A 230,686-nucleotide genomic window follows, 5' to 3' on the forward strand; every position below is an offset into this window, starting at 1 on the left:
CTTTGAGACCACGTTTCAGGATTTTCCCAATCGAAGGCCGGAGTTGCCGATCTAGAGCCAATTCTAACGTTATGTCCGGCTTCGCTTAATCTTTTCACTACTTTTTGGCCGGTTTTTCCAGTCGCGCCGATTACTAAAATGTTGTTCATGTTTTCCATTTTTATTTACGTTTATGTTTAATTATATTTATAATGATTAGGTTTATCTATTGAATGTTGTATTTAGTGACTTGAAAAAGGCCGATCAAAAGAAGCAGGAATGAAATTATGGAACTCAAGGTCCTGATGAGATGCAGGCGATTCCATTTTACCTCAAACCTTTCCCTCAATTGTCTTAGCTCTTCAATACTGGCAGAATTTAAGTCGGTTTTATCCAACACCTCATTTAGAGGTACATTACCAAATATGGTTACCAAAACAACTCCGAAAAAATAAATTGCTATCCCTAAGATCAATGACCAGATTAATGGGCTTGGTGCATTTTTAAAGAGATATAGATTAATAGCCCCCACAATGGAAGGTCCAAAGAAGACCAGCAAAAATAAGGGGTTTATTATTGCTCTGTTCATTTGTTGAAAGGACATTAAATAGCCAGGATCGTTCAGTCTGCCAATCCCCGGGGTAATGGCATTGGACCAGGTGAAACATAGACCTGCCGATAAGCCGGTTAGCAATATCAATGCTGTAATCCCTATATTTTCAATTGTGATTTCCATAGCTTTAATGTTTTAAGATGTTTGTTTTGGGATATACACGAGTATACCAGTACAATACCGCTACCAATAAAAATTCGGCCGCTATAATCCAGAATCCTAAAGATGTGAAGAAGCTATAGTGACTTCCTCCTGTTGGAATTATGAAGAACGGGACTGTGATCAAGGCATCCAATACAACAGCAGTCAACAACAGTGTTTGGCCCACCAAATACCCATGTGTATCCTTTTCTTTCCTGTAGTAGAATGAACAACCCCACCACACCAATGGTATGACTACAGCAAACAATACAAGATTTGCCTGTGTCTCAGCATTTTCCAAAACCGGGACATAGTAAGAAATTGAATAAAATAGTATTGCGATAATCCATATGGCAATACCGATAAGCAGAGCACGTTTAATTTTCATGACTTTTTAGTTTAAAAATTACATGTCAAAATTATTTGAATGTGCTCTGGGAGGTTTGTCCCAAATGGAGAAAGATTTGTTCTAAAAGGAGGCTACTTGATCTGACTAGGTCTATACCCAAACTTTTTTTCAAAAGCATTGGAGAAAGAGCTTAAACTTTCATAGCCCACATGCCATGCCGCTTCCTGAACGGTGGCATCTTGATTGCGGATCAATTTATGGGCCAGGGTCAAACGTTCGTTCTGAAGGTATTTAAAAACGGGAACACCAAAATATGCCTTAAAGTCCTTTTTTAGTTTAAATGTGTTTAAGCCTATCTTCTTGGAAAGTTCGCTTAGGGAAGGGGGATTATCAATATTCTTCAATAAGATATCTTTGGCCTGATGGAGTTGGCTGCGTTCTTGGGGATTTATTTTCTCAGTTTTTAAGCTGGCCAATTGACCAAAAAAATGGGAAAGCAGTGTTGTTATCTGACTTCGGAAAAACATCATTTTGGTTTTGCCCTGATATTGAATATTAAATAAGGAATCAACAATAGTCTGCATTTCCGGCGTCATAATAAAACTCGGTCCCTCCACATAATGATCCGAAGGGTTCACCAACTGATCCAGCATTTCCCCAAAAAGCTCGCCTTCTTGATTGGGAAGTTTATCCAATGCTTTTATGGAGGTGGCTATAACCAAGCATTCCAAAGGCTTGGAGGAGGAGACCGTATGTACGAATTCTACTTTATCATTTGCAAAAAATGAAAGTGCCAAACCCTTGGTATGATTAAAGTCCTTTTGTTTATCCCCATATTTTACCTTTAAATCAACATTGCCGGAGCCATAAAAGGCAACAGCGATCAAAGGTTCTTCAAAAGAGCATGAATCTATGGTAGCCTCATTTACCTTGGCTTCTTCTACCAAAATAATAAAGTCGTTTATGTCTATAATATCCCTTGTCATCTAGCTTAGAACGAATTTACAAAATTTTGGGTTTGTAAATCCAACTACCAAACGAAGCCACTAAACCACTCTGCACTGAAAGTGCAGAGGTTTTCTTTACAAGGGACTGAAAGTCCCTGGGACTATTCCAATATAAAATTGGAATTATCCGAACCGTCCCGTCTATGATGCTCCAAATAATCATTGACCATCTTATCGGTTACATTGCCCGTACTCCAGACTCCATAACCGCTCGCCCAAAAATGCTGACCCCAATAGCGCTCCTTTAAATGAGGAAACTCCTGTTGGAGCTTTCTCGATGTCCTGCCTTTCATTTGTTTGACCATCGAACTTACATTCATCCTAGGGGCGTATTCAACGTGCATATGAACATGATCGGAGCTCACCACTCCTTTCATAATCTCAATCCCTTCAGCTTCACATATTTGCATGAGAAGCTCACGACAACGCTTCTGAACATCCCCACTTAATACCTTATATCTATACTTGGTAACCCAAACCAGATGACAAGTCAACCGGCTAACGGTATGCGATCCCTTTCTCAATGTATGACCCATACCCCTAAATTATGTATTTTTTCGCAGTACTAAAGTGCTGCAATAAATTGCAGGGTTTTACTCCCTAACCTGAGACCAATAAAAAAATCCGGCTACCCTAAGGAGTAGCCGAATCTTCATCGGGGGAACAATAAAAATTAATCAACCTGAAGGTTCATCAACTAAAAACCAATTAATCGTTCAAATAATTATTTACTGCCGTGGTACGTGCACTAACGTGACTATTTAATTGGCTTATGGCTGCCTGAAAATCCGAACTTGAACTTAGAAATGAATACCCGTAAACCTCTAGGTTGGCGTAAGGTTCTACCAATGCCCCATAGGTTGCATATTTGGATTGCATATCACTAATATTAAAGGCATTATCCACTACATCACGCACATATGCATCGTACTGTGCCCTATAGGTATCATCCTGATACAAATACCCGATCAACGGCCATGCACTCCCATTTAAATCGGAGAAATCCAAATTTAACGCCCCTTGCTGATTCCCTTCCTGCAAAGCCTCGTTGTTATCCCATGGAATCCATGATAATTTTTCCGTGTCGGGATTATTGTACAGATAATAATTATGGGTCATTCTGCCGTAAGTATCCCAGTTTTGGATAACTGTATTGACCGCCAAATACTTCAAGAAGGTATCGGTGTCAAAAACACTTTCCAAATTGGCACGCCAAGTTGAAGGATCCGTGGTTCTTTCCGATGAATGCAATGCCGTGAAGACACTTTGTACATCGCTAAAATCGGCCACATCTTCATTGGTCTTCTTTACAAATACATCTTCGGTAAAGGTGCCCTGGGCAAAACTGGCGCCAGTGCCATCCGGTTTGTACAAATTACCATCATTATCGGAAAACTGGGCATCGATCACCGTGTCATCCACTTCTTCGACCAATGTATAAACTCCAAAATATTGGGGTCCATCGCCATGATCCACATAAACGGTATAAAATGCTGCGTGTGAACTCGCTATGCCGGCTTCCCGGAAAACATCGGTAGCTACCTTTTCCCTTAGCATGGATTTATCATTGTAGTTATTTTTCAAACTCAATTTCTTAAAACCATAAAACCGTTGATTGTCTATTTGGGGGTATTGATCCTCAAATTCATCAAAATCCAGCTTAAAGGATAATTTTAAGATGCCACTGGTCCAGCTGGACTGTAAACTGGAATTGCCTTTAAAACGTACCCCTACCCGATACCATTCCTTGCCATTATACATGATATCGCCGGGGACAAAAATAGGATCTTCATCAACATCTGCCAATCCACCTCCACCAGGGCCACCACCGGGACCTCCACTACCACCAAAAGCTCCGTACAGTGATGTCATATCATCCAACATACTCTGCCAACGCTCTTCGGTAATTACAATATCCAAACGTTTTACTGCTTCATCCTCAAAAACTTCTTCAAAGTTAGGGTCTGCTGATTTACTATGGGTATCATCAGTCCAGTCCGCGGCTTCAAAGTCGGTATCGGAATAGGTTTCAACATAGGTCTCGCTATCTATTACTTCTTCCCCGGCCGATGTATCTTGTACGGCATCGTTGGAGCAGGAAAGCACCAAAAATAATTGCGTCATCAATAAAAACAATAAGCTTATTTTTCTCATCATTGTATACTTTTAGGACTATTATTACCTTACAAAGATGTTAATATGAAGTAAATGAATTTTATAAAATCAGCGAATGGCCTACTCTTTTATGTGAAACATAAGAAATGTCCTGACAGTAAATTTGAAGGCCATTACAGACTGTCCTAAAATATCCATAAATGACATTCAATTGAACCAATCCGAAAACCGAAGAATAATCGCAAAATCTAGATTAATATATATAGTCGAAATAAAGGAGGTTAGCTATTAAAAATTGAAGCAGACCTTTAGATGGTACAGAATTTTATTCCTAACCCCAAAAGACTGGCTCATTTTACCTTCGTCATAGGTATCGGGATGTGCGGAGCAGATACTCCTCTTTCTTCTCCCTTAAGGCTGTCAAAAGACTTTCTGAAACGGCCAGGACCAATAACAGATTGGCCCCCTTTTCGTCTGCGGCCCAATGTTGCCAACAGGCTTCCTAGGCCAATTGTATTACGGCAAATTAACTATGCCGTCCCTGTTTCTCTGACAACTATAGCTTTGCTCGTTATATTTTTGCTGACTTTTTATTCTTTTGAAATTCTGGCAATACTTTTTCTGCCAGTCGCTCCAAGGTGCTTTCCATACTATTGGAATTGAACCTTAGATTTAGACTTACATGGTTTACACCAATAGATTTTAAATGATGTAAATAGGTGTTCAAATAATTAACACCCGTCTTAAATCCTAAATGGATGGGTTCTGGCCTAAAACTATCGTCTTCTTGAAGATCCACATATAAGGGCTGCATAAAAGGTTTGTCAAATATACTAGTTTCGGCAACCAATGCCCGCCATTCTTCAATTCTGTATTTCTGTTGTCTGGGATCCCTGGGGTAGTACATCCACCCATTTGCGTTTTTGGCATTCCACTCCAAAGACTGTTGACTAAAGCCGGTCATCAACAAGGGAATTTTATGGTTTTTAGCTTTTGGAAGTATATCTATATGCCCTTTTAAATCGCCATAATTTTTGGTTTCCAAAACAGGGTAACTCTGCTGTGCCCTACGAATGTATTGGAAGGCTTCGCGAAACAGTTCCCCACGGTTTTCATATTCGATTCCCATAGCGGGATATTCATCAAATCGGTCACCGGAGGCTACTCCCAACAACAACCTACCACCTGAAAGCTGGTCTATAGTGGCAGCGGATTTTGCCACATGTACCGGATGGTGCAAGGGCAAGGCAATACTGGAAATACCCAGTGCTATTTTTTTGGTTTTAGCTGCCAGAAATCCCAAATAGGTAAAGGGATCGTACATCTGACCAGCATCGCCAAAAGAGGGTACGTTAAAGGGTACATCGCGAATCCAAAGGGCCTTAAAGCCCAATTCGTCCAACAATTCCACGCGTTCCAAATGATGCTCCATGGTGGGCATAAGCCCTTGGTCGTAGTACTCTATAGGCACTGTTATTCCAATGCTCAGTTCATCGGGTTGAAATACGCTGTTGTATGCTTTGTTAATGGGCTCAAAATTCTTCATATGTTTTTTCTTCGGGGGTTTTAATTATTAGCTGTACTAAAGCTTCATTGTTATACCGGTACCTACTGCCCTACTTCTTAATCTTAATGTTATAACTCCATATACCTTGAAGCTGACCATAGTAGCTCTTACAAAAATTGTTTGTGAACTATTACCAGGGTTCGGGGTGTCTCAGAGTTGCTTTTAAATTTTCGTACCGTTCCTGGATATGGATAATTTCCCTCTCATAAACCATACATCTATAATATCCAGAGAACCCTTTTCAGCCTAAGTTTCAGACTTCAATGGTATGTGTAATTAAACTTGACTATAAGGTCTTGAATATTCTAGGTACAAAGCAATCATAGGTCCCCAGTATAAATTGGTGATCACAGCGTAAAATATAAAAATAATCTTACCACACTTTCTATAAAGATAATAAAAACGAATTTTATAGGTGCCAAGAAAAATTGATCTACAATTTCTATCTCTAATAAAAAAAGGAGAAATGCATTCTTGAGGATATCAATATAACTACCCCCCTATGTAAGCGAATATTTTAAAAAACAAGTGAATATGCCCTTACGGGAATACATTATTAAGGCCAAGTTGAAATTGGTGGAAATCCGATTGCTGAATTCCGATTTTACATTGACCGAAATTGCACAGGAATTGGGCTTTACGGATGTTAGCCATCTCTCAAAAACCTTTAAGAAATATGTAGGCACCTCCATCCGCGAATTTAAGAACAACGGAGAATATATGCTTTTAACACGAAATGCCTGTACTGCCTAAACAAGATGGCCATTATTTAGCCAATGTTTAAATATCCTCTGTTTTTAGTTGAGGATTCTTCACCTTAAAGGACCCAATGATCAAAAACAATAAAAACGCCAAGGTGATATAACCCATGTAACGGTAAGAACCCAAGGTGGTAAAGCAATAACTAAATAAACTGGGCGCTATGGCGCTTCCTACGACCAAAAAGCTCATCACTTTTCCACTGATGGAACCCAAAAACTTTCTTCCAAAAAAACTAGGCCATGTAACCGCGTTGATCACTGCAAACAATCCGCCCATAGTACCTAAGCCTCCGACCAATAAATAAACCCCAATTGGATGGGAGAGCAATAATAGTCCCAATGAAGCCAAGACTCCGGCCGACAGCATAATGAACAAATAGATTTTATGCTGGATATAATCGCTTAAAATATTGCACAAGGTGGATACGAAAATAGCTATAATGGACATCGGTAAAAAAATGGCAATGGCTTCGGCCTTAGAGTAGTTCTGACTACCAAAAATAGATACAATGTGAAATGTAAATCCTGTTACATAAAAGCTATTAAAGGCCAAAACCAATCCGAACATCCAAAAGGCCCGAGTTTTCTTTGCCTCTTTTAGGGTGAAGTCGGTTTCAGTCGCCTCTTTTTCTTGGTCAAATTCCTTCTTTTCACATCCATCCGGAAGCAGATCAAAATCTTCCGGCCTATTTCTATATAACAGCAAGATACAAACACAAAAAACAAAAAGACTCATGGCCATTATCTGCCAACTCATTGCCCATCCGTGATCATCAATAAGCCTATTCAATAGTATCGGGGCACTGGAAAAGCCCAGGGAGACCGTAATACTGCTTATAGAATTGATTTTGCCCCTATTTTTCCTAAACCACATCATGATCATGTTCCTAGAGGCCATGGTCAATACTCCCTGACCACTAAATCTTATCATAAAAAATAAAAGGGTTATCAAAAGAAAGGGAACCGACCAGGATTGGAAATTAAAAACCCTTTTAATGGTTTCACTTATTTCTACAGAAACAGAAAACAGCAAGAGGGATGCCCCTAAGAGTAAGGTAGCAAAGAAAGCAACATATCTAGCCCCATAAGCATCGAACCAAATGCCTGCCCTAGCCACCAAGGCAGAACTCAACAGGGTACCCAACATATAGGCATTGCTAAACTCATTTCTTGATAATCCCAAGGCATCCTTGACCGGGTCTGTAAAAACAGATACGCCGATGGTCTGGCCAGGAATACTGGCTAAAATGCCAATACTACCAATGACAAGTACTATGTAACCATAAAAGAAAGGAAACCTTTGGGGATTTACTAAGGATATTTTAGTCGGGTTTGGCATGCTTTGTAATAAAGTCCGCAAAGATAAGGGTTTTAATGGGATTGGCTTTCCTCACCTTTTCAAGTACCAAAATCTATAATTTTATTTAGGTCCAATCTACAGCTTCGCCTTAAGTATATTAAAACATATAACGAACTGCTGGATATTTAACTTCGTTTTACTATTTTTAGAACAATCAAATACGATAACCATGGGTTCAAGAAGAGATTTTTTGGAAAAACTAAGTGTTTCAGCCATCAGTTTGCCAATTTTATACAGTCCCGCCAAGCTGTTCGCAGCACCTAGCGAGCCTTACGAAGGACCTGTTTTACGGGTGGCCATAATGGGACTGGGAGGTTATGCTACGCGAGTAGCCAAAGCGATGGAATCCTGTAAAAGAGCCAAGTTGGTTGGACTCATTAGTGGTACGCCATCCAAAGTTGTTGATTGGCGGGCCAAATATGATATTCCTGAAAAGAATTGCTACAACTACGAGAATTTTGACAAAATCAAAAATAATCCGGATATAGATGTCGTGTATGTCATAACCCCCAACGGGTTGCACAAAGATCAGGTGATTAGGGTGGCAAAGGCAGGAAAACATGTCATCTGCGAGAAACCTATGGGCATTAATGCCAAGGAAGGTCAGGAAATGGTTGATGCCTGTAAAAAGGCCAATGTAAAACTATTGGTAGGCTATCGTATGCATTACGAGCCTAAAACAGTAGAAGTAATACGGATGCGTCAGAATGGAGAATTTGGGAAGCTTAAGTTTTTTCAAGGCTTATCTGGATTTGCCATAGGCGATCCCACCCAATGGCGCTTAAACAAAGAACTTGCAGGTGGAGGGGCCATGATGGATATTGGCATTTATTCCATTAACGGTGCCCGCTATATGCTCGGGGAGGAACCAATTTGGGTAACGGCCCAAGAAACAAAGACCGATCCCGTTAAATTTAAGGAGGGAGTGGACGAAACCATACAATTTCAAATGGGATTTCCCAGTGGCGCGGTAGCCTCTTGCCTTTCCACCTATGCCATGAGACATTTGGACCGATTTTTCCTAAACGGGGAAAAAGGCTACGCAGAAATGCAGCCATCAACAGGTTATGGTCCAATTGAAGGCAGAACGCATAAAGGGGAGCTAACTCAACCACATATAACCCACCAAACCCTGCAGATGGATGGTATGGCCCAGCTTATATTTGAAGGGGTTCAACCCATAGTTCCGGTTGATGGGGAAGAGGGGCTTAAGGATTTAAAGATTATAGATGCCATTTATGAGGCAGTAAAAACTGGAAAAAGGGTTGATTTATAAGGTTTTAACATACTAAATTGCAGCGTATAGTTTAAGACCATCGGCCTACAATATTTGAAGTTTCACTTAATCTACCTCAGCAATTAAATAGACGATTACCGGGACATTTAATGGCGATTGATATATACCGATTGCCGAACGGGTGTGGATTCCCCTATCACCAAAAACTTGATTCATGACATCCGAAGCGCCATCCAAAACATCTGAATGATCCTTAAAGCCCTCGGCGGCCTGTATATGGCAATCCAAGCGGATAATTTTTTTTACCCTTTCCAAATCTTTTACGGCATACATTAATTGGGCTATGGCATTAATAGCACAGATACGTGCACAATCATACCCTTCCTTTATACTAAGATCGCTCCCTACCCTACCGGTATATGCCAAAACTCCGAATTCTCCGTCTTTCCAGGGCAATTGACCGGAAGTATAAAGAGTATTGTTGGATATTGTCCAAGAAACATAATTTCCTACCCCTCTAGGTGCCACCTTGGGTACCACTATTCCTAAGCTTTCCAATTTTTCTTCAATGGTCATAAGCAAAATTCTCTAAAACAAAATAACTGTTTTCCCGATAGATTTACCGGACTCTTGCATTTCATGTGCAGCCTTTAAATTTTCAACCGTAAATCCATAAAGCGTGGTAGTCAATGTAGTTTTTAAAGTACCCTCATCCAATAAATGGGCCATATGGTTTAAAATTTCGTGCTGTCGCTCTATATCCTCTGTATTGAACATAGAACGGGTATACATAAATTCCCATGAAAAGGTTACACTCTTATTTTTTAATAAATTTAGGTTTAACGGTTTACTGCTTCCCGTAATTGATACAATGTGCCCTTGGGGTTTAATGATATCCGTAGACAACTCCCAATATCCCTCCAGATCCACGAAGTCCAATATATAATGGACCTGACTATGTCCAATTTTTTCCAATTCTTCTTTAAGGTTGTGATGGTTCACCACAAAGTCAGCTCCCAAATCCTTGCACCAGGTTATGGAATCTTCACGTGAGGCCGTGGCAATAACTGTAAGGCTGCACAATTTCTTGGCCAATTGTATGGCTATGGATCCGACCCCACCAGCACCTGCTATGATCAATACCGATTTACCACTATCCTTTTCAGGATCGATCCTAATGCGGTCGAAAAGTGCTTCGTAAGCGGTTAAGCTTGTCAATGGCATTGCCGCCGCCTCCGGAACACTCAAATTTATAGGCTTGTGCCCAACAATTCGTTCATCTATCAGCTGATATTCCGCATTGCTTCCACTTCTGGTGATGTCCCCTGCATAATACACCTGGTCCCCTACCTTAAACTTTGAAGTTTTATCACCCACGGCCTGTACGATCCCTACGGCATCCCACCCTATAATTTTAGGAGTGTCCAACACCGTATCCTTTGCTGCATTTTGTCTGATTTTGTAGTCCACCGGATTTACCGATATTGCCCATATTTTAACTAACAAATCATATCCCGTTGGTGTTGGTTTCTCCGCCTCAAAGGCTATAAAACTATTCTTTTCCGTAATAGGTAATGATTGTTTAAATCCTATTGCTTTCATTCTTATAATATTTTATTTTTTTTTTTACTATCATCAGGTTTTGTAGTTATTGACCAACTACATGGGGGCGTCTTTATAAGTATGCAAATTTGCTTTTTGCGCACAAGTAAAGATTCTTGATTTATAAATATAGTTGAATTGCCCCTAACATTTAGATTTACAAAAAATTAATCCAGATTGCAAAAACCCTAAGCCTTTAATTGCTTATAGATTAAAATAGGCGGCTTTAGACTAGTACAATATGCATTTACATGACCTTCATCAGTCGTTAAAAGTAAAAACTTCTTTATATTTATAGTATGCAATCAATACATTTTTCACAATGAATAATCTAAGAAAAGTATTAGGCGAGATTTCAGAGCTCACTACCGATATTGAAACCAATTATCCTGAGCTGTATCGTTCTTTGGATGAAAATCCTTTGACCATTCCTGCAAAAAATCATCCCCAGGTAAATAAGGACGATTTAAAGGAATATTTGGAGAGTTTAAAGGAATTGATAAAGCATCATTTAGAGACCCATAGAAATAATGGGTAAGACAATTTTATAACAAAACCATGGGAGAAATAGCTACTTCGGAAAGACAGATAACCCTATATTACAGTTCCAAATCTACAAGGGCCAAACAGACTTTGGCCTATGCCAAAGCTGAAGGCTTGCCGATATTTGAAATTGATATCCTAAAAGTACCTTTAACAGGGACCCAAATAGCGGAATTGGCCGGCAAATTAAATTTGGAGGTCAAAGACCTGGTAAATCAGGAACATCCAGCATATAAGGCCCACTTTGAACCCCATGAATTTTCTACGGACGATTGGATAAAAATGATAAGGCACAACCCGGAAATCATGAAGCAACCCATTGCCATCCGTGGCAAGATGACTATTTTAGTGGAAACCCCTACCGATATTATTAAAATTTAATATTCCTCTTTTATCTGTAGACGACAAAAATGACTTAAATACTCACTTCTCACTATAAATCAGTCATTTACACCCATAAATTTTGTAATTCTTAACTTATTGCACAGTCGAGTGGTCAGTATTTTTCAAAACGTTGATAAGCATAAGGTCTCGACTGCGCCTGTCTACTGATAGGCAGGCTCGACCGGACGTACAAAAGAGCTTAATAATTTTATCTTACTTACTATGTTTGTTTTTGCAAGTTGGAATAAATGTTCTCCTGCTTAAATACAAGTTAGGGATTAGACTTTTATATAAATCTTCTTTTTGTCCAACCAAAGTCCTATAAGCCAACAAATGAACATAAATACTAAGGCAAAGGCAAATGATCCATAATAGGGTCCGAACCAGCCAAAACCTTTTTCGTAGATATAATTGTACAAACTTTGATTTTCATCTACCCGTACAAATAGCATGGTTATTGCCAAATATTCGGACAATAGATATATGAAAAGGGAGTTCTTACCAAAGATTTCAAAGAAATTAAAGTTTATGGGCCTTTTAACAAATTCAATAGCATAGATCAGTATGGACAGCACAATGATGTCCAGGCCAATTGTAAGAATCACAAAAGAACTTGTCCATAACTTCTTGTTTACAGGAAAGCTTAAATTCCAAAAATACGCCACGGCCAATAATCCTGCTGCTATCATCAACATTTTGGCCAATTTTTCATAAGTAATACCACCTTGGATAACAAACTGTCCCACAAGATACCCTGCTATCACATTACAGATGGCCGGTAAGGTGCTTAACAGCCCTTCAGGGTCGAACGGAAGTCCATCACCGCCATAAAGGTGATTGTCACCAAGAAGTATCCTATCCAATGTCCTAACGAGGTTACCTTCTAGAGTAAAGTCGCCAAAGGCACTAAGCAACCCCCAATAACCAAGGAGGATAATTGCCGATGCGACAACAAGCTGGCGGTTGCTGAGAAAGTAAATCATGGTTGCTCCAATAAAATAACAAAGTGCTATTCGCTGCAACACTCCCAATATTCGCGTTTCACTAATAGGAACCAAGGCCAGTTCCCCGGAGTCTGTCCATGATACAAAGGGAAACCAGTACATTAAATATCCCAATAAAAAGATAATTAAGGTCCTTTTTATAATTTTCTGGAAAACTTCCGAAAGAGGTTTATCTCCCCATCTGGACTTAACGAATGCAAAAGCATTCCCCACTGCAAATAGAAAAGAAGGAAAAACCAAGTCGGTCGGAGTAAAACCATGCCAATTGGCATGCAACAAAGGAGCAAAGGTAAAGTTCCAATCTCCTGGAGTATTAACGACTATCATCAGGCAAATAGTCAATCCGCGGAACACGTCGAGCGCCTTGAATCTTTTCATAGTAAAATGCATTTTATTTGGCATCTAAGTTAATCAGTACGATTATTCTACCAAATTAATTGCCCTTTTTCATTGGTTCTCATTAAAGCCGCGATTTAGGCCTATCATTTTATAAAAGCAAAGTCCGATTAAAACTTCTGTTTTGCCTTCTAAAACCCCATGGCAAACCTTGTGTTATGCAGGATTACCTAAAATAACCTAATAAATAACCCCGATGAAAACACCGGGGTTATTTATTAGGTTAAATAGTGTAATGATACTTTAGGCCACTACTGGCTCCAGTTGTGCCGATTCCTGAAATTCCCATTCTCCCCTGACCAGTCTGGTAACATAACAGTTGTCGGCCTCTTGTACCAATAACTCCCTTTGCGCCTCAGTGAGGTTTCCCTGAATTTGGATGTTGGAAGCCACTGTGGTTTTAAAGCTGCCGTTAGGTTGACGTACTGCCGTTTGTTCCAATTGGGCATCGACCTCCCCTATTTCCCAGCCTTTTCTTCTGGCCACATTTCTAATCGTAGCCACTTTACACATAGAGATTCCTGCCAATAGCAATTCCACTGGGGAAAAACCCAAATCCGTACCTTTGGCGGGGATGGGCTCATCCCCGAGTATAGCATGTTTTCCATTGCTTATAACCGATTGGTAGCCAACAGGTAAATTTTTGATATTTATTTTTGTGCTCATTTTATCTTATGTTTTGTGCCCATTGAAGCTAAAATCAACTATGGGGTTTTTTATTGACTAATTTGGATTTAAATGGGCGCTGCCTGTAGTTCTTCCGCTAAGGGAAAATCTATTTCAAAATCCGCTAGATTGTGAATCAAGTTACTTATGGTCTTATCTCCGATTACGATGACCACATCTATCAAATTGGCTTCTGTATAACCTGCATCAAAGAGTTGTTCCTTAACCTCTTCAGAAGCTCTTCCCTTATTTTTGACCGTATTCAATACAAACTTGGCCAAGGCATCCAGTTTACTGTCAAAACTGGCGTTACCGGTCCTTATCTCCAATATTTGATCTTCGGTAAAACCGTTCATTTTACCAATTTGGGTATGGGCGGACAAACAATAGTTACAACCATTAAACTGACTCACCACAAGATTAATAACCTCTTTTTCCTTAGCTTTTAAGGTTGTTTTTCTATTCTGTAATGTTAGGTAATCTCCTAGGGCAGTTTCGTTCTTGGCGTAATAGGCATATAAATTAGGAACGAATCCCACAGCCTTTTTCAAATTGTCGAAAATTGCTTGATTGTTGATAGATACTTCTTCTCTACTTGGTACTTGAAATCTTTCCATTGTTTTTTAATTTTAATTGTTGTACTTAATTTTAACAATGCAAAGATGCGACCGGGAAGAAGGGTTTTGTTAGGTAGTAATTCCCGAAGAATTGGCAATTGTTCCCAAATCCCTTTTTTCTTTATATTCCGAAGGGGAAACACCCTCTTGTTTCTTAAAAAAGCGACTAAAAGCCTGGATATCCTCAAATCCAAGTTGGTAAGCTATTTCCTTGACGGGCTTATCTGTATAATACAACATCCGCCTGGCTTCCAAAGCTATACGCTCATGGATATATTTCAAAGGCGATTTGGAATCCATTTTTGAAAAAACGTTGGATATGGTTTTTGGAGATTTATGCAGCAATTCGGCATAATCCGCTACACTATGTTTATATCTAAAATGCTGCTCTACTAGAAAATTGAATTCCCTAACAAGGTCAGTTTCATTGCGCTCCGCGGGGTAGTTTTCCTGACTTTTATAGAGTCTGGCGCACAATATCAGGTATCTTTTTAACATCATTTGCAGCATATCTATCTGCAAATTATCATTGGACTTCATTTCTATAGTGAACATTTTCCAGAGTGTATCAAATTTTTCAAAATCCTCTTGGGCAAGGCCGATCACCGGGAGTTGGGAAGCTCCAAAAAATAGGATCCCCTTACATCCTACCTCGCTATCATGGTCCAGAATACAATAAAAAGGCCTATTGAACCTTAAAAATCTGATTTCCCCTATTTTCTTTGGAACAATTTGATGGAACTCCGTTAAAAAAATAATTTGGTTCTTAGAAAACACTTCTTCCTTTCCATCTATATTAAGAATATTGGCATCGGCTTGAAACCACAAAATGGTGAGGCTGCTTTCAATTTGTTCCTTTAAGATATCACAACTATGACTATCAATAGTATCCAAAAAAAGATATTCATCGGTATGCCCTATAAATTTCATAAACTGTCCCTGATATTTAAGATACTTGTTATACGTAATTGGATTGCTCCAGAATGTCAAAAATTAGCATTCCTTACTTTCTGTTGGTCGTAAAAATATCATAGTGCTTTCATTTTAAATGCAATGCACATGTATGTATAACATTTAAAACAAGTACTTATAGCTTGGGCAACACCCAGCCATCCAATGTATATGGCGGGGATTAAAACTACCTATCGAAAGATAGGCAGGGCTAAATCGCGGAAGTAGTAATTAAACGTCCCGTCTGGTGCAATCTAAAAACTTTAGTAGGCAATATACACTAAACCGGTATCTGTTGGCTCAAACAATGTAATGTCCCAAAGCCCCATATAAGATCAATGGCACTAATTCCTAGGACTTCCCTATCCGGAAAGCAGGAAGCTATGGTATTTAAAGCAATTCTATCGGCTGCATCATTGAATGTAGGAACCAATACACATTTATTAAGAATCAGGAAATTGGCGTAACTGGCCGGCAAGGTCAAGCCTTCGAACAAGATATCCTTAGGCATTGGCAAGGTTATAATCTTTGGAGATCTACCATCTTCCAACTTAGCCTTTTCTAAGCGTGCCAAATTATCTTGAAGGGCCTTATAATTTTTGTGCTTTGGGTCCGACTCCACAACGGTTACAATGGTCTCCACATCCACAAACCTACACAAATCGTCTATGTGACCATGGGTGTCGTCTCCTATGATGCCATCTCCTACCCAAATGGTATTGGTTATACCAAGGTATTCCTTAAAGATAGCTTCATAATCCGTTTTGGTAAAATTGGCATTTCTTACCTGTACCTTCGGATGCAAAAGACACTCCTCCGAAGTAATCAGGGTTCCCTTACCATTCACTTCCAAGGCCCCACCTTCCAAAACCACGGGTTTTCCTTTGTAAACCACTTGTGTCAACGGGACTTCCAAGACTTCTGAAATGGCCTTGGGCACCTTTCTATCCAGTTTGTAATTGGAGTATTTGGCCCAACCATTAAAGTTAAAGTTTAAGGCTTCGCGGTTCTTGCCATTTTTAATAATAATCGGCCCGGAATCCCGCATCCAACTACGGTTGGTCTTCTGAATTATAAAAACGACTTTTTTAAGGTTCACGGTGGCCATTTCCAGCATTTCCATAACCTTTTTCTGGTGTTTGGCACTGTCTACTACCAGAAAGACCTGCTCATAGGTTGCCACCTTTTTAATGAATTCTACAAAAGCCCATTGTATGGCTCCGTACTTGCCTGGCCAATCATTACCGTTATGGGGAAAACAGAGCAAAATACCCTGCTGTTTTTCCCATTCTGCAGGAAACCTTCTCATTTAATCCAAAGCTCTTTTGGTGATATCTGCAAAGGCATCTATACGGCGATCCCTAAAGAATGGCCAATTCTGGCGTACATTTTCCTGTAGATCCAGATCCACTTCCGCTATAAGGATCTCTTCCTTATCGTGGGAGGCTATGGCCAAGATTTCACCTTGAGGGCCTGCGATAAACGACTTACCCCAAAATTCTATACCCTCCGTATTTGGGAGATATTGCTCCAAGCCAATTCTATTGGCGGCAGCCACAAATATCCCGTTGGCTACGGCGTGACCTTTCATTACGTTCATCCAGGCATTGTATTGCTTTTCCCCATATTGCTCCTTCTCCTGTGGATGCCAGCCAATGGCCGTAGGGTAAAATAACACTTCAGCCCCCTTAAGAGCAGTAAGTCTTGCCGCTTCCGGATACCATTGGTCCCAGCAGATAAGGGTTCCTATGTTGCCTTTTTTGGTAGGATTGTTCTTAAAGCCTAGATCCCCCGGGGTAAAATAGAATTTTTCATAGAAATGTGGATCGTCCGGAATGTGCATCTTTCGGTATAGTCCAGCTTCGGTACCATCAGTGTCAATAATATAGGCACTGTTGTGATAAATACCGGCCATTCGCTTTTCGAAGAATGGTACAATAATTACCACTCCCAGCTCCTTGGCCAAAGCACTAAAGGCTTTAAAGGAAGTACCGCCCAATGGCTCCGCCAAGGCAAAATTGTCCGTATCCTCACTTTGACAAAAATAATGGCTACTATATAGTTCAGGGAGACAAATAACCTCTGCCCCTTGCTCGGCTGCTTTTTTAACCCAAGCGATGCACTTTTTCAAATTGTTCTCGGCAACATCGTTGAGATTTAACTGTACTACTGCAATCTTATATTTCTTCATGTCGTTATAATAAAAGATGTTGCAAAAGTAATATATATTAAATAATATTCGACCCAATTAAGCCGGGCACAAAAAGAACTTCTCAACAATAAAAGATGTGTCTACAATAGTTCCTTGCAGAAATAACCGTTGGAATTTAACATAATTTCCACATGGCTTGTAATATTCCCAACAGTTTCAATACGCAGTATATTATCACGATCTTCAAAATCGAAATCCACTTTTAAAATTTCCTTGAACAGATTTAAAAACTGTCTGACTCTGGATTCCTCTTCTTCGCTTATATTGGTCTTAAAAATTGTAATCATAGGGTATATCAAGTTTATTTCCACCACTGGGAGGTTGTTTTCTCCAATCGGTTAAGGTTGATAGGTTCACCAATTCTTGGAGTCAGCACATCCAAGTTTAACTCCTCTGCCCTGTTGGTAACACGTTCTACAGGTTCGGTCCAAGGATGCATTGCCAACTTGAATGCACCCCAATGGATGGGCATTATTTGTTTTGCCCTTACATCCAAACCGGCCTGGGCCGTCTGTTCTGGAAACATATGTATATCGGGCCACATCTCATTGTACTGTCCGCATTCTATCATCGCAAAATCGAAAGGTCCATACTTGTCCCCTATTTCCTTAAAGTGTGGGCCATAACCGCTATCGCCACTAAAGAAAATATTATCCTTTTGGGATTGAATCACCCATGAACTCCATAAGGTATTGGCCCTATCGGAAAAACCCCTTCCTGAAAAATGCTGGGCCGGGGTACATCTAAAAGTCAGATCATCCTCTAGCACTTCCTGCCACCAATCCAGTTCCACAATACGCTCTTTTTCCACTCCCCATTTTTGCAAGTGTGCCCCTACCCCTAGCGGGGTATAAAACATTTTTACCTTGTCCTTTAATTTCTGAATGGAGCCGTAATCCAAATGATCATAGTGGTCATGGGAAATTAAAACGGCATCGATCTTGGGAAGTTTTTCCACCTCAATCGGAAGCTCTTTGCTGAAACGATTGGAGCCCAACATGGGATGTGGTGCAGGAACCTTTCCGAACATGGGATCTATCAGGATTGTTTTGTTGCTGATTTGCAATAGAAAAGCGGAATGACCAAACCAGATAAGTCGCGTACTGTCCTGATATTCCACGATATCCAATGAATCCAATTTCGCCACAGGAATATCCTTATTAGGTTTGGTAAGTGGTGAAGGCCCAAAAAAACCTGCCAAACTCTTTCCCATATCGCGCATACTCATATCCAGTTTAACATTGCCCTTATTGATAAATTTTCCATCAACATAATTGGGCGATTTTACATAGATCCTCTTCTGCTCCATGGTGGGTGCCCCTCCAAACTCTGGGCTTAAATACAAAAATAGAACCCCTATCACAATCACTAATAGAAGTCCGCTTCCAATTACTATACTCATTTTCTTTATAATTTTTTTCAATGGATTATTACTTTTCGTCGCGAGTTTCGCATTTAACAGACTTATTATCGAATATTTATTCTATTTTAATTTAAAAAAAACTAGCTTTTAATGGCATCCCAAACCATAGAGAACATAAAGTCGATATTTATCTGGTTCAACTCTATTTTTCCATCCATAATTAATTTTACGGTTTCCCCCATTAAGGCCCCTATTATGCCCATTAGAATGTTGTTGTCTATATTTTTTAGCAAGCCTTCCCTCTTCCCTAGTTCAATAAGGTTCATGGCCATTTTACTTTTTGTCTCCTTCACGGATATAGGTACCTTTTCGTAATAAGGCGATTTCTTCAACTGCTCCAAAAAGCTCATTTCCTTTTTATTGTTGATACTGAAATTGATCCAAAATAGCCATAGCATTTTTAGCTTTAGCTTATAGGGCAGGTCCTCCGTTATTTCCTGTTCACTTCTCTGGGTTTCCCTTTCTATAAGCCCTATGGCAATGGAAACAATTAAATCTTCCTTATTCCTGTAATATACGTATAGCGTAGATACGGAAAGGCCAACGCGATTGGCCAGGTCTGCCATCTTTATTCCGGCAAATCCCCTTTCGAAAACAACATCCAAGGTGTTTTCTACTATCGCCAATTGTTTTGTTTCATCTTTTACCCTCACGGTGCAAATGTATAATTTAAAATCGAATAAATATTCGATTATATGAGGTTTTGAGATTTTATTTTTTCATTTCTATACTTAATGAGCCCAAAATAAACTTCAAAAGTAACCTTGATACTGTCTCAAATATTTTATTGGCTAGAGCCAAGTACAAAGAGATAATCCTTATCTTAGGATTTGATAACCCATACCTATTTAAAATATTCTAAAGACCTATGCTTATTTACTACTTTACAGTAGCCGCGAAAATCATCATTTTTATAAGCATTATAAATGTTTGGTTTATTCGCTTCAACAAACCCACCCCTTGGCGCGGCGGTGATTCCAAATCCATGAAGGAGGAATTTGAAACCTATGGTCTGTCCCACACCATAATGTACCTTGTAGGCACCATTAAGGTTGGTCTTGCCATACTTTTGATCGTCTCCCTCTGGATTAAAGATTTGAGCACTCCGGCCGCAGGGGCCATGGGAATTTTTATGTTGGGTGCCATTGCTATGCATTTTAAGGCAGACGACCCTAATATCAAGTCATTTCCTGCCTTGATCTTATTTATACTTTCAGTAGGAATCGTTGCTGGCGAAGTGGTATTGGCCGATTTATAGTGGCAAGTCGGGCCTCGGCTCCATGTAAAACTAAGGAAATCCAAGGAAGGTGTATCCAATGTAGGCTCTGTACAAGCGCTGTCAATAAATAATGGATTATTTACAAAAAGAAAAAGTGAAAACCGAAGTGGCTTTCACTTTTTATTATTCTGTTTTCAGTCATTGGATTTAACCTATTGGCTGGTCAGCCTCTCAAATATTTAATTCCACTAAGCTTCCTGAAGCTGCTTTTTGGATTGTCTGTAGGTGTATTTAGGATAAATCATTCGCTTTGCAAAACGGTTGACAGTATTGGAATTGACCATCTTTATATAGACTTGCTTGGTAACTCCAAAATACTCATAGGTAGATCCGTCCATAAATGTTATTTCCAATAGCAGTCCTTTGTGGTGATAGTCGGCTATACCGGAATTGGTAATGGTCTCCGTATAAGCCTCCAGGTTTGCGGCTTTGGTTTCAGGAGCAATGCTCACCAAAAAATGATAGCCATCAATAATCTTTCTACTGTTCACCTCTGCCTCTTCGCGCTTACTATCCCCTTCTTGAAATTTATCCGGATGCCATTCCTTTACCAAGTCTCGGTAACTTTTCTTAAGTACCTTTAGATCGATCTCCTTTTCTATTCCAAATAATTTCTTGTATTCGTTTATGCGCTTCATAATGATATTTTTACAGGGCGCGAAACTACGTCTAATTTCTTACAACACGCTGTATTTAACAAATAAAAAAAGCCCATCAGTACTGATGGGCTTTTCATTAAACATGGAAGTATATATTATATAACTTGTACGTTTACTGCGTTTAAACCTTTGTTACCTTCTTTAAGGTCAAAAGATACTTCATCGCCTTCGCGAATTTCATCAATTAAACCTGAAATGTGTACAAAATGATCCTTTTCAACACCTTCTTCAGTGATAAAACCAAAACCTTTTGTGTCGTTGAAAAATTTTACTGTTCCTTTACTACTCATCGTAATGTAATTAAATTTATTATAATATTAAGCTGCAAAGATGGCGCTAATAATTTAAAAAACAGCTATTTACTTCATTTATATTTGAAAACCTATGTTTTTCAGGGCTTTAATTTCAATTTTCCACTGATCCACACCCTAAATTAAAGGACTGTTATCCGTACTTTTTTCTTTTTCTTACGTGAATTGTTCAATTTTTCCGCCAATTGATGGGCAATCGACAAAGGAATGGCAACGAAGGACTAGTCTTATTTTAACTCAATTCGCCACAAAAATGTCCAATATAAAATTCCTTGAAACGGACTATCGTCCAGATATACTTTAATGGAAGCTTGAAATTCCCTACATTAATGTTTTTCTTCTCGATTTTTTTAATGTAAGCTTGGTATTGAAAATATTATTAAATCCAAGCTGGCAAAAGTGAGTGAAATTACCAATCAATAGGAAAGTAATCCTTTAAAAATTTACCTGACCAATGTTTCCCGGTAGTAATTCCGTCTATTAACGGATCCATGACTCGGGCAGCACCGTCCACTATGTCCAAAGGAGGTTGAAAATCATAGACTTCCTGTTTCATTTTGGATAGTTCAGCGGGATCTTCATCCGTCACCCATCCCGTGTCCACTGCATTCATAAATATTCCTTTTTTGGCCAAATCCCCCGAAGCGGTGTGTGTAAGCATATTTAAAGCCGCCTTGGCCATATTGGTATGTGGGTGGCGCGATTCCTTAAAATTTCGATGAAACTTCCCTTCCATTGCCGAAACATTAATAATATGTTTTTGTCCGGTGTTCTCCTTCTTCATTAATTCTGCCAAACGGTTGCACAATATAAAAGGAGCTACGGCATTTACCAATTGAACCTCCAACATTTCGGTAGTTTCAATTTCTCCTAGTTTAAGTCGCCAACTATTTGTTTTGCGTAAATCGACCTGTTGTAAATCAGCATCCAATTCGCCAGTGGGAAATACTTCTTTTGCCACCAATGCATTATCAAAACTATATGGAATTTGGGATAATTTGGCAGAAGCACTCAACCCGATACCAGCTTCCGGTCCGTGCCAGGTTACCGGCATGTTCTGATTTGGTGATGTCCCGGACCTTAATTCTTTTAGTTCCTGTAAGCAAGAGGTATGATCGCTTAAAACTTCTTGCACAGATAAAGGAAGTGATGTTATGGATCTTTCCTCGTTGGACATTAGATGATGGTAGAACCCTGAAGGCCTTCGCACGGTTTGCGCAGCATTATTGATAAGAATATCCAATCGCTCATATTGCCGCTCTATATAATTGCAAAAAATTTCTACACTTGGGATATGACGCAAATCAAGGCCATGAATTTTTAATCGATGCCCCCATTCCATAAAATCATCTTCCTTAGAAAAACGTAAGGCCGAATCAACTGGAAAACGTGTTGTGGCAATCACCGTGGCACCACCTCGCAATAACATTAAAGTTATTTGATATCCAATTTTTAATCTTGATCCCGTTACAACGGCGACCTGACCTGTTACATCGGCAGTTTGAAATCGCTTGGCATAATTGAAATCGCCACATTCAATACACATTGTATCATAAAAATGATGAAGTTCGCTAAACTCCGTTTTGCAAACGTAGCAATTTCTGGCTACCTCCAATTCCTGTTTTTTATGATTTTCCAATGCAGCAGCTGCCAACAGTTTGGGGGCTACAAATACATGGGCTTCGCGTGCACTTCTGATACCTGTTTCCTTACGGGCATTTTTATCCCTTGCCGCTTTTTTTCGCAGCGCAATTTTCTTCCCGTCCTTTTTCCTTCTAGCAAACTCTTCCCTATTGGGTCTGGAAAACTGACCAGATACTTTAATTAGAGCTGTTCTTTTCTCTTTTGGAATTTCGAATATCTGATCAGTATGGTCCACTAATTGCTGTAAGAGTGCAATACAATTATCAATCTCCTCTGGAGTGATTACAGCTTTATTCCCTTTTAGATCTTCTTTCATTTTTAATATATTCCGACGGATAAAAATTTGGTTTTTACTCTAAAAAATTAAAGAATCGTAATCCGTACTTTTTTCTTTTTCAAACGTGAATTGTTCAATTTTTCCACCAATTGATGGGCAATGGATAAAGGAACGGCAACAAAGGCACAGTCTTGTTTTAACTCAATTTCCCCCAATTGGTCCTTATTTATATTCCCTTGTTTAAAAAAAAGCCCGGCAATATCACCCTTGGAAATTTTATCCTTTCTTCCTCCTGAAATAAATAAGGTTTCCCAAAACTGTTTCATAGGTGCCGCTTTTTTGGAAATATCCATATCGCCGGAATCCTTTATAAACTCAGACAATCGCTCATTTTCCCATTTTAGGACATAGGCAGTACCTTTGGCATTTACCCTTGCCGTTCTCCCATTTCTATGGGTAAACTCCTCCAAAGAATGTGGAAGCTCGTAATGAATTATATATTTTAATTCCGGGATATCTATTCCCCTTGCCGCCAAATCCGTGGCGATTAAAATTTGAGTGGTTCCGTTTCTAAATTTAATAAGGGAACGCTCCCTATCCTTTTGCTCCATACCTCCGGAAAAACAACTGTGCCCTATTTTATTTTTCTCCAATAAAGAACTTACTTCTTCTATACTATCCCTAAAATTACAGAAGATGATTCCAGGCTGATTTCCCAGGTGATGCAACAGTTCCAATAGCCTTGGAAGTTTATCCTTAGAAGTCGACAACACGATCTTAATTGCCAATTTTGAACCAACTTCTTTCTCTAAATAGTCGATGAGCACAGGATTATCCAATTTCACAAAACTTGGAATTTCAACTCCCTGTGTAGCTGAAGTCAAGATCCTTTTTTTAATATTGGGCAATTCACTGAGAATTCCTGCCATTTCATCCTCAAAACCTATTTCCAGTGACTTGTCAAACTCATCCAACACCAAGGTTTCAATACTTTTCTTAGAGAACCTGTCACTATCAAAATGGTCCAAAATACGTCCTGGGGTGCCTATTAAAATAGAAGGGTTATGTTTAATTTCGATCTTATCCTTGGACATAGGGCGTCCTCCATAAACGGCATTTACCTTATAACCGGTCCCCATATTCCTAACCACTTGCTCAATTTGTATGGCCAATTCCCGGGTAGGCACTAGAATAAGTGCCTGGACCTCGTCAATATTAGGATCCAGAGTTTCCAATAAAGGCAATAGAAATGCCAAGGTCTTACCGGTTCCCGTTGGGGACAGAATAATTGTATTGGCTGTTTTTTCAATAACAGAAATGGCCTCTTCCTGCATAGGGTTCAACTGCTGGATATTTAATTTTGATAAAATATCCTCCTGCTCTTTTATATTGTTGGCCATGATTATTGTTTATTTTTTTTCTTTTTGGGCGATTCCAATTTTGGGCTTCCACTGCTTGATTGCCCCAAATGATCTGTAAGTATCTTATCTATAAGTTCCTCCTTGGTCAAGTGATGAAATACTGTTCTTATTTTCTCCCTAAAATCTTGGGAAATAGTACGATTGGGTTTGGTCTTGAATATTTTGTTGGCCCAAATCAAGGCGTTATTTTCTTCAATACTTTCGGCATCCGCTTTTTTAAATTCTTTAAAATCTATACCCAACTCCTTTTGGAATTCGGCAATATCCTCTACTTCCTCTTTCTGGATAACGGTCAATGAAAATCCAGCTGCCCCTGCCCTAGCGGTACGTCCACTCCTGTGCACATAGGTATCATAAGTATCTGGCAAATGATAATTTACTACATAGGATATTTCCTTAACATCAATACCACGGGCAGCCAAATCGGTCGCCACCATAATATCTATAAACCCTTCCCTAAATTGTCCCATTACCCGATCTCGAATACCCTGGGTTAAACTCCCATGTATTGCACCTGATCGGAATTTATTGATAGCCAAGTTTTTTCCCAATTTATTTACCGCCGCTTTCGTCTTGCAAAAAATAATTCCTCTTTCTCCCTCCCTGGACTTTAAAAAGTGAAGTAGAACTTCCAATTTCTCAATGGGTTCTACGACAACATACCTATGTTCTATTCCCTGATGCCCTACTGTAGCCATGTCCGCTTCTATCTGAACCACATGTTTGGACATATAATTCTGGATCAATTGTATTAAGGCTCCTGGCATGGTAGCCGTAAACAATAATGTTTTTCTGGATTTTGGGATTTCTGCAATAATACTATCCAAATCCACCTTTAAGGCAGTTACCATTTCATCGGCTTCATCCAAGACCAAATACTTAATATTTTTAATGTTCATGGCTCCTCGCTTCACCAAATCCACTAAACGACCTGGTGTGGCTACTACGATATGGGTGGCACTCTTTAAACGTTCTATTTGAGGCTTAATAGGGATTCCTCCACATATTGAAGCAATGGAAATAGACGGACTATGGGTAGAAAAGGAAACCAGATTAGCATAGATCTGTTGCCCCAGTTCCCGTGTAGGCGCCAATATTACGCATTGGATATTGGTATTTTCAGTTTCTATTAATTGTAATAAGGGCAAACCAAATGCAGCCGTTTTACCTGTTCCTGTTTTTGCCAGAGCAACTACATCCTTGTTTTGCTCCAAAATCACAGGAATCACCTTCTTCTGAATATCAGTGGGCTCTGATATTTGTTGGTCTATTAAACTTTGAAGTAGGTGTTCGTTAATTCCTAAATCAGAAAACTGCTTTGACATAAAATAATTTTCGGCAAAGATAGCCACAGTTTTCTAGGGAATGCCTGTAATTGGTTTATATTCCAATATAAAAAATGCCCTGACTTGTATAGTCATAAATAACACCCCATTCTACTTTAATTTTGAATTGGACATGGTATAAATTATAATCCATAATAATCCTCCCATTTTCCTTTCTATAGGTCATAACCCATGGAACTAAAAAAGTCCAGCAATAAGAATTGACTGGACTCTATATTTTTGAAACAATATGTTTTCCTATTTAGAATTCCTTTTTTCCAAACTCACTTTCTATAAACTTTGCCTTACTTTTTATGGCATTAAAAGTATAGGACAAATTAAGTGATATCATATCTACCTCATACCTGTAATTGGTAGTAGTGTAAAATTCATTGGCTTTATAAGTAGTGATTCGCTGTTTATTGGTATCCAACAATCCCATATCAATATTCTGCCAATGAAGGGTAGCCGTTAATTTATTGTCAAAAAACGACTTTCGGAAACTTAGATTGGGGGAATAGAACCTAGAATCCTCTCCTTGGGCGGTATTCGTTTCGGACAAATAATTAAAAGTAAACTGTAAAGAAGCATTTTCCCAGAATGAATAGGTAGAATTTAGGTTGAAAGAATATATAGTGGCATTCGTATTTACATCATAATTTCTGGTAATACCATCCCTATGCCTAAATACAAAGGCCCCCTTAATATCATAGGAATATATGTTAGCGCCTAAATAATTGCTCCAATTTTGGCTCGGTTTTAATTGTCCCCCTATTTCCAGTCCAACGGCATTGCTTTTACCTACATTGGAATACACCCTGTTAATAATACTGTCCAATACAGCACCATTGGCTTCATAGGCCAAGGTGTTTACACGGTTTATTACATTGTCCACATGTCTATAATAAGCTGTGGCACTTACCGAATTACCTCCTTTAAAATTTTTGACGAACCCCAATTCTACCAAATCTATGAACTCAGGTCTCAATTGATTGTCCCCTTGTTCAAAAACCTCGGAGTGTTCCCTTTCTGCAAAACTGTTCATTTTTAGGGTGGTTGTCCGTTCTACCCTTTTGCTATAGGCTGCCTTTAATTTGGTAGCATCGTTCACAGCATATTGCAAGGAAGCGGATGGGAACAACTTAACAAAATCATATTTATAGGTTTGCTCGGGTTCGGCAGTCCTTAAATCCTCGGAATAAGTGCGATCCATAGATTCCAAACGCAGGCCACCGGCATAATCCCATTTATTGCTTGCGCCTGTAAGTTGGGTATATCCAGAATGAATGGTACGCTGTAAACTTATATTACTGGAAAACTCAGGTACTAAAACGCCATCGCGCTCATAAACAAACTCACCTGTGTGGTCAATATCCCTAAATTGATAGCCTGTTTCCAATGTACCAAAGGAAAAAGGCTTAAATTGATAATCCACATTCACCCTATACCCGTTTAGTGGGTTATCATTGGTATTGTACTCCTGCTGATAAATAATATTACGATCGGTAAGACCCAAATTATCATTATAGGTAGGACCGCCCAAAAAAGTGTATTCATACAATAGGGAGGTAGACAACTTGGAATCATTGTTGAATTTATGGGCATAATCAAAACTTCCCAGGGCAAAATCGCCTTTTCTGGTTCTTAAATTATGATTATAATACTGAAAAGTATATTCCCTAATGCCACTGCCAATAGGTGAAATGGCATGATTGTCATAATAATCGATATCGGCCAAACGATCTACAGTATGTTTTCCTGCATAGAAACCCAAAGAATAGGTATCTGCATCAGTAGGTGTGAAATCTACTCCAAAACGCCCATTATAGCTAATATCATCAAAACTCCGCTCCCCATCGGAAGGCAAAAAAGTTTGCTTGTCCTCTATCTGATTGATGACAAAAACCTCACCTTCCCTCCTACCTGTTTTATCATTGCGCTGGTAACTGGTACCAAAGGACAGGTTCCATTTGTCCGTTCTTCTATTTAAGGTAGCATCCACCCCATATCTTTGTGCAGCCACCTTAGTGTCATAGGGTTCTATTGAAGGTAAACCTCCGCGCAGGTTCACTTGGGCATAAACTCCATTGGTGGCTCCCTTTTTTGTTATTATATTTAAAATACCTCCTTTACCCTCAGGATCATATTTGGCCGAAGGCGCTGTAATCAACTCCACTGTTTCCAATGAATTTGCCGGTAATTGGTACAATATGGCACTGGCATCACCTTGGGTTGGTTTTCCGTTGATTAAGACGGCAAATCCAGAACTACCCCTGACACTGACACCGCCTTGTGCATCAACAGTAACCGATGGCAAATTTCTTACTACATCAATGGCATTACCGCCCTGACTGCTTTGAAACTTTTTGGTATCGAATACCTGACGGTCTATCTTATGAAGAACTGTGGCCCGTTCACCCTTAATAACCACCTCGTCCAATTGGTTCCCGAAGGACAAGCCAATTACGGTAAGGCCTCTTAAGGGTTGCCCTTTATCTATCGTAATATCGGATATGGTTTTGGTATCGTACCCCATAAAGGAGGCTTCCATATAATAGGTTCCGGGTTTCACCTTGTCTATAACAAAGGATCCATCCTGAGAAGTAACTACACCCGTTATCAGGGAGCCATCTGTTTGATTATAGAGGGCTGCCGTGGCATATTCCAATGGCGAATTATCTGTGGCATCAATAATTTTTCCTGAAATTTGGGCAGTTGATACTTGTACTCCGACCAATAGGACCACAAGCATAAAGAAGTTCTTACAATTCATAAATATCCATTCAAATTAAAAATTTTGACAAAAATAGAGGAGACTTCCAACTTAAAATGGTGTATTTGAAAAAGGAATGGTACCAATACTTAAACTAGGTTTTTTCTGTACTGTAATGGGGTAAGTTGTGTATAACGTTTAAAGTATTTGGTAAAGTGTGAGCTGTCCTTAAATTCCAAATCATAGGCAATGTCACTGATTGATTTGTTTGTATAGGCCAATTGTCTTTTTACCTCCACAATAATATGTTCAGCAATAACATCGGATGCCGTTTTATTGAACACTTTATGACATAAAGCATTGAGATTCTGTGAAGTAGTATTTAAAATTTCTGCATAGAACGAGACATTATTCTTTAAGTTTTCGGACAATAAATTTACAAATTGAACTGTCTTATCCGTATTTTCCCCACCTTGTAAAGTGGCATACCTAACCATTTTCGACAATATAGCCTTTACCCCGCCCTCCACTGCTTCCTGGTTTAAATTAGCTTGTTTCATCTCCCAACATAAGGACTTAAACAAAGCGTTTAATGATTTGTCCCCTTCATCAACCATTATTTTTTGACAGTTGTTAAGTTTTATCAATTGCGTATTGATGTATTTATCCAAGGTTTTCTCTAAAAACGATTCCTTGATAATGATGACATACCCCTTGGGTTTTGTGGTAATCTCCCAATGATGAACCTCATCCTTTTTAACAATAAACAACAAGGGTGGTTCTATACTGTGACTTTCCATGTCCAAATGATGAAAACCACTACCCTTTATAAAATATATTATTTCGAGATATTTATTGTGTTTGTGAGGCTTGGTATACCTTTTAGTGACATCGAAAGGTTCTATTTTTATACCAACTTCAGCGTTAATTTTGTTGTATGTGCTGATGGAATCGTTCAAAATGGTCTGTGGTTAACTAAGTATAATAGCAGTAAATGTAAATATTACGTTTTAAATTCAATTTTAGTAAACTTAACTTTAAGATAAATTTATCTTAAAGTTTATTAGCCTTAATATCCGAAGTGCGCTCTGTATTGCGTATCTAAAGGCTATACCTTTTTGAATACGATGATTTTGGCAGATTACATCATGGTCAGATTTTGCTTTAATCATAGTCCTCCCAAATTAACCACTATCCCCTACCACTCCCAAATAATCAGCCTTTAATAACAATATCCTATTTTATGCAAATTTTTATTCCTGTAAACTTTTGTTAAAGTGATATAAAAAAGAATGAACATTCATTTTTTACTCTTATCTTTGTACCCATATTGCTATCAACCCTGAACAGCACTTTATAAATTTCCATTTAGAACATTATGGCAAAACTTCAAAAAAGTATTGAAAAGCGTAATGCCTTGGTAAAAGCTACCATTAACCTAGTCAATAACAATGGCTTTCACGCTACTCCAATGTCCAAGATTGCAAAAATGGCGAACGTCTCACCCGCTACCATTTACCTGTATTTTGATAATAAGCAGGACCTTGTAAACAAGGTTTATATAGAAGTAAAGGCGGCTTATACCGATTATGCTTTCAAAAACTACAGTAACGACATACCTGTATCCAAAGGTTTTGAAATAATTTGGAAGCGCATTGCCGATTTTAAACTTAAGGAAGTAGAAGAAGCTATGTTTCTTGCCCAGTGCGACAATACCCCAATAATAGATGAAGCAAGTAGACAGGAAGGTCTTAAACACCTTCAACCTTTACTTGACTTATGGGAAAGGGGACAGAAGGAAGGTATTATAAAACCTTTGTCGCCCTACCTATTATACGCGTACTCCATAAATCCCCTCTCCTTTTTAATGGTAATGCAACAAAGGGGTGTTTTTCAATTAAATCAGGATCACCTAGAGGATGCCTATCAGGCGGCATGGAACAGTATTAAAAAATAAAACTCAATTCACTTAAAACAACATTATGATTCAGACAATTTTATTAAAAAAACGACCTAAAGGGAAACCTACTTTATCGGATTTTGAATTTTTAAAGGAGGCAAAGGATCTAAGCATCCAAGAAGGCGAAATACTTTTGGAGGCTACTTATATTTCCGTGGACCCTTATTTAAGGGGAAGAATGAGCGATGCCAAGTCGTACATACCACCTTTTGAGATAGGTAAACCCATAACCTCCGGGGTAGTAGCGAAAGTTATTGCTTCCAAGAACGATAAATTTAAACAAGGGGATTATGTTTCGGGGATGATGGACTGGAAAACCCAACAGGTTTCCAAAGGGGAAGGCCTTTTAAAAATAAATAAGGACCTAGCTCCCCTCAGTGCCTATTTGGGCATTTTGGGTATGACCGGACTAACCGCCTATTGTGGGCTCACCCAAATTGGCAAACCCCAGGCCGGGGAAACCTTAGTAGTTTCGGGTGCTGCGGGTGCCGTGGGCAGTGTGGTGGGACAGATTGGAAAAATACTGGGACTCTATGTTGTGGGTATTGCCGGAACGGATGAAAAAGTGGCCATGCTTACCTCGGATTTTGGCTTTGATCACGCCATTAACTATAACACCACAGAGGATATGGGCACAGCCCTTAAAACTGCATGTCCAGATGGTATTGATATTTATTTTGACAATGTAGGCGGCCCCATTTCTGATGCTGTTCTATTTAATATCAACAAATTTGCCAGAATGATCATTTGCGGTGCTATTTCCGTGTACAATAACACAGAAATTCCAAAGAGCATTAGCGTTCAACCCTTTTTGGTGAAAAATAGCGCATTAATGCAAGGATTTATAGTTTCCAATTATTCGGAGAAGTTCCCGGAGGCCATGAAGCAGTTATCCACTTGGTTGGCGGAAGACAAATTAACATACACCGAAACCACAGTGGAAGGTTTCGAAAATACCCCACAAGCATTTTTGGATTTGTTTGAGGGTAAAAACAAAGGGAAAATGATCGTAAAAGTCTAAGACTTGGATTTGGACCCTAATTAAGAATTAATTAAAAAATATTTAGAATGAACATATTATTTGTACTAACATCCCACAATGAATTGGGGGATACCGGAAAGAAAACTGGATTTTGGATCGAAGAATTTGCGAATCCATATTATACTTTATTGGACAAAGGGGCCGATATTACACTAGCGACACCAAAAGGTGGGGTGGCCCCGATAGATCCCAGCAGTGACACTCCTGATGCCAGCACCAAGGATACGGAGCGATTTAAAAATGATGCCGTGGCACAGGATAAAATAAAGAATACTTTGGCCTTGTCAAAAATAGATCCCAGTGACTACGACGCCGTATTTTATCCAGGAGGCCATGGACCGCTATGGGATTTGGCGAACGATACCACCTCTATAGCACTCATTGAGACTTTTAACAGACAGAAGAAACCTATTGGCTTTGTATGTCACGCCCCGGCCGCACTAAAAGGGGTTAAAAATGAAGATGGCTCTCCCCTGGTTAAAGGCAAAAAGGTAACCGGATTTACCAATACTGAAGAGGAAGCCGTACAACTTACCAATGTGGTTCCCTTTTTAGTGGAGGATATGTTAAAAGAAACTGGAGGTATTTACTCCAAAAAATCTGACTGGGCTCCTTATGCCATACAGGATGGTAATTTAATTACAGGACAAAATCCGGCATCCTCGGAGTTGGTGGCGGAAAAACTATTGGCTTCCCTTAATTAAGGAATCGCTTTTAAGCTTTAAAAGCTGAACATCTTTCAATAGTTGTTCGGCTTTTTTTTTGTAATCGGATTAGGTCTGCATTTTATTTCAATTGGATACAGCTAATCTTCAATTTTGTAATGGACTGGATTCCCCATTGCATTGAACATACGGCAAATTATATAATCTTATACAAAAAAAGGTGGGCTATGACACCCACCTTTTACATATCTTATAAAGTATTGTTATTCCCCAGCAACCAAAACAAAATCTTGGGAGGTGGTATTTCCAGCAACTATTTCTATATCGGCAACAGACTGTTTTTGGTAGGTTGATAATTCTACCTCAACATCATAACTTCCGGCCATTAGTCCCATAACCATGTATTTTCCGTCAGCATCCGTAAAAGTAGTAGTATTCAAGGTGTCGGCTGCAAAAACGGCCACTTGTGCTCCCTCCAATCCTACTGCAACTTCTTCCTGAAGTGTTGTCACCTTACCAGACAAGGTACCAGCGGTGGACATATTACAAGCTTTAATGACTGGTTTAAAATTAAATCCGGTTATATTCTCAAAATTACTGCCTCCACCTTTAGCTACAAAAGATTTGCTTACATCAAAATCTAACAATAAATCAGCACTTAGGCCGCCTTCAACAACAAGACCAGGTTTAATAAAGATCTTTATACCCGTTTGTTCCCCGCTAGGTACTTTTAAATCAAAAGTGGAGCCATCCGTAAGTACCACGTTTACACCTTTAACATATACCCGTACAAGGTCGTAAATTCCAACAGGCACATCAAGATCGACCAAATTCTTGGTAACTCCGTTGGTAAGTTCCAAAAGGTTGACCTCCATTTCATCTTCCATCAGAACAACAAAGGAAGATTTTTCTTCTGTTATCATTGAGGAATCTGAATTATCCTCTACCTCGGAAATAATATCCATATCCCCTTTGTAACGGGCATCTATCTTAAAAATAGTAACGTTGGCCTCTGCTACCAGATCATGTGGAAAAGGTGCGTCCGTTAGATTAACGGAAAGCCTTCCATAATCACTATTCTTGTCATCATTGTCAGTACAAGAGATTAAAACGGTTACAAAAAACAAGGCAATTGTAAATAGTTTAAATTTCATAGTTATAAATTTTAGTAATTAGTAATCAATTGGTTTACCTCCTTATTTAAAGGCTATACATATAACAACAACCAAAGATGGGGCATACCCTACCACTATCTCAATATTTTTTATTTTTTTCGTTGAAATGCATCCCAAATTTAATTTTCCAGAGATTATCAGCAAATAAACATAAGGAAAAAGTGACTATTTGAATCCATTATAAATCGAGCTTCAACTGCTTTTATGCAACATTACCCAAAAAGGCCCAAGTTATTCTTCTAGCGATCGGTGGTCATAGCTCAACACCCGTTTTAACTGCCACTTACTATCCTGCAGTATAAAAACATGGGAGAATTTGGCTATCCCGGTAATGTAAAGTTCTTTATGGGCCTCCTTTATATAAAACTCATGTACCCCGTTTTGTATAGCCCCATATAAAACTCCGTTGTTGTACAATGGAAATACCTCCATACTGTCCGCTACCAATTTACGAATAGGCTTCTTGTCCCCGCTTCCGCAAATATTCTGTTCTATAGCCTTAAAAAATTCCTCCTTGGAAGTGCTTATCCCGGACTGATCATGATAAAATTCCAAATCAGGGGCAATTAAGTGCTCCATTTCCTTGAGCTCACAATTATTAAAACCATTTTCGAACAAGATACTGTCCAATTTTAATATTGTACGGTAAAGTTCGGACGAGGATTCCATTTGTGCCTGTCCAATGTTGAAAAATAATAACATGAGGATAAAAAGTCCCGATATCCTGAAATAAGAAACGGTTTTCATAGTGAACAATGTTAAGGATTATGCTTTTAAAGATAATGCCCTTAAACTTTTGTTACAACATTTCGCTTACAAGGAATTCTGGTAGGTGCCTACTTCCTGTTTCAAGAAAGTAAAAGTTGGGACTGTTCACAATCTTGGAAAATAAAAAAGAGGCCCACAACAGCCCCCTTTTTAATTTGAAATACCATGATAATACAAGGCAACATTTACTGTAAACCCCTGGCTTTTAGCATAGGTTCAATTTTTGGATCCCCGCCGCGCCAATCCTTATACATTTTTTCCAAGGGCAGGGTATTGCCCCGCGAAAGAATCATATCCCTCAAACGCTGACCATTCTCCCTGGTTAGTCCACCATGGGCCTCAAACCAATTATAGGCATCATGATGAAGCATTTCGGTCCATAGATAGGAATAATAGCCCGCAGCATAACCACTGCCAAAGATATGTGCAAAATAGGTGGATCTATATCGTGGGGGAATGGCGGGGACCACATCCAATCCAGTCTTTCGTAAAGCTTCCTTTTCAAAAGCATTGGCATCCTCAATTTTAAAATCGGAACCAATGGTATGCCACTGCATATCCAAATTGGAGGCCGCCAAATTTTCAGTTAGGCTATACCCCTGGTTAAAAGTCCCGGATTTCTTTATCTTATCGATAAACGTCTGCGGTATCTGCTCCCCTGTTTGGCAATGAAGGGCATAGTTTTTCAGGATTTCAGGGTACAGGGCCCAGTTTTCATTGAACTGGGAAGGAAACTCTACAAAATCCCTCGCGACCGAGGTACCAGACAAGGAAGGATACTGCTGATCGGCAAAAAAGCCGTGAAGGGCATGTCCAAATTCATGGAACATGGTCTCCACCTCATCATAGGTCAGTAATGCCGGCTCACCGGCCACGGGTTTCGGATAATTACAAACATTGTAAATAACAGGTTTTTTATTGTATAATTTGGATTGATCTACAAAATTGCCCATCCAGGCCCCTCCCCGCTTGCTTGGTCGGGAAAAGAAATCGCCATAGAACAATCCCAATGGATCTCCGTTCTCTTCAAAAAGCTCATATACCAATACATCTTCATGATAGGTAGGGATATCGGTCCTGACTTTAAAGGTTATTCCGTATAATTTTTCGGCGGCATAGAAAACCCCTTTTTCAAGTACTGTTTTCAATTCAAAATAGGGTTTTATTTGGTTTTCGTCCAGATCGTATTTTTCCATGCGCACCATATCGGCATAAAGGTTCCAATCCCACGGAGACAGAATGAAATCCCCTCCCTTTTTCTTTATCATTAGCTGAATTTCCTCTGCCTCTTGCTTAGCTTTTGCCGTAGCGGCAGGTATAAGGCCGGCAAACATTTTATTCACATTCTCCGGCACTTTGGCCATGGTATTCTGCAAGCTCCATTCTGCATAATTTGAAAATCCCAACAATGCGCCTTTTTTGGCTCTTAATTCGGCAATTTCCGCAATTATGGCCTTAGTATCCTGAGCAGTGCCATCGGTACGCAACCAAGCAGCCTGAAACAATTTCTCCCTAGTCTCTCTTTTTTTCAAGGATTGTAATAATGGCTGCTGCGTCGTATTTTGAAGCGGAACCTTCCATCCTTCCCCATCCTTGCTCTCTAAAGATTTCAACTCGGCTTCAGATAATCCCGCGAGATCCGATTTCTGGGTAAAAACAACGGCCCCGGCATTATTAGCCTCAAGTAAGGTCTTGTTAAAAGAATTTACCAAAGTGGCCAAGCGTGAATTATATGATTTCAAAGTCTCCTTATCCTCTGGGGATAAGTTGGCACCGGCTATTTCAAAATCCTCAAAATAGTCTTCCAATAATTTTTGGGATTCGGCATCAAGTTCCAGAGATTCTTTTGTACTGTGCAAGGACTTAACGCGTTGAAACAATTTATCATTCAGGTAAATGGCATCGTTAAGTTCAGAAAATTTAGGAGCCATTTCCTCCTGCACGGCCTGAAGCGTATCATTGGTATGGGCACCTGTAAGTGCAGAAAATACGTTTCTGACCCGGTCTAAAACCATACCGCTCATTTCCAGAGCCAGTATAGTATTTTCAAAAGTTGCCGCTTCAGTAGTATTTGCAATTTTTTCAATGATTTCTCTTTTTTCGTCCATTCCCTGCAATAAAGCTTCTCTGAAATGATCGTTATTAATTTTGGTGAAATCGGGAGCGCCATATGGCAATGTACTTTCAGCGATTAATGGATTATGATTGGTGTTCATGAAATTTTGGGAGGTTATATTATTCTTTTTATTTGAGTCCTTACAGTCAAACATTAAGACCGATATAAGAAACAGACAAAATACTTTGTTCATAGTACATTTATTTTTTTGGCAAAATTACGGAAATCGGTGTTATTTGGAAAGTTGATCTTAATTAGCGAAAATGTCCTAACAGGTAGTGATTTAGGAAGATTAAAAAATTGGGGGATTTATATAGCTAAAAGAAGTAACGCCTTCTTAAAAAGTAATTGCATAATAATGTCGACAACTTTATTTTCTGTAAAAAATAACTAGCAGACATTGTTGTGTTTGTACAAGAATATAACCTATCCTAAAAGTGCTACCATCTACACCTACCAAGGTTTTGTCCCCAGAGAAATAAACTGGACCACCTGAACGGCCCATGGATAACCTAAGAAATCTTCAAAAGGAAACCATTTGATTTTATGCGCTTTTTTTGTCATTCCAAGGTTTTTATATCCAAAATTAATTGCTTTATATCCGCGTCCTTGGTACCGTCGTAAAAACCACGTATCTGTTTTTTCTTATCCACTAAAATAAATCTTTCGGTATGGATGAAATCCTGAAGGCCACCATCTCCCTCATCTACTACCGCAAAGAAACTTTTTCGAGCTAGGTCATAAATTTGCCTTTTACTTCCTGTAACAATATTCCACTTGTTATCCCTCACTCCATTATTTAAGGCATACTCTTTTAAAACAGGGACACTGTCTATTTCAGGAGTTACGGATAACGATAAAAATTTAACGTCACCATCGCCTTTGAATGCTTCCTGTAATTTTTCCATATTATTGGTCATTAAAGGGCATATGCTCGGGCATCGGGTAAAAATAAAATCAGTTACATAAATTTTATCTTTATAGTCATCCTGTGTAACCAATTCCCCATTTTGATTAATTAAACTAAAATTGGCAATGGTATGGTTTTGCCTTCTATCTCGTACGGCTGAATCTACCAAAAGTGGATTTATATCTGCCGGATTATAAATGGGCAGTTCCCTTTTTGGCGATTGGCAAGAATGAAGTAACATAAAACTTAATAAGAACCAAATCAACTTTTCTGGACCACCCTTAGGATATTTAAATAATTGCATTAACGAACGATTTTGCCTCTTGGATTTCCGGTCTTTCACTATTGACTGATTTAGCGATATCTATAAGTTTTTTAAAATACATTAGGGCTTTTTCCTTATCGCCGAGTTCTAATGCAGCTTTGGCAGCACCATAAATTCCATTAAATCGATTTGGGTGTGTTCTTAAATTGTTCTCATAGGCTTGAAGCGCTTCTTTCAATTTATTACATTTTAATAGCATATCGCCCAACAATTCACCAGCTGGCAATACTTCCCCAGGGGTAACCGGATGTTTGGCCGTGTTATTTTCCATAGCAGTGGCCTCGGTCATTAGGTCAATGGCCTTATTCTTATTGCCTATGCACCATTCCATCCAAGCTTCGATCATCTTAATCTGAATTTGTACCTGATTGGCTTCGTAACCTTTTTGCATATCCAGTAATTGTTGATATAAGGATTTCATGATGTATAGCTCATTCCGAGTAGATTCCTTGTCATTCAAATGCAGGGCCCCCAAGGCCCTTGCAAAATGGTATATGGATTTTTGCCATGGAAACTTATTCCAATCCAACTGCAGACCAGGTAGTTCCAAATGGGCTGCTTGCTTCCAATCCCTGTTCTCCAAGGCAATTCTAGCGGGAATAGCAGCTGCCGTATAGGCAATTTTAAAATTTGCCGGAAATACCTCTTTAAAAGTCTTTAGATACCCATATTGTTCTATGGCCTTTTTATTATCTCCAATCTGGAGATAGGCATAAACCAAATAATCCATCCCATGCAGTTCTTCATCCCAATGGGCGTTTGGATTTAAACTTTCTGAATAACAGAGCGCCGCAGCCGTCGAATTCAAATTGGATTGAATGGACTCTTCCCATAACCCAAGACGAGTAAAAATATGTGAGGGCATATGCTGGGCATGGGCCGAGGCAGGGGCAATTTTAGCATAGTTTCTTGCAATTGGCAGTGCCAAATACGCCAATTCGGGACAGTCATAGTTATGAACAATATAATGGGCAATTCCTGGATGATCGGGTTCCACCTCCAATAAGGATTCCAATATTTCACCAGATTTTAATTGATTCCTGTAGGTTTTATCAGCTGGATCGGCAGTGGCACATAGGGATAAGGCATAAAATATAGCCGCTTCCCTGTCCGTGGGATACTTCTTATGAATTGCTTCCATTTTTTGTTCGAACAAGGCAATTCTGGTTGGTCGATTTACAGTTTCCCAGCCATGATAAAACGCACCTATAGCCTCTAAATAATCGCGCTCCCTTTCACTTTGCGGCAAGGCCTCTGCTATCTTCAATATAGTGGAACCCTTCTCCAAATATTCCGTGCCGGTCTGTATCCACAGGGAATGAAAATTGCTCATGGCAACACCCCAATAGGCCATGGTACAATCTGGATCGGCATCAATGACCTTTACAAAAGCCTTTTCTGCTTCGTCATATTCAAAGGAATGTAATAATGAAATTCCCAAATCAAAGGTCTCCCTGATACTGGGGTTACATGAAAATGGAAAATCAACCTTTCCAAATTCCCCATTACCACATAATTTTATGTCTCCCCGCAATAAATTTATTGCGGTTACATCTACTGACGACTTTTTATCCTTACAGGAATAAAGGCACAAAACGAGCACCATTAGCAATCCCAATTTGCTTGAGCGCATCACAATTTCGAGGTTTAAGTTTATTCCATTGCTTTATTAATTCGTTATAAAACCAGTCACCATAAGAATTCACTATTGATACTGATTCAAGGGCGTCCAATCCACGAAGTTTGGAAAGATCTTCATTGTGCATCATATATATGGTATTTTAAAAAATAGACCATTTTTTCAGCTTAGACAATGAGTGGAAGCACTTTTAGATAAAGCCAATATTTCATTTCCTATTTAGTGCTTAACTCTATTAAAGGTACGGAATTTTAATTAGCTGATTGCGCAATTTAGTAGGTAAATTCATGGCCTTTATTAATGGATTTAATACTCGGATATCGCCCTAAAAACCTTACCGGAGGAATAAGGTTGTAGAAACTACTTCACAATTGAATTATTATTTATCAAAGTTTAAGGTCATTTTCTTCTTTTGATGCCCGTCTGTCAAAGTAACCTTGTACTGTTTTTTGGTCAAATTGTCTTCGGAAAATACACACATATAGTGATTCTTTTCCATTTTCCATCCATCATTGCCGTCAAATACCATTTTACGCACGGTCATTGGCAGTACAATATTTTCAAACTTTTCAAAGGCTTTTACTATTGAACCATCAGCTGTATAGGACGCTATAATATCCCCGTTACTCGCTTTAAAAACAACATCAAAAGTATGGATATCCTTTTTATCGTATTCGGATAAGGAGGTTACATCAAAATTAGCGGCCTTGAATTGCAATTCCTGAACAACTTCCGGAGTATTTCCATCATTTACCTCCCGTAAATAATCAACATTAACTGGAGATACTGTTATGGCGTCCAAGGTTACAGGGTCAATTCCGTCATTGTCTTCCTGTGCAAGCACCAGGCCTGCAAGACTAAAAAAAATCAATAATGTTACAAATTGTTTCATGATAAGGTGGTTTAAACTGTTCATAATTCCTTGAAACCTAAGATGCGATTAATTGTTTAGCTGCGCATAGCAATTATGTATATGCTCCTTAAAAGTTAATTTTGAAGTATATAACAAATGACTTAAAGCCTTACACTTATGTTGCTTTAAAAGGAGAATAGAACCGCATAAGCAATTTGTTTAGTCTAAAGATGACAGAGGAGGTACGGGAAACTTCATTTTTTTATACAGGTCCAAATACCTCGGATCCTGCCTATATGGCGCCAACAAAGGCTCGGCTCGTAACCAGGTCATTTCCACTTCGTGGTTATCGTAGGATTTTTGAAGCCATTTGAATACTTCCCTGTCTTCTTGAATATGGCAGTAATACAGCGCCATAAACCAGGCCGGACTACCTGAAGAACCTTTAACGTAGTGTTTTTGTAATGTGGAAAGGCTTTCCTGAACACCTGAACGGTTATTGGCCATTTCAAAATGTACTGCATTAAGCCATGCAACAATGGGCGGGCGGTCAGGGAAACTATTCATCAATTTCTCCAACATTAATCTAGACTCTTCATATGCCCCAAAACAATAATACCATTTGGCTGCTTCCCTTAGGTAGAACATATCATCCAAGAATAATGGATCAATGCGTTTTAATTCTTCTTTAGCCTCTGCTGCCGAGTGCAAAAAGAATATCACAGAGGCCCTAATGGCAAATAACCATCCAAAAGAGGGATCTTCCAAAATAAGTTTATTCAATTCAGAAAGAGCATATGCACATTTGCCGGTCTTAATGTAGTAATCTACAAAAAGATATTCATTCCAATTATCGGCACCCTTATGGGCGTAATTGTCCGAAATATACTGCTCCACGGCCTCAAAGTCCCATTCAAAATAAAATTTGCCTACAAACAATTGATCGGACAAACGCACATTTTCACCATCAATTGCTGAAGCCTTTTGCAAATAAAATTTGGCATTTCTCCAAGCCTCCTGTTCTCCGTACAAGCCCCAAACTGCACCTCCTGTAACATATATGTCGGCAAGGCCCAACAAGGGTTCTACAAAAGTTGAATCCATTGCAAAGGCCTTTTCATATAAAGGAATGGCATTCTTAAATGATGTTTGATTAAATTTATTATTCTGATATTCTGCCAAGAGATAATAATTATAGGCTTCTTCACTTTTTGTGGGTATTCCTGTGAAAGCATCATAGTCCCTTTCGGTAAGTTTCACATTCATAATGTTGGCAACATTTTCCGCGACCTTGGATTGAATTTCGAAAATTTCATTCGTCTTCCATTCTCCAGAATATGATCCAGACCATATTTGTTTATTTAAGGGACCGTCATTCAAACGTAGATTTATTTTAAATTGACTACCCTGTTTTTGAAAATTTCCTTCAAGAATATAAAATACATTAAGTGTTTTTGCCAATTCAGGCATACTTTTTTCGCTGTTCTTGAATTGGACACTGGACGTAAAAGGAACTACTCTATCCATTTCCTTTATTTCAGAAATTCTACTGATAACAGCATCGGTCATCCCATCACTTATATATTCCAATTCGGGGTCTCCGCTCCAATTCTTAAAGGGCAAAACCGCAATGGACTTAATACTATCATCGGACAATAGTGGGGAAATTGAAGGAGTATCCTTTTGGAGTTTTGACAGAATACTCCTGTTGTTGATATAGCTAAACATAGTTATTAGGAATAGGATGCCGAACACTACGATAAATATTGTTTTCTCCTTACCAGTTTTTTTAAACTTTGGCCGTTCTAGCTCCAAGTGCTCTCGAACTTTAGCTTCCCCAGGAGTAAACCCATAGCGCTCCTTAAAGCAGGTATTAAAGTAGGTAGGGCTATGGAAACCTACGGAATAGGCAATTTCTGATACTGTGGCCACATCTTTTTGAAGCAGCTCCATTGCCTTTTCCAGTCTCAATTCCCGAATGAACTGGCTTACGGATTTACCAGTCAACTTTTTCAACCGTCTGTGCAAATGTGAGCGACTAACTCCAAAAATACGGGCAGCTTCCTTAACCCCAAATTGTTCGTTATCAAAATTATTACGAATAATCTCGGTCAATTTTAGAAGAAAGCTTTCGCCATCACGCTGTGATTCTAAATTGTCCATAAGAAATTAGGTTAAAGATTCAGGGGAGAGGAGAAATATTGAACCCTATGAAAGATACAAAATATTACCTTAAAAAGCTGAATAATAATATTTTAAACACCCCTAAGTCCACTGCTTTTCCCCTAATTTGGCGAAACCGGTATGGCAGGAAAAATTTATTATCTTTTAAGAATAACCAATCCTTTTACCTAATGGACGATTTATTTTTAGGGATAGCCAATATTTTTTTCTTTGTTTTCCATTCGGCCCTGATTATTTTTAATTTATTCGGCTGGTTGTTTGCACACACACGAAAACTTAATCTTATCTCCTTACTTTTAACCTTTGGATCCTGGGTTCTTTTGGGAATTTGGAAGGGATGGGGCTACTGCTTTTTAACGGATTGGCATTATGGGATACTTAAGCGTATGGGGAAATCCGATCTACCTTCAAGTTATATTGCTTTTTTGGTGGAAAGTACAACGGGCTGGTTGCCCAATGCAGGACTTACCAATACATTGACCCTTTCACTGGCAGTTTTAGCCTTAATGTGCTCGTTATGGGTAAACTTTATTTCCCAAAAAAAGTCCGATCAAAATTAGTACAATTATAATGGTCGATGTTATCAAAATAATATTGTACCTTTTTTGATTAAATAATTTCTTGAATTAATAATAAATATACTTAAGTATGCTTACCGAAGAGGAAATTGAAATTTTGGAAACACAGGGTTATTTATCGCTGGGCAAACTATTGACGGATGCACAGGTGAAGGCCATAAACGATATGATTGAAACCCTAATGCTCAATGAAGGTCAGGCTGCCGGTGCGGAATTAGTGGAGTCCAAATATATTAGACATCCCAAAGAGGAGGGTGCCGACAGGTTGGCCGATCTGGTGAATAAAGGGGATGTTTTTGATGTGTTTTACACACACCCTAGAGTACTTGCCGGCATCGCCGCCGTTCTGGGCCCATCCTTCAAATTATCATCCCTTAACTACAGGGCTGCCAAACCCGGACTTGGACATCAGAATTTACACATAGATTGGGGAAATAAATCGGTCCATGGTGAATATAAGGTATGCAACTCCATTTGGTTGTTGGACGAATTCACCGAAAATAACGGTGCCACCAGGATTGTGCCTGGAACCCATAAACTTGGTGTATCGCCACAAGAAAGAATGAAGGACCCCAGCCTTCCCCATCCTGATGAAGTTATCATTAAGGCCCCAGCGGGATCCGTATTTATTTTTAATTCACACGCCTGGCACGGAGGAACTACCAACCGTACTACTAAACCAAGAAGGAGCATCCACAGTTATTTTTGCACCTCTGATCAACCCCAACAGATAGACCAAAGAAAATATATAACCGAGGAGACCAAACAACGAATAGGGTTGGCAGCCCAAAAGATATTGGATGTACTGTGACAGCATAATCTCCCTAAATATAACCAAACCCTATGCACCTTAATTAGTTCGGTTGCCAATCACTGTTCAATACCTTAATTGCTTGGCACGATATTTTGATTTACCCGGAACAGGTTTTTGGGATCATACTGTTTTTTTATTCGTGCCAAACGCTGGTAATTATGTTTGTAACTTGCCATGACCCGTTCCTGTCCCTCATCCATCATAAAATTGGTATAGGCACCTCCGGAGGAATGTGGGTGCAAAGCATTGTAATAATCCTTGCACCAATTAGTGATTTTTTCAGTATTCTTGGGATCTGGATCAACTCCTACAATAACTCCGGCATACTTTGAGTCCCTATAGGCCCATGGAGTGTCCGTTGCCCCTACCTTGGCCGCAGCCCCACTAATGGGATATAGATGCATTTGTGACAGTGGAGTTGGAATTTTAGAACCATATTTTAAATGGCCAGCCCTCACCTCCGGACCTAATTTATTAAAGAAGTCGGCTCTCCAATACCATTGCAATCCTGGTGGAAAGAGTCCGTCGAATAAGGTTTGTATAGACGGATATGGCATTTCCCCTACGTGTTCGAACAGCGGTTTTCTAGCCAAGACCGGTTTAAAAATCTCCTCAAACTTATTGGGCTTACCTGTATAACACCATACTATACCACAAAATTGTTTGTTGTGCAGTTGTTCCGGAAATGGTGGTCCAGGAATAACCATGGTAGCAATAAACCCGTTTAGATCTTCTGGCGCCTTATGAATAAACTCATCGTACCAAGCCATAATTTCTTCGGTCTTCTCAATGGGCCACAGGGTTGGTCCCCCAATCACTGTTTTCAAAGGATGGGCCTGAAATTTAAAGGACGTCACTATACCAAAGTTACCCCCACCCCCTCGAATGGCCCAAAAAAGGTCTGGGTGCTGCTTTGCGTTCACGGTAACAAAGGAACCGTCGGCCAAAACCATATCGGCCTCCAACAAATTGTCTATGGTAAGTCCGTATTTCCTGGAAAGATAACCTACACCTCCACCCAGGGTTAATCCCCCAACCCCTGTGGTAGATATTATTCCTGCAGGGATTGCCAGTCCAAAGGCATGGGTGGCATGATCTACCTCTCCCCAAAGATTTCCCCCGCCAACACGTACTGTATTATTGGAAGTATCAACACGGATAAATTTTAATCCCGACAGATCTATTACCATACCCTCATCACATATGCCCAATCCGCCTCCATTGTGACCTCCTCCCCTAACGGCGATCAATAAATTGTTTTCCCTTCCAAAGTTTACCGAAGCTATAACATCTGCCACATCCACACATTTGACGATCATCCCCGGATGTTTGTCAATATTGGCATTGTACACCTTTCGGGTGCTGTTGTAATTATCATCGGATGGCATAATCACTTCTCCCCTTATTTGTTTTTTAAAGGATGCAACAAGGCCGGCATCCATACCAATAACCATTTCCATAATTATAATTTTTAAATGTTTGTTTAACTAATTCCCTTAGGTCTTTATTTACCATCATTGTTTTAGTACCATTGGAAAAGCGTCCAAGGGTTCTTCAAAAGCAATGAATATTACACAGGGATCCTTATCCCCACATTTTGCGGTATGTGGTTTTGTAGAGGGGCCAAAGGCATAGGTGCCCACTTTCATTATTTGTTCCTTTTCGCCTTCATAGGTAACATGCAGTTCACCCGAAACAAGGATCATGCGCTCGGCGGAAGTATGCCAATGCTCTGGTATTTCATAATTGGCTGGCACCTTAAAAAAAACATCCACATTTTTTTTGGAAGGGTCTCCGTGCAATACCGCTATTGTGCATCCCTCGGGCATAAAAGATGGGCAAGGGCCCCATTGTAAATCCTTATCCTCATGCGTCCTTACCATAGAAGTTTCCATCACTTCTTCAGTGTCGCCTTGGCCAAAAAAAGAAAAACTTGCAAAAAATGTCAAAATTAAAATGACAACTTTTAATTGGGAATACTTTAGAGTGCTGTTCATGACTAAAATGTTTTATGATTAATAAATGTTGTTATTAAATAAGTAGCATTCCTCCTAAAAATGAGGTATGGAATAATTAACCTGTTCCTTTTCCAATTTAACATTCATCCACGGCAAGTGTTTGAGATGCTCGAATTGGGAAAAAGTAAGCGTTTGGTTATCTAACTCTTAAATCAAAAAGGGGGGTGCGTATATAAAACTAGCTAGCAATGATCCTGGACTTACTTACAGTTCTTGCCTAGGTAACAATCACCATTCAGTAAGCAGTAATATCTTTTGTTCATAGTAAAATTAAAGTAAGTAAAGCCAATGGACCTCTACATTTAATTCAAATAATTACAAAATTCAATCATGGTTACAAATACACTATACGCCTTATACAGTATAGTCCTGGATATATTTCGATGGAAGGACTCCAAAACTATCCATAAAACATTTTGAGAAATAGGCTGGACTGTTAAAACCGGTTCCAAATGCAACTTCAGAAATATTTTTGGCTTTTTTATCAAGCAATTGCAAGGCCTTTTCCAATCGGTAATCCTTGATAAAACTATTGGGCGACTTACCGGTAAGACCTATCATTTTTCTGTACAATTGGGATTTACTGAATCCCATATTTTTACTAAAATCATTGGAGTTAAATGCGGCATTGGTCCATTCTTTCTCCGTGTAATCCATCAATAGATTTATAAATTTCTCTTCTCCGACACTTAGAGTCTTTATGTTCTTATGGCTCAATTTAACGTTTAAATTTTCACTCTCGTACAAGTCTTTGACCTCAGGGGATATAACAATTTTTCCAAGGACCAATTCACAAAACCGTTCTGCAAGTTTAATTGTATCCTCAAAAATACTATCCTTTTCGGTCACTGGAACACCTGCATTCAATCCTATGCTCAATTGAAAATCTTTATTGAACTTTTTTGAGGAGTCGTTATGGTGGGAATGTATCTCTTGAGCACAAAGTACAGCATTGGTCACCGAATTAAAGGACACCAAAAAATATCCTGATTTTTGTCTTACCACCCTGCCCAAAAATTTTTCTACAGATCCAAGAATGTATCTATTGCAGTTGCCAAGTTCCCTATTCATATGTTTAGGGTCACTTCCCAAAAAGGATAACTTTCTAAGACCAATGACCATTATAGTTCTAAATGCTGGGTCATTGATAATATTCAATTCTGTCTTTTGTGATTTTTCCGGATCCTCGATCCTGCCCAAGAAAGATTCCACTATGGAACTCTCCACTTCTATAATTCTGTGGGGAACTTCTCCATGGGCATGATTGTGCATATCCTGAATAGCCTTTTTATTGGGGGCCTGAATTAGGCAAAATGCGGTTCTCCTTTTTTCATCGCACCAATAAGTCATTCCCTTGCATCCGTAAAGATGTTCTATTTTTAAATCTTCCCGATGCATTTCTGCCACATGCAGCGCGGTGATCTCCTTAGGAATTTCGTGACGATCCATGTAGATTGGCATAACAGTAATTTTTTATACAAGTTAGTGATTTTAATTGAGTTAGATAAGAGTTTTCCTATTTCGTTTTATCATTATTTAAAGAACATTTGGGTATAAAATTATTCCCCATGGCACAGTTAATTCGCGATGGGCAATTTTATTTATGACCTATAATTAGGTGTAGAAATTAGGCAAGCAATCTCCAAATCTGTGCTACCAAAAATGTCACCACAAATCCTATTATAACCGGTAGTATTGAGGCTACCACTGTCCATTTAACACTTTTGGTCTCCTTATAAATAGTATAAATGGTAGTGCTGCATGGATTGTGCAACAAACTGAACAACATCAGGTTAACCGCTGTAAGCAAGGTCCATCCTCCTGCTCTCAAAATATCACCGGTCGCCGTTACGGAATCCAACTCGAACATTACTCCTGCCCCTGCCCCTCCTGTAATTCCAGTAACCAGTACGGTAAGCATCAAAATGGTAGGTATTACAATTTCATTGGCAGGGATAGCCACAATATAGGCCACTAGTATAACCCCGTTTAGTCCCAAAAGGAAACCAAAACCGTCCAAGGAGTCTATTAACCATGCGGCAAGACTGGCATCTCCCAAATAAATATTTGAAATCAGCCAAATTACGGCTCCTGCAGGGGCAGCAAAAACAATTGCACGCCATAGTACTATCAAGGTCCTATCTATTATGGAAGTATAGATAGTTTTCCAAAATCTTGGGGGCCTATAGGGTGGTAATTCCAAATTAAAGGTAGATACTTCTCCCTTCAAAACTGTTTTGGAGAGACCCCATGATACCAAAAACATAAATACCATTCCCAATACGGCTATTCCAATAACTGCTGCCAAGGATAAAATTCCCGAATAAGTGGCTGGCACTAGGGCCCCGACAAAAATGGTGGCTATCAGAATCTGTGTAGGCCAACGCCCATTACACAATGAGAAGTTATTGGTGATAATGGCAATCAATCTTTCCCGGGGGCTGTCTATAATCCGTGTAGCTACAACCCCTGCTGCATTGCACCCAAAGCCCATGCTCATGGTCAAGGCCTGTTTACCGTGTGCTCCGGATAATTTAAATAGATGGTCCAAATTAAAGGCCACCCTTGGCAAATACCCAAAATCTTCCAACAGGGTGAATAAGGGAAAAAATATGGCCATAGGGGGCAACATTACAGCAATGACCCAGGCTACCGCCAAATACACCCCATCGATTAAAAAACCGTCCAACCACCATGGCATACCAATGTTAGCGGCAAATCCCTTTAAGGCCGGATGAATGTTATCCAACAACAAACTGGACAACATGGCAGAAGGGTAATTGGCGCCAACGATGGTCATCCAAAGGACCACTGCCAAGATCAAAAACATAAGTGGGAAACCCCAAACCTTGCTCGTAATGATCTTATCTATTTTGGCGTCTATCCTAAATGCTCCTTTTTCATCCTTTTTATGTACAGAGTCCTTTACTATCTCCGCGGCATCAGCATAGATTCCTTCTGCTAAGTTATCGTGGAACTCATCGCCAATTTGCCAACGAAGGTCATTGGAAAGGGAAATTATATGATCTATTTTCTTAGTGTCCATCAAAGTATAATTAAACGAATTCACCCGTTTTAAGGGTTTCTATAATATTTCGATCCCCTTCCAACAGACGTAAAGCAATCCATCTACTATTGGGAATATCCGGATAGACTTCTTTTATTTCAGCACTTAATTTTTCCAAGGCCTGCTCTATATTTTTTGGTATATTCTTTATGCGGTGCGGCTTGCAAACAATCTTACCATTGGCCAGTTCACTAATGGTCTGGATCAATTCCGGAATTCCCCTATTATATCTAGCGCTGGTAGGGACCACAGGAATACCAAGGTCCTTGGCCAAAGTGCGGGTATCTATTTCCAAATTATTTCTTTCCGCCTCATCCATTAAATTTAAACATAGGACCGCATTATTGGTAATTTCCAAAATCTGTAATACCAAATTTAGATTTCTTTCCAGCCTACTGGCATCTACTACGATAACGGTTACCGAAGGCTTCCCAAAAAGAATAAAGTTCCTGGCCACTTCCTCATCTTCAGAGGTGGAGAGCAGGGAATAGGTGCCAGGCAAGTCTACAAGTTTAAATTTTTCCTTGTTGTATTCAAAAGCACCTTCTGCCCTGGTTACCGTTTTTCCAGGCCAATTTCCGGTATGTTGGCGCAAACCGGTCATGGCATTAAAAACAGTGCTTTTACCAGTATTCGGATTACCGGCCAATGCAACTACATAATCAAAATCGGAGGTATTTACTCCTAATTTTTTCAATCCGTCCGCATTGAATTGGGCACAGGTCTCACACGCACTATTAGGTTTAACTTCCATGATTTAATCTTTTTGTATTAAAATTTTCGATGCTTGATTTTGACGAAGGGCAATACTTGTGCCCTTGATTAAAAAGGCTTTGGGATCGCCCAGTGGATTTAGTAAATCTATTTTCACCTCAGCTCCTTTCACAAAACCCAGATCGAGCAACCTTCTTCGACTATCTCCCCTGATTTCCTTTGATATACCAATAATCTTGGCGGTTTCATTTTCCTTTAAAATGGACAACCTGGCTAAATTTTCTTCAAATACCACGTCCTTTTCCAAAACTGATACTGTAATATTGCCCGCCATTATAGGGGCCAATACAAATGCCTCCCCCTCCGAATGAAATTCAATACGGGCAGGCGTCTTTTCCATGATCCGTATCACAGATCCAATATGGATATTTTCTGCCAGGATCTGCTTGTAAATTATTTCGGGCTTATCCTTGATATGGACAATTCTTCCAATAGTTCCAATGGGCAGCTCCGAAACCGGTATTCCTTTAATTTTTGCAATCTTTCCCGTATTGGTGGGTATAGGATCACCATGTGGGTCAAATTGGGGATTACCCAGCTGGGAAGACAGAATATCTGCATCCACCTTGGTGAGTTCATGTTCCATTCTTTCTGCCCTTTCGTGCCATTCCGATTCCTTAAAACCGGTCTTTTCAGCTAAAAATTTCTCCCATAGCCTATGGGCCCTAACTATACGTAGGGCATAATCGCTTCCGGATTTTGTAAGTTTTACACTATCGCCCTGTATACTTATCAGCTCGTGGTCCGACATCTTATTAATACATTCCAGTATGATTTTGTCATTGTATTTTAAGGTTCTGATAATATCATTTATATTGAGATGCTTGTCCGCATTTTCATTGTGATATAACAATTTTAATACATCCTCTACAACAATTTTATCGTTGGAAACCGAATTATTTCTTATCAGCCAAAACCATCCCTTATTAGGTCTGAAAAGCAGATATGCCAAAATGGAAAGTGCAAAAAACACCGCTAGGGCTATTGTAGGATTGTAGGTATGCATTAGCTTGTTCTAAATATATTTTTAGCCTCTTTTTAGGCGACCATACATTTACCATGCAGGTCAAGGCCCATGTCGATCTCAATATTAATAAATATGTATAAAGATAATTATTAATTTTTAGATTAACCTAAAAATATATTTCACATGGCCTATATTAGTAACGAATATTAATTGAAGATCTTCTAAATATCTAACCCCCAGCATTGTGTAATTAAAACCTCCGCTATTAATAGATAAATGAATTTTAAAAGAAAAAGATTGTTTTTACCTAGGACTATCCTCTATCAACATAAAAAACAGATATGTCTTTGTTAATATGAAATTTTTTATCAATCTAAATATGGCATAGTTATAAAAACATGTATTACTTTTAGAAAAACATTATTTACAAGTATTATGAAAAAGTTATTGTCTTCTCCCACATTTAAAAAATTGATCCTACCCCTTATAATGATCGGTATGTTTGCTGCCAATGCCCAACAAAAAATTGGCGGACTGGCTCTTTACACGGTAAGGGACGATATGGGGACCAATACCAAAGCCACACTTATGGCAGTTGCCGAAGCAGGTTACAAAAATATTGAGGCTGCAGGCTACAGGGACGGCAAATTTTACAATATGGCCCCGAAAGACTTTAATAAGCTACTAAAAGAAGTAGGGTTAACGCCAATAAGCACACATCAGGGCGGGGTTACATTGGAGAATGCGGACAGCATGATCGCCGACGTGAAAGCGGCAGGTTTTAAATACTTTGTAATTCCCGTTCCACCCATGGGGCTTAGGGACGACTATAAACAACTGGCTACAGTCTTAAGCACCCTTGGAGAAAAATGCCAAAAAGCGGGATTGAAGCTACTTTACCACAATCATGATTTTGAATTAAAGAAAGGGGAAGATGGCGTAGTAACCCTTGATTATCTGTTGGAGAATACTGATCCTAAATTTGTAAATTTTCAAATGGACCTTTATTGGGTGACCAAAGCAGATCAAGACCCTGTTGCCTATTTTACAAGGTATCCAGGTCGATTTATTATGTGGCATGTAAAGGATATGGATGACCAAGGCAGGTTTGCCCCAGTGGGTAACGGACAAATAGATTTCTCAAAAATCCTTGCACAGAAAAAGCTTTCCGGAATGAAATACTACATGGTTGAGCAGGATAAAACTTTTGATATGACACCTTTGGAAGCCATAAACATTAGCCATAAAGGACTTATCGAAATAGGATTTAAATAGGAATCCAACCTTTTCAGCTTCCCATAATTTTGGTATTGATGAAGAGTTGGTTTCATATTAATTAAACGGCTGCCAGGGTCTATCCATAGCAGCCGTTCGTTTTTCAAATCTACAAATGAATTAACACTATGTGCTAGCCTTAATCAAGATTATAACGCAGTAGTCTCAGTGCATTGATTACTACCAAAATCGTTGACCCCTCATGAATGGCAACGGCTACACCAATGTTGGCAAATCCGAATAATGTAGCTGGAATTAAAAATGCCACAATCCCCATACTTACCCACAGGTTCTGCCTAATAATAGCTTTGGATTTTCTACTAAGGCCGATCACAAAGGGAAGACTTTCTATCTTGTCCGACATTAAGGCTACATCTGCCGTTTCCAATGCTACATCGCTCCCAGCGGCACCCATGGCAATACCAACGGTGCTGCTGGCCATAGCCGGCGCATCATTAACACCATCCCCTACCATAGCTATTTTAGTGCCTTTTTTTAAATATTCCCCAATAGCTTCGACCTTGTCTTCAGGAAGTAGATTTCCTTTTGCCTCGGTAAGTCCAATTTGTTGGGCAATGGAATCTGCCACTTTTTGATGGTCCCCGCTCAGCATTACCATATGTTTTATACCTATATCCTTTAATCGCTGTATGGTGCTAGCAGCACTTTTTCTAGGTACGTCCATTACACTTAGCAAGCCGATCGCCTTTTTTTCATATCCTACAAACATAATGGTCTGGCCCTCCTTCTGCAATTGGTCAATTTGGTCTTGGACTTCCCTTGAAATGTGGATTCCCTCTTCTTTCATAAGTTGCTCATTGCCGATATAGATACGGCCACCGTTGTAGTTCGCAATTACTCCCTTACCTTGTATGGACCGCATACTGGAGGAACGGTTATTGTTTTCAACCTTATATGCGTCCTTAAGATCTCTAGCAATGGACCTCGCCAAGGGATGATCACTTAAACTTTCAACGTCCAAGACCAATTCCAAAAATTCCTTTTTATCATATCCATTTAAAGGAAAGGCATTGGTCAATCTTGGTTTACCTTCCGTAAGGGTCCCTGTTTTGTCGAAAGCAATGGTGGTAAGGCTGCCTAGATCTTCCAGGGGACGCCCTCCCTTAATGATCACTCCTTTTTTGGCAGCCCTGGCTATGGCACTAATTACTGCACTAGGTGTTGAAATGGCCAAGGCGCAAGGGCTGGATGCTACCAAAACACTTATGGCCCTGTATAGGCTATCATGGACAGACTCGTCTACAAACAAGTGGAGAAAACATAGGCCAACTACCAAAACCACCACTATGGGCACAAACCATTTTTCAAATTTTTTGGTAGTTAGCTGTGTGGGCGATTTTTTGGTTTCCACCTCATTGATCATTTGCACCAAACGTGAAATTGTGGCATCCACATTTAATTTTAGAACTTGAACCTCCAGCATGGAATCCCCATTTATAGTACCGGTAAAAACTACATGGGACGGGTCCAATTGTTCAAATTGCGGCAGATCGTTAAGCTCCTGTATAGCTGTTTTATCTACGGGAATACTTTCTCCGGTTATAGGCGACTGATCAATACTACTACTACCTTTTATAATAACCCCGTCTGCCGATATTTTGGTATTTGGTTTTACCAAAATAATATCGTTCACCTTTAATTCCTCAACCGGAACTTCCGTGAAATCCCCGCCATTTTTTAACAATGCCGTCTTTGGGGAAAGTTCACCCAAGGCTTTGATAGATTTTGTGGCCTTGTTCATAGCATAATGCTCCAAAGAATGTCCCAAACTAAATAAAAACAGTAATAGGGCACCTTCTCCCCATCTATCTATATAGGCCGCCCCGATTGCGGCAACGAGCATTAGGAAATCTATTTCAAATTCCCCCTTCCTAATCTTGTCTATCGCCTCGAGCAAGGTAAAATAACCGCCGAAAAAATAGGCCGAAATATAACAGACCATAGAAACCCATGGTGTTGCCATCATTAAACCTGCCAAAATCAATCCCATCAAAAAGAACACACCGCTTAAAATAGCAAAATAGAGTTCCGTTTTATTGCCAAAAATTCCTCCGTGGTCATGATTGTGATTGTGATCTTTAGGATCATGATGCTGTTCCATACTTATAATTTATAAGCAAAATTACCCCTCTTACCAGTGCAATGTATGTGCATTTATTGGTTACAGAGCTCACAAATTCCCTTTACCAGCATATTCACATCTTCAGGGATAAATTTGTCAGGGAGATTAATTTGTGGTATTCTATGCTCCGTTAAGCAGGTAGTTCTATTGCATTTAGTGCAATGAAAGTGTAAATGTAGGTCTGAATGCTTTGTTAAACCTTCATCATGATCGCAGAGCGCGTATTTGGGAATACCTGTGCCATCATCTATTTGATGGACAATACAGTTCTCCTCAAAAGTCTTTAAAGTCCTATATAAGGTGGTTCTGTCGGATTTTTCAAAATTCCCCTCCACAACACTTAGGCTAACGGCGGAATTCTGGGAAACCATAAACCGATGCACCAAAATACGCATGGCCGTTGGCCTAACACCAAACTTCTTTAATTGCTTCTCAGTTTCTTCCATGATTGGTTGCTGTTGCCCTGTTTTACTATTGCTCCTTTGGCCCTAGGTGGCTCTAGGACACCATAGATATCATTATCGATCTAAACCACAAAATACAGACCTATTTGGTTTTATTTTTTTAAAAATAATGATAATGGTACAAAGACTGAGCACGTTACATAAAATTGTTCAAAACAGTCTATTTTATTTTTCCAAAAACCCCGACATAATTAATAATTGCAATTAATTGTTGTATTTTTAAACTAAACCAAAACTCAAAATTATGCCAATCCTAAACCGTTTTGCCCATTTCCAGTTGATACTTTGTTTTCTAATTTCCAACCTTGTATTAAATGCCCAAACCGGGTCTTTTGTTTATGGCGATGCGCTTCCGGACGCACCTGAATTATCTGCGCGCGGAAGCTATGCCGTTGGCGTACGTACTTTGGATTTTGTGAATAAGGGGCAGGCAGATGTTTTGAATTCAAAAAATGGGATAGACCCTATTTACGATCGACCATTGAAAGTGGAAGTTTGGTATCCGGCACAGTTGGCCGAGGGAGCAAAAGAAACTGTGGTTTATGATGAGGTCATGGGAACCGCCCATGACTCTTTAAGACCATTGACACCAATTACTTTTAAAGGTAGGGCGTCCCGCGATGCCGCCCCATTAACAACCGATGTTTCTTTTCCCCTTTTAGTAGTGGCACACGGGTATGTTGGCTCTAGATACCTTATGACCTATCTCACGGAAAATTTAGCCTCCAAAGGGTACGTGGTGGTGGCTATAGACCATACCGATTCTACTTTTAAGGATGCATCGCCTTTTGCAAGTACTTTGATGAACCGCGCCAAGGATATTTCCTTTGTACTAAACCAAATGGTAAACTTGGGCAAAGCTGCGGATAATAATTTTTTGGCAGGCTTGGTCGACTCTGAAAATATCGGCATCATAGGCTATTCTATGGGAGGTTACGGCGTTTTGAATGTAGCGGGAGCCGGATATAGTGATGGCCTTGTTGGATTCTTTTCCGGCATGACCGGCGGCAGTAAGGCAATAGTGGACCTGACCATGAGCAATCCGGACTTTCCTAAAGTTGACCCTAGAATAAAAGCGGTTGTAGCCTTTGCACCATGGGGAATGGAGCGCGGTATTTGGGATGCCGAAGGCTTAAAAGGACTTACGGTCCCTACTTTTTTTATAGCAGGGAGTCAAGATGATATTTCAGGATACGAAAAGGGAATTAAGGCTATCTATACAGGGGCAGTAAACGCAGATCGATATTTACTTACCTACGAAAATGCAAGGCACAATGTAGCCCCAAATCCGCCGCCAGCAGAATCTTTTGAACCTGGCCTACATATTGATGAATATTATAGATATGCCGAACCTAGTTGGGACGAGAGAAAAATTAATAATGTAAACCAGCATTTTTTGACTGCCTTTTTAGGTATTCATCTAAAACAGAAGAATTATTCAAAATTTTTAGAGTTGCAGGAAAATTCCAATGAAAAGGATTGGACCGGATTTAAGGCACGATCTTCAACAGGCATGGAGCTTCTTCATGACAAACCTGCTCCATAAAAGGTCTGGATAAAGCGATGTCCTTGACTTCGCGATACTTATTTTTATTTTATTTATAACTTATAAAAAACAGTTGGGTCATGATGTTATTTTGGAAAATCCTTAAAATTCTATTGGCCCTATTTATAATCTACGCTGGAGTACAACATTTTGTAAAACCAACGTTTTATCATGTTTTTGTACCAGATTTCTTACCCTTTAAAATGACGATTATTTATTTGTCCGGAATAATAGAAATTGTTTTGGGTGTTCTTCTCCTTCTTCCAAAATACGCCAGACTGGGAGCAACAGGCATATTTTGGCTAATGATCATTTTTCTTCCAATCCATGTTTGGGATGTTTTTTCCGATCAACCGGCGATAGGAAGTACGGAAGCAGCCATGATTCGCTTGCCAATACAGTTTGTCTTTATAGGTCTGGCCTGGGGTGTTGGAAAATATGCCACAGAAAAAGGTTTGGATTGATGTTTCCAATAGTATCAATTGAAAAAAAATTACATCTTTGTTGTTCTAAATGACTTTTAATATAAAGTATCACCACCTATGTCTGAACCTGGACATCTTCACTTTAAAATTTATAAACCTTTTGAAATGTTGAGTCAGTTGCACTCCAATGATGCCAAGGAATCCCGCAACAAACACTTCTTAAGTGAACTTTATAATTTTCCGGATGGTATTATGCCCATTGGGCGTCTGGATGAAAAATCCGAAGGATTGCTCCTGCTTACTACCGATGGGAAACTCAGCGATCTTGTTAACCGCTCGGGAATAGAAAAGGAATACTATGTACAGTTGGACGGGGAAATAACCAATGAAGCGATAGAACTACTACAAATTGGAGTGGAAATTGGATTCCATGGCAAGAAATATATAACTAAATCTACCATGGTCCACAGATTATATAACCTCCCTGCCCTACCAGAGCCGGATAAGAAATTGAGAATAGGACGGCATAGGCCTACTTCATGGATAAGTATCACTATAACCGAAGGCAAGTTTCGTCAGGTGCGTAAAATGACTGCTGCCGTAGGCTTCCCTACATTAAGATTGATCCGTATCCGCATTGGAAATATTAATTTGAAGGAATTAATTCCAGGAAGTGTAAGCCCGATAAAGGAACTATCCTTTGTAAATTCCAATGAATAGTCAATAGGACATGGAGCATCCCAAAAAATCCTACTCATTTCTAGTGAAGGGAACGAAACGTACAGGAAACAATTCTTTGGTTATTATCCTATCCTTCTTTTTAAGAACACTGACCAAATAGGTAACATTGTCACTTGGCCCAACAGGGATAACCATATGTCCCCCATCTTTTAATTGGTCCAACAAGGGCTGGGGAATCGCCTCTGCTCCCGCAGTGACCATAATAGCATCAAAAGGTGCTTTTTCTGGCCAACCGTGATACCCATCCCCCCATTTTACAACTACATTGTGGTACCCAAGGTTCTTTAATCGACTTTTGGCGGACATGGCCAAATCCTTTATAATTTCGATAGTATAAACTGAATCCACAATTTTACCTAATACCGCTGCCTGGTAACCCGATCCTGTTCCTATTTCCAAAACTCTATCGGTCGATTTCAATTTCAATGTTTCTGTCATGAATGCTACAATATAAGGTTGGGAAATAGTCTGATCGCTTCCTATAGGCAGTGCCCCATCCCTATAAGCATGTTCTACCAAGTTTTTTGGCACAAATTCATGCCTAGGTACATTTGTCATGGAATATAAGGTTAAAGGGTCTTTTATTCCCCGGGCTTGAAGCTGTGTCTTTACCATCTGCTCCCGTTGCATAACGTAATCGTTTTGGGCAATAAGTATACCTGAGAAACAAAGCGCAAGGCCATAAATGAGAAGAGATCTATAATTCATTGCTCTTATTTTTAAAGCATAACCTATTAATAATTAATAAGGTACAAAATAAAAGATGGGCATTCTAAACCTGGTAGTTAAAAGTATATTCCTTTTAAGGCAGCAATTCTATGATAGAACAAAACTAAAAATCAAATTAAATATGGCAGGATAAAACAAGGCCTTTTATATCAGGGCGCCGTTTCACTGAGCTTCGAAATGGGTGTAAGCAGTACTTTTCGGAATTCCACTTCGGCACCCTCGGCCTGCAAAGCAATATTTCCACTGCTTACAGTAGCATTATAGCCATGATTTACCAAATCACCATTTACCCACACCTTTATGGAGTTTTTAAGGCATTCTATGGTCATGGAATTCCATTCACCCAATGGTTTTTCGGAACCATCGGTTAGATTTTTTATTCTTCGCAATTTACCTTCGGTGATCCCCCATTCTTCCTTAGGTCCGCGCCTTTCCAGCATATCATCGGTCGTGATATCCTGAACAATGCACCAAAAATCGCCGGCATTTTCATGCATCATTTGAACCTCTATAGACTTGGGAAACATTTCATATAGAGATCTAGGAGTGGAGGCAAATACCAACACACCACAATTACCTGGTTTCCCGGCAAAACGATATTCCACTTCCAATCTAAAATCCTGATAAATGGCATCGGTAATAAGGTGACCCTGGGGTTCTCCCAAACTCACCAACATCCCCTCCCTAACTATAAATGGATTTACGGCATTGGGATTATTGTCCATTTCCGGCACATCTACATGCCACCCCTCCAAATCCTTCCCGTTAAATAGACTTTTGGAGGGCTGGGAAGTACAACTAATCAGTGTTAAAAAGGCGGTAACGACCAACACTATACTTTTCATATGTTCATTTTTATTGATTATAGTAATCCACAATTAAGAATTTCAAATCCAATATCCCTTAAATGTATCATTTTCCATTGACATATTATCTATCTGGATCGTCTTAATAGATTTTTCCTGATATACTTCAAAACCAGATTAGTTAATATACCCAACATAAATGTTGAGGAAAATACCTTACTAAACGGATGCGGGGGTTCAGTATAAATTAAGTAATTTGCACCCATTCAAAACAATAATAAAAGTGAAGGTCTGTATTGCGGAAAAACCTAGTGTTGCTCGGGAAATTGCTCAGGTATTAGGGGCAAACACCAAACACGACGGATATTTTGAAGGAAATGGTTACGCAGTTACTTTTACCTTTGGACATCTCTGCACTTTATTTGAGCCTAGCGATTACAAGCCACATTGGAAAAGTTGGGACCTTAACAATCTACCCATGCTCCCGGATAAGTTTAAAACAAAAGTGGTGGACAATGCGGGAATCCAAAAACAGTTCCATATTGTAAAAAGTCTATTTGATAAAGCGGAAGTGGTAATCAACTGTGGGGATGCTGGACAGGAAGGGGAATTAATACAGCGTTGGGTTTTACATCAGGCCAATTATAAGGGCGAAGTACAGCGATTATGGATCTCATCCCTAACCACCGAGGCCATTAAGGAGGGATTTACCAAGTTAAAATCTTCCCACGACTACGACAATCTTTATTATGCCGGGTTTTCCCGCGCCATAGGGGACTGGCTTTTAGGAATGAATGCCACACGTCTTTATACCGTAAAACACGGGGGGTACAAACAAATGTTATCTGTTGGGCGGGTACAAACCCCTACCTTGGCCATGGTGGTCAATAGGTTTAAGGAAATAGAAAGTTTTACACCCCAACCCTATTGGGAACTGCAAACACTGTATAGGGAGACCGTTTTTAATTATGAAGAGGGCCGTTTCTTGAAAATGGAAGACGGGGAAGTTCTGGCCAAGGAAGTAAAGGAACACGAATTCGAAATTGTCAGCATTACCAAAAAGAAAGGCAAGGAATACGCTCCAAAGTTGTTCGATCTAACAGGTCTACAGGTGTATTGCAACACCAAGTTTGGATTTACGGCAGATGAAACACTTAAGATTGTCCAGAAATTATATGAACAAAAAGTAGTTACCTATCCTAGGGTGGATACCACTTTTTTACCTAATGACGTTTATCCCAAAGTGGCAGGAATACTTCGCAATCTAACCCAATACGAACAGTTGACCTCTACCCTCTTGTTAAAGAAGATCAGGAAATCCACCAAGGTTTTCAATGATAAAAAAGTAACGGACCACCATGCGATCATACCCACTGGTGTTGAAATAATGTTAGGCGCAGCCCAGCAGCAGGTCTACGACAGTATCGTCAGGAGGTTTATTGCTGTGTTTTACGATGATTGTGAAGTTTCCAACACCACCGTCATTGGTAAGGCAGCCAACATCTCTTTTAAAACAACCGGGAAGGAAATCCTTAAAAAAGGCTGGCGAATTGTTTTTGAGACTGCCAATACCAAAGAAAAAAAGGAAACTGGAATTTTACCCAATTTTGTAAAAGGTGAAAAAGGTCCTCACGAACCTTCATTTTTGGAAAAGCAGACCAAACCACCCAAACAATATACGGAAGCCACCTTGCTAAGAGCCATGGAGACGGCCGGAAAACAAGTTGATGATGATGAAATGCGGGAACTCATGAAAGAGAACGGAATTGGTAGACCTTCAACCCGTGCCAATATTATAGAAACCTTATTTAGGCGCAAGTACATAGAAAGAAAAAAGAAGCAGATACTACCAACCCCAACCGGCATACAACTGATTGATACGATACAAAACGAATTGTTGAAATCTGCAGAACTGACCGGCTTATGGGAAAAGCAATTAAAGGATATAGAAAAAGGTATGTTCAGTGCCGGCATGTTTATAGCCAACATGAAGAAGATGGTAGACGAATTGGTTTATGAAGTACGAAGTGAGACCCAACGTGCCAATATCTCCCATACCTTGGAACACAAAAAGACGGTACTCCAAAAAACTAAGACCAATACCGGCGCCATCACAGCGGAAACCTGCCCTAAATGTAAAAACGGTACACTAATAAAGGGGAAGTCGGCCTATGGCTGCAGTGAATATAAAAATGGTTGCAATTTTTTACTCCCCTTTGTCTTTCATCACAAAAAAATCTCGGAAAATCAGTTCACAAGATTACTCCAAAAAGGTTGTACGGTAAATTTAAAAGGGTTTAGATACAATGGTGCCGAGGATATTGAGGGCCTAGTACGGTTTGATGAACAATATGGATTGGTATTGGAGCCAAAGAAAAAACTGGATACCGATACTCCCGGCTGTCCCAAATGCAAAGAAGGGAAAATTGTAAAAGGTAAAAATTCCTACGGTTGTAGTAATTATACGAAGGGATGCGATTTTAGATTTACATTTGACGAAGTCAAGGCAAAAGCATCCAATAAACCCCTAACAAAAGCTCTTGTTCTATCTATTTTGAATGGGAATTACTAATATATCTAGCTGTTTGCACAGGGGAAAGATTTAAATAAAGCTTCATTCCCAACTTAGGTTGAACCTTGTGCTATGTAAAAACAAAAGACCGTCCAAAAAATAGACGGTCTTATTGTTACACAAGCATAGCCCCTCATAATGGAGAGCCAATACCTATTATCTCTACTCCTATAAAATGGCTACCAATTCCAATTCAAAAGTAAGGTCTTGCCCGGCCAATACATGATTGGCATCTATAACAATACTTTCTTCCTTAACATCGGTAATTCGCAATTGGTTCTCAGTTCCGTCCGGATTCTGAGCAATTAATGTCATTCCAATCTCCGGGGTTATATTTTCGGGAAGTTCAGCCTTCTTAATTTCATGGAACAGTTCCTCCATGATATCTCCATAGGCTTCCTCTTTAGGAATGTTTATAGTCTTCTTTTCATTGACTTCCATATTCACCAATTCCTTCTCAAAACCAGGAATAAGTTGTCCTTGCCCCAACGTAACTTCGATAGGATCTCTTTCCAAAGAACTGTCGAAAATTTGTCCGGTTTTTAATTTCCCAGTGTAATGTACTTTTACCTTGTCATTTTCCTTAACTCTACTCATAAAATTCAGTATCTCTAATTTTTAATCTGACTATTAAGTTGCAAACCTATGGGATATAGATTTTTTAGAAGAATAGATTGCCCTAAAACCGCCAAAATTTACAATATATTAACACTTTTTGCTAATAATCATACAGTTTCAACAATATATTGGGCATCCTTTATTCCAAAATGGCCTGATAGACCAAACTTCTCAACTTGGCATGGTCATCAATTCCGTTAGTGGGTATAAGTTGTTTAAAATAAACTACTACAAGTTCTTCCACGGGATCTGCCCAATAAGTGGATCCGTATGCCCCTCCCCATTCAAAAGTACCTACAGAACCATGCTCTCCCCTTTCACCTACGTTTTTTGTGATGGAGAAGCCGAGACCAAAGCCCGAACCACTTCTACTGCCATAGGGTATGTCCCTAACGTCAACGTGATCGGCAATCATTAACTCAACAGTTTTCGGGGACAATATTCTATTCCCGTTAAATTCACCACCATTCAACATCATTTGTAAAAATTTGGCATAATCCATTGCGGTGGAAACAAGACCCGCCCCGCCCGAAAAGCTTTTGCGGGGCCCCTTTACGTAATGGCCCTGACCAATGCCCAAACCTGGATCCGGGGACCTTTCCAAGGGCTTGCCTTCATAAGCCATATATGAAGTTGCCAACCTATCCGCCTTGTTTTTTGGCAAATAAAAATAAGTATCTGTCATTCCTATGGGTTCCAGAATTCTTTCTTTGATAAATTCGTCCAATGTTTTACCCGAAGCTTTTTGAACAATTACACCCAAAATATCCGTATTGTAACCATATACAAATCGCTCACCAGGCTGGGCATCCATAGGTAATTTGGCCATACGGGCAATGGTTTCTTCTATGGGCTCGTTCCTATCTGCAAAATACCAGTTCTGTATCCCTGCTTCTTCCCATTCTTTTTTTGCCGGTCCATGGCCGTAGCCAATACCAGCAGTATGGGTCAACAAATCCCTAATTGTTATGGAACGGTTTGCCCTAACCACATCGTACCCACCATCATCGCGTACTTTGGCTACAGTTGTCTCTTTCCATTCCGGCAAATATTTTCCTATCGGGTCTGAAATCAATAGTTTTCCTTCCTCCTGCAGGATCATGGCTGCAACACTTACAATCGCCTTCGTTTGCGATGCAATTCTAAAGATGGCGTCGGTAGTCATCTTGTTGCCTGCCTCTATATCGCTCTTGCCAAACGCCTTATGATAGATTATTTTACCATTTCTGGCTACCAAGGCAACATTTCCCGACATTTTGCCGTCTTTAACATACTGCTCCAGCGTAGTCGATAGTCGTTCCAACCTCTCAGAAGACATCCCTACCTCCTCGGGCAGTGCTGTGGATAAATTTTGAGCCTGGGAATAGGATAGCAATAATAGACATCCCAACAATAGAATGTGTCCTTTGAGTAATTGTACCATGGTTTTTGAAAGTTTGATTAGTTACTTATTTAAGAAGGTTAAAAGTTATTCTTTTTTTTGGTTATAAAAAACAGCTAATAGAATTATATAAACAGCAGTATCCTGAATAATTTGGGACAAAAAAAATAGTACATAAACCCATGAAACTTATGGATTAATATGTACTATCCCTTAAATTTAAAAGTATACCAAATCCCTTATGGAATTTGGCTAGGGTACTAAATTTTCTTTACACGTACTGCATTCATACCTTTCAGTCCCTTTTCCAGTTCAAAGGAAACCTTGTCATTTTCAGCAATCTCATCTATGAGCCCACTAACATGGGTAAAATATTTTTCTTGGTTTTCAGTATCGATTATAAATCCAAATCCTTTGGAAGTATCAAAGAAGGATACTTTGCCATTTCTAACAGGGTCGAATTCTTCCACATCGCTATCATCTCTTTTGGGCACCCCAATTTCAATGGTAGAGGCGTCTATTTTTATTTTTTTAGAGGGATCTGGCGGTGTATCCGTTAAATTTCCGTCGTGGTCAACATAGGCAAATTGGATACCCGGTCCATTTTCCTTCGACTCCAATTTACGTGCTTCCTTTTTCTTTTGTTTTTCTTCGCGCTTTTTTAGACGCTTCTTTTCTTTTTCACTTTTACTATACGTTTGTTGCGATTTTGCCATTGTTTTTTTTAAAGTTATAAATTGTAAATCTCGTCTGAGCAGCGGTTGAAATACTAAACGAGTGTTTGAAAAAGAAAAATGAATCTAATTTTATCTACCCAAGAATTTAGTAGCAGCAATGGTGATTACAGGTCAATGCGCAACTCTTTAAACTTCAACAAATATAAGGCTAGTATTTCAAATATTTTAATTTAGTTCCCCAATTTTTTATCCTGATTAAAGAAAATTGGGCATGATTTTCAGGATTTTGGGATAAAAATCAGGAAATTACAATTTCTGTATTAATTCTTCTTTAAAATATCTGGTCCAATACCATTGTCATAAGCCAACCAGTACTTCCAATCCCTAAGCAATACCCTTGCTTCCGGTAACAAACGCATTCATATAGTCCTAATTTTTAAATGATTGCCTCAGTTTTTAGGAATTTTTCTTACAATTCACCTCAAAAATCCTTAACTTCTAAGCATATAAACTCAAAAAACTCATATATGAAAAAGTATTACTTTATTGCAGTGATTTTCATTTTTGGGATGGTTGGTTTTACCAACGCCCAAATAACGGGATCAGTTTTGGATGAAGAGGGAACACCTTTGCCCGGTGCATCCATAGTAATTAAAGGAACCACCACAGGTACCACCACGGATTTCGATGGCAACTTTACCATAGAAGCCTCGATGGGTGATGTTTTGGTGGTTTCCTATATTGGATTTGAGACCTTACCGGTAACGGTCAACAATTCCGTGATGGACATACGTCTCACTTCGGGTGTGGCCCTATCAGAAGTAATTATTGTAGGTTCCCGTAATCCGAATAGGACTGCCACCGAAAGTACCGTTCCCGTAGATGTCATAGACATGACGGAACTGAACAATGTGGCTCCCCAAGTGAATCTAAACCAGATATTAAATTATGTGGCACCATCCTTCACCTCCAATACCCAGACCATATCGGACGGTACAGATCATATTGATCCGGCCTCCCTTAGAGGATTGGGACCAGATCAGGTCTTGGTACTGATCAACGGCAAAAGAAGGCATACCTCTTCTTTGATCAATGTTAACGGGACATTTGGTAGAGGAAGTGTAGGAACGGATTTAAATGCCATCCCTGCCGCTGCCATACAGCGTATAGAAGTGCTACGGGACGGTGCAGCCGCCCAATATGGTTCAGATGCCATTGCTGGGGTTATCAATATTATATTGAACAAAAATGTAAATGAACTCACCACAACTGTTACTACAGGGGCCAATTTTACCAAAAATGCCAATGACCAAACAGGTGGCGTAGACGGGGAAACCACTAACATATCCGCTAGTTATGGCATACCATTGGGCGATAATGGTGGATTTATAAACCTCTCCGGAGATTTCGACGTTCGGGAGGAATATAGCCGAATGATGGAATGGGAAGGTTCAATTTTCAATGCCTATAATTCTATTGAAAGACTGGCCGTAGGTCAGGGCTTAAATTTAAGCTCCCTTACTGATTCAGATGTAGTTAACTTGGCACAAAACCTTCCATTTTTAACCCAGGATGATAAAGATCTTATCAGTGGTTTTACCTCAGAAGAATTACATAGTCCAACAAAAATTTATAGTGATGGCACGGTTGTTTTTTACAACCCTTTGTCCAACAACACTACGGACGATGAATTGGCGGCAAGGGCACAACAAAGAAGTGATTATAATATGAGGGTTGGTCAATCTGCGTTACGCGGTGGCCGTTTATTTGCCAATTTCTCCCTGCCCTTGGATGATATAGGTACAACGCTTTACTCCTTTGCCGGGATCAGTTCCAGAACCGGCAATTCAGCCGGATTTTATAGGTTGCCCAACCAAAGTAGGACCTATACTCCTGCTTATATTGATGGCTTTTTACCGGAGATCAATTCCAATATTAAAGATCAATCCATATCCATTGGTATAAAAGGGATGGTTGGTGATTGGAGCATCGACTTGAGCAATACCTATGGAAAGAACTCTTTTTTATATACTATTGGAAATACACATAATGCCTCTATGCAAAACGCCTCCCCCACCTTTTTTGATGCCGGTGGATTTTCATTCATGCAGAACACCTCCAATTTGGACATTACCCAATTTTTTGAGGATGTCATGTCAGGTTTAAACGTTGCTTTTGGTGCGGAATATAGGGTAGAGAACTATGATATTGTGGCTGGGGAGCAAGCTTCTTATGGTCAGTATACCAGTGCAGGACAATTAATTACTGTGGCTAGCCAGTCACCCTCTAGGGACTTTTTTGGAAGTGCTAGGCCAGGGGGCTCGCAAGTGTTTCCTGGTTTTGCACCTAGTAATGAACTTTCCAGGGGAAGAAGTAGTGTAGCTGGATATTTTGACGTAGAGGCCGATTTTTCGGAAGCCTTTTTAGCCAGTTTCGCTACCCGATATGAAAATTACAGCGATTTTGGTGGAACCATCAATTTTAAATTGGCAGGAAGATTTAAGGCTACTGAAAATCTAAATATTCGTGGAGCTTTAAATACAGGCTTTAGGGCGCCATCCCTACACCAAATCAACTTTAATTCCACTTCTACCATTTTCGATAACCAGGGCAATCCACAGGAAGTAGGGACTTTTGCCAATAACAGTAGGGCGGCCACACTTTTGGGTATTCCTCAGTTGAAGGAGGAAACTTCCCAAAGTGTTAGTTTGGGACTTACCGCCAAAATACCGGACGCCAATCTTACCATAACGGTGGATGGTTATTTTGTGAAAATAAATGATAGGGTAGTCTATACAGGACAGTTTAGCCCTTCCCCGGATGAAGGAACCGGAGTGGACGATATACCGGCGGTGTATTCCGGGACACAGTTAGAACTACTCAATATATTACGTCAAGCCAATGCCACGGCAGCCTCATTCTTCGCCAATGCAATTGATACTGAATCGAAAGGACTGGATATTGTTCTTACCCATAGAACCGACTTGGGAGCCAACTGGAGGTTAAAGTCGGATCTTGCAGGTACTTTCTCTAAAACAAAGAAAGTGGGAGATATCAATGCATCGGATGTTCTAAGGAATGCTGGCAAGGTCGGCACCTACTTTCCGGAGGATAGCAGGGTTTATTTGGAAGAGGCAGTGCCCAGGACCAAAATAAACCTTTCCAACAGCCTTACCTCGGATAAATTTATCATTTTCCTAAGAAATGTATACTTTGGAGAGGTAACCGAAGCAACAACAACGGTGGCCAATCAGCAGGTATTCGGTACTAAATTGGTTACCGACCTATCTGTAGGGTATAAGGCAACTGATGCCCTAACTTTGACCCTTGGGGCCAATAATTTGTTCGATATCTATCCGGACAGGGCCAAGGACGAATTTGGCAACCGTAGTGATGGCCGTTTCGATTGGTCCCGTAGAGCGCAACAATTTGGAATAGGTGGTAGATTCCTTTTTGCCAGGCTGAATTTTACACTTAAATAACGTGAGTTCGACATAAAAATATTATCAATACATTGATTTAATGTAAGTTATAATAAATGCTACGGTCCCCTCGAGCGGAGTCGAGAGGTTATTTTACTGTAATGTATTTGCAATGAGGTCTCGACTCCGCTCGACCGGACAGATGTCACATAAACAACTGATTTTAAATAAAATACATATCGAACTCACGTTAAATAGGAATTGCAAATAGCATTCACAAAAATGGAAAAAGCCACTTAACAGTGGCTTTTTCTTATTATTATAGGCCCTAAGGGTTTAACCTATAGGGGCCATAAATACGTATATCCTTAGCCATGTAGGCTCACCTCCAACACTATATTTGTTTTCAACAATTTGGAAATGGGACAAATTTCTTTGGCTTTTTGGGCTATTTCCTTAAACTGTTCCAATTTGATCCCCGGTACCGTACCGCTCAGACTTAAAGTAATCTGCGTTATACTCCCATCCTCAAAGTTTACCTTGGCAGCTGTATCCAAATTGGTAGGAGTAAAACCTGCCTCCCCCAATAAAAAGCTGAGCTGCATGGTAAAGCATCCTGCATGGGCCGCTCCCACCAATTCTTCAGGATTGGTACCCTTACCATCTTCGAACCGTGACTTAAAGGAATATTGGGTATCCTTTAAGATGGCACTTTCCGTACTCAAGGTACCCTTGCCATCCTTTCCGCTACCTTTCCAGTTTGCACTTGCTTTTCTAGTGAATTTCATACCTATTAATTTTAAGTTATTACAATCTATTATTTAACGCTTCGATCCATGTTGACCTAGCTTATCCATCACAATTCCTTTTTGTAAGGGAATTTGGAAATCCTATTTAATATATATGTGATGAATAATTAAGCACACCAACCTCTAAGATATTAAATAGGTAATAATAATCCATTAAAATTCACACAATTCCTGCAAATCCACATTCATTCCACACAATCTGAAGTTTTATTAAAAAAAGTATATAAAATTAAAATTAATATAATCAACTGATTATCAATTCTATAGGTTCTAAATCTTTTTGAAATTCAAAGCAACAATGTTAAATATTGCTTAAAACGGTACTATTTTATACATAGTACTGTAACAAATCTATCCATCTGTCGTCTTCTAGTAGTAAATCAATTAATCACTTTTAAACTAAATATCATGGAAACTCTAAACAAACATCTGGTAAAACAAACAATTGAATCTTCAAAAAGTAGAATTTGGAATAGTAAGAGAAGATACAATTAGTAGTCCAAAATCAATCAAAAAAAAACAAAAACTTAATTTAAACATCAATTAAAAATCAACATCATGGAAACAGTTAACAAACATTTCGTAAAGCAAACAATTGAAAACTCTAAAAGCAACATTTGGAACACCAAGAGGCGTTTCAGGTAATAAAAAAACTTAAAACAGTAAACATGAAATCATTCATTCACAAATCACAATCAGAATCAACAAATTTTCAGTTGACCGGGGAAAGTATTCTAATGGTAAATTTTAAAAGTATCAAGAAAAACCGTTGGGCCGAGCGCAGAATCTATTTAAACTAATTCCCGTTATTTATTCGGAAAAGGTTCTATAATTAAAAGCAGTTGAAATGGTATCACCTGCTTTTTTTTATGTTGTGGCATTCTTACCTATCCCCTATTCCACAGAAAAGGATTATAAAATTTTAATGGTCCCCTAATCCTCTTTTGGGGAATACCGACTTGAAAATCTAGAAAACAAAACCAATTTTTTTCTGGTATTGATGAAATAGACACCAGTTAGAAGCACAATAGCCGCAATTGTGGACTGAGTGGTTATCTGTTCATCCAAGAAAAACCAGCCCAGCAAAAGCGCTATAATAGGGTTTACATAGGTGGAAGTAGCTACTTTTTCCGGAGAAACCACTTTTAATAAATAGTTAAATGCCGTAAAAGCAACAATACTGCCAAGAACGATTAGGAACAGCATAGCATATTGAACCGGACTGCTCCAAGTGGTTGGAAGGGTCCAGGTTTCCCCAATGAGCAGACTTCCTACCATTAGTATGATTCCCGCTGTAAACATTTGAAATCCTGTATTGACAAAATAATTCTTGGGCAGGTCCGCCTTGGCAACAAACAAACTGCCATATGCCCAACTAACCATACAGAAAAATATCATGACCATCCCTAAGACGGAGTTCTCCTGACTTATAACTTGATTTTGACTTACCAATAAATAGATTCCCAATATTCCGATAATAACCCCAACAACGGACATGGTCTGAATCTTTTTCCCTTCTAGAATTCGCATTAACAATAAAATTACCAAGGGTTGTGCCGCTATTTCCAAAGCAGCAAAACCACTGTCTACGTATTTAAGTGCCCAAACAACAAATCCGTTTCCAAAAGCTAGGAATAGAAATCCAGCAACAATGGAATTCAGTAGTTGTTTTTTAGTTATGGTCAGGGGAATGCCCATGATCTTACACAGTATAAAAATTAAAATTCCAGCGACCGAAAAGCGTACAGAAGCCAACATAAATGGAGGTAGTTCATGTACAGCAATCTTGTTCATCAGATAAGTAGATCCCCAAATGACATATATGGCAAAAAAAGCGAGTACTATTAGAAGTGTATTCTGGGATTTGGACATAAAAATAACTTTTCCAATGAACCACAAAAGTAAGTATAACTTTTATTAAATATGCCCATCCAAGAAGCCATGTTATTTTTAATAATCAACGAAGCATTTTACCTTATTCCTAGATTACGAGCTTCATAGATAAACCCTTATATACTTAGCTCAACATACGGCAACGGCAAAGCATTCCTCTAAAAATTTCCATACAATTTATCCAGAGCTTACCAGCTACCGCCTCCGCCACCACCAAACCCCCCACCAGAGGAACCTCCACCAGAACTTCCGCTACTGGAAGGGGAACTCACCATATTGGATTTGGTACTGGCCATGGCGTTGGAAAAAGATTTGGAAAACTGATTCATGGTAAGGCTGCTACTGGAAGTAGACGTGTACCAGTCCGGGGGCAGTATATTTAGGTCTCGAAACTTTTTGGCCCATTGATCAAACAAACCAAAGGCAAGTGCATATCCCAGGGTATTTTCAAAATAATGAGGGTCACCCTTTAAAAGCATTTTTAATCTGTTTTCTTCAGCTACCTTGATAAATCTTTTAAATCCCATTAATTCTGACAGCAACTCATTGCCCTTCTCATTCTTTTTGACCATAAATCGATTGACAAAAATCAGTATGACACAAAAACCAACTATTGCCACTGCCGCCAAAGGGCCCCAAAAGAACAAGCCCACCATGGTAAGTCCAATGGCCAAAGCAATCAAGGCTACATACATAATACCCTGCATTTTTTTTGACTCCGCTTCGTAATAGGGTTGCGCACTTTCCTTTAACTGGCTACGTGCCTTGATCATTTTGGTGTAAAAGGTATCCTTTAAACTACTCACCAGCACTTCGGTACCAACAACATTGTTGTTGTCACCGAACAGCCCCCTGAATATTTCCAATTCATAGGAGGGAGAATCCGGTGGCAAAGACTGAAGTCGTATGATTCTAGTGTCCTTTGATCCAAAAAGACCTTTTTTGGGAATTTCTTCAAGTCTTATCAATCCTTTTGAGCCCCAATAAGGTATTAAGGCTATTAAGTCGGAATTGTCATCCTTATCGTTGATCAAAAAACCCACCATGGCCGGATCTAAACTGTCCGGCGGATAATAACTGGTGGCGGCAATGACACGTTTGTCCTTGCCAAATTTCCACCATACCCTGAAAAATGCAAAAAGCATTATCCCAATAAGGAATACCCAACCATAGCTATCCCAAAAAGGCCAGAAAGGTTTCTCTTCCTTAACCGATCCTAAGGGAAGATTGATCAATACTGTAACACTTTGTCCGGGATGGGATACAAAGCCAGCCTTGCTTGTTCCCGAGAATTCATTATCTGTATAATATAATTGCATGGCAGAAGTTATAGAGGAAGTACCCCTATCCCCAGTGTAAACAAAGCTATTTTCCTTGCCGGGATATACATTGTCCGGAAGTCTAATGGTAAAACTGACCTGATGAAAATCGGCCAACCAATCCTCCGGTTTAATGTTCCAATAAAACCGGATATGCGAATCCTCAAAAAGAAAGGCATTATGGACCCTGTATTTTATTTCGTAATGCTGGGGACCCACCAGGGTAATATCCTTATCCCCAATTTTGATTTCCAATTGGTCCTGCATCTTTTGTACAAAATCGAACGGAGCTTCAAATTTGTAATCTGGAACCTTTATCTTACTAATCCTGATCTTGCGTGTAGATTCGTTACCCTTGGAATCGATTAGGTCATATTTTGTTTGAATAGTCCTATAAATACCGTGTTTGGGGATTTCGAAGTTAAGATCGTAGTTTTCCACTACGTCAAAATAACCTTCTTCATGAACCGTAATGTCGACAGTGTAATTCTTAACCGTAAAATCCTGGGCCAATCCCGTATTTATGGTCAAAAGAACCAAAAGTAAGTAATAGGTATTTTTCATTAAGAGAAATCTACTTTTACATTCGCCCTACTTGCCTCCTCTGCTTCAAAATAATCGAAATGTTGATATTTAAATAAACTGGCTACAAGCACCCCTGGTACGCTTTCCCCATAAGTGTTGTTTTCTCTCACAGAACCATTATAGTACCTTCTGGCACGTTCAAGATTTTCTTCAATTTCATTTAACTTTTGTTGCAGATCCAAATAATTGGTGTTGGCCTTAAGATCTGGATAGGCTTCCCCCAAAGCAAAGATACTTCTCAAACTTTGTTGAAGCTGGTTTTCTGCCTTTATCTGGGCATTGATATCACCAGAAGGGACCGCCATAGCCGCATTACGGGCGTTTATCACAGCCTCTAAGGTAGATTTTTCATGTTTGGCATATCCTTTTACGGTCTCTACTAAATTCGGTATAAGATCGTACCTTCTTTTTAGGGCCACATCTATATTGCTCCAAGCATCCTTGACAAGATTTCTAAGTGTGGCAAAGCGATTGAAAACATTTACTAAGAACAAGGCAATCAAAGCAAGGATTCCCAAAAAAATAATTAATGTAACCATGGTTCGGTTTTTTTAGTTATTGTGAATAAGGCTACACTAAGTTACTTTATTTTTTCTTTGGTCAATAAGGTTAATGACTACATTCTAAAATTGGACCCTGGGTATATGATAAAAAAGGTGTATAATGCCGTTTGTTTGATTAAACCACTACATTATGACAATTATTCTAATCTAATTAAACAAAAAAAAGAGCGTCGTGTGCGCTCTTTTCCTTACCTAAATTTTTATGCTATTTGGCATCCAAAACTTTGGTACTGACATAGGCAATCGATCTTATGATTTTTCCCTCCTCGTCAAAATCATGAAGATATAGGGCAGGTAAAATTATTTTTTTACCGTCCGACTTTCTTGTCAATCTAAATTTCCACCATGATTGTACCACCTTCGCATCCTGCATATCGTACTCCAAATAGTCGGGATAACCGGTCTCATCTATACTATCAAAATCATAGGCTTCCATTAATTGCCTATTGCGTTCCTTTATCTCATCCAAGTTAAGAGACTCTCCATCAGGAAGTTCCAAACTATAAAATTTAGCATCATCGGCAAAAAAACTATATGCCGTATCCATATCATTAAATTCGAATGCATGCATCATTTTCCTCACCGTATTAATATTGTCATGATGATTATAAATGGTACCATTTTGTCGATCACTAAAACTCCTTCTCACTTCCCAAATAACATCATTATCATAATAATCGATCATGTTTTTAATTTTATTATTCTCATCCAGTTTATAGAGCCTATGGTAAGGCATATCCAATTTGACGCCGGATTTGTTATGCATCCCTTTTATATGGTCCCAAGTTTGTACCCAAACCCCGCTTTCTTTATATTCCAAAGCATCGGGATAAGATCCTGCCGTAGGTTCCATTGATAGGTAAGACATATTGTTTTTCCAAAAATCTACCCGTTTCAGGAATTCTTCCTTCGTAGTACCTTTATCATCTTTATTGGTACTAAACCCGTTATAGGCCATAAAGTCATCGGTAAGATAAGTTCCAACCTTGTCCGAATCGCCTGCCACAAAGGCTGCCATAATTTCATTAACTACTCCAATTGCAGGATGTTCCAGATAAATGGTCCCATTTTTTTTCTTCTGTGAATAGCCAAATACTACTACGAGTACCATAGCTATTAAAATTGATTTTTTCATTTTAATATTGGTCTTAAATTATTAGAGTTTAGACATAATACTATATCCATATAGCCTGAAGTAAATTAGATTTCTGCATTTTTTTTTGGCACCAAGGACGAATGCACGTTTTTTTTGTACGAAACATGACTATTAGTTATCCAATTCTTGATACCTTCTACCAATACCTATCCATAATTAGAGAAACCAAGAAATCGTTGTCGTTTGTTATCAACCTTAAGATAATTATATTACTTATCCTAGATCAATGGAAGTTCGGCAATGGATTTTTAATTTTGGGCAAACAAAAAAATATCATGAAAACTATTCTACATACAGCAGAGAGCAGAGGACATGCCGATCACGGTTGGCTAAATTCCTACCACAGCTTTAGTTTTGCCAATTATCACAACCCGGAGCGTATGAACTTTGGAGTTCTTAGGGTGCTAAACGACGATACCGTCTCTGGAGGGCAGGGCTTCGGTCAACATCCGCACAAGAACATGGAAATCATTTCCATTCCCTTGAAAGGAGATTTGGAACACAAGGACAGTATGGGAAATACCACCGTTATCAAAGAAGGTGATGTACAGGTGATGAGTGCTGGAACCGGTGTTTTTCACAGCGAGTATAACAAAAACAAAAATGAAGAGGTTAAATTTCTGCAGATTTGGGTGTTTCCAAAAACACAAAATATAACTCCTAGATATGATCAAATTTCTACCCGTGATCTGGCTACTAAAAATTCCTTTTACCAAATCCTTTCTCCCGAAAAAACGGAGCAGGGAGTATGGATTCATCAGGATGCTTGGTTTTCCTTGGGTGATTTTGAAACAGAAAATACTTCAACTTATACTTTAAATAAGAACGGTAATGGTCTATATATATTTGTTCTGGAAGGCGAGGTTTCCATTGGGGATCAAGCCTTAAAAAGACGAGACGGAATGGGAATATGGGATACCGACCAAATTGAGCTTACTGCAACAGCACCCAGCAAAGTACTATTAATGGAAGTTCCAATGGCACAAATTTAAAATCACATTAACCAAATCATTGCATTCTCCTTTGGCCGAGGTGATAGGCGGTTTATCGAATTTAGTATAACCACAGGACTATATATCCCAAATTATCCCTAAATTAAAGGATTAGTTATATACCTATAAGACCTGTGTTTTGAAAAAAAGCAAACTCCTTCTTTCCGTCATATTCCTATTTCTTCTCCCGTTATCATGCTCTAAAGAGAGTAAAGATGAACTAATAGATATTGTGGTAAATGAAAAACCTACCGATCAACCGGACGAAGAGCCCGAAGTGGAAGAACCCTTAATAGAAAGCAGTCCAATCCCCAACAACCCCCAAAGAACAGGAAACGCTTCTGTTGGATACGAATATTTAATTTCTGGCAACTATATGAGTTCCGGGGTTCCCTATGACGCATTTTTGCTAGGGATCAGCGTTAATCCAGATAACCGCCTCAACAGAACTGGGGACAACGCAAACCTGCCTTACGATTATACCGCCATAACCGCCACCAATGGAGCAAGAGTGGTTGGCCCCAATTGCCTGGCATGCCATGCCGCCACCATAGACAATGAATTTATTATTGGCCTAGGGAGCCATGACTCCGATTTTACGGTTAACCGGGCAAGTAATATAGCCCTATTGAATTCCGGTATCAGAGCCTTGTATGGTGGAGAGGATAGCGCCGAATGGCAGGCATACGACCAATTTAGAAAGAGCATAGTTGCCATTGGCCCCAGGACAATTACACAAACCAGAGGTTCCAATCCCGCAGATAAAATTGCCCAGGTATTAATAGCGCATCGGGATAAAAATACTTTGGAATGGCAGGACACCCCATTGGTAGACATCCCAGAGGAGGTGATTCCATCCGATGTGCCGGCATGGTGGCTGTTAAAGAAAAAGAATGCCATGTTTTACAGCGCCATTGGTCGCCTTGATTTTTGCAAGTCCTTTATCGGCTCCAGCCTGCTGACCATGGGTGACGCAACAAAGGCTGCTGAAATAGACGCTAAAATGGTAGATGTACTGGCCTATATTCAGAGTTTGGAAGCTCCGGAATATCCATTTTCCGTAGATCAAGATTTAGCACAACAAGGCAAACAATTATTTGAAAATACCTGCGCAACCTGTCACGGCACCTATGGAAACAGCCCAACCTACCCTAATTTACTTGTGACTTTAAAGTCCGTTGGGACCGACCCGGAATTATCCGATCATTACACTAAATCCTCCCCCATGAACAATTATTTTATGGATTGGTTCAATTCAGGATGGTTCGGTACGCATGGGAATAATTTACAGATAAAGGCAGAAGGCGGATATATTGCCCCGCCCTTGGATGGTATATGGGCAACGGCCCCCTACTTCCACAATGGATCCGTGCCTACCTTGGAGGATGTCTTGAACAGCCAGAACAGACCCACAAGGTGGAGCAGGTCTTTTGACAATACCGACTACGACCAAACTAAAGTAGGCTGGATCTATTCTATCGAACAGACCAAAGTTGATAAGAACACTTACGACACTACTTTAAAGGGATATGGAAATTCAGGTCACACCTTTGGCGACCATTTGACAGATTCTGAGAGATCCGCATTAATAGAATATCTAAAAACACTGTAACTCAACACTTTACAAGTATTGAATTAATTTAAAAAAACAAGCTAATATATACCCCGTAAAGAAAATTTACTTGGCACTTGCAGTGGTATTTACCACAATCAAATAGACTTAAGGAATTTTTATTCTTCTGGTGGCCTACCGTGAATATCTTCGTAAATAGTATCGAAGTTTTGACGCAAATGTGTACTTAATTTTTTATGATAGTCATCCGTTAACCACTTCAGGAAGTTATAGGTACTTTTGCTAATGCATTTGGCATAACGCTGAATTCTGTCATCAATATCCGGACCCAACATTTTTGAGAGTGCCAGGGCATCATATACATCCTCACTGTTTTCCACACATATTCTGGCATGTTGGGCTATAGAACGCTCCAATACCACCTTGGATGTTTCCCCATTTTTAATGGAATCCACATAAGTTTCCTTGATGTCGAAATACACCTCCTCGGAATTGGCAAATTCTGCCCGCAATTCTTCTGGCATCTCCCATTTAAAATTGCTCTCCAGCTCTTCATCACTCAAAAGCCTATCAGCATAAAAATTTGGTGATTTAAAAATGGTCTGCCAGTCCAAATCTGCCCCCCAGGGACCAAAGCGATGGAAATTGTTTCCTAGGTCAATTACTGAAAAGGTAGATTTATTGTTCAAAATCCTGGAACCACGACCTATCATCTGATAATACAAGGTCAAGGATTTAGTTGCACGGTTCAATATTATGGTATCTATGGTAGGTTCATCAAATCCGGTGGTCAAAATACTTACGGACGTCAAAATAGCATTAGGCGTCATGTTAAACCATTTTAAGATGGTCTTACGCTGCTTCTTGGTAGCAGTATTGTCCAAATGAGCTATTGGATAGCCGGCAGCCCTAAAAGTCTCATAAACGTGTAGGGAAGTGTTAATACCGTTATTGAAAATCAAGGTCTTCTTACCTTTGGAGTGTTTTTCATAAGCCTCCAAAAGCTTACTGAGCATCTGGCTATTATTATAAAGATCCTCAGACGATTTTACTGTATAATCCCCATTGGACCCTACTTCCAAAGAAGTTAGTCCCATATTGTAGGAATAGAATTCCGCCCGTGCCAAAAACTCATTCTCAATAAGGGATTCTATTGTTTCCCCTACGATCAATTCATCATAATTGTCTTTCATGGGCAAGTCCTTGTTGGAACTCAAAGGGGTAGCCGTAACTCCCAAAACAAATGATTTCTCAAAAAACTTGAACAGTTTTGTAAAGGAATTATAATGTGCCTCATCAATAATTACCAAGCCAACATCGGAAATATCCAATTTATCGTCCTGTAGCCTGTTGTTCAATGTCTCCACCATGGCCACAAAACAACTGTATTCCTCCTGATCGTCCAGATTGGCCTTACTATCCACAACTTTATTGGTTACCCCAAAACTGGTGAGCATGGTAGAAGTTTGTTTGCAAAGCTCTATACGGTGGGTCATGATCAGCACCTTCTTATTGTGGTGCTTGAGATATTGCCTTACGATTTCGGAAAAAATAACAGTTTTACCACCACCTGTAGGCAATTGATACAAAAGATGATAATCATCGGGCGCTGTTTCAAATTTATCAAAAATCTGGTCTATAGCTCCTTTTTGATAGCTGTATAGCTCCTTATCCGTTTTTCTTTCTACAATGGCATTGGCAATCAAAGTCTCCGACATAATCTCTTTTTTGGATTGCAAAACTAAGCCCTTTGTTGTGTGTTTGACGAATATTTACAGAAAATTTATGGATTATTTTTTTTTGAATATCGATGTCAGGCCAATTAGAGCCCATATTGGGACACAATAAACGGTAGCTTAAATATAAAATCGGGCCGCAACATAACTTGATGACCCAATACTTTTAGTTCTTGGCCAGGTTTCTTAGCGCCACCCATTGTTTAAGCATTTCCCTGGAATCCGTAGCCGGATAACCTAGTACGGTTTTTCCGGGAAGCACGTCATTCATCACCCCGGAACCTGCCCCTACAACAGCACCAGAATTAATGGTCGTATGATCTTTAATGGAAGCACTCCCTCCTATTATTACACCATCGCCCAGGGTTACGGAACCAGCCAAACCACTGTGCCCTGCCATAATACAGGATCGTCCCAATACACAATTATGTGCTATTTGGACCAAATTGTCGATCTTACACCCATCACCTACGATTGTGGAGCTGAATTTTCCACGGTCAACACAGGAATTGGCCCCAATTTCAACATAATTGCCGATTACAACATTCCCTATTTGGGGTATTTTCACCAAACCTCTACCGTCCTCACTTGGTCTATAGCCAAACCCATCCGCCCCAATACTCACATTGGTATGGAAAATACAATTATTCCCAATAATGCTGCGCTCCCTAATAACGGTACCCGACCAAACTACGGTATGATGACCAACAGTACTCTCATCAAAAATGGTCACGTTGGGATAAAGGATTACCCCATCTCCCAAAACTACATTTTTACCCACATAACTACCTGCTCCAATCTTACAACCTTTACCCAAAACTGCAGTTTCGTGAATAGTAGCCTTAGGGTGTATTTCTTCCAATAATTCAGGTGGCTCCGGCTGAAAAGCCTCCAGCAATTTGGCCATGGCCAAGTCGGCATTTGCCACCTTGACAAAAGCCCTATCCGCACCAGGAAGCATTTTCACGGCATTGGACACTATAGCGGCACTGGCGCCGCTAGAATCCCATTGTCGCGCATATTTATTACTGGAAATAAATGTAATTTGCTGATCTTTGGCCCTGTCTATTTGTTCGGCACCAATAATTGGCTTATTATACCCCCCAATGAGCTCCCCATTCAAAAGCTCACTTATTTCTGTAACTGTAAATGATTTCATTTAATGTTTTCGTTATTGTTTTATTGCTATAACATTGATTAATTTCCTGCCAAATATTTAAATATAGCGTTAAATATCAAACTATATTGTTAATTTTCTGCTTCGCAGGCTTACAAAATAAATTTTATTGATAGGTGGTATTGATTTTTTTGTCACCTGAAAATTACTCTGTTTCCATTCTTCCCAACTATTTCCTTAGCGATTTTATGTACAATTGTTCCACCTTTTCACGTGCCCAAGGAGTCCGTCTTAAAAATTTTAAACTGGATTTAACGGAGGGGTCATGAGTAAAGCATCGAATATTGATTCTTGCACCCATTTCCTCCCACCCATATTGGGACACCAACGAGTCTAATATAGCGGCCAAGGTAATGCCATGCAAAGGATCCTTACTGGTATTCATATTAAGTAAATTGTTAAGTAGAATGTACTATAGTTTTCATTAACAACTAAATACTATTTTCTTTTTTTATTTTTCTTGGCGAAATTTTTATCTCCTCTTGTAATTGGCTTTTTATATTTTTTTGCAATTTCCCTCTTATAGGATCCACCTTGGTTTATCTTTTTATTCTTTTCCGCTTTCTCATGAAATGCGGCCCCACGGGCCTCCAGTTCGGCCGCACTCACAGGATTGTTGTGTTCCAAGTTTTTGGGTCGCTCCTCTGGTGCCAATTCCTCGGATATCTTTACCTCCTGCGGAAACTCCAACAACGGAATTTGATAATCCATTAATTTCTCTATCGCATTTTTAAACTCCTCCTCTTTTTCTGTGTACAACAACAAGGAGTTTCCTTTTTTCTCCGCTCTTCCCGTCCTACCTATTCGGTGCATATAGTTCTCAGGATATGTAGGAGTGTCAAAATTGACAACATGTGTAATTTGTTCCAGGTCCAAACCTCTGGACATTACATCGGTAGAAACCAATATCCTATTTTTTCCTTCATCGAATTGCTTGATGGACCTAATTCTATAATTCTGTGTTTTATTGGAATGGATTATCGCTGCCTCATCGCCAAAATCTCCCTTAAGGGCCTCAAACAACCTATCGGCACTTCTCTTATTGGAAACAAAAATCAACACCTTTTTATAAATGGTCTTATCTTTCAAAAGAAAGGCCAAAAGGTTTACCTTGGTGTAATAGTTTTGAACGGCATAGGCAACTTGCTCAATATTTTCCAATGGTGTCCCACTAACGGCAATCGATATTTTTACCGGTCCAATAAAAAAGTCCTCTATCAATTTGGAAACCTCCTCTGTCATAGTAGCAGAAAACATGATGTTCTGTCTTCTCTGTGGCATTAGTTCAAAAATATTGGTAATCTGAAAACGAAAACCTAGATCCAACATAACATCGACCTCATCGATCACCAATTTCTTGACATCCCTAAGCTTAACGGTCCTATCCAATGTAAGATCATACAATCTACCTGGGGTAGCCACCAGGATATCACATCCTTGGGCTACTGCCTGCCGCTGGGTATTTATATTTGCCCCGCCATAAATACCGCAAACTCTAACGGTCATATATTTGGAATACGCTTCAATATTGGCAACCACCTGCAACACCAGTTCCCTTGTTGGCACCAATATCAATATTCTGGGGTTAATTTGTTTCGAAAATTTCAACTCCTGTAAAAGCGGCAACATATAGGCAAAAGTTTTCCCTGTACCTGTTTGCGCTATCCCTACTATATCTTTTCCTGACATGATTACGGAAAAGGCCTCTTGCTGAATGGGAGTCGGGACTGAAAAGCCCAAATCCTCTATTGCATAATGTAATTGTTTAGATATATTAAAATCCGAAAAAGTACTCATTCCCAATATTTTTGGACAAAGGTAGAGTTTATAATCTTCATATTTGCCGTTCCCACCTTAGTTGACCATATTCATTGGATAAAATGGATTCTTAATTAAAACCTAATTCTCGAGTTTAACTTTGGGATAATTATTATTTTGAACCCCAAGAACAATCCAAAATCTTAAATATGAAAAAGGCGTACTTACTATTGGCCCTACATTTATTTTGTTTTACCCATGCCAGCTTTACCCAAACTACAGATAAAATTGTATCCCAAATAGTGTCCGAAGTCTATGGAAATTCGCAACTGGAAACCTTGGGGCATGAATTACTGGATGTCATTGGCCCTAGGCTGGTAGGCACACCACAGATGCAACAGGCCCATGATTGGGCACTTACCAAATACACCAACTGGGGAATTGCCGCCAAAAACGAACAATGGGGCCAATGGAGGGGCTGGGAACGGGGAATAACACATATAGACATGGTCTCACCAAGAATACAAACCTTAAAGGGAACGCAATTGGCATGGAGCCCAAGCACTGGGCGCAAAGGTATTACTGCAGAACTAACGGTTTTGCCCACAGTTGCGGATTCGGCGGAATTCAATAAATGGCTACCAAGCGTTAAAGGCAAGATGGTAATGATCTCCATGAAGGAGCCTACCGGGAGGCCGGATTATAACTGGGAAGAATTTGCAACTCCGGAGTCCTATGATAAAATGAAAAAAAATAGGGAGATCCAAGAAAATGAATGGTCAAAAAATATGCAACGCATAGGATATAACAGGTTGTCACTACCACTTGCCCTGGAAAAAGCTGGAGCTGTGGGAATAGTTAGTTCTTATTGGTCCAAAGGTTTTGGGGCGAACAAAATTTTTGGTGCGAATACGGACAAAATACCCATTATAGATTTGGAATTGGAAGACTACACCATGCTATACAGATTGGTAGAGCATGGCAATCATCCCAAAATAAAAATTTTGGCGAAGTCCAAGGAGCTCGGTGCCGTCCCTACCTTTAACACCATAGCAGAGATAAAAGGTTCGGAAAAACCCGATGAATATGTTATATTATCGGCACATTTTGATTCTTGGGATGGCGGGACGGGGGCCACGGACAACGGAACCGGTACCTTGGTCATGATGGAAACCATGCGGATACTTAAAAAATTATACCCCAATCCCAAAAGAACCATTTTGGTTGGCCATTGGGGAAGCGAAGAGCAGGGACTGAACGGTTCTAGGGCCTATGTAGAGGATCATCCTGAAATAGTGGGCCAAGTGCAAGCTGTTTTTAATCAGGATAATGGAACCGGGAGGGTAGTAAAAATATCCGGAGGCGGGTTCGCCAAATCCTATGATTACATTCCAAGATGGCTGTCCGCCGTACCGGATGAAATAACCCAACATATAGAGACCACATTTCCTGGAATGCCGGCAGGCGGAGGATCGGATAACGCCTCGTTTATCGCCGCGGGAGCCCCAGCCTTTTTTCTTAGTTCCTTAAACTGGTCTTATTGGAACTATACCTGGCACACCAATAGGGATACCTATGACAAGATTGTTTTTGACGATTTAAAGAACAATGTAATCCTTACCGCAATATTAACTTATATGGCTAGTGAAGACCCGGAAACGGCTTCTAGGGAAAAAAGAATATTACCGGTTGATCCTAAAACTGGGGAAGAATTCATTTGGCCTGCTCCGCGTTCCCCAGAAAGGAAAGGAGGATTGTAAGAATTTACCATAAATTTCCCTTGGGTTTAATAAAAATAAAGACTAACTTAAATTCCAGAATTTATACCAGATCTTACTTAGGTCTGTTAACTTAAAAACAATTAAATATGACTATCAATTTTGTATATGATGATGTAAAAGCCAGTGCCCGTTTAGAAGAATTGGCCACCAAAAAGTTGGAAAAACTTGAAGACAAATATGATTTTATAGTGCGTGCCGATGTTTTCTTTAAAAAAGAGAATACTTCCTCACCAAATACCGGGTTGATATGCAATATAAGGCTAAGTGCCCCAGGCCCTAGATTATTTGCGGAGTCCACCAACTCCAAATTTGAAGTTTCCATCGCCGCTTCTGTAGATGAACTTGAAAGACAATTGGAGAAAAGAAAAGGAAAAATGAAAACCCACTAACCTGAAGTCCAGAAATCGGAATACTAAAAATGCCCCAGAAGTGAATCCTACTGGGGCATTTTTATTGGCCAATATTGGAAATATAAACAAAGCTTCCCATTTCTCAATCGTCTTCTTCTTCAAATTTAGTGTCGGCCAAAGTTTTCATCAATCGATCGGAGAACGGATTTTTGTACAAATCCCTCATTAATTTTTTTCTTTTGCGATCCGAAATGTCCAAAGTATCCAAAATATCTTTTCTTCTTCTGGCCTCAACAATCCTCTTTTTCTTCAAAGCCATCCGATCATCGGCAGACAATATCATGTCTGGCTCATACTTTTCCAGTACCGTCCATTTTTCTACTTTCAGCTTTTTACCCAATGTGTCACTCCCTTTAGATTGTGCATAGCCGTCCATCAAAAAAAAACCCATAACAAGCACAATGACAGCGCTGTATATATCTTTAATCATGTTTCATAAAAAGTGTCTGCTTAAAGTTATAACATTTTATTCATCCTTCCACGCCTTAAATCCAGCCCAGACATACAGTATATCGTGTTTTATAACCTTCTATCGATTATCTAGATGTGTTCATTGTCCCAACAGCCTCAAAATCCGACAAAATGCACTACTCCATACCCGAAAAAAGAATGTTACCGGTTCCCACTTGTGATTTAAAAATGATACTTACATTTGTGCCTTTAAATACGATAGTATATGTTAGTTTGGGGCTCTTTTATTGGTCTGATAATCATTTTTTTGGCACTGGATCTAGGTGTTTTTCACAAACATGAACATGTAATAAAATCTAAGGAAGCAGGAATATGGACCGCCATATGGGTTACCGTGGCCCTTAGCTTTAGTGGGGTTATATATTGGTTGTTCTCCAATAATATCCTTGACAATCCTACTGGATTGGCCCCTAACGACGCTGTTTTAAAGTACATCACCGGTTATCTTATTGAACTGTCGCTAAGTGTAGACAATGTCTTTGTAATTGCCGTAATATTTAGCGCTTTTAAGATTCCCGCCATTTATCAGCACAGGGTATTGTTCTGGGGCATATTGGGAGCAATTGTTTTCAGGGCCTTAATGATCATTTTTGGGGTTGCCCTAATTAATAAATTTGATTGGATCATTTATGTCTTTGGTGTATTCTTGCTATACACCGCCTTTAAAATGCTGAAATCGGACAATAGTGAATTTGATCCCAAAAAATCCTTCGTGTTTAAAAGGTTAAAAAAGATTTACCCCATAACGGCAACCATAAAGGGCCACGACTTTTTTGTAAAGCGCATGGGAGTGACGGCCGCTACACCACTTTTTGTTGCGCTGGTAGTAATTGAACTTACGGACATTCTTTTCGCACTGGACAGCATCCCTGCTATTTTGGCCATTACTGCCGACCCCTTTATAGTTTTTAGTTCCAATATTTTAGCCATATTGGGCTTGAGATCCATGTATTTCCTCATTTCCAGAATGCTGGAAAAATTCAGGTATATCAACTATAGCCTGGTAGTGATTTTAGCTTTTGTAGGTTTAAAAATGTTGTTCTCCCATCATATCGAAATCCCAGAGTGGGTTTCCCTTACGGTGATATCAGTATCCTTGGTGGGGGGAATAATTTCCTCACTGCTCATCTCTGAAGAAAAAGATAAGGAAAAAAGCTAATTATTTCTTATCCTGTAATTTTTGAGTAATAATATTCAAAGCATCCCTTACGGTATGCATTTTGTCCATATCCTCATTTTCCAAACGTATCCCAAATGCATCCTCTACATCCAGGACAATATCAACCAAATTGGCCGAATTGATATTGAGTTCTTTGACAAAATTACTGTCTTCCCCAATGGCGCCTATAGGAACATCTTCAGGAAGATAAGTCTTAACGATATCCTTCAGTTGCACAAAATGTTGATCATTCCCCATTGTTACATTTCTTTATAGTCATTAAAGATAACACAGGCATTTACATCTCCAAATCCAAAACTTGCTTTTGCCACTATTTTAGGTTTATGGGAAGTTGTTTTCATGGGTATTCTCGAAGCATCAACCAATTCTAGGATCTCGGGATGAAGGTCTTGACAGTTTCTATTCCCAAATACCAATCCCTCTCGGTATTGTAGCAGGGAAGCTATACATTCCACACTGCCCGAAGCGGCCAGACAATGTCCTACCAGCCCCTTTGTAGCGTTTATATAGGGAAAATCCTTGCCCGCGCGCCCCAAGGCCTTGCTCCAATTTCTAATTTCTTCGGCATCTTTTGATGTTGCCGTTAAATGCCCATTAATAACATCCACTTCAGATTTTTCTACCCCTGCATCCTTCAATGCCTCCAGTATACATCTCTGTACTGCCTGACTATTAGGAGCCGTCATACTGCCTACACCTCGCTGCCCACCACTATTGATTGCTCCTCCCAAGACCTCCGCATATATCCGGGCCCCTCTCTTTAATGCGCTGTCCAATGACTCCAACACCATGGCTCCTGCCCCACTTCCCGGAACAAAACCAGAGGCACTGGCACTCATTGGCCTACTGGCCTCATCCGGATTGTCGTTGTAACTGGAGGGAAGTATACGCATAGCATCAAATCCACCCCAAATATACGGTCCGCTGTCGTTACAACTCCCTACCAACATCCTTTCTGCCTTTCCCGCCCTTATCCGCTCCATTCCCATAATTACTCCTTCAGTGCCCGTTGCACATGCCGAAGAATTTGTAGTAACCTGATTCCCACATCCCAAAATTCCACCGAGATAAGCACTTATGCCACTGGCCATAGTCTGCATTACGGAATTACTGCCCAAACGGCGGGTATTATTATCATCTATTAATTGGATGGATTCCCTTAGCTTGTCTATTCCCAAAATTCCAGTTCCAAAAATAATTCCGCTGTCCCAATCAGGTTGATCCTTATTTGCCTTGTCCAGACCTGCATCCATCCAGGCATCCGTTCCGGCCATGACACCGTAAACAATACCGCTTGAGTTTAGACCCTTTAATTGTAATGGGGTAAAATAAGATTCCTTTAAACTTTCCGATATTTCTGGTTTTCCTGCTATTTGACATCCAAAACCCAGGTCGGCCAATTCCTGATGAAAAGTAATTCCGCTTCTGCCAGTTAGCATTGCATCACAAAAATTGCCCAGGCCTACCCCGTTAGGAGCACATATACCAAGTCCGGTTACCACTACCCGCCTACTCATATATTGCTGTTTTTTATCATCCCGGACAAAACACCCTTGCAAACCAACTGGGCTTCCTGGTTGTACATTTTAACCTCACATTTTAATTTATTAAAGCGAAAGAAAAGCTTGTTCGCTTGTACGGTTACGGTCTCTAAAGGAAAGACCGGCAACAAAAATTGCATCTCGGTACTGCTCAAAGCCACCTGGAAATCTCTTGCTTCCAATTCTTCCACATGTAGCAAGTGAATGCCCAAGCACACCAATCCGATCTGGGCACAACATTCTGTAAGGATTACCCCAGGTGTAACGGGCCGCTCCTTGAAATGCCCTTTATAAAAGAATTCATCCTTTTTAAAGGTGTAACAACCTTCAATGGCATTGGCACTCACCATATTAATCCTATCAACGAATAAAAAGGGATAGGTATATGGTAGTTTATTTATTATATCATTTATAATAAGCATTTAACAATTCTTTATTTCAATTAATACTTTAAACATATAAGTTGAAGCAATACCCAATACTTTTAAAATTTTTGGCTCTATTACCATTGCAGTAAAATACGTTGGGCAGAGAATCCGGGGCCAAAACTCAACAATAGACCCTGATCCCCTTTAGGGATATCCTTTTCCATAAATCGCTCTAAAACATAAAGCACCGTGGCGCTGCTCATATTACCATATAAACGCAGTGTTTCCCGGGTATCCTCCAAATTCTTGCCCAATGCACCAAACAAATCCTCCACTGTCTCTACAATTTTCTTTCCTCCCGGATGAAAAATTAAATGATCCACTTTTTCAATACTACTACCATACCTCCTTAAAAATGGATGGATGACTTCTGGGAAATGTTCAAAAATCGTCTGGGGCACCAAGGGATCCAAAATCATTTTTAAACCCGAATTGGTTAAATCGAAACCCATCATTTGTGTAGCATTGGGAAAATGATACATTTCCTCCCCAACAATTCTTGGCCCCTTGGCGTCTTTTTCCGAGGATAACAATACACAGGCGGCCCCATCTCCAAAAATAGCGGCGCTTACCATATTTGCCATGGAATAGTCATTGAGCTGGAAAGTTGCAGTTGGACTTTCAACGGCCACAATGGCCGCCCTCTTTCCTGGGTTGGATCTCAAAAAATTACTGGCATATATTAAACCGGAAACACCTGCTGCGCAGCCCATCTCCGTAACGGGTAATCGCACAATATCTTTCCTGAGGTCCAAATCATTAATAAGATAAGCATCCAAGGACGGAATCATAATTCCTGTACAGCTAACAGTAATTATATAATCCAGGCTGTCTGCCGACCACCCACTTTTAACAAGTGCCTGTTGTAGAACAGTTCGTCCCAACTTCTTGACCTCACGGATATAGACATTGTTTTTATCTTCAAAAGAAGTAGCTTCAAAAACCTCTTCAGGGCTCATTATACTGTAGCGTTTGTCTACAGCCGCCCCTTCAAAAATTTTAAGCACTTTACGCTGTAACCGATCATCCTGTCCGTACAGCCATTTCTTCACAAAAGGTAAAATATCCTTGGTGTTTCTACTGTATTGTGGCAATGATTTGGTTACTGCAACTATCCTAGTCCCTTCCATACGGCAACTGTTTTCCCTTTATTCTCATTATCCATAGGTATCTAAATGCCCATCTCCAACAAATATCATGTTCCACATGGGGCAGATTAATGGAAAGATCTTCCAAATCCAATTTGGTGAACGCGCTTTTTATGGAAACCAAACCATCATGTTTCGCAATCTTTGTTTTTATAAAAATAAGGCTAAACAGCTTAAAAAGATAATAGGAAACTTTACTTCTTTGCAAATCATTTATAACAATGCCCAATCTGCTCAGTTTTACAAATTGATCCAGAAAAAGAGGTATATCCTTAGAATCAAAATGATGCATGGTTAGCGTGCAAAGTAAAATATCACATTGTAGTTTTTTTGCTTCCGGCCCCAAAATATCCAATTCCAGGAACCTTATATTGGAATAGTCTTTAGAGTTTTCTTTGGCCAGCGCAATAGATTTCGAATTTAAATCTACCCCTATTAGATTTAGTTTTATAGGTTTGTTCCTGTAAAATGCGGCAACTTTAGCCAACATGGCCCCATCCCCACAACCCATATCCATAATTGTATAGGAATTTTGGGGATTTTCTTGAATTATTTTTTCAATAGCCCGTATGGAAAGGGAAAAACCTTGTAAAACGGTATTGACCCTATTTATGTCCGCATAAACTTTCTGCAACAAAAGGGTATCCAATAAAGGATCGTCCATAAGCTCTCTGCCGCAACTACGTCTTTTAAAATTCATTAACTCTGGATAATTTGTCCATGGGTATTTTTGATAAGCTTATTTACAATATAGGGAGAATTAGTCAATATCCCCATTGCTAAATTGGATAGCCTTGGATTCAGCAATACCGCTTGCAACTGCCTGCCCATCCACAACCTCTTGGCAAACATATGCTTCCATTCGGTTTCATAATCCATCTCCAACCTGGACCGATTCTGCATTCCGTTTTTAAAATAAGCATGTATAGCTTCCGAGGCAATTTTAGCACTATGGATTGCCATGGCCATACCATTGCCGCACAAAGGATGTATAAGACCCGCAGTATCCCCACACATAAAAATATGATTCTCCACTGGCTTTTTTTTATGAAATGAAATCTGTCCTATGGTCAGTGGTTGCTCAAATAAGATCTCGGCATCATTTAGAAATTTGCCAAGATATGGGTTCCTAGCAATAATATTCTGATTAAAACCGGTAATATCCTTCTCTTTTTTAAAACTATCGTAAGAAACCAGATAACAGAAATTTACGGCCCCGTTCTCCGTTTTGGAAAGTCCCCCGTAACCACCCCTGAAATTATGGATAGCCACTAAGTTATCAGGAAAGGAGTCTAACTTATAATGCGCCTTTACAGCCAACCATGGGGATTTTTTCTGAATAAAGTGGCGCTTTAGATCTTTATCCAAAACCCCTCTTTTTCCATAGGCTCCAATAACAAATTTGCTGATGTATTCCTGACCCGATTCCACACCGACCCTAAAATTGTCATTTTCATAGCTAATGGAGGTTACACTTTTAGTGAAAACAATTACTCCTAAATCCATTGCCCTTTTGTACAAAAGATGGTCAAAAGTATATCTACTAAGACCAAAGCCTCCCATAGGCAGTTTAGCCTTCAAGGCCTTCCCCTTTTCTAGACTCAGGAGCATTTCATTAAATTGAAAGGTTTGTGGCAATGAAATTCCCAAAAACTCCAAATAAGGAATCACTTCGTTGGAAACATACTCTCCGCAAACTTTATGATGGGGATACGGTTTACTTTCAAAAACAGCCACATTGTAGTTTTCCCTTCGCAAGTGTATGGCTGCGGTTAAACCTGCAAGGCCTCCCCCCACAACAATGACATCAAAATTATCCATCAACAAAAGGTACAGAAAATAAACAAAAAAACCCGACGATAGACGTCGGGTTTTATATAAGAAAGTTTTTTTACTGTTTCGCTTTTTGGAGGGCTTCCTGTTGTAGAGCTTCATTGGCCACAATAACCAATTCTACCCTACGGTTTTTAGCTTTACCGGCAGCTGTACTGTTATCGGCCTTGGGTTGCGTCTCACCATACCAGGTTGTAGTTAACCTACTCCCTGAAATACCATTGGTAATTAAGTAATTGGTTACAGACTGTGCCCGTTGTTTGGATAAGTTTAAATTGTAATCATCGGGTCCGGCACTATCGGTATGGCCTTCCACCAATATATTGGTGTCCGGGTATTCTTTTAAGATCCCTACCAATCTATCCAATGTTGTTGCCGAAGTACCCTTAACATCAGATTTATTGGTGTCAAAATAAACACCGGCATCCTCATTAAAGGTTACATTTATTCCTTCGCCAACCCTGGTAACCTCTGCTCCTGGAATCTCTTCTTCAATTCGTTCTGCCTGACGGTCCATTCTGTCCCCAATATAACCACCGGCAACACCACCTACCACTGCTCCAATGATAGCTCCCAAGGCTGTATTGTTTCCTTTTCCGACATTATTGCCGAGAACACCTCCAATTACCGCTCCGCCGGCAGCACCTGTTGCTGCCCCCCTTTGCTTATGACTTGTATTCTTTACTGCTTGACAGCTACTGAACGTAGCTAGAATCATCATTATGGATAAACTGCTTACTATTATTTTTTTCATTTGATTTCTTGTTTAAAATTAATCCCAAAGTTCTTAGGACGAACGCATCCATCAGAACAGAAATCATGCCAATTCCGGCTTATCCGTATAGCGGCATGAATATATCTTAATGTTTATTATTAATTACGGTAGATCGTTTTTAGTAAATTCATAAACCACGGTCAACGGTTGTCCCTCTACAGCTACTTTTGAGGTCAATCTCAGCTGTTGATCGGTGAGTTGTTCAATGTCCAATCTATATCCCAAACCTCCGGAAATATCCTTATACTTCTCGTCTATAAACTTAAACTGTAACTGACTTGTCATTCCTGGTCTATCCACAACCGACCAACGGATAAAGCGCTCCGCTCCATCGCAATTACCACCGCCACCCAACATATAACTGCCGGTACTGTTATTGTTTCTAAAAAACCAGGTGCTACCTTCAAAACAAGTAGCATCGGAATCATTAAAAAGTACCGATTTAAATTTTCCCTCCCCCCCTTGATAGGAAACATTGTTTAAAATCCAGTTACCGGTCAAAACACTTCTATCTTGCCTTGCCGCCTTGGATACGGAACAGGAGGTAACGAGACCGGCCATAATCAACATTAAAAATACAAGCTTTCTTAATTGCATAATTTTCATATTTATAATTTGAACATATATACGTTGGAAGTGTGAAAAAAGTATGATGCTCCGGTATTAATTTCAAAGATTTAAACTAATAGCTTCAGGCACAGAATATTCCCAACAATTTATTTTTTCAAAGTTATTGCAAACGGCGACAATCAGTTTGCTCTTATAAAAAAATAATTGACTTTACCCCAATTGGGAATCAGTGGCAATTACAGGGTACCAGCCTAACTATAGCAGATGATATTCCTAAAAAAACAAGGGAAAGCATTGCTTTCCCTTGTGCATTAACAGCCAAAACTCTAATATTAAAACCAACAAACAGACTGCTAACAAAACAACTTCATAATTTTCCCAAAATCTGGGTATATAGTTTTTCCTTTAATTTGTGTGACGCCTGTAAAATACCCGCATATAGGTTACGATATTCTTCGTGCTTGTTCACATAGTATATATCGCACTCCATATCTTCGCATTCATGTAAATTGACCATTGAACTCTTATATCTGTAGAATACACCCAGATGTAATTTGTTTTCCAAGGTCAATTCTTTCAGGTTACCAATCATATCATCATCATTCGACAATTTCTTGGCGATGTTGATCAAGATTTCCAACTCCCTACCATTGTTAACCAAATGTTCTATCCAATTGCTCAGCTCCAGGGCATCTTTTTTGGCAATTAATTTATCGTCCGAATCATGCTCATAAAACACTTCCATAATTACAATAAAATATCAGAGTTAATAGTGTTGTGTTCTTGCTTTACATCTGCCACTTTAAGGGTTTGTTCCCCATTCCTAAACTCCCAAACAATATCGTCCCCTTTGGCATAGCCAATAACGGCTGCCCCCATTGGTGTTAGAATTGAGATTTTACTATTCTTGAAATCGCCCTGTGATGGAATCACCAATTGGAATTGTTTTGACCATCCATTAACCGCTTGGATGGTAACAATGGAATTGAACCTAATGACATCTTTGGGCATTTCCCCCTCATTATAAACAACCGCAGATTTCAACTCTTCAGTCAACTTTTCAATGGAACTCTTATAAGTATTATCCGTGTAAAACCCGGATACATTTACCAAGCGTTTTAAAAGGACAAATTCCTTCTCCTCCAACACTAAATTTCCGTACTTCATAATTCTGTGTTTTTTAATTTTATTTATGGAAATATCCCTCTTTGAACATAGGCCTTTTCTATTCTCTCAATAGCTATGACATAGGCCGCAGTCCTCATATCCCCATCCCTATTTTCGGCCGTTTCATAAACCTTTTCAAAGACTTCCTTCATTTTCTTTTCCAGCTTCGCCAATACTTCCTCCAATTGCCATAATTCTCCGTTTCTATTCTGGAGCCACTCAAAATAACTGCCAATTACACCTCCGGAATTACATAGGATGTCCGGTATAATACCCACTCCATTTTTCAACAATATCTCCTCACCTTCCACATCGGTAGGTCCGTTTGCCCCTTCCGCTATTAAAAATGCCTTGATCTTAGTTGCGTTCTCAGCTGTAATTTGATTTCCTAAGGCCGCAGGAATACATATATCGCAGTCCAATTCAAAAAAATGGTCCTTTTCTACAACTTGGGCGTTGTCATAGCCTACAATACTGCCTTTGTTACCTTGCATATACTGGTACAACTTGGATACTTCAATACCATCGCTGTTCGTAATACTACCATAAGCATCCTGCACTCCTACCAATTTAGCACCTTCGTTTTCCAAAAAATAGGCAGTCCAATAACCCACATTCCCAAATCCCTGTACAATAAACCTCTTATTCTTGAGGTCGACCTTTTTCTTTTCGGCCCAATATTTTATGTTCAGAAAAACGCCATAGCCTGTAGCCCTATCCCTGCCTTCAGAACCACCGGAACCCAAGGGTTTTCCGGTTACCACATGCTGATTTTTAGACCTTTCGGCCGGAGATTTTGTAGACATATACGTATCCACAATCCAGGCCATGGTTTGTGAATTTGTATTTACGTCCGGGGCAGGTATATCGTGCTCGGGACCAATGTTATCACCTAATGCATATGTAAACCTTCTGGTAATCCTTTCCAATTCGGCAGTAGAATATTTGGAGGGATCAATTTGTATTCCTCCCTTTGCTCCACCATAGGGCAGACCTGCCAAAGAAGTTTTCCAGGTCATCCACATTGCAAGGGCTTTTGCCGCATCAATATCTACGGTTGGGTGATAACGAAGTCCACCTTTATAAGGTCCCAAAGCGTTATTGTGCTGTACCCGATATCCGGTAAAAACTTCAACATCCCCATTATCCATTTTAACTGGGAAATGTATCAGCAATTCATTATTGGTGATGCTAAGTATTTTTCTAATATTACTATTTAGGTTAATAATATCGGCAGCATGATTGAATTGACGCATCACGTTCTCCAACATGCCCTGTTTCGATGCTGTTTTTGACTTTGTAATCATAAATTTCTTTTTAGAATAATGTCACTTCACTTTTAAAAACCAAATTATTTCTACCAAATACTGCCCTTGAATCCGCTGATTCAAATTCATTGCAGTTCCAAATATGTTTTTTGTTTTTTGTAAGTACACATGTTTTGAAATACTCACAACTTGGACATAAACTAGTGCTGTTTCCCATAACCGTGTATTTTAGTAACACGGTAAAGGCAACTAGGGTGCCACAAAACCAGAGAGAGAATTATTGTACATTCAAACAACTGTAAATCAATACATTAATTTGAAATGAACACTGTTCTATTGAATACGGAGATGGGATATTTTCCTCAGTCGGGTAAATAATACCCATCTGAAACAAGGAATTTATTGGATTTTTTGACGCAGTGTTTTGCGATCTATCTGAAGAATTTCTGCTGCTTTGGATTTATTATTGTCGGTGGCCTCCAACACTTTTAAGATATATTTTTTTTCAACTTCTTTTAATGGCAATAGGTTGTCTTCGGGAAAATCTATCTTATATTTCAAATTGTCTGGCAAATTGTCGATTTCGATTCTCTTATCGCACATTATTACAGCCCTTTGAATTACGTTTTCCAATTCCCTAATATTCCCAGGCCATGGATACCGAAATAAAAGCTCCAAAGCCTCGGGTGCAATAGTTACCAATCTATCCTTATACTCCACTCCGTATTTTAAAAGAAACTTGTTCACCAACAAGGGAATATCTTCTTTGCGCTCCCGGAGGGAAGGCACATTTATTTCCACAACGGTCAACCTATAATAAAGGTCTTCCCTAAACAATTTTTTTTGTACTTGGGAATATAAATTGCTATTGGTGGCCGCAATAACCCGGATGTCTATTTTTTCTATTTTTTGAGACCCTACCTTCACCACTTCTTTTTCCTGCAAGGCCCGTAACAATTTGGATTGAACGGACAGGGATGCATTGCCTATTTCATCCAAAAATAAGGTACCCTTGTCCGCTGCCTGAAAAAAACCATTGCGATTTTCATTGGCCCCCGTAAAAGCCCCCTTGGCATAACCAAAAAGCTCGGCTTCCAATAGACTTTCAGGAATGGCCCCACAGTTTACCGCAACAAACGGCGCCCTGGAGAATTTTCCCATATAATGTACAGAACGGGCAACCAATTCCTTCCCGGTGCCACTTTCCCCATTAATCAGGACCGTTGCCTTGTTGTCTTTCACCCTATCGATAATATCGGTCACTTTTTTTATGGCCTCGGATCTACCAATAAGTTCCCCATAAGCATCAACATTATTATTTTTAGAGGCTGAATGACCGTTTGACCCTGCCTTGCTAGGGGAATTGCCCTTGAACGATTTTAATACCGCCTGCTTTAATTCCTCTTTGGTAAAAGGTTTGACCAAATAATCCAAGGCCCCTGATTTTAGAACACTCATTGCGTCATCTACCGACGGATAACCGGTAACCACTAATTTTGGTAACTTGGGATAATGTTCGGAAACGTATTTAACCAGCTGCAGCCCATCAACATCCGGCATTTTAAGGTCTGTAATCAAAAGGTCTATTTTGGAATCTTTTAATATCACCAAGGCCTCTTTAACAGAAACAGCCTTATAGGTATGGTAATTAAAAGATTGAAGGTGTCTATGGATCAATTCCAATATATTTACATCATCATCTACGATCAATACATTCTCTTTATTAAAACCCATAATCTTATATTTTCGGAAAATTAACGGTAAATATAGCCCCTTTAGGTTTGTTGGATCTATACTTTATGGTCCCTTTATGACTTTTTACTATACCATGAACTACGCTTAACCCCAATCCGGAACCTTCACCAACCGGTTTGGTACTAAAAAACGGTTCAAAGATCTTATCACTAATTTTGGAATCTATACCTGGCCCTTCATCCGTGATGCATATTTCAATATTTTTATCGGTTTCCTTTACCTCTATTTTAATCTTGCCTTTAACAGGGGAAAAATAAATGGCATTAAGCACCAAATTAAAAACTACCTGAGTCAACTGAATGGTATCTACCCGTAGAAAAATAGGTTGGTCACTCAAATTGAGATGGTGAACAATTTTCTTTTTCTTAAAACTGGGCTCCATTAAATTAACAGCATTCGTTATTATGGGGCCTATATTGACCAAGGACATCTGCTGGGGCATTTCACAGGCAAAGAACATGAGCTTTTTAACCACTTCCCTGGAAAATATAGCACTATTTATTATTTTATCGACATCCTTAGCGGCTTGGGTGTCCTGAGTTATCCTAGTTTTCAATAATTCGGCAAATCCAAGTATATTCGCCAATGGGGTATTTAGTTCATGGGCGATCCCAGCAGTAATTTCACCTAAAATACCAAGGCGGTCGGCCCTTTCCATTTTACGCTTGATAATTATCTCATTGTCCTTGATCTGTTTTCTTTCCAAAAGATTGCCCACCTCCAAACACACATTTTGAAGCAATTTTTCTTCTTCCTGCAAAAAGTCATCCTTGGTATATTTTGGCCCAGGATAGGCCACGTGTATTTCACCTACTTTCTTATTAAAAACCATAACATTGGACTCCAACGACACAGGATCATCCGGAAAATCTGGCGTGACTATATTATACTGGTCAGAAATGAGTTTCACTTGGGCAACGTCACTAAAAAGCCAAGCTTTCTGCAAACAATGTAGAATTCCCTTCAGGGCATCTTCAACCTGTTCATAGTCGCAATTCACGATTATAGAGGTTACCTCATATAAACAAGTAAGCTCCTTTATACGCTCCTTGAGTTTTTCTTCTGCTGTAATCATCTGCATATTGATCAATTTTAATTTTCGGGAGATATCTAATAGGATAACAAATTTAAAAGCTCCTGTCCAAATCTTTCTTTGGGCAAATAATTATTTTCCAAATTTTTGGAAAAAGGAATGGGCGTCTCCAAACTGGCAACCCGTTTTACAGGTGCATCCAAGAACTCAAAACAGTTTTCCACCACCAAAGCGCAAATGTCACTGGCCACACCCCCAAACAAACTATCCTCTTGTAAAATAATAAGTTTGCCTGTTTTTTTTACAGAGGTATAAATTGCATCCATATCCATGGGCTGCAAGGTCCTTAAATCAATCAGATCGGCCTTTATATCGGGATTGTCATTTAGTGACTCCAGTGCCCAATGCACACCCAAGCCATAGGAAACCACAGTAATATCCGCACCTTCCCTCAATAGGGATGCCTTACCAAAAGGCAGCGTATAATAATCCTCGGGCACGTCTTGGTAAATATTCCTATAAAGTCCTTTATGTTCAAAAAACAATACCGGATTGGGATCATTGATGGAAGTGGCCAAAAGGCCCTTTGCATCATATGGAAAGGCCGGATAGACCACTTTTAATCCCGGAGTCTTTGTAAACCAAGCTTCATTGGTCTGTGAATGAAAAGGTCCAGCCCCCATCCCTGCCCCACAGGGCATCCGTATAACAACATCTGCATGTTCACCCCAACGGTAATGTACTTTGGCCAAATAGTTTACCACAGGATTAAATCCTGTACTTACAAAGTCGGCAAACTGCATTTCCACTACCGATTTCACTCCGTTTATGGAAAGGCCCATTGCGGCAGAAACCACTGCCGATTCACATATTGGGGTATTCCGGACACGGTCCTTTCCAAAAGCCTCCACAAAACCCTCGGTAATCTTAAACACTCCGCCATAATCTGCAATATCCTGCCCCATAACCACGAGGTTTTCGTGCCTTTCCATAGACTGTTTCAATCCTTGGGAAACCGCATCGATCAACCTAATATTTTTAGTTGTGGAATTATGATTAATCTGCTGATAATCAAACTCTTTATAAACATCCTTTAATTCCTTTGTTTCATCTACTTCAATCTCATTCTCCGCAAAGGCTTTTTTTAGATCGTAGTCTATTTCAGCATATATTTCATTTTTAAATGTTTCTATCAAATGGGCCGAAAGAATCTTTTCCTCCAAAAGAAAGTTTTCAAAATTAACAATGGGATCCTTTTCTTCCCAGGCATCCAACAATTGCTGTGGGACATATTTGGTTCCACTGGCTTCCTCATGGCCACGCATTCTAAATGTTCTAAATTCCAACAAAACGGGCCTAGGGTTTTTCCGCATACTATTACAAATAAAATCGACCTGGGAATATACTTCCAAAATATTGTTGCCCTCTACGATATGCGATTCCATTCCGTAACCTATCCCTTTGTCCGCCAAATTTTCACATCTGTATTGCTCGTTTGTCGGGGTAGACAATCCATAACCGTTGTTCTCTATACAAAATAGAACAGGCAAATCCCATACCGCAGCAAGATTTAAGGCCTCATGGAAATCGCCCTCGCTTGTCCCCCCCTCTCCCGTAAAAACTGCAGTTACCTTATTATTCTGTTTCAGAAGGTCTGCAAGGGCTATCCCGTCGGCTACCCCCAACTGTGGACCCAAATGGGATATCATCCCTACAATTTTATATTCTTGGGTACCAAAGTGAAAACTTCTGTCCCTACCATTGGTAAAGCCATTGCCTTTACCCTGCCATTGGGAGAAAAGTCGGTGTAAAGGTATATTTCTTGTGGTAAAAACACCAAGATTGCGGTGCATGGGCAAGATGTATTCATCAGGCCTTAAGGCACTGGTAACCCCTACCGCTATTGCTTCCTGTCCTATGCCACTAAACCATTTGCTTATTTTTCCCTGGCGTAGAAGAATCAACATTTTCTCCTCTATCAAACGTGGTTTAAGCATCCGTTGATAAAGTTTCAGTTGCATGGCCTTATCAACACTATCTCCTTTATATTGCATGTTATGTTTTTATTCTTTTTGGCTTAAATAATTTATAAATGTAACAAAACAGAAAAACAAAGTCGAATAATATTTCAAGAAGATTGGCCATATTTATTAACTTTGATTTTATTAAAAATAATGATGATGAGTGCAATACCAAGTGTAAATCTTGAAGATTTTATATCCAACGATAAAAATAGAAAAGAAAAATTCATAAAAGAGATAGGAAGTGCCTTCGAGAATATTGGATTCGTAGCATTAAGTGGTCATTTTTTGTCCGAAAAATTGGTAGACGATCTGTATTCCGAAATCAAGAAATTTTTCCACCTACCACAAGAAGTCAAGGATAAATATGAAATTCCAGGGATTGGGGGACAAAGGGGATATACTTCTTTTGGTAAAGAACATGCCAAAGGAAAAAAAGAAGGGGATTTAAAGGAATTTTGGCATTTTGGCCAGTATGTAGAAAATAACCCAAAATTGGAAAAGGAATATCCTGCCAATGTAGAGGTCCAAGAGTTGGCTGATTTTAATGCCACCGGTAAGGAAACCTATAAAATGTTGGAAAAAACGGCAAAGTACGTTTTGCGTGCACTTGCCCTTCATTTAGACTTGGAGGAAACCTATTTTGACGATTATATTAAAAATGGAAATTCCATTTTAAGACCAATACATTACCCCCCCATAAAGGATGAACCAAAAAATGCCGTTAGAGCTGCTGCCCATGGGGATATTAATTTAATTACCCTTTTAATGGGAGCCCATGGAAAGGGACTACAGGTAAAAAACCACGACGGGGAATGGGTAGATGCAATTGCCCGGCCAGATCAATTGATGATCAACGTGGGGGATATGCTTTCCCGTTTAACCAATAATAAATTAAAATCTACCATTCACCAGGTGGTAAATCCCCCCAGGGAACTATGGGGTACTTCCAGGTATTCCGTACCGTTTTTTATGCATCCCATTAGCGAAATGCCTTTAAATTGTTTAGAGAATTGTGTGGATAGGGACCATCCAAAACAATTTGAGGACATTACAGCTGGCGAGTTTTTGCATGAAAGACTGATCGACTTAGGCCTAATTACGAAGTAGATTAGAAGTAATCAAAACTTAATAATAGCCTAGAACGTGAACTATTTTTAGTATTAACAATTTAACCTTGGACACTATGAAAAAAGTAATTTTACCAGTCGTATTATTGGCGGTTATGGCATTTGGAGTAGTTAAATCTACGCTGACAGACGCCGAACGGGAATTTGCCGTAAAAGAATTGACAAAATCCCATGATCATTTTTTAAATACTTTGGAGGGTTTAAATGAAGCGCAACTCAATTACAAGATAACGGATGATTCCTGGTCCATTGCCGAGTGTGCGGAGCATATTGCAATTTCAGAAAATATGATCTTTGGTATGCTTCAGGGTACTTTGGCCAATGAGCCAGACCCTTCCAAACGTGCAGAAGTAAAAGTTTCTGATGAGGGATTAATTGCCATGATAGAAGACCGCAGCAACAAAGTAAAAACTAGCGAGCCTTTTGAACCCTCTGGGAAATATGGCAGTTTTGAAGAAACAGTGGAGGAATTTAAAACCAAGAGGAAAGAACATATAGAATATGTTAAAAGTACTCAGGACGACCTTCGAAACCGATACCAACAACTTCCTTTTGGGACCGTTGATGCCTATCAAATACTTTTGTTTATGTCCGGTCATACGGAAAGACATATTAAGCAGATGGAGGAAGTAATGGACGACGAAGACTTTCCAATGGATTAAATAACATCTAAATCAAAATGACCCATTCCGACCAAAATCCCAATTTGTGAAGGATGGGTTTTGATTTTGGCGTTGAAATACTATTTTAGCATAATTTTTAAAATTTACAATGGACTTAAAGGATCAATTGAAGAATCTATTTCCGGATCATGAGCCAACAGAGGATGAGCAGAAAAAAGATGTTGAAAATGAAATTTGGTTGCAGGAAGAACCTATTATTTGCAAGTATGAAAAAAGAAAGGGAAAACCAATAACCATATTGGAGGGGTACACCGGAGCAGACGAAGATTTTAAAAAATTAGCCAAGGAACTTAAAACCAAACTTAGTGTAGGCGGAAGTTTTAAGGATGATTCTATAATTATTCAAGGAGATTATAGAGATAAAATAATGAAAATATTACAGGAAAAAGGATTTAAAGTAAAACGCGTTGGAGGTTAGATTTTTGTTAATTATTTTCTGATATTAAGATAAAACACTACTTTTATTAGCCACAACCTAAACCACCATTACAATGAGTTCCCAATTACACATAACAAACGGTGATATACTCACCAATAAATTGAACACCCTTAAATTGGAAGGGGATATTATTACCTGGCGTGAAATGTTATGTGAAGGTAAGACCGAAACCAATGTTGGCAGCGAATCATTTTGGAAAACCAGGTTCGAGTTTTTAAATAAGAACTATAAGATTTCCAAAACGTGGTTTATTGATAAGACTTTAAAAGAATACCGCACCCTCTGTAACCACAAACAGGAAGACCGTATTGTACTTTGGTTCGATTTCGATCTTTTTGATCAAATAAATATGTTGGCGGTAATTAGCTGGTTAAAGACCCATAGGCCTTATGCCGAAATATCTTTGGTATCCAGTGAAGGAGAAGAAGATTCCTTGGATATATTAGGACTAGGAGAATTAACCGATGAGCAATTACGAAAATTATACACCAATCGTACTCTTTTAACTCAGGACGATATAGAATACGCCGATTATGTTTGGCAGTTGTACTGTAGCGACAACCCCATTAGATTGGAAAACCTTAAGGATTTTGACAGTTTTCAGTTCTCCCACCTTTCCGGTGCTATAGAAGCCCACCTGATGCGTTTCCCAACCATTAGAAACGGTCTCAATGAAGTAGAAAACAATATATTGCGCTTGGCACGCAGTGCCAAACCAAAGACCAAACTGGAATTATTGAACACGGTCTTGAGAAACCAAGGGCGTTATGGTTTTGGCGATACCCAATACGAGCGTGTAATAACCAAGTTAAAACCTCTTTTTACCAATTTAAGTCCTGTTAAACTTTCAAAAAAAGGTATGGAAATCCTGGAAGGAAAAACCAGCTACTACTCCTGTATCCAAGAAAATGATGCCTATTTAGGCGGTGCCTTAAAATATAATTTCCTCTATAACTCTGAAACGAACCGCATACTAAAATTGTAAAATGAAAATTGGTTCTTCAGAGCTAATCCTAAACGCAGACCAAAGCGTATATCATCTTAATTTATTACCCCAAGACCTAGCAGACACCGTAATTACCGTTGGAGATCCCGATAGGGTAAAGCGCGTTTCCCAGTTTTTTGATAAGATCGACTTAAAAAAAGGAAAACGGGAATTCCTGACCCATACGGGATGGCTGAACAACAAGCGTATATCCGTAATTTCAACCGGTATCGGCACGGACAATATAGACATTGTCCTAAATGAACTGGATGCCCTGGTCAACATTGATTTTGAAACCAGGACCGTAAAAAAAGATAAAACCCGATTGGATATTATTAGAATAGGGACTTCTGGAGCCATTCAGCCCGATATTCCCGTAGATTCCTTTTTGATAAGCGAATACGCCATTGGCCTGGACAGTCTTTTGCATTTTTACGACAGTGTACATATTCAACACCCAGAAATTCAGGAAGCATTTTTAAAGCACACCAAATGGCTGAAAGAAAAGTCTAGCCCCTATGTGGTAGCATATGACAAAGACTTGGGAGCCCAGTTCGTCTCGGACAATATGCAACTTGGATTTACCGCTACAAATGTTGGGTTCTACGGGCCTCAGGGCAGAAGTTTACGATTAAAATTGGAAGATGACAACATGAATGCCAAACTGGCCAGTTTTAACTACAAAAATAAACGCATTACCAATTTGGAAATGGAGACCTCCGGCATTTATGGCTTGGCAAAGTTATTGGGTCACAGGGCCGTTTCCTTAAACTGTATTTTGGCAAATAGGCCAAACGGACAGTTTTCATCAAGACCGGATTTGGCGATAGACGAACTGATAAAATATGCCCTGAACAAGATAGCCTAAAGTTACAATAGTTAAAAAGACAATTAATTGAATGTAAGTGCTTTAATATGTGCTATATATACCAAAAATTAAAAACATCATTATAGCCGGCACTCCTAATTAATTGACAAACCAGATAAAAATAATTGATTTGAAAAATGTAAATATCATAGGTGTTCCCGAACACTTTAATTTTCCCTGGCAATTAGCCATAGAAGAAGGCGCCTTCGGAGCCCGTGGAATAAACCTAAATTGGACAGATATCCCGGAAGGAACCGGTAAAATGGCTCAATTATTAAAAGATAACGAAACCGATCTGGCAATTATTTTGACCGAAGGGATCGTAAAAAGTATAAGCGAAGGGAATCCCTCGAAAATAGTTCAGGAATATATAGCTACTCCCCTCTTATGGGGCATCCACGTAGCTGCCAAAAGTAATTATAAGACCTTGGCCCATCTAAAAGACAAAACCGCAGCTATAAGTAGGTATGGGAGTGGCAGCCATCTAATGGCATACGTAAACGCACAAAACCAAGGTTGGAACACCCAAGATTTAAAATTTGAGGTAATCGACAATTTAAATGGTGCGGTGGCCAGTTTAACAGAGGGCAAGGCCGATTATTTTATGTGGGAGCGTTTTACTACAAAACCCTTGGTTGATCAAGGAGTATTTAGAAGAATTACAGACTGCCCAACCCCATGGCCTTGCTTCGTTATTGCCGCAACGGATAAGTTTATCACCGAAAATCCCGGAACCTTGAAACATATATTGGACATCATCAATATATATACCTCCGATTTTAAACGGATTCCCAGTATAGACCGGACCTTGGCCAACACTTATAACCAGCAACTGGAAGATATTGAACATTGGCTATCCCTAACGGAATGGGGACAAAATAATATCAGTAAAAAGAATTTGGAATTGGTACAAAACACCTTAAAGGACTTGAAGCTTATTGAAAAGATAACCCCAAGCAAGGAGATATTGTATAAGGGAACTTAAAAAGGGACAAACAGATTTTTTTTGATTTCTGGTCGCCTACTCGTAAAAATAGGTTTGGATTATACTTCTAAAATTGATATCCGACAAAGGTTTCTGAAGACATTCCTTAACACGTGGATTGGCCAAGGCCCTGTAGGTTAATTCCTCAGTACCATTGGCGGTCAATACAGCTATTACAATTTTTTCTTTTTCCTCTTTTCTAAAAAGTATATCAAAAGCCTCCAAAAATTGCCATCCGTTCATTATCGGCATTTCAATATCCAAAATCAAAAGAAAACTTCCTTGGTCTATATCATTTATGTTCGCCTCAATAAAATCCAACGCCCTATGACCATCCGTAACAGTATCAATATCCAGGTCAGGAATAAGTTTTTTTAAAAATAGTTTATTGAGCATATTGGTTGTTCCGTCGTCATCAACCAACAATACCCATTTTAATTTAGTAGAATTCATTAACCTATTAATATTTAATATCACAAATGCTAGTGTAAGTTTTACAATACAATTTCAAAAAAAGTACAAATATAGATTTAGTTAATACTACATTTTCGCTTTTGGACAAAAAAGTAATATAAATGTTCTTTCTAAAACTGAAATTTTGCAATAAAAAAGGAACCGTTTCTATACTTTATAGCCATATGACAGTTTTGTATAAATCCTAATCCATCAAAATTCAGATTACCAATTAATTGCTTGTCTTCCATTTTCCAATAATATTTTGTTGGTTTTACTAAAATGCCTGTTCCCAAACCAATACCCTCTATTGGCACTCAAGGGAGAAGGATGTCCGGAAGTCAAAATGTAATGTTTTTCCGTATTGATCAACTTGGCCTTCTTCTTGGCAAAACCTCCCCATAATAAAAATACCAACCCTTCCTTTTCATTGGATAATTTTTGGATAACGGTATCCGTAAAATACTCCCATCCCTTATTTTGGTGACTGCCAGCTTCTTGCGCCCGTACTGTTAAGGTGGCGTTCAGTAAAAGAACGCCTTGGTCTGCCCAATGTTCCAAATTTCCATTCTCAGGATAAGCTTTGCCCAAATCCGATTCAATTTCCTTAAATATATTGACCAACGAGGGTGGGTGCGCCACGCCCCCGTTTACGGAAAAACAAAGACCATTGGCCTGATTAGGTCCATGATAAGGATCTTGACCTATAATAACTACTTTGGTTTCTTCTAAGTGACAGTGATTAAAAGCGGAAAAAATATTATTCTCCTTTGGGTAGCATGTGTGTTTGGCATATTCCTCTTTAACAAAGGCCATAAGAGATTCAAAATAAGGTTTTTTTAACTCGGCAAGCAAAAGCTTGTGCCAACTATCATGCACACTAAAAGTCACTTATGATTTCATTTTATAATTGTTAAACAAAGAATTGATACCTTTCTGCAAGGAATAAAATCAAAAATAGTTAAAAAATAAAAATAATTTTCTTTAAAAGGTGATAACCTAATAAAAAATTACAGTAGTTAAACTTGCTTACCTTTGCTTTTAGTCATAAAAAATAATAAAGCCATAAATAAACCATTTTCAATTTCTATAGTCCTATAATGGAACTTAAGTCCAAAATGTTGATTGCGGAAGAAACTTTAGTAATACAATTAAAGCAAAAGGACCATCAGGCCAAGGCTTTTGAGGTGTTGGTGAGCACTTACAAGGAACGTCTGTATTGGCATATAAGACGAATTGTATTAAACCATGATGACACCGATGATGTATTGCAGAATACCTTTATAAAGGTTTTCAGAAATATCGATAGCTTTAAGGGTGACAGTAAATTATACTCCTGGATGTATAGAATAGCCACCAATGAGGCATTGTCATTTTTAAAATCCAAATCACAAAAATTTAAGATAAATAACGAGAAGTTGATGACCAAGGCAGTTGAAGATTTGAGGGCCGATGTCTATTTTGAAGGCGATGAAATTCAACTAAAATTACAAATGGCCATAGCAACACTTCCTGAAAAGCAAAAATTAATATTTAATATGAAATATTTTCAGGAGATGAAGTATGAAGAAATTTCAGAGATTTTAGAGACCTCCGTAGGTGGATTAAAAGCCTCCTATCATTTGGCATCAAAAAAGATCGAAGCTTTTTTGAAAGAAAATTAAACCTTTTATATTGTTCAAGGTCAAACTATTGAAATGGATAAATTAAATAAAAATAACAGTTTTGGGGTTCCAGATGGGTATTTCGATACCTTTTCCAGCGATATCATGAAAAAGATAGCAAAGGAAGATGCGTCTATGCCTCCGAATGAAGGATTCAAAGTTCCGGAGGGTTATTTTGAAACTTTTAACACAAGGCTTCTGGAACAACTGGAAAGTATTCCGGCCGAGACCAAGGTAATACCATTAAAATCTTATAAGAAACACTATTACACGGCCGCTTCCGTTGCCGCGGTGGTACTATTGTTCCTTGTGGTTCAATTTAATAGCGATAAAACGCCATCATATTCGGACTTGGCCAATTCTGACATAGAAAATTATTTTGAATTTAACGACTTGGAACTTACCTCCTATGATTTGGCGGAAATACTTCCAATCGATGATTTGGACCTAAACGATATTCTGGAAATTAAGCTGGATAATGACAATATCATAGATTATCTGGACTCCCATATTGAAGATTTTGAAGAATTAAATATGCACAATGATGATTAGAAAAATAAAAATACTTGCCCCTATCCTTTTCCTTGCAGTTACGCTATCCTTAAGCTCACAGGAAAGACAGGATTGGGATAAAATAAAATCACTAAAAGTAGCTTTCATTACAGAAAGATTGGACCTTACTCCAAAGGAAGCCCAAAGTTTTTGGCCTCTTTACAATGAACATCAATCCAAAAGGGAAGGTTTGTTCAGGGAGGAGCGCTTCGAAATAGGTTCCGAGATAAAAAATCTGGATGCCCTATCGGACGCACAAGCCAGTGAACTTCTTGGCCGTATGCAAAAATTGGAGGAAGAAAAATATAAGTTGGAAAAATCCTATATCGAAAATATATCCAAGACAATTTCGGCCAAGAAGACCATTTTGTTGATGCGTTCGGAAGAGGATTTTAAACGTCAGCTTCTAAAACAATATAGACAGAAAAAGGGTGGAAGGTAATTATTCTCCAAGCTCCAAGTCAAAGGCCGTCTATTAAAACATCGTCTTTTTCAATACCATAACATATCAGCGAAAAATTAGCTTCGCAATCCTGTCCTTTCCTGCGGCATATGCAATAGTGTCGTTCATAAACCTAAGGGTATAAAAAGACTCATCTGAAAGTTGCTTCCAGGTTTCACCAGTGTCATAAGAATAAGCAATACCCTCAAAACCAACGGCAACTAGTGACTTGCCGTTAGAATTTGGCACAAATTGAACGCAGCTTCTATAATTTGGCAATTGGCCATCGGCAATCAATTTCCAGGTTTTACCTCCGTCCATGGTTACTGCCTTGTTCCCACTATTTAATTCCGGTTCAACATAATCCCCGCCAATAACAGCGCCCAGGTTTTCATCATAAAAATCAATGGAAAAGATACCTTGGGTAGTTTCTGCACTTGTTATGGGCGTTTTTATAACTTCCCAAGTAAACCCCTTGTCCTTGGTGTGATAAACATTTCCATGTGTAGTTCCTATCCAAGCCATTGTACCCAAAACCTTTATGTTGGTATTACTGGCGGCAAAGGCCCCCTCCCCGGTTTCCGACTTTGGCAAAGAAGAACATGATATTTTTTTCCAGGTACTACCGCCATCCCTAGTAATGATTATAGACAGGCACCCATTCATGCTGTCCCCAACGGCAATACCCTCCTGGTCGTTCCAAAAGGTCATGGCATCATAAAATACCTTCTCATCCTCTTCCTTATATACCAATTCCATAGTGCCCTTGTCTCCGGTTTTGTACAACAAGGCCGGGTTACCAATGGAAAGCATGAAAAAATCGGTAGAATTTTGTGCTACTGCCCTAAATTCAGGAAGAATACTGTCATATTTTTGGGTATTGACCCTCACTTTATTGGTCCTAAGATCCACTAAACCAAAAGCTCCCTTGTTGGCTGCAAATGCCATATTGCCGCCATCCATAATTTCTATGGCCCTAAAGCTCAATGAATCGGTATAAATGGTCTCTATTTTTACATCACTAAACACTCTCTGTTCTTCCATTTCGGAACAGGAGCCAAAAATGCATAGAATGAGAATCACCAAATAATTGCGCATGCTTATAATTTTCCCCAAAAATAATAGGAATAGGTTCTAATACAATACCTTTGCAATCTTAATTTTTTAAAATGCGATTACATAGAAATCTAGTGTTTGCGGTTGTTGATGCGTTAAATTATATATTTAATGAAGGTGAATATGCAGATAAGGTAGTGGAAAAAGTATTAAAATATGACAAACGATGGGGTGCCCGGGACAGAGGTTTTATTGCTGAGACCACCTACGAAATGGTGCGATGGAGGAGATTGTACGCCGAAATAGCCGAAGTTAAGGCCCCATATAGCAGGCCCAATCTATTTAGAATGTTTGCTGTTTGGGCCGTTCTTAAAGGCATTAAACTACCGGACTGGAAGCAAATTGAACCTACCCCGGAAAGAAGGATCAAAGGAAAATTTGATGAACTCTCCAAAATAAGAAAATATAGGGAATCCGTCCCCGATTGGATGGACGAGCTCTGTGCCAAATCCTTGGGCGAGGCCCTGTGGACCAAAGAAATACATGCCCTAAATGAACAGGCAGAAGTAATTTTAAGGGTAAATACCTTAAAAACAACCAAGGATAATTTAAGCAGTGTTCTCCACGAAGCAGGCGTTGAAACAGAATCCATAAAAGGGTATCCAGATGCTTTAAGGCTAAAGGAACGTTCAAATGTATTTATTACCGAAGCCTTTAAAAATGGCTGGTTCGAAGTACAGGATGCCTCCTCCCAATTGGTAGCTCCATTTTTGGACGTTAAACCTGGTCAGCGTGTAGTAGATACCTGTGCAGGGGCAGGTGGTAAAACGCTTCATTTGGCAGCACTGATGGAAAATAAGGGTCAGCTTATCGCACTTGATATTTATGGCAACAAACTAAAAGAATTAAAAAGAAGGGCCAAACGCGATGGTGCGCATAATGTGGAAACCAGGGCCATAGATTCTACCAAGGTAATTAAAAAGCTATACGACACAGCAGATAGGGTTTTAATAGATGCCCCCTGTACAGGATTGGGGGTTTTAAAGAGAAACCCCGATGCCAAGTGGAAACTGCAACCCGATTTCTTGGAAAAAATTATGGTTACCCAACAACAAATCCTACAGGATTACAGTAGAATAGTTAAGCCTGGAGGGAAATTGGTCTACGCCACCTGTTCCATATTGCCACAAGAAAATATTCAGCAAGTAAAGAAATTCCTCGGCTCAGAGGCTGGCAAAGACTTTAGCCTTATCAAGGATAGCAACATATATGCCTGCAAAACTGGATTTGACGGATTCTACATGGCCCTTTTGGAAAAGAAACCCGCTTCAAAATAAAAAATGAACAAAAAAAAGAGGCTGTCCATGCTTATGGACAGCCTCTTTTTTGGTTCTGGTTCCTAAAGTCCTATTCTAACACTAGGAGCACTAATCCCTACTCCCGTGCGAACCGTTGTTCTTCTGGGATAGCTCCTATAACTGTAATGGTCGTTATGGTAATAATAAAAGCTGGCATGGGTATGGTAATGCTGACTATGATGACAATGGGAGTCACAATGCTCACGATGTTCCGCATAGGCGTCACTTTTACCTTTCATATAAGCCTTATGGGCCTTTCTATCCCTTTTCTTTAATTCACGCTCATATTCCTTTTGCGATTCCCAAAATTCCTCTTCCTCCGATTCAGCCAATTCCTGTGATTGCTCAAATTGTGCATCCTCCTTGGCTCTTTGTTCATAATAAGTAAGTTTTTCCTTTTCGGTGGATTCTACTTCCTGGGCTATTGATCCGATAAAAGAAAAAAGTAGGATCGCTAAACTTAAAAATTGTAATCTCTTCATAACTTAAATGTTTTATTTAAACTGTGATTTATTTAATAGCACTGTTTGTATATAAAACAACCAATAGGAAAATTACCCTACCTAGTTTAGAAAAAAATAATTTTCAAAAAACCTCCTTCTTGGAATTTGTAGTGAGTACATCGGGATGCATCAACGATTCTGCCAAACTACCAGTCTTGGGCAACTCGTACTTGAAATAGAATTTCATGGTATGGATTTTACTTTCGTAGAAAGTTTTGGAATAAGTCTGGTCCCCCTCCAGTATATTTCGCTGTGCATTTACAGCAATATCCAACCACAACCACCCTATTACTACGTGACTTAAAAATTCCATAAACAAATTGGCATCGGACAGAAAGCGCTCATAATTTCCTTTTTTGGCAAAGGGAACCAAAAAATCCAAAACGCTCCTTGTCAACTTAATCTTATCGCCCAATATTTTGGCCGAAGAACGCAATTCATCAAACTCCATTGCCTCGGTTATGGTATGCAATATTTCAGTCAGCAATAATTCCAGAGCTTTTCCATTCTCCATGGGGACCTTACGTCCCAATAAATCCTGGGATTGGATACCCGTAGTACCTTCATAGATACTAAATATCCTAATATCGCGGTAGTATTGCTGAAGTATAAAATCCGAACAGAATCCGTATCCACCCAATACCTGCACCCCATTGCTCACTGATAAAGTTCCTGCCTCAGTAGGATAAGTTTTTACTATAGGAATTACCATTTCCAATAAAAGACCGTACTTTTTCTTGGTTTCTGGGTCCTTGGTGGATTGTATAATATCGTAATACTTGGCAGCCAATAAAACCAAACTTAAAGAACCTTCGGCAATTGCCTTTTGCAATAACAGCATACGCCTAACATCTGGATGTTCAATTATTAAACAAGGTTTTTCATCAGGATCTTTTTTTCCGTCACTGGAAAGCTTTCGCCCCTGGGGTCGTTCATTCGCATACTCCATAGAGGCCTGATAAGCTGCCATGCTTATGGCTGCACCCCCACGTCCTACACTTATCCTGGCACTGTTCATCATTAAAAACATATATTTAAGCCCCTTGTGTGCCTGCCCTACCAGCCAGCCATGGCAATCGTCCTTGTCTCCAAATCCGAGATGGGTGGTAGCATAACCCCTTTGACCCATTTTCTGAAAATCGGCCACGGTCATCACATCGTTATTGGTTAAACTTCCATCCTTCCCCATCCTAAGTTTAGGCACCACAAATAAGGATATGCCTTTGGTTCCGGACGGAGCACCTTCTATTCTGGCCAACAATAGGTGAACTACATTTTCTACATATTGATGATCCCCGCCTGAAATGAATATTTTTTGTCCGGATATCTTATAATAACCTTCTTGGGTGGGAGTTGCTTTGGTAGTGATATCGGATAAGGAACTACCTGCCTGGGGCTCTGTAAGGCACATGGTACCTCCCCAAGCCCCGGATAACATTTTGGGAACATAGGTTTTCTTGAGGTCTTCATTGGCGAAATGAACAATCAGTTCTGCAGCGCCTTGGGTCAAACCGGCATATCCCGGCAGATGATTGTTGGCGGCCTCCTGGATATAGGCCGAAGCCGTATGAATTATAAATGGTAACTGCAGGCCCCCATCCCCATAATCAAAAGGACCGGAAATAATTCCCATTTCCCCACCCTTCTTCATCATTACATCAACCTGTTTATGCACCATTATGGTTCCATTTTTATAAATGGCCGGTGTTTCATCCATCTCTTTGAAATAGGGAAATAATTCACGGTCGGAAAATTCTTTGATAGCATTTATAAACAAATCCAAAGAATCCTTGTCATAATCTTGGAACCGTTCTGCCGTTAGCAAATCCTCCACCCCATGTACATGGTATAACAAATATTTTAATGTTGCGATATCTACATATTCCTTGGCCATGGTAATTATATTTAATATTTATTGGTATTACATTCCTAAGATACAATTTAGTCTTCTAATAGAGGCCTCTAGTAAGAAATGAAGTTATTTGAAAAGTCTGTGCACTAGAAAAACAGGAATCTACTCTTCCTGTTTTCCATCCCAAAAAGCAAACATAAGTTTCTTACCTTTATTTTTTTATCCAAGTTAGCAAAAGAATGAACAATGAGCAGTCGGCCATAAGGACCACTTATTTCAGCATAGCTGGAAATATTATTTTGGCCGTAATTAAGGGTTTGGCAGGATTTTTTGGCAATTCCTATGCTTTAATAGCCGATGCCATTGAATCCACCACCGATATTTTTTCCTCTCTCTTGGTATTGTTTGGACTTAAATATGCAAAAAGGCCGGCAGACGAAAATCACCCCTACGGTCATGGTAAGATTGAACCCTTGATTACTTTTCTGGTAGTAGGGTTTTTAATTACCTCGGCAACGATTATAGCCTATGAAAGCATTATGAATATTTTAACCCCGCACAAAACACCCAAATCCTGGACCCTATTGGTCCTAGGGGTCATTATTTTGTGGAAAGAGATTTCGTATAGGGTGGTCTTAAAAAAAAGCATCCAGACCAACAGCTCTTCCTTAAAAGCAGATGCCTGGCATCATAGAAGCGATGCCATCACCTCCATTATGGCATTCATAGGTATATCCATTGCCCTGATCTTTGGTAAAGGATATGAAACGGCCGATGATTGGGCTGCCTTGGCGGCCTCATTTTTTATTTTTTACAATGGATATCTGATCTTTAGACCTGCCCTTGGCGAAATAATGGACGAACATTTATATGATGACCTTATAGAGGAAATTCGAGAAGTTTCATTAACTGTTGATGGTATATTGGGAACTGAAAAATGTTTCATCCGAAAGGCCGGTACAAAATATCATATTGACCTTCATGCCCAGGTAAACGGCAGTATTAGTGTAAAAGAAGGGCATGACCTGTCCCACAAACTTAAGGACAGGCTCCGTAGGGATATACCCAATATTGGACATGTTTTGATTCATATAGAACCAAAATAAAAATTATAGTACAAGGTATTTCAAATTAGACCACATACAGAAATTAACAATTGTTGTCCAAAACTGTTAACTATTCTAATGAAAAATTACACATTAAAACCGTAAATTTGCACCTTTCTCAACCTTACAATTTACATAATTAGATGATTCATTTCTTCGGAGACCTTAGCACTAAGATATTTGCGGTACAGACCAAAAACGACCTGACCCAAGAAGATAGCGTAAAACTTACGTGGTTGTTTGGCAACCAACCTAAATTAAACGCGGCGTCATTGGACGCCTTTTTTGTTGGTCCCAGGGCAGCCATGATTACCCCATGGAGCACCAATGCTACAGAGATAACCCAAAATATGGGAATTTCAGGTATAATTAGAATTGAGGAGTTTACTGCAGTAGACGAGGATGAAAAAGGGTACGACCCCATGCTTTCCCAAAAATATAGTGGCCTTTCACAGGATATTTTTAAGGTTGATGTAATGCCAGCACCTATTCTGGAAATAGTGGATATTGACCAATATAATGAACAGGAGGGATTGGCCCTAAGTGATGAGGAAGTGGCCTATTTACAGCAAGTCTCCGAAAAAATTGGCCGCAAACTAACAGATTCCGAGGTGTTTGGCTTTAGTCAGGTGAATTCTGAACACTGTAGGCATAAAATTTTTAATGGGACTTTTGTTATCGACGGAGTAGAAAAATCTTCATCACTATTTAAGCTTATTAAAAGAACATCCCAGGAACATCCAGGGGATATAGTATCGGCATATAAGGACAATGTGGCTTTTCTTAAAGGGCCGAAAGTGGTGCAGTTTGCCCCCAAAAGTGCTGACAAGCCAGATTTCTACCAAGAAAAACCATTCGAATCTGTTATCTCCCTAAAGGCCGAAACCCATAATTTCCCAACCACTGTAGAGCCTTTTAATGGGGCGGCCACAGGGGCGGGCGGAGAAATTAGGGACCGTTTGGCCGGTGGAAAAGGTTCCTTGCCCTTGGCAGGAACTGCTGTGTATATGACCGCGTATTCCCGCCTGGAAGAAAACAGGCCTTGGGAAAAGGGAATGCCAGAAAGAAATTGGTTGTACCAAACCCCAATGGATATACTAATAAAGGCGTCCAACGGAGCCTCCGATTTTGGAAACAAATTTGGACAACCCCTTATTGCGGGATCCGTACTAACATTTGAACATGATGAAGCCAATGAAAACCATGGAACTGGCCAGGGTAGAAAATTAGGATACGACAAGGTAATTATGCAGGCCGGGGGTATTGGCTATGGAAAGGCTGAACAGGCAATAAAAGATATTCCCAAAACTGGTGATAAAATCGTGATCCTTGGAGGCGACAACTACCGTATTGGTATGGGCGGTGCTGCCGTATCCAGTGCCGATACTGGAGAATTTGGAGCAACTATAGAACTTAACGCCATTCAGCGTTCCAACCCTGAAATGCAAAAAAGGGCTGCAAACGCCATACGGGGAATGGTAGAGAGCGAGCATAACCCTATCGTTTCCATACACGATCATGGTGCTGGTGGACATTTAAATTGTCTATCCGAATTGGTCGAGGATACGGGAGGATTAATAGATATGGATAAACTGCCCATTGGAGACCCTACGCTATCCGCAAAAGAAACCATTGGCAACGAATCCCAAGAACGTATGGGATTGGTCATAGGAAAAAAGGATGTTGATATGCTGCACCGAATTGCAGATAGAGAAAGATCGCCCATGTATGAGGTTGGCGATGTTACGGGAGACAACCGCTTTACATTTAAATCTACCACAACTGGAGAAAGTCCAATGGACTTGGAACTATCCGATATGTTCGGGAGTTCTCCTAAAACTGTAATGAATGATTCCTCAATAAAAAGAAAATATAAGGCCCCATCCTATTCCCTGGAACACTTTCATGATTATTTGGACCAGGTTCTGCAATTGGAAGCAGTAGCCGCCAAGGATTGGCTTACAAATAAGGTAGACCGCTGTGTAGGCGGCAAGGTGGCCAAACAGCAATGTGCCGGTCCACTGCAGTTACCCTTGAACAATTGCGGTGTTATGGCGTTGGATTACAAAGGAAAGGAAGGAATTGCCACTTCTATTGGCCACTCCCCTATTTCAGGATTGATAGACCCCTCTGCTGGAAGTAAAAATAGTATCGCTGAAGCCTTGACCAATATTGTTTGGGCACCTTTAAAAGACGGTTTGGACTCGGTTTCACTTTCCGCCAATTGGATGTGGCCCTGTAAAAATCCTGGGGAGGACGCAAGACTGTATGAGGCGGTTCAGGCCATTTCGGATTTTGCCATCGAGCTGGGAATAAATGTCCCAACTGGAAAAGATTCCCTATCCATGAAACAACGCTACAAAGACGCAGAAGTTATAGCTCCTGGAACCGTTATCATTTCCGCCGCCGGAAACTGTACCGACATTGGCAAAGTGGTAGAACCTGTCTTACAAAAAAATGGCGGGGACATATATTACATCAATTTATCCCAGGATTCCTATAAATTGGGAGGATCATCCTTTGCACAAATATTGAATACCATTGGTGATGCTGCCCCCACTATAAATAATGCCAAAAATTTTAAGACCGTATTCAATACTTTCCAAGAGTTAATTCTCAACGGAAAAATCCTGGCCGGTCACGACGTAGCATCGGGCGGATTGATTACCACGCTTTTGGAACTGTGCTTTGCCGACCTTGATTTGGGTGCCACATTGGATTTGACAAGTATAGGTGAAGCCGATACTATCAAATTATTGTTTTCAGAAAATGCGGGGATCGTTTTTCAAGCTAAGGACAGCTCGGTAGAAAAAGTATTGGCCAATTCAGGTATTGAGTATTTCAAAATTGGATCGGTGAGCACAACACCTACCCTGACCATAAAGAATCAGGGGATGGAAATGGGACTGAACATCAATTCCCTACGTGACACCTGGTTTAAAACATCCTATCTATTGGACCGAAGGCAAACCGCCAACAACTTGGCCAAAGAGCGCTACAACAATTACAAAAATCAGCCCCTAGCCTACTCTTTTCCAACCCATTTTGATGGAAAATTGCCAGCTAAGGCAAAAACGCGACCAAAAGCGGCCATCCTACGTGAAAAAGGCAGTAACTCGGAACGCGAAATGGCCAATGCCATGTACCTGGCCGGTTTTGATGTTAAGGATGTCCATATGACCGACCTAATATCCGGAAGGGAGACCTTGGAAGATATTCAATTTATAGGTGCAGTCGGTGGATTCTCTAACTCTGATGTATTGGGAAGTGCCAAAGGCTGGGCAGGAGCTTTTAAATACAACGAAAAGGCCAATACGGCACTAAAGAATTTCTTTGCCAGACCCGGTACCCTTTCCATAGGCATTTGTAACGGTTGTCAGCTATTCATGGAATTGGAATTGATCAATCCCGAGCACGCCGAACATGGAAAAATGACCTTTAATGATTCCCATAAACACGAAAGCGGATTTACTTCCGTAATTGTTCAAAAGAACAATTCCATTATGCTTTCAAGTTTGGAAGGTGCCAATTTGGGGGTTTGGATTTCCCACGGGGAAGGAAAATTTAAATTGCCCATGACCAAAGAAAATTACAACATAGTAGCCAATTACGGTTATGAAGGTTATCCGGCAAACCCAAATGGCAGTGATTTCAATACAGCCATGTTATGTGACGCCTCTGGTCGACATCTGGTGACTATGCCCCATATAGAGCGTTCCATTTTCCAGTGGAATTGGGCACATTACCCTGCTGACAGACTGGATGAGGTTTCTCCATGGCTAGAGGCATTTGTCAACGCAAGAAAATGGCTGGAAACCCATAAGGAGTAATTATGATCTTTAGACAAGCTACCAAGGAAGACCTTCCATCAATAATAGAAATGATAGCCAATGATACCTTGGGCCAATTGCGGGAAAGGTTTGAGGACCCGCTTCCCAAAGAGTATTATAGTGCCTTTGAAAGAATTAATACGGACAAAAATCAGGAATTAATCGTTATAGAGAATTCCGAGGGCGAAGTCGTAGCCACTTTTCAATTAAGCTTTCTCCAATACCTAACCTATTTAGGCGGCATACGCTGTCTTGTGGAAAACGTCCATGTACGGGAAGACCAAACGGGCAAGGGAATTGGCAAACAAATGTTTCAATGGATTATTGAAAGGGCAAAGGAAAAAAACGTCCATTTGATACAGTTGACCTCCAACAAACTACGCCCCAATGCAATTCGTTTTTATGAAGGCATCGGATTCAAAGCTACCCACGAAGGATTTAAACTACATCTCTAATTCCACCAATTAAAATCCCCTGAATAGAAGTTGGACTTTTATTCAGGGGATTTTAATATAAATAATTATACTTCCTTAGAGGAAATCAAATTTACTTTCTACTTCTTGGAATAATCTGCATGGATAGCCTTATCAAAGGCCTCCCAATGCTCCGGCTTCATTCTTTCGGGGGTAAAAAGGCAAATTCCCGCGGCTCCGTTCTCCATGGAAGTTCTAATGGCCGTTTCTATTTCTGAAGGCAATAATCCGTGATTTTCAGGGTCATTCTCTTTTGTTTTGTTCTCCGGGTTTGGACATATGAAAAGTCCACTATAAATGGGCTTTTCTCCGTTTACGGATTCCACTTCCTCCTTGGTTATTTCCCCAACCCATTCAGGACCTTTTAAATAAAAATCGTTATAGTTCATAGGATAAAAGGCATCCAAGTCCCATTTGTTCCATTCTTGTCTAACCATTTTCATTGCATTGCTAGGACCTGGAAAAACCGCCGCATTTATCTTTTTGCCCTTGTCATGTACTACCTTGGACAAACGATTTACAATGTTGGTAATTAAATCATATCTAAACTGCTTCCATTCCTGTACTTTGGACGGATCTTCAACCTCTTTTATGTCGATTCCTGATTGCTCTTTAAAATCACCTACACATTTATCACAATAGCAATAATCGGCCACCGGATATTCCTCGTTCATCACCAGTCCATATTTGTCCCAAAGGCCTTCGGCCAATATAACATCCGGGAAACGGATATAATCCAAATGTATCCCATCTACTTCTTCCACGGCTGCAATATTTCCGTATAGTTCGGACAGGAAGGTAAATGAACCCTCCTTATTGGGGCAAAGAAATTTGTAATATGAAACATATGCGGGTTTATCAAAAGCTGACTCCCCATTGCGGTTTATCGCATAAAGATCTTGTGGCAATTTAGGATTGTCTCCCTGCACCATTGTAGGTACCCATGTATGGAATTCCATTCCCGCATCCTTTACCAATTTACCTACCCGCTTATACGTTTCTGGATTATGTCCGCCGTTGTACATCAGGCCATCTATCCCTTTTTCCTTATAATTCTTAAAAGTTGCCATCAATTCTTGATCTGTAGCCTCCCCAGGACCACCAGTCCATGCATATACAGGGATTTTAGTTTTTTCGGCACAGGAAATCATAGTAAAAATAACTACTGCCGTTACAAAAAGCTTTTTCATTGGTTTAGTTTAATTGTTAATAATAATTAGATATGCACACACCCTAACGCTCCAGATGTCCTAAAAATAGGCAGAAACGTTTATATTGGAATTTGGTGCATTAAAGTTTGAACTTAATCATTTTGTAGCTTCCTAGCCATAAATCTTAGCTAAGTAACCTCGGAATTAATACAAACAACATTATTCTGCCTTAGAATTAATTCTACTTAAGGAAACATTAATAAGGGTAAATCTTTACTAAAAACAATAGTATCCTATTCAAAAATGGGCGAAAATCAGGAATAAATCAAGGCTCTTCAAGATCAGATCACTAATTAAAAATATCTCGGTTACAACTCCCCAGTCCAATTAAACAAAGCCAAAAAGGAACAATTTTTAGCAGATAAAATGAAGACTCCTTAATTTTTTTACATTTTTTATACGAATGTGATTTTAAAATACCGTTCCCTTTTCTTAATTTGCGATTACGAACAGCAAATTAAATATGCAAGAAATCACCCGCCTTTTTGATTTTCCTTATTATCAATTAGAGAAATTCAATTTAAAAAAATCACTGGTCACAAAGTACAATGGAGAATGGGTTGCAACATCTACCCAGGAATATATAGACAAGGCAAATGCTATTAGTAGGGCCTTGTTGCGACTAGGCGTAAAACCTAATGACAAAATTGCCCTAATTTCCATGGCCAACAGAACGGAATGGAATATAATGGACATTGGAATACTTCAAATTGGGGCACAAAACGTTCCTATATACCCTACCATTTCGGAAGAAGATTACGCTTATGTTCTAAATCATTCAGAAGCCAAATATGTTTTTGTGTCCTGCACAGAAGTTTTTGACAAGGTCAATGCCGTAAAAGCGACTACACCACATTTAAAGGATGTATACTCCTTTGACGTACTGGAGAACTGCAAGAATTGGAGCGAAATCTTGGAATTGGGTACGGATACCGCCAACCAAAATGAGGTAGAAAAACTTAAGGATAAGGTGAAGCCGGATGATTTGGCTACCTTGATTTATACGTCCGGGACCACTGGTAGACCTAAAGGGGTAATGCTCACCCACAACAATGTGGTATGCAATGCCATTGAAAGTTCCAAGCGTCTGCCCATAGATTATGGCAATACTACATGTTTAAGCTTTTTGCCCGTCTGCCATATCTATGAACGAATGATGATGTATCTCTATCAATACGCTGGGGTCACTATCTATTTTGCAGAGTCCATGGATAAAATAAGCGACAATCTAAAAGAGTGCGCCCCCCATGTAATGACCGCTGTACCCCGATTATTGGAAAAAGTGTACGATAAAATCATTGCCAAGGGAACCGAACTTACAGGAATAAAAAAGAAATTGTTTTTCTGGGCTGTAGAAGTGGGATTGAAATATGAACCATACGGGCAGAACGGTTGGTGGTACGAACAGCAATTGGCAATGGCCAGAAAATTAATTTTTAGCAAGTGGAAAGACGGGTTAGGAGGCAATCTTTCTCTGATAGCCTCCGGTAGTGCTGCCTTACAGCCTAGATTGGCACGTATTTTCAATGCCGCTGGCTTTGGGGTTATGGAAGGATACGGACTTACGGAAACTTCACCAGTGGTTTCTGTGAACGATATGAGGGATGGCGGATTTAAAATAGGGACCGTTGGAAAATTATTGGCTAATACAGAAGTAAAAATTGCGGAAGACGGTGAAATATGTGTTAAAGGGCCACAAGTAATGTTGGGTTATTACAAGGATGCTGAAAAAACAGCTGAGGTTATAAAGGATGGATATTTTCATACTGGGGATATTGGAGAGATAGATACCGATGGATTTCTCAAGATCACGGACAGAAAGAAAGAAATGTTCAAAACATCAGGAGGTAAATATGTTGCGCCCCAACTATTGGAAAACAGGTTTAAGCAATCCAGATTTATAGAACAAATAATGGTTGTAGGCGAAGGGGAAAAAATGCCGGCAGCCTTGATACAACCAGATTTTGAATTTTTACGCAATTGGGCCAAAATGCACGATATAGAGGTTGGCGACAATAAAAAAATGGTCCAAAATGAAAAAGTAAATGCCAGATTCCAAGAGGAAGTGGATGCTGCCAATGAAAGTTTTGCCAAATGGGAAAAGGTGAAACAATTTAGACTTACGCCAGATGTATGGAGCATAGACGACGGGCACCTTACGCCTACCATGAAATTAAAGCGAAAAATAGTAAAAGAAAAGTATATGGATCTTTACAATGACATTTACCGGCATTAGTGACTTGTCCCAAACCAAATTAAAAACAGCTTCTGTAACCAGAAGCTGTTTTATTTTATAGAGGCCATATTTTTTTTGAAATATATTATGCATGCATAATATATTTTTATATCTTTGAAAGAACCAACAAAACAGCATGCAAGACATAACAATAGATTACGCGCTCCGAGCAACTTGGCAAGCGGTCACAAAGATGTATAACGAGGAGGCGAGGAAATTCAACAGTACTATGGCCGTAGGCTTTACATTATTGAGTATAGACCCCAAAACCGGTACCCCCTCTACCGCCCTTGGCCCAAAAATGGGTATGGAGGCCACGAGTCTCTCGCGGATATTGAAAAGTATGGAGGAAAAGGGACTTATTGAACGCAGGCCAAACCCCAATGATGGTAGGGGTGTTCTGATACACCTCACGGCTTTTGGCCTGGAAAAGAGGAAGGATTCAAAAGATGTTGTACTTCGTTTCAACGATGTGGTGAAGACACATGTACCCAAAGAAAAATTGGAAACTTTTTTTGAGGTAACGGAGATTATCAACAAACTAATTGCGGAAAAGAAAATTTATTAATAGAGTAAACTACCTCGGGGCAAGACCACGAGGCATTGAAAGGAAATTTAATTTTGATTTCGACGCAAGCGTCGGAGCATTTAAATCTCGATTATCGAGTAAAAAACTAGTTAACACCTTTTTATTGATGAACAAACACATTAAAAAAGTAGCAGTTATTGGTTCTGGTATAATGGGAAGCGGCATAGCCTGCCATTTCGCCAACATAGGAGTGGAGGTATTGCTCTTGGATATTATACCACGGGAACTCAATGATAAAGAAAAAGCAAATGGCCTTACCCTAGTGGATAAGGTAGTTAGAAATAGATTGGTAAACGATTCCTTGGCCGCTGCATTAAAATCCAAACCCTCCCCTATTTATCATCAAAATTTTGCCCAAAGAATCTCGACCGGGAATCTTGAGGACGACATTTCCAAAGTTGGACAGGTAGATTGGATCATTGAAGTGGTAGTAGAACGTCTGGATATCAAAAAAATAGTTTTTGAAAAACTGGACAAGCACAGAAAGCCGGGCACTTTAATTACTTCCAACACCTCGGGCATTCCCATAAAATTTATGAGTGAGGGAAGAAGTGAAGATTTCCAAAAACATTTCTGCGGAACACACTTTTTTAATCCGGCCCGATACTTAAAGCTTTTTGAAATAATTCCTGGACCCAAAACTTCTCCCGAAGTATTGGATTTCTTAAATGGCTATGGGGAACAGTTTTTAGGCAAGACCTCGGTGATAGCCAAAGATACTCCTGCGTTTATTGGTAATAGAATAGGTACCTTTAGCATAATGAGTTTGTTCCATGCCGTAAAGGAGATGGACCTTACCGTTGAGGAAATAGATAAACTTTCAGGACCGGTAATAGGTAGACCAAAATCGGCCACCTTCCGCACCGTAGACGTTGTTGGCTTGGACACTTTGGTACATGTCGCCAATGGTATTGCAGAAAATTGTAAGGATGATGAAAGACGGGAACAATTTACACTTCCGGATTTCATCGGAAAAATGATGGAAAATAAATGGTTCGGAAGTAAAACAGGGCAAGGCTTCTATAAAAAGGAAGGTCGGGAAATATTGGCCTTGGACCTGAACACAATGGAATACAGACCCAGTAAAAAGGCTAGTTTTGCCACTCTTGAACTCACCAAATCCATAGAAAATGTAATCGACCGATTTAAGGTGTTGGTTACCGGAAAGGACAAGGCAGGTGCCTTTTACAGAAAAAGTTTTTCCTCCTTATTTGAATATGCCTCCAATAGAATCCCTGAAATAACCGAAGAATTATATAAAATAGATGACGCCATGAAAGCAGGTTTTGCCTGGGGACATGGCCCCTTTCAAATTTGGGATGCCATAGGTGTTGAAAAAGGGATAGAAATGATGAAAGCCGAAGGTTTTCAACCGGCGGCCTGGGTTACCGAAATGATATCCTCAGGAAATAAATCATTCTACACCATTAAAGACGGGGCAACCTATTTCTACGACATTCCCAAAAAGGCGATGGCGAAAATACCAGGTCAGGATTCCTTTATCATTTTGGACAATATTAGAAAATCCAATGAGGTTTGGAAAAACTCGGGAGTTGTTATTGAGGATTTGGGCGATGGTATATTGAATGTGGAATTCCAGTCCAAAATGAACACCATTGGTGGCGATGTATTGGCCGGACTCAACAAGGCCATTGATTTGGCAGAAAAAGACTTTCAAGGTCTGGTGGTGGGCAACCAGGCACCCAACTTTTCTGTTGGCGCCAATATTGGAATGATATTTATGATGGCCGTGGAACAGGAATACGATGAGCTTAACATGGCCATAAAGATGTTTCAGGATACAATGATGCGTATGCGTTATTCATCCATTCCTACTGTTTCTGCCCCACACGGAATGACTTTGGGTGGTGGTTGTGAGTTGTCTTTACATGCCGATAAGGTTGTTGCCGCAGCTGAAACCTACATGGGGCTGGTAGAATTCGGAGTTGGGGTCATACCAGGAGGTGGTGGTTCCAAGGAAATGGCATTAAGGGCATCAGATACCTTTAGGAAAAATGATGTTGAGCTTAATGTACTTCAAGAATATTTCCTCACTATTGGAATGGCAAAAGTTTCAACATCCGCTTATGAGGCCTATGATATGGGAGTTCTTGAAAAAGGGAAAGATATAGTGGTCGTAAATAAGGACCGACAAATTGCAACAGCCAAAGCTTACGCCAAACTAATGGCAGAACAGGGCTATACCCAACCTCCAAAGAGAAAAGACGTAAAGGTTCTTGGAAAACAGGCCCTAGGTATGTTTTTGGTAGGAACGGATGCCATGGAGGACAGTAATTATATAAGTGAACACGACCATAAGATTGCCAACAAATTAGCCTATGTAATGGCCGGTGGTGACTTGTCGGAACCAACCTTGGTCACTGAACAATATCTATTGGATCTGGAACGGGAAGCATTCCTATCCCTCTGTACGGAAAGAAAAACCTTGGAACGAATACAACATATGTTGAAGACAGGGAAGCCGTTAAGAAATTAAGATAATAGACGATTAGACCCTAGAGACTAGACCAAATGGGACGACATAATTTTAAGAAATTGAAAATATGGCAAGAAGGAATGGAAATTGTAAGTGAGAACTATAGGCTTACACGAACTTATCCGGATTTTGAAAGGTTTAATTTAATTAGTCAAATGAACAGATCTGCGGTTTCCATTCCATCTAATATTTCTGAAGGGTCAAGTAAAAGTACTAATAGACATTTTATTAAATATTTAGAGAATAGTCTGGGTTCTGCTTTCGAATGGGAAACTCAATTAATTGTTTCGTATAATGAAAAATATTTGGATGAAGAGAAGTTCGAAGAACTTGAAACTAAAATTTTACAAATTCAAAAAATGATTGCCTCATTTATCGACAATTTAGATAAGTAAGGTCTAGACTCTAGCATCAAGTAGTCTAAAATCTCAACTTCAAAACAAAAATAGAACTATGAACAAACAAGCATTTATAGTAAAAGCATATAGGACCGCAGTAGGAAAAGCCCCAAAAGGTGTTTTCCGTTTTAAGAGAACGGATGAGCTGGCTGCCGAAACCATAGCGTATATGATGAATGAGTTGCCACAATTGGACAAAAAACGCATTGATGACGTTATTGTTGGAAACGCTATGCCCGAGGGTTCCCAAGGTCTGAACATGGCCAGATTAATCTCTTTAATGGGACTTAATATTGTTGATGTACCGGGGGTTACGGTAAATAGATTTTGTTCTTCTGGAATAGAAACTATTGGTATAGCCACCGCCAAAATACAAGCAGGCATGGCCGACTGTATCATTGCTGGTGGAGCAGAAAGTATGAGTGCCGTTCCTATGACCGGTTATAAAACGGAGCTCAACTATGACCTTGCAAAGGCCGGTCACGAAGATTATTACTGGGGCATGGGAAATACTGCGGAAGCGGTAGCCAAACAATTTAATGTATCCCGTGAGGACCAGGACGAGTTTGCCTACAACTCGCATATGAAAGCGCTTAGGGCTCAGGCCGAGGACCGTTTTCAAAGTCAGATTGTTCCTATTGAGGTAGAACAGACCTACGTTGATGATAACGGAAAGAGGGCAACAAAAAAATACACAGTGACCAAAGATGAGGGACCACGTAAAGGAACCAGCAAGGAAGCTCTGGCAGGACTGCGTCCGGTTTTCGCCGCAGGGGGAAGTGTCACTGCCGGTAATTCCTCACAGATGAGCGATGGCGCAGCTTTTGTACTGGTAATGAGTGAAGATATGGTAAAGGAGCTAAAATTGGAACCAATTGCAAGATTGGTCAACTATGCCGCAGCCGGAGTTGAACCCAGAATCATGGGAATTGGCCCTGTAAAAGCAATTCCAAAAGCCCTAAAACAAGCCGGTCTTAAACAGAACGATATTGAATTGATAGAGCTGAACGAAGCCTTCGCTTCACAGTCATTGGCTGTAATTCGAGAGCTAGACCTAAACAATGATATAGTCAATGTAAATGGGGGGGCCATAGCTCTTGGCCACCCTTTGGGCTGTACAGGAGCCAAGTTGTCCGTTCAACTTTTTGATGAGATGAGAAAGAGGGATATGAAAGGGAAATACGGCATGGTGACCATGTGCGTAGGTACTGGACAGGGAGCAGCGGGTATTTTTGAATTTTTAAATTAAAATTACAAGACATATTTATTGAGGCGCTTGCTATTTCAATATACCCTTCAATACATATTAAAAACTTAATAACAAGAACAATGAGTACAGAAACAACAACTAAAGAAATATTAAGGGGTGGACAATTCCTAGTTAAGGAAACCAATTGTGAGGATATTTTTACGCCTGAGGATTTTTCCGAAGAGCAAAAAATGATGCGCGACTCCGTTATTGAGTTCAACGATCGGGAGATTGTAGCCAATCGGGATCGTTTCGAAGCCAAGGATTATGCCCTGACACAGGAGGTAATGACCAAGGCCGGAGAAATGGGCTTTTTGGGTGTTGCCGTTCCTGAAGCCTATGGTGGATTGGGAATGGGCTTTATTTCCACTATGATCGTTTGTGAATATATTTCTAGTGGTAGTGGTTCCTTTAGTACAGCCTTTGGTGCACATACCGGTATAGGCACCATGCCCATAACTTTATACGGTACCGAAGCCCAAAAGCAAAAATATGTTCCAAAATTGGCCACAGGTGAATGGTTCGGTGCTTACTGTTTAACAGAACCAGGGGCGGGTAGTGATGCCAATTCGGGCAAAACCACAGCTACTCTTTCCGCAGATGGTAAGAGCTACAAGATAAATGGCCAGAAAATGTGGATTTCCAATGCCGGGTTCTGCAAATTATTTATTGTTTTTGCACGAATTGAAAATGACAAAAATATAACCGGATTTATAGTAGAAAATGATCCTAGTAATGGTATTACTTTGGGGGAGGAAGAACATAAATTGGGAATCCGTGCCTCTTCTACCAGACAGGTTTTCTTTAACGATACGGTAGTTCCAGTTGAAAACATGCTTTCCGAAAGGGGAAATGGTTTTAAAATTGCAATGAACGCCTTAAACATTGGACGAATTAAATTGGCGGCCGCCTGTTTGGACTCGCAAAGACGAATTACTACCAACGCCTTAAGATATGCTACGGAACGTAAGCAGTTTAAAACAGCCATAGTAGATTTCGGGGCAATAAAATCGAAGTTGGCGGAAATGGCGACCAGTTTGTATGCTGGGGAAGCTGCCTCATATAGAGCTGCCAAAAATATTGAGGACCGTATTGCCATGCGCTTAGCGGCCGGTAATAGCCACCAGGAAGCAGAACTTAAAGGTGTAGAGGAATATGCCATTGAATGTTCCATATTAAAAGTTGCCGTATCCGAAGACGTTCAGAACTGCTCGGATGAGGGTATCCAAATTTTTGGCGGTATGGGCTTTTCCGAGGAAACCCCAATGGAAGCAGCCTGGAGAGATGCCCGTATAGCCAGAATATATGAAGGTACCAATGAGATCAACAGAATGTTATCCATTGGCCTATTGGTCAAAAAAGCCATGAAAGGGCATGTAGATCTTTTGGGTCCGGCTACGGCCGTAGGGAATGAACTAATGGGCATTCCTTCTTTTGACACCCCGGACTATTCCGAATTGTTGTCTGAAGAAAAAGAAATGGTTGCAAAGCTTAAGAAAGTTTTCTTAATGGTGGCCGGTTCTGCGGTCCAGAAATATGGACCTGGCCTAGATGAACATCAAATGTTACTGTTGGCTGCATCCAATATTTTGATAGAGATATATTTGGCGGAATCTGCCATCTTAAGAACTGAAAAAAATGCAAAACGATTTGGGGAAGCGGCCCAAAAAGAACAAATAGCTATGTCCAAATTGTACCTGTACAATGCAGTGGACACTGTTATAAAAAATGGCAAGGAAGCTATAATTTCAATGGCCGAGGGAGATGAGCAACGTATGATGCTTATGGGCCTAAAGCGTTTTACGAAATATACAAACCAACCCAACGTAGTTGAACTGCGAAATACAATTGCCGATAAACTCAAGGCTGAAAACAAGTATTGTTTTTAGTGAAGATTGACTAACTCAAGCTCATGCTTCGTAATGAAGCGAAACCGAAGAACCGCCCTAAAAAGAGCGGTTCTTTATTTTATACTATTATCCAGAGAAATAAGAAAAGGTTTAAGCATTATCTAGGAAACTTGATCCATTTTGAAATATAAAAGTGAATACAGAAGCTATAAGAGCGAATGGTACCGGCCACGCATAGGCCAATTTTCCGGATACTTTTTATTTCTGCTGATTGACCAAAAGATTTTTCGAGTTAATATTCTATTCATTTGACGCATCCTTTATTTAAAACTTCCCCTAAATTTATGATTATGTGGAGCTAAAACAGTTTGCAGGAAATTTTAAAACCTTCCGAAAACTGCAAACAGAAAAAACTGAAAATTAGTCATCCAAGTTGGAATGGTGACATACCTATATTGTGATAATCAGGATTTAAGTGCATAAATCAATGTAAATATAATATTCCTCAGCCGGCAAATAATCAATTAAAATATAAAGTTATGAATCCTATTAACATTTTTCTAGCGGACGATGATGAAGATGATCGGGAACTTTTTATGGACGCCTTGTCCGAATTGCCAATTGAAACCTCGGTAAAACAATTTGAAAATGGGGTCGACCTAATGGCAGAATTATATTCTGGCAACCCCAAGCCAGACACCATTTTTTTAGACCTACGTATGCCCCTTATGGACGGATTTGAATGCCTAACGGATATCCGTAGCATCCCCGAATTGTCGGAAATCCAAATAATCATTTATTCCACATCGTTTAATCAAAATGAAGTAGACCAACTGAAAGAGGCCGGAGCAAATCTTTACATAAAGAAACCCAACTCATACAACCAATTGAAAACCGTATTATATAAATCTTTGAAGCCTTTTCAAAATACAACCTCAAAGACCAGTGATGATTTGAATTTTACGGTCATTGTCTAGAACTTTAACAATTGTACACATGGTACTTACTATCTAAACTTATCCCATTGGTTAAATTTAGTGGACTGGTGCTCAACCCCAAACATGAGAAGATATATTCTAATCTCAGCTGCTCCATAGCTTCAGGGTGTAAAAGATAAAATTAGCGTCTTTTAGTCCTCCAACGGAAGATATATATTAAAAGTGGCACCCTTGCCCAGTTCTCCTTGCGCCGTAATAACGCCACGGTGATTCTCTACAATACGTTTAATAATAGCTAGTCCTATGCCTGTTCCGGGATATTCTGTTCTCCCATAAAGGCGCTGGAATAATTCAAAGATCTTTTCACTGTATTTTTGTTCAAAGCCTATCCCATTGTCCGAAAAAGTGATATGGCAATATTTAGTGTCGTCATCAAAGTTTTGCCCTTCCAATACATTACCACTAACACACTCGTTTTTCATAGTTATGTAGACCGGTTCTTCTGGTTTTGAAAACTTTAAGGAATTACTTATCAGATTATAAAAGAGCTGTTTAAATTGAAATGGAATTATACTGACCATGCAAGCTTTATCCGTTTCGATAATGGCATTTTTCTGAAGAAGTTCCTCGCTTAAGTCTTGTTTAACTTGCTCAATGATTAGATTAAGATTGGTTTTTTCAAAATCGCCTTCCAAATTGTGTGTGCGGGAATAGGCCAACAAATCATCTATGAGAGACTGCATCCGTTCTGCGGAAAGTTGCATCCTTTTAAATAGATATTTTCCATTTTCGGAAAGGGTATCCTGATCCTTTTCGATTATCCTGGAAGCAAACGTTTGAATTTTTCTTAAAGGCTCCTGCAAATCATGACTTGATATGTAAGCAAAGGATTGTAGTTCCTTGTTCATTTTCTGCAGTTCAATGTTCTTTTGTTCCAGCTCGGCCTTCTTTTCCTTAAGTGCATCATCCGATTCTTTCTTCTCAGTAAGGTCATGGGTTACTTTTGAATACCCTATTACCTCCTTTTTTTCATTATGTACTGCAGTGATTACCACGCTTGCCCAAAACAATGTATTATCCTTTCTTACACGCCACCCTTCCTGTACTGCTTTCCCCTTTCTGGCAGCCAGGCCCAATAATCTATTGGGAAGTCCGCTCTTTCTATCCTCCTCTGTATAAAAGTTGGAAAAATTCTTACCGATTATCTCCTCTGCTTTATAGCCCTTAATTTTTTCTGCCCCCGTATTCCAGTTCTCCACAATTCCATCCGGGTTCAAATAAAGAATGGCGTAGTCCTGCACTTCCTCTACCATTAGGTGGTAGCGCTGTTCGCTTTTTTTAAGCGACTCGTTCAATTCCAACAGCTCGGCAGTACGTTCCTGAACTTGTCTCTCCAATTCATCAAGGAAAATTTTCTGTTCCTGTATATCGGTGCTACTACCTACCCACATTTGTATAATTCCGTCATCATTGCGTTGCGGCTTGGCACGGCTCAACTGCCATCGGTATTCACCATCATGTCTCCTAAAACGATGCTCCAGTATAAAATCCTTCCCTGTGGCAATCGAGTTCTCCCATGTTTTAAAATTTCTTTTCCTGTCGTCCGGATGCACCATCTGTAACCATCCTTTCTTCTTTAATTGATCTTGCGACAATCCAGAAAATTCAAAAACCGATTGGTTAAAATAATTCAAATTGCCTTCTGGATCTGCGGTCCATACAAATTGAGGAAGCGAATCGGCCAGTAGTCTGAATTTTTTTTCACTTTCCTCTATTTTTTTTCGGGCAATTACTTGATCTGTAACTTCAATGCCCAAGGCCATTATTCCTTCAATTTTCCCAGTATTATCTAATAGTGGTTCGAAGCTGAAGTTGAGATAAGCCATATTCAATTCTCCCTTCCTCATGATTTGCACGGGAAATTCTGAAGTAGAAAAAGTTTTGGTAGTGTTGTAAACCTCGTCCAGCAACTCTTTAATACCTTGCGATTCAAGTTCTGGCATGGCTTCCAGAATTGGTCTTCCCAATACTTCACCCTCCATTCTATCCCACATTTCCAGTGCAAGGGAATTTGCCAATTCGGTTACATGGTCCTTGCCCTGAAATATAGCTATCGCTACAGGTGCTTGTGCAATCATTGTGCGAAGCCTGCGTTCACTTTCCTGTAATTCTTTTTTTGTAATTACGGTTTCGGTAGTTTCTGTGCAAGTAACAACTACGCCATTAACCTTGCCAAAATCATCAAAAGCGGCACTGTAGCAGAAGGTCCAATATACGTCCTCCATGCTCCCATTGCGGTAAAATGGCACCAATTGGTCATTATATGAAACCGGTTTTGCGGTACTTACTACTTCATTGATCAAGGGACCTATAAAATCCCATATCTCTGGCCAAACTTCTTTGCCTTTTTTTCCAATAGCCGGATGTTTACCTTCTATCCCTAGACTTGGTCTGTAAGCATCATTATAAAAACAGATAAGCTCATCACCCCAAAAAAGAAACATAGGATAGGATGAGTGCAAAATTATGGCCAGGGTAGTACGTAAACTTATAGGCCAATCACTTATTTGCCCCAGGGTTGTTTTATCCCAGTCCATCTCCCTAATAATCTCGCCCATTTGGCCACTATTCTCAAGGAACGAGAGATTATTTGCTTTATGGGTTGGGTTCAGTTTCATTTACTTAAGGTTGTATCACAAATTCTTCTCTAGAGGCTTGTAGTACTCTTTTTTGTTTTATCAGTTCGATCGTCCTACTTATTACTCTTTTAAGATTTGAAAAATCGGCTGGTTTCCTAATATAGTATTGTGCGCCTTGGCGGTATAGTTGGTCCATGACATCAATATTGGAAGAAGTGGAATATATTATTATGGGCAGATGCCTAAATTTTTCACATTGCTTTATTTCCAATAAACACTCCGTTCCCGATTTTCGGGGCATATTCAAATCCAGAAAGAGCACTTGTGGTAGGTTGGGTAAATTATTTTCAAGAAAATCCATTAGCTCTACCCCATTGTTAACCGTTTTCAATGTTGCACACAAAGCAAGCTCATCTAAAGCTTCCTTAAAAAACATGCAATCGTCTTCATCATCGTCGGCAAGAAGTATTTGAAAATCGCTATTGGCCATGTATAATTGATTTAGATAATGAAATTAACCTTAACCCCTTAATTCCATTTAGGTAAAAATAAACAAAAATAATGGCCAATTAAATTTAGACTGAAATTGTTTATAAAGGGCATATTCATTGGTCTCTTGAATACAAAATATAATGGATCTTTTGGACCTTCGATTATTTTTGGCTCAACTTCCTTGCATTTATACGGAAAGGCTTATACCTTTAAAAACAAATGTGTTGTTAATACAAATTTCATTAGTTATGGCATTGCCAAGCTCCACTGTACTTTAGAATGCCATATGAACAATTCCAAAATCAAAACCCTAACTCCCAAGGCATATCTTAACACTCTTATATTCATACATGCTGCATTGCTTATTGGAGTTTTGTTGTTTACCATTTTCATCTATGCAACCGGGGAAGGTTTTTTGATAGATTTTACCAAAGACAATAATGTATTTATATATCTTGTCCCAACCATTGCCATGTTGAGCTATTTTATAAGCAACTACGTTTTTGGCAAACAATTAAAGGACTTAACAAAACTTAACTCTTTAAAAAGCAAATTGATGCTCTATCTACAGGCATGTGTGGTAAGATATGCTTTTATAGAGGGTGCAGCAATATTGAGTACTATTGCATTTAGGTTGAATAACCACATTTTTTATCTGGTTATTTCCTTACTTTTAATTCTTTATCTTTTTAAGCTTAGGCCCACCAAGGACAAGGTTATAAACGAGTTGCAATTAAAATTAAAGGACCAACAGTTTTTCCAACAAGAAAACGGGGAAATTAAATAAACTAAAATTGGATATTACCAATAGCTTGGCATATGTAACACCTATACAATGGGCATCAAAAATAAAATATACAACAGTATAGATACGATTATTATAGGATCTGGTGCCGGCGGATTATCTGCAGCCATTTGTCTATCCAAAGCAGGTCAGCGGGTATTGGTATTGGAACAGCACGATGTTCCTGGTGGCTGGTGCCATAGCTTCTATTTAAACGGCCACCGTTTTTCTCCAGGAGTCCATTATGTTGGACTGCTCGGCGAAGGAGAGTCTACAAGAACCCTGTATGAGGGATTGGGCGTGGCCAATGATCTGGTTTTTTTTAGAATGAATCCCAAGGGATATGAGCACTGTTTTATTGGAGAAGAAAGAATTGACCTGCCGGGAAATTTCAATGATCTGAACACTTCCCTTGGGTATAGGTTCCCTAAGGAAAAAAAGCGTATCGATCATTATTTGAAGCTGGTCAGGAACGTTTCCCGACAAATACAACTGATACCCAAGATAAACGGTTTTTGGGACCATATCACCATCCCTTTTAGAACCAAGCATATGGGCAAGTTTGCGCTGTTCAGCTTAAAGCGGGTTATTAACTGGCATATAAAAGACCCCCTACTTCAAAAAGTACTCAATATACAATGGGGAGATCACGGATTGGCTCCATCTCAGGCGAGTTTCCCTTTGCACTGTGCTGTTATGGACCATTATTTTAGCGGTGGCTACTACCCTATGGGTGGCGGAGCTGCCATTGTAAAAGCCATGACCAAGGCATTACAAAAAAATGGTGGAACTATACGTACAGGTACAGCCGTAAAAAGCATTCTTTTGAAAGGGGATAAAAAGAAAAAAGCCATTGGGGTGGAATTGAAAAATGGAGAGAAAATATATGCGACCCGAATCATTTCCAATGCTGACCCAGGGATTACCTATTTGAACTTGGTGAAAGAACAAAACCTAAGTGCCAAGCTTCTTAAAAAGCTAAAAAAAACAAAGTATTCCTGTAGTTCCTTAATGCTTTTTCTAACCGTTGACACGGATGTTCGAAAATTAGGAATGGACTCGGGCAATATATGGTTGATGGACAATAGGGATATGGATGACATTTACGAAGAGATGACCGCGGTTGATATCACCAAAAGTAAGGTGTTCCCTGGATTGTTCATTAGCTGTACCACGCTAAAAGATCCCACAAGTTTCGATGGAAAACACCACTCCCTTGAAGTCATTACCTATATTAATCCCGATTCATTCTCCAAATTTAACAAAGAGGATAAACAGCGATCACAGGAATATTTGGAATTCAAGGAAATATTGACCTGTAAAATGATAAATACCTTGGAACGTGCCCTACCAGGTATTAGTGATCATATTGTTCACAAAGAATTGGGAACACCCATCACCAACAAGTACTACTTGAATGCTACCAATGGCAGCGTTTATGGTACCGAAAAGAGTTTTGGACAGATAGGTCCCTTTGCGTTCAAGGCTAAGAGCGAAATTGAAAATTTGTATATGTGCGGTGCAAGTATCCAATCCCATGGACTGGCCGGCGCTAGCTATTCCGGGGTCCAAACGGCAGCCGCCATTCTAAATTGTAGACAGGATGATCTAATAAAACCAGATGATTCCCAAAACATCAGGATCTTTGAAGCAGAAGACCATTCCGGCTATCCAAAAGATATCCAACAAAAAATAAATTTGAGAAAAGCGAGACGACTATCAAATAAAAAAAGCATAACAACCCAACCCTAATTTAAATATTAACATATCTTCCAATCAATTTTATCAATATGAAAGCATTAAAATTATCAATGGCGTTATTTGCACTAACCGTTTTCACTATGAACAATAGTTATGGACAGGATTGGCCCAATCTAGAGCACTTTTCAGAAGATAACAAAAAGGTGGGAATGCCGGCTCCCAATGAAAATCGTGTGGTATTCATGGGCAATTCCATTACCATAGGCTGGCTGAACAAAAGGCCGGAGTTCTTTGAAGGGAAAACCTATATCAACAGAGGCATTAGTGGGCAGACTACACCCCAGATGTTATTGCGTTTTAGACAAGATGTAATTGACCTGAAGCCTAAAGTTGTGGTTATTTTGGCAGGAACCAATGATATTGCCGGAAATACAGGACCTTCAACTCCAAAAATGATATTGGACAATATAAAGTCCATGGCAGAACTTGCCAGGGCCAACGATATTAAGGTTATTATCTCCTCCGTACTTCCTGCCTTCGATTACCCATGGAAACCTGGATTAAATCCCAATGAAAAAATACCTGCACTCAACAAACTTCTAAAAGAATATACGGAAGCAAATGGTCATATATATCTTGACTATTATACAGCAATGGCTGATAATAGAAACGGACTTCCAAAAGAATACGCTCATGATGAGGTTCATCCTACCCCCGAGGGTTACGCCGTTATGGAACCATTGGTGGAAGAAGCAATAAGACGAGCTTTGCAATAGGGTTGGATTTTCTTACCTTTTGAAAAAAATATTCTGTGAGGTATTTTTAATTTAAATCCCGGCTAAGAATGAGAAAACTACTCTTTATATTTTTGTATACAAGTATTTGTTTGGGCCATGCACAAGATATTTTTGAGGTAAAGGGACTTTGTATAGCCGCGCCCAATGCTGATAGTGTAACCGAGTTTGTGAAATTCGTTGATGAAGAATTGGGTCCTATTGGCATCAACACCTTAGTACTTCGGGTAGATTTTAATTATGCCTATGAATCAAGACCGGAATTAAGGGGCAATAACCCATTGTCTAAGGAACAAATAAAGGAATTGGTAGCTGTTGCCAAAAAACACCATATAAATCTAATTCCCCAAGTAAATTTATTCGGACATCAGAGTTGGGCAGAAAAAACCAATAAACTACTGGAAGTATATCCCGAATTTGATGAAACGCCACATATTAAAATACCTGAAAAATATGAATGGCCCAATGCTGATGGACTCTACTGCAAAAGTTATTGCCCGTTACATCCGGAGGTGCACGATGTGGTGTTTGATCTGGTAGATGAAATTATTTCCGTCTTCGAAGCCAAAGCCTTTCACGCAGGAATGGACGAGGTATTTTACATAGCGGATGAAAAATGCCCCCGTTGCCAAGGAAAAGATCCTGCTACAATATTTGCGAATGAGGTTAATAAAATAAGTCGACATTTGGAGATCAAAAACAAGCGACTTTGGATTTGGGGCGATCGTTTAATAGATGCATCCACTTCCGGCATCGGAATGTGGGAGGCCAGTATGAACAACACTTCCAGGGCCATAGACCTAATTGATAAATCTGTAGTGATTTGCGACTGGCATTATGAAAAGGCATTACCAACCCCTGCCCTATTTGCCCTTAAGGGATTGGATGTTGTAGCCTGCCCTTGGAAGAAGCCAGACGTTGCCAAAGAACAGGTTAATATGATGTATAAATTTAAAGAAAACGCAACTCCGGAAATGAAGGAACACTTTTTGGGTATGATGCATACAGTTTGGTCTTCTGCCAGTGAATTCATAAAAAGCTATCATACCCAAAAGGACAAAGAAATCAATCCAGTTACCCAAGAAGTCTGTTTTAGGGCAATGATGGCCGCAATAAAGGATGTAGAAAGAATTGGTAAAAACGTCAATTAGATTTTACATAAAACTGCCTGGGTCATCCGCTATCCAAAACACTTAATTCCCAAGCCTTAATTGACCATATAGCGAAATATATTTCTACTTTTGACAAATGAATAAAAGTAGTATCAGCATTCTTATTCCTTATAAAAATACCGCGGAATTTCTACCGGACTGCATACAATCCATCATCGACCAAACACATGAAGACTGGGAAATTCTGGCTGTAAATGACCATTCTACCGACAATAGTTTGGATATCATGTATTCATATGCACAAAAGGATACCAGGATCAAGGTATTGATAAATGAAGGCAAGGGAATTATTGAAGCCCTTAGAACAGCCTATTCGCATTCCCAGGGCACCTATATAACCAGAATGGATTCTGATGACGTTATGTCCCCAAATAAATTGGAAACCATGGTTAATTCCCTTAAAAACCATGGACAGGGACATGTAGCTCTAGGAAAAGTGAAATACTTTTCAAAAGAGGGGGTTGGGGATGGTTACAAGAGTTATGAAAAATGGTTGAACCGCTTAACGGAAAAGGGATTAAACTATTCTGAAATATATAAGGAATGTGTAATACCCTCCCCATGTTGGATGGTAGATAGGAAAGATTTGGAAAAGGCCGGGGCATTTGCTTCGAACCGCTATCCTGAAGATTACGACCTAGCCTTCCGTTTTTATGGGCAGGGTCTAAAATGTATTCCAACCAATGAGCTTCTCCACTATTGGCGCGATTATGGCCATAGAACATCCCGAACCAGTGAACACTATGCCCAAAACTATTTTTTGGACATTAAACTCCATTATTTCCTAAAACTTGACCATGACAATCGAAGCCCTTTGGTACTATGGGGTGCAGGTAACAAAGGGAAATCCCTGGCCAAAAAACTTCTAAAAAAAAACATAGCTTTTACATGGGTATGCAACAACTCCAATAAGATTGGTTTGGATATTCATGATAAAAAGATGGATCACTATCTAGAAATAAACAATCTACAAAATGCCCAAATTTTAATTACTGTTGCCAACAAAGAAGCGCAGGAATTTATAAAGGAATATTTGTTGGCACAGGGAGAAAAAACTGTACAAGACTTTTTCTTTTTTTGCTGAACTTAATATTGAGCCTCATCTTTAAAAAATATTCCTCCTATTTCCAATAACTTAATTAGCCCACAGATGGACAATAAATTTAAGACTGCCTCGAAATTCTTTTCTTATATTTGAAAAATTAAATTTAGGAATGCTTTTTAAACATCCGGAACTGCTTTGGGCCCTTTTACTTCTCCTTATTCCTATTTTTATTCACCTTTTTCAACTACGTAGATTTAAGAAAACCCCATTTACTAATGTAAAAATCTTAAAAAAAGTAGTGGCGGAATCCAGGAAGAGCAACTCATTAAAAAAATGGCTCCTTTTAATTACCCGACTATTGCTCCTAACTGCACTTATAATTGCTTTTGCCCAACCCTTTATTCCAGGGAAATCTGCGCTAAAAAACAACGAAACAGTCATTTACCTTGATAATTCCCTAAGTATGCAGGCCAAAATGGGAACAGCTACCTTATTGGAAAATATGGTTCAAGGGATACTAAAATCTGTTCCTGAGGAAAATGTTTTTACACTTTTTACCAACGATAAAATATATCGGGAAGTCCGTATTGGCGACATCAAAAATGATTTGCTTGCCCTGCCCTATTCCAAGAACCAATTAAAGCTTAAAGAAATTAATTTAAAGGCCAAAACCTTGTTCTCCGGAACTGAAGGCACGCGAAAAGATCTGGTCTTGATTTCCGATTTTCAAATAAGTATCAACACACCCATTACAGACTCGCTTCCCGATATAAATAGACATTTGGTAAAATTGGCACCGGAGAACCTAGTCAATATTTCAATTGATACTGTTTTTATCAATTCCATATCCTCAGATAATTTGGATTTAAAAAGCATTCTCTCTACCAATACAGAATTGGACAATTCTCCTGTTTCCCTATACAATGGAGAAAAATTAATTGCAAAAACATCGGTCACCTTCAATAAGAATAAAAAAGGCGAGGTAATTTTCACCATTCCGGCAAACGAACTTATAAATGGAGAAATTGTAATCTCCGATTCAGGACTTAATTATGACAATAATCTTTACTTCAATTTAGGCAAACAAGATAAAATTAAAGTACTATCCATAGGGGATGCCGATAATAATTATTTAAGGCGTATTTTTGGGGAGGAGGTATTTCAGTATTCCAACTTAAGCTTAAAGTCACTGAATTACAGCCTTTTGGAATCACAAAATTTGATTATACTCAATGAACTTAACTCCATCCCCGTAGCTTTGCAAAATGCCCTGCAAGCATTTAAAAATACCGGAGGCAGCTTAGTAATTATTCCAAGTGGCCAAATTGATTTGGAAAATTACAATTCCTTTTTGATGGGACTTTCCAATACTATGTTACTTTCTTCGGTTACGGAAGAAAGAAAAATTAGTCAGATTGCCTTTGCCCATCCCCTGTATAAAAATGTATTCGAAAAAGAAGTAACCAATTTCCAATACCCCTCCGTCAAATCATTCTATACTACTAAATCGGCCATACCAAAAATCCTTTCTTACCAAGGTGGTGATCCATTTCTGGTAGGGGAAGACGGCTTTTATTTATTTACAGCATCGATATCCAAGGAAAATTCAAATATTTTAAATTCTCCCTTAATTGTCCCCACCTTGTACAACATGGGTATGGCAAGTCTTAAAATTCCGAAGATTTATGAGATGATAGGTGGCAAAACCACTGTTGATATTCCTATTGATCTTACAAAAGATAGGATTTTGAAAGTGTCCCAAAAAGATTTCGAATTTATACCCTTTCAACAGTCCTATACCAACAAAACCACCTTAACTTTTGATGATTATCCTGAGGTCTCCGGGATATACGATATAACGGACGAAGGAAAGGTAGTTAAGCACATCAGCTTCAACTTTCCAAGGGCGGAAAGCCAGTTACAATATATGGATCTCGATGAACTCAAAGCTAGTGGTAAAAATGACAATGTTGAAGCATTGTTCCAAAATATAGAAAAAGACAATAGCGTCAACGAGCTTTGGAAATGGTTTGTTATTTTAGCATTAGCATTTATATTTATTGAGGTTCTTATCCAAAAATTTCTGAAATGAACATACTTTTAAAATCTGCCAAGATAGTTGCTCCTAACAACAAGGAACTTCATTTAAAAAAGCGCGATATATTTATAAAAAATGGGGTAATTGAAGATATTGCTGCCAATTTGGATGTTCAAGGAAAAACTAAGGTCATCCAATATAAGAACCTACATGTATCCCTTGGATGGTTCGACTCTTGCGTAAGTTTTGGCGAACCGGGCTATGAGGAAAGGGAAACCATTGAAAATGGCCTATATACAGCCGCAATGAGCGGTTTTACGGATATTGTCCTAAACCCCAATACCAATCCCCTTCCCGATAGCAGCTCGGATATTGTCTTTTTGAAGAATGCCTCCAAAAATGCGGCCACTACCCTTCATGCTTTGGGAACTTTGACCGTTAAGTCTGAAGGAGAAAGCTTGGCCGAACTATATGATATGAAAACCGCCGGTGCCGTTGGGTTTTATGATTACAAATTGCCTTTAAGGAACTCGAACCTTTTAAAAATTGCCTTGCAATACGCCCATAATTTCAATGGACTTGTACATTCTTTTCCTATGGATCTGCAGATTGCCGGAAAAGGAATAGTCAATGAAGGTGAAGTATCTACAAAATTGGGGTTAAAAGGAATTCCCAATTTAGCCGAGGAGCTAAATATTGTCAGGGATCTGTTCATATTGGAATATACGGGAGGAAAACTACACATCCCCACTATTTCAACGGCCAATTCTGTGAAACTCATTGCGGAAGCCAAAAAAAAGGGATTGGATGTTAGTTGTAGCGTGGCAGTACACAACCTATGCTTCACCGATGATACTTTGACAGAGTTCGATTCCCACTTTAAATTGATGCCTCCACTTAGAACCCAATTAGACCGCAAGGCTTTGATTAAGGGACTAAAGGATGGAACCATAGATTTTGTTACCACAGACCATAGACCTATGGATATTGAGCACAAAAGAGTGGAATTCGATAATGCCTCGGACGGCACCATAGGCCTAGAAAGCGCTTTTGGAATGTTAAATCAAATTTTTGATCTTGATACCACCATTTCCCTTTTGACCAAAGGTCGCGAAAGATATGGTATTGAAACACCTGTGCTGAAAGTAGGTGAAAATGCAGCGCTTACCCTATTTGACCCCGATCAGGAATATACCTTTGAAGATGAGGACATTTTATCCAATTCAAAGAATAGTTGTTTTGTGGGAAGTAAACTTAAAGGAAAGGTTTATGGAATTGTTTCCAACAATCAAATAATTAACTAAATTTATAGGAACTAAAATCTAAACCATGGACCAGAAAACTATAAGTGAGGGAAAAACTATGGCATTAATCAGTTATATTACTGTTATTGGTCTGCTTATTGCCTTTATAGTAAACAGTGATAAAAAAAATGAATTTGTCAAATTCCATATTGGACAATCTTTAAGGGTGTGGATCTTGGCCATTGCACTTTCTATTGTCCTTGGACTTATAGCTGTTACAATGGGGATGGGATTCCTTAGAATATTACAGTGGGCCCCATGGGTTTTGGCTGTAATGGGAGCCATTAATGCCTACAATGGCAAATTGGAAAAATTACCAATTATTGGATCTATTGGAGAATAATTATTAGGATCAATAAATTCATAGAGGTCTAATAAGGGCCTCTTTTTTTGTTCAAATTTTAAACTTGACTAACTTTGCCTCTATGGATAATGTAATTAAGGAAGGAAAGACTACGGCAATTGTAGCTTACCTCACTATGGTAGGGGCGTTGATTGCCATATCGATGAATTCGGATCCCAAGAACGAGTTTGCCCGGTTTCATACCCGACAGGCTTTTGGATTACATCTCGTTTTCCTTGGCTTTGCTCTTTTTTTAAGTAATTGGTACAACGAATATGCCTGGTATGGCCTCTACGTTTTTTATATAGTACTTTGGTTCTATGGCTTTCTCGGAGCCCTGAACAACAAGAAACAAGAGGTGCCCGTACTTGGTCCCTATTTTCAAAAATGGTTCACTTTTATATCTTAGAATGACTACAGCTCCCCTTTCATTGGAACATCTTATTAGACCATCAAATATTACCGAAGGCAAGCCTCCCGTGCTGTTCATGTTCCACGGCTATGGAAGCAACGAGGAAGATCTGTTTTCCTTTGCCTCAGAACTGCCTCAAGAACTTTGTATCATATCCGTAAGGGCCCCCTACCCTATGCAACCCTATGGTAATGCATGGTATGCCATTAACTTTGAAGCCGAAAAAGGCAAATGGAACAATGAGGAAGAAGCAGTCCTTTCCAGGGATAAAATTAAAGTGTTTATAGAGGAAGCTTGCAAAACCTATGGCTTGGACGAAAAAAATGTGACCCTATTAGGGTTCAGTCAAGGTACCATACTAAGTTATGCGGTGGCCCTATCCTACCCTGAGTTGGTCAGGAATGTAATAGCCCTAAGTGGCTATATCAATGAAAACCTTATGTTGAAGAACTATCAGGGAAACAACTTCAAAAATTTAAAGATCTATGCCTCCCACGGAAGTGTAGACCAGGTAATCCCTGTTGCTTGGGCCCAACAAGCCCCCGGTATTTTAAATAATCTAAACATAGACCATGTATATGAGGAATTCCCGGTAGGCCATGGTGTGGCCCCACAAAATTTCTACTCCTTCAAGACATGGCTTCAGGATAAAATTTAATTGCTACGGGTGTACAATAAGTGGTCCATCAAAGAAAAATCCACACCCAGATCATCCTTAAGTTCATACTTGATCAATACTTCGCCCCAATATTTCCCATCCGAGAAATCGGCCAAAATCCATTTATGGTTTAAAATCTTGATCTTGTTTATCTTGAAATCGTTTTCCATACCCTCATAAGGGATTAGGGGGTTATCCCCTTTACTTTCATTGGTCTCCAATAATTTATCCGATATATAGAGACTGGGATCCTTCAAATTTAAATGGTCGTAATAGGCCAAGGCATCATCATTGTTTTCCAAAGAAAAATATTGGTTGTCCAAAACCTTTATATGCAGTTTCTGTATGGAATCCTCCAATTGGGAAAGCTTCTCCTCCTGGGCCTCTATTTTTGTGTTTTTAGCCTTCACCATATTATTGGTACTTACAAATTGGTAAAGTGCTATCAGTGAAACGAATATGAACAAATACAAGTAAATCTTATGTTTCATTCCCTTATTTTCTTTTTATTGGTTTAATACTAATTTTTAAGTTGAAATATTTCCCTGAACCATCTTCTATAGGGTTGTTTAAACCTCTATAACCAGATTGTCATATGCCAAATGCACATTTTCTGGAAGCAGTTTCTCCACCTCATCATGAAAACCCAATAAGTGGCTTATATGGGTCAAATAAGCCGTTTTAGGCTTTACGATATCGATGAATTCCAAGGCTTCCTCCAAATTAAAATGGGAATGGTGTGGTTCTATCCTCAGGGCATTGACTACCAGTGTGTTAACCCCTTTTATTTTTTCCATTTCTACTTTTTCCATGCTTTTGACATCGGTTAGATAAACAAAGTCCTGTATTCTAAACCCAAAAACCTGTAATCTATTGTGTTGCGCCTCCACAGGTATGGCCATTAAGTTTCCGATCCTAAAAGGTTTATTGTTTTTTATGGTATTGATCTCTACGGCCGGAGCACCTGGATATCGATTTTCATCGGCGAAAATATAATCGAACCTTTCCTTGATCGAAGTCACAACCCGTTCATGGGCATAGATAGGAATATCCCCCTGTCTAAAAAAAAAGGGTCTTATATCATCTATTCCCGCAGTATGGTCGGAATGTTCATGGGTAAATAAAATTCCATCTATCTTTACCACATTATTGGCAAGCATTTGCTGTCTAAAATCGGGGCCACAATCTATTACATAATTATAGGAATCCCAAGAAACCATTACCGAAACCCGTAGCCGTTTATCCTTGGAATTATTGCTTAAACAGACCGGGTGTTTGCTCCCAATTACGGGGATTCCCTGCGATGTTCCAGTACCTAAAAAAGTTATTTTCAATCTTATATCTATTTAATCCAAATTTATAACTATTTTATTTAATAGATAACTCAATCTTTTTAACTTTGCTACAAGCAAATAAGACACTATGTCCAATATTTTTAAGAAAGAAATCGCTTTTACCAATGTTCCGTCCATTAAGGCAAAAACCTTAAGGATAAATTTGAATCCAGATATTTACGGTACATTTTCTGAAATAGGTGCAGGACAAGAAACTTCCGCGCACTTTTTTAGGTCGGGCGGTGCTTCTGGTACCATTGCAAAAGCGATGAGTGCATACGATAAGGATTTTAGTGATGCTATTTATGGTATAGAGGAAGACGGTAGGTATGTAACCCAGTCCAGGTTAAAAAAAATGTTGGCCCATGAAATGGAAAACATGGACAATAGGATAAGCCGGGAAAAACATCCCGACAGATTGTTTTTTTCCTATGCCAATACGGTTGCTACTATTGATTTCTCCAAGAGATACAAAGGGCACGGATGGATCGGAATACGTTACCAATTGGATCCCAAACAAAAAGAATTAAACGAAATTATCCTGCATATCCGCTTTAAACAAAATGAAGCGAGGTTGCAACAGGAAACCTTGGGTATTGTTGGTGTCAATCTTATTTACGGTGCATTTTACAAATATGACAAGCCTAGAAAATTACTAAAATACCTTTATGACCATATTGACAAGGATACGGTTGAAATAGATATGGTTAATTTTTCTGGACCTAATTTTGCAGAAGTCGATAACAGGTTAATGAGTTTACAGCTTGTTAAGAATGATATGACCGATGCCGTAATGTTTGGACCTGATGGCAATAATCTTTTGCCGGCGACCATTCTTTACAAAAAAAATATTTTGGCTTTACGAGGTAGCTTTAGACCGGTGACCAAGGTTAATATGGATATGTTTAAAAAATCCTATGAAATATTCATCAGGGAGCCCAGTGTTGAGGAGGAGAATACCGTAGTAATTTTTGAAATTACCCTTTCCAACCTTCGAGCTTCCGGAGAGATAGACGAACAGGATTTTATGGATCGGGCGGAACTATTATGTTCTTTGGGCCACACGGTAATGATTTCGAAATTTCAGGAATACTTTAAACTCGTTGAATATTTTAGCAATTATACCAAATCCAAGATTGGCCTTACCATGGGGGTAAACAATTTGGTCGATATTTTTGATGAAAAATACTACCGCCATCTTAGTGGTGGTATCCTAGAGGCATTTGGTAAATTATTCTTTAAAGATCTTAAAGTTTACCTATATCCAATGCGCAATGAGGAGACTGGTCAAATTATGACAAGTAACACCATAAAAGTCCATCCTAGAATGAAAGAATTGTACAAATTCTTCAAATACAATGGCAAGGTCATGGACATTATAGATTACGACCCGGAAATACTACATGTTTTCTCCAGGGATGTTCTCAAAAAAATAATCAACGGCGAAGAAGGTTGGGAATCCGTGCTTCCTGAGGGAATTGCGGAAATTATAAAAAAGAAGAAACTTTTTATTCGTAAACCCATAGAGGAAGAACAGGAAAAAGTGTAACACATCAAAAATCTTTAACAAGGGGCTGTCTTAATATTTTAATTTAGGATAGCCCCTTGTTTATATACCTCCCTTTATAGAAGTTGTGCAGCGTGATCTTTGGTCTTTACCTTGTCTATCACCTTTTCTACAACGCCGTCCCCATCAATTACAAAAGTCATTCTGTGAATACCGTCATATTTTTTTCCCATGAACTGTTTTGGCCCCCAAACCCCAAAAATATTAATGACGGTATGGTCTTCATCCGCTAATAATGGAAAGGGAAATTGATATTTATTTTTAAAATTTAGTTGACGTTTCTGTGAATCGGCGCTGACACCTAGGAGCTCATAACCTTCAGCTTTTAGTTCGGCATAATTATCCCGTAAATTACAGGCTTCAGCCGTACATCCGGGAGTACTTGCCTTTGGATAGAAAAAGACAATTAACTTTTTATCTTTATAGTCGGAAAGATTAATAATATTACCGTTTTCATCCTTGGCCGAAAATGTGGGCACCTTATCCCCTACTTTTAAAGTCTTCATAGTTAAATTTTAAGTAAATTTATATTTAAAACACACCCAAACGAATGGGCGTTGCTATATTTATATTTTTATAAAATTACGCAATAAATGACGAAAGCGGAAAAAGTAAACTTTGCCATTGAAACTTTACAAACAATATATCCAACCATCCCAGTTCCGTTAGACCACAAAGACCCTTATACGCTACTTATTGCAGTATTATTATCTGCGCAAAGTACAGATGTTAGGGTTAATCAGATTACGCCTTTACTCTTTGCCAGGGCAGATAATCCATATGACATGGTAAAAATGACAGCTGAAGAAATAAGGGAAATTATTAAGCCCGTTGGACTATCACCAATGAAATCCAAAGGAATCTATGGACTATCCAAAATCCTAATTGAAAAATATGACGGACAGGTTCCACAAGAAATGGAACTTTTGGAACAATTACCTGCAGTAGGTCATAAAACAGCAAGCGTGGTGGTCTCCCAAGCCTTTGGTATACCGGCTTTTCCGGTAGATACCCACATACATAGACTTATGTACCGCTGGGGGTTTTCCAATGGTAAAAATGTAGTACAAACTGAAAGAGATGCGAAAAGATTGTTCCCGAGAAAATTATGGAACGACCTTCATTTACAGATAATATGGTACGGAAGGGAATATTCCCCTGCAAGAGGGTGGAATTTGGAAAAAGACATAATAACCAAAACAATAGGAAGAAAAAAAGTTTTGGACGCCTACTACAAAACAAAAAATCCCAACGCTTAGTTGGGATTTTTTAGTCTAGTTTAAATTATTTTCGAATTGAATATTACTATATTCAACTATTTGCAAAGATTTGGAATAGCCAATCAAAAACTTAATAGTTTCAGGACTTGCTTTGGCAAGTTTACACTTGTGTTGATTCTCAGAGTAAATTTTTTCCATAAGATTATAGTATTGTTATGTTAAGATAACGCTACTAAAATGGAAATATTGTCCGGTTCGTCCTATGACCTATTAATTCGTTAAAACGATATTATGTTTTTCAATGATTTTTCTAAGGTTTATAAGCGCGTATCTCATTCTTCCCAAGGCTGTATTGATGCTAACCCCAGTGTTTTCAGAGATCTCCTTAAAACTCATGTCCCTGTAAATACGCATTAAAAGAACTTCTTTTTGATCGTCCGGTAATTCTTCGATCAATAAGGTAAGATCAGAATCTATTTGATCCTTGATAAGTTGTTTTTCTACATTAAGTTTATCATCACCAATTACGGAAAAGATATTAAAATCATCATTCCCCTCAAACATTGGCATTCTTTTGTTTCTTCTAAAGTGATCTATTACCAAGTTATGGGCTATTCTCATAACCCAAGGCAAAAACTTGCCTTCCTCGCTATAATTTCCCTTTTTCAAGGTCTTGATTACTTTAATAAAGGTGTCCTGAAAAATGTCCTCTGAAACATCACGGTCCAATACCTTGGAATAAATAAAGCTACTAATACGCTGGTTGTGCCTGTTGATCAAAACCTCTAAAGCTTTTTCATTACCGTTGATGTAATCCTTTACTAATACTGAGTCATCTATTTGCAGTTCCATACAAAATATTGTTTTTGGTTAAACTAGGGGGCCTCACCTTTCGGTTCGGACTTTTTTTATTACTTCTTCTTTTTCGAAGACTTTAAATCTTCATTGTTAATTAGTAACAGGATAAAAGTATATAAATGGTAAGCTGTGCAAAAAACTATGTTGTAAAACCCCCGTTAATTGATGTCAAATGCCAATTTTCTTATTTTACGCATAATAATTTGGAAAAATTGAAGTTGAAAGGGCCTGAAGAAATTAATGTTGGAACTATTTATTATTGTCAGCTGCCGGAAAGATAATATCACCTAAATATAAGGAATATAGAAAACACTGTACAGTTTATTGTAATTGGCCCATAAAAGGGAGGTATGGTTATAGACGTAATGGGAGATGCAATCTATTGGAAAACAAAATATTGGGAGTTTACTTTCAGGCTATGGCCTTTTAAAGCCATGCCCATCTGCTTATGTAACCATTACGTCACTGTAGAGACCTAACAGCTAATGTAAAACTGTTGTAAGTTTTTAGTTTAGGCAATGTTCATCCAATTCATCATTACACTTGTCACTTTTAATAATGTAAAGGGATTTAGAGTAATTCAACAAAAAATCTATCTTGGACCTGCGTGTAGACATTAATTTACAATTGTTCTTTGTAGTAACGTTGAATTTCCCCATAATAATATATTGTTATTGTCAAATAACGCAAGTGTTATGAAGAAATTAACCAAAAGGGGTTGTAAGACCTATTAATTCGTTAAAATAATGTTGTTCTTTTCTACAATCTTCCTAAGGTTGATAAGTGCATAGCGCATTCTGCCCAAGGCAGTGTTAATACTTACCCCTGTATTTTCAGATATTTCCTTAAAGCTCATATCCTTATATAGGCGCATTTCCAAAACTTCCATCTGATCTTTTGGCAATTCCTTGATAAGTAGGGTAAGATCCTGATCTATCTGGTCTTTGATAATTCGTCTTTCAGCATTTAACTGATCATCGCTAATTATGGAGAATATATTGAAATCATTGTTGCCTTCAAATCTGGGCATTCGTTTATTCTTTCTAAAATAATCTATTATTAGGTTGTGGGAAATACGCATTACCCAAGGCAAAAATTTTCCTTCTTCATTATAATTACCCTTCTTAAGGGTTCTTATAACCTTTATAAAGGTATCTTGAAAAATATCTTCTGTAATTTCCCGATCTTGTACTTTGGAATAAATAAAACTGCTAAGTCGCTGGTTGTGTCGGTCAATTAGTTTTTCCAGGGCTCTTTCGTCCCCGTTCATGTAGTCTTTTACTAATACTGAATCTTCTATTAATAGTTCCATACAAATTACTTTTTTGAGGCTAAAATTCCATACCTGTTTGTGTTACAAGTGTATTTTTTAGCAAAATTTTAAAAAAGTAATTTTGTTACGTATAGGCTATTTAGGGTTTATTATGCATCAAATATAAAAAAAAATAAATCGAATCAAACTACTTTCCTTCAATGAATATAATTTAGTTGTAGGACAAAGGCTACTAGCGAATAAAACTCACATATCGTATCTTTGCAAACTTAAATACGAGCATGACCACTATAACAGACGTTAATCCCAAGCATAATATTATAATTAAAGGGGCAAAGCTCCATAATTTAAAGAATATAGACGTTGTAATACCACGGAATAAACTAGTGGTCATTACAGGTCTGTCCGGTTCGGGAAAATCAAGTCTGGCCTTCGATACCCTTTATGCCGAAGGACAAAGAAGATATGTTGAAAGTCTCTCCTCCTATGCCAGGCAGTTTTTAGGAAAATTGGACAAGCCCAAAGTGGATTATATTAAAGGTATAGCTCCGGCCATTGCTATTGAACAAAAGGTAAATTCTACCAATCCCAGATCTACCGTGGGAACCACTACGGAAATCTATGACTATTTAAAATTAATGTTCGCCCGTATTGGCAGAACCTTTTCCCCTATATCGGGCAATGAGGTTAAAAAGCATACCGTTTCGGACGTGGTAGAGCATATTAAAACCTTTGGGGAAGGCACAAAATTACTTTTGCTTGCACCTATTAGAATTAGTGCCGATAGGGACCCTTATAAATCGCTTCAACTGTTTTCCAAGCAGGGATTTGCAAGAATATTGTACAATGGAGAGGTTGTTAGGATAGATGAGGACCTAAAGGATGTAGGCCGGGAATTTGAACTGGTGGTAGACCGAATTATATATAAAAATGACGAAGATTTTTTTAATAGGTTGGGCAACGCCATTGATACGGCATTTTTTGAAGGAAAGGGCGAATGCATCGTTCAGGAACTTGCAACGGGCCAAAATACCCATTTCAGCAATAAGTTTGAATTGGACGGAATGCAATTCCTAGAACCCAATGTTCATTTGTTCAGTTTTAACAACCCATATGGGGCCTGTCCCAAATGTGAGGGCTATGGGGATGTTATTGGCATAGATGAGAACTTGGTTATTCCCAACACCTCTCTCTCGGTATACGAAAACGCTATTTTTCCGTGGCGAGGGGAAAGTATGGGATGGTACAGGGATGAATTGGTGAATGTGGCCTATAAATTTGATTTTCCAATCCATAAACCCTGGTATCAACTATCCGATGAACAAAAGCAACTTGTTTGGGATGGAAACAGCTATTTTACCGGTATCCATAAATTCTTTGGAGGCCTGGAAGAAAAGAGCTATAAAATACAGAACAGGGTAATGCTATCCCGATATCGAGGTAAAACCAAATGCAGTACCTGTAAGGGAAGGCGTCTAAGAAAGGAAACAGACTATGTAAAAGTTTCGGGGAAATCTATTTCCGACCTTGTGGAATTACCTATAGAAGACCTTATCCGCTTCTTTAAGGCCATTAAACTTAGTTCCAACGACGAGAAAATTGCCAGCAGATTACTTAGGGAAATAGAAAGCCGATTGGGGTTTCTATATAATGTAGGACTAAGTTATTTAACATTGAACAGAAAATCCAATTCCCTGTCCGGTGGGGAAAGTCAACGAATAAATTTGGCAACCTCCTTGGGCAGTAGTTTGGTAGGCTCCATGTATATATTGGACGAACCCAGTATTGGCCTTCACCCAAAAGATACCGAAAACTTAATAACCGTTCTAAAATCCTTGCGCGACTTGGGCAATACCGTAATTGTGGTGGAACACGATGAGGACATTATGAAGGCGGCAGACGAGGTAATCGATATTGGCCCGGAAGCGGGCACGCATGGCGGGGAAGTCGTAGCCCATGGTACCTTGGATGAAATTCTTAAATCCAATTCCCTTACAGCGGCTTACCTAAATGGTTCCATGGAAATTGCCATACCAAAAACAAGGAGGCCTTTTAAAAATTACATAGAAATAAAAGGAGCTCGGGAAAATAACCTTAAAAATATTGATGTAACTTTTCCTTTGAATGTATTGACCGTCATTACCGGTGTATCGGGCAGTGGCAAAAGTACTTTGGTAAAAAAACTATTATACCCTATAATCCTAAAGGAACTCGGCGGCTACGGAGAGAAAGCTGGGCAGTACAGCTCCATGGAAGGTAAATTTCAATCTTTAAAGCACGTAGAATACGTTGACCAAAACCCCATTGGTCGATCTTCCAGATCCAACCCTGTTACCTACATTAAGGCTTATGACGATATCCGTAATCTTTTTGCCAACCAGAAATTAAGCAAGCTAAGAGGGTATCAGGCCAAACATTTTTCTTTTAATGTTGATGGTGGCAGGTGCGAAAAATGCAAAGGTGAGGGCGAGATTACCGTGGAAATGCAATTCATGGCCGATGTACATTTGGAATGCGAAATCTGTAATGGAAAAAGGTTTAAAAAGGAAGTATTGGAAGTAAAATTTGAGGACGCTAATATAGATCATGTCCTTAATATGACCATTGATGATGCCGTAGCTTTCTTTGACAAAAACAATCAATCCAAAATCGTAACCAAACTAAAACCGCTTCAAGATGTTGGGCTAGGCTATGTAACCTTGGGACAGTCTTCCTCTACCCTTTCGGGTGGCGAAGCACAGCGCATTAAACTGGCCTCATTTTTGGTAAAGGGGAACACCAAGGACAAAGCCCTATTTATTTTTGATGAACCCACCACAGGTCTCCATTTCCACGATATCAAAAAATTACTCAAATCGTTTGACGCATTAATTGGCAAAGGACACTCAATAATCGTAATTGAGCACAATATAGACTTGATCAAATGCGCCGATTACATCATAGACCTTGGCCCGGACGGAGGCAATAAGGGAGGGCAACTATTGGTGCAGGGAACCCCGGAAATTGTGGTAAAGAACAAAACTTCCTACACGGCACAATATTTAAAAGAAAAACTGTCCAACTAGATCTAGTCCGTGGTTTTTAGTTTGATTTTTATAGCCCCTTAAATGAACTACTTATCCCCCTTGAACCTTGAACTTTCAATATTTTTTTGCTGCCCACTGTATACTGATTACTTTTAACAGGTTTTATGTTTCAATACCAAAAATAGGCCACTGCCCACTGTTTTCTGAATACTGAATACTATTTACTGGTTACTGATAACTAACTACTGATCTCCAGTTTCAGGCTTGATGCTTCCATTTAATTAACTCTGCCAATTGCCCACTGGATACTGATAACTGACGACTGATTTCGGGCTATTGGCTGATGCTTTTTGCCCAACAGTTCCTTGTTCATTCAACCTACTTATTGCACAAGGCAATAAAACAATAAAATATATTATACTGATTATCAATACGTTAAATTGATATTTAATTTTTTGGCATGCTGTTTGGTATATACAAATTGAATGTAAATAGTTGCATTCAAAATTAAAACCTTATATCATGAGAAATTTAATACTCCTTTTTACAGCGCTTATATTAGGTACTTCAGGTTCCAAGGCAGCTTCAGTGGAAGATAAGGTTGCCACAAGCAATACTTATAGAAATAATAACTCATTTATTTTTGTTGAAAATGGCATCACATTTTCAGTTTATCCTGATGGGGAGTTCGATTTCTATATTGACAATAGAGGTGGCGTAAATGCCAATGTAAATTTTGGACATACCAATATTACTTTTAATTCAGGTTACGATTACAACCCATATGTACAGTATGACGATTACGGTGCAGTTATACAAGTTGAGAATGTTCCCATCTACTATGACTACTACGGTAGGGTAACCCAAATTGGGGATGTAGATATCAACTATAATAGTGGTAGGGTATCCAGAGTTGGTGGTCTTTATGTATACTATAATAACCGTGGACTTTACAGCCATCATAGGGGATTCATCAATATCTACAACAGACATTATGTGTACAGCCCTTTCCACAGCTATTTTGTAAGACCGGCCATAGGCTTTGGTCTGGTATTCGGCAGCCCATACAGAAGATATTACGAACCTGTGAGATACACCTATTATAGACCATATCATCACAATTACAGGAAAGCATATGCTAAAATAGGCCACCATTACAAATACAATAAAGGGCATCACCATAAGAGAAGTACCATTTACAGAAACGACAAAAGAGTTGCCGTTAGGGATAATGGTTACAGAAACAACAGTAACCTGCGATCCAACCGTTCTGTAACAAGTAGAAATGATGGTTATAGAAATAGCAATACTGTTTCTAGAAGTACAACATCCAGAAGCAACAATGTTAATGGCAGAGACAATAATGTTTCAAGATCTACCACTCAACGTAGCAATGGAAACGCTACCGTAAAGAGAAGTACCACAGTAAGGAGCAGTTCTCCCAGTTCTAGAAATGACAAATCGGTTTCCAGAAGTTCTTCGATTCGCCAAAATGATAAGGGTAATGTTCAAAGAACCGTAAATAGAACAACCACTACAAGGAGTAGTAATGGCAGCGGAAGTTCTGTAACAAGGAGCAAAACAGTGGTATCCAGACCTTCCGGTAATACCAGGACAACGGTAAAAAAGGAAGTGAACAGAAGTCCAAGAAATACTTCGATAAGTAGAAGTTCTTCAAGTAGAAGTAATAGTGGTTCATCTGTAAGGAATACTACTGTAAAACGACCAAATATACAGTCAAAAAGCAGTGTAAAAAGAACGGTGGCAAGATCCTCCAATAGTGGTAGTGCAAGAAAAATTTCAACAGCTTCCACAAGAGGAAGAAGTTCTAGAAGTAATTAAAAATAGTTTTTAGGTTGGTTAGTTGTTTAGCCCCGTAGCGAATTCGTTCCTGCGGGGTTTTACTTTATAAAGGAGTTTTGAATGCTCCCAATCTCATAAGTCTGAATGTTAACCACAACTTCCTGTCCAATGAATAAAGTATCTGTGCCGGGACAACTGACTCTCACCTATTTTCTACCGCCCAACTTTCCCAAATAAAATGAGATGGCCCCAGATACATCTGAGGATATTTTAAAGCGATATAAAACAAAAATATAACAAAGCAGAATTAGAAAACTCTTTAGGGCAATGTTGAGCACAGGGTGGAAAGGAAAGGATACAAAGTAAAAAATGGTCGATAATGCCAACAGAAGAAATATAACCTTAAAGGTCTCCTTTGTTATGGGTTGAATACCAAACTTCCATTTAACGAACCCCAATTTTATAGAATTGTAAATAAAAAAAGCCATAAAACTAGCTATGGCCGCACCATCCAAACCATATTTAGGAATCAACCATAGGTTCAACAAAATGGTGAGAATGGCCAAGGCAACCCCCATAAGGAGCAACGCCCTATAAAAATCCGAATTGTACATTATAGCATTGTTATTGCCCAACAAGGCATCATAAACTCTGGCAAACCCAATAATGAAAACAATTACATACCCACTACGATAGGATTCGGGCAACAAATTGTAGAGGTCATTTAGATTTAAAACAATCAAAATAAAGATGAGCCCGGATACTATAAATAAGGTGAGCGAGCTCTTTTGATATAATGTTTTAAGAGCCGTGATATCCTTTTTATGAAGTATTTCCGCAGTTAAGGGATAGGTAATGTTGTGCATGGACCTGGATGGAACGGCAATGACGGTTGCAATATACCCGGCAACACTGTAATAGGCTACATTTTTAATTTCTATAAATTGATTGATCATTACCTTGTCTACCTCTAACAAAACTATTGCGGCAGATCCACCCAAAATAATCAGGGTACTATAAGTAAGAATTTCGCGGGTGTTGGCAGGAAAACTAAAATTCAGCTTTAAACGAAGCGATCTTAAGGCATAGGCCTGCATTATAAGGGTTCTAAGGATATACATCCCAACCATGGCATTGAGAAACGTAAGTACGGAAATCACGTCCCAATAAACCATTAAAAGTAGCACTGATATCACTATTCTGCTAAATACCTCCTTCATGAAATTCCCAAAAACCGACTTCATCTGCACCTTGGCCCAAGCATAAAACACCTCAAAATAGGCCATTGCCACACCAATAATGAAAATATGCCACACATACCCCTTTACTATTGGGTTCTCCTTGGATAAAAAATTACCAATGGTCTCATTGGCCAAGTAGGAAATAGCCCCAATAGGTACAATAAGTATTAGCGGTAAGAATACCATTAGGGTCAAAAAACCATCCTTCCCATTGCGTTCCTGAAAACCTGAATAATACTTGACCAAGGTATTTGGAATCCCAAATGCCAATATCGGCATTAAAACGGAAGATGCTGACAGTATTACATTGACCAAGCCAAAATATTCATCCGATAAAAACCGTGTATATAGAAAAAGGAGGTTCAATGCCCCTATGGCAAAGCCACTATAGGTAATCAAAGTATTGTTCAATGATTGTTTTAAGACTATTCCCATGCTAAATACTTGGACAGCTTTGCCGTTAATTCCCTTCTGTGATATTGGTCTACCTCTGCCAAAGGCAAAGTCAATTGCTCTTTTTTATATTCTTGAAACCATTGCAGCAGCGTACTTTTCAATTCATCCAACTGTGGATACGTATAGGTCTTACCTGTATTGGATTTGGCAATAAGTTCCCCGACTTCCCAATTGGTTGGGCCTATACCCAAGATAGGTCTTTTGGACGCCATATACTCAAATACTTTTCCCGGAATAATACCCTGGGTCTCTTCAGAATCTATCTCTATCAACAACAGCACTTGGGACTTTTTTTGATATTGTAAAGCCTCATCGTGCGAAATATAGCCCAATAATTTGGTATAGGATTGAAGACCATAAAAATAAATACTTTCCAAAACATCCGAACTAATAACGCCTGCCAATTGCAATTTGAAACATTTTTTGAAATCGGGGTATTCCTGAATTAATTCTGATAGCGCTTTCCAAAGATTCAGGGGGTTTCTCCCCGTAAGCAGGGATCCAATATGGGAAATGGTAAAATCAACATCCAAAGCCACGGAAATGCCAAGGCTTGTATCATAACCATTGGTAATAACAGTAATCGGTTTTTGGGTTATATGGGAAAACTCCAGTCTTGTGGTATTGCTGGTCACAATTATTTTGTCGGCCTCATTCAGTACCAAGTGCTCCAGCTTTTTGTGCTTGGCTTGGGAAGCATTGGTCAGTTTCAATTTTTTATGATAGCCGATCGAGGTCCAGGGATCCCGAAAATCCGTTATCCACCTAATTTTAGTGCGTTTCTTTAGTTCAAGGCCAATAAGATGCAAGCTATGTGGGGGTCCTGTAGTTATAACGGTTCCTATGTTTTCCAATTTAATGACATCGTGTAAAAAATCAACCGAAGGTTTTATCCAAAATTTTCTGGCATCGGGAATAAACAGATTTCCCCGTATCCATAACAACATTTTTTCTACAACAGATTGATTTTTGGAATTGATTATTCCAGCGCTTATCTTTTTGGTCTTTTTTTTGGAAAATATTCGGGCAAAGCCATAGGGTTCATATATGGGCTTTTTATATACTTTTATTCCTGCCGGTATTTCACCCGTTAAAGATGCGTCAATTATAGGATAATTGGGGTTTTCCGGAATATATACAGTGGGTTCTATTTCAAAATCCCTGAGGTATTTCACAAATTTCAACCATCGCTGTACTCCAGGTCCACCTGCCGGAGGCCAATAATAAGTGATGATGAGTACCTTCTGCATTAAGCCGTTGGTTTTTTCCTAGAGGCCCAAAAAGCATGGCCAATTCCAAAAAAGAACACCAAGACCAAGATTATGGAGCTTGCCATAGTTATGTTGCCTCCAACCTTAATAAGGCTTGGCTCAAACTTAAACTCAATTTTATGATTTCCTGCAGGTACCTCCAAGGCCCTCAACACATAATTCACTTCAAAATGTTCCTTTAGATTACCATCAATATAGGCGTTCCAACCATGTGGATAGTACATTTCGGAAAATACGGCAATTCCAGGATTGGTATTATTGGAACTGTAGGTTAAATGGTTAGGTTTGTATTCAACCAACTTTATGGAAGCTGTAGAATCTGTCCTAAAATTAAGATCTTTTATATTTTCAAACTTCGATTTATTAAAAACCGCCTTATGCTTTAAATCCAAGGTATTCAATGCCATTATTTCGTCATTGGCATTAAACACAGGCACCAACTCGTCAATAAACCATGCATTGCCATTAGCATCAGGATTTAATGCGGGATAGGTCCTACCCTCTTCATCCTGCTGCACCACATATTTAACGTTCAACATACTCAAAACCCTAACGTTATTCTTGGAAATATGAAAATCGAACAATTCCTGGATCCCCGCTGGTTTAGCAGCATGATACCCCCAAATAGATTGATGGAAATAAGCCGTACGGCCTCCCCCGCCAATTTCCGATGGATCGTATACCCTAAAAACAGTAGTGTCCTGAGCTATCTGTCGGTCCATATCAGTTTCCTGAAAAGGTTCCAGCATTCTTCTTTGGGCCACAAAATCGTCTTCATTTACATAGCGCTTTGCAACCCCTATCAAATCGAACATTACCAGTACCCCCAATAGAACAATCACCAAATTTTGCTTGAATTTATTTTTCAAATAAAACCAAATAACCAAGGCTGCCAAGGCTACAAAGATCAGTGACCTTAAAATATCTGTATTGTAAACGGCCTTACGATCCGCAACAATCAAGGAAACAATATCATCACCATAATACTGGCGATAGGTTTCATCGCTCTGTCCAGTAAAGCTGAACATTCCCTTCACCAGAAAAAGAAGCACTCCGATTCCCAAAGTAATGAATAGGGTTAATTTTAAATCCTTTAGTTTCTTGGAAGTATCCTCTTTGGGGTCAAAAAGTTGTACCAAAGCGAGGATGGCCAAAACAGGAACACAGAGTTCCAGAATTACCTGAATGGATGACACCGCCCTAAATTTATTGTACAACGGAAAATAATCGATCATTACATCCGTAAGGAGGCCAAAATTTTTGCCCCATGAAAGAAGGAGGGCCATTATAGTACCTCCCAAAAGCCACCATTTTGCTTTTCCCTTTACCAAAAATAGCCCTAGGACAAAGAGAAAAAACACCACGGCCCCAATATAGGCAGGGGCGGCAACAATAGGCTGGTCTCCCCAGTAAAGTGGCAAGGAACTGGTGAAATCCAATGCTTTGGTCCTGGATATACCATTCTCGGTCAAAAAGGTATAGGTCTTGGAATCGGCCCCAAGATCCTCGCCACCGGAACCGCCGAAAAGTCTTGGAACAAATAAATTCAAGGATTCTACAATCCCGTAACTATATTGGGTAATATATTCCCGATCCAGACCGGTACCACTTTCTTTAGGCTCTCCGTTGGCCGTAATGGTAAGGTCCGATTTTCCTCTTGTACTCCAATCCGCATATTCCTTGGTAGCCATTAGACTAGTGGCATTTGCTGCTATTCCCAGAAACACCGCCAAAATTAGGATTCCGACCGATATACCAAAATGCTTCAATTTCTTTTTCTTTATGGCATCCACTAGATATACAACCCCAAGAATAAGTATGAGTAACATAAAATAGTAGGTCATTTGGTAATGGTTGGCCCCCACTTCCAAGGCCATGGCAATAGCCGTTAGTAGGAACCCCCAAAGGTATTTCTTCCTAAAAACCAAAATAATCCCCCCCAAGAGCATTGGCATATAACCAATGGCATGTGCCTTTGCATTGTGACCTACCCCCAAAATAATGATCATATAGGTAGAAAAACCAAAGGCCAGTGCACCCAATACCGCCAACTTGTAATCTACCTTGAGACAGGATAACAAGATATAAAACCCGATAAGATATATAAAAAGATAATCTGCTGGCCTAGGTAAAAACCGGATAATCCGATCCAACTTTTTCACATAATCATGAGGATAATAAGCTCCCAATTGATAAGTGGGCATTCCGCCGAAGGCGCCATTGGTCCAGTACGGCTCCTCCCCTGTTTTCTTCCTAAAATCGTTTTGTTCCTTGGCCATTCCCGTAAATTGAACAATATCCGATTGCTCAATTACCTTCCCCTGAAGTACGGGATGGAAATAGGCCAATGCTACAATTACAAAAAATACGGTTACAAAAAAATGGATAAAAAAGGCACTTAGACCGTTTCTCATGTTTGGTTGTGGTAAATGGTTATTCAATTTCCTCAAAATCTATGTATTCTCCAACATTTTTTGAGCTGTTCTTTTTCTTGGTCGTTTTTTTATCAATTATAACGTCGCCAATTTGCTCTTCCTCCTGTGGTTGCTGACCTGCAAAACCTTCAAACTGTTCCTTAAAATGTTCCTCGGTCTTTTTTGCGGCATACCTAAACAGTTTAGGAGCAAACCATTTCGCCAGAATTTTAAGCAAATAGTATACTAAGAGTACAATTAGTATCGTTTTTAAAAAACCCATAATTAGTTGACAAATTTTATATCAAAAGTACAATTCTAACGTTGTATTAATAGTGCAAAAGTCTTAAAATAATAATAAAATAGTACCTATGGAGTATAATGTTTCCAAGAAACGCCTTATGAAAATACTAATATTTGGAATTTTCACCATTCCGTTGGTCGCTTTTTCACAGTACACCGATGTCATCAACTCTAACAGGCCTGGACTTTCCGTAAGCGCTTATGCTATAGGTACAAATGTTTTACAGGCCGAATTTGGCATTGGCTATGAACAACAGGACCACACTAGGTTAGCTACCGAATCCAATATTTTAGGAGCTGATCTGTCATTGCGTTACGGCCTTCTTTTCGAAACCTTGGAACTGAATTATGAAGGCACTTTCGACAATCAAAATAAAACATATACCAACACAGGGGTAGAAATTAAGAACACCGATTTTTCCAGAAACAGAATAGGTTTAAAATTTTTAGTCTACGATCCTTTTAAGAATCCCGAAAATAATAAACCCAATCTTTACAGCTGGAAGGCCAACTATGGTTTTAAGCTAAAAAACCTAATCCCTGCAGTATCGGTCTACGCAGGTGCCAATTTTGTATTGGGCGACAATCCCTTTTACCGTGGCGACCCCACAGTCTCCCCGAGGGTAATGGTTGCTACCCAAAGCAGGCTTACTCCCCGATTTGTACTTATTTCCAATATTGCATATGACAGATTGGGCTCTGATTTCCCGGAATGGAACTACACGGTATCCTTATCCCATGCCTTTAGAGATCCCAAATGGAGTGTCTTTGTGGAAAACCAAGGAATAAAAAGTGATCGGTACTCGGACGCGCTCCTTAGAGGTGGCGTAGCACATTTATTGGGTGAAAATATGCAGGTGGATATGAACTTGGGCGCCAGTTTTAAAAATACGCCCAGCAGGATCTTTGCCACAATGGGATTCTCCTATAGGGTAGATATGCACAGGGACAAGGTGAAGGCCATTGAAGATCAAAAGGCGGGAGAAAATGGCGGCCCCATCAACAAGAACGCCATGAAGAAAAAGAAAAAAGGAAAAAATAAAGGTACCGGTGCAGAGGATATCGATTTGGGGCCTACCAAAAAACAACTACGGAAACTAAAGAAAAAGGAAAAGAATAGGGACGATTCTGAAATTGATTTCTAACAAAATAACTTTTGTCCTTTTTCCTATAGATTAATATTGCTAATATTGAACCATACAAGAAACATGGTATGGTTACTCTGAAAGAAGCAAAAACAAAATCGGAACTTAAGGATTTCGTTAAATTTCCTTTTACACTTTACAAGGGCTCCCCCTACTGGGTCCCTCCTATCATAAATGACGAGCTGGAGTCTTTTGACAAAAGTAAAAATCCTGTTTTTAAGGATGCCGATGCCTGGTTTTATATGGCCTATAGGGACAATAAAATTGTAGGTAGGGTCGTAGCCATTATCAATAGATTGGAAGTGGACCAACAGCAGGTAAAAAAAATGCGTTTTGGTTGGTTCGATTTTGTGGATGACTATGAAGTTTCAGAGGCGCTGCTCAATAAGGTGTCCGAAATAGGAAAGGAACACAAGTTGTCCTACATGGAAGGGCCTGTAGGTTTTTCCAATCTGGACAAAGTAGGTGTCCTAACCGAAGGGTTTGATGAGATAGGCACCATGATTACCTGGTACAACCATCCTTACTATGTTGATCATTTTGAACGCTTTGGGTTTGTTAAGGAAAAGGAATACATGGAAAATAAATTCCCCTTTAGCAATGCGGAGCCCAAATTCTTTCAAAAGGCAAACGAACTGGTACGAAAAAGATATGGCGTAAAGGAATTGAACTTTACTAAAACCAAGGATGTAATGCCTTGGGTAGATCAGATGTTCGACCTTTTTAACGAGACCTATTCCTCCCTCTCTTCTTTTGTCCGTATCACCGATATTCAAAAGGATTATTTCAAGAAAAAATACATCAGTTTTATAAATCCCGAGTATATCAAATTTATATTGGATAAGGATGACAAATTGATAGCGTTCGGAATAGTAATGCCTTCATTTTCCAAGGCCTTGCAAAAAGCGAAGGGAAAATTATTCCCATTCGGCATATTTCATTTGCTCAGCGCGAAAAAGAACAGCAAAGAGGTTATATTTTATTTAATAGGGGTACTTCCGGAATACCAGAATAAAGGTGTTACAGCAGTAATGTTCAATGAGTATTACAAGACTTTTAAGGCCAAGGGAATAGAAAAATGTGTTAGGACACCAGAATTGGAGGAAAACGTGGCCATTCGCCAATTATGGAAACATTTCGACCCAAAAATATACAAGAGAAGAAGGACTTACAAAAAGGAACTTTAAACGGACCCAAGGGGCCAAATTTCAAAAAACGTCCAAAATTAAAAAAAGCCAACCTAAATATTTAAGTTGGCTTTTTTTATGTAAGTTGAAATAGTTCTATTCTCCCATCGCTGCCGCTACCGCCGCAGACAGCCTTTTGTACGTACCATTCTGTAATCGCTCACGTATTACAGAGAAGGCCTCCAAGGTTTCGGATACATCCTGTAAGGTATGTGTGGCCGTTGGAATCATTCTTAAAAGAATCAAGCCCTTAGGAATTACCGGATACACTACAATGGAGCAGAAAATACCAAAATTCTCCCTTAAATCCTTTACCAATGCCATGGCTTCTGGAATACTACCGTTAAGATATACCGGTGTAACACAACTAGTGGTAGTACCTATATCAAAACCTCTTTCCTTTAGTCCGTTCTGCAATGCATTAACATTCTCCCAAAGTTTGGCCTTAAGTTCTGGTTGGGTGCGTAGCATATCCAACCTTTTAAGTGCTCCTTTCACATAAATCATTGGTAATGATTTAGCGAACATTTGAGATCGCAAGTTGTATTTAAGGTATTCTATAATCTCTTTGTCCGCAGCTAAAAAAGCTCCGATTCCGGCCATAGATTTGGCAAAAGTTGCAAAGTAAACATCTATATCATCCTGAATTCCCTGCTCCTCACCTGCTCCTGCCCCGGTTTCTCCCAAGGTTCCAAAACCATGCGCATCATCTACGAACAATCTAAATTTATATTTTTTCTTAAGCGCAACAATTTCCTTGAGCTTGCCCTGTTCCCCGCGCATTCCAAAAACACCTTCGGATATTACCAAAATACCTCCTCCGGTCTGTTCTGCCATTTTAACGGCCCGATCCAAGTTTTTCTCAAGACTTTCAATGTCATTGTGCTTAAAGGTAAAACGCTTACCCATATGCAAACGTACGCCATCTATAATACAGGCATGTGCATCAACATCGTATACAATAATATCATCCTTGGAAACCAAAGCGTCAATGGCAGAAACCATCCCTTGGTACCCAAAGTTCAACAAATAAGCAGATTCTTTTTTAACAAAAGCAGCCAATTCCTGCTCCAATTGCTCGTGGAATTCGGTATGCCCACTCATCATTCTTGCTCCCATAGGAAAAGCGGCACCGTATTCCAATGCTGCCTCGCCATCTACCTTCTTTACTTCCGGTAAATTGGCCAATCCCAAGTAATCATTAATACTCCAAGTGATTACTTCCTTTCCTTGAAACTTCATCCTGTTAGATATAGGACCTTCCAATTTAGGAAATACAAAATATCCCTCGGCTTGTGAGGCCCATTTTCCTAAAGGACCTTTATTCTCAATAATTCTGTCAAATAAATCTCTCATCTAGACTACGTTGATTATTAGTGCAAAAGTATATATTTTTAATACGCATATGCAACTTATTTAATACATAAAAAGCAACGACTTATGAACCGTTGCTTTTTAAATCATAAATTTTGCATAACCCTTACTTTACAAATTCTATTTTTTGTGGTTCTTCAACATTCTTACTATCAAAGAATCCCTGGTCGGCCATCCACTGGTCACTGTATATTTTACTCATATATCTGGAACCATGGTCTGGAAAAATAACCACTACATTGCTATCTTCATTAAACTCGCCCATTTCCTCCAGTTGCCTTACGGCCTGCATTACCGCGCCACTTGTGTATCCCACAAAAAGGCCTTCTGTTCTGGATATCTCCCTAGCGGTATGGGCACTTTCTTCATCGGTAACCTTAATAAATTCGTCAATTACCTTGAAGTTGGTGGCCGTAGGTATCAAGTTTTTACCCAAACCTTCAATACGGTACGGATAAATTTCCTTGGTATCCAATTCACCGGTTTCATGGTATTTCTTAAGAACGGAACCATATGCATCCACTCCTATAACACGTATATTCGGATTTTGTTCCTTCAGATACTTAGCGGTACCGGAAATAGTACCTCCCGTGCCACTACAGGCTACTAAATGAGTAATATGTCCGTTGGTCTGATTCCAAATTTCCGGTCCCGTACTTTTGTAATGGGCCTCGGAATTTAAATCATTGAAATATTGATTGATATATATAGATCCCTCGGTTTCCTCGTGCAATCTTTTGGCTACTTCATAATAGGACCTTGGATCATCTGCGCTAACGTGTGCAGGGCATACATATACTTTTGCCCCCATAGACCTCAGCATGTCTATTTTATCCTTGGAAGATTTTGAACTTACCGCCAAGATGCATTCGTAACCTTTAATGATACTGATCATGGCAATGCTAAAACCCGTATTCCCCGAAGTGGTTTCTATAATGGTACTCCCCTTCTTTAAAATTCCCCTTCGCTCCGCCTCTTCAATAATATAAAGGGCAATACGATCTTTCGAAGAATGTCCTGGATTAAAACCTTCCACCTTAGCGTAAAAATTACCTTCTAAGTTGGCAGCTATTTTATTTAGTTTGATTAATGGGGTGTTTCCTACAAGTTCTAGGAGGTTGTTATAAGCGTTTATCTTATGTTCCATAAACAGTTTCTAGGTTTAGAACTTATTGACATCTTTTAATTTATGTCAATACTGATAGGACAAAATTACTCTTTTTTTTTGATTATCGAATTTTATGCTCTAAATCTAACAAAAATGCATATTCTTTAGCCACCTCCTTTAAGGATTCAAATCGGCCTGAAGCACCGCCATGACCTGCATCCATATTAATATTGAACAACAATAAATTATTGTCCATTTTGTACTCCCTAAGTTTAGCAACCCATTTGGCAGGTTCAAAATATTGTACTTGGGAATCGTGAAAACCAGTAATAACCAGCATATTTGGCTGCAATTGTCGCGTTACATTGTCATATGGCGAATACGATTTCATGTAGTCATAGTATTCCTTTTCGTTTGGATTGCCCCATTCATCATATTCTCCGGTAGTCAGTGGAATGGTATCATCCAACATGGTCGTAAGTACATCTACAAAAGGAACAGCTGCAATTACCCCGTGATAAATTTCCGGGCATAGATTTACTATGGCCCCCATTAAAAGTCCGCCTGCCGAGCCTCCGGATGCATAGAGATGTTCGGGACTAGTAAACTTTTTTTCAATCAGAAATTTGGAGCAATCAATAAAATCGGTAAACGTATTCATCTTATTCAGCAATCTTCCTTCCTCATACCATTTACGGCCAAGGTATTCCCCGCCCCTAACATGGGCTATGGCATAAACAAAACCTCTGTCCAAAAGGCTTAACCTTACAGTGGAAAAATAGGGGTCTATAGTGTGCCCATAAGACCCATAGGCATATTGCAATAACGGACTGCTGCCGTCCAACTTAGTGTTTTTGTGATAGACCAAGGAAATAGGAACTTTTTTACCATCCCTTGCAGGTGCCCAAATTCGCTCGGAAATATAATTTTCCTTATGGAATTTCCCTCCCAAGACCTCTTGTTCCTTTTTTATTTCCTTTTCCCTTGTCCTCATATTGAAATCTATAATAGAGCTGGGTGTTGTCATGGAATTATATCCATATCTTAGAATTTCGGTATCAAAATCCGGATTGGTACCCACATAGGCGGTATAGGTCTCATTGTCAAAGGGCAAATAATAGCTTTCACCGGTATCCCATCGCACAATCTTCAACTTGTTCAAACCATTCTCGCGTTCGGACAAAACATAGTACTCATTAAACATTTCAATATCCTCAAGTAAAACTTCTTCCCTGTGCGGAATAAAGTCTACCCAATTTTCAGATTCGGTTTTATCTTCGGGGGTCGTCATCAATTTAAAATTGGTTGCCCCTTCCATATTGGTTAGGATGTAAAAATTGTCTTCGTAATGGGTTAGGGAATACTCCATGCCCCTAACTCTTTTGGAAAACACATGAAACTTTCCATTAGGGTCATCCGCCCTTAGAATTCGAAATTCAGTAGTCAATGTACTGGAAGACCCAATAACTATAAATTCTTTGGATTTGGTTTTGTAAACAAAGGTGGTAAAGGTTTCGTCATCCTCGTGAAAAACCAGTTCATCTTCCTCGGGAGATGTTCCCAATATATGCCTGTAAATATTATTGGACCTTAGGGTAACAGGATCTTTCTTGGTATAGAACAGGGTCTTATTGTCATTGGCCCATACCGCGCTGCCGGTAGTGTTCTCTATTTTATCCCCATAAATCTCCTGAGTGTGCAAATTTTTTATTTGTAGGGTGTATTGCCTGCGGGAAACAGTATCCACCCCAAAGGCCGCCAATTCATTATTGGGGCTAATGGACAGGCCTCCCAGGTTAAAATAATCCAAACCCTCTGCCATATGGTTGCAGTTGAACATTATTTCCTCTTCGCCATCCTCTTTTTCAAAACGTCTTGTAAAAATGGGGTACTCCTTTCCTACCTCATATCTGGTAGCATACCAGTAGCCATTAAACTTATAGGGCACGGAAGAATCATCTTCCTTTATCCTGGACTTCATCTCTGTGAACAAGCTATCCTTAAGCTCCTTGGTATGGGCCGTCATTGCCTCATAGTATGCATTTTCCTGTTCCAAAAAAGCAATGACTTCCGGATTTTCCCTTTCGTTCAGCCAATAGTAATCATCGATCCTTACATCATTGTGCTTTATTAATTGCTTCTCAATCTTTTTAGCACTTGGTGTTTTTAATTCCCGCTGCATGAGTGTGGTATGTTTAATAAGAAAGCGCAAAAATAATATTTAAATGCAATTGACCTGTTTAAATGTGTTGTTTATCCATTTTAATATTGTCCACCCCCTTAAAGTATCCCAAAGAATAACTGTAGTCTTAAATTCCAATATATCCCGATCATTTTAGTAATTTTGGCTTTAGAATTTTTTAAATCTATAATTATGTTTGGAGATATGATGGGCATGTTGGGAAAATTAAAGGAAACCCAAGAAAAAGTAAAGGCCACCAAAGAAAGAATGAATACTGTAATACTTGACGAGCAATCTCCTGATCAATTGCTGAAGGTAAGTATAACGGCCAATAGAACAATTAAATCCATTGCTATAGACGATAGTCTTTTACAGGACAAGGAACAACTGGAAGATTATTTGATCCTCACCCTTAACAAGGCTATAGAAAAGGCCACCACCATAAATGAGACCGAATTGGCCGCAGTCGCCAAGGAAGGAATGCCCAACATTCCTGGAATGGATTCGTTTTTAAAATAAATTTTAGTAAGTTTAGCAGAGCCTTTTTAATCAAAACTTGTAATAATGAGGAATTTTTTCTTACTACTTCTATTTCCATTTATTGTTAATGCACAAAATAATAGTGACGACATCAAGGAAAATGATTGGCTGACCGATTACGCCAATGCACAAGTAGTGGCAAAAAAAACCAACTCCAACATTCTTATGTACTTTACTGGTAGTGATTGGTGCTCGCCCTGTAAAGCCTTAAAAAAGGACCTTTTCGATACCAGTCAATTTAAGGAAGTGGCCAAGGACTATGTGCTATTATACGTGGATCTTCCAAGAAAGAAAGAACTTCTTAGTGCCAAGGAAATGCAACAGAACAAGGCCCTATTGTCCCAATGGAATAAAAAAGGCGTTTTTCCATTGATAAGCTTGGTCAACTCCGAAGAAAAAGAAGTGGCCTCACTCTCTGGTTACGGTTCCAAAGTAGATGTAGAAAAGTATTTGGATTTTCTTAAGAGGAACAGTAAAATGTAATTTTAACCCCTAGGAGCCCGTCTTTTTCAATATCTAAAGCCAGAATTTTATTCTGGCATAGCTACTTTTTTTGGCAATTGCCAAATACCATATTCCTGCCCATAAGAACCCATATTCCCTGTAACTAAAAAGGGGTATTCACTTAAAATTCATTATAATTGTAAGGGCATTTTTATTAGCCACGAACCTTTATTAACAATTTCAATATTCTCCTTATGATGACGGACAATTATTTTAAGACCTATCCGGACGAAAATGGTTTTTTTAAAGAATACGGTGGATCCTTTATCCCGCCGGTTTTGGAAGAGGAAATGAAAAAAATTACGGACGCTTATTATTCCATAAGCAAATCGCACAATTTTATTTCTGAGCTCCGAAGTATTCGCAAACACTATCAAGGCAGGCCAACGCCCGTTTATTACTGCAACAGGCTCTCCGAAAAATACGGAGGGAGAATATATCTTAAACGTGAGGACCTGAACCATACCGGGGCACATAAACTCAACCATTGTATGGGTGAGGCGCTTTTGGCAAAACATTTGGGTAAAAAGAAGCTAATTGCAGAGACAGGGGCAGGACAACACGGAGTTGCCTTGGCAACTGCAGCCGCCTATTTTGGATTGGAATGCGAGATACATATGGGAGAAGTCGATATTGCCAAAGAACATCCCAATGTAGTTCGGATGAAAATCCTTGGGGCAAAAGTAGTACCTGTTTCCCATGGCTTAAGAACTTTGAAAGAAGCCGTGGATTCTGCCTTTGAGGCATATTTAAAGGACCCTATAAGTACCATATATTGCATAGGCTCTGTGGTTGGACCACATCCCTTCCCCATGATGGTACGGGATTTTCAGCGGGTAGTAGGTATAGAGGCCAAAGAACAGTTTTTAGAAATGACGGGAGAATTACCTGATAAAGTAGTAGCCTGTGTTGGCGGGGGAAGTAATGCCATGGGGATATTCTCCTCCTTTTTGGATGAACCGGAATGTACCTTATACGGAGTAGAACCGGGTGGCCGCTCTATGGATTATGGCGAACATGCCGCTACAATGACCCTGGGCAGCCCAGGAATCATCCACGGATTTAAATGTTATATGCTGAAGGACGATAAAGGGGAACCGGGAGCAGTGCATTCCGTTGCCAGTGGTCTGGATTATCCAGGAGTTGGCCCTGAACACAGTATGCTAAAAGACCTTAAAAAAGTAACCTATGACGTTGTTTCCGACCAGGAAACCGTGGATGCCTTTTATGAATTGAGTCGCTTGGAAGGTATTATCCCTGCACTGGAAAGTGCCCATGCTGTGGCATATGCCATAAAATTGGCACAACAAAATCCACGATCCTCCATTTTAGTCAATTTAAGTGGTAGGGGCGATAAGGACCTGGATTATGTGGTAGATACATACGGGCTACCTGAAGATGCAAAATAATTTTTAAAATATACACGGAGGGGCGTCCAAAGCTAAATTTAAAGGCTATTTGGGCGCCTTTTTAAATGACTGTCCCATCCCTTGTCAATCATCCTATTATAGTTAACCTAAATATAAGCTTTCGTTATATACCACTCCTTGCCCAGCTAGGTGCCAACTACCCCAAAAAAAATGGCCTCCCCTAGAGGTTTCCAACCCAAATACAGGTCCAATTCTAAGGAAAAGGAAAATTGCAGAGATAAGATTGATTAAATTAAGGATTCACATTTTTTTATGTAACTTTAAAAAAAGTTGCCGTAGGCTATGCTAAAAATAAAAAAGGAATCGGACACATCATACACCTTTAGTCTGCAGTCGGAAAGTGGACAGACACTTCTAAACAGTATCCCCTTTAATTCCAGGGAAGAGATTGACAAGACTATTGCCAATCTTAAGGTCTTGATTGGGCAATCTTCGGTTTTTGAACGCAAGACCGACTATAATGGCAAATTTCTTTTTACTCTTAAGAATAGTGAAGGTAAAATTTTGGGCAAATCCATGCTTTATAGTTCCGAAGCCGGAATGGAAAATGGCATAAAAAATCTTAAAACAAGCATTTCCTTATTGCCAGATACCATTGGCCTATAATTTTGCAAGAATACCCATAAATTCCTCGTGCATTTCATCAGTATAATCCAAATGGGTAACGATACGCAATTTATTTTGGCCCATCCCGATGATGTGAACATCCCTTTTGTTCAGTTTGTCCAAAAAATCATCAGGGGACATATGCCTTTCATCAATTTCGAAAATCACAATATTGGTTTCCGTGGGTTCTACCTTTTTAATGAAAGGTAATCCGTTTAGCAAAACACCTATTTCCTTGGCCTTCCTATGGTCTTCCTCCAATCTCTCCCTATTGTTTTCCAAGGCGTAAATTCCGGCGGCCGCAAGGTAACCTACCTGTCGCATCCCACCTCCGAGCACCTTTCTTACCCTTAGTGCTTTCGCAATATGCTCTTTGTTGCCCAACAAAACGGAACCTACGGGACATCCCAGCCCTTTGCTTAAACACACGCTTATGGTATGGAACAACGCCCCGTAATCCAAGGGTGATTCATTTTTTGCGATCAGGGCATTCCATAGTCGCGCCCCATCCAAATGATATTTCAGATGATGCCCGTCACAAACCTTTCTTATGGACTTCAATTCTTCAAGATCCCAACAGGCCCCGCCTCCCTTATTGGTTGTATTTTCTATACAAACCAAAGAAGTTAATGGGCTATGATAAAAATCTGGTGGGTTTATTACTTCCTTTACTTGAGCTGCGGTCATCATTCCCCTATGACCGTCCACCAACCTACAGGAAACGCCACTATTGAAACTCACCCCTCCCCCTTCATAATTATAAACATGTGCGTATTTATCACAAATTAATTGTTCCCCTGGTTGTGTATGTAATTTAATGGCGGTTTGGTTTGCCATGGTACCACTTGGAAAAAATAAGGCCGCTTCCATTCCGAACAACTCTGCCATCATTTCCTCCAACTTGTTTACAGTAGGATCATTTTTAAAAACATCATCGCCAACTTTAGCCTGCATCATCGCATCCAACATTCCAGAAGTAGGTTTTGTGACGGTATCGCTAATAAGGTTTATCTGCATCTAGAACAAGAATTATATTAAATATTAAATGGTTTTTTTAACCGAGTTGCCAAATTTATACAAAAGGATAATAACATTCTCAAGAAGGAATATTTTCCCTCAGTATAAATAATTTTCAATAATATTTCCCGTAAATTTTTCAACTATAGATAATTCTCTTGGTAAATTCAATTTATTATTTCAAAAGATTCACAAATACGTTATCTTCAAAGAAAATAGGCGTATGAAATCGGACGTAAAAACTATATTTTCATCTTACGACAATAATGCCCAACTTTTTGATGAAGTTTTTGATTCCAATGGAGTTGCAAAAAATGTTTATCAAAAATTATTGGATTTGTACGGGAATCATTCCATACAGGAATATGTACAGTTGAACAATAAGGCAAAGGCCTCATTTTTCAACCAAGGGATAACTTTTCAGGTCTATGACAATAAAGTGACCCAGGAGAAGATATTTCCTTTTGATCTTTTTCCTAGAATTATAGACGAAGATGAATGGGAAATCATTGAAACGGGGGCCATTCAGCGCAGTAAGGCCTTGAACCTGTTTCTATGGGACATTTATCACGACAAGAAGATTATCAAGGATGGGATAGTCCCGTTAGACCTCATAAGCTCCTCTGCCAACTATTTACATCAAATGATAGGAGTAGATCCACCGGGAGGCATTTACAATCATATTTCAGGCACAGATATCATCAAACACTCAGACGGCAATTATTATGTACTTGAAGACAACATTAGATGTCCCTCCGGTGTAAGCTATGTTATTTGTAATCGCACAGCCTTAAAGAGGGCCCTTTTCGGAGTTTTTAACCACTACAAAACCCATTCGGTAACCAATTACGCCGAAAACCTCTTGGAGATTCTGGAAAGTGTAAAACCGAAAGGAGTAGATGTCCCCAATTGCGTGGTCCTTACCCCTGGGATGTACAACTCTGCCTTTTATGAGCATTCCTATCTTGCCAAAGCCATGGGTGTAGAATTGGTGGAAGGCCGGGATCTGTTCGTTGAGAACGACTTTGTATATATGAAGACTATCCGCGGCCCAATAAAAGTTGATGTAATTTATCGCCGCGTTGATGACCTATACATGGATCCATTAGAGTTCAAACCCGAGTCGGCACTGGGGGTACCCGGCCTGTTCGCGGCCTATAGAAAGGGGAACGTTTGTTTGGCAAATGCACCTGGAACCGGTGTAGCAGATGATAAGGCCATATATACCTATATGCCACAGATCATTAAATACTATTTGGACGAAACCCCTATACTAAACAATGTCCATACCTATCACTGTAGCAGGCCCGATGAGCTTAAATATGTATTGGAACATATACATGAACTCGTTATAAAACCCGTGGACGAGGCAGGTGGTTATGGTATTTCCATTGGCAACCGACTCACTAAGGATGAAATTAAGGTAGTCCAGGAAGAGATAAAACAAAACCCAAGAAAATATATTGCACAACCCATTATGTCCTTGTCCGTGCATCCTACCTATATAGACGATAGTGAATCCTTTGAACAACGACACGTAGACCTAAGGACCTTTACACTTTTGGGTCATGAAAAGGAATTTGTACTTAAGGGAGGACTCTCAAGGGTAGCGTTAAAAAGAGGAAACCTCATAGTAAATTCCTCACAAGGAGGGGGTTCCAAAGACACCTGGGTATTAAAAAAATAAAACAAACCTATGTTAGCAAGAGTTGCCAATAACCTTTTTTGGATGGGGCGTTATATTGAACGCGCCGAGCATGTTGCCAGATACCTGAACGTAAATTATTTCTCGTCTCTAGATGCGCCTAATGAACTTTCCCAATCCAGACAATTTGTTCTGCGTTCCATGATGTTCTTTGTAGGGGAACCTATAGCGGACGATTCCGTAATACTTAAGGAAGAGGATATTCTTTACAATATTGGCCTAAACCCAGACCTACACTATTCTGTGATCAACAATGTAAAAAGCGCGCGAGAGAATGCCAATAGTGCCAGGGACCTTATATCTACCGAACTATACGAAGCCATCAATAAATTCTATCATTTTGTAATCAATTATTCAGTTGAGGATTTTACCAAAAAGGGTTTATACGATTTTACCGTAAATGTCACTGAAATGACCGCCATTTTAAGAGGCAAGATCCGGGGCACACTTTTGCACGATGAAGTATACGCCATTATCATGCTTGGCATAAATTTGGAAAGGGCTACACAGGTAATTCGGATCATCAACGCCAAATACAATGATGCCGTAAGGGCTAAAGGCAGTTATGGCGACAAAATAGGCCATAGCTTTGAATGGATCACCTTGCTCAAATGTGTGGAATCTTATGATATGATGCGTAGGTATTACAAAAAGACCCCTACGAGTATCTCTACCTTGGAATTTTTAATATTAAACCCAGATTGTCCAAGATCGGTCATCAACAGTATCAACCAGGTCCATAAACATATTAGGGTATTGGATGAATCCAAAACTCCCAACAAAAATTCCACTGCCTTTTTAATAAGCAAAGTTAAAGGGGAGTATGAATTTAAATATGCCGAGGAAATTGAAGAGGACATTCAAGCATTTATTGAAAAAATTCTCGATAATCTGGTGCAGATCAGCCTTAAAATGGAAAATGAGTTTTTTAACTATTGATTTTAAACCATTGACCTACATTTGCATTAAGAACCACTTGAAATGTCTTTTGAATATTCAATTACCTATAATGCCGAAAATGAGTACGAAAATCCGGTAGAAAATGCCTCTTGGCAGTTTCTAATTGTACCCGAAAATAACGACACACAAGAATTGATGCGTGTTGATGTTAATAATTCATTGGGTGCCAAAAATGAGTTTTCGGAAAATGGTTATGGTTTTCGGACCGTACGGATCAATACCCTGGAAAAATTCCAAAAATTAAATTTTAGGGCCACTTTTAAACTAAAGAAAAAAAGCTTCAATCCTTTTGGACAAGTGCCAGTTTTTAATATCGCAAGCAATTATGAGCTTGTTCAAAGTTTGGATTTCAAGGTAGATTTTGAGCCTTTTTTAGGCCAGACGAGATTTACAACCTTGCCGCAAGCTTCAAAAAATCTATTTATTTTTGATCCTGCCCTAAGTATATTTGATAATCTTCAAAAATTAAATACCTGGGTCTATCAGTTTATAAAATTCAACACCGGAGTGACCCACGTGAATACACTCTTGGAGGAAATACTTGAAAACCCGGAAGGTGTATGTCAGGATTTTGCACATTTATTCTGTGCCTTGGCCCGGGCCAATAAGATTCCCGCCCGCTATGTTTCCGGATATTTGCATCAGGGAAATGGGTACTTTGGAGACTCGCAGATGCACGCTTGGGCCGAGACCTACGTGCCTCAGGTTGGCTGGGTAGGCTTTGACCCTACCAATAATTTATTGGTAGATGACAACCACATTAAAGTAGCCCACGGTAAGGACTTTAATGATTGCTCCCCATTAAAAGGGGTAGTTTACTCCCATGGAGCTAACAAAACCTCCCATTCCGTTGAGGTACAGGCGCAACAATAAATAACATTTCCCATTTGGTCCAAAATCAAAAAAAAGAATCCTATTTTTGGCTGAAAATTATTAGGATATGATAACCACGGACCATTATAAGAGTCTCATTGATCGCCTTGGTGCGTTAAGGAGGTATCTTTGACATAGATGCCAAGCTTGTAGAAATAGAAAACGAGGAAGAAAAGACCTTGGCACCAGATTTTTGGAACCATCCCCAAGAGGCACAAGAGCAGATGAAACTGATCCAGTCCAAGAAACAATGGGTAGATGACTTTGACGCTGCCAAAAGCTTAGTGACGGATCTAGAGATTTTCTTGGAATTTCAGAAAGAAGGTGAAATGTCCGAAGCCGATGTTGAAGCCCATTACGATAAGACCATTGAGGCCTTGGAGAAATTGGAATTCAAGAACATGCTTTCGGCAGAAGGGGATGAACTTACAGCCATACTCCAAATTACGGCCGGTGCCGGAGGTACCGAAAGCTGTGATTGGGCATCCATGCTTATGAGGATGTACATGATGTGGAGTGAAAAGAATGGTTATAATGTAAAAGAACTCAATTACCAGGAGGGTGATGTTGCGGGAATAAAAACTGTTACTCTGGAAATCGAGGGGGACTATAGCTTCGGATGGCTTAAAGGAGAGAACGGAGTGCACAGGCTGGTCCGTATTTCCCCTTTCGACAGTAATGCCAAACGCCATACCTCTTTCGCTTCGGTATACGTATACCCTTTGGTGGACGACAGCATCGAAATTGATATAAATCCGGCAGATGTGGAGATTACCACCGCCAGATCCAGTGGAGCCGGGGGACAGAATGTGAACAAGGTAGAGACCAAGGTACAACTTACCCACAAACCTTCTGGGATTCAGATTTCTTGCTCAGATTCAAGATCACAGCACGACAATAGGGCCACTGCACTAAAAATGCTCAAATCCCAATTGTACGAAATAGAATTACGGAAAAAAATGGAAGCCAGACAGGAAATTGAGTCTTCCAAAATGAAAATTGAATGGGGCTCACAGATAAGGAATTACGTAATGCACCCATACAAATTGGTGAAAGATGTGCGTACAGGTGAGGAAACGGGCAACGTAGAAGCGGTAATGGACGGCAATATAGATCAGTTCTTAAAGGCCTATCTTATGATGATGGGGCAAAAGGAAGAAAGTTGATCGATGATCGCATTACTAACAGTTAAATGGGGCCAAATAGTTTGCGGTGTTCGGACTTAGGATGTTTATCTAGAGCAAAAAGGAGACTGGAAACTTGTAGTCCAACACTTAAAACTAAATAATCATGATTAAAATATATCACAACCCCAGATGCGGAAAGTCCAGGGAAGGATTGGCCATTCTAGAGAATTCCGGTAGCGAATATGAGATTATTAAATATCTTGAAAACGTACCTAGCAAAAAAGAACTTACAGCCATTATAAAAATTTTGGGCATTTCACCTATGGAGTTGGTGCGAACCAATGAAGCCGTTTGGAAAGAAAAATTCAAGGGAAAATCTATGACGGACGATGAAGTAATAGCCGCCATGGTAGAGTTTCCCAAACTCATAGAACGCCCTATCGTCATCAAGGACAACAAAGGGGTGGTTGGACGACCTCCAGAAAAAATTAAGGACCTTTTTAATTAGTATCCATGTTAAAATGCTTGGTAAGGGAAGCATTTATCATTATATTAAATACTTCGCAGTAAATCAGTCCACTTGGAGCCATGGAACGGCACAGTTCTTGAAATACTCAATTTAACAAACATTTAACCATTAAGGGTTAAACCATCTATTAATTTTGGAATCCCATTAACCAGTGAAGTTATGAAAACTGACAAAAGATTATTTTTTAGTGTTGTATTTATCGTATTATCCTTTCCCTTTTTAAGTGCCCAATATGGCTACGGAAATGGGTATGGGTATGGATACGGAGGATACGGAGGGTATGGCAGGCAAAGAAACAGTATTCCACAAGTACAGGAAACTCCCAAGGAGCCGGAAAAATTAACAGCCGATCAAATTGTGGATCAGGAAATGCCGGGAATTACGGAGAAATTAGGTTTAAATCCGTTTGAAGAAGCTGTTTTAAGTACCACTTTAAAGAAGTACCTGCAGGAAAGAATTGAATTACAGATACTGGATCTACCTGCAGACAAAATGAGGGAAAGTTATGAGAAAATAACCCAAAAGCAAGACGAAGAACTTATGGCGGGACTACCTGCGGATAAATATGAGGCCTTTGTAGAACTACAGAAAAACGGTTTCAAAAAGGTCAAGGAAAAAAAGAAGAAGAAAAAAAATAAATCCAAAACATAACACATGAACAAACTACTCCCAGTTACATTATTTCTTATCACTTTAGTGGGTTACGCCCAAGGAGCCCAAGGCCCGCAAGAACCAATAAAAATAACTGGGACCGTTTTGGACCAAGAAACGGATCAACCCTTGGAATATGCCACTTTGGTACTTCAAAGTGTTCGAAATCCTGATAAAGTTACTGGCGGGATTACGGATGCCAACGGGAAATTCGAAGTGGAGACTGCTCCCGGAAACTATAACGTTAGTGTAGAATATATCTCCTATAAATCCTATAAATTAGAAAATCAAAATCTAAGATCTTCCAAAGACCTCGGCGTAATCCGTCTTTCCCTGGATGTTGCCCAATTGGCCGAAGTAGAGGTTGTTGGCGAGCGTACCACTGTAGAATTACGGCTGGATAAAAAAGTATATAACGTTGGTTCGGATCTAACCGTAAAAGGTGGTTCGGTAACCGATGTGCTGAGCAACGTACCTTCGGTTTCCGTGGATGTGGAAGGCAATATTAGTCTTAGGGGAAACGAAAGTGTCAGGATCCTTATCAATGGCAAACCATCGGCCTTGTCCGGCTTGAGTCCCGAGGCCCTGCAACAGTTGCCTGCGGACGCCATAGAAAAAGTAGAGGTGATCACCAACCCTTCGGCCAGGTATGATGCCGAAGGAACGGCAGGTATTTTGAATATCATTTTAAAGCAGAGCAAGACCGCAGGGGTAAATGGCTCGGTCAATGTTTATACAGGTCATCCTGAGACCTATGGAGGTTCCTTGAGTCTAAATCTAAGGCGCGATAACTTCAATATTTTTACAAATACCACCTACCGCTACCGCAGCGGCCCAGGGAATGCGTTGTTCGATCAAGAGAACTTTGACAGTAATGGCAATACCTTGAGTTATCAGAATGAAATAAGGGATTACCAAAGAAAGGACAAAAGCTTTAATACCAATGTTGGTTTTGAATTGTTTTTTAGTGAGACCAGCAGCATTACCAATTCTTTAGTATTTAGCAAATCCAACGGGGACAACACGGTTAATGTGGATTTTTCCAATTTTGATGCCAATAGGACCCCTACCATCCAAAGAAACCGATTTACCGTTGAGGACGAGTTTGAGGAGGAAGTTCAATACTCTTTAAATTACCAAAAGAAATTTGAAAAGGAAGGACACACCCTTACCTTCGATTATCAATACTCCAAAGGAGTGGATGATGAAAATTCTATAATAGAAGAGGTTATCCTGGGCGATAATATTGCTTTGGATACGGAAAGGACCATAGATAATCAAACACAGGTATCACAATTGGTACAAATGGATTATGTACTCCCCTTTGGGAAGGATGACCAATCCCAATTTGAATTGGGCTATCGCGGCACCTTCAACAATAACAATACAGATTTTGATTTTGGAATACAGCAACAAAATGGTGACTTTACAAGCGACCCCAACTTTAGCAATGAATTAAATTACAAGGAATACGTAAATGCAGCCTACACCCAATTGGGCACCAAATTTAACAAATTCAGTATTCTGGGAGGATTGAGAATGGAGGCTTCCGATATAGGAATAGAACTGGTCAATACAAACGAACTTACCAATAAAGATTACGTAAATTGGTTCCCGTCCATATTCCTGGGGTATGAATTCTCCGAAAAAGAACAAGTCACCTTGAGCTACAGCAAACGACTAAGAAGGCCTTGGTCCAGATTTATCAATCCATTCCCTTCAAGATCCAGCAACACCAATCTTTTTCAAGGAAACCCGGATTTGGATCCTACGTTTACCGATTCATATGATTTGGGATATTTGAAAAGATGGGATAAGTTTACCTTTACCACCTCCGGATACTTTAATAGGTCTACAGGAGTATTCCAATTTGTTTCCAGGGAAACGGGCGACTTTGTAACCATTGAAAATCCGGACGACCCACAAAATCCCATTGTAGTGCCGGTACAAGTAAGAAGCCCTATAAACTTAGCCACCGAGGAACGTATGGGCATGGAGTTCACTACTACCTATACCCCTAAAAGAAACTGGAGATTGACTTGGAACCTTAATGCTTTCCAAAGGGACTTGAAAGGGGATTTCACCTATATTAACAGTCAGGATGAAGAAATAGTCCAAAATTTTGATGCCAACAACTTCTCCTGGTTTACACGCTTTAGTGCAAAAATACCCTTGCCGGGAAAAATCGATTTTCAGACCAACTTCTTTTATATGGGCCCTTCCGAAGATGCACAAAATACCAATAAGGGCATGTTGAGTTCGGATCTTGGCTTGAGCAAGGATATTTTAAAGGACAAAGGATCCCTAACGTTGAACGTAGGGGACATCTTCAATAGCAGAAAACGTATAACGGATACCAGAACGGAAAATGTTGCTACCTATAGCGAATTTCAATGGAGGCAAAGGCAAATTACCCTGTCCTTTCAATACAGGTTCAACCAACCTCAAAACAAGAATGATAGAAATAGGCAAGGTAGAAGTGGCGGTGGGGAAGATATGGACTTTGAAGGATAAGAGATTTAAGCATAAACATAAAAGAGGTCGTCTAAAAACTATTTAGGCGACCTTTTAATTTTTGGTCTTTTAGGTTTTATTCTGATGTTGTTCGTTTAAACAGGCAATAATTGGCTGATTAAAAGTTTAGCAAAGCGACCTTTACATCGCCAAACTCACTTTTTTAAGGTTATGTGCCATTGCAATGAGCCCTATTTCCGTTTCCACCTTATCAAGACCTCTTAGCATGAACCTTTTAAAGTTCATATTTTGCTTTATGTTGCCAAAAACCGCCTCCACATCCCAGCATCTTTGTTTTCTGTGGGCGATTCCTTCTGGATCCAATAATTTTCGTTTTGCCTTTGCCTTGAGTCTGGCCAGCTTGTGGTTTCTCTCTACTATGCGGTTGCCCTTTGATCTATGGCACAGGCTTCTGAGCTGACAGCCTGCACAGTTCTTGGCCTGGTACCTATTTATTTTTTGTTCATATCCGGTAGCGGTCTTTTTTAAATAGCTCCCTATGTTTTCCATGGGCTGTCCCATCGGGCAATAATAGGTGTCCGTTTCATTGTTGTAAAAGAGATTGTCCGCTGCAAATGGCCTTTTCTGCTTTCCACGTTTTTCATCCAACTGTTCTTTATGGAAGTAGTTATACTTTACAAATGCATCAATATCGTTCTCATGGAGATAGGTGTAGTTTTCTTCGCTTCCATAGCCTGCATCGGCCGTTAGTGCCCTGGGCGGTTTTCCGTAACCTTTTATAAAGTCTTCGGTATGGTCGATAAGTGTGGTGGTGTCCGCGGTGGTCTGTGCAAGGGTGTAGTTTGCTATGAACTGATTGTTGGTGGCCGCCTGTAGATTGTAGCCGGGCTTGAGCTGTCCATTGAGCATATGGTCCTCTTTCATCCTCATAAAGGTGGCGTCGGGATCCGTCTTGCTCATAGAGCTGCGTCCGCCCATCTGTTGCTCGTACCTGTTGTACTTGGCGATATTCTTTGGCCAGTTCTTCTTGGCGTAACCGAGCTTTTGTTTTACCTTTTTATCGATGTCCTTTCCTTTAAGTGCCTGGTCGATCTTGTCGATTGTCCGTGATACCTGGTCAGGATCTATTGCTTCAAAGTTGTCCGGTCCGTTGGGCCTTTGTTCCTCTTCGGCATAGACCGTCTCCACATACCTCCATAGCTCTTTTAGTTGTTTCTCGATACGGGAACGTGAGGTCTTGACACTTTTTCCCCACACAAAAGTATAACGGTTGGCATTGGCCTCGATCTTGGTGCCATCGACATAGATTTCCTTTAAGCTCAAATAGCCCTGTTCTGCCAGCAGTATCACAACTTGGTTAAAGATCTTTTTGAACTTCCCCTTGAGTTTGCCCGAGCGAAAATTGCTGATGGTGTTATGGTCGGGCCGGATACAGCCGCTGAGCCACATAAAGTGGACATTCTCGCCCAAAGCCTGTTCGATCTTACGGGAGGAATAGAGGTTGCGAAGGTAGGCGTAGATCAAAATTTTGAGCAGGTCCCGGGGATGGTAGCTCGAGGTACCGCCCCCTTTATAGGTGTTTTCAATGGAGCGGATATCTATCCGGTCCAAAATGCTGTTGACGATACGTACTGGGTGATTCTCGGGAACAAGATCATCATAACTGGGTGGGAGAAGACTCAATTGCGCCTGACTATTGGTCTTCCAAACGACATTGCTTTTCATACCATTAAGATAAGAAAATCAATATTTTTTTTAAAATCCTAAACAAAAAAAAAGAGACTGCCTTTTTAGACAGCCTCTTTTACTTATTATATATAGTCGTCTTAACCCTATTGGTTACGTTTCGCTTTTTTAGCTTCGCGCTTTTCTTTCAATATCTCCAAGATAGAACCTCCTATCCAGTAAGGAATTACAAAAGTCAACAAAAAAATCATCAACCAAAACCCGATGGTCAAGATGGTCAAAAATGCTAAAAACCCTAAATATTGGTCAAAATCGAACATGATTGCTATGTTTTTTTAATGGTGGTACAAAGATATCAAAATCTAAGTTATTATTCCAAGGGCTCTTTAAAATAATTTAACTTTAATTTACAACCTTCTTAGACCAATCTACATATTTACTAACGCTGGCCTGCCTGCTTATGCCCAACCAAAGGAAACATAACTTTCCTATCACTTATTTCAAATTATCCAATATAAAATCCAAGGAAGAGTTCTTATTGCAATTGCGCTCAAAGGCCACATTGTTATGTGTTAAATCATTTGCCAAGCCCAAGTCTTTAAATCGGTTTATTGTGGCCTCAGATTCCATAGTAACCTTGCCTGTTAGCAGAGCATCCATAGACAAGCCGTTTTTATGTCTTTTATAAATCTTTTTCAATCCGCTTAGATACAGGCGGTCCTTTGTAAATCCCCCTCCTCTGTGGACCCGCATGGCTATGGTAAAGGCTTTGTTCCTATCCAATTTGTATTGCCCGTGCAGCATGTCGAAGGTATCCGAAAAACTATATCCTTTAATCAAACTATCGGAAGCCAAGACCCTGTAAGCCAATTCCTTTAATCTTTTCAAGCTTAGCGCCCCACTCATATATTCACTAAACACCGCCAAACCCTCTTGGGTTTCCACGTTTTTTGGAAAACCATTGGAAAAGACTTTTAATGGCTGCATCATGCCATTGTAGGTAGTTACCAAATGCACTCCAATCTCATGATTGGCCAAAGTAAGCAGTTGGTTTCTGCTAAAAATAGTATTTTTCTTAATTAGGAGAGATTGGGTATTATTGCTCACCATAGCATCTGCGGCAATACTATTGGAAAAGGAAATGTTCAAAGGAAAATTATATTGCTGTACAAACTCTTCAAAATAAACCTTGGCATCCTCCGGGGTATATATTTTTTCCATGTCCTCGGTATCCGGCTCATCAGCCAAGTGTAGAATAAACCTGGCATTTTGAACATCTTTCTCCGTAGGAGTACCGTAAACCCTAAGGGAATTGTAATAGAATTTTTTATTCTGGCCAATAGTCTCGATACACTGTATCATATTGGCATAGTAATACACTACCTCCTGATAAAATTTACGTATTTGTTCGTCCTTTATGCGCTCCAAGCGCTGGGAGAAGAACAAACGGTTTAGTTTATATGGGTCGAACTGTAATTTTTTATACTTAAATATGGGTTCATCCACATACTTGGATGAAAAAAACCGATGTTTTTCCTTTTCAATATTTAAGGGGTTTAAATAGGTGAGCAATTCAATTTTTTTCACCAACCTGTCAAGGTTGCCATCTATGGCAAATACATTGGGATACTCCTGTATAATTTCCCTGCTCATTTCTTGCTTTAACATCACAACTATTATTTATTGCACCTCCTTGAGGTTCTAATTATTTAGGGATATCATTCAATTTCCCTACGGATTTTGCAACTACCACAGACACCATGGCGTCACCCGTTACGTTTATTACTGTTCTGGCCATATCCAAAGGTCGGTCTACCGCAAAGATCAAGGCAAGGCCTACTGCCAGCTTATCACTGGGAAACCCTATGGATTCCAAAACAATTACCAACATTACCATTCCAGCTCCCGGTACTGCGGCAGAACCTATGGAAGCCAAAAGAGCTGTTAATATTATCATTAATTGGTCTGTAATCTCCAAATGATGCCCCAAGGCCTGGGAAATAAAAACTGCCGCTACGCCCTGATAAAGACTGGTTCCGTCCATATTGACAGTAGCTCCAACTGGGAGTACAAAACTGGCAACCTCCTTGTCCACACCCAACTCATTCTCTACCCTTTCCATGGTCAAGGGAAGTGTTGCCGCACTGGAGCTGGTCGAAAATGCCAAAAGTTGTGCCGGACTAATGGCCTTTAAAAACCAAATGGGATTTTTTCTGGCTACCAATGTCAATACGGTACAGTAAAAAACAATCATTAGAAAAAGCCCTAAAATAACAACTCCTGCATATTTAACCAATGCCAGTAATAAATCTGGATCTCCGGAGCTGACCACTACATTGGCCAATAGGGCAAATACGGCCAAGGGTGCTGTTAACATAATTAAATCGACCATTTTCAATACCGCATCGTTCAGGGAATCAAAAAGAGTCTTTAAAGGTTGTGCCTTGGCTTCCCCAATTAGCAACATGGATACCCCTAGAAATACAGAAAAAAATATTACCTGGAGCATTAGTTTATTATCGCTCATTGCACTAAAGGCATTTTCCGGTACCATATCCAATAAAAACTGTAATGGGCCGGATTCCTTTTGCAAGGAAGCTTCTGCCAGTTTAGCCTGTACACCTTGCCGACCTACATATTCATTGGTAATCCTTGCAACGGTTTCCTCGGAGATACCTTTGCCAGGGGAAAAAATATTGACCAGCACCAAACCTATAATAATTGCCACTATAGTGGTAGTGATAAATAAGGTTACGGAACGGAAACCAATAGTTTTAAATTGGGCAATATCCTTTAAATCTGAAATCCCTTTGATTATCGAAGCCAAAATTAAGGGAATGGCGATAAGTTTCAGTAGGTTGATAAAGATAATGCCAAACGGATTGATCCAATTTTGAATGAACAGCTTACCTCCCGATGTATATAGCATTAATACCCCAAAAAGCAATCCCAAAAGCATACCAATTAGGATTCGCCAGTGCAAGGCAAGTTTTTTCATAAGTCCAATTAAGATTGCGCTAAATTATGTGAACAATCAATTGGATTTACAAAGCAACAAAAATAATTTTCGCCATCTGAACTTGCATTGGATTCTGCAATAATGAAGTTTTCGTTATTTTGACGGCTTGTAATGATCGCTCCATTCCTTGACCTTGGGTTCCCCTAATTTATCTACAGACTTTGCCACCATCATGGATACCGCGGCATCTCCGGTGACATTAACTACAGTTCTACACATATCCAAAGGCCTGTCTACAGCAAAGATCAATGCCAGTCCGGCTTCCGGAATCCCAGCTTGGGCCAAAACAATGACAAGCATCACCATCCCTGCTCCCGGTACGGCGGCACTGCCTATGGAAGCCAAGGTGGCAGTAACTATGATTCCCAATTGGGCTCCAAAACTAAGATCCATACCAAAAGCTTGTGCAATAAATACCGCTGCAACAGCCTGATAAAGACTGGTACCGTCCATATTTATAGTGGCCCCAATGGGCAATACAAAACTGGCAACCTCTTCCTCTACCCCTAAATGCTCCTCTACCCTTTCCATGGTCACAGGTAGTGTGGCAGCACTTGAGCTGGTAGAAAACGCCAGTAATTGTGCAGGAGAAATTCCGTTTACAAAAAATGAGGGCTTGCGTTTGGTAAATATCCATACAAAGGAAATATAAACACCTATCATCAAGATCAATCCCAATAGAACACTGATCGAATACCATCCAAGTGCCTTAAATAGATCCAAACTGGGAGATTCCACCACCAGAGCCGCCAACAAGGCAAAAACACCATAGGGAGCGGCCAACATAATCAAATCTATCAACTTAAGAATTACCTCATTGAAGCCATCGAAAAATTTCTTTACCGGATCGGCCTGCTCTGCCGGTATCAAAATCAGTCCCACGCCAAAGAAAATAGCAAAAAAGATGACCTGTAACATATTGCCATTGTCACCAGCTGCCGCAAAAATATTGCTGGGCACCAAATCTTCCAAGGCCCTTAATGGTCCAGACTCCTTCTGTTCGTTGGCCTGGGATATTTTGGAATCGGCATCTCCTTTATAGTTTTCCACCAATTCGTTCCTGGTCTCTTCAGAAATAGAGGATCCGGGTTTTATTATATTCACTATGGTGAGTCCGATGGAAACGGCAATAACAGTAGTTATAATGTAAATTCCGATGGTCCTCCCCCCCATTTTTGAAAGTTTGGAAATATCCTTTAAATCGGAAACTCCTTTGATCAAGGAAGCCAATATCAACGGAACCGCAATGAGCTTTAAAGAATTAATAAAAATATTCCCAAAGGGTTTAATCCAATCGGAGACAATTTTGGGGCCCCAATCAAACTGAAACATGGCCAAAGCAAAAAGGACTCCGCCCAGCATTCCCAAAATAATTTGCCAATGCAATTCCAACTTCCTCATAAAAACAATGATTTAGATTGGAAAGATAGTATTTTGTGGTGCAAAGCACCAAAAAATATAAGGCTATAATTTAATAGTCCTGTTCAGCAAAGTATAATCTGCCATTACCAAGGCCGCCATAGCCTCAACAATTGGCACTGCTCTGGGCACTACACATGGGTCATGCCTACCCTTGCCCTGGGTGCTTACTTTGTTTCCTTCCTTGTCTATGGTATCATAGGCCTGAATAACAGTAGCAACGGGCTTAAAGGCAATATTGAAGTAAATATCCATTCCGTTACTTATACCTCCCTGAATACCTCCACTGTGATTGGTCTTGGTACTACCATCGGTATTGAACTGATCGTTATGTGCACTCCCCTTCATTTTTACCCCTTCAAATCCACTACCGTACTCAAAACCTTTAACGGCGTTAATAGATAGCATGGCCTTCCCCAGTTCTGCATGTAGTTTATCAAAAACTGGTTCTCCCAAGCCTACAGGAATATTTTGGATAACGCAGGTAATTACCCCTCCAACTGTGTCACCTTCCTTTTTTATTTTTTTAATATACTCCTCCATTTTTGCCGCGGTGGTGGTATCCGGACATCGTACGGGATTGGATTCGATAAGTGAAAAATCGAGTTCCTGATAACTTTTGTTCAAGGAAAGCTCGCCCACTTGGGAAACGTAGGCATTTATTTTCATGTCGCCCAGGAATTGTTTGGCGATGGCTCCTGCAACTACCCTACTGGCAGTTTCCCTGGCCGAACTTCTTCCTCCTCCGCGATAATCCCTGAAACCATATTTTTGATCGTATACATAATCGGCATGTGAAGGTCTATAAGAGTCCTTTATATGCGAATAATCATGTGATTTTTGATTGGTATTGTGTATGGCAAACCCTATAGGTGTACCTGTGGTCTTCCCTTCAAAAATTCCGGAGTAAAACTCCACGGTATCGGGTTCCTTTCGTTGGGTTACGATGGCCGATTGACCGGGTTTACGTCTGTCCAGATCTTCCTGAATGGCCTCTAGGTTCAATTCAATTCCTGCTGGACAACCATCCAGTACGCCGCCGATGGCCACACCGTGAGATTCTCCAAACGTAGATAGTTTAAAAAGGGTTCCAAAAGTATTTCCTGCCATGTTTGTAGTTAAAATTTGTAGTTATGAAATGGTTTTAGAGGGCATTTCAACTCAAAGATCCAAAGGTAAATCTTAAAACAGAGATACGAAAATAGAAACCTTGCATATTGCAAATTAAAACAGAATTGGATCAACTTAATGTAAACTTAACTATTTCCTTATCCTAATTTGATTTTGCCTTCACCTTAAATTTAAATCCAAAGGTTTAATTTGAGAAAATTCCACCTCCGTGAAAAAACGACAAATAGAATTGGTAGTTATTTCAGACGTGCATTTAGGAACTTTCGGTTGCCATGCTGATGAACTACTGGCCTATTTGAACAGTATAAATCCTAAAACACTTATATTAAACGGCGATATTGTTGATATCTGGCAATTTAGCAAGAAATATTTCCCTGCCACACACCTAAAAGTGCTGAGAAAAATTATGGGAATGGCCACTAATGGTACCGAAGTGTACTACATTGTTGGGAACCACGATGAAAGGCTTCGTAGATTCTGTGGCACATCATTAGGTAATATCCATTTTGTAGATCAGTTGACGCTGGAATTAAATGGTAAAAGGGCATGGTTCTTTCACGGTGATGTTTTTGATATATCCATGCAAAATGCAAAATGGGTAGCCAAACTGGGAAGACATGGCTACAGTCTATTAATCGTGATTAACAGAAACATTAATTGGATCTTGGGCAAATTGGGGCGCGAGAAATATTCCCTTTCAAAAAGAATTAAGAACAGCGTAAAAGGTGCTGTTGGATTTATCCAAAATTTTGAACATACCGCAAAGGAATTGGCCATCGACAAGAACTATGATTATGTGATCTGCGGTCACATCCATCAACCTAAAAAAGAAATTTTTGAAAGTGAACAAGGCAAATGCACCTATTTAAATTCCGGGGATTGGGTAGAAAATCTTACAGCCCTGGAATACACCTTTAAACGTTGGAAAATATATAGATATAGTGCAGATAAACTTTCTCCTTTCTTTGCAGATGAAGAACTCAAGGGTATGGACATCCATGAATTGCTGGCCGCCACATCCATTACTGTTAAGCCTCCCCAAAAAACAACCAAAAAAGCAAAAATCTAATACCGATGCATTGATTTGGTTTAGCTAATAAAAACACATTAAAGCTATCAAAACAATTGTAAAAAGCCCCGTCCAACAACTATTAAAAGTATTGAACAGGGCTGAAAATATGTGATTTATTTTAAAAAATTGACATTTATAGTCTAAGAGCCTAGCTAATAAAAGGTATCAAACCTCAGGGCAAGCCTGTCTACCGACAAAGGCAGGCCCTGAACCCGATAATAGGAATCGACCCAAGGGTCGAGGTATTGAACCTAGATCCCGCCGAAAAGGGCGGGATTAGTTCAACTTGCAATTTTCAGTGCGTCTTACTGACTTCTCAAAATTGAGTTTCACTAATAAAACCAATTAGGCTATAAGCGCCTCCTTTAGTATTGAAATAGGATGCAAGGCCTTCCTTTGCGTACCATCATATATCTGATGCCTACAACTGGTGCCATTGGCTGCTATGATCACGTCCTCACTGGCCTTTCTCACTGCCGGAAACAACTTTAGCTCCCCTACCTGCATACTTACCTCATAATGCTCCTTTTCATAGCCAAAGGATCCTGCCATACCACAACATCCGGAACTTATTATAGAAACAGTATAATTTTTTGGAAGATTCAATATGTCGAAGGTTACCTTTTGATTGGAAATTGACTTTTGATGACAATGTGTGTGGATCTTTACAGTCTTGGCTTCCTGGGTAAATAGATCGGATGTTAAAACACCTATCTGAATTTCTTTGGCCAAAAATTCTTCTATTAAAAAAGAATTGGCAGCAACGGCATCCATCTTCTTTTTGTCTAAACCAAATCGCTTATATTCATCCCTAAACGTAAGTATGGCGGAAGGTTCCAATCCAATTATTGGAAGTCCCTTTTCGGCTAGCTGCGAAAGTTTATCCACATTCCCAATCGCCAATTTTTTGGCCTGCTTTAAAAATCCTTTGGAAATATAGGTCCTTCCACTCTCTGCATAAAAAAGTTCCACCTCATACCCCAATCGCGTCAGCACTTCAATAGCATCCCTACCCAGATCAACATCCAAATAGTTGGTAAATTCATCTATGTAAAGCACAACTTTGGACCTGGTCGTATTTGCCTGAACCTTAGCTTTTTGAAGCTCCTTATCAAAATCGAACTTATAGACTTTTGGCAGACTACGTTGCTCTGCTACTCCGACCGACTTCTTAAGCAATCCGCCAAATATTTTGGAATCGTACATGGCATTGGTAATACCTGCCATACTACTTCCCAATTTATTAAGCTTGGTATTATAGGCAAAAAGCTTCGCCCTTAAGGGATACCCGTTCTCTTCCTGATATTGATAAAGAAATTCAGCTTTAAGTGTGGCCACATCAACATTACTGGGGCATTCACTGGAGCAGGCCTTACAGCTTAAACAAAGATCAAAAACTTCTTTTAGCTCCTTATTGTTAAACTTATTCGTCTTTTCCGAAGAAGTCAAAAATTCGCGCAGGGTATTGGCACGGCCTCTTGTAGTATCCTTTTCATTTTTGGTGGCATGATAACTGGGGCACATGGCTCCGGATACCAAATGTGTCTTTCTACAATCCCCACTACCATTACATTTTTCGGCCGCTTTTAGAATGCCTTCACTATCGGAAAAATCCATCAAGGTTTTTATTTCCGGTTCTTCGCGGTCAATTTCATACCTCAGGGACTCGTCCATGGGATAGGCATCCACAATTTTTCCTGGATTGAAAATATTTTGTGGGTCAAAATAGGTCTTTACCCGTTTAAGGAGCTCATAATTCTTCTGTCCGATCATTAGTGGAATAAACTCGGCCCTTACAATTCCATCACCGTGTTCCCCGCTAAAGGATCCATGGTATTTTTTGGTAAGTTTGGCCACGTCTGTAGTAATGGACCTGAACAAGGCCACATCTGCAGATTTCTTTAAATTTAAGATCGGTCTTAAATGCAACTCCCCTGCCCCAGCATGGGCGTAGTAGACCGCATCCTGCTTATAGTCCTTCATTATTTGGGTGAATTCCCCTATAAAATCCTTTAGGTCTTCCAAGGCCACCGCAGTATCCTCTATACAGGCAACCGCCTTTCGGTCTCCAACTATATTTCCAAGAAGGCCCAATCCGGCCTTTCTAAGTTCTATCGCCTTATTCACATCGGCCAACCTTAATATAGGGCTGGCATAGCTCAATCCCGACTTTTTAACGGTCTCCAATAACTGCTGAAGTTGATTGTCCAAATCTTCTTCGGTATCCGCTTTAACCTCCAGCATCAATAAAGCTGCGGGATCCCCTTCCACAAAAAATCTGTTCTCCAATTGGGTACGGTTATTTTTGGTGCAATCCAAAATTACCTTGTCCATCATTTCGCAGGTATGCAGATTGTGCGTCATAAGGGGAGCAACGTCCAATAAGCAATCTTCCAAAGTTTTGTAATGGGTAACCACCATTGCGGAAAGTTTTGGCGGCAACTCGGTCAATTGAAGCACTATTTCTGTCGTAAAGGCCAAGGTGCCTTCACTCCCACTCAATAATTTACAAAGGTTTATGCCTTGGGCACTATCCCCAAAAATATTGTTCTTGAGCAACTCGTCCACAGCATATCCGGTATTGCGTCTATGTATCTGGGGTTTTGGAAATTCCTTTAAAATTTCCGCCTGTATTTCCTTATTGCTTAGCTCTTTATGAAGACTGTTGTAAATTTTTCCTTCAAAATTATCCAAGGCCATTTTTCCCAGAAATTCGTTCAAGGAAAGGTCTTTAAATTCTACCTTGCTGCCATCGGATAAATAGGTCTGTAGGGATACCACCTGATCACGGGTAACCCCGTATTGTATGGAGGTGGTCCCTGAAGAGTTATTGCCTACCATTCCGCCTATCATACAGCGGTTGGAAGTAGAAGTGTTGGGTCCAAAAAATAGGCCATATGGCGCCAAATAAAGATTTAACTCGTCGCGGATTACCCCTGGCTGGACAGTTACTTGTTTTTTATCTACATCAACAGAAAGAATCTTGGTGAAATTTTTGGAGACATCCACTACTATACCGTCCCCAACACATTGTCCGGCCAGGGAGGTTCCTGCTGTTCTAGGTATTAAACCAATTTTATGCTCTCCTGCAAAAAGAATTAGTTTTCTTATATCCTCTTCAGTCTTCGGGTAAGCCACTGCCATTGGCATTTTTCTATATACGGAAGCATCGGTGGCATATAGGGTGGTCATTAATTTGTCCACAAACAAATCGCCCTCTAAATCACCTTTTAATTTATTTAGCATATTTTTATCCAACTCAAAACAATTTTGGGCACTAAATTAAGTTTTATTGTTTCAGATTAATAATGAATTTTTAATTTTTACATTAATTAACTTTAGAACACTTATGAAAATTTTAAAATTATTTACCCTATTTATGTTCTGCTCCTGGTTCTCTATGAGTGCCCAGGAAATATCCGATCACGCCATTGGTCTACGCTTGGGAGACAGTGATGGTTTTGGTGCAGAAATTTCCTATCAAAAATCTTTGGACCGCGACAACAGATTGGAAGCCAACCTTGGATGGCGGGATAGCCGTTATTTTGATGCTTTTAAATTAACGGCCCTTTACCAGTGGGTTAGGCCATTGGATGGAAATTTCAACTGGTACTATGGTGCCGGTGGCGGTCTAGGAAGTGTTGATTTCGCATCAAGACCCAATGGCAATGGAGGTTTCTATACACCCGATGGCGGACTATTTGTTTTGGCAGCCGGGGATATTGGTATAGAATACAACTTTGATATTCCTTTACTAATTTCATTGGATTTTAGACCTGAAATAGGGATAGTAGGCTACAAAGACTTCTCTGATAATTTTGATTTCGATATAGCCTTGGGTATTCGCTATCAGTTTTAATACAATTAACTAATTACTAATTTATTGGGCCATGAATGTTCTTGTAGCATTTATGGCTTTTTTTATTACTCATATATAAGTACATTTGCGGCAATTAAAAGAAAAAACAATGAAAAAAATATTATTATCCCTTACTGTTCTTGTAGGAGTTGTAGCGTGCAACAGTAAACCTGAAGGTTTTGTATTGAATGGAACTTTAACCGGTGATGTGGAAAACGGTACCCAAATATTTATAAGAAAAATTGATGAAAACAATCAGCCCTATGATATTGACACCACTACAGTTGAAAACGGTAAGTTTACAATTAGTGGTCCTGTTGATTCGCCCGATTTAATGTATGTTTTTATTGATAAGGTGCAAGGCTATACCCCCGTTGTTGCCGAAAAAGGTGAAATAGAACTAACTGCCCAAAAGGATAGTTTAAATTTTGCCAAGGTCAAAGGAACTGAACAAAATAATATTTTCTTTAACTATCTAAGTGAATCAAGGGCTTTGTCCGATCAGGCAATGTCCATCCAAAGGGATATGCAAAACGCCAATATGGGCGGAAATGAAGCTACCGTAAACTCTTTGCGTGACGAGTTTGCAGAGCTTCAAGAAGAATTTAAGAATTTTGAATTGAATTTCATTAAGAACAATCCAAATGGGCTTATTTCCGCTTTGTTGATAGAGAAAGGAATTGGAACAAGAATTATTGAGAGCGAAGAAGCACAAAAAATGTATGATGCCCTAACCCCAGAGATAAAGGAAACACTGCCTGCCAAAAACATTTTAAAAAGTTTGGAAGCTGCCAAAGCCAGAGAAGAAAAAGGTAAGAGTACGGCAATAGGCGCTACTGCCCCCGACTTTTCAGGACCTACCCCAGACGGTAAGGAATTGTCCTTGAAAGAAGCCATGGGAAAAGTGACCATCATCGATTTTTGGGCCGCCTGGTGTAAACCTTGTAGGGTTGAAAATCCAAATGTGGTCAACATCTATAACAAGTACCACTCCAAGGGACTTAACATTATTGGTGTTTCCTTGGATAGAAAGGAAGAAGATTGGAAAAAGGCGATTGCAGATGACAAACTTAGCTGGAACCATATATCCAGTTTGGATTACTTTAACGATGCTGTGGCCAAACTTTACAATGTAGAAGCCATCCCTGCTACCTTTATCCTTGATGAAAACGGGGTTATTGTAGCAAAAAACCTAAGAGGCCCTGAATTGGAGTCGAAAATTTCAGAACTTTTGCAGTAAGATAAAAACAGAATTTTACATAAAAAAGAGGCTGTCTAAGAAGGCAGCCTCTTTTTTAGTTTTATCCGGATCTGATATAAAAAATTGTATAAATACTAGAATCGTCAACAGCTTCGCTCCTGTATGAAAATCTTATAGAGTTGCCGTATATAATATGCCCCTTATATCTTGCCCATTTTCCCCAGAATAAAAAGTAGCACAATTGGCAAAGCCAATAAAAGCACCATTAAACTATCTGTAACAAGAAGATCGGGTTTAAATAACAAGGTAACTACATACCCACCAATGGCACCCCCAAAGTGTGCGGTGTGCCCAATGTTCCCCAAGCGTGTTTTCATTCCATAGATAGAATAAAATAAGTAGAGGATTCCTAAAACATAAGCTGGTAAAGGTATAGGAATGAACATAATTCCCAATCGCATCCCAGGCTCCAGCAGGATGGCCGAGTACAATATACCGGTTACCGCCCCACTGGCACCGACGGCACTATAGTAAGGTTCGTTCTTATGAAAGTATAATGCCAGTAAACTCCCGGCAACTAGACTGATAAAATAAAGAATAAGAAATTTACTGGGACCAAACCAATCAATGACCACATCTGCAAAAAAGTAAAGGGTAAACATATTAAAAAATAGATGGGAAAGGTCAACATGCAAAAAACCTGAAGTAACCATCCTATCTTTCTGTCCTGCCTGAATAGCTCCGACACCGAACTTGTAACGTTCAAAGAAGGTAGTGTTATTAAAACCTTTTAGGGAGGCAAGGACATTGGCAGCCATGATGGCAATGGTAGCAAGATGAATGTTATTCATGAAGAAAACTATTATTTTTGGGTTCAAATATAGCTATATTTGCCCTAATTATATCTGCATGCAATTTCTGGTCTATATTCTAGTATATCCCCTCCTATGGCTTATCTCCATATTACCTTTTAGACTTTTTTACTTTTTCTCGGACTTTGTATTTTTTGTGCTATTCTATGTTGTTGGTTACCGCAAAAGGGTCGTATCCGAAAACCTTGCACGTGCTTTTCCCGGCAAGTCAAAAAAGGAAATAAAAAAGATTAAAAAGGAATTCTACCGTCATATGTGCGATATGTTCCTGGAAATGGTGAAGACCTTGAACCTATCCAAAGAGGAGCTAAAGGAACGCTATAAGATCATTAATATTGAAGTACTTCAGGACATCGTTAAAGATAATAGTGTTCTTATCGTATGTTCCCATTACGCCAATTGGGAGTGGAACGTGAGCATTAACAATTATGTGAATGCCAAAGGATATGCCGTTTACCAAAAAATTGGGAATTCCTATTTTGACGATTTAATAAAGAAAATAAGGGCCAAATGGAACACCACCCTAATTACCCAACAGGAAACCGTAAAAACGGTATATAGAAATGTCCAAAATGGGGTAATTTCTGCCTATGGTATGGTGAGCGATCAATCCCCCCAAGTAAAAAGGGCACAGTATTGGAGCGAATTTATGGGCGTTAAGGTACCCATTTTTAATGGGCCCGAGAGCATGGCCAGAAAATTGGACCTAGCAGTGGTCTTCCTTAAGGTTTCCAAAGTAAAAAGAGGGTATTACCAAGCGGAATTCATCCCCATTACCACCTCCGGCAAGCAGACCAAAAAACATCAAATTACTGACCAATTTCTTAGGTTGACCGAAGATCAGATACGGGAAAAACCGGAGTACTACCTTTGGACGCACAAACGTTGGAAACACCGAAATAAAGTACCTGTGGAATTCCAATAGACTTGTAATATCTGATAATTATTCCTTCCTAATTCTCTGAAAAGCCCATCTATGTGGGCCTTGCTGCGAAGGATAATTCTAGAAAAACTAAATAATTTATTTTTTTCTGCGTTATAGAACCAAATTTATTAGCCGTAAATGAGATTTTACACCAAAACAACTATCGGCCGGTTTACTTTGGATTTATTTTTTTGCCTTGTAGTCTTTCTGGCTGGGCAAGAGCAATGTTACTCAATTCCAAAAATAAATCCGGAGCTCATTAAGACCGAAAGCATTCATTTTTATGATCATCCTATGGACGCGGATCATATACTGGAGGTATCTCCCCCTACCACTAAAAATACCCAACAGGAATTTTGCGCGTTCGACCGCCCCACCTTAAGCGCTATTCAAATAAATGAATCCAACATTGTCTGGTATAACAGTGCCTCCCACGGCAATCCATTGGCCCCTAACAGCCTATTAATAGATAATTCAACTTATTACGCCGCACAATTATTGGATGGCAAGGAAAGTGAACAACGATTGGCAATTTCCGTCATCCTACATGCCCCTTCCACCCCAACTACTTCAAGTAATGTCCAAGTTTTTGCGTTTGGTCAAAATCCGACTGTCGGCGATTTGGAGGTGGAGCCAATCAATGTTGTTTGGTACAACACTGCCCTGGAAGGCAAAGTACTGGATTTTGATACCCCTTTGCAAAATGGAAGGCAATATTTTGCAGCCCAAGTTTCCTCAACTTGTGAAAGTACCAACAGACTAATGGTTACGGTTAAAATCAATGGGCCATCAGACTTAAAAATTAACAAATCGGTCAGTAACAAACACCCGATGATAGGGGAGAAAGTAGTTTTGACCATTACTGTTGAAAACGAAGGACTGTCCAATTTCAACGATATAGTGATCAAAGAGCAATTGGACCCGGGTTTTGGTTATGTTAATGCGAAAACCTCCCAGGGTAACTTTGATGCAACGAACAAGGTTTGGAGCCTTTCTTCATTACAAGCCAAGGCAACTGCGGTTTTGAACCTTGAAGTTGAGGCAATGCCCAATGGTAGTTACAGTAGTAATTCACTCATCGAAACCTCCTTTCCTGCGGATAAAAATTCGCAGAACAATAGTGCTGAAATTACTTTGGAACCATCCTGTATTACCATATACAATGAATTTACACCCAATGACGATGGGAAAAACGACTATTTCAGAATAGACTGTATAGAAACTTTCCCCGAGTCGGAACTCCAAATATTTAACAGATATGGTGACCTAGTCTATCAGCAAAAGGCCTACCAAAATGATTGGAGAGGACTGGCCAATGTAAGTGGCACTATAGGCAAAGGAAACCCCTTGCCCACTGGAACTTACTTTTATATTTTAAAAACCGACGGCTTAAGTGAAAACAAAACCGGTTGGCTATTTTTAAGAAAAGACTAATGAGCTTTACACTTTAAATTTATAGATGAAGATCCCCCATAAAAAATTCCTAAAGCTCATTACACTGCTTATCCTTGTTAGCGGAGGTAGTCTATTGGCACAGCAACTGCCACAATATACCCAGTATATGTACAACACCTCTACCATAAATCCTGCATACGTTAACGAGAATAACCGTATGGATGCCACCCTGAGTTACAGGGCCCAATGGATAGGGATCGACGGAGCTCCTGAAACAAAGGCACTCACAGTTTCGGGAATCATTAATAATCGAATTGGACTTGGGGTCAACATCTTTAAGGATAACATTGGACCATCGACCGAGTTTAGTTCCAATGCGGTTTTTTCTTACTATCTAAACTTAAGCAAAAAAGTAAAAATGTCGTTAGGGATAAATGCAGGGATCGATTTTTTTGAAGTTGATTATTCCAAAGGCAACTATTACGATCAAGATGATGTTCTATTTAGTTATGACAACTATTACAATGCCCTTCCGGCAATTGGAGCTGGAATATATGTATATAATGACAACTGGTATATTGGATTTTCCATTCCCAACATACTTATTAATCAATCCAATGTAGTTAGCGACAAAAACTTGATCCACAGGGACAATCATATATATTTTATAGGTGGTTATGTTTTGGATATCAACGCTGCCCTAAAGCTTAAACCTTCTGTTTTGGTCAAGGTCATAGATAATGCACCTCCAACCATAGACGCCTCCCTAAATGTACTATTCCTGCAAAAATTTACCTTGGGAGCTTCCCACAGGTTAAATGACAGTTATAGTGCCTTGGCAGGATTTCAGGTTTCCAAAAACTTTTTTCTGGGCTATTCCTATGATTATAGCATTTCAGATCTTGGCGATTACAATCAGGGGTCGCACGAAATAATATTGAAGTACTTAATGCCAAGATGGGGGCCAAATGCCCGTTCACCTAGATTTTTCTAAGCTAAGAACTATGAAGATAATCCTACCCATATTCGCCCTTTTCCTAACCAATATCCTTCTGGCACAGAATACCAGAGCGGAGGCGAACGAATATTTTCAAAATTTGAATTTCATAGAAGCCATTAATGTTTACCAACAGCTCGAATCTAATAAGAAACGGCCAAAGCCCCTATTTGTGGAGCGACTGGCGGAAAGCTATTTCAATATAAACGACTATGCCAATGCCAAAATTTGGTACGAAAAACTTTATGCCCTTAAGGAAAAAAGAGTGGATGAAGTAACTTTTATACGATATGTACAATGCCTTAAGGCCTGTCAGGAATATATTACTGCCAACAACCTAATAAGGGAATACTATAATTACGATGAATTAAAACTTGCCACCATTTTGGAGCAGGAAAAATATTTGGACAGCCTTATAGGCGAGACTCCCACTTACGAAATAAGGAATTTGGAAATAAATTCGCCCCTATCAGACTTTGCCCCAATGTATTACAAAGATGCCATTGTATTTTCTTCCAGTCGGGCACCGGAGTCTTCGGAAGATGCGGAGTATTCCTGGAACAAGCAGCCCTATTTGTCCATTTTGACGGCCAAGAGGGATACTACCACAGGTGAACTAAAAGACGTGCAAAAATTGCATTCCAATATTCAATCTTCATTTCACGAAGGAACACTTACCTACTCTTCGGATTATAAAACCGTTTATTTCACCCAAAACTATCTAAAAGACAACGACTTACAAGTAAATCCAAAAGGATTTTCCAATATGCAGATCTTACGGGGAGAGGTGAAAGGCGATTCCATTGTGGGGGCCGTTTCATTAAAATTCAATAATCCCAAATACTCCTTTGGACATCCTTACCTGACCGAGGATGGGAAGCGACTATATTTTGTTTCCAATATGTTCGGAGGATTTGGGGAAACCGATATTTATTACGTAGATATCAGGGAGGATGGAAAATTGGGTCCGGCCACCAACCTTGGCCCCAGTGTTAACACTCCTGGAAGGGAAATGTTTCCATTTATAGCAGGCCAATACCTATATTTTGCTTCGGACAGTCACTTTGGACTAGGTGGACTCGACATTTTCAAGGCTGAAATTGAATCCGAGAATGGGTTTGGAATGGCAAAAAACATGGGAATGCCCATTAATAGCAATATGGATGATTTTGCTTTTATCGTAAACAATTCTGAAAATACCGGTTATTTTTCTTCCAATAGGATAGATGGCAAGGGTGATGACGACTTATATGCCTTTAACAAAATAGCCGAAACTATGGTCTACAAAGGCACCGTAAAGGACGAAATTAGCCAATCACCTATCCCGGAGGTTAAGATAAAGGTATATAATCGGGAAAAAGAATTGGTTTTGGAAACCACTACCGATCAACAGGGTAATTTTGAAGTAGCTTTATCACCCAGCGTGAATCATATATTTGCCTTTTTTAAACTGGAATACAAACAGGAAATCAAGATGGTCAATAATGCAGATTCGCCTAACCTTTTTAAAGATATCAGCAATACCGTGTTAACCACCTTTTCAAGTTTTGTAGTCAACGAAGGAGGAGTGGAAAAAGTTAGGGTAAACCCTATATTCTTTAATCTGAACCGACATAACATTACCTATAAGGCCGCCGCAGAACTGGACAAGATAGTGAGCTTTATGAACGCTTTCCCAAGCGTAAAAATTAAAATTGAAGCCCATACCGATTCACGGGCATCGGACACCTTTAATTTGGAACTCTCCAACAACAGGGCCAAGTCTACCCAAGAATATCTTGTGTATATGGGAATTGACCCCTCAAGAATTGAGAGCGCCATAGGCTATGGTGAGTCGCGGTTGATCAATAATTGCGCCAACGGTGTTCCCTGCAGCAATGAAGACCATCTGGCCAACAGACGCTGCGATTTCATAATTATAGGTAAATAACGAGTGAGCAACGTGCACATCCCCGCGCGATAAACTAAATTATTTGTGTATTTACTGCCCATTGAATCACCTTTTGGATGTCCAGCATTGACGTTGGTCTAAATTAGTGGTAAAATTGTTCGTTTATAAATATATTATTACCTTATTTATAAAAAGTCAACTTATTATGGAAATTTTAGGTACCCTATATGACGAGGTTGTTGGATTTTTGGGGATAAGTCAGGCACTGGAATTGTTGCAAGCCGGAGATTATAGCGTTTTCTCTACTTACGATGGTGTTGTATCCCTAATTTACCCCATAATCCCTTTGCTATTGCTATTGGAATTCATCCTTGGTCTGGTATATAAAAAACCTAATACCAAGGTGTACAAAGTTAACTTCCTCATCTATGTGTTCAATAGGTTTATTGGCCGATTTATAGCCATAGCTATGGTGACCCTTATTATAGGGTGGTTACAACCCTATGCCCCATTCCAGACCAAAATGACATGGTACTGGTTTATTTATGGATATATTGTTTGGGAATTTGGTCATTTCCTCTACCACTATTGGGGGCATAAAGTGCGACTTTTTTGGTGTTTGCATTCTACCCACCATGCACCGGAACAAATGAACCTTTCCGTAACCCATGCGCATTTTTTTCTGGAGGCCCCTTATGCCGATGCCATTAGAACAACGGTATGTATACTATTGGGTGTTGAGCCGGTTCTACTCTTTTTGATCATGTTTATAGATGGTACCTATGGGGCATTTATACATGTTGGTGAAAATTTGATGAAAGATGGCAGAATGGGGTTTTTGAACAAGATAATATTAACACCCTCCCATCATAGGGTGCATCATGCCAGAAACCCACTGTACATGGATACCAATTTCTGTAATTTATTGAATATTTGGGACAAGGTTTTTGGGACTTATCAAGAGGAACAACATGATATCCAAATAGAATACGGCATTACCCGTAAAATGGATAGTGGCAACTTCTTGGATGTTTATTTCGGCGAATTTGTTGCCCTTTTTAAAGATGTAGCCAAAGCACCCGGGTTAAAGAATAAACTCCTTTATATTATTATGCCTCCGGGTTGGAGCCATACCGGTGAACACCAGACTTCCAAATTGGTACGTGGAGCCTACTTAAACGAACAACTGGCTAAGGAGTAAATACCAGAGTAGCGATTACGATACAATGATCGCTGGCATAATTCTCACATAATACCTCATAATCCAACACCTGCCATTTTTCGGGCTGATTATACATTATATGGTCAATACAAATATTGGGACCGGTTGCTGGAAAAGTGCCGTTCCAAGCATTGGGGTGTTTGGGTTTTGAGAATTTTTCGGAAAGGATAGTGATAGGGTTGCTATTAGGCACTGCGTTGAGATCGCCCACCAACAAAGTCGGGAATTCCGTGTCCCCCAAATGGGCAACGATAGCCTTGGCCTGCATTACCTTATCAGTTTCATCCTTCAAGTGATCCAAATGCGTACCCACAAACTGAATGGTATTCCCTTTTTTGGTTTTTACCCTAGTAACCAAGGCAGCCCTGGGTTCCGAATCTGGCAAATGGGGCAGCGCCAAATTCTCACTGCCAATAAAAGTAAATTTTGATAGCACCGCTTCTCCATACTCCCCTCCATCATAATACATGGCTCGGGCAAATAACGAGGCCATTTTTGTTCGCATTCCCAATTCTGTGGGCAAATCGTAATTTTTGGCTCTTTTCGTTCTAAAATCGACCTCCTGTAGAGCCACCAAATCAGGTTGGTAATAGTTGATCACTCCTGCAATGGTATCCAAATTAAAATCGTTCTTCGTCGTGGCCCCATGTAGGATGTTAAAACTCATCACCCTTAGTGTATCTGCCTGTGCTAAACTACAATAAGAAGTGCTTCCAAAAAAAACGAAAAGAAGTAATTTTGAGAGGTGATATTTCATTTTCACAATTAAAAATTAGGGTCGAAAATATGTGTTTTCCGACCCTTATTTATACTAATCTATTAGATTCCTGCTACCGTTTTTATCTCGCCTATTATTCTATCTGCCAAGCCATCTGCTTCGGTCTGACTTTTGGCTTCCGTGTAGATTCGGATGATGGGCTCCGTATTGGATTTACGCAAGTGTACCCAATTCTCCGGAAAATCTATCTTTACCCCGTCAATTGTAGAAATTTCCTCATTTTTATATTTCTCCGCCATAGCCACTAGAATACCGTCTACATCCAAGCCAGGTGTAAGTTCAATCTTCTTTTTGCTCATAAAATAACTAGGGTAGCTGGCTCTTAGATCGCTTACGGTACCTCCCCTTTCCGCCATCAACATTAAAAATAGGGCCGTTCCCACTAGGGAGTCCCTACCATAATGACTTTCAGGATAAATAATACCGCCATTGCCCTCACCACCTATAATGGCCTTATTGGCCTTCATTTTAGTCACCACGTTTACTTCACCTACGGCAGCGGCTTCATAAGTGCCCCCGTGTTTTTCAGAAATATCCCTTAAGGCTCTTGAAGAGGATAGATTGGAAACAGTATTTCCTTTGGTTTTTCCTAATACATAATCTGCACAGGCTACCAAAGTATATTCCTCCCCGAACATTTCCCCTTCATTGGTGATGAACGCCAGGCGATCCACATCCGGATCCACAACGATTCCGAAATCGGCCTTTTCCTTTACCACCAATTCACAAATATCTCCCAAATGTTCTTTTAGAGGTTCTGGGTTATGGGGAAAATGCCCTGTGGGATCACAGTACAGCTCCACTACTTCTACCCCCAATTCCTTTAAAAGTTTAGGTATGGCAATGCCACCGGTAGAATTTACCCCGTCTACCACTACTTTAAACTTGGCCGCACGTATAACATCCGCATCCACTAAAGAAAGGTCCAACACCTCATCTATATGGATATCGATATAGGAGTCATTCCTATTAACGGTTCCCAAATCATCTACCTCTGAGAAATTAAAGGCTTCCTTTTCTGCAATATCCAATATTTTGGCACCTTGGGCTGCATCCAAAAATTCCCCTTTCTCATTTAGAAGTTTAAGGGCGTTCCATTGCTTTGGATTATGGCTGGCCGTAAGGATAATTCCTCCATCGGCCTTTTCCAAGGGAACCGCTATTTCTACGGTCGGTGTGGTGGACAGGTCCAGGTCTATCACATCTATTCCCAGTCCTACAAGGGTTGATACTACCAAATTCTGGATCATTTCTCCGGAAAGTCTAGCATCACGGCCAATAACTACCGTTAGTTTTTCCTTTTTAGAGTATTCTTTTAACCAAACACCATAAGCAGCCGCAAATTTAACCGCATCAATAGGTGTGAGATTGTCTCCAGGCCTACCGCCAATGGTACCCCGTATTCCGGAAATAGATTTTATTAAAGTCATATTTATTTATAAATTTTTACAAATATAAAAGGTTAGGTTTAAATCCTATGCCGCTAAGTTGTAAATTCGAGGTTAATAAACTTCAACCGAGGTCAATGAATTTTTTAGCACACCTATATCTATCTTTTGAAGACGACCAGATTACTATTGGGAATTTTATAGCAGACAGTATTCGGGGCAATAAATACAAGCACCTACCCGAAAAAATTCAAAAAGGAATTGTACTGCACCGTGCAATTGACACTTATACGGACAAGCACCCCATTGTAAGGCAGAGCACTAAACGACTGCACGAGAACTACAGTCATTACAGCGGTGTAATTGTCGACATTTTCTATGACCACTTTCTAGCCAAGAATTGGTCGGAATACGCCGATACCCCATTGCCCCACTTTGTGGACAATTTTTATGATCTCTTGGAAAACCATTACGATATACTTCCCATAGGTGTAAAACGCATGATGCCTTATATGATTGCGGATAATTGGATTTTGAATTATGCCAAAATGGAAGGAATATCGAGGGTTTTGAATGGAATGAATAGACGGACCCAAAATAAATCCAAAATGAATTTTGCTATTTTGGACCTTGAGGAACATTATGCCGATTTTGAAAAGGAATTTACCTATTTTTTTGATGAACTGATTATTTTTTCCAAACAGAAATATCTCAACTTGCGATAAATGTCAAGAATTTCCAGACAAAACCAACGCATTCATTGTTAAGGGACAATCATGATTTTTTTCATCTAAATATAGTATTACATTACTATAAATAAGTACCTTTAAGCTTCATTCTCCAATTTGGGAATGCTCCCCCAAATACTTATAGTTTCCCTTTATATTCATTTCCCCTCACAGTTAGTCCTCTTAACATTGTACAAACAATGGCGTGCGCTTTTATCTAAAACTTTATCTAAAATCAACAACTATGAAATTTAAACATTTAAACTACATTGGAATAGGATTGATCTTTCTCCTAATGCTTCTAAGCTGTAGTCCTGAGTCAACAATCGATGATACTCTGGAACCCGTCAATAGCAAGGCCCTCTTAAAATCGAACACTTTCTATGGCCCCCAAATATCTTTGGGGAAAGGTCATGTACGGTCATGGATAATGATTGCAAAAGACGGCACTCCAGAAGAATTGGGTGTGGAAATGTCCAAAAATTTACTAAACCAACTGCCCGAAGGTGATGATCCTGTGCAATTGGTCCTACCACTTCACAAGAAAGCAAAAGAAAATACCCCTTTTGATCATGTCTTTTTTGACTGGAATCCTCATGGACATGAACCAGATGGTGTGTTTACAGTGCCTCATTTTGATGTGCACTTTTATTTGACATCAGTAGCCGCGCGGGAGGCAATTCCTACCTACCCCGAAGCAAAGCCTCAGTTTGACAATTATCCGCCACCAGGCTACCTGCCTGTTGACTATATAACTCCGCCGGACGGTGGTACGGCAGTGCCTATGATGGGTACCCATTGGATACCATTGAGCTTTGCTCCCCCATTTACCAATATACTGCTATATGGAACTTACGATGGGGAGGTAACCTTTGTGGAACCTATGAATACTCTAGCATATATAAATAGTGGGGTTCCTTTCAGCGAAGCCTATTCGCAACCTACAAAATTTGCAAAAACCGGCTATTATCCAACGGTCTATAATGTTTATCAAAATTCAAAGAATCAAAGGCAAATTATCTCTTTAAGCGAATTCGTGCATCGACAAGCCGAATAGAAAAGATAAAAAGAGGCTGTCTAAAAAGTCAAGACAGCCTCTTTTTTATTCGGGTAGGTATCGGAGAACTATTCTCAAATACGCAAATTATGGAGGGGTTGAAATACTTTTTAGCCGCCCTCTTTTTTATGCGAATTTTTCAATTACCTAAACTAATTTCCCATGAAATCGCCAACAAAAAGAAGATTGGCCCTATTCTATTGACAAGGCGCTCATTTAACTAGCTGCCTTATACCTATTCCCATTTATTCAATCCTATAGTAAATTAATTATAATATTGTCCAAATTTACCGGGGGATTAATGATTATCGATAAATATCTTTTCAATAATATCATATAATTCAAATTTAATTGGAATATGACTATCTTTTTGGAAAATTTTTAGTCTATGATCCGTATAACTGGTTTCTTGCTTGGAATACTTCTATTTATCAATTGCAGGAACGTACCCGACCCCATACCTACAGGCCTAGTTACCGAAAAAGCAATGGTTGTCTCTGCCAGAGCGGAGGCCTCCAAAATTGGATCGGACATCCTCCAAAAGGGAGGTAATGCCTTTGATGCTATGATTGCTACGGAACTGGCTCTTGCCGTGTCCTATCCCTATGCCGGAAATATTGGTGGCGGAGGTTTTATGGTATTTAGGAAAGCCAATGGGGAAACAGGAGGTTTGGACTACCGCGAAAAAGCACCTTTGGCTGCGCATGCAGATATGTATTTGGATTCTTTGGGAAATGTAATTCCGGGTATAAGTACTTTGGGAGCCACGGCCGTAGGGGTTCCTGGTACAGTGGCCGGTGTAATTGCCGTCCACGAAAAATTTGGATCCCTATCCCTAAAAGAAATCATGGCGCCAGTTATTGAGCTGGCCAAAAAAGGCGTAGTTGTTACCGAAAATCAGGCCAAAAGATTGGAAAACTATCGTGACATTTTTATGGAAGTGAATAGTGATACGACTTTTTTTGCCACTGTTTACAAGACGGGCGATACCATAAAATACCCCGCTTTGGCAAATACCCTTCAAAAAATTTCCGATCAGGGTAAAGATGGATTTTACAAAGGGGAAGTTGCAGAAAAATTGGCCAGTTTTATCCAGGCCAAAGGCGGTTATCTTACTATTGAAGATCTTGAAAAATATGAAGCCAAATGGAGATCTCCAATTACGTTCAATTATAAGGACCTAAAAATCATATCCATGAGCCCCCCCAGTAGTGGTGGGTTTACGATAAATCAAATTTTTAAGATGATGGAACTCTATGACCTATCCAGCTATGGGCATAATTCGGTAAAATCCATTCAACTGTTTACAGAGGCTGCCCGTAGGGCCTATGCCGATAGAAACTACTTTCTGGGGGACCCGGATTTTGTGGAAATCCCTTTAATGGAACTTTTGTCGGACCAATACCTGCAAGAAAGAATGCAAAATTTTTCTTTTGATAAAGCTACCAAATCCTCGGAAGTATCCCATGGGGAGGTACAAATTGTAGAAAGCGACCAAACTACCCACTACTCTATTGTAGATTCATTTGGAAATGCCATTGCGGCCACAACAACCATTAATGGAGGTTATGGTTCCAAACTGTTCTCTGATGAACTTGGGTTCTTTCTAAATAATGAAATGGACGATTTTAGTTCCAAACCAGGGGTTCCCAATATGTTCGGACTAGTGGGTGCCGAGGCCAATAGCATCTCTGCAGAAAAGCGGATGCTAAGTAGTATGACGCCTACCATTGTGGAAAAAAATGGGGCATTATGGATGGTGGTTGGGACTCCAGGAGGGTCCACTATAATAACAGCTGTGGCTCAGACGATTCTAAATTGCTATGAGTTTAATATGAGTATGCAGGATGCTGTAAACGCTCCGCGTTTTCACCATCAATGGTTGCCCGATGCCATCATTTTTGAACCGGAAGGATTTGAGCAGAGCTTGCTCACCGCCCTAAAAAACAAGGGATACATAATTAATGAAGAAAACACCCCGGTTATAGGTAAGGTAGATGCCATTAAGATATTGCCAAGCGGTAAACTTGAAGGGGGCGCCGATAAGCGTGGGGACGATACCGCCGTAGGATTTTAGGCAATACCGTAGGTTGTATTCGCCCAATTTGTATATTAGGATCAATGGATGCATTGCGAACCACTAAAAACCGATTATAATTGATCAAAAAAATAGTCAAAATATTACTTGGAGTATTGCTGCTATTATTCACCTTGGGCGCTATTCTCTATGCTATTTACAACGAACCCCTGCCCTCTGGTATCAAAAGCCAAAATGCGGATGCCCTGGCCCAGAAAATGTTGACCGGCCTAAATTATGAGGCCTATTTGGAAACCCGTTTCCTGGAATGGTCATTTGCCAATGGGAAACACCATTATCGTTGGGACAAGGAAGCAGATACCGCCTTGGTCATGTGGAGCGATTATGTAGTGAGCCTTGACTTAAAGGTAGCCGCGAAAGGTAGGGTTGCCAAGGATAAAATACCGCTTGAAGGACTGGAGAAGGAAAAATTAATCAAGAAGGCCACCTCTTTTTTCAACAACGACTCTTTTTGGCTGGTAGCTCCTTTTAAAGTTTTTGATCCCGGTACCGAAAGAAGCATAGTATCCCTAAAAGACGGTACCCAAGCCCTATTGGTAACCTATACCTCTGGTGGCGACACACCAGGCGATTCCTACTTATGGAAATTACAGCCAAACGGTTTCCCCATTAGTTTTAAGATGTGGGTAAGTATTATCCCAATAGGTGGCATTGAAGCCAGTTGGGATGAATGGCAAGTAACGGAAAGTGGCGCATTTCTGCCCAGTAAACACAGTATTGGCCCAATTACTTTGGATATGGGTGATGTGAGGGGTTATCGCTGATACAAATACAATAAACAATGAACAATTAGCAATGAACAATTGTTAGTGATCAGTCATCAGTGAACAGTATTCAGTGAACAGTATTCAGTGAACAGTGAACAGTAATCAGTGGGCAGTTTTCAGTAGTCAGTAATCAGGGATGTTCATTGGCTGCCCGTCACTTCGAGACCCAAGAAATTTTATTTTTCAAGCGGTAATAATGACGTAAATTGGATCATAATCTACCGAATTGCAAAATAATCGTAGTCGGAATAGTGTTATTTACCTGTGTTCGAGCATGATTTTCAAAAATTTGGAAAGCGAATCTGGTACTCAATTTCTATAATTGATGTCCGTATGGTAGTCTTGCAAGCTTGTTTTTTTTGAAGGCAATTTGGTTTTATAATCATATAGCTATGAAAAAGATCAGAACCCATGCCGCAGGTATCGACATTGGGGCAAAAAAAGTGTATGTGAGTATCGAGGACCTGCCTGTAAAAAGCTTCGATACCTTTACCCAGGACCTGGAGGCTCTGGGCGTTTATCTGGTGGCCCATGGCATAGAAACTGTGGCCATGGAGGCTACGGGCGTCTATTGGGTCATTTTGTACGATATACTGGTGTCCCAAGGTCTGGATGTTTGGCTGGTCGATGGAGCGGGCACCAAACAGGTTCCCGGCAGAAAGACCGACGTAAAGGATTGCCAATGGATACAGCAATTACATAGTTATGGGCTGCTGAACAAATGTTTCGTGCCCGATATCCGGGTACAGGAACTGCGCGCCTATCAACGCCTTCGCGAGGACCACATCCGTAGTGGTGCGATGCACATCGGCCATATGCAAAAGGCATTGATACTGATGAATATCCGGCTGAAGGAAGTAATAAGCCAGATCCACGGGACAAGTGGGATGCGGATTGTCCGCGCTATCCTATCAGGCGAAAGGAATGCCGAAAAACTGGCATTGCTATGTGATCAAAGGATACTTAAAACAAAAAAGGAATGGGTGATAAGATCATTAAAGGGGCATTATTCGGAAGCCGCATTGTTCGAACTGGGCCAAGCCGTGGCCTGTTATGATTTCTATGGGGAACAAATTGCCATGTGCGACATAAAGCTGGAAGAGGTGTTGAAGAAGATGGACCTGGACGGTACACCAAAGCCAAGGTCCAAGGGAACAAGAAAAGCAATCCGTCACAATAGACCGGATATAGAGAATATGGGAGGACACTTGTTGGGGATCTTTGAGGGAAAGGATGCTACCGTCCTGCCCGGAATTACGGATTATAACTGGATGCAACTGCTGTCGGAGGTGGGCACCGATCTTGGGAAATGGAAATCGGAAAAACATTTCACCTCTTGGTTGGGACTTGCCCCAAAACAACACAATTCGGGAAAAATGAAACGCAATTACAAACCCAAGGGAGCCCCAAGGGCAGGTCTGATCTTCAAACAGGCAGCAGTAGGCCTGCTCAACAGCAAGCACATTGCATTGGGCGCTTTCGGCAGAAAGATACGGGCCAAAAAGGGAGGATTGGTGGCCATAAAGGCAGTGGCCAGGAAATTGGCCGAACTGTACTGGAAATTGTTTGTAAAGGGACTGGAGTATGTGGAGAACGGTATCCAAAAATACCAAGAGAAAATGCTCTTGAACAAACAAAGGGCGGTAACAAGAATGGCACAAGAACTAGGGTTGGGGATAACTCCATTGAAAATACAAAGTGCTGATTAACAGTTTTCTATGGTAGACGTCAATGGTAGCCTGTCTACCGGCAGGTAGGTGATTTTATGAAGCGCAGCGCAATAAAATTGTATCGAGAAGTAGACGAACAACACCAAAGCAGTTCTCGATACTAAATGCCTATCGGCATTTCACTCGAACTGACGACAGAATCAAGAACATAGAAATTCAAAAGTTTTCGACTCTGGTCGGTCTCTTTATTCTTTACTCTCTTTTCTATAGACCCTGCCTTTTGCCTTTTGGCTATTCCGTCATTGCAAGTTTACTTCTTATAAAACCATTTCCCCCGAAACCAAAAAGTCACCAACAGACCTTTGCAATTCTTATTGGTGACTTTTAGCTTATAAGGCTTTGGGTACCCCCCTACTTAAATTCAGGCCAATATTCCTTAACTTTTTTTCTTAAAAAGGCTACACTACGTTCTAGCTGATCCATTCCGTCCACGCCATCTTCAATACTGATCCAGCCATCAAAACCTACTCTTTTCAATTCCTTGAAAATAGCATCATAATCGTTTAGGCCCTTGCCAATTTCGCCGTGACTCAATCTTTTGGCATAGCCCATGGCACCACCTTCTTCCTTTCTTAAATCCTCTATCGTTCCTTCTTTTAGATAACGGTCACTGGCGTGCATGGTCACCACGCGATCGGACACCCGGTACAAGAGTTCCAAGGGGTCCTCCCCTGCCAAAAAGGTATTGCTAGGGTCGTAATTGACCCCAAAATTAGGATGGTGGATACGGTCTACCAACTTGCAAAAAATATCCATCTGCTGGGCAAATTCGGGATACTCCCAAAAATCGTCCTTATAGTGGTTCTCCAAAATTAAGGTCACCCCCAACTTTTCCGCATGCGGAAGGCACTCTTTTATGCAGTCCGCAGCAAATCCAACACCTTCTTCTATGGTTAGTTCGGGACGACGTTGTCCGGACAGCACCCTGCAATATGAACCCCCCAAAGCATGGGTCATTTCTATCCACCCTATTTGTTTTTTAATTTCCTTTTCCCGAAAAGCCGCATCCGGATGGGTAAAATCCGGGGAACAACAAAGCATGGGTATTGTTTTTCCATGGCGCTCTACCTGCTCCCTAAAAATAGGCCAGTTGGATTTATCGACCATCTCCAAAAATCCGGCGTACCATTCCAAGCCGTCTACCTCTAGTTCAACCGCCAGGTCGATCCATTCGGAAACTTTCATGGTTCCATCCTTACATAGTTCATGCATAAATGCTTTGGGAAATACTGCTAATTGTGGCAAATCTTAATTCTTTTATCGTTATTAATTATTTCTTTTTATGGGAACCTTCCCAGTTTTTGGGGAGGTTACGCCCTATTATAGGAAACTGTTCCAGATCCATTACTTGTGAGCTTACAGGACCACATTCATCGGAAAGCCAATAGAGGCAGGCCGCTGCTATTTCCTCTGGGGTAAAAATGCGTTGGGCAGGAGCAAAAATGTCCGGTATGTCCTTATACCAATCGGCTTTCATTCCCTGTTCATTCTTGTTCAATATTTCCTTTTCCGTGAGTACCCAACCTGGATTGATCTGATTTACGCGTACGCCGTAATCCCGAAACATACTGTCGCCCAGGTTCCTGGTCATGGTCATCAATGCTCCTTTGGACATGCTATAGGCCAATAGATCGGGTTCCCCGCCCCAAGCGTTAATAGAACCTATATTGAGTACACAACCTCGAACAGCTGATAAATGCGGTAAGGCCGCCTGAATGATCATTAAAGGAGCAACGGAATTCACGGCCAACATACGCTTTATAAAAGCTACTTCGGTACTTGTAATATTGGAGGAAGCAATATAGGCGGCATTGTTAACTACACCATTCAATTTTCCAAATTTGGATATGGCCTCTTCTACCAATAATTGCGGGGCACTATCTTCCGTGATATCCATAGTAAGATGACCAATACTATCCGCACCCAATTCCTCCACCAGTGCCAAGCCACGCTCCTCTTCCAAGCCGTTGACCAATACTTTGGCACCTTCCTGCACGCAACGCTTGACTATGGCCTTGCCTATACCGGTATATCCACCTGTTATTAATATGACCTTATCTTTTAATCGCATGGTCTTAACTTGGTTTTAAAACACTTTTCACCACCTTACCGGTATGCATTTGATCGAAAGCCTCATGCCAATCCTTCAATTCCCATACCCCTCCAATAATAGGCTTTACATCCAAAGTGCCTGATGCCAAAAGGGAGAGTACTTTTTCCCAAATGGGCCAGTTATGACTAAAACTACCCTGTAGGGTAACATTTTTTTGTACCAATGGGTCCAAAGAGAAGTTTAATGGCTGTGGGCCCCACCCTACCTTTGTAATATGTCCGTTGGGACGCACCAATTGTAAGGCAATTTTTAGTGTAGCACTTGCCCCTGCGGCATCTATAACACAATCTACCCCTAATCCGTCCTGTTTATTGGCCCATGCGCTGGCATCGCCCACTATTCCTTCACATCCATATTGCTTGGCTATATTCAATCTTTCCCTATCGGCTTCCAAACCAACAACGGCCACCTCAGCGCCACATAAACGGGCAACGGCAGCACAAAGGATACCTATGGTCCCGGGTCCCAATACAATAACCCTGTCCCCTGGTTTTATTTTAGAATTCATAACCACGGCATTGTACGCCACAGAACATGGCTCGGTTAAACAAGCCTGTTCGAAAGGCAAGTTTTCCGGTACCGCATGCAGACATCTGGCAGGTACTTTAACAAATCGGGTCATGGCTCCATTTACCCCGTACCCAAAACCTTTTCTAGTAGGATCCAGGTTGTAAAGGCCCTGTCTTGTAAGCGGACTGTTCAAATCTATTATTGCAGCAGTCTCGCTGACAACCCTATCACCTTCCTTCCAACCACTTACCTTTTTCCCCAATGCCGCAATATGGCCACCAAACTCGTGCCCAAGGACCACTGGATAATTTACAGGCCAACTGTGGTCTGAAGTCCATTGATGAAGATCACTTCCGCACACCCCAACGTTGGCCACTTCCAACAACACATCATCTTCGCCTATTGTCGGCTTTTCTATTTTCCTAATTTCAACACTTCCAGGCTCGGAAGAGAAATTTACTACTCCTATTGAACTCATTCGTCTTATTATTTTATTTTGTAATTGTTGATTAGCGTGTTACTTCCCCGTAGGCATGGATCTTTTCACAGATTAGTCGCAAAGAACTTTCCAAGTCACCATCGGCAGTCTTAAAGGAATCTGCATCTATGGTCAAGGGAGCTCCCAGTACTACCATTGGCGCCCCATATTCAGGACAGCGTATGGCCTGCTCCAAGGTAAGTCCGCCCACAGCCTGTACCGGAACTTTAACGGCATTGACCACCTCGCGCAATTGATCCATTGGGCTTGGCATTTTTAAGCCTTGGGCAGCAATTCCACGGCGTTCGTCATAACCGATATGGTGGATTATATAGTCACAGCCAAGGTCTTCCAACCATTTGGCCCCTTCCACCATATCCGGACAACCTAAATTATCGCCCATTACCTTTACCCCGTAATCTTTGCCCGCCTGTACTACCACTTTTATAGTTTCCGCATGTGCCCTAGCCATTACCACTACATGGGTAGCACCAGCCTTGGCCATCATTTCGGCCTCCAAATACCCACCGTCCATCGTCTTAAGATCTGCTACTATAGGGATTTTGGGAAAGGCCTCCCTTAATTTTCGAACCCCGTGCAATCCTTCTGCTAGAATAAGGGGAGTGCCCGCTTCCAGCCAGTCCACCCCTGCACGTAATGCCATGGCGGCCGTTTCTAAAGCTTCATCTATATTGGTAAGGTCTAGGGAAATTTGTACAATTGGTTTCATAAATGGTCAATAAATATTTAAATTATAAGGTTGTAATCTTTGATTTAACCTAAGCCGCAATCAATCTAAAACATTCGTAAAATATTCATAAAAAGCATTGATTTTTTTGGGCTACAGCGTCAATCCAAAGATAAAGAATCGCAATACATAAAATTTATCAATTATAAATCCAATATTACCCTTTTATGATTTATACACCCCTGTATTGCCACAATCAATAATAAATATAGCCTATGGTTGTCAATGCCATTATTGTCTTTTATATTCTTGGAAGAACTATTATTATTGCAAAAGATAAATTTTAAATAATACTAATTTAATACCGAATAAAGGCGAATAGGCCAATTTTGCTACCTTTTAATATCAAGAGCTCAATTGTCCCGTTGGAGGTTCAAGCCATTCAAAACATAACATCCAAAATCATATTTATCTTATTAACTACATAATGACCTTAGCTTTAAATAGACCTTCAAAATTACTTTTTGCCATAATTTTCTATAGTATCACAGGATTCCTCGTTGGCCAGGAAAATTCCCAGTCCCCGAAAGACTCTTTGCCCTTAAACGCCTTGGAGGAAGTAGTGGTTACGGCAAACAGATACGGATCCATACAACATAAGACCCCGGAAGCCATTGAGGTGGTCAACAACAACTCTATACAAAGATTTCAATTGCGTACTGCTCCCGAAGCACTGCTATTGGCTCCAGGGGTGTTTGTTCAAAAAACCAACCATGGTGGAGGATCGCCCTTTATAAGGGGGTTAACAGGGAATCAAACCTTACTGCTTTATGACGGTATCCGCCTTAATAATGCCACGGTAAGATCGGGACCCAACCAGTATTTTAATACTATTGATGTGTTCAGCGTGGGCAAAATGGAAGTTTTACGTGGAAGCGGTTCTGTACAATATGGTTCCGATGCCATAGGGGGAACCATCCAAGCCTTGAGCACAGAGGTGGAAACCACTGAAAAACCGGTTTGGGGTACGGATCTTTTTACCCGATTTGTGACACAGGACATGGAACAGACGGCCAATGCAGCCTTAAAATACGGTGATAAACGAGTGGCCTTTAGGGCCAATGCCACATGGCGAAATTTCGGAGACCTTGTAGGTGGTGATACCACCGGACAACAGATTCCAACCGGCTACAGAGAATTGGATTTTGACCTCAAGGGAAAAATATTGCTGTCGGACCGTTCCCGCCTCACCACAGTGTACCAACGTGTGCATCAAAAAGATGTTCCCGTCTACCACAAGGTAGCCTTGGAGGATTATGCATTAAATAAGATGGACCCGCAAAAAAGGGAACTAGCCTATGCTAGACTCCAGCAGGACTTGGGGAACAACATCTTTAAAACTGCGGTGGTTACCGCTTCCTACCAACATCATGAGGAAGGTAGGATATTGCAAAAAAATGGCTCCACTTCACTGCGAACTGAAAATGATAAGGTGAGGACCTTTGGATTTTCTGCCGAAACATTTTCGAGCCATGGTAAAATATGGTCCGCAAATACCGGGGTCGAGATCTATAACGACAAGGTAAGAAGTAGTCGCACCGATAAGGATCTGACCACCAGCAACGAAACGGCCAATCGCGGCTTATATCCAGACGGGGCTACCATGACCAGTATTGCCGCTTTCAGCATGCATACCCTGAGCATGGAGCAATGGGACATTACAGCAGGTTTACGGTTCAACACCTTTATCAACAAAGTAACCGATTCGGTCTTGGGCGATACCAAACTTACGCCCTCGGCTTTAGTTGGAAACTTGGCCCTGCAGCGAAGATTGAATGAAACATCCAATGTCTTTGCCTCCATCAATACAGGCTTTAGGGCTCCGAATATCAATGATCTTGGATCCTTGGGCATAGTAGATTTTAGGTACGAAACACCCAATTTCAATCTAAAACCGGAACATTCCCTACAATATCAACTGGGCTACAAATTTCGTAACCGTGCCGTGAAGGCCGAAGTATTTTTATATCGTAATGAATTGTACGATTTAATTGTGCGGAACAGAATAGCTGGCGACAGTATTGAGGGCTATCCCGTTTATCAAAAGAAAAATGTGGAACGCAGCTTTATCCAAGGGGTGGAAATGGGATTGGATCTAAGCCTGAATCCAAATTGGAACCTATCAGGAAATATGACCTATACCTATGGCCAAAACAAAACCAGTGATGAACCGGCTCGCCGAATCCCACCCTTATTTGGTCGATTGGCCACCTCCTACACTATAAAGAACTGGAACCTCAATGCTGATTGGCTCTTGGCCGGCAAACAGGATCGTTTGGCGTCTGGGGATGTAGACGACAATAGAATCCCTGATGGTGGTACGCCCGGTTGGAACGTACTTAATATACATGGCAGTTATTCCATTAATTACATTACCATAGCTGTTGGACTACAGAATATCTTCAATGAGGATTATAGATACCATGGCTCTGGAGTCAATGGCTATGGGAGGTCTGGAGTGTTATCGGTTGCTGCGAGGTTGTAATGGTGATTTTTGAGGTTTAAACCAAGAACGGATTAAAAAAACTCCTTCCCCTTGGGCTTGTTCAGAGCGGAGTCGAAGTATAAGGGAAGGTGGATTCTCCGACGGTAGGAGGAGAAGACGGAAGGGATTGAAAACCTAAGATATGGGGTACTACAAAACATAGGCAGTGAATACAGAAACACACCCCTACCTCCCGCGGAAAACCCACCCCTAACCCCTCCCAAGAGGGGAATTGTTAGGAACCAAAACTCATGGACAGGAGAAGGAGCTCATAGTTATTTCCCCTTTAAAGTGGTCAACCTATATCAGGGACGTAGACCACTGTCAACTGTCAACTGCCCACTGTTTATTGCTAATTGCTCATTGTTCATCATCTGTCTTGTTCTCATAATGGTTTACCCTGGCATCGTCCTCATTGTCCATAGGGGGGCCCTGTTCTATTTTGCGCCAGTCTATGGTTTTGTTGTACTTCTTCATGGAAAGTTCCGCGTTGTACATACGTTCATCATGACGTTCCAAAGTATAGGGTGTAAAGTCGGGCTCCGAGGTGAAAAAATCCTGAAGCAAGGATGCCGTAACATCGAACTGATTTACATAGGGAACATTCAAAATATTGTACATAGTCTTTAACAGGGCACCAAAATTGGCATGGGTGTTGGAAACATAGCCTTTTTTCACATAAGGCCCCGCCATCATAAGAATGGACCTATGGGCATCCACATGATCTACACCGCCCTGGGGATCATCTTCTGTGATGATGACCAGCATATTCTTCCAGTATTTGGTCCTGGATAGAAAATGCAGTACCCTGCCCACCGCCAGGTCATTATCTACCATAAAGGATTGTGGGTAAGGATAGCCATCTTCGGGACGTATTCTTGCCCCGTGATCATTGGGTAACATCATGGTCACCAATTGCGGCATTTCTTCCTCTCCTTCAATCCATTTCTCTGTAAACTCCCTTTCAAACTGATCCATTCGGTATTGATCGGGGATATTCATATTATAACCGGCAAAGTCGTGGCTGGTCCTTGTAAACAAAGCCTTTTGCATAGGCACCATCACCCCATGGGCCGCGCCGGTATTGGTATCATACCATTCTTCGCGCACATGTGCTGTTTCGTTGGCCTGTCCAAAATTGTAGAAGGAAACCTTTTCCCTATCCAGGGCTTCCCAAAGTCCACCAATCTCCGCATAATCCTCAGGATCTACACTTCCAATTGTTCCAGGGTGCCGACGCCCCGGAGCGTCCGAGAATATTTTGGCCGTCTTGCTCACACTGGCATTTGCCTCTACCCATTCATTGGGAATAACACCCACTAGCCAATGATGGCCGTGTACCGAAGCATCACTATCGCAATAGTAATTGTCCGAATAGGCAAATTGCTTTGCGGCCTTATGATGGTTGGGTGAAATGCGCAGGTTGGGGAATTGTGCTTGGACGGAATCGGGCAAGGTATAGGTATTATTAACCCCATAGCGGGCCAAGGTACTATCGCCCTTTCCTGTTTTAAGCTGTCCAAAAACCTCATCGTAGGTCCTGTTCTCCTTGGTAATATACACCACATGTTTAATAGGGCTCTGCCGCAACTTTGGCAAGGGAGGCAAAGGATTGGTACCATCATCGGTTATGGTGCTTTCCCTAAAGGTATTGTCGATGGACATTTTGGTGTATTCGGCAAGTTTTTCATCGGTTGGCATGGCTACCCTTTGGAAGCTCCCCAATTGAATATCCCCAATGTAATCGCCCTGTGGTGGTTCTACAAAATCCTTCCCTCCATTGGGTCCGGCCCCAAGACCTCTACAGGTAATGATATAAATATTCTTTTCATCCTTGGACAATTCCACCCTGGTAGGCCCCCAGCCACTGGGAATAAGCCCCTTGGTGGTTTGGGACGGAATATCTATGACGGCTACTGCATTGAATCCCAATAAGGCCACATATAACGTTTTTTCTTCCTTGTCCATGGTGATACCGAAAGGCAGAAGACCACGGTATTTGTCGATTCTCGGGTCCACCTTAATGGGAATATGACCTACAATTTCCTGGCTTGAATGATCAATGATGGTGATATTGTCGTTGGTGGCATTGGTTATATAGGCGAATTGTTTCCCTACGGCAATGGAATTAGGACTTGCGCCACCAACCACTTCGGCATCCTCCACGGTCTGTCCTATTTGATGCCCCGTTTTAAATTTTTTGATCACCTTGTTGTTGTCCAGGTCTATAGTAAAAACACTCATGGCATCGGGATGCAACGGACTCCCCAAGCCTGGAACCTTTCGTCCTTCCACTTCGGTACCCTCTATGGATTCCTTGGTATTATCTCCATAAGGGTGATGGGAAATCATTAAGGAATCGTAATTGGCAGGAGTGGCGCCCTCTATCAAAGGATAGGAATACACTCCTACATTGGCCACAAAGGCCTGCTTTTTATCGGGACTGATGGCCAAGCCAAAAGGCTGTCTTCCCACATTGACGCTCCCCTTTATTTTTTTGGTATCCAGATCGATACGCACCAGTCTAAAATTGCCGCGATCCAACACCAACAGTTCGTTCTCCGCCTCGTTGATCCTCAGATCGGAAGTAAAACTATCCTGATAATCCTTCCCGTTAACCATACCGTTCAAGGAGATGGAATCCACTTTTACAAGATTCTCCACATCGTATTGGATCACTGCTCCCGTATCTCCCCCACTTAAATAAACCGTTTTGGAATCCTGGGCAAATTCAACCCCCAAAAAAGAACCCTTGGCCAAAGGTGACGGTATACTGCCATCATAGCTGGGAATCCTGACCGACTCCAAGGAGGCGACGTCAATTACTGTAAAGACCCCATTGTGCAGGGTAACCGCCTTGCTCCCATCAGGAGAAACGGCCATCCCAAAAGGATCATGTGTAATCCGCAATTTATCCCCTACTGGTGTCACATACCTCCCACTTGCCAAAATGGATATTCCATTTTCATCAATAATACTGTACTGATCTTTACCGGGTACCTGTAAAATGGTAATGCTGTTTTGGCGTGAATTGCAGGCAATAAAAACTAGTGTTAAAAGGAGGATAATTAGCCGATTCATTAGGTTGAATTTAAGGTGTAAATAGATATTTTAAATATTAAAAAATAATATTACGCATTTTTGGCCAAAGGAAAAGGGTCTTAACAATGATTTTACATTATGTTAAAATAATTTAATTGAAGTAAAAATAACAAATGGCCAAAATAGTATCCAAACTCAATTTCAGCTTAATTGATATAGCCATAAATAGGTGCTATAAAGTTTCATATTTCACCTCACCCGGAAATGCCTAAAAAGGCATCTCCGACCCCCTCGGAATTCGCGGGGCAGGCTCTCCTAAGGAGAGGTAAAAAGGAAACCTCAAGGCAAAGTGCTTTTGTTGCTTTAAAGCAAATCCAAAATTATTTCGTCGAGTTACGTTATTAATAATTGATATTAATTTAATTGAAGTAAAAGTGACAAACAGCCAAAATTGTACACAAGTTCAATTTCATTTCAATTGATATAGCCATAAATAGGTGCTATAAAGTTACCGTTCAAAAAAGGTTTTGGATCTATCTGACTTTGCAGAACAACTCCCTTGTATTCGGACTCCATTAACATAAAAGCAGCCTGAACCATGGGTGCCGCCGTGGTGGTCTGTATGGCCCTAAGTCTGTGTATCCCTACTTTTTGCGGGAATATCAGCTTGGAAACCTCACTCCTTCTAAGCACCCCGTGCATATCCTTGCCTTCCACAGCGGCATATAGTACAATTTGGTCGTTTTCGATATGGGGAATTTCACTTTCCATTTTCTCCTGAAGGGTCTTAATAGAGGCATCCACATTTTTAAAACCTGCAAGCTGTTGTTGCACCCAGGCGTAGTGCCCTGGATATCTCAAGGTCTTATAATCCAAGTCTCGCACCTTTCCCGCTAGGGCGTCCGGAAGATCGGCGGCCCCACCTGAAGTAAGGTCCTCCTCATAAGTCCTACCATCTATAATAATCGTTGCTCTTTCGGAGAGGGATTTAAGAGGTACTTTTTTATAATTACGGACTGCTTCCGCATCCTTTACATATTCGGTGGCAACCCCCACGGGACTCCAGGTAAATCCATAGTAATGTGGTGCTACGGCATGGTCCGTTAAGGCCCCTACCTTAAACTGCAGCTTATCTACCTTGTCTACCTTATGTTTACTGCAAAATTCCTGAAAGAGATGGTGTGCCAAAAGGTTAATATACCCTGGTGCCAGACCGGATTGGAGCACAAAACCGGTTTCGGCATTCTTTGCCAACGCTATTATTTCATTGGTCTCTGCCACATATTCGGTAAGGTTTACATAGTGCATTTTAAAATCTTTGGCATAGCTCGCCATTTTGGGGGCCAAGCTACCGGGCAGACAATCCAGCAGCACATCGCCCTGCGTAAAAATATCCTCCATTTCTTTGGTCAGACCCGATTCGGAAAGGCAAAACGCCTTTGCCACTCCGGGGTCGGTAGTGCCCTTCCCTATCCAATGGGCCACCTTTTCGGCCTTTTCCAACGTACGATTGCCAATGAATATTTTTAGGGGAACATTTCCCCAATCCGCCATTATCAATCCAACGGCCTGGGCAATACCTCCAGCACCGGCAATAACCATGTTATACGACATAAATAATAAGCTTAATATGTTATAAGAAAGATAGCATTTTTTATCCAGATTTCTTCTGATACTTGGATATAGTATGATGCCGTTACGGACCCCTCCCGATAGTTAACGGGATTATCCTCCGGAAAAAACCCGCCCCCTGCCTGCAGGCAGGCTAGCCTCCCGCTAATGAGACCCCTCCCTAACCCTCCCCCAAGGGGAGGGAATTTGTTCCCCCTTCTTGGGAGGGGGCTAGGGGGAGGACTTTAGGAACGATAGCGACGAAGCAATCTCTGCAAGGGAACAAGCAGATTGCTTCGCTATGCTCGCAATGACGGCTTTGAACCCGGAACATTAAACCTTGAACAGAACACTTTAGTCCAGTTTCTAGGCTCTAGAATCTAGATTCTCAATTCTCACTGCTCAATACTGACACACCGAATTAGGTCTCGACTGCGCCCGTCTAACGCCGGGCAGGCCTGCCTTGACGTCAGGCAGGCTCGACCGGACAATAGTAGCTAATGGTTTCAGGCTTTGTACATCCCTGATTAGAGTTGATCGATTTACAACGTACAACACTGATTACTGCCCACTGAAAACTGTTCACTGAAAACCGCTTACTCTAAATTATAGAACTCCACCGTATTCTGTCCCATAATGGCGGCCTGCTCGGCAGTGCTGAGGCTGGAAATGAAATTGGTAGTCAGCTCCTTTACCTGGGTATAAGTGCCGGCGACCAGGCAAACGGGCCAGTCGGATCCGTACATGCAGCGTTCAGGGCCAAAGGCCTCAAGGGACAAAAGCATATAGGGATGTATTTGTTCCGGGGTCCAGCTCTTAAAATCCGCCTCGGTAATCATCCCTGAGATTTTACAGTATACGTTTTCGTGCTTGGCAACTTCTTTCATCATGGCCGCCCAGCCGTCATAGAAGCCATCTTTGATATATGGTTTGGCAATATGATCGATAACGAATTTCTGATTGGGGAATTTTTTTACAAATTCCAGCGTTGCTCCCAACTGATGGGGGTAAATAAGGATGTCATAGACCGCCCCGTATTGTTCCAATTTGGATATTCCACGTAGGAAGTCGGGCCGTAACAAAAAATTATGGTCGGCCTCTTCCTGAACTATATGTCGGTATCCCTTTAAATGCTTGTCCTTGGCGTATTTTTCCAGTTCTTGGTCCACACTGGCACTTCTTAGATCTACCCAGCCCACGACGCCTTTTATAAAAGCGTTGTTATGGGCAAGTTCCAATAAAAAATCGGTTTCCGCCAAGGTCTGGTCCGCCTGTACCGCTACACAACCGTCCACACCGTTTTTGGCATAGACAGGTTTTAGGTCCGAGGGTAAAAAATCCCGTCGGATAACGCTCATCTGCTCGTTGATCCATGAGTGTTTTACAGGATTGTATTTCCAGAAGTGTTGATGGGAATCTATGGTCATGTTAGAAAGTTTAATGTTATTAGGTTATAATGTTGAAAGTTCTAAAGTTAAAAATTTTCTGGGTTTGAGGTCCTTTTACCTCTCCTTTGGAGAGCCTGCCTTGCCGGTAGGCAGGGTCTGAACTGCTTTTTAGCAGTTCAGGGTGAGGTCCTTTATAGGGAAATCCCTCTTTTCCAGGGGATGAAGTCGTTCTGTTCCAAGCGAACCGCCGCTGGCACTATATTGCCACTGGCCACTTCTATGATATAGTCCAACAATTCCTCTCCCTTGGTCTGTATGGTATCTTCCCCGGTAATAATGCTGCCGGTGTTAAAGTCGATAATATCCTTCATGCGTTCGCTAAGGGCATTGTTGCTGGACATTTTTATAACCGGGGCCACGGGATTCCCGGTAGGAGTACCCAGACCTGTTGTAAAGGCTATCACATTGCAGCCAGATCCTGCCAGACCAGTGGTGCTCTCCACATCGTTGCCGGGAGTACATAGAAGGTTGAGTCCATTTTTGGTAACCCTTTCGGTATAGTCCAGCACATCTTGTACCAAGGAAGTGCCCCCTTTTTTGGCCGCTCCCGCCGACTTCATAGCGTCTGTGATGAGTCCGTCCTTAATATTTCCTGGCGATGGATTGTTTTCGAAGCCGGAGCCTATGGAGACCGCCTTGGCGGAATAGGCCTGCATAATACTGGCAAATTTCTCCGCATTTTCCGGCGCTTCACAGCGGTTGATGAGTTCCTGTTCCACGCCGTTAAGCTCGGGAAATTCGGAAAGTACGGTGGCCCCGCCCAAGGCCACTATTAGGTCCGAAGCATAGCCTAGGGCCGGATTTGCCGAAATACCTGAAAATCCGTCCGATCCCCCACATTCCAAGCCCAAGACCAATTTGCTCAGCGGTGAGGGTTGGCGTGTTACCTTATTGGCTTCGATGAGGCCCAAAAAGGTCTTTTTTACAGCTTCCTCTATAAAATGCCGTTCGCTCTTACTTTTTTGTTGTTCCAAAATGTGCAGGGGTTTGGTAAAGTTGGGGTCGCGTTTGGCAATGGCGGCCTCCAAAATTTTCACCTCTGCGTTCTGGCAGCCCAGACTAAGAATGGTAGCCCCGGCAACATTGGGATTGGTAATGTAGCCTGCCAAAAGGTTGCAAAGGGTATCCGAATCCCCACGGTCACAGCCACAGCCCCCGTCATGGGTCAGGAACTTGATTCCGTCCACATTGGGGAAGGTCCTGTTCTGTTTAATGTCCTCGGCGGTTTTAATCAGGGGCGAGGCCATCATCTCTTCTGCACTGGCTCCTTTTTTGTATTGGGATACCAGCACTTCCGTGTCTATGATATAGTCTTTGGCGGTCTCGTAGCCCAGAGCACTCAGTAGGGTAGAGCGCAGAACGTTTACATTTCTGTTTTCACAGAACACCATAGGGATCACCAGCCAATGGTTGGCCGTACCAACACTGCCGTCTGCACGGTGATAGCCGTTGAAGGTGCTGTTTTTCCACTTGGAAATGTCCGGTGCCACCCAATGAGATTGTTGCTCCCCAACATTGTAATCCGCAGAGGCGTGTACCACATTGTCTATGGTAATGCTTTCTCCCTGGGCAATGGGCTTTGTAGCTTTCCCTATCAAGGCGCCATACATTAGGATGGGGTCGCCCACCTTAAATTCTTGCAGCGCAAATTTGTGCTTGGCGCTAACATTGTTTTTGAGCGGGAAGGATTTCCCCTCAAATTCTACTACAAAATCTTTTTTCATATCCTGCAGAGCGGCAAGGATATTATCATTGGGATGTATTTGTAAAAAATTCTTTGACATGTTTTAAGGCAATTGATTTTAAAATTCAACTGTAGCTTTGATTACTCCGGTAGCGGGTTTTAGCCAGCTGTCGAAATTCTCCTTCATTTCGGTGAAATGCACGTTATGGGTAATGAACGAATCGGTTGGGAACTGGTCCAGGATTTCGATCACCCTTTCAAAATCGGCTACCGTGGCATTCCTGCTGCACAGAAGTGTAGTTTCCTTGGCGTGAATGGCAGGATGGGTAAAGGTAAGCTCCCCCTTGGAGAGTCCCACGAGGATATATCTTCCGCCGTGCGACATATAGGTAGGGCCGTGTTCCAAGGCTCCTTTATGGCCAGTGGCGTCGAATACCGCAGTGGCCAGATCACCATTGGTAATTTCCGAAATCTGTTGTACCGGATCTTCGGTCACATTTACAATATGGTCCACCCCAATCTTATCTTTTGCATACTGCAGTCGGTCTTGGTTCATGTCCAGGGCTATGACTTTGGCCCCATTTATTTGGGCCAGTTTCATAATTCCTATGCCGATAGGGCCACAGCCCACGACTACTATGGTTTCCCCGGGAACTATCTGTGCCCTACGTATGGAATGTGCCGCTATGGCCAAGGGCTCTACGATGGCCATTTGTTCGTTGGTCAGGTGTTTGGCGGGCAATAAAATATCTACGGGTACGGTGATCTGCTCCTGCATGCCACCATCGGTATGTATGCCCAGTACCTGGATCTGGGTACAGCAATTGGTCTTGCCGTTCCTACAGGCCACACAATGGCCACAGCTCAGATAGGGCATGATCACTACATTGTCTCCCGCCTCTATGCCCTTTTCGTTCTCGTCTATTTCAATCACTTGGGTGGCCAGCTCATGACCAAGTATCCTTGGGTAGGTAAAAAAAGGTTGGTTGCCAGTGTAAGCATGGAGGTCGGTACCGCAGATACCTACCTTATTCACTTTCAATAGGGCTTCCCCTTTTTTCCTGACCGGGGCTTCTTTTTCCTTTAACTGAAAATTCCCTGGTTCTTCACAAACAATGTATTTCATGCGTTTTATTCTTTGGTTTTTATTGGTTTTATGTGATTGATCCTAATCACAGGCTGATTTTTAAATGATAAAACTAACCCTTCAATGGGATTTTGGTTTAAGGGTGTAATTTAGCCAAAAAGATTTAGAAAATGTTGAAAGCTTAAAGTTCAATGTTGAATGTTCAATGTTAAAAGTTATGAAGGGCTAAAGGTGTATTGGGAAGTGGAAAATTAGTATAGAGTCTTTAGTATTGAGAAATGGGAATTGAGATTTTGGTATTGAGAGTCTAGAGTCTAGAAATTAGACTAAAGACTTATGTTCAATGTTATAAAGTTCAAAGTTGAATGTTCAATGTCCAATGCTGTCATTGCGAGCCTGCCTACCGGCAGGTAGGCACAGCGCGGCAATCTCTCCATCCCATAGTAAGATTTTTTTGTCGCTTTAAACCTAGCGTCTAGCATCTTGATATATGAGACTGACCAAAATCATTTCAGGAAATATGCCTTCATGTTACCTTCGAAAAATAGCATTTTGGGCAATATGGAACTTTTTAAATAAAAATTAATATGGAGAAAATAAAAATACTTTTGATGATCTTGGTTGTACTGGGGTGGAACTGCAAGCAAAATCCAAAACAAACTGAGCAAAAAACTGAAACCCTAAAACAGGAAACCAAAGCCGCTACCTCATTACCCGAAAGTATTAAGGAAATTGCAACCTTTGTAACACCCGATTTTACGGACACGACGGACATTCAAAACCTAATTATTTTTAAGGAGCTCGATTTATCGGGCAACACCATTTCTACCATAAATTTGGAAAGGGCAGGAGAGCTGTACAAAAAGTTGACGACACGCGGCCAAGCGGCTTCATTGCCCATATTTGAAGTGAAGGGAACGGACCTAGTTGTTCTGCCCGTACAGGGTGTTGGTTTTGGTGGGGCCATATGGGCAAAGGTGCTGTTGGATAAAAAGACCCTGGAAATAAAGAACATAGCCTTTGAGCATAAAGGGGAATCTGAAGGTTATGGTGCGGCTATGGTCCAGAATACCTTTGAGAATCAGTTCCTTGGCGTTAAAATTAACTTGGAGGAAGACACATTCACATTGCAAAAAACAATTGAAAAAGCTAATGATGACGGACATTTTATTGACGGGTTAACCGGAGCAACCATGACAAGTCAAGGCGCCGTTTCCATGGTGAATCAGGGTTTGCGAAAATATAGCAGCTATTTGATGGGGGATTGAGTGGTCAGTGATCAGTAGTCGGTAAACAGTTGGCAGTGAACATTTTTTCAGAGTTCCTTAAACGGAAGGCATTAGCCACTATTGTCCGGTCGAGCGAAGTCGAGACCTCATTCGGTGTGCCAGTATTGAGTAGTGACAATTGAGAAACTAGAATCTGGAGCCTAGATGCTAGAGCCTAAACTAAAGTCTTGTGCTCAAAGTCATATAACTAGGTGCTCCTTCCCATAGTTAGGGGAAGGTGGCTTCGACGCAGGAGAAGACGGAAGGGGTTACCCGGGTGGCAATCTGTTCCTTCCCTTGCAGAGATTGCTTCGTCGCTATCACTCCCTGCCTAGCCAGTCAAGCTGGCTCGCAATGAGGAATCTACACTTTGCAAGTCGTTGTGACTTCGGCTACGCCCGCCTGAACGGAACGGGCAGGCTCAGCCACCGGGTGAAGTACACGGAGATTGAGCGGAGTCGAAATCGAAGTGGACGGAAGGCAGTTGGCAGTTCGCTTAAGCCAAAAGACATTAGCCACTATTGTCCGGTCGAGACCCAAGAAATTTTATTTTTCAAGCGGTAATAATGACGTAAATTGGATCATAATCTACCGAATTGCAAAATAATCGTAGTCGGAATAGTGTTATTTACCTGTGTTCGAGCATGATTTTCAAAAATTTGGAAAGCGAATCTGGTACTCAATTTCTATAATTGATGTCCGTATGGTAGTCTTGCAAGCTTGTTTTTTTTGAAGGCAATTTGGTTTTATAATCATATAGCTATGAAAAAGATCAGAACCCATGCCGCAGGTATCGACATTGGGGCAAAAAAAGTGTATGTGAGTATCGAGGACCTGCCTGTAAAAAGCTTCGATACCTTTACCCAGGACCTGGAGGCTCTGGGCGTTTATCTGGTGGCCCATGGCATAGAAACTGTGGCCATGGAGGCTACGGGCGTCTATTGGGTCATTTTGTACGATATACTGGTGTCCCAAGGTCTGGATGTTTGGCTGGTCGATGGAGCGGGCACCAAACAGGTTCCCGGCAGAAAGACCGACGTAAAGGATTGCCAATGGATACAGCAATTACATAGTTATGGGCTTCTGAACAAATGTTTCGTGCCCGATATCCGGATACAGGAACTGCGCGCCTATCAACGCCTTCGCGAGGACCACATCCGTAGTGGTGCGATGCACATCGGCCATATGCAAAAGGCATTGATTCTGATGAATATCCGGCTGAAGGAAGTAATAAGCCAGATCCACGGGACAAGTGGGATGCGGATTGTCCGCGCTATCCTATCAGGCGAAAGGAATGCCGAAAAACTGGCATTGCTATGTGATCAAAGGATACTTAAAACAAAAAAGGAATGGGTGATAAGATCATTAAAGGGGCATTATTCGGAAGCCGCATTGTTCGAACTGGGCCAAGCCGTGGCCTGTTATGATTTCTATGGGGAACAAATTGCCATGTGCGACATAAAGCTGGAGGAGGTGTTGAAGAAGATGGACCTGGACGGTACACCAAAGCCAAGGTCCAAGGGTGCAAGAAAAGCAATCCGTCACAATAGACCGGATATAGAGAATATGGGAGGACACTTGTTGGGGATCTTTGAGGGAAAGGATGCTACCGTCCTTCCCGGAATTACAGATTATAACTGGATGCAACTGCTTTCGGAGGTGGGCACCGATCTTGGGAAATGGAAATCGGAAAAACATTTCACCTCTTGGTTGGGGCTTGCCCCAAAACAACACAATTCGGGAAAAATGAAACGCAATTACAAACCCAAGGGAGCCCCAAGGGCAGGTCTGATCTTCAAACAGGCAGCAGTAGGCCTGCTCAACAGCAAGCACATTGCATTGGGCGCTTTCGGTAGAAAGATACGGGCCAAAAAGGGAGGATTGGTGGCCATAAAGGCAGTGGCCAGGAAATTGGCCGAACTGTACTGGAAATTGTTTGTAAAGGGACTGGAGTATGTGGAGAACGGTATCCAAAAATACCAAGAGAAAATGCTCTTGAACAAACAAAGGGCGGTAACAAGAATGGTACAAGAACTAGGGTTGGGGATAACTCCATTGAAAATACAAAGTGCTGATTAACAGTTTTCTATGATAGACGTCAATGGTAGCGAAGTCGAGACCTCATTCGGTGTGCCAGTATTGAGTAGTGACAATTGAGAAACTAGAATCTGGAGCCTAGATGCTAGAGCCTAAACTAAAGTCTTGTGCTCAAAGTCATATAACTAGGTGCTCCTTCCCATAGTTAGGGGAAGGTGGCTTCGACGCAGGAGAAGACGGAAGGGGTTACCCGGGTGGCAATCTGTTCCTTCCCTTGCAGAGATTGCTTCGTCGCTATCACTCCCTGCCTAGCCAGTCAAGCTGGCTCGCAATGAAGAATCTACACTTTGCAAGTCGTTGTGACTTCGGCTACGCCCGCCTGAACGGAACGGGCAGGCTCAGCCACCGGGTGAAGTACACAGAGATATAGCCTAACTAACGGCAAACAGGCTCAGCTACCGAAATTCTCTCATCATCAAATTTCCAAATCACCAAATCATCAAATCAACTCATTTCCAAATTGATTCATTGTTACATTAAACAATTGCTACATTTCCACATTAACTCATTATCAAATCTTCAAATCAACCAATCTTCAAGTTAATACATTGGCACATTAAACAATTGCTACATTAACCCATTTTCACATTAATCCATTAATACCATTTTCAAATTATAAAATCAACCAATCACCAAATTATTACATTGGTACATTTTCAAATTGGTACATTTTCAAATCATCAAATCAAAAAACCCCCATCAATTGCTTGACGGGGGTTTGTTTATAGTAAGGGAAGTTCTTATTTCACTTCCTCGAAATCTACGTCCTCTACGTTATCGGCTTCCTTGGCCTCTCCGTTGGAAGATGCTGTATCAGCACCACCTGCAGGAGCACCTTGTTGTGCTTCGGCCTGTGCCTTGTACATTTCTTCAGAAGCTACTTTCCAAGCCTCGTTTATCTTATCCAAAGCCGGAGTAATCAAAGCCAAATCTTTGGCTTCATGGGCTTTTTTAAGCTCCGCTAGGGCATCCTCGATAGGCTTCTTCTTATCCGCAGATAATTTATCGCCAAACTCGGTCAATTGCTTCTCGGTCTGGAAGATCATTCCGTCCGCTTCGTTCAATTTATCGGCAGTTTCTTTTGCTACTTTATCCGCTTCCGCATTGGCTTCCGCCTCTGCTTTCATTTTCTTGATCTCTTCCTCTGTTAATCCTGAAGAAGCCTCAATTCTAATGTCCTGCGTTTTGTTGGTAGCCTTATCGGTAGCCGAAACTTTTATAATACCATTGGCATCGATATCAAAGGTAACCTCGATCTGTGGAGTTCCCCTTTGTGCTGGTGGAATACCATCCAAATGGAAACGACCTATAGTCTTGTTATCCTTTGCCATTGGGCGTTCTCCCTGCAATACGTGGATCTCAACAGAGGGCTGATTGTCAGCAGCTGTAGAGAATACCTGCGATTTTTTGGTAGGGATGGTCGTGTTGGCCTCTATCAATTTGGTCATTACACTCCCCATAGTCTCAATACCTAGGGAAAGTGGTGTAACATCCAATAAAAGAACGTCTTTTACATCTCCTGTCAATACCCCACCTTGTATAGCGGCACCTACGGCAACCACCTCATCAGGGTTAACCCCTTTGGAAGGTTTCTTGCCAAAGAATTTCTCAACCGCATCCTGTACGGCAGGAATCCTGGTAGAACCACCTACCAAAATAATCTCGTCAATATCGCTCTTGCTCAATCCGGCTGCTTTTAGGGCAGTGGCACAAGGCTCAATAGTACGTTTTACCAAATCGTCTATCAATTGCTCAAACTTGGCTTTGGTCAAGGAACGTACCAAATGCTTAGGTCCAGAAGCCGTAGCAGTAACGTAAGGAAGGTTAATTTCGGTCTGTGCAGAAGATGACAACTCAATTTTTGCCTTTTCTGCAGCCTCTCTCAAACGTTGCAATGCCATAGCATCTTTACGAAGGTCTATCCCTTCTTCCTTGTTGAACTCATCGGCCAACCAGTCGATAATTTTCTGATCCACATCATCACCACCCAAGTGGGTATCCCCATCTGTGGCCAAAACTTCAAAAACACCGTCACCCAATTCTAGGATGGAAACATCATGTGTTCCTCCACCAAAATCGAAAACCACTATTTTCTGGTCAGTATCCTTTTTGTCCATCCCGTAGGCCAAAGAGGCTGCGGTAGGCTCGTTTATAATTCTTTCTACGGTAAGTCCGGCAATTTCACCGGCCTCCTTGGTAGCTTGTCTTTGCGCATCGTTAAAGTAAGCAGGAACGGTAATTACCGCTCTTGTTACGGTCTGCCCTAGGTAATCCTCGGCAGTTTTCTTCATTTTCTGAAGAATCATGGCCGAAAGTTCCTGAGGAGAATACAAACGTCCGTCTATATCTACCCTTGGAGTATCGTTATCTCCTTTAACCACTTTATAAGGTACCCTTGCGGCCTCCTTACTGGATTCGGAGAATTTATTTCCCATAAAACGTTTTATGGAATAAATGGTTTTGTTTGGATTTGTAACTGCCTGTCTTTTGGCAGGATCCCCAACCTTGATCTCGCCACCCTCTACAAAAGCAATGACAGATGGAGTAGTTCTCTTACCTTCTGCGTTTGGGATTACAACAGCTTCGTTACCCTCCATAACCGAAACGCAAGAGTTTGTTGTTCCTAAATCTATTCCAATAATTTTACTCATGTTTATATATTTACTGTGTTGAAAAATCTTTTTAGCACTCGGGTCTATTAAGTCAAGGATTGTGCCATGACAAAAAATATGACAAGCTGTCAGAACCAAATCTCAAATTGATCAAAAATTGCAGGTTAATCTGCTTTTTTGGGCATTCCCCCTTGGCGAAAATATGCCAAGGGGTCGTGCTTTCCATTGCTAGTCCCAAAAGTGTCCCTCCCCAGGTCCCCTTTTGGGAGCTATACATTGCAATCACTAATGCAATCTTTAGTTGAAAGTTCAATTTTATAAAGTTCAAGGTTGAGATTAGTAGTGAGAACCTAGAGCCTAGAAACTGGACTAAAGACTTATGTTCAATGTTATAAAGTCGAAAGTTTAAAGTTCTTTCGGAGATTGAGCTTGCCCGGCCGTAAGGTGGGCCTGCCCGGCGTCAGACGGGCGGAGTCGAAATCGAAGTAGACGGAAATCTGTTTTCAGTAAACAGAAGTGAGAATTGAGTATTGAGAATCTAGAACCAGGATCCTAGAAACTGGACTAAGGACTTATGTTTAATGTTATAAAGTTGAAGGTTCAAAGTTCCCTCGGAGATTGAGCGGAGTCGAAATCGAAGTAGACGGAAATCTGTTTTCAGTAAACAGAAGTGAGAATTGAGTATTGAGTATTGAGAATCTAGAACCAGGATCCTAGAAACTGGACTAAGGACTTATGTCTAATGTTATAAAGTTGAAGGTTCAAAGTTCCTTCGAAGATTGAGCCTGCCTACCGGCAAGGCAGGCCTGCCCGGCGTTAGACGGGCGGATTCGAAATCGAAGTGGACGGAAATCTTTCCTAAAAGCTTCTTGACTCCTATTAAAAAATTACTTGGATTCGTAAAATTGAATTATTATCTTGGTTCAAGCTTTAATTGAATACATCCTTTCTGAAATCAGTCGAATGCTGTTTAGGGTCTTGATTTCACATAAGTCAAACAATATTCATGAATCCTTCCCCTCCTTGGAGGGGATTGAGGGGTGGGTAATCTGATGAAAAAAATTATACCTTATAATCCAGATCTAGTTCCTTTTGCGAAAAAACTTCGCAACAACATGACTATGGGGGAAATTGCCTTGTGGCGCGAATTAAAAAATAAAAAACTAGGAGTCAGGTTTAGCCGGCAAATACCGATAGATAATTATATAGTGGACTTCTATTGTAAAGAACTTCAACTTGCCATAGAGGTGGATGGTTCGGTCCACTTTTTGGAGGGGCATCCCGAAAAAGATACCATTCGCCAAAATCGTCTGGAATATTTGGGAATATACTTTATTAGATTCAGGGATTTGGATACGAAGAACAATTTGAACTGCGTATTGGAATAGATTAAAAAAATGATTTTGTTTTTAAAACCCACCCCTAACCCCTCCCAAGAGGGGAAAAATTAATACCTATTTGAAGTGCCTAAATTTCCCATCATCCTTTTGACTTAGGGCTCACGGATTATAACTTTTTAACTCCATAACCATATAACAACCTTTAAACTTCCTGAACTCAAAAAAAAGTATATTTGGCCTTAATACTATAACCAACCCTCTACCCTATGGCACTTCTGCAAAAAATTAAATTCATCGTAGTTTTGGTAACCCTCGTAGGTTGTGGTTCAAAAGAACCCAAAACTAGCGCCGATCAGGACCTGGCCATTGGCATCATTGCGGACTGCCAGTACTGCTATTGCGAATCCACCCCTTCTCGATTTTATAAAAATTCGCCCGCAAAACTGCAAAATGCAGTGGATAGCCTTAACAACTCCATCTTGGATTATGCCATTCATTTGGGCGACTTTATAGATCGCGATTTCAACAGTTTTGATACCGTTGGCCCTATCTGGAACACCTTAAAAACCAAAAAATACCAAGTATTGGGCAATCACGATTTTAGTGTAGCCGATTCCCTGAAGCCATTGGTACCCGGGAAAATGAACCTGAAACAACGGTATTACAGTTTTGTGGAACAGGATTGGCGATTCATTGTCCTGGACGGCAACGATCTAAGTTATCAGGGCGCTATTACTCCGGAAAAGCTCGCTCAAACCGACTCCCTATTTACCCTACTCTCCAACTCCAATCCGCCCAACCTACAGACCTGGAACGGAGGCCTAAGCCAAGAACAATTGGAATGGGTGGAAAGCGAATTAAAACTGGCCCAGCAGAATAAAGAGAACGTTGGATTTTATTGCCATTTTCCCGTACTCGGGGAAGATAAGGTGCATAGATTATGGAACAGTCCGCAATTTCTTTCCCTTATAGACCAATACCCCAATGTGAAATTCTATTTCAACGGCCACAACCACAATGGGGATTATGCCGAACGCCATGGGGTACATTACCTCACCTTTAAAGGAATGGTAGATACTGAAAGTACTTCAGCCTTCGCCAAGGTGCGCATTACAACAGATTCCATTCTAATACAAGGTCATGGGCGGGAACCGTCCAGAAGCCTGAATATCAGTGTTCGGTGAACAGTGGGCAGTAGCCAGTTGGCAGTTGACAGTTGACAGTAATCAGTGAACAGTTTTCGGTAATGTCTGAACATCAAGGTTTAAGGTTTAAAAAAAGTTAGCAGTCGCAGTTTTTAGTGGGCAGTTGAAAGTTTTTCATGTTCAAGGTTATAAGGTTCAATTATCAAATTGACTCATAATCAAATTAACACATTTGTACATTGGTACATTACCCCCTTTTGCCTCTTTTCTCTTTTTTCTTTTCTCTCGGCTTTTGGCTTTTGGCTCCCAAGAGATAAACCTATCTTTACATGGAATATATAACCTCATAGAATAATGGAATGCATTAGTGTTTTCGACATGCTCAAAATTGGGGTCGGGCCCTCCAGTTCCCATACCTTGGGACCATGGCGTGCCGCCGAGCGTTTTATTGGCGAACTGTTGCAAAAAAAGGTATTTAATTCCATAACGCATATCCAAGTAGAAGTATATGGTTCCCTATCACTTACCGGCAAGGGCCATGCCACAGATCTGGCCATTATGTTGGGGCTAACGGGGGCCGACCCGGTCACCATTCCCATAGAAAATATAAGCAGTATCGTACAGGGAATTCAGGAAAGCAAAAAGCTACTTCTAAACAAATCCCTGGAAATCCCCTTCGATCCAAAATTGGATATCCTATTTAAAAGGGAATTTTTGCCTTTC

196 protein-coding genes and 2 pseudogenes (2 of these 198 cut by a window edge) are annotated in these 230,686 nt (G+C 40.1%); 88 read left to right on the top strand and 110 right to left on the bottom strand.

Features of this window, described 5'->3' with window-relative positions; genetic code table 11:
* From U735_RS0113190 to U735_RS0113220, 7 genes are all read right to left on the bottom strand, one after another.
* On the bottom strand, positions 1 to 158 hold the beginning of the coding sequence (locus U735_RS0113190) for an NAD(P)H-binding protein (RefSeq protein WP_051892145.1). Its footprint begins 724 nt before the window's first position; the window shows 158 of its 882 coding nt (coding positions 1-158); its start codon is at positions 156 to 158; the stop codon falls past the left edge of the window.
* Between the two features lie 47 nt (positions 159 to 205).
* Entirely contained in the window at positions 206 to 715 is a 510-nt protein-coding gene (locus U735_RS0113195) for an anthrone oxygenase family protein (protein ID WP_031444271.1), read from the bottom strand.
* A 4-nt stretch (positions 716 to 719) separates the two neighbouring features.
* Positions 720 to 1,121 carry a DUF5367 family protein gene (locus tag U735_RS0113200; RefSeq protein ID WP_031444272.1) on the bottom strand — a complete coding sequence of 134 codons (402 nt, stop codon included), beginning with the start codon at positions 1,119 to 1,121 and terminating at the stop codon, positions 720 to 722.
* A 92-nt stretch (positions 1,122 to 1,213) separates the two neighbouring features.
* Entirely contained in the window at positions 1,214 to 2,068 is an 855-nt protein-coding gene (locus U735_RS0113205) for a helix-turn-helix domain-containing protein (protein ID WP_031444273.1), read from the bottom strand.
* A gap of 122 nt (positions 2,069 to 2,190) precedes the next feature.
* Entirely contained in the window at positions 2,191 to 2,625 is a 435-nt protein-coding gene (gene tnpA, locus U735_RS0113210; RefSeq protein ID WP_031444274.1) for an IS200/IS605 family transposase, read from the bottom strand.
* A gap of 172 nt (positions 2,626 to 2,797) precedes the next feature.
* Complete coding sequence (locus U735_RS0113215; RefSeq protein WP_031444275.1) at positions 2,798 to 4,246, bottom strand: CotH kinase family protein; 1,449 nt, start codon at positions 4,244 to 4,246, stop codon at positions 2,798 to 2,800.
* A 529-nt stretch (positions 4,247 to 4,775) separates the two neighbouring features.
* On the bottom strand, positions 4,776 to 5,750 hold the full coding sequence (locus U735_RS0113220) for an LLM class oxidoreductase (RefSeq protein WP_031444276.1): 975 nt from the start codon (positions 5,748 to 5,750) through the stop codon (positions 4,776 to 4,778).
* A gap of 534 nt (positions 5,751 to 6,284) precedes the next feature.
* Between U735_RS0113220 and U735_RS0113225 the strand changes: the two are divergent.
* Positions 6,285 to 6,524 (top strand): annotated as a pseudogene (locus U735_RS0113225) (helix-turn-helix domain-containing protein); the annotation flags it as partial.
* Between the two features lie 27 nt (positions 6,525 to 6,551).
* On the opposite strand, the gene U735_RS0113230 reads toward U735_RS0113225, so the two are convergent.
* The gene (locus tag U735_RS0113230) at positions 6,552 to 7,871 is read right to left on the bottom strand and encodes an MFS transporter (protein WP_031444278.1); all 1,320 of its coding nucleotides are present in this window, start codon (positions 7,869 to 7,871) and stop codon (positions 6,552 to 6,554) included.
* A gap of 190 nt (positions 7,872 to 8,061) precedes the next feature.
* On the opposite strand from U735_RS0113230, the gene U735_RS0113235 reads away from it, so the two are divergent.
* The gene (locus U735_RS0113235; protein ID WP_031444279.1) at positions 8,062 to 9,168 is read left to right on the top strand and encodes a Gfo/Idh/MocA family protein; all 1,107 of its coding nucleotides are present in this window, start codon (positions 8,062 to 8,064) and stop codon (positions 9,166 to 9,168) included.
* A gap of 66 nt (positions 9,169 to 9,234) precedes the next feature.
* Here U735_RS0113235 and U735_RS0113240 read toward each other — a convergent pair whose 3' ends face one another.
* Positions 9,235 to 9,705, bottom strand: a complete 471-nt coding sequence (locus U735_RS0113240) for a RidA family protein (RefSeq protein WP_031444280.1) — start codon at positions 9,703 to 9,705, stop codon at positions 9,235 to 9,237.
* 12 nt (positions 9,706 to 9,717) lie between these two features.
* Entirely contained in the window at positions 9,718 to 10,731 is a 1,014-nt protein-coding gene (locus U735_RS0113245; protein ID WP_031444281.1) for a zinc-binding alcohol dehydrogenase family protein, read from the bottom strand.
* Between the two features lie 322 nt (positions 10,732 to 11,053).
* Between U735_RS0113245 and U735_RS0113250 the strand changes: the two genes are divergently transcribed.
* The gene (locus U735_RS0113250; protein WP_031444282.1) at positions 11,054 to 11,269 is read left to right on the top strand and encodes a hypothetical protein; all 216 of its coding nucleotides are present in this window, start codon (positions 11,054 to 11,056) and stop codon (positions 11,267 to 11,269) included.
* A 20-nt stretch (positions 11,270 to 11,289) separates the two neighbouring features.
* The gene (locus U735_RS0113255; RefSeq protein ID WP_031444283.1) at positions 11,290 to 11,655 is read left to right on the top strand and encodes an arsenate reductase family protein; all 366 of its coding nucleotides are present in this window, start codon (positions 11,290 to 11,292) and stop codon (positions 11,653 to 11,655) included.
* A 281-nt stretch (positions 11,656 to 11,936) separates the two neighbouring features.
* Here the strand turns inward: U735_RS0113255 and U735_RS0113260 are convergent, their stop codons facing one another.
* The 9 genes from U735_RS0113260 to U735_RS0113300 form a co-directional block, all read right to left on the bottom strand.
* Positions 11,937 to 13,040 (bottom strand): acyltransferase family protein, encoded by a 1,104-nt coding sequence (locus U735_RS0113260; protein ID WP_232233262.1) that lies wholly within the window; start codon positions 13,038 to 13,040, stop codon positions 11,937 to 11,939.
* Positions 13,041 to 13,301: 261 nt separating this feature from the next.
* Entirely contained in the window at positions 13,302 to 13,724 is a 423-nt protein-coding gene (locus U735_RS0113265; RefSeq protein ID WP_031444285.1) for an OsmC family protein, read from the bottom strand.
* Positions 13,725 to 13,792: 68 nt separating this feature from the next.
* Positions 13,793 to 14,341: a carboxymuconolactone decarboxylase family protein gene (locus U735_RS0113270; protein ID WP_031444286.1), complete on the bottom strand. Its 549-nt coding sequence runs from the start codon at positions 14,339 to 14,341 to the stop codon at positions 13,793 to 13,795.
* Positions 14,342 to 14,410: 69 nt separating this feature from the next.
* Positions 14,411 to 15,271 carry a helix-turn-helix domain-containing protein gene (locus U735_RS0113275; RefSeq protein WP_031444287.1) on the bottom strand — a complete coding sequence of 287 codons (861 nt, stop codon included), beginning with the start codon at positions 15,269 to 15,271 and terminating at the stop codon, positions 14,411 to 14,413.
* A gap of 301 nt (positions 15,272 to 15,572) precedes the next feature.
* Entirely contained in the window at positions 15,573 to 16,601 is a 1,029-nt protein-coding gene (locus U735_RS0113280; RefSeq protein ID WP_031444288.1) for an agmatine deiminase family protein, read from the bottom strand.
* Positions 16,602 to 17,483, bottom strand: a complete 882-nt coding sequence (locus tag U735_RS0113285; RefSeq protein ID WP_031444289.1) for a carbon-nitrogen hydrolase — start codon at positions 17,481 to 17,483, stop codon at positions 16,602 to 16,604.
* Between the two features lie 101 nt (positions 17,484 to 17,584).
* Positions 17,585 to 17,791, bottom strand: a complete 207-nt coding sequence (locus U735_RS0113290) for a hypothetical protein (protein ID WP_031444290.1) — start codon at positions 17,789 to 17,791, stop codon at positions 17,585 to 17,587.
* A gap of 14 nt (positions 17,792 to 17,805) precedes the next feature.
* A complete protein-coding gene (locus U735_RS0113295) occupies positions 17,806 to 18,906 on the bottom strand; it encodes an MBL fold metallo-hydrolase (protein WP_031444291.1) in 1,101 nt (366 codons plus the stop codon).
* A gap of 101 nt (positions 18,907 to 19,007) precedes the next feature.
* Positions 19,008 to 19,580: a TetR/AcrR family transcriptional regulator gene (locus U735_RS0113300; RefSeq protein WP_031444292.1), complete on the bottom strand. Its 573-nt coding sequence runs from the start codon at positions 19,578 to 19,580 to the stop codon at positions 19,008 to 19,010.
* 215 nt (positions 19,581 to 19,795) lie between these two features.
* Between U735_RS0113300 and U735_RS0113305 the strand changes: the two genes are divergently transcribed.
* Complete coding sequence (locus U735_RS0113305) at positions 19,796 to 20,185, top strand: DoxX family protein (protein ID WP_031444293.1); 390 nt, start codon at positions 19,796 to 19,798, stop codon at positions 20,183 to 20,185.
* Positions 20,186 to 20,394: 209 nt separating this feature from the next.
* Here the strand turns inward: U735_RS0113305 and U735_RS0113310 are convergent, their stop codons facing one another.
* The 7 genes from U735_RS0113310 to U735_RS0113345 all read right to left on the bottom strand — a co-directional run bounded on the left by U735_RS0113310 (position 20,395) and on the right by U735_RS0113345 (position 29,515).
* Positions 20,395 to 20,844 carry a KTSC domain-containing protein gene (locus tag U735_RS0113310; RefSeq protein WP_031444294.1) on the bottom strand — a complete coding sequence of 150 codons (450 nt, stop codon included), beginning with the start codon at positions 20,842 to 20,844 and terminating at the stop codon, positions 20,395 to 20,397.
* A gap of 116 nt (positions 20,845 to 20,960) precedes the next feature.
* Entirely contained in the window at positions 20,961 to 21,155 is a 195-nt protein-coding gene (locus U735_RS0113315; protein WP_031444295.1) for a cold-shock protein, read from the bottom strand.
* 430 nt (positions 21,156 to 21,585) lie between these two features.
* The gene (locus U735_RS0113320) at positions 21,586 to 23,136 is read right to left on the bottom strand and encodes an SDR family oxidoreductase (RefSeq protein ID WP_031444296.1); all 1,551 of its coding nucleotides are present in this window, start codon (positions 23,134 to 23,136) and stop codon (positions 21,586 to 21,588) included.
* 47 nt (positions 23,137 to 23,183) lie between these two features.
* Positions 23,184 to 24,497 carry a DEAD/DEAH box helicase gene (locus tag U735_RS0113325; protein WP_031444297.1) on the bottom strand — a complete coding sequence of 438 codons (1,314 nt, stop codon included), beginning with the start codon at positions 24,495 to 24,497 and terminating at the stop codon, positions 23,184 to 23,186.
* Positions 24,498 to 24,499: 2 nt separating this feature from the next.
* The gene (locus U735_RS0113330) at positions 24,500 to 25,843 is read right to left on the bottom strand and encodes a DEAD/DEAH box helicase (RefSeq protein ID WP_031444298.1); all 1,344 of its coding nucleotides are present in this window, start codon (positions 25,841 to 25,843) and stop codon (positions 24,500 to 24,502) included.
* 262 nt (positions 25,844 to 26,105) lie between these two features.
* A complete protein-coding gene (locus U735_RS0113340) occupies positions 26,106 to 28,616 on the bottom strand; it encodes an outer membrane beta-barrel protein (protein ID WP_031444299.1) in 2,511 nt (836 codons plus the stop codon).
* Between the two features lie 89 nt (positions 28,617 to 28,705).
* A complete protein-coding gene (locus U735_RS0113345) occupies positions 28,706 to 29,515 on the bottom strand; it encodes an AraC family transcriptional regulator (protein ID WP_031444300.1) in 810 nt (269 codons plus the stop codon).
* A 419-nt stretch (positions 29,516 to 29,934) separates the two neighbouring features.
* Between U735_RS0113345 and U735_RS0113350 the strand changes: the two genes are divergently transcribed.
* From U735_RS0113350 to U735_RS0113360, 3 genes are read left to right on the top strand one after another with little or no spacing between them, the layout of a single operon-like run.
* A complete protein-coding gene (locus U735_RS0113350; RefSeq protein ID WP_031444301.1) occupies positions 29,935 to 30,513 on the top strand; it encodes a TetR/AcrR family transcriptional regulator in 579 nt (192 codons plus the stop codon).
* Between the two features lie 25 nt (positions 30,514 to 30,538).
* Positions 30,539 to 31,537, top strand: coding sequence for an NADP-dependent oxidoreductase (locus U735_RS0113355; protein WP_031444302.1), 999 nt, complete (start codon positions 30,539 to 30,541; stop codon positions 31,535 to 31,537).
* A gap of 47 nt (positions 31,538 to 31,584) precedes the next feature.
* Complete coding sequence (locus tag U735_RS0113360) at positions 31,585 to 32,262, top strand: type 1 glutamine amidotransferase domain-containing protein (protein WP_031444303.1); 678 nt, start codon at positions 31,585 to 31,587, stop codon at positions 32,260 to 32,262.
* Between the two features lie 224 nt (positions 32,263 to 32,486).
* Here U735_RS0113360 and U735_RS0113365 read toward each other — a convergent pair whose 3' ends face one another.
* The 7 genes from U735_RS0113365 to U735_RS0113405 form a co-directional block, all read right to left on the bottom strand.
* Positions 32,487 to 33,377 carry a DUF4382 domain-containing protein gene (locus U735_RS0113365; protein WP_031444304.1) on the bottom strand — a complete coding sequence of 297 codons (891 nt, stop codon included), beginning with the start codon at positions 33,375 to 33,377 and terminating at the stop codon, positions 32,487 to 32,489.
* Between the two features lie 252 nt (positions 33,378 to 33,629).
* Complete coding sequence (locus tag U735_RS0113370; RefSeq protein WP_031444305.1) at positions 33,630 to 34,145, bottom strand: nuclear transport factor 2 family protein; 516 nt, start codon at positions 34,143 to 34,145, stop codon at positions 33,630 to 33,632.
* Between the two features lie 206 nt (positions 34,146 to 34,351).
* A complete protein-coding gene (locus U735_RS0113380; protein ID WP_031444306.1) occupies positions 34,352 to 36,475 on the bottom strand; it encodes a M3 family metallopeptidase in 2,124 nt (707 codons plus the stop codon).
* Between the two features lie 367 nt (positions 36,476 to 36,842).
* Positions 36,843 to 37,496 (bottom strand): SCO family protein, encoded by a 654-nt coding sequence (locus tag U735_RS0113390; RefSeq protein ID WP_031444307.1) that lies wholly within the window; start codon positions 37,494 to 37,496, stop codon positions 36,843 to 36,845.
* Entirely contained in the window at positions 37,483 to 39,150 is a 1,668-nt protein-coding gene (locus tag U735_RS0113395; RefSeq protein ID WP_031444308.1) for a hypothetical protein, read from the bottom strand. The genes U735_RS0113390 and U735_RS0113395 overlap by 14 nt, the downstream gene beginning before the upstream one ends.
* 385 nt (positions 39,151 to 39,535) lie before the next feature.
* The gene (locus U735_RS0113400; RefSeq protein ID WP_069857915.1) at positions 39,536 to 40,048 is read right to left on the bottom strand and encodes a hypothetical protein; all 513 of its coding nucleotides are present in this window, start codon (positions 40,046 to 40,048) and stop codon (positions 39,536 to 39,538) included.
* Positions 40,049 to 40,228: 180 nt separating this feature from the next.
* Positions 40,229 to 42,172 (bottom strand): helix-turn-helix domain-containing protein, encoded by a 1,944-nt coding sequence (locus U735_RS0113405; RefSeq protein WP_031444310.1) that lies wholly within the window; start codon positions 42,170 to 42,172, stop codon positions 40,229 to 40,231.
* A 47-nt stretch (positions 42,173 to 42,219) separates the two neighbouring features.
* On the opposite strand from U735_RS0113405, the gene U735_RS0113410 reads away from it, so the two are divergent.
* Together U735_RS0113410 and U735_RS0113415 are read left to right on the top strand one after the other, a co-directional pair.
* Positions 42,220 to 42,753 carry a DUF2784 domain-containing protein gene (locus tag U735_RS0113410; protein ID WP_232233263.1) on the top strand — a complete coding sequence of 178 codons (534 nt, stop codon included), beginning with the start codon at positions 42,220 to 42,222 and terminating at the stop codon, positions 42,751 to 42,753.
* 88 nt (positions 42,754 to 42,841) lie between these two features.
* Positions 42,842 to 43,582: a phytanoyl-CoA dioxygenase family protein gene (locus U735_RS0113415; RefSeq protein ID WP_031444312.1), complete on the top strand. Its 741-nt coding sequence runs from the start codon at positions 42,842 to 42,844 to the stop codon at positions 43,580 to 43,582.
* A 74-nt stretch (positions 43,583 to 43,656) separates the two neighbouring features.
* Here the strand turns inward: U735_RS0113415 and U735_RS0113420 are convergent, their stop codons facing one another.
* From U735_RS0113420 to U735_RS0113445, 5 genes and pseudogenes are all read right to left on the bottom strand, one after another.
* The gene (locus tag U735_RS0113420) at positions 43,657 to 45,039 is read right to left on the bottom strand and encodes an FAD-binding oxidoreductase (RefSeq protein ID WP_180994018.1); all 1,383 of its coding nucleotides are present in this window, start codon (positions 45,037 to 45,039) and stop codon (positions 43,657 to 43,659) included.
* A 60-nt stretch (positions 45,040 to 45,099) separates the two neighbouring features.
* Positions 45,100 to 45,582 (bottom strand): cupin domain-containing protein, encoded by a 483-nt coding sequence (locus U735_RS0113425; protein WP_031444314.1) that lies wholly within the window; start codon positions 45,580 to 45,582, stop codon positions 45,100 to 45,102.
* A 375-nt stretch (positions 45,583 to 45,957) separates the two neighbouring features.
* Positions 45,958 to 47,064, bottom strand: a complete 1,107-nt coding sequence (locus U735_RS0113430) for a nickel-binding protein (RefSeq protein WP_031444315.1) — start codon at positions 47,062 to 47,064, stop codon at positions 45,958 to 45,960.
* A 166-nt stretch (positions 47,065 to 47,230) separates the two neighbouring features.
* Positions 47,231 to 49,424: pseudogene (gene feoB / locus U735_RS25335) on the bottom strand (ferrous iron transport protein B).
* Between the two features lie 3 nt (positions 49,425 to 49,427).
* On the bottom strand, positions 49,428 to 50,450 hold the full coding sequence (locus tag U735_RS0113445; RefSeq protein ID WP_051892146.1) for a metal-dependent transcriptional regulator: 1,023 nt from the start codon (positions 50,448 to 50,450) through the stop codon (positions 49,428 to 49,430).
* A gap of 450 nt (positions 50,451 to 50,900) precedes the next feature.
* Here U735_RS0113445 and U735_RS0113450 point away from each other — a divergent pair, with 450 nt between their 5' ends.
* Positions 50,901 to 51,686 carry a sugar phosphate isomerase/epimerase family protein gene (locus U735_RS0113450; protein ID WP_232233328.1) on the top strand — a complete coding sequence of 262 codons (786 nt, stop codon included), beginning with the start codon at positions 50,901 to 50,903 and terminating at the stop codon, positions 51,684 to 51,686.
* 139 nt (positions 51,687 to 51,825) lie between these two features.
* On the opposite strand, the gene U735_RS0113455 is transcribed toward U735_RS0113450, so the two are convergent.
* Positions 51,826 to 53,808 (bottom strand): heavy metal translocating P-type ATPase, encoded by a 1,983-nt coding sequence (locus U735_RS0113455; protein ID WP_031444320.1) that lies wholly within the window; start codon positions 53,806 to 53,808, stop codon positions 51,826 to 51,828.
* A gap of 53 nt (positions 53,809 to 53,861) precedes the next feature.
* The gene (locus U735_RS0113460) at positions 53,862 to 54,275 is read right to left on the bottom strand and encodes a Fur family transcriptional regulator (RefSeq protein WP_031444321.1); all 414 of its coding nucleotides are present in this window, start codon (positions 54,273 to 54,275) and stop codon (positions 53,862 to 53,864) included.
* A gap of 262 nt (positions 54,276 to 54,537) precedes the next feature.
* On the opposite strand from U735_RS0113460, the gene U735_RS0113465 reads away from it, so the two are divergent.
* The 3 genes from U735_RS0113465 (at position 54,538) to U735_RS0113475 (ending at position 56,984) form a co-directional block, all read left to right on the top strand.
* Positions 54,538 to 55,839, top strand: coding sequence for an alpha/beta hydrolase family protein (locus U735_RS0113465; RefSeq protein WP_031444322.1), 1,302 nt, complete (start codon positions 54,538 to 54,540; stop codon positions 55,837 to 55,839).
* 80 nt (positions 55,840 to 55,919) lie between these two features.
* Positions 55,920 to 56,303, top strand: a complete 384-nt coding sequence (locus tag U735_RS0113470; protein WP_031444323.1) for a DoxX family protein — start codon at positions 55,920 to 55,922, stop codon at positions 56,301 to 56,303.
* Positions 56,304 to 56,381: 78 nt separating this feature from the next.
* Entirely contained in the window at positions 56,382 to 56,984 is a 603-nt protein-coding gene (locus tag U735_RS0113475; protein WP_031444324.1) for a pseudouridine synthase, read from the top strand.
* Between the two features lie 30 nt (positions 56,985 to 57,014).
* On the opposite strand, the gene U735_RS0113480 is transcribed toward U735_RS0113475, so the two are convergent.
* Positions 57,015 to 57,713, bottom strand: a complete 699-nt coding sequence (locus tag U735_RS0113480) for a protein-L-isoaspartate(D-aspartate) O-methyltransferase (RefSeq protein WP_031444325.1) — start codon at positions 57,711 to 57,713, stop codon at positions 57,015 to 57,017.
* A gap of 170 nt (positions 57,714 to 57,883) precedes the next feature.
* Positions 57,884 to 58,579: a 3-keto-disaccharide hydrolase gene (locus tag U735_RS0113485; protein ID WP_031444326.1), complete on the bottom strand. Its 696-nt coding sequence runs from the start codon at positions 58,577 to 58,579 to the stop codon at positions 57,884 to 57,886.
* Positions 58,580 to 58,823: 244 nt separating this feature from the next.
* On the opposite strand from U735_RS0113485, the gene U735_RS0113490 reads away from it, so the two are divergent.
* Positions 58,824 to 61,112, top strand: a complete 2,289-nt coding sequence (locus U735_RS0113490) for a DNA topoisomerase 3 (RefSeq protein ID WP_031444327.1) — start codon at positions 58,824 to 58,826, stop codon at positions 61,110 to 61,112.
* A 168-nt stretch (positions 61,113 to 61,280) separates the two neighbouring features.
* Here the strand turns inward: U735_RS0113490 and U735_RS0113495 are convergent, their stop codons facing one another.
* From U735_RS0113495 to U735_RS0113505, 3 genes are all read right to left on the bottom strand, one after another.
* Positions 61,281 to 61,709: an FKBP-type peptidyl-prolyl cis-trans isomerase gene (locus U735_RS0113495; RefSeq protein WP_031444328.1), complete on the bottom strand. Its 429-nt coding sequence runs from the start codon at positions 61,707 to 61,709 to the stop codon at positions 61,281 to 61,283.
* A 160-nt stretch (positions 61,710 to 61,869) separates the two neighbouring features.
* A complete protein-coding gene (locus U735_RS0113500; protein ID WP_031444329.1) occupies positions 61,870 to 63,153 on the bottom strand; it encodes a serine hydrolase domain-containing protein in 1,284 nt (427 codons plus the stop codon).
* Positions 63,154 to 63,371: 218 nt separating this feature from the next.
* Positions 63,372 to 63,827 (bottom strand): cold-shock protein, encoded by a 456-nt coding sequence (locus U735_RS0113505; RefSeq protein WP_031444330.1) that lies wholly within the window; start codon positions 63,825 to 63,827, stop codon positions 63,372 to 63,374.
* Between the two features lie 488 nt (positions 63,828 to 64,315).
* Here U735_RS0113505 and U735_RS0113515 point away from each other — a divergent pair, with 488 nt between their 5' ends.
* Positions 64,316 to 67,270 (top strand): TonB-dependent receptor, encoded by a 2,955-nt coding sequence (locus U735_RS0113515; RefSeq protein WP_031444331.1) that lies wholly within the window; start codon positions 64,316 to 64,318, stop codon positions 67,268 to 67,270.
* A gap of 308 nt (positions 67,271 to 67,578) precedes the next feature.
* Here the strand turns inward: U735_RS0113515 and U735_RS0113520 are convergent, their stop codons facing one another.
* A complete protein-coding gene (locus U735_RS0113520; RefSeq protein WP_031444332.1) occupies positions 67,579 to 67,998 on the bottom strand; it encodes an OsmC family protein in 420 nt (139 codons plus the stop codon).
* A gap of 689 nt (positions 67,999 to 68,687) precedes the next feature.
* On the opposite strand from U735_RS0113520, the gene U735_RS26075 reads away from it, so the two are divergent.
* Positions 68,688 to 68,819, top strand: a complete 132-nt coding sequence (locus U735_RS26075; protein WP_258364888.1) for a hypothetical protein — start codon at positions 68,688 to 68,690, stop codon at positions 68,817 to 68,819.
* Positions 68,820 to 68,952: 133 nt separating this feature from the next.
* Here U735_RS26075 and U735_RS0113535 read toward each other — a convergent pair whose 3' ends face one another.
* From U735_RS0113535 to U735_RS0113550, 4 genes are all read right to left on the bottom strand, one after another.
* The gene (locus tag U735_RS0113535) at positions 68,953 to 69,891 is read right to left on the bottom strand and encodes an EamA family transporter (RefSeq protein ID WP_031444334.1); all 939 of its coding nucleotides are present in this window, start codon (positions 69,889 to 69,891) and stop codon (positions 68,953 to 68,955) included.
* 209 nt (positions 69,892 to 70,100) lie between these two features.
* Positions 70,101 to 71,795: a DUF2207 domain-containing protein gene (locus U735_RS0113540; RefSeq protein ID WP_034248481.1), complete on the bottom strand. Its 1,695-nt coding sequence runs from the start codon at positions 71,793 to 71,795 to the stop codon at positions 70,101 to 70,103.
* Positions 71,795 to 72,355, bottom strand: a complete 561-nt coding sequence (locus U735_RS0113545) for a LemA family protein (protein ID WP_031444336.1) — start codon at positions 72,353 to 72,355, stop codon at positions 71,795 to 71,797. Before U735_RS0113545 ends, U735_RS0113540 begins: the two co-directional genes overlap by 1 nt.
* 229 nt (positions 72,356 to 72,584) lie before the next feature.
* Complete coding sequence (locus U735_RS0113550) at positions 72,585 to 73,514, bottom strand: nuclear transport factor 2 family protein (RefSeq protein ID WP_031444337.1); 930 nt, start codon at positions 73,512 to 73,514, stop codon at positions 72,585 to 72,587.
* Between the two features lie 296 nt (positions 73,515 to 73,810).
* On the opposite strand from U735_RS0113550, the gene U735_RS0113555 reads away from it, so the two are divergent.
* Together U735_RS0113555 and U735_RS0113560 are read left to right on the top strand one after the other, a co-directional pair.
* A complete protein-coding gene (locus U735_RS0113555) occupies positions 73,811 to 74,527 on the top strand; it encodes a pirin family protein (protein ID WP_031444338.1) in 717 nt (238 codons plus the stop codon).
* A gap of 139 nt (positions 74,528 to 74,666) precedes the next feature.
* Complete coding sequence (locus U735_RS0113560) at positions 74,667 to 76,139, top strand: c-type cytochrome (protein WP_157365025.1); 1,473 nt, start codon at positions 74,667 to 74,669, stop codon at positions 76,137 to 76,139.
* A gap of 119 nt (positions 76,140 to 76,258) precedes the next feature.
* Here the strand turns inward: U735_RS0113560 and U735_RS0113565 are convergent, their stop codons facing one another.
* From U735_RS0113565 to U735_RS0113580, 4 genes are all read right to left on the bottom strand, one after another.
* Positions 76,259 to 77,818 (bottom strand): DEAD/DEAH box helicase, encoded by a 1,560-nt coding sequence (locus tag U735_RS0113565; RefSeq protein ID WP_031444340.1) that lies wholly within the window; start codon positions 77,816 to 77,818, stop codon positions 76,259 to 76,261.
* Positions 77,819 to 78,002: 184 nt separating this feature from the next.
* Complete coding sequence (lpxD, locus tag U735_RS0113570; protein WP_031444341.1) at positions 78,003 to 78,995, bottom strand: UDP-3-O-(3-hydroxymyristoyl)glucosamine N-acyltransferase; 993 nt, start codon at positions 78,993 to 78,995, stop codon at positions 78,003 to 78,005.
* Between the two features lie 187 nt (positions 78,996 to 79,182).
* Positions 79,183 to 79,398 carry a VF530 family protein gene (locus U735_RS0113575; protein ID WP_031444342.1) on the bottom strand — a complete coding sequence of 72 codons (216 nt, stop codon included), beginning with the start codon at positions 79,396 to 79,398 and terminating at the stop codon, positions 79,183 to 79,185.
* 53 nt (positions 79,399 to 79,451) lie between these two features.
* Positions 79,452 to 80,810, bottom strand: coding sequence for a DEAD/DEAH box helicase (locus U735_RS0113580; protein ID WP_031444343.1), 1,359 nt, complete (start codon positions 80,808 to 80,810; stop codon positions 79,452 to 79,454).
* A gap of 170 nt (positions 80,811 to 80,980) precedes the next feature.
* Between U735_RS0113580 and U735_RS0113585 the strand changes: the two genes are divergently transcribed.
* Complete coding sequence (locus U735_RS0113585) at positions 80,981 to 82,531, top strand: M20/M25/M40 family metallo-hydrolase (protein ID WP_031444344.1); 1,551 nt, start codon at positions 80,981 to 80,983, stop codon at positions 82,529 to 82,531.
* A gap of 107 nt (positions 82,532 to 82,638) precedes the next feature.
* Positions 82,639 to 82,941 carry an HPF/RaiA family ribosome-associated protein gene (locus U735_RS0113590; protein WP_031444345.1) on the top strand — a complete coding sequence of 101 codons (303 nt, stop codon included), beginning with the start codon at positions 82,639 to 82,641 and terminating at the stop codon, positions 82,939 to 82,941.
* Positions 82,942 to 83,044: 103 nt separating this feature from the next.
* On the opposite strand, the gene U735_RS0113595 is transcribed toward U735_RS0113590, so the two are convergent.
* Positions 83,045 to 83,392 carry a hypothetical protein gene (locus tag U735_RS0113595; protein ID WP_031444346.1) on the bottom strand — a complete coding sequence of 116 codons (348 nt, stop codon included), beginning with the start codon at positions 83,390 to 83,392 and terminating at the stop codon, positions 83,045 to 83,047.
* Positions 83,393 to 83,638: 246 nt separating this feature from the next.
* Here U735_RS0113595 and U735_RS0113600 point away from each other — a divergent pair, with 246 nt between their 5' ends.
* Positions 83,639 to 84,592 (top strand): TerC family protein, encoded by a 954-nt coding sequence (locus U735_RS0113600; RefSeq protein ID WP_031444347.1) that lies wholly within the window; start codon positions 83,639 to 83,641, stop codon positions 84,590 to 84,592.
* Here the strand turns inward: U735_RS0113600 and U735_RS0113605 are convergent, their stop codons facing one another.
* From U735_RS0113605 to U735_RS0113675, 14 genes are all read right to left on the bottom strand, one after another.
* Entirely contained in the window at positions 84,593 to 84,850 is a 258-nt protein-coding gene (locus U735_RS0113605) for an acyl carrier protein (protein WP_031444348.1), read from the bottom strand.
* Between the two features lie 2 nt (positions 84,851 to 84,852).
* Positions 84,853 to 86,130, bottom strand: coding sequence for a beta-ketoacyl-[acyl-carrier-protein] synthase family protein (locus U735_RS0113610; RefSeq protein WP_031444349.1), 1,278 nt, complete (start codon positions 86,128 to 86,130; stop codon positions 84,853 to 84,855).
* Positions 86,127 to 86,576: a 3-hydroxyacyl-ACP dehydratase FabZ family protein gene (locus U735_RS0113615; protein ID WP_031444350.1), complete on the bottom strand. Its 450-nt coding sequence runs from the start codon at positions 86,574 to 86,576 to the stop codon at positions 86,127 to 86,129. Before U735_RS0113615 ends, U735_RS0113610 begins: the two co-directional genes overlap by 4 nt.
* 80 nt (positions 86,577 to 86,656) lie before the next feature.
* Positions 86,657 to 87,712 carry a type III polyketide synthase gene (locus U735_RS0113625; RefSeq protein ID WP_031444351.1) on the bottom strand — a complete coding sequence of 352 codons (1,056 nt, stop codon included), beginning with the start codon at positions 87,710 to 87,712 and terminating at the stop codon, positions 86,657 to 86,659.
* Positions 87,699 to 88,430 carry a methyltransferase domain-containing protein gene (locus U735_RS0113630; RefSeq protein WP_031444352.1) on the bottom strand — a complete coding sequence of 244 codons (732 nt, stop codon included), beginning with the start codon at positions 88,428 to 88,430 and terminating at the stop codon, positions 87,699 to 87,701. The genes U735_RS0113625 and U735_RS0113630 overlap by 14 nt, the downstream gene beginning before the upstream one ends.
* Positions 88,430 to 89,551, bottom strand: coding sequence for an NAD(P)/FAD-dependent oxidoreductase (locus U735_RS0113635; RefSeq protein WP_031444353.1), 1,122 nt, complete (start codon positions 89,549 to 89,551; stop codon positions 88,430 to 88,432). The genes U735_RS0113630 and U735_RS0113635 overlap by 1 nt, the downstream gene beginning before the upstream one ends.
* A 70-nt stretch (positions 89,552 to 89,621) precedes the next feature.
* Positions 89,622 to 90,317 (bottom strand): OmpA family protein, encoded by a 696-nt coding sequence (locus U735_RS0113640; RefSeq protein WP_031444354.1) that lies wholly within the window; start codon positions 90,315 to 90,317, stop codon positions 89,622 to 89,624.
* A 123-nt stretch (positions 90,318 to 90,440) separates the two neighbouring features.
* Positions 90,441 to 90,935, bottom strand: a complete 495-nt coding sequence (locus tag U735_RS0113645) for a lipocalin-like domain-containing protein (RefSeq protein ID WP_031444355.1) — start codon at positions 90,933 to 90,935, stop codon at positions 90,441 to 90,443.
* 340 nt (positions 90,936 to 91,275) lie between these two features.
* The gene (locus U735_RS0113650; protein WP_031444356.1) at positions 91,276 to 91,653 is read right to left on the bottom strand and encodes a hypothetical protein; all 378 of its coding nucleotides are present in this window, start codon (positions 91,651 to 91,653) and stop codon (positions 91,276 to 91,278) included.
* Between the two features lie 2 nt (positions 91,654 to 91,655).
* A complete protein-coding gene (locus tag U735_RS0113655) occupies positions 91,656 to 92,075 on the bottom strand; it encodes a GreA/GreB family elongation factor (RefSeq protein ID WP_031444357.1) in 420 nt (139 codons plus the stop codon).
* A gap of 23 nt (positions 92,076 to 92,098) precedes the next feature.
* Positions 92,099 to 93,382 carry a Glu/Leu/Phe/Val family dehydrogenase gene (locus tag U735_RS0113660; RefSeq protein ID WP_031444358.1) on the bottom strand — a complete coding sequence of 428 codons (1,284 nt, stop codon included), beginning with the start codon at positions 93,380 to 93,382 and terminating at the stop codon, positions 92,099 to 92,101.
* 360 nt (positions 93,383 to 93,742) lie between these two features.
* Positions 93,743 to 95,077, bottom strand: coding sequence for a sigma-54-dependent transcriptional regulator (locus U735_RS0113665; protein WP_031444359.1), 1,335 nt, complete (start codon positions 95,075 to 95,077; stop codon positions 93,743 to 93,745).
* 4 nt (positions 95,078 to 95,081) lie between these two features.
* Entirely contained in the window at positions 95,082 to 96,179 is a 1,098-nt protein-coding gene (locus tag U735_RS0113670) for a sensor histidine kinase (protein WP_316933018.1), read from the bottom strand.
* 29 nt (positions 96,180 to 96,208) lie between these two features.
* Positions 96,209 to 98,185, bottom strand: coding sequence for an alpha-ketoacid dehydrogenase subunit alpha/beta (locus U735_RS0113675; RefSeq protein ID WP_031444361.1), 1,977 nt, complete (start codon positions 98,183 to 98,185; stop codon positions 96,209 to 96,211).
* Positions 98,186 to 98,311: 126 nt separating this feature from the next.
* Between U735_RS0113675 and U735_RS0113680 the strand changes: the two genes are divergently transcribed.
* The 6 genes from U735_RS0113680 to U735_RS0113705 all read left to right on the top strand — a co-directional run bounded on the left by U735_RS0113680 (position 98,312) and on the right by U735_RS0113705 (position 103,242).
* Positions 98,312 to 99,262: an isopenicillin N synthase family dioxygenase gene (locus U735_RS0113680; RefSeq protein ID WP_031444362.1), complete on the top strand. Its 951-nt coding sequence runs from the start codon at positions 98,312 to 98,314 to the stop codon at positions 99,260 to 99,262.
* A 76-nt stretch (positions 99,263 to 99,338) separates the two neighbouring features.
* Positions 99,339 to 99,944 (top strand): DinB family protein, encoded by a 606-nt coding sequence (locus U735_RS0113685; protein ID WP_031444363.1) that lies wholly within the window; start codon positions 99,339 to 99,341, stop codon positions 99,942 to 99,944.
* 109 nt (positions 99,945 to 100,053) lie between these two features.
* Positions 100,054 to 100,383 carry a translation initiation factor gene (locus tag U735_RS0113690; protein WP_031444364.1) on the top strand — a complete coding sequence of 110 codons (330 nt, stop codon included), beginning with the start codon at positions 100,054 to 100,056 and terminating at the stop codon, positions 100,381 to 100,383.
* Positions 100,384 to 100,456: 73 nt separating this feature from the next.
* A complete protein-coding gene (locus tag U735_RS0113695) occupies positions 100,457 to 101,389 on the top strand; it encodes a DUF1835 domain-containing protein (protein ID WP_031444365.1) in 933 nt (310 codons plus the stop codon).
* Between the two features lies 1 nt (position 101,390).
* On the top strand, positions 101,391 to 102,257 hold the full coding sequence (locus U735_RS0113700) for a nucleoside phosphorylase (RefSeq protein ID WP_031444366.1): 867 nt from the start codon (positions 101,391 to 101,393) through the stop codon (positions 102,255 to 102,257).
* Between the two features lie 130 nt (positions 102,258 to 102,387).
* A complete protein-coding gene (locus U735_RS0113705; protein ID WP_031444367.1) occupies positions 102,388 to 103,242 on the top strand; it encodes a substrate-binding domain-containing protein in 855 nt (284 codons plus the stop codon).
* Between the two features lie 36 nt (positions 103,243 to 103,278).
* Here the strand turns inward: U735_RS0113705 and U735_RS0113710 are convergent, their stop codons facing one another.
* Positions 103,279 to 103,695 (bottom strand): response regulator, encoded by a 417-nt coding sequence (locus U735_RS0113710; RefSeq protein ID WP_031444368.1) that lies wholly within the window; start codon positions 103,693 to 103,695, stop codon positions 103,279 to 103,281.
* A 225-nt stretch (positions 103,696 to 103,920) separates the two neighbouring features.
* On the bottom strand, positions 103,921 to 104,586 hold the full coding sequence (locus tag U735_RS0113720; RefSeq protein WP_031444369.1) for a uracil-DNA glycosylase: 666 nt from the start codon (positions 104,584 to 104,586) through the stop codon (positions 103,921 to 103,923).
* Between the two features lie 209 nt (positions 104,587 to 104,795).
* Between U735_RS0113720 and U735_RS0113725 the strand changes: the two genes are divergently transcribed.
* From U735_RS0113725 to U735_RS0113735, 3 genes are read left to right on the top strand one after another with little or no spacing between them, the layout of a single operon-like run.
* Entirely contained in the window at positions 104,796 to 105,359 is a 564-nt protein-coding gene (locus tag U735_RS0113725) for an RNA polymerase sigma factor (RefSeq protein WP_232233264.1), read from the top strand.
* A gap of 33 nt (positions 105,360 to 105,392) precedes the next feature.
* Positions 105,393 to 105,911 (top strand): hypothetical protein, encoded by a 519-nt coding sequence (locus tag U735_RS0113730; RefSeq protein ID WP_031444371.1) that lies wholly within the window; start codon positions 105,393 to 105,395, stop codon positions 105,909 to 105,911.
* Positions 105,901 to 106,353, top strand: coding sequence for a hypothetical protein (locus U735_RS0113735; protein WP_146032789.1), 453 nt, complete (start codon positions 105,901 to 105,903; stop codon positions 106,351 to 106,353). The genes U735_RS0113730 and U735_RS0113735 overlap by 11 nt, the downstream gene beginning before the upstream one ends.
* 66 nt (positions 106,354 to 106,419) lie before the next feature.
* Here U735_RS0113735 and U735_RS0113740 read toward each other — a convergent pair whose 3' ends face one another.
* A complete protein-coding gene (locus tag U735_RS0113740; protein WP_031444373.1) occupies positions 106,420 to 107,451 on the bottom strand; it encodes a beta propeller repeat protein in 1,032 nt (343 codons plus the stop codon).
* A 71-nt stretch (positions 107,452 to 107,522) separates the two neighbouring features.
* Here U735_RS0113740 and U735_RS0113745 point away from each other — a divergent pair, with 71 nt between their 5' ends.
* The gene (locus U735_RS0113745) at positions 107,523 to 108,746 is read left to right on the top strand and encodes an RsmB/NOP family class I SAM-dependent RNA methyltransferase (RefSeq protein WP_031444374.1); all 1,224 of its coding nucleotides are present in this window, start codon (positions 107,523 to 107,525) and stop codon (positions 108,744 to 108,746) included.
* Positions 108,747 to 108,808: 62 nt separating this feature from the next.
* Here the strand turns inward: U735_RS0113745 and U735_RS0113750 are convergent, their stop codons facing one another.
* Positions 108,809 to 109,249: a hypothetical protein gene (locus U735_RS0113750; RefSeq protein WP_031444375.1), complete on the bottom strand. Its 441-nt coding sequence runs from the start codon at positions 109,247 to 109,249 to the stop codon at positions 108,809 to 108,811.
* 103 nt (positions 109,250 to 109,352) lie between these two features.
* On the bottom strand, positions 109,353 to 111,164 hold the full coding sequence (locus U735_RS0113755; RefSeq protein WP_031444376.1) for an acyl-CoA dehydrogenase: 1,812 nt from the start codon (positions 111,162 to 111,164) through the stop codon (positions 109,353 to 109,355).
* A gap of 197 nt (positions 111,165 to 111,361) precedes the next feature.
* On the opposite strand from U735_RS0113755, the gene U735_RS0113760 reads away from it, so the two are divergent.
* The 3 genes from U735_RS0113760 (at position 111,362) to U735_RS0113770 (ending at position 116,513) form a co-directional block, all read left to right on the top strand.
* A complete protein-coding gene (locus U735_RS0113760; RefSeq protein ID WP_031444377.1) occupies positions 111,362 to 112,228 on the top strand; it encodes a cation diffusion facilitator family transporter in 867 nt (288 codons plus the stop codon).
* Between the two features lie 143 nt (positions 112,229 to 112,371).
* On the top strand, positions 112,372 to 116,058 hold the full coding sequence (gene purL / locus U735_RS0113765) for a phosphoribosylformylglycinamidine synthase (RefSeq protein ID WP_031444378.1): 3,687 nt from the start codon (positions 112,372 to 112,374) through the stop codon (positions 116,056 to 116,058).
* Positions 116,059 to 116,060: 2 nt separating this feature from the next.
* Positions 116,061 to 116,513 carry a GNAT family N-acetyltransferase gene (locus U735_RS0113770; RefSeq protein ID WP_031444379.1) on the top strand — a complete coding sequence of 151 codons (453 nt, stop codon included), beginning with the start codon at positions 116,061 to 116,063 and terminating at the stop codon, positions 116,511 to 116,513.
* 98 nt (positions 116,514 to 116,611) lie between these two features.
* On the opposite strand, the gene U735_RS0113775 is transcribed toward U735_RS0113770, so the two are convergent.
* The gene (locus U735_RS0113775) at positions 116,612 to 117,721 is read right to left on the bottom strand and encodes a glycoside hydrolase family 10 protein (RefSeq protein WP_031444380.1); all 1,110 of its coding nucleotides are present in this window, start codon (positions 117,719 to 117,721) and stop codon (positions 116,612 to 116,614) included.
* 484 nt (positions 117,722 to 118,205) lie between these two features.
* On the opposite strand from U735_RS0113775, the gene U735_RS0113780 reads away from it, so the two are divergent.
* The 7 genes from U735_RS0113780 (at position 118,206) to U735_RS0113810 (ending at position 127,538) form a co-directional block, all read left to right on the top strand.
* Positions 118,206 to 119,978: an AMP-dependent synthetase/ligase gene (locus tag U735_RS0113780; protein ID WP_031444381.1), complete on the top strand. Its 1,773-nt coding sequence runs from the start codon at positions 118,206 to 118,208 to the stop codon at positions 119,976 to 119,978.
* 136 nt (positions 119,979 to 120,114) lie between these two features.
* Positions 120,115 to 120,546 (top strand): MarR family winged helix-turn-helix transcriptional regulator, encoded by a 432-nt coding sequence (locus tag U735_RS0113785; RefSeq protein ID WP_031444382.1) that lies wholly within the window; start codon positions 120,115 to 120,117, stop codon positions 120,544 to 120,546.
* Between the two features lie 127 nt (positions 120,547 to 120,673).
* Positions 120,674 to 123,064, top strand: a complete 2,391-nt coding sequence (locus tag U735_RS0113790) for a 3-hydroxyacyl-CoA dehydrogenase/enoyl-CoA hydratase family protein (protein ID WP_031444383.1) — start codon at positions 120,674 to 120,676, stop codon at positions 123,062 to 123,064.
* A 35-nt stretch (positions 123,065 to 123,099) separates the two neighbouring features.
* Entirely contained in the window at positions 123,100 to 123,459 is a 360-nt protein-coding gene (locus U735_RS0113795) for a four helix bundle protein (RefSeq protein ID WP_031444384.1), read from the top strand.
* 58 nt (positions 123,460 to 123,517) lie between these two features.
* The gene (locus U735_RS0113800; RefSeq protein ID WP_031444385.1) at positions 123,518 to 124,711 is read left to right on the top strand and encodes an acetyl-CoA C-acyltransferase; all 1,194 of its coding nucleotides are present in this window, start codon (positions 123,518 to 123,520) and stop codon (positions 124,709 to 124,711) included.
* Positions 124,712 to 124,791: 80 nt separating this feature from the next.
* On the top strand, positions 124,792 to 126,600 hold the full coding sequence (locus U735_RS0113805; RefSeq protein ID WP_031444386.1) for an acyl-CoA dehydrogenase family protein: 1,809 nt from the start codon (positions 124,792 to 124,794) through the stop codon (positions 126,598 to 126,600).
* Positions 126,601 to 127,100: 500 nt separating this feature from the next.
* Positions 127,101 to 127,538, top strand: coding sequence for a response regulator (locus U735_RS0113810; RefSeq protein WP_031444387.1), 438 nt, complete (start codon positions 127,101 to 127,103; stop codon positions 127,536 to 127,538).
* 152 nt (positions 127,539 to 127,690) lie between these two features.
* Here U735_RS0113810 and U735_RS25040 read toward each other — a convergent pair whose 3' ends face one another.
* Positions 127,691 to 130,177: a PAS domain-containing sensor histidine kinase gene (locus tag U735_RS25040; protein ID WP_051892150.1), complete on the bottom strand. Its 2,487-nt coding sequence runs from the start codon at positions 130,175 to 130,177 to the stop codon at positions 127,691 to 127,693.
* 4 nt (positions 130,178 to 130,181) lie between these two features.
* Positions 130,182 to 130,628, bottom strand: a complete 447-nt coding sequence (locus U735_RS0113820; protein ID WP_031444389.1) for a response regulator — start codon at positions 130,626 to 130,628, stop codon at positions 130,182 to 130,184.
* A 288-nt stretch (positions 130,629 to 130,916) separates the two neighbouring features.
* Here U735_RS0113820 and U735_RS0113825 point away from each other — a divergent pair, with 288 nt between their 5' ends.
* The 10 genes from U735_RS0113825 (at position 130,917) to U735_RS0113870 (ending at position 140,881) form a co-directional block, all read left to right on the top strand.
* The gene (locus U735_RS0113825) at positions 130,917 to 131,417 is read left to right on the top strand and encodes a hypothetical protein (protein WP_146032788.1); all 501 of its coding nucleotides are present in this window, start codon (positions 130,917 to 130,919) and stop codon (positions 131,415 to 131,417) included.
* A gap of 48 nt (positions 131,418 to 131,465) precedes the next feature.
* Positions 131,466 to 133,166 (top strand): phytoene desaturase family protein, encoded by a 1,701-nt coding sequence (locus U735_RS0113830; RefSeq protein WP_031444391.1) that lies wholly within the window; start codon positions 131,466 to 131,468, stop codon positions 133,164 to 133,166.
* A gap of 38 nt (positions 133,167 to 133,204) precedes the next feature.
* Positions 133,205 to 133,891 (top strand): SGNH/GDSL hydrolase family protein, encoded by a 687-nt coding sequence (locus tag U735_RS0113835; protein WP_031444392.1) that lies wholly within the window; start codon positions 133,205 to 133,207, stop codon positions 133,889 to 133,891.
* Between the two features lie 68 nt (positions 133,892 to 133,959).
* The gene (locus U735_RS0113840) at positions 133,960 to 135,060 is read left to right on the top strand and encodes a family 20 glycosylhydrolase (RefSeq protein ID WP_051892151.1); all 1,101 of its coding nucleotides are present in this window, start codon (positions 133,960 to 133,962) and stop codon (positions 135,058 to 135,060) included.
* 97 nt (positions 135,061 to 135,157) lie between these two features.
* A complete protein-coding gene (locus U735_RS0113845) occupies positions 135,158 to 136,165 on the top strand; it encodes a glycosyltransferase family 2 protein (protein WP_031444394.1) in 1,008 nt (335 codons plus the stop codon).
* A 130-nt stretch (positions 136,166 to 136,295) separates the two neighbouring features.
* Positions 136,296 to 138,218, top strand: a complete 1,923-nt coding sequence (locus U735_RS0113850) for a BatA domain-containing protein (protein ID WP_031444395.1) — start codon at positions 136,296 to 136,298, stop codon at positions 138,216 to 138,218.
* Entirely contained in the window at positions 138,215 to 139,468 is a 1,254-nt protein-coding gene (locus tag U735_RS0113855) for a dihydroorotase (RefSeq protein WP_031444396.1), read from the top strand. The genes U735_RS0113850 and U735_RS0113855 overlap by 4 nt, the downstream gene beginning before the upstream one ends.
* 25 nt (positions 139,469 to 139,493) lie before the next feature.
* Positions 139,494 to 139,811 (top strand): DUF4870 domain-containing protein, encoded by a 318-nt coding sequence (locus U735_RS0113860; RefSeq protein ID WP_031444397.1) that lies wholly within the window; start codon positions 139,494 to 139,496, stop codon positions 139,809 to 139,811.
* Positions 139,812 to 139,893: 82 nt separating this feature from the next.
* Positions 139,894 to 140,220 (top strand): hypothetical protein, encoded by a 327-nt coding sequence (locus U735_RS0113865; protein ID WP_031444398.1) that lies wholly within the window; start codon positions 139,894 to 139,896, stop codon positions 140,218 to 140,220.
* 1 nt (position 140,221) lies between these two features.
* Positions 140,222 to 140,881 carry an alpha/beta hydrolase gene (locus U735_RS0113870; protein WP_031444399.1) on the top strand — a complete coding sequence of 220 codons (660 nt, stop codon included), beginning with the start codon at positions 140,222 to 140,224 and terminating at the stop codon, positions 140,879 to 140,881.
* Here U735_RS0113870 and U735_RS0113875 read toward each other — a convergent pair.
* Together U735_RS0113875 and U735_RS0113880 are read right to left on the bottom strand one after the other, a co-directional pair.
* A complete protein-coding gene (locus U735_RS0113875) occupies positions 140,878 to 141,372 on the bottom strand; it encodes a hypothetical protein (RefSeq protein WP_031444400.1) in 495 nt (164 codons plus the stop codon). The two genes, U735_RS0113870 and U735_RS0113875, sit on opposite strands and share 4 nt — an antisense overlap.
* Positions 141,373 to 141,450: 78 nt before the next feature.
* Positions 141,451 to 142,215 carry an MBL fold metallo-hydrolase gene (locus tag U735_RS0113880; RefSeq protein WP_031444401.1) on the bottom strand — a complete coding sequence of 255 codons (765 nt, stop codon included), beginning with the start codon at positions 142,213 to 142,215 and terminating at the stop codon, positions 141,451 to 141,453.
* Positions 142,216 to 142,303: 88 nt separating this feature from the next.
* Between U735_RS0113880 and U735_RS0113885 the strand changes: the two genes are divergently transcribed.
* A complete protein-coding gene (locus U735_RS0113885) occupies positions 142,304 to 143,764 on the top strand; it encodes a nicotinate-nucleotide adenylyltransferase (protein ID WP_031444402.1) in 1,461 nt (486 codons plus the stop codon).
* Positions 143,765 to 143,838: 74 nt separating this feature from the next.
* Here the strand turns inward: U735_RS0113885 and bcp are convergent, their stop codons facing one another.
* Entirely contained in the window at positions 143,839 to 144,288 is a 450-nt protein-coding gene (gene bcp / locus U735_RS0113890) for a thioredoxin-dependent thiol peroxidase (RefSeq protein WP_031444403.1), read from the bottom strand.
* An 87-nt stretch (positions 144,289 to 144,375) separates the two neighbouring features.
* On the opposite strand from bcp, the gene U735_RS0113895 reads away from it, so the two are divergent.
* On the top strand, positions 144,376 to 145,041 hold the full coding sequence (locus U735_RS0113895) for an endonuclease III domain-containing protein (protein ID WP_031444404.1): 666 nt from the start codon (positions 144,376 to 144,378) through the stop codon (positions 145,039 to 145,041).
* Between the two features lie 231 nt (positions 145,042 to 145,272).
* On the opposite strand, the gene U735_RS0113905 is transcribed toward U735_RS0113895, so the two are convergent.
* The gene (locus tag U735_RS0113905) at positions 145,273 to 145,854 is read right to left on the bottom strand and encodes an RNA polymerase sigma factor (RefSeq protein WP_031444405.1); all 582 of its coding nucleotides are present in this window, start codon (positions 145,852 to 145,854) and stop codon (positions 145,273 to 145,275) included.
* A 736-nt stretch (positions 145,855 to 146,590) separates the two neighbouring features.
* A complete protein-coding gene (locus U735_RS0113915; RefSeq protein WP_031444406.1) occupies positions 146,591 to 147,172 on the bottom strand; it encodes an RNA polymerase sigma factor in 582 nt (193 codons plus the stop codon).
* A gap of 242 nt (positions 147,173 to 147,414) precedes the next feature.
* Here U735_RS0113915 and uvrA point away from each other — a divergent pair, with 242 nt between their 5' ends.
* Positions 147,415 to 150,198 (top strand): excinuclease ABC subunit UvrA, encoded by a 2,784-nt coding sequence (gene uvrA / locus U735_RS0113920; protein WP_031444407.1) that lies wholly within the window; start codon positions 147,415 to 147,417, stop codon positions 150,196 to 150,198.
* A 483-nt stretch (positions 150,199 to 150,681) separates the two neighbouring features.
* On the top strand, positions 150,682 to 152,001 hold the full coding sequence (locus tag U735_RS0113925) for a hypothetical protein (protein WP_031444408.1): 1,320 nt from the start codon (positions 150,682 to 150,684) through the stop codon (positions 151,999 to 152,001).
* Between the two features lie 167 nt (positions 152,002 to 152,168).
* Here U735_RS0113925 and U735_RS0113930 read toward each other — a convergent pair whose 3' ends face one another.
* The 4 genes from U735_RS0113930 to U735_RS0113945 are packed head-to-tail and all read right to left on the bottom strand — an operon-like array spanning position 152,169 to position 157,627.
* Entirely contained in the window at positions 152,169 to 153,638 is a 1,470-nt protein-coding gene (locus U735_RS0113930; protein ID WP_031444409.1) for an oligosaccharide flippase family protein, read from the bottom strand.
* Positions 153,629 to 154,909: a glycosyltransferase family 4 protein gene (locus tag U735_RS0113935; protein ID WP_031444410.1), complete on the bottom strand. Its 1,281-nt coding sequence runs from the start codon at positions 154,907 to 154,909 to the stop codon at positions 153,629 to 153,631. Before U735_RS0113935 ends, U735_RS0113930 begins: the two co-directional genes overlap by 10 nt.
* On the bottom strand, positions 154,909 to 157,344 hold the full coding sequence (locus U735_RS0113940; protein WP_031444411.1) for a YfhO family protein: 2,436 nt from the start codon (positions 157,342 to 157,344) through the stop codon (positions 154,909 to 154,911). Before U735_RS0113940 ends, U735_RS0113935 begins: the two co-directional genes overlap by 1 nt.
* A gap of 19 nt (positions 157,345 to 157,363) precedes the next feature.
* On the bottom strand, positions 157,364 to 157,627 hold the full coding sequence (locus tag U735_RS0113945; protein ID WP_031443707.1) for a DUF4834 family protein: 264 nt from the start codon (positions 157,625 to 157,627) through the stop codon (positions 157,364 to 157,366).
* A 118-nt stretch (positions 157,628 to 157,745) separates the two neighbouring features.
* Here U735_RS0113945 and U735_RS0113950 point away from each other — a divergent pair, with 118 nt between their 5' ends.
* Together U735_RS0113950 and U735_RS0113955 are read left to right on the top strand one after the other, a co-directional pair.
* Positions 157,746 to 158,792 carry a transporter gene (locus tag U735_RS0113950; protein ID WP_031444412.1) on the top strand — a complete coding sequence of 349 codons (1,047 nt, stop codon included), beginning with the start codon at positions 157,746 to 157,748 and terminating at the stop codon, positions 158,790 to 158,792.
* Positions 158,793 to 158,860: 68 nt separating this feature from the next.
* A complete protein-coding gene (locus U735_RS0113955; RefSeq protein ID WP_031444413.1) occupies positions 158,861 to 159,979 on the top strand; it encodes a GNAT family N-acetyltransferase in 1,119 nt (372 codons plus the stop codon).
* A gap of 96 nt (positions 159,980 to 160,075) precedes the next feature.
* Here U735_RS0113955 and U735_RS0113960 read toward each other — a convergent pair whose 3' ends face one another.
* The 3 genes from U735_RS0113960 to U735_RS0113970 all read right to left on the bottom strand — a co-directional run bounded on the left by U735_RS0113960 (position 160,076) and on the right by U735_RS0113970 (position 164,643).
* Positions 160,076 to 161,335, bottom strand: coding sequence for an aminotransferase class I/II-fold pyridoxal phosphate-dependent enzyme (locus U735_RS0113960; protein ID WP_031444414.1), 1,260 nt, complete (start codon positions 161,333 to 161,335; stop codon positions 160,076 to 160,078).
* A 124-nt stretch (positions 161,336 to 161,459) separates the two neighbouring features.
* Entirely contained in the window at positions 161,460 to 162,500 is a 1,041-nt protein-coding gene (locus U735_RS0113965; protein WP_031444415.1) for a PLP-dependent cysteine synthase family protein, read from the bottom strand.
* Between the two features lie 82 nt (positions 162,501 to 162,582).
* Complete coding sequence (locus U735_RS0113970) at positions 162,583 to 164,643, bottom strand: S9 family peptidase (protein WP_031444416.1); 2,061 nt, start codon at positions 164,641 to 164,643, stop codon at positions 162,583 to 162,585.
* Between the two features lie 192 nt (positions 164,644 to 164,835).
* On the opposite strand from U735_RS0113970, the gene U735_RS0113975 reads away from it, so the two are divergent.
* From U735_RS0113975 to U735_RS0113990, 4 genes are all read left to right on the top strand, one after another.
* Complete coding sequence (locus U735_RS0113975) at positions 164,836 to 165,162, top strand: YbaB/EbfC family nucleoid-associated protein (protein WP_031444417.1); 327 nt, start codon at positions 164,836 to 164,838, stop codon at positions 165,160 to 165,162.
* A 45-nt stretch (positions 165,163 to 165,207) separates the two neighbouring features.
* Positions 165,208 to 165,666 carry a thioredoxin family protein gene (locus tag U735_RS0113980; RefSeq protein ID WP_031444418.1) on the top strand — a complete coding sequence of 153 codons (459 nt, stop codon included), beginning with the start codon at positions 165,208 to 165,210 and terminating at the stop codon, positions 165,664 to 165,666.
* 215 nt (positions 165,667 to 165,881) lie between these two features.
* Complete coding sequence (gene trpB / locus U735_RS0113985; RefSeq protein ID WP_232233265.1) at positions 165,882 to 167,096, top strand: tryptophan synthase subunit beta; 1,215 nt, start codon at positions 165,882 to 165,884, stop codon at positions 167,094 to 167,096.
* Between the two features lie 303 nt (positions 167,097 to 167,399).
* Positions 167,400 to 167,723: a YegP family protein gene (locus tag U735_RS0113990; protein WP_051892153.1), complete on the top strand. Its 324-nt coding sequence runs from the start codon at positions 167,400 to 167,402 to the stop codon at positions 167,721 to 167,723.
* Here U735_RS0113990 and U735_RS0113995 read toward each other — a convergent pair.
* Complete coding sequence (locus U735_RS0113995) at positions 167,718 to 168,740, bottom strand: threonine aldolase family protein (RefSeq protein WP_031444421.1); 1,023 nt, start codon at positions 168,738 to 168,740, stop codon at positions 167,718 to 167,720. The genes U735_RS0113990 and U735_RS0113995 overlap by 6 nt on opposite strands.
* Positions 168,741 to 168,963: 223 nt before the next feature.
* Between U735_RS0113995 and U735_RS0114000 the strand changes: the two genes are divergently transcribed.
* The 7 genes from U735_RS0114000 (at position 168,964) to U735_RS0114030 (ending at position 177,099) form a co-directional block, all read left to right on the top strand.
* Positions 168,964 to 170,427: a circularly permuted type 2 ATP-grasp protein gene (locus U735_RS0114000; RefSeq protein WP_031444422.1), complete on the top strand. Its 1,464-nt coding sequence runs from the start codon at positions 168,964 to 168,966 to the stop codon at positions 170,425 to 170,427.
* A gap of 9 nt (positions 170,428 to 170,436) precedes the next feature.
* Positions 170,437 to 171,384, top strand: coding sequence for an alpha-E domain-containing protein (locus U735_RS0114005; RefSeq protein ID WP_031444423.1), 948 nt, complete (start codon positions 170,437 to 170,439; stop codon positions 171,382 to 171,384).
* A gap of 42 nt (positions 171,385 to 171,426) precedes the next feature.
* Complete coding sequence (locus U735_RS0114010) at positions 171,427 to 172,278, top strand: transglutaminase-like domain-containing protein (RefSeq protein ID WP_031444424.1); 852 nt, start codon at positions 171,427 to 171,429, stop codon at positions 172,276 to 172,278.
* 67 nt (positions 172,279 to 172,345) lie between these two features.
* Positions 172,346 to 173,444 (top strand): peptide chain release factor 2 gene (gene prfB, locus U735_RS0114015; protein WP_146032787.1). Its coding sequence is split into 2 segments (ribosomal slippage): positions 172,346 to 172,408 and positions 172,410 to 173,444, totalling 1,098 coding nucleotides; the frame shifts between segments, so codons are not numbered across the junction.
* A gap of 124 nt (positions 173,445 to 173,568) precedes the next feature.
* The gene (gene arsC, locus U735_RS0114020; protein ID WP_031444426.1) at positions 173,569 to 173,913 is read left to right on the top strand and encodes an arsenate reductase (glutaredoxin); all 345 of its coding nucleotides are present in this window, start codon (positions 173,569 to 173,571) and stop codon (positions 173,911 to 173,913) included.
* A 180-nt stretch (positions 173,914 to 174,093) separates the two neighbouring features.
* On the top strand, positions 174,094 to 174,585 hold the full coding sequence (locus U735_RS0114025; RefSeq protein WP_031444427.1) for a hypothetical protein: 492 nt from the start codon (positions 174,094 to 174,096) through the stop codon (positions 174,583 to 174,585).
* A 3-nt stretch (positions 174,586 to 174,588) separates the two neighbouring features.
* Positions 174,589 to 177,099: an outer membrane beta-barrel family protein gene (locus U735_RS0114030; RefSeq protein WP_031444428.1), complete on the top strand. Its 2,511-nt coding sequence runs from the start codon at positions 174,589 to 174,591 to the stop codon at positions 177,097 to 177,099.
* 141 nt (positions 177,100 to 177,240) lie between these two features.
* Here U735_RS0114030 and U735_RS0114035 read toward each other — a convergent pair whose 3' ends face one another.
* The 6 genes from U735_RS0114035 to aroC form a co-directional block, all read right to left on the bottom strand.
* The gene (locus U735_RS0114035) at positions 177,241 to 178,785 is read right to left on the bottom strand and encodes an IS1182 family transposase (protein WP_031444429.1); all 1,545 of its coding nucleotides are present in this window, start codon (positions 178,783 to 178,785) and stop codon (positions 177,241 to 177,243) included.
* A 107-nt stretch (positions 178,786 to 178,892) separates the two neighbouring features.
* Positions 178,893 to 179,066 carry a hypothetical protein gene (locus tag U735_RS25780; protein ID WP_093980103.1) on the bottom strand — a complete coding sequence of 58 codons (174 nt, stop codon included), beginning with the start codon at positions 179,064 to 179,066 and terminating at the stop codon, positions 178,893 to 178,895.
* Positions 179,067 to 179,241: 175 nt separating this feature from the next.
* On the bottom strand, positions 179,242 to 180,414 hold the full coding sequence (locus U735_RS0114045) for a flavohemoglobin expression-modulating QEGLA motif protein (protein ID WP_031444430.1): 1,173 nt from the start codon (positions 180,412 to 180,414) through the stop codon (positions 179,242 to 179,244).
* Between the two features lie 37 nt (positions 180,415 to 180,451).
* A complete protein-coding gene (locus U735_RS0114050; RefSeq protein ID WP_031444431.1) occupies positions 180,452 to 181,744 on the bottom strand; it encodes a dicarboxylate/amino acid:cation symporter in 1,293 nt (430 codons plus the stop codon).
* Positions 181,745 to 181,858: 114 nt separating this feature from the next.
* Positions 181,859 to 183,166, bottom strand: a complete 1,308-nt coding sequence (locus tag U735_RS0114055; RefSeq protein ID WP_031444432.1) for a dicarboxylate/amino acid:cation symporter — start codon at positions 183,164 to 183,166, stop codon at positions 181,859 to 181,861.
* A 63-nt stretch (positions 183,167 to 183,229) separates the two neighbouring features.
* Positions 183,230 to 184,294: a chorismate synthase gene (gene aroC, locus U735_RS0114060; protein ID WP_031444433.1), complete on the bottom strand. Its 1,065-nt coding sequence runs from the start codon at positions 184,292 to 184,294 to the stop codon at positions 183,230 to 183,232.
* A gap of 229 nt (positions 184,295 to 184,523) precedes the next feature.
* Between aroC and U735_RS0114065 the strand changes: the two genes are divergently transcribed.
* Positions 184,524 to 185,384 carry a UDP-2,3-diacylglucosamine diphosphatase gene (locus U735_RS0114065; RefSeq protein WP_031444434.1) on the top strand — a complete coding sequence of 287 codons (861 nt, stop codon included), beginning with the start codon at positions 184,524 to 184,526 and terminating at the stop codon, positions 185,382 to 185,384.
* Positions 185,385 to 185,732: 348 nt separating this feature from the next.
* On the opposite strand, the gene U735_RS0114070 is transcribed toward U735_RS0114065, so the two are convergent.
* Positions 185,733 to 188,633, bottom strand: coding sequence for an FAD-binding and (Fe-S)-binding domain-containing protein (locus U735_RS0114070; RefSeq protein WP_180994016.1), 2,901 nt, complete (start codon positions 188,631 to 188,633; stop codon positions 185,733 to 185,735).
* A gap of 103 nt (positions 188,634 to 188,736) precedes the next feature.
* On the opposite strand from U735_RS0114070, the gene U735_RS0114075 reads away from it, so the two are divergent.
* Both U735_RS0114075 and U735_RS0114080 read left to right on the top strand, forming a co-directional pair.
* Positions 188,737 to 189,246, top strand: coding sequence for a hypothetical protein (locus U735_RS0114075; RefSeq protein WP_031444436.1), 510 nt, complete (start codon positions 188,737 to 188,739; stop codon positions 189,244 to 189,246).
* A gap of 109 nt (positions 189,247 to 189,355) precedes the next feature.
* Complete coding sequence (locus U735_RS0114080; RefSeq protein WP_031444437.1) at positions 189,356 to 190,486, top strand: TlpA disulfide reductase family protein; 1,131 nt, start codon at positions 189,356 to 189,358, stop codon at positions 190,484 to 190,486.
* 161 nt (positions 190,487 to 190,647) lie between these two features.
* Here U735_RS0114080 and U735_RS0114085 read toward each other — a convergent pair whose 3' ends face one another.
* Positions 190,648 to 191,298, bottom strand: a complete 651-nt coding sequence (locus tag U735_RS0114085; RefSeq protein WP_031444438.1) for a rhomboid family intramembrane serine protease — start codon at positions 191,296 to 191,298, stop codon at positions 190,648 to 190,650.
* Between U735_RS0114085 and U735_RS0114090 the strand changes: the two genes are divergently transcribed.
* The 5 genes from U735_RS0114090 (at position 191,297) to U735_RS0114110 (ending at position 197,728) form a co-directional block, all read left to right on the top strand.
* Positions 191,297 to 192,244 carry a lysophospholipid acyltransferase family protein gene (locus U735_RS0114090; RefSeq protein WP_316933019.1) on the top strand — a complete coding sequence of 316 codons (948 nt, stop codon included), beginning with the start codon at positions 191,297 to 191,299 and terminating at the stop codon, positions 192,242 to 192,244. The two genes, U735_RS0114085 and U735_RS0114090, sit on opposite strands and share 2 nt — an antisense overlap.
* Before the next feature lie 138 nt (positions 192,245 to 192,382).
* Positions 192,383 to 193,678: a T9SS C-terminal target domain-containing protein gene (locus tag U735_RS0114095; protein ID WP_031444440.1), complete on the top strand. Its 1,296-nt coding sequence runs from the start codon at positions 192,383 to 192,385 to the stop codon at positions 193,676 to 193,678.
* Positions 193,679 to 193,703: 25 nt separating this feature from the next.
* The gene (locus U735_RS0114100; protein WP_031444441.1) at positions 193,704 to 194,633 is read left to right on the top strand and encodes a PorP/SprF family type IX secretion system membrane protein; all 930 of its coding nucleotides are present in this window, start codon (positions 193,704 to 193,706) and stop codon (positions 194,631 to 194,633) included.
* 10 nt (positions 194,634 to 194,643) lie between these two features.
* Positions 194,644 to 196,566: an OmpA family protein gene (locus U735_RS0114105; protein ID WP_031444442.1), complete on the top strand. Its 1,923-nt coding sequence runs from the start codon at positions 194,644 to 194,646 to the stop codon at positions 196,564 to 196,566.
* 166 nt (positions 196,567 to 196,732) lie between these two features.
* Entirely contained in the window at positions 196,733 to 197,728 is a 996-nt protein-coding gene (locus U735_RS0114110) for a sterol desaturase family protein (protein ID WP_031444443.1), read from the top strand.
* On the opposite strand, the gene U735_RS0114115 is transcribed toward U735_RS0114110, so the two are convergent.
* Complete coding sequence (locus tag U735_RS0114115; RefSeq protein ID WP_034248488.1) at positions 197,718 to 198,506, bottom strand: endonuclease/exonuclease/phosphatase family protein; 789 nt, start codon at positions 198,504 to 198,506, stop codon at positions 197,718 to 197,720. The genes U735_RS0114110 and U735_RS0114115 overlap by 11 nt on opposite strands.
* Before the next feature lie 62 nt (positions 198,507 to 198,568).
* Positions 198,569 to 199,957, bottom strand: a complete 1,389-nt coding sequence (gene glmM, locus U735_RS0114120; protein WP_031444445.1) for a phosphoglucosamine mutase — start codon at positions 199,955 to 199,957, stop codon at positions 198,569 to 198,571.
* 95 nt (positions 199,958 to 200,052) lie between these two features.
* Between glmM and U735_RS0114125 the strand changes: the two genes are divergently transcribed.
* From U735_RS0114125 to U735_RS0114145, 5 genes are all read left to right on the top strand, one after another.
* A complete protein-coding gene (locus U735_RS0114125; RefSeq protein WP_031444446.1) occupies positions 200,053 to 200,640 on the top strand; it encodes an acyl carrier protein phosphodiesterase in 588 nt (195 codons plus the stop codon).
* A 247-nt stretch (positions 200,641 to 200,887) separates the two neighbouring features.
* Positions 200,888 to 201,700, top strand: coding sequence for a DUF5602 domain-containing protein (locus U735_RS0114130; protein ID WP_146032786.1), 813 nt, complete (start codon positions 200,888 to 200,890; stop codon positions 201,698 to 201,700).
* Positions 201,701 to 202,088: 388 nt separating this feature from the next.
* On the top strand, positions 202,089 to 203,777 hold the full coding sequence (ggt, locus tag U735_RS0114135; RefSeq protein ID WP_031444448.1) for a gamma-glutamyltransferase: 1,689 nt from the start codon (positions 202,089 to 202,091) through the stop codon (positions 203,775 to 203,777).
* Between the two features lie 80 nt (positions 203,778 to 203,857).
* The gene (locus U735_RS0114140; protein WP_083260541.1) at positions 203,858 to 204,562 is read left to right on the top strand and encodes a hypothetical protein; all 705 of its coding nucleotides are present in this window, start codon (positions 203,858 to 203,860) and stop codon (positions 204,560 to 204,562) included.
* 395 nt (positions 204,563 to 204,957) lie between these two features.
* Positions 204,958 to 206,274, top strand: coding sequence for an IS110 family RNA-guided transposase (locus U735_RS0114145; protein ID WP_031442239.1), 1,317 nt, complete (start codon positions 204,958 to 204,960; stop codon positions 206,272 to 206,274).
* Positions 206,275 to 206,646: 372 nt separating this feature from the next.
* Here U735_RS0114145 and U735_RS0114150 read toward each other — a convergent pair whose 3' ends face one another.
* The 4 genes from U735_RS0114150 to U735_RS0114165 are packed head-to-tail and all read right to left on the bottom strand — an operon-like array spanning position 206,647 to position 210,126.
* A complete protein-coding gene (locus tag U735_RS0114150; RefSeq protein ID WP_031444450.1) occupies positions 206,647 to 207,540 on the bottom strand; it encodes a sugar phosphate isomerase/epimerase family protein in 894 nt (297 codons plus the stop codon).
* A gap of 25 nt (positions 207,541 to 207,565) precedes the next feature.
* Entirely contained in the window at positions 207,566 to 208,366 is an 801-nt protein-coding gene (locus U735_RS0114155; RefSeq protein ID WP_031444451.1) for an SDR family NAD(P)-dependent oxidoreductase, read from the bottom strand.
* 4 nt (positions 208,367 to 208,370) lie between these two features.
* The gene (locus tag U735_RS0114160) at positions 208,371 to 209,396 is read right to left on the bottom strand and encodes a zinc-binding dehydrogenase (protein ID WP_031444452.1); all 1,026 of its coding nucleotides are present in this window, start codon (positions 209,394 to 209,396) and stop codon (positions 208,371 to 208,373) included.
* 31 nt (positions 209,397 to 209,427) lie between these two features.
* A complete protein-coding gene (locus tag U735_RS0114165) occupies positions 209,428 to 210,126 on the bottom strand; it encodes an orotidine 5'-phosphate decarboxylase / HUMPS family protein (protein WP_031444453.1) in 699 nt (232 codons plus the stop codon).
* A 445-nt stretch (positions 210,127 to 210,571) separates the two neighbouring features.
* On the opposite strand from U735_RS0114165, the gene U735_RS0114170 reads away from it, so the two are divergent.
* Positions 210,572 to 212,629, top strand: coding sequence for a TonB-dependent receptor plug domain-containing protein (locus tag U735_RS0114170; protein WP_051892156.1), 2,058 nt, complete (start codon positions 210,572 to 210,574; stop codon positions 212,627 to 212,629).
* A 360-nt stretch (positions 212,630 to 212,989) separates the two neighbouring features.
* Here U735_RS0114170 and U735_RS0114175 read toward each other — a convergent pair whose 3' ends face one another.
* The 5 genes from U735_RS0114175 to U735_RS0114200 form a co-directional block, all read right to left on the bottom strand.
* Positions 212,990 to 215,710, bottom strand: coding sequence for a bifunctional YncE family protein/alkaline phosphatase family protein (locus U735_RS0114175; RefSeq protein ID WP_031444455.1), 2,721 nt, complete (start codon positions 215,708 to 215,710; stop codon positions 212,990 to 212,992).
* Positions 215,711 to 216,145: 435 nt separating this feature from the next.
* Positions 216,146 to 217,285, bottom strand: coding sequence for a saccharopine dehydrogenase family protein (locus tag U735_RS0114180; RefSeq protein ID WP_031444456.1), 1,140 nt, complete (start codon positions 217,283 to 217,285; stop codon positions 216,146 to 216,148).
* Positions 217,286 to 217,878: 593 nt separating this feature from the next.
* Positions 217,879 to 218,709, bottom strand: coding sequence for an amidohydrolase family protein (locus tag U735_RS0114185; RefSeq protein ID WP_031444457.1), 831 nt, complete (start codon positions 218,707 to 218,709; stop codon positions 217,879 to 217,881).
* Positions 218,710 to 218,861: 152 nt separating this feature from the next.
* Positions 218,862 to 220,514, bottom strand: coding sequence for a UxaA family hydrolase (locus U735_RS0114195; protein WP_031444458.1), 1,653 nt, complete (start codon positions 220,512 to 220,514; stop codon positions 218,862 to 218,864).
* An 18-nt stretch (positions 220,515 to 220,532) separates the two neighbouring features.
* Positions 220,533 to 221,540: a zinc-binding alcohol dehydrogenase family protein gene (locus U735_RS0114200; protein ID WP_031444459.1), complete on the bottom strand. Its 1,008-nt coding sequence runs from the start codon at positions 221,538 to 221,540 to the stop codon at positions 220,533 to 220,535.
* A 548-nt stretch (positions 221,541 to 222,088) separates the two neighbouring features.
* Here U735_RS0114200 and U735_RS0114205 point away from each other — a divergent pair.
* Together U735_RS0114205 and U735_RS0114210 are read left to right on the top strand one after the other, a co-directional pair.
* Positions 222,089 to 222,769: an FMN-binding protein gene (locus tag U735_RS0114205; RefSeq protein WP_031444460.1), complete on the top strand. Its 681-nt coding sequence runs from the start codon at positions 222,089 to 222,091 to the stop codon at positions 222,767 to 222,769.
* A 762-nt stretch (positions 222,770 to 223,531) separates the two neighbouring features.
* Positions 223,532 to 224,848 (top strand): IS110 family RNA-guided transposase, encoded by a 1,317-nt coding sequence (locus U735_RS0114210; RefSeq protein ID WP_031444461.1) that lies wholly within the window; start codon positions 223,532 to 223,534, stop codon positions 224,846 to 224,848.
* A gap of 758 nt (positions 224,849 to 225,606) precedes the next feature.
* Here U735_RS0114210 and dnaK read toward each other — a convergent pair.
* The gene (dnaK, locus tag U735_RS0114215) at positions 225,607 to 227,517 is read right to left on the bottom strand and encodes a molecular chaperone DnaK (RefSeq protein WP_031444462.1); all 1,911 of its coding nucleotides are present in this window, start codon (positions 227,515 to 227,517) and stop codon (positions 225,607 to 225,609) included.
* 1,013 nt (positions 227,518 to 228,530) lie between these two features.
* Between dnaK and U735_RS0114225 the strand changes: the two genes are divergently transcribed.
* From U735_RS0114225 to U735_RS0114240, 3 genes are all read left to right on the top strand, one after another.
* On the top strand, positions 228,531 to 228,866 hold the full coding sequence (locus U735_RS0114225; protein WP_031444464.1) for an endonuclease domain-containing protein: 336 nt from the start codon (positions 228,531 to 228,533) through the stop codon (positions 228,864 to 228,866).
* A 218-nt stretch (positions 228,867 to 229,084) separates the two neighbouring features.
* The gene (locus U735_RS0114230) at positions 229,085 to 230,002 is read left to right on the top strand and encodes a metallophosphoesterase (RefSeq protein WP_232233266.1); all 918 of its coding nucleotides are present in this window, start codon (positions 229,085 to 229,087) and stop codon (positions 230,000 to 230,002) included.
* A 315-nt stretch (positions 230,003 to 230,317) separates the two neighbouring features.
* Positions 230,318 to 230,686, top strand: partial view of an L-serine ammonia-lyase gene (locus U735_RS0114240; RefSeq protein WP_031444466.1) — the beginning only. 1,056 nt of this gene lie beyond the right edge of the window; the window shows 369 of its 1,425 coding nt (coding positions 1-369); it begins with the start codon at positions 230,318 to 230,320; its stop codon lies beyond the right edge, outside the window.

This window comes from Arenibacter algicola (assembly GCF_000733925.1).
GTDB classification, from domain to species: Bacteria; Bacteroidota; Bacteroidia; order Flavobacteriales; family Flavobacteriaceae; genus Arenibacter; species Arenibacter algicola.

Excerpts from the sequence above, each read along its gene's own strand:
- U735_RS0113195 (WP_031444271.1), bottom strand. The coding sequence starts at position 715 with ATGGAAATCACAATTGAAAATATAGGGATTACAGCATTGATATTGCTA.
- U735_RS0113200 (WP_031444272.1), bottom strand. The coding sequence starts at position 1,121 with ATGAAAATTAAACGTGCTCTGCTTATCGGTATTGCCATATGGATTATC.
- U735_RS0113205 (WP_031444273.1), bottom strand. The coding sequence starts at position 2,068 with ATGACAAGGGATATTATAGACATAAACGACTTTATTATTTTGGTAGAA.
- tnpA (WP_031444274.1), bottom strand. The coding sequence starts at position 2,625 with ATGGGTCATACATTGAGAAAGGGATCGCATACCGTTAGCCGGTTGACT.
- U735_RS0113215 (WP_031444275.1), bottom strand. The coding sequence starts at position 4,246 with ATGATGAGAAAAATAAGCTTATTGTTTTTATTGATGACGCAATTATTT.
- U735_RS0113220 (WP_031444276.1), bottom strand. The coding sequence starts at position 5,750 with ATGAAGAATTTTGAGCCCATTAACAAAGCATACAACAGCGTATTTCAA.
- U735_RS0113230 (WP_031444278.1), bottom strand. The coding sequence starts at position 7,871 with ATGCCAAACCCGACTAAAATATCCTTAGTAAATCCCCAAAGGTTTCCT.
- U735_RS0113235 (WP_031444279.1), top strand. The coding sequence starts at position 8,062 with ATGGGTTCAAGAAGAGATTTTTTGGAAAAACTAAGTGTTTCAGCCATC.
- U735_RS0113240 (WP_031444280.1), bottom strand. The coding sequence starts at position 9,705 with ATGACCATTGAAGAAAAATTGGAAAGCTTAGGAATAGTGGTACCCAAG.
- U735_RS0113245 (WP_031444281.1), bottom strand. The coding sequence starts at position 10,731 with ATGAAAGCAATAGGATTTAAACAATCATTACCTATTACGGAAAAGAAT.
- U735_RS0113250 (WP_031444282.1), top strand. The coding sequence starts at position 11,054 with ATGAATAATCTAAGAAAAGTATTAGGCGAGATTTCAGAGCTCACTACC.
- U735_RS0113255 (WP_031444283.1), top strand. The coding sequence starts at position 11,290 with ATGGGAGAAATAGCTACTTCGGAAAGACAGATAACCCTATATTACAGT.
- U735_RS0113260 (WP_232233262.1), bottom strand. The coding sequence starts at position 13,040 with ATGAAAAGATTCAAGGCGCTCGACGTGTTCCGCGGATTGACTATTTGC.
- U735_RS0113265 (WP_031444285.1), bottom strand. The coding sequence starts at position 13,724 with ATGAGCACAAAAATAAATATCAAAAATTTACCTGTTGGCTACCAATCG.
- U735_RS0113270 (WP_031444286.1), bottom strand. The coding sequence starts at position 14,341 with ATGGAAAGATTTCAAGTACCAAGTAGAGAAGAAGTATCTATCAACAAT.
- U735_RS0113275 (WP_031444287.1), bottom strand. The coding sequence starts at position 15,271 with ATGAAATTTATAGGGCATACCGATGAATATCTTTTTTTGGATACTATT.
- U735_RS0113280 (WP_031444288.1), bottom strand. The coding sequence starts at position 16,601 with ATGAGAAGGTTTCCTGCAGAATGGGAAAAACAGCAGGGTATTTTGCTC.
- U735_RS0113285 (WP_031444289.1), bottom strand. The coding sequence starts at position 17,483 with ATGAAGAAATATAAGATTGCAGTAGTACAGTTAAATCTCAACGATGTT.
- U735_RS0113290 (WP_031444290.1), bottom strand. The coding sequence starts at position 17,791 with ATGATTACAATTTTTAAGACCAATATAAGCGAAGAAGAGGAATCCAGA.
- U735_RS0113295 (WP_031444291.1), bottom strand. The coding sequence starts at position 18,906 with ATGAGTATAGTAATTGGAAGCGGACTTCTATTAGTGATTGTGATAGGG.
- U735_RS0113305 (WP_031444293.1), top strand. The coding sequence starts at position 19,796 with ATGCTTATTTACTACTTTACAGTAGCCGCGAAAATCATCATTTTTATA.
- U735_RS0113310 (WP_031444294.1), bottom strand. The coding sequence starts at position 20,844 with ATGAAGCGCATAAACGAATACAAGAAATTATTTGGAATAGAAAAGGAG.
- U735_RS0113315 (WP_031444295.1), bottom strand. The coding sequence starts at position 21,155 with ATGAGTAGTAAAGGAACAGTAAAATTTTTCAACGACACAAAAGGTTTT.
- U735_RS0113320 (WP_031444296.1), bottom strand. The coding sequence starts at position 23,136 with ATGAAAGAAGATCTAAAAGGGAATAAAGCTGTAATCACTCCAGAGGAG.
- U735_RS0113325 (WP_031444297.1), bottom strand. The coding sequence starts at position 24,497 with ATGGCCAACAATATAAAAGAGCAGGAGGATATTTTATCAAAATTAAAT.
- U735_RS0113330 (WP_031444298.1), bottom strand. The coding sequence starts at position 25,843 with ATGTCAAAGCAGTTTTCTGATTTAGGAATTAACGAACACCTACTTCAA.
- U735_RS0113340 (WP_031444299.1), bottom strand. The coding sequence starts at position 28,616 with ATGAATTGTAAGAACTTCTTTATGCTTGTGGTCCTATTGGTCGGAGTA.
- U735_RS0113350 (WP_031444301.1), top strand. The coding sequence starts at position 29,935 with ATGGCAAAACTTCAAAAAAGTATTGAAAAGCGTAATGCCTTGGTAAAA.
- U735_RS0113355 (WP_031444302.1), top strand. The coding sequence starts at position 30,539 with ATGATTCAGACAATTTTATTAAAAAAACGACCTAAAGGGAAACCTACT.
- U735_RS0113360 (WP_031444303.1), top strand. The coding sequence starts at position 31,585 with ATGAACATATTATTTGTACTAACATCCCACAATGAATTGGGGGATACC.
- U735_RS0113365 (WP_031444304.1), bottom strand. The coding sequence starts at position 33,377 with ATGAAATTTAAACTATTTACAATTGCCTTGTTTTTTGTAACCGTTTTA.
- U735_RS0113370 (WP_031444305.1), bottom strand. The coding sequence starts at position 34,145 with ATGAAAACCGTTTCTTATTTCAGGATATCGGGACTTTTTATCCTCATG.
- U735_RS0113380 (WP_031444306.1), bottom strand. The coding sequence starts at position 36,475 with ATGAACAAAGTATTTTGTCTGTTTCTTATATCGGTCTTAATGTTTGAC.
- U735_RS0113390 (WP_031444307.1), bottom strand. The coding sequence starts at position 37,496 with ATGCAATTATTTAAATATCCTAAGGGTGGTCCAGAAAAGTTGATTTGG.
- U735_RS0113395 (WP_031444308.1), bottom strand. The coding sequence starts at position 39,150 with ATGCGCTCAAGCAAATTGGGATTGCTAATGGTGCTCGTTTTGTGCCTT.
- U735_RS0113400 (WP_069857915.1), bottom strand. The coding sequence starts at position 40,048 with ATGAAACAATTTGTAACATTATTGATTTTTTTTAGTCTTGCAGGCCTG.
- U735_RS0113405 (WP_031444310.1), bottom strand. The coding sequence starts at position 42,172 with ATGGACAATTTAGAATCACAGCGTGATGGCGAAAGCTTTCTTCTAAAA.
- U735_RS0113410 (WP_232233263.1), top strand. The coding sequence starts at position 42,220 with ATGAAAGATACAAAATATTACCTTAAAAAGCTGAATAATAATATTTTA.
- U735_RS0113415 (WP_031444312.1), top strand. The coding sequence starts at position 42,842 with ATGCTTACCGAAGAGGAAATTGAAATTTTGGAAACACAGGGTTATTTA.
- U735_RS0113420 (WP_180994018.1), bottom strand. The coding sequence starts at position 45,039 with ATGGTTATTGGTATGGATGCCGGCCTTGTTGCATCCTTTAAAAAACAA.
- U735_RS0113425 (WP_031444314.1), bottom strand. The coding sequence starts at position 45,582 with ATGAACAGCACTCTAAAGTATTCCCAATTAAAAGTTGTCATTTTAATT.
- U735_RS0113430 (WP_031444315.1), bottom strand. The coding sequence starts at position 47,064 with ATGCCAATCTACATGGATCGTCACGAAATTCCTAAGGAGATCACCGCG.
- U735_RS0113445 (WP_051892146.1), bottom strand. The coding sequence starts at position 50,450 with ATGCATACCTACAATCCTACAATAGCCCTAGCGGTGTTTTTTGCACTT.
- U735_RS0113450 (WP_232233328.1), top strand. The coding sequence starts at position 50,901 with ATGATCGGTATGTTTGCTGCCAATGCCCAACAAAAAATTGGCGGACTG.
- U735_RS0113455 (WP_031444320.1), bottom strand. The coding sequence starts at position 53,808 with ATGGAACAGCATCATGATCCTAAAGATCACAATCACAATCATGACCAC.
- U735_RS0113460 (WP_031444321.1), bottom strand. The coding sequence starts at position 54,275 with ATGGAAGAAACTGAGAAGCAATTAAAGAAGTTTGGTGTTAGGCCAACG.
- U735_RS0113465 (WP_031444322.1), top strand. The coding sequence starts at position 54,538 with ATGCCAATCCTAAACCGTTTTGCCCATTTCCAGTTGATACTTTGTTTT.
- U735_RS0113470 (WP_031444323.1), top strand. The coding sequence starts at position 55,920 with ATGATGTTATTTTGGAAAATCCTTAAAATTCTATTGGCCCTATTTATA.
- U735_RS0113475 (WP_031444324.1), top strand. The coding sequence starts at position 56,382 with ATGTCTGAACCTGGACATCTTCACTTTAAAATTTATAAACCTTTTGAA.
- U735_RS0113480 (WP_031444325.1), bottom strand. The coding sequence starts at position 57,713 with ATGAATTATAGATCTCTTCTCATTTATGGCCTTGCGCTTTGTTTCTCA.
- U735_RS0113485 (WP_031444326.1), bottom strand. The coding sequence starts at position 58,579 with ATGAAAAGTATAGTGTTGGTCGTTACCGCCTTTTTAACACTGATTAGT.
- U735_RS0113495 (WP_031444328.1), bottom strand. The coding sequence starts at position 61,709 with ATGAGTAGAGTTAAGGAAAATGACAAGGTAAAAGTACATTACACTGGG.
- U735_RS0113500 (WP_031444329.1), bottom strand. The coding sequence starts at position 63,153 with ATGGTACAATTACTCAAAGGACACATTCTATTGTTGGGATGTCTATTA.
- U735_RS0113505 (WP_031444330.1), bottom strand. The coding sequence starts at position 63,827 with ATGGCAAAATCGCAACAAACGTATAGTAAAAGTGAAAAAGAAAAGAAG.
- U735_RS0113515 (WP_031444331.1), top strand. The coding sequence starts at position 64,316 with ATGAAAAAGTATTACTTTATTGCAGTGATTTTCATTTTTGGGATGGTT.
- U735_RS0113520 (WP_031444332.1), bottom strand. The coding sequence starts at position 67,998 with ATGAAATTCACTAGAAAAGCAAGTGCAAACTGGAAAGGTAGCGGAAAG.
- U735_RS26075 (WP_258364888.1), top strand. The coding sequence starts at position 68,688 with ATGAAATCATTCATTCACAAATCACAATCAGAATCAACAAATTTTCAG.
- U735_RS0113535 (WP_031444334.1), bottom strand. The coding sequence starts at position 69,891 with ATGTCCAAATCCCAGAATACACTTCTAATAGTACTCGCTTTTTTTGCC.
- U735_RS0113540 (WP_034248481.1), bottom strand. The coding sequence starts at position 71,795 with ATGAAAAATACCTATTACTTACTTTTGGTTCTTTTGACCATAAATACG.
- U735_RS0113545 (WP_031444336.1), bottom strand. The coding sequence starts at position 72,355 with ATGGTTACATTAATTATTTTTTTGGGAATCCTTGCTTTGATTGCCTTG.
- U735_RS0113550 (WP_031444337.1), bottom strand. The coding sequence starts at position 73,514 with ATGAAAAAATCAATTTTAATAGCTATGGTACTCGTAGTAGTATTTGGC.
- U735_RS0113555 (WP_031444338.1), top strand. The coding sequence starts at position 73,811 with ATGAAAACTATTCTACATACAGCAGAGAGCAGAGGACATGCCGATCAC.
- U735_RS0113565 (WP_031444340.1), bottom strand. The coding sequence starts at position 77,818 with ATGTCGGAGACTTTGATTGCCAATGCCATTGTAGAAAGAAAAACGGAT.
- lpxD (WP_031444341.1), bottom strand. The coding sequence starts at position 78,995 with ATGAAATCATTTACAGTTACAGAAATAAGTGAGCTTTTGAATGGGGAG.
- U735_RS0113575 (WP_031444342.1), bottom strand. The coding sequence starts at position 79,398 with ATGAATACCAGTAAGGATCCTTTGCATGGCATTACCTTGGCCGCTATA.
- U735_RS0113580 (WP_031444343.1), bottom strand. The coding sequence starts at position 80,810 with ATGAGTACTTTTTCGGATTTTAATATATCTAAACAATTACATTATGCA.
- U735_RS0113585 (WP_031444344.1), top strand. The coding sequence starts at position 80,981 with ATGAAAAAGGCGTACTTACTATTGGCCCTACATTTATTTTGTTTTACC.
- U735_RS0113590 (WP_031444345.1), top strand. The coding sequence starts at position 82,639 with ATGACTATCAATTTTGTATATGATGATGTAAAAGCCAGTGCCCGTTTA.
- U735_RS0113595 (WP_031444346.1), bottom strand. The coding sequence starts at position 83,392 with ATGATTAAAGATATATACAGCGCTGTCATTGTGCTTGTTATGGGTTTT.
- U735_RS0113600 (WP_031444347.1), top strand. The coding sequence starts at position 83,639 with ATGTTAGTTTGGGGCTCTTTTATTGGTCTGATAATCATTTTTTTGGCA.
- U735_RS0113605 (WP_031444348.1), bottom strand. The coding sequence starts at position 84,850 with ATGGGGAATGATCAACATTTTGTGCAACTGAAGGATATCGTTAAGACT.
- U735_RS0113610 (WP_031444349.1), bottom strand. The coding sequence starts at position 86,130 with ATGAGTAGGCGGGTAGTGGTAACCGGACTTGGTATATGTGCTCCTAAC.
- U735_RS0113615 (WP_031444350.1), bottom strand. The coding sequence starts at position 86,576 with ATGCTTATTATAAATGATATAATAAATAAACTACCATATACCTATCCC.
- U735_RS0113625 (WP_031444351.1), bottom strand. The coding sequence starts at position 87,712 with ATGGAAGGGACTAGGATAGTTGCAGTAACCAAATCATTGCCACAATAC.
- U735_RS0113630 (WP_031444352.1), bottom strand. The coding sequence starts at position 88,430 with ATGAATTTTAAAAGACGTAGTTGCGGCAGAGAGCTTATGGACGATCCT.
- U735_RS0113635 (WP_031444353.1), bottom strand. The coding sequence starts at position 89,551 with ATGGATAATTTTGATGTCATTGTTGTGGGGGGAGGCCTTGCAGGTTTA.
- U735_RS0113640 (WP_031444354.1), bottom strand. The coding sequence starts at position 90,317 with ATGAAAAAAATAATAGTAAGCAGTTTATCCATAATGATGATTCTAGCT.
- U735_RS0113645 (WP_031444355.1), bottom strand. The coding sequence starts at position 90,935 with ATGCAATTAAGAAAGCTTGTATTTTTAATGTTGATTATGGCCGGTCTC.
- U735_RS0113650 (WP_031444356.1), bottom strand. The coding sequence starts at position 91,653 with ATGGAAGTGTTTTATGAGCATGATTCGGACGATAAATTAATTGCCAAA.
- U735_RS0113655 (WP_031444357.1), bottom strand. The coding sequence starts at position 92,075 with ATGAAGTACGGAAATTTAGTGTTGGAGGAGAAGGAATTTGTCCTTTTA.
- U735_RS0113660 (WP_031444358.1), bottom strand. The coding sequence starts at position 93,382 with ATGATTACAAAGTCAAAAACAGCATCGAAACAGGGCATGTTGGAGAAC.
- U735_RS0113665 (WP_031444359.1), bottom strand. The coding sequence starts at position 95,077 with ATGGGTTTTAATAAAGAGAATGTATTGATCGTAGATGATGATGTAAAT.
- U735_RS0113670 (WP_316933018.1), bottom strand. The coding sequence starts at position 96,179 with ATGCAGATGATTACAGCAGAAGAAAAACTCAAGGAGCGTATAAAGGAG.
- U735_RS0113675 (WP_031444361.1), bottom strand. The coding sequence starts at position 98,185 with ATGCAATATAAAGGAGATAGTGTTGATAAGGCCATGCAACTGAAACTT.
- U735_RS0113680 (WP_031444362.1), top strand. The coding sequence starts at position 98,312 with ATGAGTGCAATACCAAGTGTAAATCTTGAAGATTTTATATCCAACGAT.
- U735_RS0113685 (WP_031444363.1), top strand. The coding sequence starts at position 99,339 with ATGAAAAAAGTAATTTTACCAGTCGTATTATTGGCGGTTATGGCATTT.
- U735_RS0113690 (WP_031444364.1), top strand. The coding sequence starts at position 100,054 with ATGGACTTAAAGGATCAATTGAAGAATCTATTTCCGGATCATGAGCCA.
- U735_RS0113695 (WP_031444365.1), top strand. The coding sequence starts at position 100,457 with ATGAGTTCCCAATTACACATAACAAACGGTGATATACTCACCAATAAA.
- U735_RS0113700 (WP_031444366.1), top strand. The coding sequence starts at position 101,391 with ATGAAAATTGGTTCTTCAGAGCTAATCCTAAACGCAGACCAAAGCGTA.
- U735_RS0113710 (WP_031444368.1), bottom strand. The coding sequence starts at position 103,695 with ATGAATTCTACTAAATTAAAATGGGTATTGTTGGTTGATGACGACGGA.
- U735_RS0113725 (WP_232233264.1), top strand. The coding sequence starts at position 104,796 with ATGGAACTTAAGTCCAAAATGTTGATTGCGGAAGAAACTTTAGTAATA.
- U735_RS0113730 (WP_031444371.1), top strand. The coding sequence starts at position 105,393 with ATGGATAAATTAAATAAAAATAACAGTTTTGGGGTTCCAGATGGGTAT.
- U735_RS0113735 (WP_146032789.1), top strand. The coding sequence starts at position 105,901 with ATGATGATTAGAAAAATAAAAATACTTGCCCCTATCCTTTTCCTTGCA.
- U735_RS0113740 (WP_031444373.1), bottom strand. The coding sequence starts at position 107,451 with ATGCGCAATTATTTGGTGATTCTCATTCTATGCATTTTTGGCTCCTGT.
- U735_RS0113745 (WP_031444374.1), top strand. The coding sequence starts at position 107,523 with ATGCGATTACATAGAAATCTAGTGTTTGCGGTTGTTGATGCGTTAAAT.
- U735_RS0113750 (WP_031444375.1), bottom strand. The coding sequence starts at position 109,249 with ATGAAGAGATTACAATTTTTAAGTTTAGCGATCCTACTTTTTTCTTTT.
- U735_RS0113755 (WP_031444376.1), bottom strand. The coding sequence starts at position 111,164 with ATGGCCAAGGAATATGTAGATATCGCAACATTAAAATATTTGTTATAC.
- U735_RS0113760 (WP_031444377.1), top strand. The coding sequence starts at position 111,362 with ATGAACAATGAGCAGTCGGCCATAAGGACCACTTATTTCAGCATAGCT.
- purL (WP_031444378.1), top strand. The coding sequence starts at position 112,372 with ATGATTCATTTCTTCGGAGACCTTAGCACTAAGATATTTGCGGTACAG.
- U735_RS0113770 (WP_031444379.1), top strand. The coding sequence starts at position 116,061 with ATGATCTTTAGACAAGCTACCAAGGAAGACCTTCCATCAATAATAGAA.
- U735_RS0113775 (WP_031444380.1), bottom strand. The coding sequence starts at position 117,721 with ATGAAAAAGCTTTTTGTAACGGCAGTAGTTATTTTTACTATGATTTCC.
- U735_RS0113780 (WP_031444381.1), top strand. The coding sequence starts at position 118,206 with ATGCAAGAAATCACCCGCCTTTTTGATTTTCCTTATTATCAATTAGAG.
- U735_RS0113785 (WP_031444382.1), top strand. The coding sequence starts at position 120,115 with ATGCAAGACATAACAATAGATTACGCGCTCCGAGCAACTTGGCAAGCG.
- U735_RS0113790 (WP_031444383.1), top strand. The coding sequence starts at position 120,674 with ATGAACAAACACATTAAAAAAGTAGCAGTTATTGGTTCTGGTATAATG.
- U735_RS0113795 (WP_031444384.1), top strand. The coding sequence starts at position 123,100 with ATGGGACGACATAATTTTAAGAAATTGAAAATATGGCAAGAAGGAATG.
- U735_RS0113800 (WP_031444385.1), top strand. The coding sequence starts at position 123,518 with ATGAACAAACAAGCATTTATAGTAAAAGCATATAGGACCGCAGTAGGA.
- U735_RS0113805 (WP_031444386.1), top strand. The coding sequence starts at position 124,792 with ATGAGTACAGAAACAACAACTAAAGAAATATTAAGGGGTGGACAATTC.
- U735_RS0113810 (WP_031444387.1), top strand. The coding sequence starts at position 127,101 with ATGAATCCTATTAACATTTTTCTAGCGGACGATGATGAAGATGATCGG.
- U735_RS25040 (WP_051892150.1), bottom strand. The coding sequence starts at position 130,177 with ATGAAACTGAACCCAACCCATAAAGCAAATAATCTCTCGTTCCTTGAG.
- U735_RS0113820 (WP_031444389.1), bottom strand. The coding sequence starts at position 130,628 with ATGGCCAATAGCGATTTTCAAATACTTCTTGCCGACGATGATGAAGAC.
- U735_RS0113825 (WP_146032788.1), top strand. The coding sequence starts at position 130,917 with ATGAACAATTCCAAAATCAAAACCCTAACTCCCAAGGCATATCTTAAC.
- U735_RS0113830 (WP_031444391.1), top strand. The coding sequence starts at position 131,466 with ATGGGCATCAAAAATAAAATATACAACAGTATAGATACGATTATTATA.
- U735_RS0113835 (WP_031444392.1), top strand. The coding sequence starts at position 133,205 with ATGAAAGCATTAAAATTATCAATGGCGTTATTTGCACTAACCGTTTTC.
- U735_RS0113840 (WP_051892151.1), top strand. The coding sequence starts at position 133,960 with ATGAGAAAACTACTCTTTATATTTTTGTATACAAGTATTTGTTTGGGC.
- U735_RS0113845 (WP_031444394.1), top strand. The coding sequence starts at position 135,158 with ATGAATAAAAGTAGTATCAGCATTCTTATTCCTTATAAAAATACCGCG.
- U735_RS0113850 (WP_031444395.1), top strand. The coding sequence starts at position 136,296 with ATGCTTTTTAAACATCCGGAACTGCTTTGGGCCCTTTTACTTCTCCTT.
- U735_RS0113855 (WP_031444396.1), top strand. The coding sequence starts at position 138,215 with ATGAACATACTTTTAAAATCTGCCAAGATAGTTGCTCCTAACAACAAG.
- U735_RS0113860 (WP_031444397.1), top strand. The coding sequence starts at position 139,494 with ATGGACCAGAAAACTATAAGTGAGGGAAAAACTATGGCATTAATCAGT.
- U735_RS0113865 (WP_031444398.1), top strand. The coding sequence starts at position 139,894 with ATGGATAATGTAATTAAGGAAGGAAAGACTACGGCAATTGTAGCTTAC.
- U735_RS0113870 (WP_031444399.1), top strand. The coding sequence starts at position 140,222 with ATGACTACAGCTCCCCTTTCATTGGAACATCTTATTAGACCATCAAAT.
- U735_RS0113875 (WP_031444400.1), bottom strand. The coding sequence starts at position 141,372 with ATGAAACATAAGATTTACTTGTATTTGTTCATATTCGTTTCACTGATA.
- U735_RS0113885 (WP_031444402.1), top strand. The coding sequence starts at position 142,304 with ATGTCCAATATTTTTAAGAAAGAAATCGCTTTTACCAATGTTCCGTCC.
- bcp (WP_031444403.1), bottom strand. The coding sequence starts at position 144,288 with ATGAAGACTTTAAAAGTAGGGGATAAGGTGCCCACATTTTCGGCCAAG.
- U735_RS0113895 (WP_031444404.1), top strand. The coding sequence starts at position 144,376 with ATGACGAAAGCGGAAAAAGTAAACTTTGCCATTGAAACTTTACAAACA.
- U735_RS0113905 (WP_031444405.1), bottom strand. The coding sequence starts at position 145,854 with ATGGAACTGCAAATAGATGACTCAGTATTAGTAAAGGATTACATCAAC.
- U735_RS0113915 (WP_031444406.1), bottom strand. The coding sequence starts at position 147,172 with ATGGAACTATTAATAGAAGATTCAGTATTAGTAAAAGACTACATGAAC.
- uvrA (WP_031444407.1), top strand. The coding sequence starts at position 147,415 with ATGACCACTATAACAGACGTTAATCCCAAGCATAATATTATAATTAAA.
- U735_RS0113925 (WP_031444408.1), top strand. The coding sequence starts at position 150,682 with ATGAGAAATTTAATACTCCTTTTTACAGCGCTTATATTAGGTACTTCA.
- U735_RS0113930 (WP_031444409.1), bottom strand. The coding sequence starts at position 153,638 with ATGGGAATAGTCTTAAAACAATCATTGAACAATACTTTGATTACCTAT.
- U735_RS0113935 (WP_031444410.1), bottom strand. The coding sequence starts at position 154,909 with ATGCAGAAGGTACTCATCATCACTTATTATTGGCCTCCGGCAGGTGGA.
- U735_RS0113940 (WP_031444411.1), bottom strand. The coding sequence starts at position 157,344 with ATGAGAAACGGTCTAAGTGCCTTTTTTATCCATTTTTTTGTAACCGTA.
- U735_RS0113945 (WP_031443707.1), bottom strand. The coding sequence starts at position 157,627 with ATGGGTTTTTTAAAAACGATACTAATTGTACTCTTAGTATACTATTTG.
- U735_RS0113950 (WP_031444412.1), top strand. The coding sequence starts at position 157,746 with ATGAAAATACTAATATTTGGAATTTTCACCATTCCGTTGGTCGCTTTT.
- U735_RS0113955 (WP_031444413.1), top strand. The coding sequence starts at position 158,861 with ATGGTTACTCTGAAAGAAGCAAAAACAAAATCGGAACTTAAGGATTTC.
- U735_RS0113960 (WP_031444414.1), bottom strand. The coding sequence starts at position 161,335 with ATGAGAGATTTATTTGACAGAATTATTGAGAATAAAGGTCCTTTAGGA.
- U735_RS0113965 (WP_031444415.1), bottom strand. The coding sequence starts at position 162,500 with ATGGAACATAAGATAAACGCTTATAACAACCTCCTAGAACTTGTAGGA.
- U735_RS0113970 (WP_031444416.1), bottom strand. The coding sequence starts at position 164,643 with ATGCAGCGGGAATTAAAAACACCAAGTGCTAAAAAGATTGAGAAGCAA.
- U735_RS0113975 (WP_031444417.1), top strand. The coding sequence starts at position 164,836 with ATGTTTGGAGATATGATGGGCATGTTGGGAAAATTAAAGGAAACCCAA.
- U735_RS0113980 (WP_031444418.1), top strand. The coding sequence starts at position 165,208 with ATGAGGAATTTTTTCTTACTACTTCTATTTCCATTTATTGTTAATGCA.
- trpB (WP_232233265.1), top strand. The coding sequence starts at position 165,882 with ATGATGACGGACAATTATTTTAAGACCTATCCGGACGAAAATGGTTTT.
- U735_RS0113990 (WP_051892153.1), top strand. The coding sequence starts at position 167,400 with ATGCTAAAAATAAAAAAGGAATCGGACACATCATACACCTTTAGTCTG.
- U735_RS0113995 (WP_031444421.1), bottom strand. The coding sequence starts at position 168,740 with ATGCAGATAAACCTTATTAGCGATACCGTCACAAAACCTACTTCTGGA.
- U735_RS0114000 (WP_031444422.1), top strand. The coding sequence starts at position 168,964 with ATGAAATCGGACGTAAAAACTATATTTTCATCTTACGACAATAATGCC.
- U735_RS0114005 (WP_031444423.1), top strand. The coding sequence starts at position 170,437 with ATGTTAGCAAGAGTTGCCAATAACCTTTTTTGGATGGGGCGTTATATT.
- U735_RS0114010 (WP_031444424.1), top strand. The coding sequence starts at position 171,427 with ATGTCTTTTGAATATTCAATTACCTATAATGCCGAAAATGAGTACGAA.
- arsC (WP_031444426.1), top strand. The coding sequence starts at position 173,569 with ATGATTAAAATATATCACAACCCCAGATGCGGAAAGTCCAGGGAAGGA.
- U735_RS0114025 (WP_031444427.1), top strand. The coding sequence starts at position 174,094 with ATGAAAACTGACAAAAGATTATTTTTTAGTGTTGTATTTATCGTATTA.
- U735_RS0114030 (WP_031444428.1), top strand. The coding sequence starts at position 174,589 with ATGAACAAACTACTCCCAGTTACATTATTTCTTATCACTTTAGTGGGT.
- U735_RS0114035 (WP_031444429.1), bottom strand. The coding sequence starts at position 178,785 with ATGAAAAGCAATGTCGTTTGGAAGACCAATAGTCAGGCGCAATTGAGT.
- U735_RS25780 (WP_093980103.1), bottom strand. The coding sequence starts at position 179,066 with ATGTTCGATTTTGACCAATATTTAGGGTTTTTAGCATTTTTGACCATC.
- U735_RS0114045 (WP_031444430.1), bottom strand. The coding sequence starts at position 180,414 with ATGTTAAAGCAAGAAATGAGCAGGGAAATTATACAGGAGTATCCCAAT.
- U735_RS0114050 (WP_031444431.1), bottom strand. The coding sequence starts at position 181,744 with ATGAAAAAACTTGCCTTGCACTGGCGAATCCTAATTGGTATGCTTTTG.
- U735_RS0114055 (WP_031444432.1), bottom strand. The coding sequence starts at position 183,166 with ATGAGGAAGTTGGAATTGCATTGGCAAATTATTTTGGGAATGCTGGGC.
- aroC (WP_031444433.1), bottom strand. The coding sequence starts at position 184,294 with ATGGCAGGAAATACTTTTGGAACCCTTTTTAAACTATCTACGTTTGGA.
- U735_RS0114070 (WP_180994016.1), bottom strand. The coding sequence starts at position 188,633 with ATGCTAAATAAATTAAAAGGTGATTTAGAGGGCGATTTGTTTGTGGAC.
- U735_RS0114075 (WP_031444436.1), top strand. The coding sequence starts at position 188,737 with ATGAAAATTTTAAAATTATTTACCCTATTTATGTTCTGCTCCTGGTTC.
- U735_RS0114080 (WP_031444437.1), top strand. The coding sequence starts at position 189,356 with ATGAAAAAAATATTATTATCCCTTACTGTTCTTGTAGGAGTTGTAGCG.
- U735_RS0114090 (WP_316933019.1), top strand. The coding sequence starts at position 191,297 with ATGAAGAAAACTATTATTTTTGGGTTCAAATATAGCTATATTTGCCCT.
- U735_RS0114085 (WP_031444438.1), bottom strand. The coding sequence starts at position 191,298 with ATGAATAACATTCATCTTGCTACCATTGCCATCATGGCTGCCAATGTC.
- U735_RS0114095 (WP_031444440.1), top strand. The coding sequence starts at position 192,383 with ATGAGATTTTACACCAAAACAACTATCGGCCGGTTTACTTTGGATTTA.
- U735_RS0114100 (WP_031444441.1), top strand. The coding sequence starts at position 193,704 with ATGAAGATCCCCCATAAAAAATTCCTAAAGCTCATTACACTGCTTATC.
- U735_RS0114105 (WP_031444442.1), top strand. The coding sequence starts at position 194,644 with ATGAAGATAATCCTACCCATATTCGCCCTTTTCCTAACCAATATCCTT.
- U735_RS0114110 (WP_031444443.1), top strand. The coding sequence starts at position 196,733 with ATGGAAATTTTAGGTACCCTATATGACGAGGTTGTTGGATTTTTGGGG.
- U735_RS0114115 (WP_034248488.1), bottom strand. The coding sequence starts at position 198,506 with ATGAAATATCACCTCTCAAAATTACTTCTTTTCGTTTTTTTTGGAAGC.
- glmM (WP_031444445.1), bottom strand. The coding sequence starts at position 199,957 with ATGACTTTAATAAAATCTATTTCCGGAATACGGGGTACCATTGGCGGT.
- U735_RS0114125 (WP_031444446.1), top strand. The coding sequence starts at position 200,053 with ATGAATTTTTTAGCACACCTATATCTATCTTTTGAAGACGACCAGATT.
- U735_RS0114130 (WP_146032786.1), top strand. The coding sequence starts at position 200,888 with ATGAAATTTAAACATTTAAACTACATTGGAATAGGATTGATCTTTCTC.
- ggt (WP_031444448.1), top strand. The coding sequence starts at position 202,089 with ATGATCCGTATAACTGGTTTCTTGCTTGGAATACTTCTATTTATCAAT.
- U735_RS0114145 (WP_031442239.1), top strand. The coding sequence starts at position 204,958 with ATGAAAAAGATCAGAACCCATGCCGCAGGTATCGACATTGGGGCAAAA.
- U735_RS0114155 (WP_031444451.1), bottom strand. The coding sequence starts at position 208,366 with ATGCGATTAAAAGATAAGGTCATATTAATAACAGGTGGATATACCGGT.
- U735_RS0114160 (WP_031444452.1), bottom strand. The coding sequence starts at position 209,396 with ATGAGTTCAATAGGAGTAGTAAATTTCTCTTCCGAGCCTGGAAGTGTT.
- U735_RS0114165 (WP_031444453.1), bottom strand. The coding sequence starts at position 210,126 with ATGAAACCAATTGTACAAATTTCCCTAGACCTTACCAATATAGATGAA.
- U735_RS0114170 (WP_051892156.1), top strand. The coding sequence starts at position 210,572 with ATGACCTTAGCTTTAAATAGACCTTCAAAATTACTTTTTGCCATAATT.
- U735_RS0114175 (WP_031444455.1), bottom strand. The coding sequence starts at position 215,710 with ATGAATCGGCTAATTATCCTCCTTTTAACACTAGTTTTTATTGCCTGC.
- U735_RS0114180 (WP_031444456.1), bottom strand. The coding sequence starts at position 217,285 with ATGTCGTATAACATGGTTATTGCCGGTGCTGGAGGTATTGCCCAGGCC.
- U735_RS0114185 (WP_031444457.1), bottom strand. The coding sequence starts at position 218,709 with ATGACCATAGATTCCCATCAACACTTCTGGAAATACAATCCTGTAAAA.
- U735_RS0114195 (WP_031444458.1), bottom strand. The coding sequence starts at position 220,514 with ATGTCAAAGAATTTTTTACAAATACATCCCAATGATAATATCCTTGCC.
- U735_RS0114200 (WP_031444459.1), bottom strand. The coding sequence starts at position 221,540 with ATGAAATACATTGTTTGTGAAGAACCAGGGAATTTTCAGTTAAAGGAA.
- U735_RS0114205 (WP_031444460.1), top strand. The coding sequence starts at position 222,089 with ATGGAGAAAATAAAAATACTTTTGATGATCTTGGTTGTACTGGGGTGG.
- U735_RS0114210 (WP_031444461.1), top strand. The coding sequence starts at position 223,532 with ATGAAAAAGATCAGAACCCATGCCGCAGGTATCGACATTGGGGCAAAA.
- dnaK (WP_031444462.1), bottom strand. The coding sequence starts at position 227,517 with ATGAGTAAAATTATTGGAATAGATTTAGGAACAACAAACTCTTGCGTT.
- U735_RS0114225 (WP_031444464.1), top strand. The coding sequence starts at position 228,531 with ATGAAAAAAATTATACCTTATAATCCAGATCTAGTTCCTTTTGCGAAA.
- U735_RS0114230 (WP_232233266.1), top strand. The coding sequence starts at position 229,085 with ATGGCACTTCTGCAAAAAATTAAATTCATCGTAGTTTTGGTAACCCTC.